Source organism: Oceanobacter kriegii DSM 6294 (genome assembly GCF_000422845.1).
Taxonomy (GTDB): domain Bacteria; phylum Pseudomonadota; class Gammaproteobacteria; order Pseudomonadales; family Oceanobacteraceae; genus Oceanobacter; species Oceanobacter kriegii.
Genome location: NZ_KE383931.1, coordinates 1 through 174,115, shown reverse-complemented (window position 1 = coordinate 174,115; position 174,115 = coordinate 1). Strand labels below are relative to the sequence as shown.

Genomic DNA, 174,115 nt, shown 5'->3' with positions numbered 1-174,115 from the left:
GGGTCGTTAGCTCAGTTGGTAGAGCAGTTGGCTTTTAACCAATTGGTCGCTGGTTCGAATCCAGCACGACCCACCATATTCCCAAAGGGAGAAAGCGCATGCTTTCTCCCTTTTTCGTTTCTGGACACACCACACTGTTACCGTCAGAAAGGTTGCCCCTGTGATACACTGCGGCCAATCGTGAGAGCGGTGTTTTACAACAGAGAAGAATATGAGCCAGCTTGAGAAACAGGAACAACGCAATATCGTTCAGGACTACTGGTCCGCTCCGGAGCCGGAGCTGGCACCGGATCAGGTCGCTGAATACAAGGAACGCATCCGTGAACTACTGAAACGTGAAGATGCGGTCCTGGTCGCCCACTATTACTGTGAACCGGAGATTCAGGCGCTGGCCGAAGAAACCGGTGGCTGCGTTTCTGATTCCCTTGAAATGGCCCGCTTCGGTGCCAATCATCCTGCCAGCACCCTGATCGTTGCCGGTGTTCGCTTCATGGGTGAAACCGCCAAAATCCTATCTCCTGAAAAGCGCGTGTTGATGCCAACACTGGACGCTACCTGTTCATTGGACCTGGGTTGTCCGGCGGATGAGTTCTCACAGTTCTGCGATCAGCACCCGGATCGTACCGTGGTGGTGTACGCCAACACCTCGGCAGCAGTAAAAGCTCGTGCTGATTGGGTTGTGACCTCCAGTATCGCACTGGATGTTGTGAATCACCTTAATGGCAAGGGCGAGAAGATCATCTGGGCGCCGGATCGCCATTTGGGCGACTACGTTCGCCGTGAGACCGGTGCTGACATGATTCTGTGGAACAGCGAATGCATCGTCCACGATGAGTTCAAGGCGCAGGGCCTGAAGGATCTCAAGCAGGTGTACCCGGACGCTGCCATTCTGGTGCACCCGGAAAGCCCGCAGTCAGTAGTGGAAATGGCCGATGCCGTGGGTTCGACCAGTCAGTTGATCAAGGCCGCTCAGGAGTTGCCGAACGAAACCCTGATCGTTGCTACTGACAAGGCGATTTTCTACAAGATGCAGCAGGCTGTACCAGGCAAATTGCTGGTCGAGGCGCCAACGTCAGGTAATGGTGCGACCTGTCGTAGCTGTGCTCACTGTCCGTGGATGGCCATGAACGGCTTGCGCAACATTGCTGAAGTGCTGGAAAACGGCAATCAGGAAATCTTTGTGAACGAAGCCTTGCGTAAGGATGCTATCCGCAGCTTGCAGCGTATGCTGGATTTCAAAGCCTGAATCGATACCTGACAAAACGGCCGCTCATTGAGCGGCCGTTTTTGTTTGTGGGCTTGGTTTGTGGCTTGCGTATGGTCGGAAGATGAACGGGGTTTTAGAACTTGCGATCGCCTTTGGCAATTTGGCGCAGGCGCTCTTTGAGGGCTTCCTGACGCTGGAAGTTGCCTTGCTTGCCCGCTTCCTTGATGGCCAGATCCATTTGCCGGATGGCCTGATTCTGCTGGCCATTGAGGTACAGGTATTCTGCATTGGCGTGGTGGGCGACCATGTTCTGGCGGGCGTCCGCTGCTGATTGCGCCAGTTGATACCACACCTCCGGCGTGCCTGGGCGGTCTTCAGCCAGTTTGCGCAGGACGTCTGTGCTTTGCTGGACCCTGCCAGAGTGATCCAGAATCGTCGCGTAGGCCATGATTAGCTGGTAGCTGCCCGGATAATACTGCATGCGTTGTTCCAGCAGCTGAATGGCTTCGGCGCTGTTGCCCAACTGGTGAAGGGTTTGGGCTCGTACGACGGTGGTGGCGGGATCGTTCTGGTAGTCACTGTCGATGCCGTCGAGGTGTTTAAGCGCCGTTTGGTAGTCGTCGGCAATGAATGCCTGCTCGGCCAGAATCAACCGTGCTGCGCTGCGTCTGACGGCATCCTTGCTTTGCAATTCGGCCGTCATGGCAGGAATAACCTGCTCCGGCGTCAGCTGGTAGCGAATGCGGGCACGGTCTTTCAGCACCATAAAGTCAAAGCCCACTTCGCGTGGCTGGGTCGGGTAATTTCCGGCCCGCGCCCCGGCATCGGCTACCCGGTTCATGGTTAATGGGTGGGTCAGCAAGAATTCTGGCGGGTTTCCGCCCATGCGGTTGGCTGCCATCATTTGAGTGAACATGCCGGGCATTGCGTTCGGGTCGTAACCGGCTTCTACCAGGGTTTTCATGCCGAGCCGGTCCGCTTCCCGTTCCCAGCTGCGACTGTAGGCCAATTGATCCTGAATGCTTGCTGCTTGTCCGGCCATAATGCCAGCAATGCCTGCGTCGGGGTTGTCGCTGAGAGCGATCAGCAGAATGCTGGCCAGCAGCGTTGCGATGGCCACTGGTTCCTGTTGTGACGCCCGCTCCAGCTGGCGGGCAAAGTGGCGCTGACTGAGGTGGCCAAGTTCGTGGGCAAGTACTGCGGCCAGTTCATCCTCGTCTTCCGCAAACAGCATGATGCCGAGGTTGATGCCAATGATGCCGCCGGGTACTGCGAAGGCGTTCAGCTCGGCTTTGTCGATAATGACGAACTCAAATTCACTTTGCTGAGCGCCGCTGTGGGGAATCAGCCGGTAAGCCATGTTCTCCAGAAACTCGACCGCCAGCGGGTCCTTAATGGTTTTTGCGCTTGCTCTGAGTTGGCGCAGCCAGTTGCGTCCGAGGTCGTGTTCCTGTTGCAGCGACACCACGCCGGATGCGCTGTCACCCAGTGTCGGCAGGTCGTTGGCATCGGCCTGTACCGGGCTGGCTGAAAGCAGGCTTTGGCTGGCAATAAGGAGGGCGAGGGCAAGTCGTTTCAAATCAGTTTCCGTTGACGGCTTGTAGTTCTTGTCTGGTTGCAATGGCTTGGGGCTGAAGGCCTTTGGCCGGGGCTGTGTGCTTGTTTGTTGTGCTCATCTAACGAAAGTTAGATTTACAATGTCGTGCGGCACAGCTCAATGGTACACAGAGTTGATTCATTTACGCTCTGTTTGAGACTATCCTGCCTCTTTGGTTTCACCTAATTGCGGATGATGAATCGCGTGACCCAGCAAATACCCAGTGATGAGAAGCTCGATGCAACGGATGTCAGCTGTCCTTTGCCTCTATTAAAAACCAAGATGGCATTGAAAAGCATGAGCCGCGGTAAAATTTTGTGGGTAATCGCCAAGGATGCCGGTTCGTGGCGTGACATTCCCAAGTATCTGGGAATGTCGGAGCATGAGCTGGTGCACCTGGAAGAAGTTGATGGTGAGTACCATTACTGGATTCGCAAGGGAGATAAAGCATGATTCAGGTGTTTCGACGCTGGATCGACCGGTATTTGTCCAATGAAGAAGCGCTGCTGCTGTTATTGCTGATTACGGCCTTCCTGCTGGTTGTGGTGTTTCTGGGGCAGGTGCTGGCGCCTTTCCTGACGGCGGTGGTGATTGCCTACTTGTTGCAGGGCAGCATGCAGTATCTCAAGCGCCGTGGCTGTGGCCATTTGATGGCCACGGTGGTGGTGTTTCTGATGTTTGTCGGGGTCATGCTGACTGCCTTGTTTATTATTTTACCTGCCACCTGGCGCCAGCTGTCGCAACTGTTTACCGAGCTGCCGCATATGGTCGGGCAGGGGCAGGATTTGCTGCTGCTGTTGCCGCAGCAGTACCCGGATCTGGTTGCCGATGAGCAGGTGCGTGGCTGGGTGAATCAAGCCCGTGAGGAAGTGGCTTCGATGGGGCAGTGGCTGCTGAGCTTTTCGATCACCGGCCTTACCGCGTTTATGGCAATGCTGATCTATTGCGTGTTGGTGCCGATTCTGGTGTTTTTCCTGCTGAAAGACTCGACGGCCATTGTTAACTGGTGTGTGTCGTTTTTGCCGGCCCGTCGTAAACTGCTGGATGACATCTGGTCTGAGATGGATTTGCAGATTGCCAACTACATTCGTGGCAAGGCGCTGGAAATCGTCATTGTTGGCGGCGTGTCATGGGCTGCTTTTTTGCTGCTGGGGCTTGAATACGCAGCGCTGTTGGCCATTGGTGTTGGCTTTTCTGTGCTGGTGCCATACATCGGCGCGGCAGTGATCACTATTCCGGTGGCCCTGGTGGGCTACATGCAGTGGGGACTTGAAAGCCAGTTTATCTGGCTGATGGTGGTCTACGGCGTGATTCAGGCGCTGGATGGCAATGTGCTGGTGCCGCTGCTGTTCTCTGAGGTGGTGAACCTGCATCCGGTGGCCATTATTGTCGCGGTGTTGATCTTTGGTGGCATTTGGGGATTCTGGGGGGTGTTCTTCGCTATTCCGCTGGCGACCTTGTTCAAGGCCGTGATTCAGGCATGGCCCGGGCATCATGTGGAACATAGCGACGACGCTACTCACTAAGTCTGTTCAAGGATTCTCCGGAATCCGCTTTTTCGGCGCTTCTAAACTGTCCGTGCTTGTCACTCAGGGTTACCGTCAGTAGTATTGCGCTCTTGTCTTTTACGGCTTCTGTTTCTGGTGAATGAATCGCAGAAGCCGATCGTTATGTGGAGTAAGAATTCATGATCACCGGCAGCATTGTCGCATTGGTAACCCCGATGCATTCCGATGGGTCCCTGGACTGGGAAGCTCTCGACGGCCTGGTGGAATTCCACATCAAACATGGCACTGACGCCATTTTGCCTGTTGGAACCACCGGAGAGTCTGCAACACTGAGCACAGAAGAGCATTGTGCGGTGATCAAACGGGTGGTCGACAAGGTAGCGGGTCGTCGCCCTGTGATTGCGGGCACCGGCGCCAACAGCACTGCCGAAGCCATCGAACTGCATCAGGAAGCGAAACAACTGGGCGCCGATGCAGGCTTGTCTGTCACTCCTTACTACAACAAGCCGCCACAGCGTGGCTTGATCAAGCATTTTGAAGCCATTGCTGCTGCCGTTGACCTGCCACTGTGGTTGTACAACGTACCGGGCCGTACTGGTGTTGATATGCTGCCTGAAACCGTGGCCGCTCTGGCTGACGTTGAGCAGATCACTGCCATCAAGGAAGCCACTGGCGACATCGATCGTGCTCGCAAGGTAATTGAACTGGTGGGTGACCGCATGGCGGTTTACTCCGGTGATGATCCAACCTGTCACGAACTGATTCTGGCGGGCGGCAAGGGCAACATTTCTGTGACTGCCAACGTAGCGCCAAAATTGATGCACGACATGTGCATGCTGGCGCTGGACGGCAAGGCCGACGAAGTGCGTGCCATGCAGGAAACGCTGGCACCACTGCACGCCGGCATGTTCTGCGAATCCAACCCGGTTCCTGTGAAGTGGGCAATGGCGCGCATGGGCCTGATGAAAAACGGCATTCGCTTGCCGCTGGTTGAAATGGATGTGCGCTACGCGCCGAAGGTCGAACTGGCCATGAAAGGTCTGGAGCTGATCTGATCCTATGAAGTACCTGATTCTGGCCATGATCGCAGGCCTGAGCGGTTGCAGTACCCTGTTTGGTGACAAGTTCCGGGATCGTGCAGACGACTACCTGACCGCCAAACCGGCCAAGGAAGCGGTTGACCTGCAAGGTCAGCCGTTGGCAAAAACCGATTCCTTGCCAATTCCTGAATTGGCTCGTGAGGTTGAACAACCGGATACTTTCGAGCTGCCGCAACCCCAGCGTCTGGTGGTTGAGGCCGCAGAGCCGGAATCCCAGTCTGCTTCTCTTAACCAGTTCAACTCGACCGAGCTGAACCCTCGTCTGGATCGTGATGGTTCCGGCAGCCGCATTTTGCGACTGGACGGCAACTTTGCCCTGACCTGGGCGGAAGTGACCGAAGCGCTGGCCGCGTCTGACATCAATATGGTCGACCTCAATCGCAGTCTGGCAACCTGGTATCTGGAGCTGCAAACGGTACAGCAGGAAGACACTCGGGGTTGGTGGTCGCGTTTGTGGAATCGTGAACCAGAGTCTGAAACCACAACTTATTTGCTGAAACTTAACCGGGCTCATAACGGCGTGTACCTGTCTTTGCTGTCCGATGTGGATGCACTGGCCGACGACACCCTGGCTGAGTCGGTGTTTGTTGAGATCAAGACCCAGCTTGAGCGGTGAGGTACGTTTCGCTCGGGAGTGGCAGTAAAGGCAACTCCACGCTGATTGAACACAACAACCGCAGTTTGTTGATTGACTGCGGTTTCAGTCGCAAGAATTTGCTGGTGCGTTTGCAGCAGGCCCAGGCCGATGGTCATCAGCTTGAAGGTTTGCTGGTCACACATGAGCATTCAGACCACGCCAAGGGTGCGATGGCTGTTTGCGAGTTGTTCGATATTCCCCTGTATTGCTCGGCGGGTACCGCAATCCACATGAAATGGACCGACCATCGATTGTGGAATCGGTTAAACTGTGGCGATCAGGTCGATTTGGCGGGTATGAAGGTGGGTGCCATTACGGTGCCCCATGATGCCCGTGAGCCATTGCAGTTTGTGGTGGAGGGCGGTAACCGCAAGCTCGGTGTGCTGTCCGACCTTGGGTCTTTGACACGACGTATTGTTGATGCCTATCAGGGCTGTCATGGCTTGCAGCTGGAGGCTAATCATGACCCGGATATGCTCAAGGTAGGGCCTTACCCTCCGTCGCTGCAAAAGCGGGTTGCAGGGCCGTATGGTCACCTCAGCAATGCCCAATGTGCCGAGTTGATCGGCCAGATTCACTGGTCCGGTGTCCAGCACATTACTGCCGGCCACATCAGTGAAAAAAACAATCATCCGGAGCTGGTCTTTGGAGAACTGAGCAAGGTGCTGGGCCATTTGGCCGAGCAGGTAGAAATCCTTGCCCAGGATGATATTTCCGGTTGGCGAGAGCTTTGACGGCTGCGTGCCTGTTGGCCTCGTCACCTTTAATTCGTAACAATCAAATCTATGCGGAGATTCCTGATGGAAAAACGCGAGCTGCTTTACTCCGGTAAAGCCAAATCGGTGTATAGTACAGACAACCCGGACACTATGGTTCTGGAGTTCCGTAACGACACCTCTGCATTCGATGGCAAAAAAGTAGAACAGCTGGATCGTAAGGGCATGGTGAACAACAAGTTCAACGCCTTCATTATGACCAAGCTGGAAGAAGCCGGTATCCCGACTCACTTCGAAAGCCTGTTGTCTGACACTGAGTCTGCGGTTAAGCGTCTGGACATGATTCCACTGGAATGTGTGGTTCGTAACGTCTCTGCTGGCAGCCTGTGCCGTCGTCTGGGCGTTGATGAAGGCATCGACCTTGACCCGCCAACGTTTGAGCTGTTCCTGAAAAACGATGCGCTGGGCGACCCAATGGTTAACGAATACCACGCGCGTTCTTTCGGTTGGGCTGAAGAAGCACACATCGAAATCATGAAGAAGCTGACCTTCCAGGTGAATCAGGTTCTGAAAAAGATGTTCGATGACGGTGGTCTGATTCTGGTCGACTACAAGCTGGAATTCGGTCTGTACAAAGGCGAAGTGGTACTGGGTGATGAATTCTCCCCGGACGGCTGTCGTCTGTGGGACAAGGAAACCCGCGAGAAGCTGGACAAAGACCGCTTCCGTCAGGGCCTGGGCAACGTGATCGAAGGCTACGAAGAAGTTGGCCGTCGTATCGGTGTTCAGTTCTGATTTAGCGACAGCAGTAAAAAAACAGGCGCAAGCCTGTTTTTTTATGCCTGCGGCTGACTGTTTGAACGTTTGTTCCACTTTGTAAGCCGATATCGTCGCTATCATGTGCACCATACTCATCGGCGGCCGTCAATGCGTTTGGATTTTGTCAGAGCAACGACACAAGACTTTGGTATTTTGATGTTTTTAAGGGCACACTTGGACTGATACGAGTCTACCCGGTTGCCGGATTGAACCTGAAATCTAACTCCTAACAGGAATGGGATTCCGATTATGAAAAAGACCCTGATTGCAGCAGGTATTGTTGCACTTGCTCCGCTGTCAGCTCAGGCTGACCTGTTGTTCACCGTTGGTGCCAAGGCCAGTGTTTGGCAGGCAGAGCCAACCGGTCAGCTGGACGATGGCTTGTCTGTTGAAGGCGACGGCCTGGATCTGGAGCAGGAAAACGGTCAACAGATCACCGTATTCTTCGAGCACCCGGTGCCGTTTTTGCCAGATGTAAAAATCAAGCAAACCGCGCTGGAACTGGAAGGTACCGGTGTTGCTACTGCGACCTTTAATGGTCAGGTGTACGCTGGTGAAGTGGATACCACGCTGGACCTGAGCCACACCGACCTGACCCTTTACTGGGGCTTGCCTCTGCCGCTGCCGTACCTGGACATCAACTTTGGTGTGACTGGCCGTCAGTTGGACGGTTACGCCGAAGTCACCAGTGCAACGACTTACGACAAGGTTGATCTGGATCTGGTGCTGCCAATGGTTTACGGCGAAGTGAAGCTGGATACGCCATTTGGCCTGTACGCAGGTGCTGATATCAATTACGTAAGCTACGGCGACAACCTGATGTCCGACGTCAGCTACGGTCTGGGCTACACCTTCCCGATTCCAGTGGTTGATCTGGGTCTGGAAGCAGGCTACCGCGCCCTGAAACTGCAAACCGATCCGGACGATGTGGATATCGAAACCGATCTGGATATTTCCGGTATGTACTACGGTGCGTCCCTGTCTGTTGGTTTCTGATTCCGGATTCTGATCTCAGGAAGCTATAAACGACAGACACAAAAAAAGCGGCTGATCAGCCGCTTTTTTATTGCCCGTTGATTGCCTTTCGCCGAACGGAGAAAGGCAATCGGGCGGCATCAGATGATGCTCAGTTCCTGCAGTTCAGCGATCAGGCTGTCAACCGACAGGCCTTCTGCTGCAATGCTGGCGTCGGCACCGTCAGCGCCACCGGCAACCAGTGCAACCAGACCGGCGTTCTTGAGGATTTCTGCGCTTTCGGCAGTACCGATAGCGGCCAGACGACCCATTTCGAACAAACGGCGATCCAGAGCGTTAACCAGTTCATCTGCATTGACCGCGTTGATGGCAACAACGGCTGGCTTCTGGTTGAAACGACGGGCTTTTTCAGCCGCAGAAACGGCGTCGGTGCTGCCGGAACCGGAGGATTCACCGACGATCATGCCGGCACCAATGGTCACATTGGTCAGACGGTCGATGACGATGAAAGCACCAGTGCCATGCACTTTGCTGTAGGCATCAAACGGAACAGCTTTGTCGAGGGCAACCTCAACCAGCGCGATTTCGTTCAGTTTGACTTCTTCTGCCTGGCTCTGCTCCATGGTGTTTACATCGACCAGGTGGTGGATTGAGCTGAAGGCACCCGTGCTGGAGCTGGAAGCAAATTTCAGGTCGTAGGCGCGACCCGGAACCATGGACTTCTCGGTCATCCACACCAGTTCGGCATTGAAGCGGTTGCCAACAACCGGCTGATCTTCAATCTTGACGATCACGTCGCCGCGCGAGATGTCGATCTCGTCTTCCAGAGTCAGCGTGACGGATTGGCCAACAAAAGCCTGATCCAGATCGCCGTCCCAGGTCACAATGCGGTCAACCTTGCTGGTTTTCTGGGAAGGCAGTGCCATCACAGTGTCGCCCGGACGCACGATACCGCCGGCGATGGTGCCGCAGAAACCACGGAAGTCCAGGTTTGGACGGTTAACGTATTGAACTGGCAGACGGAAGTTTTCGAGGTTCTTGTCTTCGGCAACTTCAACGGTTTCCAGAATTTCCATCAGGGTCTGGCCGGTGTACCACGGAGAACGCGCGGAGCGGTCTACCACGTTGTCGCCGTCCAGTGCGGAAATTGGTACGCAACGGATGTCGGTCAGGTTCAGCTTTTCAGCAAACTCCAGGTAGTCTTTCTGGATTTCATTGAAGCGTTCTTCGCTGAAGTCCATCAGGTCCATCTTGTTAACCGCAACCACCACGTGCTTGATGCCCAGCAGGGAGGCAATGAAGCTATGACGTTTGGTCTGGGTCTGAACGCCGTAACGGGCATCAATCAGGATGATGGCCAGCTGACAGGTGGAAGCACCGGTCGCCATGTTACGGGTGTACTGTTCGTGTCCCGGGGTGTCGGCAATGATGAACTTGCGCTTGGCCGTCGAGAAGTAGCGGTAGGCTACGTCAATGGTGATGCCTTGCTCACGCTCAGCGGCCAGGCCGTCTACCAGCAGGGCCAGGTCAGGGCGGTCACCGGTGGTACCGACTTTGGCGCTGTCTTTGGTTACGGAAGCCAGCTGATCTTCGTAGATCATCTTGGAATCGTACAGCAGACGACCAATCAGAGTGGATTTACCGTCGTCCACGTTACCGCAGGTGAGGAAGCGCAGCAGCTCTTTGTTTTCGTGCTGCTTCAGGTATTCCAGAATGTCGGTGGAAATCAGATCGGACTGGTGAGACATCAGAAGTAACCCTCTTGCTTCTTCTTCTCCATGGAGCCGGAAGAGTCGTGGTCAATTGCACGGCCCTGACGCTCGGAGGTGGTGGTTAACAGCATTTCCTGAATGATCTCAGGCAGTGTGGCGGCTTCGGATTCCACTGCACCGGTCAGTGGGTAGCAGCCCAGTGTACGGAAACGCACGGACTTCATTTCCGGCACTTCGCCTTCTTTCAATGGCAGACGGTCGTCATCAACCATAATCTGCATGCCATCGCGCTCTACAACCGGGCGCTCAGCGGCAAAGTACAGCGGAACGATGGAGATGTTCTCGAGGTAGATGTACTGCCAGATATCCAGTTCGGTCCAGTTGGACAGAGGGAATACACGGATGGATTCGCCCTTGTTCACTTTACCGTTGTAGATGTTCCACAGTTCCGGACGCTGGTTTTTCGGGTCCCAGCGGTGCTTGCTGTCGCGGAAGGAGTACACGCGCTCTTTGGCGCGGGACTTCTCTTCGTCACGACGAGCGCCACCAAAGGCCGCGTCGAACTGGTACTTGTCCAGAGCCTGTTTCAGGGCCTGGGTTTTCATGATGTCGGTGTGCTTGGATGAGCCGTGGGTGAACGGGCCAATGCCTTGCTCAACACCTTCCTGGTTGATGTGAACCAGCAGATCCATACCAACTTCTTTGGCCATCTTGTCGCGGAATTCAATCATTTCCTTGAATTTCCACGTGGTGTCCACGTGCAGCAGTGGGAAGGGTGGCTTGCCCGGGAAAAAGGCCTTACGAGCCAGATGCAGCATTACCGCAGAGTCTTTACCGATGGAGTAGAGCATCACCGGGTTGTCGAACTCGGCAGCAACTTCGCGGATGATATGGATACTCTCCGCCTCCAGCTGCTTCAGGTGCGTGAGTTGGTAGTCACTGATCATGGAAGATTTCTCAGAAGTTGGACTTGAATGCTTTCGGGGCAGCCATGGCTGGCTGTTCACACTGGCGCTTGATCCAATGCGCCCGACTTTAGAATCGGTGGGACTATATCAAGGCGTGAGGCATATAAGAAGGTGGTCTTAATTCGATTTGGTTCTAAATATAGAGTCCGCTGCTTCGGTGGGTTTGGGCTGTGCGGCGGAATATAGCTGGCTGCAGCCGGGTTTAATGGTCGGCCGATAAAGTACCGGGTGTCGATGGATCAGGTGCTGCAGTGCTTGGTTGATTGAATGATTGGGTGATTGGGTGATTGGGTGATTGGGTGATTGGGTGATTGGGTGATTGGGTGATTGGGTGATTGATAGCACCTGTGCAAGTTTCAAAAGCCGACAAAGCATACAGAACGCTGTTCACCAGCGCCTTGATGGCGGGCTTCCATTGATGTTTTTGGCGTGGTCGGCTACATTTCGCACCCCAAAACCAGCCGTTGGAGTTAGCCCGTGACCACCCCTTGGGAGCTTTACCAAGCCGATCTGAAACGCGACGATTTTTCTTATGACCCTGCCCAGGAAATGGCGGTCAAGCATTTGCAGCGTTTGTTTGATGATCTGGTTGCGGCCAACGAGCGTCAATCCGGTAAGGGTTTGTTCGGCAAGCTGTTTAACCGCAAAAAGCCAGAGCCGGAAAAAGGCCTGTATTTCTGGGGTGGTGTTGGCCGCGGTAAGACTTACCTAGTCGATACTTTTTACCACGCGCTGCCGTTCGAGCGCAAAATGCGCACGCACTTTCACCGCTTTATGCAGCGTGTGCACGGTGACCTGACCAAGTTGGCTGGTGCCAAAAACCCGCTGACCATTGTGGCCGACCAGATTGCTGAAGAAGCCATTGTGATCTGCTTCGACGAATTCTTTGTATCCGACATTGGCGACGCCATGATTCTGGCTGGCCTGATGCAGGAATTGTTCGATCGTGGCGTGACGCTGGTAGCAACCTCCAACATCGTGCCGGACGGTCTGTATAAAGACGGTTTGCAGCGCGACCGTTTTATACCGGCAATCAAGCTGTTGAACAAGTTCACCGAAGTGGTCAACGTTGACAGCGGAGTGGATTACCGTTTGCGTACACTGGAGCAGGCGGACCTGTATCATTTCCCGCTGAATGCAGACAGCGAAGCGGCCATTCAGAAGAACTTCGATGCATTGGTGCGTGATGCCAGTCAGGTCAAACTGGATACCGACGTTGAAATTCTGGGCCGTAACATTCGTGCCAAGGCGGTGTATGACGATGTCGCCTGGTTCGATTTTTACGCCGTGTGTGACGGTCCGCGTTCGCAAAATGACTACATTGAGCTGGGCAAGGAATTCCATGCCATTCTGGTTTCCAACGTGCCTGTGATGGGCGTTAAGAATGATGATCTGGCGCGCCGCTTTATCAACCTGATCGATGAATTCTACGATCGTGGCGTGAAGGTCATCATGAGTGCGGACGCCGCTATTCCGGATATTTACGGTCAGGGCAAATTGGAATTTGAATTCCAGCGCACCACGTCCCGTATGCTGGAAATGCAATCCCGCGACTATCTGGCGCGTGAACACAAATGTGATTAAGGCTTCTCTGAAAGCTTTGAATAAAGAACGCGGCTTTGGCCGCGTTTTTTATGGGCGGAGCTATATGGGCGGAGCTATATAAACTGAGCTATTTGGAGTGGGCTGTGACCCGCTTCTCAACTGTGTTTGTGGCTGCGTTGTTCGGTATTGAGCCCAGGCTCTGCCATTGAAACAATCTGTGGAATGAATTTGAGGAGATTAAGGACCCTCTGAATAACTCGGTGCCCGCTCTGGATGACAGGGCGAAGCTGAATCACGAAGCTGATTTGCAGGCCTGACGGGTCAAGTCAAAAATCAGCGACACAGAGTCAGCACTGCCCTGTCATCCCCGCAGGGCGCGGCCTGTAGGCCGCCAGAACGGTGTTGGCGAATTTGGAAAGGACTTGTCATTCCGCTGCATTCGCCGCCTTGTTCTGACAACCAGCAGGACTCGCGCAGAGCTGTGCAGAGTTATTCAGAGGGTCCTTAATTAATGAATTCGACTGACGCGGCTATCGAGCCCGCCGAAAAATCCCGCGGCGTATTGCTAACGCTGTTTTTGGGCCTCGCGTTGTTGGCTAATCCAGTGTTGGCGGTTGGCTATTTGACCACTCCAGAGACTTATCAGGAGTTTTTCCCTGGTGTGCCTTTGGGTGTGTTCTACGGCATGGGCATGTTGTGTTTGATCAATATTGTACTGGTGGTATTGATTTGGTGCTGGAAGAGAGTAGGGGTGTATGGGTTTTATGCATCCACGGCCGTCGCGTTTATTTTAAACCTGTATCTCGGTGTGGGAGTGGGTGGGGCTATTTCTGGTCTGCTAGGTGCTGTTGTCTTGTTTCTGCTGGTCAGAAAACGCTGGCAGTGGTTTTCCTGATACGTTCGTGTGCTTGATAAAGGCATGACCTCAAAAGAGAAAGCTGAAAGAAGACAGGCTGAGCGTAATACGCGCTCAGCCAGGTATAACCTCACTGCGATCGATAGCCAATTCTGAAGCCACCCCAGTGGCGGCCTTTCACCATGATGGGTACCGACAAGTCGTGCATCACCTCTCCGGTATCGCGCTTGTAGGTTTGCAGCAGCAGTGGGTGAGTGTTTGATCCGCAGCGTGAGCCGGTGCGGTCGTTGAAGATACGTTTGGTGCGGCTATTGATCAGGTCCTGCTCGCGATTGCCGGTTAATGGCTGGCTGTACTTGCGGTTGTGTGTGGGGAAGTAGCCGTTAACGTCTACTGCGCCGGCATAAGCGATGTGCGGGTTGCGCTCCAGAATAGGCTCTTGAATGGCGGGCAATTGGTCGTCGGTAAAGCTGTCATAGCGAGTGTTGTATTTCTTCGGGTCCGTGTTGGCAACGGGCTGATAATTGGTATCGAACAAGTCGTTGAGGTTCATTCGGCCGCTGTCGATGGCTTGCTCGAACAAGGCGCTGATCGCCGCGCTGGCTTGCAGTGCTTCCTGTTTGGCGGCGTCGTGGGACTGGCCTAGTTCGCCATCACCAAAGGCTTCGTAAATCTTTTCGGCTGTTTCAGACAGTTGCAATGACTGATCTGAAATGGACGAAATCTCTCGTTCTGTGTGCTCAAGGCGATTGCTGGTATCGCTGACAATGCGCGAAATTTCCTGAATATGGGCGCTGTTGTCCTGAACGTTGGCGGCTATGGAGCTGACCGTGGTCTGGATAGCTTCCGAGCGGCTGTATATTTCGTGCAGTTTCTCACTGACCGTCTGGGTCATCTTCACGCCTTCGTCGATGACGACCGTCAGTTCCTGGCTGTTGGCGACAGCATCCTTGATGGATGAGTTGATTTGGTTCACGGTGGCGCCAATCTGCTCTGTCGCGCTGGAGGTTTTGGCGGCCAGAGCTCTTACTTCATCAGCAACCACGGCAAAGCCTCGGCCCTGTTCGCCTGCTCGGGCGGCTTCAATGGCGGCATTCAGTGCCAGCAGGTTGGTTTGCTCGGCAATGTCACTGATCACATGGGTAAAGCCCTTGATCTGCTCGGACTTGGATTCCAGTTGTGCAATCAGCTCGGCATTGGCATTAACCCGATCCCGGGTGCCTTCCATTTGAGGAATGGTGTCATCAACGGATTGCTTACCGGATAAATTCAGCGCCTTGGCGTGGTCGGCGGCTTCAGCTGCATCGCGGGTTTGCTCTACCATGGCTTCGATAGCGGCCGAAATTTTCTGTGCCGAATCGACAATGCGGCTGGTGTCTTCGACTTCGGCGTGGATTTTTTCGCGCATCTGGTCGGAGGCAAACGACATTTCAGCGGCGGCAATGGCAATTCGGCCGCCGTGGGATGACAAATCTTGCTTCAGTCGGCGGGTGGATTCCAGCTCGCGAGCGATGGCTTTGGCGTCTTCCGGCAGATCATCCGGAATCGGATCGCCACTTTTCAGGCTAACAAGGGTTTCCAGGTGGTTGTTGCCGTTGCGACCTGTAAGTGTGGTTATGAATACGCTGGCGCCAAGGGCTGCTGCTATGGCGGGTAAATATTCTCCCGACCCGGTGAGGTAAGACAGGCCAGCGCCCACCAAAGCGCCAACAAGGGTTGCGATAAGACTGTTTAGGTACATGTCTGGATGTCCGGAAACCATGATCTAACAAAAAGCGTAGACAATAATCTCCAGGGGTGCGGTGCTGCTGCTGGAATAGGGGACAAAAAGCCCTATTGCTAAAGGTTGTCGGAGCGAGAGCCAGGTACTTATTGATGGTGTAGTGACACGAGCGGGGGCGACAAGATATGCGTACAACAAAACGCAGGATACTAAATTGTCAAAGGAACTTGCAGAACCTGGAGATAAGCAAAGCGCAAAAACGAAAAAACGAAAAAATCAGCAAAACGCTGATACGGGAATAAAATATTGAGAATTCGACGACTGTCGAGAAGAGGTTGGTGCCCAAGGAGAGACTCGAACTCTCACGAGCGTAAGCTCACTGCGACCTGAACACAGCGTGTCTACCAATTCCACCACCTGGGCAATTTTTAGGCTGGTTATTTCCAGCTCGGATTGACTGTTCCGACTCAGTTTTCACCACATTCAACGTGTTGTTGAATAATGGTGCCCAAGGAGAGACTCGAACTCTCACGAGCGTAAGCTCACTGCGACCTGAACACAGCGTGTCTACCAATTCCACCACCTGGGCAATTTTTAGGCTGGTTATTTCCAGCTCGGATTGACTGTTCCGACTCAGTTTTCACCACATTCAACGTGTTGTTGAATAATGGTGCCCAAGGAGAGACTCGAACTCTCACGAGCGTAAGCTCACTGCGACCTGAACACAGCGTGTCTACCAATTCCACCACCTGGGCATTTTTTAACTGGTGTTTTCCAGCTCAGAAGTTTAACTGTTCTGATTCAGTTTCCGCACCATCACCAAGACACTTCTAATAAGAAGCTTGTAAATGGTGCCCAAGGAGAGACTCGAACTCTCACGAGCGTAAGCTCACTGCGACCTGAACACAGCGTGTCTACCAATTCCACCACCTGGGCATTTTTTAACTGGTTGGGTCCAGTCCGGCAAGCCGGTAAATCAAGTGCAAACAACGTTTAAGTTTGGTGCCCAAGGAGAGACTCGAACTCTCACGAGCGTAAGCTCACTGCGACCTGAACACAGCGTGTCTACCAATTCCACCACCTGGGCGTTTGCAACTTGTAACTGACCTCAATCACGATTTGGTACCAGAGGCCGGACTCGAACCGGCACACCCGTTAAGGCGGGGGATTTTGAATCCCCTGCGTCTACCAATTTCGCCACTCTGGCGTGACTGAGTAGCTGTCAGTGGCCGCGTATACTACAGCCGAAATTTCGTCTGTCAAACATTTTTTTCAAGTTATTCCTTAACTTAGCGAAACTTGTTGGGTAATCTTGCTGCTGTATTCGAATGCCTATTGTCACCGCTATCTGTATAGCTGTGCTTCAACTGAATCCCTCTCATGAAAACCAGTGACTTTAATTTTCACCTGCCAGACGAGCTGATTGCCCGTTACCCGGCAGAAGAACGCACGGCATCGAGGTTATTGAAACTCGATGGTCAAACCGGCGCGTTAACAGACAGCACCTTTAAGGACGTTCTGGACTTTGTTCAGCCGGGCGATTTGTTGGTATTCAACAATACCCGCGTGATTCCGGCGCGACTGTTCGGCGAAAAGGAAACCGGCGGCAAGGTAGAGATGCTGGTTGAGCGTTTACTGGGCAACAATGAAGCATTGGCCCATGTAAAAGCCAGCCGCTCTCCAAAAGCCGGCCAGATACTCAAGGTTGCTGGCCATAATGTGGAAGTACTTGGCCGTCAGGGTACGCTGTTCCATTTACGCTTTGACGCCGAGGGCAGTGTGCTGGAGTTGCTGGAGCAAGCGGGTCATATTCCTTTGCCCCACTATATGGAACGTGAAGACAACGACTTCGACCGTGAACGCTATCAAACCGTGTATGCCGAAAAACCCGGTGCCGTCGCGGCACCGACGGCGGGTTTGCATTTTGATGATGCGTTGTTGGATGCGATTCGTGCCAAAGGTGTGAAGACCGAGTTTGTCACCCTGCACGTGGGTGCCGGTACGTTTCAGCCAGTAAAGGTTGACGATGTTACCCAGCATGAAATGCACGCCGAGTACATTGAAGTCAGTGAACAGGTTGCCAACGCCGTAAAACAGACCCGTGCCAATGGCGGTCGTGTGATTGCGGTAGGAACAACCTCGGTACGCAGCCTGGAAAGTGCCAGTACTTCCGGGGTGATCGAGCCATTCCAGGGCGACAGCCGTATCTTTATCTATCCGGGTTACCAATTCCGGTCGGTTGACGCCATGATCACCAACTTCCATTTGCCAGAATCGACCCTGATCATGCTGGTGTCTGCTTTTTGTGGCAAAGAGCACACCATGGCTGCGTATGAGCATGCCGTTGCCGAACAATACCGTTTTTACAGCTATGGCGATGCCATGTTGCTGACCCGTCCACAGACCCCGGATTCCGTACCGGCCTCTGACGACGGTGCTGAGGAGATCCAATGAGTTCTGAAACCAACAAGCCCGCTCTATCTGCCCGCCAATGCATGATGAGCTTCGAGCTGATGACCAGCGACGACAGCAGCCATGCCCGTCGCGGTAAAATTTCCTTTCCACGCGGCGATATCCAGACTCCGGCGTTTATGCCGGTGGGCACTTATGGCTCGGTGAAGGGTCTGAACCCGGATCAGGTTGAAGAGCTGGGTGCCGACATCATTCTTGGTAACACGTTTCACCTGATGCTGCGTCCGGGCACGGAAGTGATCAAACAGCACGGCGATTTGCACGACTTCATCGGCTGGAACAAACCCATTCTGACCGACTCCGGCGGTTTTCAGGTGTTCAGCCTGGGGGATATGCGCAAAATCACCGAAGAAGGGGTGACCTTTCAGTCGCCGGTGAATGGCGACAAGGTGCTGATGACGCCGGAAAGCTCAATGCAGGTTCAGCGTGATCTGGGCTCTGACATTGTGATGATTTTCGACGAGTGCACGCCGTACCCGGCCACTGAAAAAGAAGCTGCGGATTCCATGCGGATGTCGTTGCGTTGGGCGGAGCGTTCCAAGGCCGCGCATGGCGATAATCCGTCGGCGCTGTTTGGCATTATTCAGGGCGGTATGTACGAAGACCTGCGTGACGAATCACTGCAAGGCCTGACCGATATCGGCTTTGATGGCTACGCCATCGGCGGTTTGAGTGTCGGTGAACCAAAGCCGGACATGCTGCGCATTCTGTCTCACACCACGCCGAAAATGCCGCAAGACAAACCTCGTTATCTGATGGGTGTTGGCAAACCGGAAGACCTGGTTGAAGGCGTTCGTCGCGGTGTCGACATGTTCGATTGCGTGATGCCAACCCGTAATGCCCGTAACGGTCATCTGTTTACGTCCACCGGTGTACTGAAAATCCGCAACGCCGCAAACCGTAACGATACCGGGCCAATTGATGCGGAATGTGACTGCTACACCTGTCGCACCTACAGCCGTGCATACCTGTATCACCTTGATAAATGTAGGGAAATTCTGGGTGCAACCTTGAACAGCATTCACAATTTGCACTACTACCAGACCCTCATGGCTGGTTTGCGCCGTTCTCTGGAAGAAGGTACATTTGCGAGCTTTGTAGATGACTTTTATGCCAAGCGTGGCAGAACAACGCCACCTTTGGATGCGCCAGAAAGCCCTGAGCAGAACGTTTGATCAGGCTTGGCCACAGTTTCATAACGTCGTCGTTGATGCGGCGGCGTAAAATAAGTGTCGTGTGCCCGTGATAGGGTAGCCGGGATGTTTTTGGAGAAATAACTAGATGAAAGCTTTGTTCGCTCTGATCGCGATGTCTGTATCCAGCGCTGCGCTGGCTGAAGGTGCTGGTGAAAGCCCAATGGGTGCCATGGGTCAGCTGGTCTTCCTGGGTGGTTTCCTGTTGATCTTCTACTTCCTGCTGTGGCGTCCACAGTCCAAGCGTCAGAAAGAGCACAAGGAACTGATCGGCAACCTGAACAAGGGTGATGAAGTGGTCATGGCTGGCGGTATGCTGGGTCGTGTTACCAAGGTTTCTGAAGACTTCGTTGTTCTGGAAGTAGGCAATGGCATCGAACTGCCAGTGCAGAAAATTGCAGTAACCATGGTGCTGCCAAAAGGCACCATCAAGGACGTTCTGGGTTAATTCCCTTCCACCACAGCCGCAACACGGGTTACGGCTGTGTCTGATCCGAGTATTCACAAGGGCAGGTTATGCTCAACAAATATCCCCTATGGAAAAACCTGCTGATACTGTTTGTATTGGCATTGGCGGCTGTTTATGCAGCGCCGAATCTGTATCCACCCGATCCCGCCATTCAGGTGACTCCAGCGCAAGCTGGCGCGGAAATGTCCCAGAGCGTTGTCAGCAACGTAAACGAAATCCTTCAGCAAAACGGCATCGATGTACTGGCAGACGAAGTCAACGGTAGTACTGCGCTGGTACGTTTGACCTCTTCCGAGCATCAGCTGGCGGCCAAGGATCTGGTACAACGCGAGTTGGGTGACGATTACATTGTTGCACTTAACCTGGCGCCGACGACGCCGGACTGGCTGTTGTCGATGGGCGCAGGCCCGATGACACTGGGTCTCGACCTGAGCGGCGGTGTGCACTTCCTGATGGAAGTGGACATGGAAGATTACATGGCTGGTCGCATCAAGAACTACCGCGAAGAGCTGCGTACCCGCCTGCGTGAAGAAGGCATCAAGTACCGTCGTGTGGTGGTTGAAGGCAACCACATTGACGTTCACTTTGTGGATGCTGCGGTACGCGACGAGGCCGACTCTTTCCTGTCTCGTGAATACCCGGAATTCCTGCGTGAAGACCTTGATGAAAACGACCGTTATCTGGTGCGTTTGTCTGTGACTGAACAGAAAATCAAGGAACTGGAAGACTATGCGCTGAAGCAAAACCTGACCACCCTGCGTAACCGGGTGAATGAGCTGGGTGTTGCCGAGCCGCTGGTGCAGCGTCAGGGCCGCAACCGCATCGTGGTTGAACTGCCGGGCGTACAAGACACGGCCGAAGCCAAGAAGATTCTGGGCAAGGCAGCCAACCTGGAATTCCGTCTGGAAGCCGAGCCAGGTGCTTCTCGCATTACCACTGAAGAATACCCGTTCCGCAGTGACGAGTTCCGCACTGCGCGTCTGCAAAAAACCGTGATCACCACTGGTGACAGCGTGACCAACGCTCAGCCGTCGTTTGATGAAAACGGCATGCCACAGGTGAACATCGACCTCGATTCCAAGGGCGGTGCCATCATGGCGCAGGTAACCCGTAAGGCGATCAAGCGTCGTATGGCGGTATTGTTCGTTGAGCGTAAGCCGAAGACCATTTATGAAATGGTAGACGGCGTTGAACAGCCAAAAACCATTCAGGTGGTGGAGAAGTCCATCATCTCGCTGGCCACCATTCAGAGCCAGCTGGGTTCCTCGTTCCGTATTACCGGTCTGGAATCTGCTGAAGCGTCCGAACTGGCCCTGTTGCTGCGCGCTGGTGCGCTGGCAGCGCCGATGTACTTTGTTGAAGAACGTACTGTTGGCCCAAGCCTGGGTAAAGAGAACATTCAGCAAGGTACCAATTCGGTGATTCTGGGTCTGGCGCTGGTACTGGTGCTGATGACCGTTTACTACCGTGTGTTCGGCCTGATCGCCAACGTGGCGCTGATTGCCAATATCGTGGTACTGATTGCCCTGATGAGTATCGTTGGCGCTACGCTGACGCTGCCGGGCATCGCCGGTATTGTTCTGACCGTCGGTATGGCGGTGGATGCCAACGTGCTGATTTTCTCGCGTATTCGTGAGGAATTGCGTGCGGGTCGCTCACCACAGCAAGCCATTCACGAAGGTTACAACCGCGCCTTTACCACCATTCTGGATGCCAACCTGACCACGCTGATTGTGGCGGTGATTCTGTTTGCGGTCGGTACTGGTCCGGTGAAAGGCTTCGCCGTTACCCTGTCGTTCGGCATCATCACCTCCATGTTCACTGCGATCATGTTGACCCGTGCGCTGACCAACTGGATTTACGGTGGTCGCCGCCTGCAAACCCTGTCCATCGGAGGTAACGTCTGATGAAATTTACCTTCGACTTTATGAAGTATCGCCACTTTGCGCTGCTGTTTTCTGGCGCATTGTTGCTGGCTTCGATAATTTCCCTGTCTGTACAAGGGCTGAACCTGGGCCTCGACTTCACCGGCGGTACGCTGCTGGAAGTTCAATACGAAAAAGCCCAGCCAGTTGAGCAGATTTCATCTGCGCTGGAAGCCGCAGGCTACAAGGACGTCACGGTGCAGACCTTTGGTTCTGAAACCGACATCCTGATGCGTATGTCTGAAGCCTTCCGTGCCGACCTTGGCAATGAGGTTCTGCAAGTGCTGCAACAAGTTGACGCCAGCAACCAGCTGACGCTGATGCGCAGCGAATTTGTGGGTGCCAACGTGGGTGAAGAGCTGCGTGACCAGGGCGGCCTGGCGCTGCTGATGGCATTGGGTGTGGTGATGATCTACGTTGCCGCGCGTTTCCAGTTCAAGTTCTCAGTGGGCTCGGTTGCTGCCTTGTTCCACGACGTGTTGATTACGCTGGGCGTCTTCTCCTTGTTCCAGTTGGAATTCGACCTGACCGTATTGGCGGCCTTGCTGGCGGTGATTGGTTACTCGCTTAACGACACCATCGTTGTGGCTGACCGTATTCGTGAGAACTTCCGTACCATGCGTCACAGTGATGCAGCGGAAATCATGAACAATGCCATCAACAAAACGCTGGACCGTACCCTGATGACGTCCTTCACCACCATTCTGGTGTTGTTGGCGCTGTTGTTTGTGGGCGGTGAGTTGATCCATAACTTTGCCATGGCGTTGACCGTGGGTATTGTGATTGGTACCTACTCATCCATCTATGTTGCCGCGACCCTGTTGATGGCGCTGAATCTGACCCGTGAGGATCTGATTCCGCCAGAGATTGAGGAAGAGATCGACGACCGTCCGTAAGCACCTTGGCAACGGTCGTATCATCACATGCCGCAGCCCTTGGGTTTGCGGCATGTTTGTTTTTGGCGTTCGGTTAATCCGGACGGCCCCCTATTTTGAAAGAGTGTATTCATGCTGAGTTATCTCCATTCCTTTCACGCTGGCAACTTTGCCGATGTTCTGAAGCACTTTGTGCAGGTTGAGGTGCTTGAATACCTGCATCGCAAGGACAAGCCGTTTGTGTACATTGATACCCACTCGGCGGCGGGCATGTATCAGCTGGAGTCGGCAGAATCTGGCAAAAACCGGGAATACCTGACCGGTATTGCCAAACTCGATGCCAAGCAATGGCCGGAATTGGCCAGCTATCTGGCGCTGGTTGAACAGGGGCGGGCAGAGCATGGGGAAACCACCTATCCGGGTTCGCCGTGGTTCGGCTGGCAAATGCTGCGGGAGCAGGATCAAGGCTATCTGTTTGAACTGCATCCTCGGGAATTCGGCAGTCTGGAGCAGCTGACGTATCGCGAGCGCCGCATCAAGGCGCGTAACGAAGACGGTTTTCAGGGGCTGGTGGCCTTGCTACCGACCAAGGCTCGTCGCGGCCTGGTGTTGATTGATCCGCCTTACGAGATCAAAACCGATTATCAGACCGTGGTCGAAACCGTTGAAAAGGCGCACCGACGCATGGCAACGGCAACTTACGCCATCTGGTATCCGGTGGTGGATCGTGACCGCATTGATGAGATGGAGCGGCAGTTCCGCAAAACCGGTATCCGCAATATCCAGATGTTTGAACTGGGCTTGCAGTCAGACACAGAAGGCCGTGGTATGACCTCGTCAGGCATGCTGGTGGTGAATCCGCCGTTTACCCTGATGCAGAAAATGCAGGATGTGCTGCCTCGATTGGCGCAGCATCTGGGCGGCAGCAGCGGCCAATTCCGCTGCGAAACCCTGGTCGAAGAGTAAATCTGCTGTAGAAAGGGCGGTAGTGGGTTATCCGTCTGCTTCGCCCTCGTCGCTGCTCTTGTCTTTTTTCTTTACCTTTTTGCTTTCCGGTTCGGGAGTGGCTTCAGCAAGCGGTGTTTGCTCGGTAATGGCTTTTACCGCCTGATGGCGGATGCGTCGCTCGGCGGAAATGGCGTAAAACTGCTGGCTCAGCTCGTCTACCACGCCGATGCATTGCACCGTATTGCGAGTGCAAATTTCATCGGCAATCACTGCCGGGGCAAAGAAAAACCCGTGCCCCTGACTGCCAAAGGCTTTTAACAGCGCCGAATCGTCAAACTCGCCGGTGATTCTTGGGGTGATGCCAGTGCGGTTGAACCAGCTCAGCAGATCGGTTCTCAGGCCAGAGGCGGTGTCGGTTGGCAGCAGCACGGGCGCATCGGTCAAGCATTGCGGGAAGGGTCTGCGTTGCTGGACGGTATCTGTGTTCGAATCAGCCTCGCTTGCTACGTGGCGCTCAATCAGGTCGGTGGTGGCGAAGCAAGCCAGTCGGCTTTGTCCCAACAGTTGGTTAAAGCAGCGAATGTTCATACCCGGCGGAATAGGGCTATCAGCCAACACCAGATCGAGTCTGTGAACCGCCAATTCCCCAAGCAGTACAGACATTTGCTCTTCGTGGCACACCACCCGCATCTGGCCGGGCAGGTCGAGAGCCGGTAGCAGCAGCCGGTGGGCAATGGACTTGGGTAGGGCATCGACAATGCCGACCCGGAATTCCGTTGGCCGCTCGGTAATGCCCAGATTCATCACTTCCTGCAGCTCGTCGCCTAACTGAAAGATCTGTTTGCAATAATCCATCGCCACGTGGCCGGCGTCGGTCAACTCCAGGCCGCGGCCGGATTTCACAAACAGATTGACGCCCATGTCGTCTTCCAGCAACTTTAGCTGGCCACTGATGGTCTGCGGCGTAACGTTCAGGCGCTCAGCGGCACCCTGGACGCTGCCTTCCGCAGCAACGGCGTGAAAATACTGCAAATGCTTGTAGTTAAGACGTCGCATACTTCGTAAAAACCGAGCTATTGGTGTTAGTTAATTCGAATATTATTTTCGACGACGGCTCCATAAAATAGCAAGCTATTGGAAAACAAATCCTAAGGAGAATATCTATGAGTCGTCCAGACTATCTGAACTCCAAGCCTGCCGAGAGTCGTGTTGACTCTGTTGTGCTGGAGCAGCCACAGAACAGTGCCATTACGGCGGACGGCCGTAAGGTTCTGCGCAATACCTACATGCTGCTGTCCATGACGCTGTTGTTCAGTGCCGCAGTAGCCGGTGTTTCCATGGCCATGAACTTGCCGCACCCGGGTTTCATCCTGACGCTGGTGGGTTACTTTGGTTTGCTGTTTGCGGTTCACAAGACCAAGGACAGCGCGATGGGCATTCTGTCAGTTTTCGCACTGACCGGTTTTATGGGTTACACCCTGGGCCCGATTCTGTCCATGTACGCCAGCATCCCGGGTGGTAGCGGCATCATCATGAACGCTCTGGGTACAACAGGCCTGATCTTCTTCGGTATGTCCGGTTGGGTACTGTCTACTGGTAAAGACCTGTCCGGTTGGGGCAAAACCCTGATGGTCGGCATTATCACCGCCTTCGTGCTGTCGCTGGGTGCTTTCTTCTTTGAAATTCCAGCGCTGGGTCTGGCGGTGTCTGCCCTGTTCGTGATCCTGATGAGTGGTTTGATCGCTTACGAAACCAGCAACATCCTGCATGGTGGCGAAACCAACTACATCATGGCGACCGTGTCGCTGTATGTGTCTCTGTACAACCTGTTCGTTAGCCTGCTGCAAATCTTTGGCGTGCTGGGTAGCGACGAGTAATCGCGTTCTGTTTCTTCTGTGCTCAAGAAGAGATCGCCCCGATGGCCTCGTGTCATCGGGGCTTTTTTATTCTAGGCTCTGAAAAGGGGTTATTTCGGGGTCGTACTATGGGCAAACTGTCGGGCGTGTGCGCTGTACTGTTGTTGCAGATGTGGTCGGTGTCGGCCGTGGCAGAGTGCCGTGACCGTGATGCCAAGGCCGCCGGGGATGCGTTGGCAAAGAGTTATTTCCGGGGCAATCCGACGATTTTTTATCCGGCCAAGGTGTTCAAGCGACATTGGCCCAGCCTGCACAAGGAAGTTGCCAGCTACGTCCAGATTGGAAACTACAAATACAGTATATTTTCGCTGGTGGACCTTGAGTGCAAGGCCCGGTTTATCAAGCGAACCCGGCAAAACGATTAATTCGGTTATTCAGGGGCTTTGCCCGGAAACAGACTCTTTCCACACTACGCCATGTGGCTTTTCTTTCTGCATATGTTTTGTACAAGTGTTATCCGATACACTATGCACATACAAGCCAGTTTCAGGGTGAATTATGAAACGTGTTATCAAATCCGCTGTGTTGGGCGGTGTTCTTCTGGCTTTGACGGGCTGTAGCTCGACCAGTGTTCAGTACTATTCGGACATGACTCCCGAGTTGGACCCGAAGCAATTTTTTGATGGTCGTCTGTGTGCGGACGGCATCGTTAAGGATTATCGTGGCCGCGTCAGTCGCCACTTCTCGGCTCGTATCAATGCCAGCTGGGACAGTGCTGGCGTCGGTACGCTGGACGAGGTGTTCCAGTTCAATGATCGTGTTGAAGGGGATTACGAAAAGCGTATCTGGACTCTGGTGCCGGATGGCACAGGCAGTTATCTGGCTCGGGCCAACGATGTGCCGGAAGCCACCCGGATGCAGTTTGCCGGCAACAGTTTGAACATGGAGTACGTTCTGCATTACCAGACGGGCGAGGGCGATACCGTCAAGCTGAACATGGATGACTGGATGTTTCAGGTAAACAACCGCACCATCGTTAACGAAACCCGCATGAGCAAGTTTGGTTTTACGGTTGGTCGGGTGATTCTGACGATTCGTAAGGCGGGCCATTCCGATATGTGCTTACCGGGCGGGCTGCAGCCTTCCAATATCGAGCGTGTGTCGATGTGATCGGCTTGTTCGAGATCTGAACTTTCGGTTATGACGGATCTGATTCAACATGCTGCCTGCGGGCAGCATGTTTGTTTGTAGAGCTTGCCAAGACGTTCGCTCCGGATAGGATAGCGTTGTTAGGCTTAGCTATCGGATTCTTCGTCCGACTCTTCCTCGTCAAACACCACGCTTTCGCCGTGCTCGCGGGCCCAGGTTTGCAGCATCACCAGCACCCGTTCATCACAGGCCAGTTGCTGATGGAAAAGGGCGTCAGTGGCTTCGCTGATCGATTCACGGTCGGAAATCTCTTCCGAGTAGTCGCCCACTTCCAGGCTCAGTTCGCGGTTACAGGCCTCGTAGATTTTTCCCAGCAGCATTTCTGTGCGTTCTTCTTCCTCGGTCATCAGGTAGGTCTGATCAAGGTCGTTTTCCAGCTCCCGAACGATGGCCCAGGTGGTCTCGCCACGCTGGTAAAGCGTGTCTTGTGAGATGCCGTGAATGTCTTCCAGTGCGTAGTCCCAGTCTTCCCAGCCATCGTCCGGTTGAATCAGCGTAGTTTTGATTCGGCCATCGGCCAGAGACCAGGCGATGGCAATCGGATGCGCTTCCTCTTCGTAGGAGCTTGAATCAATGGCGATGAAATGTGGGTAGGCCACAGCGAACCTCGTATCTGTGTAGAAGAGTCGCGACTGTAAGCGTCCTGCGGCTTGCTTTCAAGCTGTTCAGGTACGAGGCAGAATGTGGCTTCAGAGCGAACGGCCGCACCCCGTTGCTACGGGATGCGGCCAAACGGTCAGGAAGGACGAATGTCGGCAGGTTGATGCAGCAGGGCATCCAGTGTGTCGACCGCTTCTGCCCAGTCTGAGTCTTCGATCAGGGATTCCAGCAAGAACGACTTCTGCGCCCGCGAAAAGCAATCCAGGTCGGTTACCCGGGTCGTGCTGGCCAAGGGCTTTTGGCTTTCAATGAAATGTTCTATGGAGTAATCGTCGCTGGGCAGGCCGAGTTGTTGAAACAGCTGTCCAAGATCGTGGTGTTGGGTTTGCATAACTGTCTCCTGATCAAAGTCTAACGGGAAATCAGATACGCAAACCGGGACATTGTTCCATGCTCTGTCGATAACTGCTTATGGCTACCAGCGCAGTTCTTGCTGTAACGGCGGGTTAAGCATTTCTTTCAGAACCTTGGGCGACTGGCCAAACCAGCGACGGCAGGCGCGGCCAAAATTGGCCTGGTTGTCGTAGCCCAAATCCTCGGCGATTTGCCAGATGGGTCGTTCCTGCTCTTGCAGGCCTTGCAACGCGCGGAAGCTGCGATGTTGTTCTTGCAGGCCGTTGTAGCGGATACCAATCATCGCCAGTTTGCGATTCAGGGTACGGGCGCTGGTTTTGAACGCTTCGGCACAGTCGTCGATGCAAGGCACCAAAGCTTGTTTTTCGATCCAGTTGGAAATGGCTACGCCGAGGTCGTGTTCGCTACCGGGTAATAAAGCCAGTGCCTTGTGGCACTGCTGGCGGGCACGCACGGCAGGAATTGAGCCTTTGCGTTCCGGGTTGCCTGGCAGCGGGTAGCGATTCTCGCTGCTGGCACTGACCCGGCGGTTGGTATCCAGAAAACCCAGCTCCATGAGCCCATGAGTCAGGCGGCTTTCGGTGTATGCCACCAGATACTGATTCAACGGCCGGGCAAGGGCATCAGGCAGGCCGCCCAGTTGCTCGCAGTGGATGGATACGCAGGCATCCTTTTTTTCGATGTGCAGGCGCACGTCGATGCCCGGCAGTGTCAATCGGGCGAAGCGTCCCCACCACGACAACAAATCCGCATCGGTCAGGCTGGCCTGCAAAATCAGGTGCAGGTTTTCCTTGTCGGTGTGGCTGAGTTGGCTGCCGTGCATGCCACCCATGGCGGCGGCATCAATGGCTGCCAGCTGTTGCTGCAGCGAGTGGCACAGCAGTGCGGCACGTGGTTCGGTCGGCCCGGTTTGCATAACCAGGTGAATAAGTCGGTGAATTTCCCTTGGGTCGCGGGAATGCATGTTGTTCAGCCATCCAGATCAATCGTAATTACAGCGGAAAGCAGGCCGTTGGCCTCCTCAAACTGTAAATTACCGCGAAGCTCCATTTCTGACAAATCGGCGCACAGTTCCCGTGACGGGAATGGGAACAGAGTATCAAGATGATGGCTGTCGTCTTGCCAGGCTAATCGCATGATCAGCAGCTGATCCTGTAGCTCCAGTCCAAGGGACAATTGCTCGGCTTTGAGGCCAAGCTGCTGGGCTGGGTACACCACCAATTGGTCGAGAATGTAGTCGATGACGGCGGCGTTACTGGTGATGATCAGGGTTCTTGGGAACTGGCTTCTTACTTTTACCAGCTCATTGCCTAACGCTTGCTCAAGCTGTTTGCGAATGTGCAGCACCAGATCGAACGGTTGTTGGTCGGCCGAGGCGATCAAGGCCAGAGCCCGATGGGCGAGCGTCAGTTGATGGGCCTGATTCTGGCTGTTGTTGTCGCACTGACGACATTGGATAACGGCTTCCGAGGCACTGTTTAGTAAGGCTTCCAGGGTTTCAAAAATGCGCCGGTGCTGCAGTGAAGCCAGCCGTTGGCTGACCCGTGCCTGTTCGCGTTCAACCCGGTTCAGTTTGTTGGTTTTTTCCAGCAGCTCGTGCTGGAAATCCTCACGCTGGCTGCGCAACGAAGCTTCCATACGAGCACTCAGTTCTTGCAGTTGAATGCGGCCGTTCATTTCCGAGGTACGGTCGGAGCAGCAAATAATCACTTCTTCAGGCTGGTTGTTGTGAAAACTGAAGGCATGGAAGCTGATTTCCAGATAGCCATCCTGACCGTTGAACTTGAGTACGCGGAAGTCGCCTCTTACCCGCCGTACGCGGCCTTGCAGCAGCTGATAGATGCGTTCCCGCTGGGTTTCTGCCTGATCACCCTGTATGCGCTCGAGAATGCGGTGCAGCGGGTTTTCCAGCTGGTCCAGCTCGCTCTGGGTAATTCGCAGTTGTTGGCAGAAGTTGCGGTTGATCTCCAGTTTGCCTTCTTTAACGCGATATTTGCCGTAACCCAGTTCGGTGTTTTCAATCGCCATGTTGAGCTGCTCGTGGGTGTAGCTCAGCGCCTGGGTGGCGATTTCCTGCTGTGTGGTATCGCTGACGATGGTTTGTTGCATCCACTCAAAGGCTTCCACCAGGGTATCGAGTTCGTCCTTGCGGGCCTTGCGCCGGTTACGCCGTAAATACGGTTTGTTATCCGGTCGGGCAATGGAGAACGACCGGGCCCAGTTACCCAGATGTTGCAGGTGGCGGGTAATGTGCAAATGAATCAACAGCATCAGCACAATGGCAATAACCAGAGTGGTGATCAGTTGCACCGCCGCCAGCTGCACCCCGTGTTTCAGGACGGTTTGGCGGACGTGGGAAAAACTGCCCTGAATCTCGATTTTGCCCAGATGAATCGATTGGCTGGCGTTGCTGTGAATGAGGTCAAACTGATAGTCGAAGTCGGGCTCCGTCAGGGGCGTACCGGACTCCAGGTCGCCAAAGTCCTTGCTGCGAAGCACGACGTATTCAATGCCTTCAAAATTCAGAAACCCCTGCATTTGGGCCATCAGTTGTTGTTCATCAAAGTTCCAGAGGCTGATGGCCAGGCTGGAGCGGTAACTTTCTTCGAGCCTCGACAAATTGTTGGTGACGTTGGTTTTCCCCTGGTTGTAGTCGAGCGCCAGTATCCACGCCAGCGTCGTCATGGTGATCGTCAGACTGGCGATCAGCAAAGACAGCAGCAGGCGTTGGCCGACTCGGGTACTGAAGGCGGATGTCAGTAACTTCACTGGCAGGGCATTCCTTTTCTGGTGACAACAAGTTGCAAATCAGTAACAAGTCTAGTGGAAGGGCCGAAACATGCGAGGTTGAGCAAGAAAATTTCATGCCAGCGAAGGGGTAAAGATTTGTCCGCTTTGTTCCAACTTGACCTGCCACAAGTTTGGCAGCAGATGCGTAATGGTGCCGGGACGGCGGTTGATTTGGGTCAAAGAGGGGCCGGGTGCAGCCTTTAATCTGGCCACATCTGACAAGCGCACGGTATCTAGGAGTGCATTATGAAAATGTTGAAAACCCTGTTGGCTTCTGCTGTTGTTTTTTCTGCCATGCCAGCCCTGGCGTATGAAGGCGGCGATATCATTGTTAAAGCCGGTGTGATTACGGTTGCTCCAAAGGATGGCAATGCTGACAGCAGTGCACTGGTGCCAGGCAGTGAGCTGGATGCACAGAACGACACTCAGCTTGGTCTGACGGCAATTTACATGGTGTCTCCAAACTTTGGCGTGGAGTTACTGGCCGCCACACCGTTTGAACACGAAGTAGAAGGTGATGGTGGTGCTATCGATGGTGCAACTATTGCGACCTCCAAACAGCTGCCACCAACTGTATCGGCCCAATACTACCCAATGGGTGAAGGCTCCAAATTGCAGCCATATGTTGGCTTGGGTTTGAACTACACCTTCTTCTTTGATGAAAAAGACGACGGGAATCTGGGAACCAACGGCCTGGAGCCAAGCTGGGGTATGGCATACTCCGCCGGTATTGACTACCAACTGGATGAACATTGGCTGGTGAATGCGTCCGTTTGGAAGATGGATATCGACACCAAGATCAAAGGTGGTGCCGCTGACGGACTGGATGTAGAAATCGACCCGCTGGTTTACTTCGTTAGCGCTGGCTACAAGTTCTGATTGCGATTACCCCTCGAATCGCTCTCTACGCTCAAAAAGAAGTATCTGACTGCAGTACCTGAAACAGAAAAGACGGCTCCGGCCGTCTTTTCTGTTTTTCGGAGCTGTTTTTTTTGGTCGCTGTTTCTTGGCTCGACTTGTTGCTGTGAGACTAAAGCGAAGCCTTGGTAATGTCTGATTTCGCTGTCTTCAGGTTGGCTGCCAGCAGTGACACCTGTTGTTTGGACCGCTCTGGACCAGACAGTTTGGAAATGGAAGGCGTTGTTATGGCGAGTGGACTTGCAGTGCTGGAGGCAATGGCGTCGAATAAATCCTGCCCCAATAGAATCCCCATAAACTCCCCTTGAACCTGAATCTCTGAGCCACGCCCTTCGGTGTACTCAATGATGATGTGATCGCCTTTGACCAGTCGACGGTCGAGCATTTTCACCAGACTGTTCATGCGGTCTTCAAGCTCTAATACGGTTTCCCAGTCTTCGTTGATGACGATCTGTTCCAGCAGGCTCATGCCAATGGCACGGCCACTGAGCACGTCGCTGTGAATGGTGAGATTAAGCTGACGCACACCGTGTGTGCGGTCTGATGCTTCAAAATATTGTCCGGTATAGGCTTGTGGTAAGTAGCCAATATCGCGGCTGTGAGTACTGAGCAGTGTGAGTGGTTGGCCGCTAAAAGCCACGTGGGCATGGTTGTCGAGTGGTTGAGCTGCCATGGCAGCATTGGAGAACGCTGAGCAAGTCAGCCAGAATGCCAGAGTTGCGCGCTTCATGTGCTATCCCCCCGAAAGGTATGATCCAGCAGAAATCCATCCTGTCTTTAAACAGTAGTCTGGATGAAATATCGCTGCAACATGCTTTTTCGGGAGCCCGGTTCCTGGCCCGAAATCATCAGTACATGAGTGGGTGTGAGATAGAGAAGTGTTGCGTGAGAACCCAAACGCAATATGGCAGCCAAAGGCTGCCATATTGAGTCAAACTACCGTTGTTGGTCGGCAGGTTGTTACAGACCGACCAGGCGCATGAATTCGCTGCGGGTTGCCTGATTCTGGCGGAAGTCGCCCTGCATAACGGACGTGCGCATCATCGAATTCTGCTTCTGCACACCGCGCATCATCATACACATGTGCTTGGCTTCGATGATCACACCAACACCGCGGCAACCGGTAACCTCGGACACGGCGTCGGCGATTTGTTTGGTCATGTTTTCCTGGATTTGCAGACGGCGTGCAAACAGGTCAACGATGCGAGCAAACTTGGACAAACCCAGTACCTTGCCGTTTGGCAGGTAGCCGATGTGACACTTGCCGATGAACGGCAGCATGTGGTGTTCGCACAAGGAGTAGAACTCAATGCCTTCCACAACCACCATTTCATCATTGTCGCTGCTGAAAATGGCGCCGTTGGTCACCTCTTCCAGATTGCCCTGATAGCCGCTGGTCAGGAACTGCATGGCCTTGGCAGCGCGTTTTGGGGTGTCCAGCAGGCCTTCACGTTGGGTGTCTTCACCAAGTTCGGTCAGCACCTTGCTGTATAGGGATTCGAGTTCAGACATGTTGTTTCCGAAGTTTTTCGATACCTGAGCACTATACTCAATTAATAAATAGTTATACAAGAACTGTATCTTGTATAAGTGTGTTTTGTTTATCAGCCTGTAAAACCGGCTAACGCGGCTGTTCCGGTTGTCAGCTGTTGTTGCTGATCTCGGGGTCAACCCATGGGTTGAATGGCGGATCAATCATGATCTCGTCGCCATCCGGCCAGATTTCTGACAGGTTCAGCTGCCATGTTCTTGCTGGCTCTCCGGCACCTGTGTGGTGAACCCGGAGGCCGCCAGTGGCCGGCTTTTTCGCATTTGCCAACAAATCGGTGACCCGGTTAGCCACGGCCATACCGGAATCTACCCAGCCAATGTCTGGCCACAAGGCACTTAAATCGGCTTTCAGCAGCGGGAAGTGCGTACACCCCAGGACCACCTGGTCGGGCTGATGTTGCGCCAGCCATTCGCCCAGCAGTTGCTGTAGCTGCTTTTGTAGCTGATGCCGCCGGTGTTGTAGTGGCACAGCCGCATGGCTTGCTGAACGGGCGCCGGCCAGCACCGTGTTTTCCGCCAGAGTGACCAGTTCGCTACTACCCAGCCGGGCAACGTGGCAATGGCTGGCATACTGCTCGATCAGGTCATCCGTGTAAGGGCGCCGGACCGTCGCTGCGGTTGCCAATAAGCCGATGCGGCCACTGACAGTGTAGCGGGCAGCAGTCTTGATGGCAGGAACGACACCGACAACCGGTATATCCAGAACCGACCGCAACTGCTCCAACGCCAGGGTACTGGCGGTATTGCAGGCTATCACCAGCAGTTTCGCATCAATTTTTGCACACGCCTGACGACACACCGACACAATACGGCGCCGCAAGGCGTCGTCCTCGCGGATACCGTAAGGAAAAAAAGCAGTGTCCATCAGATAGTGAATCTGGCGGGCAGGCTGTTGTTGGCGTATTTCCCGAGCAACGCTCAGGCCACCAACGCCTGAATCAAACACAAGAATCAACGAGGGTTCCGGCAGGCTTGCGATTTCAGGGGCGGGATACTAGCAGAAAAGGACAGGCTAGGGGCCGCCAGTCGGCTGGTGGCCCCAAATTTTTATCAAGGATTCAGAACCAGCGTGAAATTGACGGGCACAGTGGTGGAAATGGCATTCAGGCCAGCCACCTGACGTAGGGATTCGATACCGCTGGTCAGGCTGAAATCAGAGGCGCTCAGCATAATAGGGGTCAGGGTTGAAACAACCAGCTTGCCATCTTGCGCTGGCGTTGCGATGACGTCGGTACTGAGACTCTTGCGTTCACCGTGCAGCGACAGGCTGCCAGACAGCTTGAAAGTTTCCGAATGGCCTTCTTCCAGCTTCGCCAAAGTGCCCTTGGGCAGCATGGCTTGGAAGTTGGCGGTGGTGAAAGTGCCGGTATTGAACAGCATGGTTTTCATTCGTTGATCGCGGATCTCGATGCCTGAATCGATGCTGCTAAGGTCAATGCTGACCATGGCGGCACCGGAGTCGGTTACGCTGCCTGACACCTTCTTGAAACGATGAGTTTCGGTGATGTTGGTGTTTTTGGAGGTTTGGAAGGTAACGACCGATTCTGGCGCCACGCTCCAGTCTGCCAAGGCGGGCAGGCTGGCGAAGGCAAGGGAAGCTAACAAGCTGGTACGAACAATCATGAGAAATCCTTAATGGATTAAAAACACGTTAGGAAATGTGTGGTTTCGCAACCACGCCAGTTCGCGCTCTATGTCGTCCTTGTGGCGTTCTTCGAGTTTGTGCCGGCGCTTATCCAATTCGAACTGTTGTTTGGGTTTTAGTTTCTTGTATGCCTCCAAAATGGGCATGTCGGAAACCTGACTGTAAAAGTCGCGCATTGTCGTCAAGTTATCGTCGTTCCAGGCCTCCGGGTCAAGTCCTGTCACCAAATATTGCAGTCGCATGACCCCTTCTGTCATTTCACACTGCTCTGTGAGCACGGAAGTACAGAGAAATTGAATATCTTGTAAAAGACTTTTTTGTTGATCGCGCAGGGCTTGCTCTGCCTGACGTTGTTCTTCCAGTTGGCGGGCTTCCATGTCTTTGACCTGACGGGTCAGGTTCCAGGCGTAATACGCCAGTCCAGCGACGACAACCAGTGCCGCAAGCATCAGAAAAGTAGTCATTTGGCTGTTGCTCCAATGAGTCCCGAAAAATGTTGACCGCACATAATACCGGTTTTGCCAGCGGTTTTTGAGCTGGTCGCTGGAAAGCTACAAGATTGACGCGGTGTAAACGTACTGCGGCGAGGTTTGCAGGCCTGTATGGCCAAAGGGCGTGTTTTGAGGGGGCGGGTGGGTGAATGACTGGTAAGAGAAAATATTTGGAAAGCGTGTGGTGAGAGGCGTTGGTTGCGGGGGCGACTACGGTGAAAGGCGCGGGAGAAGACCCGCGCCAGTTATAGGGTTTAACCCTTGTTCTGATTTTCTTCCGCTTCTGCCAGGGCGGCAAGGCGAGCCGCTTCAATGGCGGCCAGTTCTTCCTGAACCAGCTCTGGGGTCTCCAGAGAGACACGTCCCAGCTTGCCAGAGCGCATTTCGTGCAGCACTAGTTCGGATGCCTTGTGCAGGTCAATGATGCCGCCGGGGCGCAGGCAACCGCGTTTACGGCCAATGTCTTCCAATGCTTGCTGGGCAGTTTCTGGCAGTGCTTTCAGTTTGTAGCGGGTTTGCAACAGGTCAGGATACGCCACCAGCAAATGGCCAAGGGCGTAGGTTGCAATGTCCTGATATTCAATGGCGGTATCTTTTACCGCGCCACTGGCTGCCAGACGATAGCCGCTGTTTTCGTTTTCAAACTTTGGCCACAGAATCCCCGGTGTGTCGGACAGGACGATGCCGTTTTTCAGGTCGATCAGCTGGTTGGACTTGGTCACCGCCGGTTCGTTACCGGTGCGGGCAATATAGCGACCCGCCAGACCGTTGATCAGGGTCGACTTTCCAACATTGGGAATCCCCATCACCATGGTGCGGATGGATTGCTTTTTGTCGGTCTTGTTGCTGCCCAGTTTTTTCATCAGGGCGGTCAGGCGCTTCAGATGGCTTTTATCTTCTGCGATCAACGGCAAGGCATGGGTGTTGTCTTGCTGGTTAAAATAGTCGGCCCACAGCTTGGTGGTTTTGGGGTCGGCCAGATCTTCCTTGTTCAGCACCTTGATCACTGGCTTGTTGCGGCGCAGTTCTCCGACCAGCGGGTTGGTGCTGGAGAACGGCAATCGGGCATCGAGCACCTCAATTACCAGATCAATTTCGGGCATTGCCTCGCTGATTTTTTTGCGGGCTTTGTTCATATGCCCGGGGAACCATTGAACTGCCATTGTGTGTAATCTCGTTGACCTGAAAAAATTTGGGCGGCACATTGTATAGATCGGTCTGGTAAGGGCAACCGTCCGATGGTGATTATGACACCCCGATTGCGTTCATCAAACGCATGAACTGCCCGTTAAAGACCGCTTTTGTGAGTCTTTAGGGGTTTACAGGACTGTCATATTTGCCGGATAACCTGACCGTGATCGTGTGGAATTGGTCGAGTTGGAGACAAGTGTATGGATGTCTTGCAAGAAGATTTCGCTCGTAGTGCCAAGCGTCAGGGCCGTCAGGCGTCAGCCACTGTTTCAGGGCGTCGTCGAGCCGGTTTTCTGGTAGGGAACAAGTTCGTCTTTGCAGATCAGGGCGAACTGCTTTGGATGGAAGCGGGTCCCGGAGAGTTTCGGGAGTTGCGTCTCTGGCGTAAGTAGCATCACCAGGAGCGAGTTGTTAAGCCTGTTTCAGGCTAACGGCTGTACCACGATGGACTAACAGGCTGTTGGATTGCGCCAACAGCCCGATGAAAGTGTCATCCCTGCCGCGTTAACAGAGCAGGCAAGGGCGCTTCATCCTTAAAATACCGATGCTGGCTTATCAGCGTCGGCGGAGTCTTCTTCGCTGTCAATTTCAGCAGCGCTGGCTTCGGTAGCTTCTGCATCCGATGCCTCAGATTCTGGTGTTTCTGATAGCGGGGCAGTGTCCTGCTCGAATGGCACGCTGTTGTCGTCGCTTTGTGTTTCATCTTCAGAGGTTTCCACCTCTTGCTCAGCTGCGGCTGCACTGGACGCCTGTTCAGCTTCTTTCTTACGTGCTTCTTCCTGCTCCATTTGATGAACCAGCTGCTTGGCTTTTTCGATCAGGGCCTGTTGTTGCTCCTGTTCTTTTTGCAGCTTTTTCTCGGCTTTCAGCAATTGCTTCTCGATGTTGGCCCAGTGGGACTGAGGTACATCGAGATCCATGATGCCGTTTTCTTCGGCGATTTCACGTCCCAGCTGACGGGTGTTTTCGTCGGCGTCGCGGGCCAGAAGTTTGCGTTCGCCAGCTTCCATACGGGCAAACAGATCAACCAGCGCGCTGGAGAGCACGTCACGGATCAGTTCTTCGCGGTTTTTCTGGAAGCGCTTGGCAATCATGTTGATCATGGCCAGATCGGTAGGCTCTGCTTTCACCAGAATGTCGGCCTGGGTCTTTTCCTTCAAACGACGGTCCTGTTCTTCCTGATAATATTTGTCGATCAGGCTTTGGGTGCTGGTTTGATCTGGGCCTTTCATGGGTGCCTCCGTAGTCTGTCTGGCTTGAGTTATTGGCGAGGGCGGCGGATTATACGCATCGAATTCACCAGAGGTAACCGACTTCATCATGAATGTTGAAGCTTATATTGAAGAAAAGATCGCAGACTTGTCACCCGTTTATGTGAATTTGCTGAATGAGAGTCATATGCACGCCGGACCTGCCACGGATTCCCATTTCAAGCTGACTCTGGTTTCGGCACAGTTTGAGGGCAAACGGGCCGTGGCACGTCATCAAATGGTGTACGGTTTGCTCCGCGAGGCACTGTCTGGTCCGGTGCACGCGTTGGCGCTGCACTTGTATACCCCGCAAGAGTGGGCCGAAGTGGCTGAGGTTCCTGCGTCGCCGCAATGTGCCGGCAAAAATCATTGATTCAACTCTGAATCCGGCCTGAATAGCCCGGCAGTCGAGGATGGCTGCCGGGCTTATTCAGGCTACATCTCTCTATGCGATATGAAAGCTTTCTGGCTGTGACCTGTGTCACGGTAATGTCATGCAAGCTTCATAGAATCGCGCCCGTTTCCAAAACACGAAGTAAGGCGATACCCCTAATGCGCGTAATAGTCACGATTGCTCTGGCTTTCATCACGGCGATGAGCCACGCGGCGCTGGCACCATTCAGCGACTTGCCCAAGGACGGTGAAGTCCGATTGTTTACGATCCACGGTTCCAACACCATTGGTGCGGAACTGGGTCCGAAATTGATCAAGGAATATCTGGCCCAGAAGGGCGCAACGGATATTGTGATCACCGATACCAATGTTGAAAACGAACAGGTTATTTCCGGCGTGGTGGCTGAAACCGGCACCCGGGTGTTTGTCGATGTGGCTGCACACGGCTCTGGTACAGGCTTCAAGGGCCTGTTGAGCGGAGACTCCCAGATTGCGGCGGCTTCTCGTCCAATCAAGGCGAAAGAAGCGGCGATGCTGTCAAACATGGCCGAGATGACCAGTCGCGCCGCCGAGCACATCGTTGGCATTGATGGTCTGGCGGTCATCGTGAACGGCGATAACCCGATTGACGAGTTGAGTGTCGACGAAATTGCCGAGATTTTTTCCGGCGGCTACACCGACTGGTCGCAAGTGGGTGGTCGTCCTGGTCCAATCAATGTGTATGCCCGTGATGAAAATTCCGGTACCTGGGATAGCTTCAAAGGCATGGTGCTGGGCAAAAGCCCGTTGAAAGCGGGTACCCAACGCTTCGAATCCAACAATGCTCTGTCTGACACCGTTGCGGCTGACCAAAACGGCATTGGTTTTGTTGGCCTGTCGTCTGTACGTGATTCCAAACTACTGGCCGTGTCTGATGGCAGCGCCAAGGCCATGAAGCCAAACAAACTGACCGTTGCTACCGAAGACTATGCCTTGTCCCGTCGTCTGTATATGTATACCGATGACGACAACCTGTCCCCATACGTAGCCGAGTTCATGGGTTTTGTGCAGCACAATGAAGGCCAGCGCGTGGTGGCCGAGGTGGGCTTTATTTCTCAGGAACTGAAAGCCGTTGTGCCAGAGACCTATGCCGAGCTGCCAGAAGATTTCCGCAAAATCACCAACGACTCCAAGCGCTTAACCATTAACTTCCGTTTCCGCGAAGGCAGTGCCCAGCTGGACAACAAGGCGATGAAGGACATCGAACGCCTGGTTGAATATCTGCAAGCCCATGATTCCCGTGGTAAGGATGTGGTGTTGATTGGTTTTGGTGACAAGAAGAAAACGGAAAAGCGCTCGCAGTTGCTGTCCAAACTGCGTGCCATGGCCGTTCGTCGTGAGCTAGTTCGTGCCGGCATCTATCCGAAGCAGTCCGTCGGCTACGGCGATTACCTGCCAGTAGCGTCTGCGGATCGTGAAGAAGGCCGTCACAAAAACCGTCGGGTTGAAGTCTGGGTTAACGAAGACAACAGCTGAGACTTTTGCAAGACACAAAAAAACCGCCGAACTTGGCGGTTTTTTGTGTCTTGCGTTTGGGTTGTGTGTGACGTTTGGCCTCGGAGGCTTGCAGAGGTAAACAGTTTCCGAGGCTGACAGCGGTACCGTCGAGTGATCAGCCCTGGCTGTGGAAGTGCAGGTACAGGTCAACCACGGTCAGCGGAATACCACCACACACCTGATTGGACAGGTTAACGTCGTCATCGATGTCGGCCATTTCAGCCTCATCAGCAAACAGACCGGAAGCGTACATGATCGGGAACAGGCACTCGGCAACGCTTTCTTCATTGCTGGCGTACCACTGGTCTTCGTGCATCATAACGCCGGTCATAAAGCCAATGGCCCAGCTTTCCAGTGGTGGCTCTTCTTCTTCGTCGATCAGGCTCAATTCAGCCGGAACCGGGAAGTCCTGGCCGGAGTCCAGCCATGCCTGAATTTCCTTCACCAGCTTGTCCATCAGTTCGGACACGGTAGCCTTTTCGGTTTTTGAAAAGCCCAGCTGTTCATCGAAGGCACAATCCCATACGGTTTGTGGCTGGTATTCTGCCGGGCCGCACAGCAAGGCGGTGATCAGGCCGTGGACGGCGAAAAAATCGAAGCTGTCCTGGCGCTCAGCTTCGTCTTCCAGCAAAACGCCGAGGGTTTCCAGTTCGTTCTCGGACAGGGCTGGGATACTATTCAAATCGTTCATTTACAGGCTCCTCAAGTGGCGCCAATCGTATCAGGCTTATGAAAGCGTACAAGCAGCAATTCGTTACTCAACTGGGTGAAGAAGAGATCACCGTCGTGATTCAGGCCAGTCGGCGCAAAAGCATGCGTCTGGCGTGGTCCCCGGCGGGGCAGGTTGACCTGCGAATTCCGGTCGGTGTGCCGCGTTCCGATGTGCTGACCTTTCTGAAAAAACACGAGTCCTGGTTGCTGCAACGCAGACGTGATTGGTTGCAGGCGCGGGATGCCAGCCGGGGCTCGATGGAGCTGGTGGGCGAAACCGTTCAGCTGGTTCCCTGGCAAGGCCGGGGCCTAAAGTTGGAAGAGGGGCGCTTACTGGTGCCAGCAGGCTCCGAGCAGCAGCAAACCGATGCCATCGACCGCTGGCTGCGACAACAGGCAAAGGAACTGTATCAGGGGTTAATAGACGACTGGTGGCCACAGTTTCAGCAGTACGCGGCGGCCAAGCCGGTGTTGCGCATCAAGCGCATGCGCACCCGCTGGGGCAGTTTGTCGACGCGGGGTTACATCAATCTGAATCTGGCGCTGATGCACCAGCCACTCGATTTGATCGAACTGGTGGTGGTGCATGAGCTGTGTCATTTGGCCCACTTCGATCATGGGCCAGGATTCAGGCGTTTGATGGCGCATCACCTGCCGGATTGTCGCGCCCGGGAACAGCAGTTAAACCAGGTGAGGCTCAACGGTTTTCAACCGACGTGTTGATCCACAGTTGCGAGTGCCAGTAAAAATAACCTGGCTGGCTTTTGCTGGGGGCGGTGCAGTTATAGCGGCCACGGCCAGCGGTAATGGCCTTCGTAGCCCGGGTTTCCAATGTGGCCTCGCCTGATTGGTGATCAAGGGTGTGCTCTATACGGCCTTCGCCACTGGCGTAGCATTGCAGGGCGTCGAGTTTGACGTCGTCTGACTGAAAGCTCAGCGTGTAGCTCGGCGGGTTCTGGCGACCCAGTGCGGGTTCTTCAGACGCCGCGTTGCCCGTATTAAACGCCAGGGTTTTCAGCTTGCCCTTGAGAGTATCGATGTTGGCGTACTGTCCGGCCGCCGGGAATCGTGGAATTGATTGCCACCAACTGTCGATGCCCGCAGGGCCGCTTTGTTGACCAAATGCGGTGTAGTCATGCTGGGCCAGCCAGTCGGCAATTTCCAGTGAATATTCGCCATACGGGTATGCCAGAAAGCGGTAGCTGGTGCCCATTTCGGCCTGAATGCGTTCGTCGGCCTGAACCACTTCTTGCTGCATCCACTGTTCCAGCGACATGCCTTGTGGTCGTTCAATCAGGTAAGGGTGCTCCATGGTGTGGTTGGCAATGGTCGCGCCAGCGGCCTGCATTTCTCGCAGTTGATCCCAGCTGATGATGTCGGGTAAGCCACGGTCTACCGGTCCTGGGTTCACAAAAATGGTGAAGGGCCAGTTGCGTTTTGCCAGCATCGGGAAGGCGTTTTGGTAGATCGAGCCATAGGCGTCGTCGAAGGTGATGGCGACTGACCGTGGTGGCAGTTGCTGGCCGTTTTTCAGAGCAGCAATGGCATCGGGTAAGGACACCACTTGCATGCCTTCGTCCTCCAGCAGTTGCAGGTGCTTGCGAAATTGCGCCGGGCTGATGCTGGTGACCGCCGGTGTGTCGTCGGCAACGTGGTGATATTGCAGGATAATCAGGTCTGCGAGGGCGGCTTGGGCAAACAACGCCATAAAACCGGTTAACAAGAACTTGTACATCTGAATCGCGTCCTTAACGGCAGGGTAGTTGGATTTTCGTATACCGTTATACAGACAGACGTTGATAAGCCGCCAGCAGTTCCTGAAAAAGTTCTATATCGCCGCCGCGGTCGGGGTGATGCTTCATGGCCAGGCGTCGATACTGACGCCGGATGTCGGTTTCGCTGGCGTTGGCATCGAGCTCCAGTAGCGCCAGATCCTGCTTGCGCTGGTCGGCGCTGGGGGCTTGTTTCCAGATTCCTCGCAGCATTTGTTCGACGGTGTCACGGTCGGTGCTGAGGTTGCTTAAATCCAGATAATATTGTGCCAGTGGGTCCGCCTGAGCGAGCTGTTCGGCATCGCTGCTGAAGCCGGTATTCCAGTCAAACAGCCGTACACCGAGTGGGTCAATCTTCAGAATGCCCGCTCGTTCAACCAACAGTTGATTGCGTAGCCGGTAAAGGCAGTGCATGACCAGAAAATGGCAGCGGAACAGGCTCAGGGAATCGCCCAGAGCATCGCTTTGAAAGACGCCGGGGCTGGGTTGTTTGAGCCAGGAAATCAGCTGATATTCGGTATGGCTTTCACCGTCCAGCAGGCGGCTGGCCAGCAGTTCTTGTAGGCTATCGAGGGTTTCGTCGGGAGGGTCGATGCGTTCGCGATTGAGATTCAGCATCCGGGCAGGGTATCACATGTTGGCCGTCATTCTGGCTGTCATTCGTTTGCCGGGGTTCCGGGTCGGTGTCTTCAATCAGTTTACGGGCGAAGCCCGGCAGTTTGTGTTTGATGGCGTTCAGGTGGCCAGAGGTTTCGCGGTAATGTGTGCGTCTGCGCTTAAGCCAATCGCGTATTTGTGGCACTGTGGTGACTAATAGTGACAGGCCGATGATGATCATGACGATGCCAAACGGGATGGGCAGAGGGGTGACGATGATGCCTGCAATCACCAGCAGGCATCCTGTCAGGATTTTGAAACTGCGCTTCAACATAGGGAGTATCTGTTCAATCCTCTGCAAGCCTTGCAAAGCGTCGACAATGGCTTCAGCAAAAGCCTCATCATCAGCTTCAGGAACCAGGCGGAAAAGATCATCAGATTCCCACGTCTATGTTGCGGAATCGTTAACGTGTGAGACCTTATGACGGATAAAGAGACCCCACCCGGCAAGACACCCTTGCCAAAGCGCAGTTTGCTGATTACGCCTCAAGGCGAACAGGGGTTGCGAGAGGAATACGATTTTTTGTGGCGCGTCGAGCGGCCCCGCGTTACTCAGGAAGTGTCGGATGCGGCCAAGCTGGGCGACCGTTCGGAAAACGCCGAATACATCTACGGTAAACGTCGTTTGCGCCAGATCGACAGTCGGGTGCGGTTTCTGGTCAAGCGGCTGGAAGCTCTGACGGTGGTTGACCGCAAGCCCGCGGACCCAAATAAAATCTACTTTGGTGCCTGGGTTGAACTGGAAGACGATGATGAACAGATTCATCGCTATCGGCTGGTCGGAGAAGACGAGATCGATCTGAAACACGGCTACATCAGTATCGACGCACCACTGGCCCGAGGGCTGGCAGGCAAGTCGGTCGATGACGAGGTTGAAGTGGCGTTACCCAAGGGCGACTGTAATTTCTGCATTTTGGCGGTTCACTACGATCGCCCAGAGTGGGACAACAAGCCTGCGGAGCACACTCACCGTTGGCAGACCTGATGGCCGCGCTGAAATAGCTGCTAGTCTGAATGTCAGGGTCTGCACGGGGAGGGAGGCCGTTATGACATTCCGGGGTATCCAGTTGAACAGAACGGTGACGTTTGGCATCAGATTTATTTGCGCAGGGGCTAAATATGTTGCTGCCCAATACCTCGCGGCTAAATACGTTGCCGCGCTACTGATTCTGGCAGCGCTTTGCAGTGTTGCGAGGGCCGACTCGCAGATGCAAGAAAGCAGCGAGCAGCTCGGCGACGAGCAGTTTCAGCAGGTGTATCAGCTGCCGGTCTGGATCGACTCGGTTGTCAGTACCTGCAATTGGAAAACCGATGGCGGTAGCGGTTTTGTGCGGGTGATCAGAACCACCGAAAGCTTTGGGCACGGGCTGTACTTGCAATGGGTTCGTTATGGCATTGCCGGCGGTGAGGCCAAGGCTGTATCGACGGTGGTCGTGGAAGAGCTTTGGCATGACTTGTCGGTCAGATTTGAAATGCCAACAGCGGAGTTTGGCAAGGGCTACTGTCAGTTAAACAGCATGGCGGAGTCGACCAGTAGTGAACTCCGCTATGAGTTGATTCTGAAAGTCGGGGCGCCGGGCAAATACCAGCTGGACGTTGTCCGGCACCTCAAGAGCGGTAACTAATTGCTGCTGGTCATCAATCAATAGTGACCACATCCAGTCGGGTCGCCAGATGCGACTTGTCCTGTTTCTTTTGCAGGTTCACAAAGTCGAACAGGTTCACATCGCCCAGTTGTGATGGCGCAACGTTGCAGATGGCCGAGAAGATTTGCTCGCTGCGGCCCGGCTGTTCCTTTTCCCACTGCAACAGCATGTTTTTGATGTTTTGACGTTGCAGATTTTCCTGCGAGCCACACAGGTTACACGGGATGATCGGAAATTCCCGTGCCGTGGCAAACGCTTCGATGTCCTTTTCCTTGCAGTAAGCCAACGGGCGAATCAGCACGTGTTTGCTGTCGTCGCTCAGCAGCTTGGGTGGCATGGCTTTCAGCTTGCCGCCAAAGAACATATTCAGGAACAGGGTTTCAATGATGTCGTCGCGGTGGTGACCGAGGGCAATCTTGTTGGCGCCAATCTGCTCGGCGAAACCGTACAGGGTGCCACGACGCAAGCGTGAACACAGACCACAGGTGGTTTTGCCTTCAGGAATGATTTCCTTCACCACGCTGTAGGTGTCTTTCTCGACAATGTGATAAGGGACACCGAGTTGCTCCAGATATTCTGGCAAGATGTGCTCAGGAAAACCGGGCTGCTTCTGGTCCATGTTGACGGCTACCAGCTCGAACTTGACGGGCGCGCTCTTTTGCAGGCTCATCAGAATATCCAGCATGGTGTAGGAGTCCTTGCCGCCGGACAGGCACACCATGATCTTGTCGCCTTCTTCAATCATGCAGTAATCTTCGATGGCCTTGCCGACGTTGCGGCGCAGGCGCTTCTGCAGTTTGTTGAATTCGGTTTTCGATTTACGGTCGTAGCTTTCGTCGGTCATAGGGCTCTGCCATGATGCCGGTGCGGAAATCAGTTTGTCTGACCTGGTCAGGCGTTGTTAATGGCCCGTGTTACAGTGCTGCTGTCACAATGTGCCAGGCGTGCGACTATTCGGGTCGATTTCTGGATCGTTTCCGGCCGGATATTGGGTAACTTGAAAAGGCGCGTATAGTATCCAAATCGATACGGGCCGTCAGTAGTTATCATTGCTTTCACAGTGATGAACAAATCACAAAAGCGAAAATGACAGGTTCAACCCGTCGCTAACGTCAGGGATAATCGAGGAACCCTCGTAGTAACTCAGTGCTTGCTCTGGATGACAGGGCGACGCTGAGTCACGAAGCTGATTGGCAGGCCGGATGGGTCAAGTCAAAAATTAGCGACACAGAGTCAGCAATGCCGGGTCATCCCCTTCGGGCGCGGCCTGCATGCCGCCAGAGTGGGTTTGGCGAATTTGGAAAGGACCCGCAGGACTCGCGCAGCGCAGCGCTGTGCTGAGTTATTCTGAGGGTCCCAGGGTGTCTTGCGGATCAAGACATCGACATGGATACAACTACAGGAGATACGGTTTTGTTGTTTAAGCCGTCTGCATGGATCGCCGGGCTGATGCTGATGTCAGCCTCCGCGCTAGGAAGCGTAGAATTGTCAGGTGCCGCCAGTATTGCCATGCCGCTGACTGAGCAGGCCCTGAGTGAAGTGAATTCCGCCACCGGAGCAGAGACCCTGAGGGTCAAGGAGGTTGCCGAACTTGGCGATGATAACCTCTGGCGCACGGTTTCCTACTATTCCTTCCGTATCAATGACAAGGTCGCAGCGCGGGACTATTCCAGCTTCCGCATCGGCTTTAACGACTTCTATTCCGACCTGTCTCTGGATTTTGCCCGTACTCTGACTGCCGAAGGCCGTGAATACAACGTGTCCGCCGATGCCGTGCAGCAACGCTCCATGGGAGGCGGGGACGACTTTTACACCGAAAGCAGTGAACTGGTGTTCTCACTGCCGAAACTGGCACCGGGTACCCTGGTTGAATTCCAGTTCACCCGACAGCAAGTGGCTTCCCGTGTGCCAGGGCTTGTTACTCGAGTCAGCACCCCCGTTTGGTATCAGCCGCAGGTTGCCAATGATGGCTACCGCACCGACCCGGTGGGTTACTACCACTATGAAATCCGGGTGCCGGACGACATCAAGCTGAATAACCACACAACGGTTTCCGGTTTGCCAAAGCCCACCGAAAAGAAAGCCGATGGCATCCGCAGCTACCAGTGGGAATGGCACAACCCGACAACGGTGCGACTGGAAGAGGGCATGCCAGCCGCTTTCAAACTGATGCCTTATATCTATTCATCCAACCAGACGCGTTGGACCGAGTTTCAGCAGTGGGCCGCCGAACTCTACATTCCCACGGAAGACATGATTGCGTCAGTCGCCGATCTGGTCGCGGGCCTCGAGTTGCCGGAACAACCGACCGACGAAGACAAGGTCAAGGCGGTCTATGCCTGGGTAGAAAATAACATCCGCTACGTTTACGCCCACCTTGGCCGTGGTGGTTATACCCCGCACTCACCGACAGAAACCCTCGCCAATGGCTATGGCGACTGCAAGGATCAGGCGCTGCTGGTGCAGGCGATGTTGGCCGCGCTGGGCGTGAAATCCAATCCGGTGTTGATTCAAACCCGTTCCGCCGGTGAAACCTACACCGGTCAGGTCAGTAATATTTTCAATCACATCTTTGTGATGGTGCCGGGCAACAAGCAGCACGACACCATTTGGCTGGACACCACTGGAGACAACAACCTGTACCCGGGTGCATCCGCCGGTTTTGAAGGCCAACCTGCGTTGATTGTTGCCAAGGGTGAGTCCTTGCAGGAACTGTCGCTGGGGATGGATAACCATGCCAGCCTGGCGCTGCATTATGCGCTTAACGAGCAGCGTAAACTGACGCTGGATGTGAAGGTGACCTACCAGGGCATGGCGGAGCAGAGTATGCGTTCCTGGTACCACTACACCAGCCCGAAAAATCGCCTCGAAGGGCTGAAAAGCTACTTCGAAACACTCTACATGGACAACGGTCAGTACCGCATCGATGTGGATGTTGAAAATGCCGATTCGCTGTTCGAACCCTTTGCAACCAAGGCAACCTTCCACTTCAAGCAAGCCATTGCCAAGGGTGAAAACATAACCATCGCGGGTAACACCCGTCAGCTGATGGCCATGTTCGGTCTGTATAACTCGCTGCCCGACCCAACCGATCGCTTGCTGCCATTTCAGGGCAATCTGGATTTGAGCGCCGATATGACAGTGTCGGTAGAGGTGCCCGACGGTTATCGGCCATTGGTGGTCAAGGAATGGGAGTCGGCCAACACCAACCTGTTTGAGATGACCACCAGCGTTGCCGATGATTTCAGCGGTATGGGCGTTGAAGCCCGTTTCCAACCGATGGAGCTGAGCAACACGGATTACCAGACGTTCTACCAGCAAATTGAAGACCTGATGAATCAGAACGGCTTTGTACTGACATTGTTCAACGAACGCGCTTTCCCACAAGCGCCAGTGATTGCCGATAGCAAAGCATTGCAGGAAGCCGGTGGTCACACGGTACAGCAGGTTAAGGAACTGCTGGACCAGGGCGACTTTGGCAATGCGCTGATGGTGGCGGAAAGCATGCTGGACGAGAACGACGACAGTGAGCAATCCATCGCCAACCGCAGCAACGGTGAGCTTTGGTACCTGTTGGGCACAGCTGCGGGTATGGAAGGTGAGTTTGATCGTTCTGATGCCGCTTATCTGCGCGCCAGCGAACTCGGCTATCAGTATCAGGAGCGTTAAGATGAAGTTGCTGATGATGATCCTGGCCACTGTGCTAGTTGGCGGCTGTATGAAGAGTACAGGCCTGAAACCCACAGAAGATTTGGCCTTTCACACCGATTCTACGTTGCCGGGTTCAGTGAACCTGGGCATGGCGCAGGCTCTTGTGGCCCAACTGGACGCCGCAGAATCCCCACAGGAAGCCCGCGATATTGCCACCCGTGCGCTGGAGCACTTTACCGTAGCGCGTCAGTATCTACCGCACAGCACGGCGGTTCTGGATGGCCAATACCGCATGCAATTTGCTCTGGATAGCATGAACCTGCAAGCCTCGGAGCAGCTGGAACAGTACTATGTGGCGCTACCGGAGTTCGCCCGATTGGACTACACGCCGCCGGAGTACATTGATGCCATGCAACTGCTCCTGAACGGCGCGGACAATCCGGCAGTGATGCAGCTATTGCAGAAGACCATTCGGGAAGGGCGCGGCGCAGAGCGTATCTGGGTGTTTCTGGCCAACTTGCTGACCATGGATAAACACTCGAACCTGGCGCTGTTCTCTTTTAACCAGATCAAGAATCTGGATGGCGATCCAAACTTGCAGGCACGTAAGGCAATGGCGTTGGATGATCTGGCATGGCAGGGCAGTTGTGGTTACGAAAACAAGGATTACCTGCTGAAAGCTGCGACCTTGTATTCGAAAGCCGCTGCGGCCTCTGACAACGCCGAATACTACCTCGACGCTGCCAGACTGTACCGCGACGGTGGTCGTTACAAGCTCGCTCGCCATGCTGCCAATAAAGCGAACTCGATTGAAGAAACGGTCGACAGTCTGGTGTTCTTGCAGGAACTGGCGGTGGCCAGTAATGACTATGGTGCTGCCGCGCGTTGGCTGGATCGCCTGGAGGAAGGCTACCCGGGTGCGGTTGACCCGTTGTACGCCGCGATGTCGATGATGGCTGATGAGCACGATTCTCGTGCGATGAAATACCTCGAGAATTACCCGGGCGAACTGGAAGGTAAGCCCTTCTTGCTGGGACTGGCGGTTAAACAGTGGCTGGTTGCGATTATGAGCGGCAAGAAAGACTTTGCACCGCTGGTAGAAAACAGCGGCTACGCTAACGACTGGCAGTTACTGATTGGCCAGTATCTGGATGCCAATGAAGCCAACACCGACTTGATCGATATGGCATCTAACGGCTGTGAGAAAACCGAAGCCTATTTTTATACCGCGTACCAATACTGGAAAAAGGGCAAACGAAGCAGTGCCCGCAAGTATCTGAAAGCGGTGTCCAAACAGCCAGCCGTAACCTACATCGAGTGGGAGCTGGTGGATCTGTTGCTGCCGCGCATTCGCTAAACGCCTGCCTCTCAATGACGTGATCTTTTATGGAGCGAGCCATGGGCTCGCTCGTTTTCAGTTCTAACTCCTGATCTTAACTTCTGATTCTAACTTCCGATCGGCACAGACCTCAGAGTCCGGAAATAGCTGAAGGCTTTCAGCACCTTAATTTGCGCCAGATCAATCCCGATTGTGCAGATCGCACATGCCTTTACTAGAGTTAATAGATTCCTGATGAATCCGATCGTTATCGGCCAAAGCACGATAGCGCGGGTTATCAGATGGCTCCTGATAGCATGAGAATCCGTTTATGTCGTGGTTTGGTTTTGGCGCATCCGCAGAAAAAAAGCAGTCCCAGCAGGCTGGTGAGCAAGATGTTCGGGTCTACCAGTGCAGTAGCTCTCAGATAGATGCCGGGGTACTGGCCAGTCAGCTGGCGTTTCGGCAAGGCAATAGCAAACTGGTGATTGCCTATGTGTCGCCACACCTTGATCTTGAAACCACCCTTGGCAGGCTTAAACAGGCAATGCCGTTTGCGGAGCGGGTAGTAGGGATCATGACCGCCGGCGAGCTAAGCAGCTGTGGCGCTAGTCTGTATCACGATGCTGACGGCAGCTGGGACAACATTGTGCTGCAAAGCTTCAGCCCCATCGTGTTCAGCGACGTGTCTATCCAGTTGGTGCCATTGCACTGTGAAGACATGCAGTCCGGCGCGATTCGCTACGACCGTGACCAGCGGGTGGCGATGATCCGCTCTGAAATCGACAAGCTGTCGGTTCCTTTTGCCATCAACGCCCAGGACAGTCTGGCGCTGACCTTCTTTGATGGCCTCACTGCCTCGGAAAGCTTCTTTATGCAGGCTCTGTACGCCAGTGGCCGTTTCCCATGCTACTTTGTGGGCGGTTCGGCAGGGGGCAAGTTGGATTTTCAGAGCGCGCTGATTTACGACGGCGATCGCATCGCTCGTAACGCTGCCATGGTGATTTTCGTCAAGCTGGCGGCGGACGTACGGTATGGCATCGTCAAATCTCACAATTTTGAAGCAACGGCGACGTCTTTTGTGATTGCCGAGGCCGATGTTCACACGCGCACAGTCCGTTCGGTACTGCGGGAAACCGACCATGCGATTATTCCGTTTGTCGACGCTCTGTGCGAACAACTGCATTGCTCTCGCGATGGGTTGGAAGCGGCGCTGGGCAAACAGTCGTTTGCGGTGAAAATTGGCGGTGAGCTGTTTATTCGATCCATTGCCGCCATCGACCTGGAATCGGGCTCGGTCAGCTTTTTCTGCGATCTCGATTTTGGTGATGAGCTAATGCTGGTCAGACCGATGGACTTTGCGGGTACCACCCACAGTGCGTTTAACCGCATGATGAGTGGCAAACCCGGCCGTCCCATTGCCATGTTGGCCAATGACTGCATTCTGCGGCGTTTGAATAACGCCGAGAACCTGTCTCGGGTTACCGAGTTCAAGGACATCCCGGTGGCCGGATTTTCCACCTTCGGTGAATTGCTGGGTGTTCATATGAACCAGACACTGACGGCGTTGTGTCTGTTTCGGGTGCCGCAAGGTGCCAAATTCAGTGATGAATATGCCGACAACTTTGCCCTTCACTATGCCCAGTTCCGCGAGTATTACCTGCAAATGCAGATTAATAGCCTGCAGCGCATCAACAGTTTGCAAAACACGTTGGTGGAGCATTTGGGCGAATACCGCGCCATGCTGCATACCATTGCTTCAAGCTTTGACAAGGTGTCGGACTACGCAGAACAAACGGGCACCATCCTGACCGATGTGCAGCAGAAGTTTCTGGGGTTTTCCGATGATATTGAACAGCAAAGCGCCGAGCGTGAGCAGCTTCATTCCACCGTGGGTACGCTGCGAAGTAACTCTGAGGAAGTGCTGAAAATCCTGTCGGCCATCTCGGGAATTGCCGATCAAACCAACCTGTTGGCGCTTAACGCGGCGATTGAAGCGGCTCGGGCAGGGGAGGCAGGGCGCGGGTTTGCCGTTGTGGCCGACGAAGTGCGTCAGCTCTCACACACAACCCAGGACAGCCTCAATAAAACCGGCGACACCATCAACGCCGTTACCGGTTCCATTGGCTCGATTCAGGAAGCCATTGCCCATACGGAAGAGTTTCTTGGGCGTATCTCAGGTGGCAGCCAGATGCTCAGTGGTGAGCTGGCCAGTTTGGTGAATTCGTCATTGGAAGCGGGTAAGCAGGTGAGCGACTCGACCCGTTACATCAACAGCATGATGGAAAACATGTCGCGTATTGATCAGGACGTTGAAGCCATTCAGACCCTGCGTTCCCTACAGCGAAGGTAGCGGCCAGAAACCAAAAAGGCAGTGCCCAGGGAGGGTCCCTGAGCACTGCCTTTTCAATAACATCACGTAATAGGTTATTCCGTTTCGCACTCGGCGTGGTCAATCAGACCAGCCATTTCCAGAAGCTGATCCATATCGGCGATGATGATTTCCTTGCCCTGGGTTTCGATCAGGCCATTCTTCTGAAAGCGCGTGAATACACGGCTGATGGTTTCCACGGCCAGACCCAGGTAATTACTGATATCAACACGGGACATCGGCAAACGGTAGTGGGTGGCGCTGAAGCCACGGCGGGCGTAGCGGTTGGAGATATCCATCAGGAAAGAGGCAACACGCTCTTCCGCATTTTTCTTGCTCAGCAGCAGCATCATGTTCTGGTCGTGACGAATCTCGCTGCCCATGGTGCGCATCAGCTGTTTGCGCAGGTCTGGCAGCTCGTCAGTCAGGGTTTCAAGCTGGTGTACCGGAATTTCACACACAGTGGTGGTTTCCAGCGCCTTGGCCGTCAGCGGGTAGTTGCCGCCATCGTAGCCTGCCAAGCCAATCAATTCGCTGGCCAGATGGAAGCCGGTAATCTGCTCTTCGCCGTTGCTGGCCAGGGTGTAGGTTTTCAGCGCACCGGTACGAACGGCAAACACAGACTGAAACTCGTCGCCTTGCTGGAACAACAGCTGGCCTTTCTGAATCGGGCGCCCGCGGCGAATGATATCGTCCAGACGCTCCATATCGCTGTCGCTGAGCGACAGGGGCAAGCACAGGGCGTTAAGGGAGCAGGTTTGGCAGTGAGGCTGATTGCCACGCAGCGGTGGGTGAGCAATAGAGTTCGTTTTCATAGTGAGTACCGTTACTGGCCTGAAGCGCCAGATCCATCTGACTTGAACCGCGTATGGTCTTGTCGGATAGTCCGACTGTCAAGTTGGATATTGTCAGTGCCAAATCGCCCAGAGGGTCCAGAGGCCATATCCAACCAGCAGGGCGCCAGCCAGTTGCTTTATAGATTTCAGATTCAAAAACGTGCTGATGGATCGGGCCGCCAGCGAGCTGGCAAATAGCGCAGGCAGGGTACCCAATCCAAAAAATAACATGCTCAACATGCCCATGACGGGATCACCGTTGGCGGCGACCCAGCTCAAGGTGCTGTAGATCAAGCCGCAGGGCAGCAAGCCCCAGAGCATCCCCAGCAGTAGTCGGCTGGGGGTATCTTGTTTGGTTAACAGCGCACCGGTAGCGGGTTGGATACGTTTCCACAGGTGTTGACCGGCTTGTTCAAAATGGGTGAGCCACATCAGCCAACGGCCAACATACAAGCCCATCAGAACCAATAACACCCCGGCCAGACTGCGCATCACCAGCATCATTTCGGTCTGCAGCTGTTGCAGCCACAAACCTACCACCGAAACAACACCACCAAAAATGACATAGGTCGTGATTCGGCCCAGATTAAAGGCGAAAACATTCAAAAATGGCGATTTTCCTGGCTGGCTACCAATCGCAGCGCCAATACCACCACACATGACCAGACAGTGCGACGAACCAAACAGACCGAGCAGCAGCGCCGTGAGTAACGATAGCGGTTCGGTCATGGCTTGGGACCGGAGTCCGGATTGTCCGATGCAGCTTCTTGCGGAGAGTCGCTGCGGGGCGTTTGAGGTTCGTCGTCATCGAACAGAATTTTGTGGGCGGGGGATTCCAGGTCGTCAAACTGACCGGCTTTGACCGCCCAGAAAAAAATACTGACGGCGATGCCGAGCAGCACGATCGAGAGCGGAACCAGAATGTAGATAATATCCATCGCAGTTATCCGGAGAAAAACTCGTGTTGATGCTAGGCTGCCGTTGATCAGGCAGTGCCAGGCTCTGTAGTGGATTTTGTTGTTGCTGGCATAGCCGCCGGAGCCTGTTTGGACGGTACTCGCCCCAGTCGCAGGGCATTGCCAACCACCAGCAGGGAGCTAAACGACATGCCAATGGCAGCGGCCCATGGTGGCACATAGCCCATGGCGGCAACTGGCAGGGCAATCAGGTTGTAGCCCAGTGCCCAGCCAATATTTTGTTTGATGATAGCGCGGGTGCGGCGAGCAGTCTCAATGGCGCTGACCAGTACATCCAGTTGGCCGCCAGTCAGTAATGCGTCGGCGTTGGTTTTGGCCAGATCAGTCGCTTCGCTGACGGCAATGGCAATGTTGGCGGCCGCCAGTACCGGTACGTCGTTAATGCCGTCGCCAACCATCAAGACAGTTTCACCATGGGATTGCCACTTTTTGACTTGCGCCAGCTTTTGTTCCGGGCTCAGTCCGGTGGCTACAGCATCCATCTTCAGGGCTGTCGCCATATCGGTGCCTGAAGCGCTGGGGTCACCGGTTAGTAGGGCGGTTTTGATGCCATGCTGCTGCAAGCCGCTGATCAAGGTTGCGGCCGACTTGCGTAAGCTGTCGCCCAAACAAATCCAGCCCAGTGGTTGTTGTTCGCAGGACAACAGTAGCCACTGTCCATGGGGGTGACTGCTCGGCATGGCCGGAGGCTGTTGGCAGGCGAAGTCAGCACGGCCAAGGCGGACGGTTTTCTGTTGGCCATCGGTGTGCCAAATCCCCTGTATGCCAAAGCCGGTGGTCTGCTCAATATCGGTAACCTGAGCGGCCTGGCGTTTGCGGAAAGCCCGTGCAATCGGGTGGCTGCTGGCTTGTTCAAGCCCGGCAGCAATGGCCAGAACCTGTTCGCGGGAGAGTTCTGCCAACGGCTCCACGGCCTCGATGCTGAGCTTGCCATGAGTCAGTGTGCCGGTCTTGTCGAACACCACCCGGTCGATGCCCGGCAAGGCCTCCAGTACGTGGCCACGGCTGATCAACAGGCCTTGTTCGCGCAGGGCGGCGGTGGCTGCGGTCAGGGCTGTAGGCGTTGCCAGCGACAAGGCGCAGGGGCAGGTGACGACTAGCAAAGACAGGGCAATAAAGAAGGCGTGATCGTTGCCTTGCCACCACCAGAATGCAAACACACTGCTGGTGATAACAAGCACGGCGGCCACAAAGTAACTGGACACGCGGTCGGCAATTAACGCGGCTTTGGGTTTTTCTTGCTGGGCCCGGTCCATCAGTCGAACGATGGTCGACAGCTGCGCTTCGGCACCGGTAGCGGTTACTTTCATCACCAATGGCGATTCGACGTTGACCGTGCCGCCAATCAGCCGATCACCGATCTTCTTGTTGATCGGCAGGTATTCGCCAGTCAGCGCGGCTTCGTCCACCGGGCTTTGGCCATGAACCACCACCCCATCGGCAGGAATCGATGCGCCGGGTTTGATTAGCAGCAGATCGTCCAGCTGGATATCTTCTGCGGCAATGACGGTTTGCTGTTCAAGCTGGGTGGCGGATTCAACCTTGAGCGCGACGTTCGGCAGCAGCGTTAGCAGGTTGTTACCGGATTTGCCCATTTTGTGGCGTGCCTGCATTTCCAGAAAGCGCCCCAACAACAGCAGGAAGGTAAACATGCACACGGAGTCAAAATAGACTTCCTTACCCTGATTGAAGGTGCTCCAGATGCTGGCACAGAAGGCCAGGAAGATGGCCAGCGATACCGGCACGTCCATGGTCAGATGGCGGGTTTTGAGGTCGCGGATGGCGGCTTCAAAAAATGGCCGTGCTGAGTAAAGCACCACTGGCAAGCTCAGCACCATGGATGCCATTCGCATGAACACTTCGTATTGTGGCGCCATGCCAGCATAGAGCGGTACCGCCAGCATCATCACCTGCATCATGCCGATACCGGCAACGGCCAGCCGTCGAATGGCGCGCTTGCTTTCTGCCGCGCGGCTGGCTTCTTCCGAGGTGGCCGAAAATGGCGAAGCCCGATAGCCCAGTCGATAGATCAGTTCCATCAGGCTGGAGGCAGGCAAGGCATCAAGTGACCAGCTTACGACAAGGCGGTGGTTGGACAAATTCAGGGTGGCGCTGGCGATGGCATCGTGGGCTTGCAAACGGTGTTCAATCAGCCAGCCACAGGCGGCGCAGCTGATGCCGTCGATCACCAGTGTGGCCTCGACGTTGCCATCGGGCAGATGCGCCAGAAAGCGACGCTGCATGGCTTCGCTGTCATAGAGGGTGAGTGTGTCGCGGGCGGCGAGATCGTCGTGCTCAACGTCGGCAGGCGACAGCTCCGGCAGTTCGGTGCGATGGCGGTAGTAGTCTTTCAGACCGCTGGCAACGATGGTCTCTGCCACGGCTTTACAGCCGGGGCAGCACATCAGTTGTCGCTGGCCATCAATCTCGGTGGCCCAGCGTTCGCCTTCCTGCTTGCTGGTGGTTTCACCGCAATGGAAACAGGAGTAAGTAGACTGGTTCATTTTGCGATCAGGGTGATGACCTGGCCGTCGCTGAGGTTTTCAGTGGCACGTACTCGCCAGCCCTGATCCGGGCTTTGCAACCAGATATGGCGACGGGAAGGCAAATCCACTTCTGCAGCACCCACGTACAGGCCGTCGGCAATGCGTTGCAGTAATACATCGGCATCGCGGTCCTGAAGGGTCGGGTGAATCAGACGCAGCAACAGCATATTGGGTTCTTCATCGAAATAGCCTTGCAGATTCAGGCGCGCTTCGTGGTCACTGATCACCAGATTGGCGCGCACTTGCAGGCGACCGGCCTTGTGGTCAATCTCGGTGTTTTCGGTGTAGGACATGCCGTCCTTGTAATAGCTGTCGCTGACCAGAGAGTCTTTCGAGCTGAGCGCCAGTGTCAGCATGACCATACCCCAGCAAACGGTCACCAGCGGTACGCCGACCACCAGCCACATTATGGGTTCCTTGTACCAGGGACGGGTTTGTTCTGAAGCTTGCTGTTTCATAGGACTCCCATGGAATACTGCTGCGGAGTGTAGTTAACCGCACAAATAGCTGGCCCAAGTTTAACCACTTGGGCCAGCGTGTGCGACCAGATAAAAGGGGTTTTACCCACGTGGCGCAATAAACCGGCTTTCAACCCGGGCGACTTCTTCGCCGCTGTTTTTGTTGACCACGACGAACTCAATGTTGGTCTTGCTGGACGGCAGTTTGGCAACGCTGGGGTCCAGCTCCAGATCGAGGGCGATTTCACGCATTTCATTGGTGTTGAGGGTGTATTCGGAATCGGCTTCCATTTCGGCCGCTGGCAGCCCGTCGACACTCAGAATGTAGGTGTTGGCCTGTTGTGACATGTTCATCATCTTCAGGGTGAAACTGTTGATGACGGTGTCGTTTGGCGTCAGCTGATACAGACGGCCGCGGTCGCGCTCAATGTCCAGCTCGAACGGAGTACGTGTGCCGAGGGCATACACCAGTGCGCCGACCATGAGCGTCAGTACCGCTGCGTAGCCAAACAGTCGCGGCCGCATGATGTGGGTTTTCTTGCCTTCCAGTTCGTTTTCGGTGGTGTAGCGAATCAGGCCCTTGGGCTTGTCGAGTTTCGCCATAATGGAGTCGCAGGCATCGATGCAGAGAGCGCAACCAATGCACTGGTATTGCAGGCCATCACGAATATCGATGCCGGTTGGGCACACCTGTACACATAGTGAGCAATCAACACAGTCACCGAGCTGGGCTTGTTGTGCCGGGTCCTTTTTCTTGCTGCGATGGCCGCGGGGTTCACCACGATTGAAATCGTAGGACACGGCCAAGGTGTCCTCGTCGTACATCACGGACTGGAAGCGGGCGTAAGGGCACATGTAAATGCAGACCTGCTCGCGCATCCAGCCGGCATTGATATAGGTGGCGGCAGTGAAGAAGGCAATCCAGAACAGCTCCCAGCCGTTCAGGTTAAAAACAAGGATGTCGGGGATCAATTCCCGAATCGGCGAGAAATAGCCCACAAAGGTGACGCCGGTCATTAAGGAAATAAACAACCAGGCACTGTGTTTGAGCCCTTTCTTGCGCGCTTTGGTCAGGCTCATCGGCTCCTTGTCGAGCTTGATGCGTTGGTTGCGTGTGCCTTCGGTGCGCTCTTCCACCCACATGAACAAGAAGGACCATGCCGATTGCGGACAGGTGTAACCGCACCAGAGTCGTCCGGCCAGATTGGTGACGGTGAACAAACCAAATGCGGCGATGATCAGCAAAGCCGACAGCAAAATGAAATCCTGTGGCCAGAAAGTGGCACCAAACACGTGAAACTGTCGCGCGGGCAGGTCGAAGTACACTGCCTGACGGCCGTCCCAGTTAAGCCATACCACGCCGTAGTAGGCCAGCATCAGCGCCCAGAGGGTGTAGGTTCGGGCTTTCTGAAACACGCCAATGATCTCGCGGACGTAGATCTTCTCGCGTTTCTGGTACATGGATTGTTGTTTTGGGGTCACATCTTTGACGGGAATATTACTCATACAGCGTGTCACCTGGTTGCATATTGGTGCTGGCGTTGAGCGGGGGTGTCCCTGGCGTCAGCTTATCTATATAACGTTTTGATTATATAGTTTTTGATATTTCACAGCTGAAAAAAAAGCGGCTTGGAGGCCGCTTTTTCGGGGTTTCTTGTTTCAGCTCAAGCCTGCTGGAATGAGCTGAAACAAACGCGGCTCACTTGTTGGTCAAGGAGTACACGTAGGTCACCAACAGGTGAATCTTGGCGTCCGCGTTGGCGCCCAGGATTTCCTTGTGCGCTGGCATTTTGCCCATACGACCGTGACGCAGGGTCATCTCGATCTGCTTGGTGGAGCCACCGTACAGCCAGATATCGTCGGTCAGGTTTGGTGCACCCATCATGATGTTGCCCTTGCCGTCAGCGCCGTGACAGATGGCACAGTTGCGCATGAACAGCGGTGCGGCGGTCGCAGCACCGGCTTCATCGTGCTTCAGACCAGACAGGCTGCGGACATAAGCGGTCATGTCATCAATGCCCTGGTCGCCCAGAATGGCTTCCCAGGCTGGCATTGCACCCTGACGGCCGTTAGCAATGGTCATGGTCAGCTGTTGAGGGTTGCCACCGTACAGCCAGTCGTTGTCGGTCAGGTTCGGGAAGCCCAGTGCGCCTTTGGCGTTGGAACCGTGGCATACCGCACAGTTGGACTTGAACAGACGCTGGCCGGTTTGCAGCGCTTCGTCGTTCTTGGCCAGCTCTTCAACCGGAGTTGCAGAGTATTTGGCGTACAGCGGAGCGATGTCCTTGTCGAACGCCTGAACCTCGGCTTTCCACTGGTTGGCGGAACTCCAGGCCACTTCTTCACCGTCAACGGTTACGGTGACAAGACCCTTGAAGTTACCCAGACCGTACATGCCCAGGTAGCCCAGGCCGAATACGATGGTGGCCCAGAACATGAACACCCACCAGCGTGGCAGCGGGTTATCAATTTCTTCAATACCGTCGTAGGCGTGACCTGTGGTCTCGTCGGTTTCTTCTTTGCGCATCCCCTTGCTGGTGTACATGATGAGGATGCCGCAGCCTATGATGGAACCCACCACAATGGCGGTAACCCATACTTGCCAGAAAGTACTTAACATTTTTACTTACTCCGATCTTTATCGTCGTACACGGACCCGTCGTCATCGTCCAGGAACGGAATTTCAGCATCTTCGTCAAAGCGTTGCTTGCGACTGGAGCCGTAGGCCCACCAGAAAATGCCGAGCATGGCGGCCAGTGCAAAGACCGACCCGAGACCGCGTACGTCGTTAATATCCATAGGGTTACCGTTTAGTGATCACTGTGCCAAGTTGCTGCAGGTAGGCAACCAGAGCTTCAATCTCAGGCTTGCCATCCACGGCGGCTTTGGCATTTTCGATGTCTTCATCTGTGTACGGCACGCCGACCATACGCAGGGCTTCCATCTTCTTCGGTGTGTCACGACCATCTACCTTGTATTCGAACAGCCAAGGGTAGGACGGCATAATGGACTCAGGTACTACGTCACGTGGGTTGTACATGTGAGCGCGGTGCCATTCGTCGGAATAACGACCACCAACACGTGCCAGGTCAGGACCGGTACGCTTGGAGCCCCACAGGAATGGGTGCTCATACACGTGCTCGCCAGCGACGGAGTAAGGGCCGTAGCGCTCGGTTTCAGCACGGAATGGGCGAACCATCTGGGTGTGACATACGTGGCAGCCTTCGCGGATGTAGATGTCACGGCCTTCCAGTTCGAGGGCGCTCAGTGGCTTGAGGCCTTCAACCGGCTTGTTGGTGTCTTCATGGAAGAACAGTGGAACGATTTCCACCAGACCGCCCCAGCTCAGAGCAACGACGATCAGAACCACCATCAAGGGGAGGTTTTTTTCAATAGTTTCGTGTTTGATCATTTCCGGTACTCCTTACGCCTGTGCCAGAGCTGCGTCAGCTTGCTCTTTCTTGGCAACACGAACAGTCATGTAGACGTTGTACGCCATCACCAGCATGCCCAGCAGGAACAGGGCGCCACCGATGACACGGCCAACGTAACCCGGGTAAGAGGCTTCAACAGACTCCACGAAGCTGTAGGTCAGGGTGCCGTCGTCGTTTACTGCACGCCACATCAGACCTTGCATGATGCCGTTCACCCACATCGCCACGATGTAGAACACGGTACCGATGGTAGCCAGCCAGAAGTGAACGTTGATCAGGCCCTGGGAGTACATGTCAGATGCCTTGCGACCAAACATGACAGGAATCAGGTGGTACATGGCACCGATGGACACCATAGCAACCCAGCCCAGTGCGCCGGAGTGAACGTGACCGATGGTCCAGTCAGTGTTGTGAGACAGGGCGTTAACGGTCTTGATGGACATCATTGGGCCTTCGAAGGTGGACATGCCGTAGAAGGACAGGGAAACCACCAGGAAGCGCAGAACCGGGTCGGTGCGCAGTTTGTGCCAGGCACCGGAGAGGGTCATCATGCCGTTGATCATACCGCCCCAGGAAGGCGCCAGCAGAATCAGGGACATTACCATACCGGAAGTCTGAGCCCAGTCAGGCAGGGCAGAGTAGTGCAGGTGGTGAGCACCGGCCCACACGTAGATGGAGATCAGGGCCCAGAAGTGAACGATTGACAGGCGGTAAGAGTAAACAGGACGACCAGCCTGCTTTGGTACGAAGTAGTACATGATGCCGAGGAAGCCCGCCGTCAGGAAGAAACCTACCGCGTTGTGACCCCACCACCACTGCACCATGGCGTCGATGGTACCGGCGTAAATAGAGTAGGACTTGGTCAGGGAAACAGGCACTGCCAGGCTGTTACCAATGTACAGGATGGCAATCATGATCATGAAGGCAGCAAAGAACCAGTTGGCAACGTAGATGTGCTTTTCCTTACGGATCGCCAGAGTGCCAAGGAAGTTGATGACGTAAGCCACCCAAACCAACGCCACCAGAATATCGATTGGCCATTCCAGTTCGGCGTATTCCTTCGCGGAGGTGATACCCATTGGCAGAGTGATGGCTGCCAATACGATCACCAGGTTCCAGCCCCAGAAGGTGAAGGACGCGAGGGTGTCAGAGAACAAGCGAGTGCGACAAGTGCGCTGAACGATGTAGTAGGAAGTCGCAAACAAGGCGCAGCCGCCGAAGGCGAAAATAACCGCGTTGGTATGCAACGGTCGCAAGCGGCCGAAGGACAGCCATGGGGTATCGAAGTTCAGAGCGGGCCAAGCCAGCTGGGCAGCGATGAATACACCGGCCGCCATGCCAACAATGCCCCAGACAACAGTCATGATGGCAAATTGTCTTACCACCTTGTAGTTGTATTCGGGATGGTCGATTGCTGTGCTCATGATTGGATTCCAATAACAGCGTTAGATTGAGGGTTATGATTTTTAGTGCCACATTATCGGGCGCTTATTTTTGCTTTGCAAATATACGTCAGACTAAGCATCTGATTTTTCAGGGATATACATCACCTGTGTTATACCTCGGCCTTCTAATAAATAGGAATGAATATCATTAAGATATGGCATCCTATTTGACGGTTTTGGCCCGCGTCCTGCGGAAAAACCCTGAATATTCGGGGCTTCTGGCATTGGTGACCATGATAAGCAGGCCTCTTGGCGTTATATTGATTTGAGACAAAAATAAGGCAGCTAGCGATATTGCTGTTTAAAAAGATTAGATGGTCCGGCACGAAAGTGGTAAGACCAAAAGACGAATTGAGTGATGTTGAAAAATCAGGAAGTAATGGTGGATAAACGACCTTTGATCATATTGCTGCACGGTGCTGGAGCATCCAATCAATCGGCGTTTCTGGAGTACACCCGTGGCTGTTTTGAATCGCTCGGCTATCCGGTGCGTCCTTATGACTTTGGTTACATGCAGGAAGCTCAGGCAACGGGCAAACGACGGCCACCACCGAAGGTCGAAAAACTGGTCGAAGAGTTGCGCGGGTTGTTATCAGGCTCCTTGAATAAATCACAACCGTGCGTGCTGGTGGGCAAGTCGATGGGTGGACGGGTTGCAACCATGCTGGCAGCGACGGATTGCCCAGCATCGGTACAAGCAGTTGCTGTGCTGGGGTATCCGTTTATTGGTAATGGCAAGAACAAACAGCCACGCACAGGGCATTTTGAGGACATAAAGGTGCCTGTGCTGATTGAGCAGGGAACCCGTGATGGATTTGGAAAGCCGGAGGATGTGGGTGCGATGGAGCTTCCCAAGGACGGTATCAGCATCAACTGGTTGCCTTCCGGTGATCACGATTTCAAACCCTTGCGGTCATCCGGTTTCGATCAGCAGCAGTTGATCGCGAAGGCAGTCAACCACATTGATGAATGGTTGAATGGTTGAATGGTTGAATGCTTGAAGGGATGAACAGCGGGATGGCCCAGGTCGATGAATAACCCGGGCCTGCCAATCAGGCTGTCAGTACCGTAATACGCTCTTCACGCATCAGGATTGGCTGGATGGCCGCAATGACGTCGCGGCGGGACTCCGAAACAGACCAGCGTTCCCAGTCTTCAACGGACTGCCAGTTGGTGATAATAATGCGGTGGTGTGAGTCTTTTGCATCGACGTAAGAGGCGCCGGAGACATAGCCAGGCGCTTCCAGAATGGCTCGCAGGGTGTCTTTAATGGAGGCTTCGTAAGTGGACTCCATATCGTCGGCAATACGACGGTCGATGATTACCTTGATCATACTTATTCTTCCGTTGGTCGTTGTCTAAGGGCTGCGACCCTCTGAATAACTCTACACAGCTCTGATCGAGCACCGAGTCGGAGGGTCCCTTGGGCAAATTATAGAAAGTTTGGGGATTACCCATGGCCCACTTCGACCATAGTGCTGTGGGGCTGGCAAATCAACCATAAGCCGGTCGACTTTCGGCTGGAGTGGCTTGCTTGCAGACAAACAAAAGCCGGCGATTGCCGGCTTTTGGAAGGTTCAATCAGAGCACGACGGGCTTGTCCCAGCCTTTGATGCGAATTTCAGTGTCAGTAATTTCCAGATCTTCCGGACCCAGCACGTTTTCGCCGAACAGGTAGCGAGGCTCGATTTCGCCGGCAACCATGCGGCTGTCGTAGGCGCTGGCCTGACTCTGAATGGCAGTATTGGCCTGGCTCCAGGCAGCAATGGCGTCAGTGCCGTGCTTCTGGCTGATCAATTCGAGGGTCCTGGTCGGTGATACAACCGCCGCAGAGGCGTTGTTACCACCAAAGCCCTTGGCATTAATAAAGGCAACGTCCAGTTGCTCGCTATCGACCTGCTTGTCTTGAAGCACAAACTCCAGACCTTGCTGGTGCACATCGTCAGCCACTTTTTCGGTGGTCTTGATGCCTGGAATCACACCGGTGGCCCAGGTGCCCAGAGCTGCAGTCAACTGGTCAGCAGACGCCGCTGCCAGTGAATGTCCAACGAAGGTCTTCACCGCAGTGATTGGCCAGTTTTCAATGCCAAACGCACCGGCCAGTGCTTCGTAGATGTGGGATTCGGTGACCCGGTTTTGCGGTGTGCTGCTGCCGTGAGCGTGCACAAAGCTGTTCTTTAATGATGCTTCACCCAATTCCCGGCGGGTAGCGGCCATGACTTTGGCCATGGTCAGGTAGTTACCAATGCCCGGGTTGGAAATGGATTTCTTGTAGCCGTCGGCATTCACTTGCACATCGCCGATGCTACCCAGCACATTCAGGCCCAGCTCCAGCGCGAGCTGGTCATCCGTCAGTACGAAGAACTGAGCCGATTCGGCAATGGTGAAACCGCAGTTTTCACCGAACGGGCGTACGGCACGACGGAAGTCGGCTTCTTCGTTGTCGCCCTTGTTATCCAGCTTCTTCAGGTTGGCCTCAGACGCCAACGCCGTCATGGCGTTGTAGCCCTCGACAATTTCCGGCACCAGCGGCGCTTCAGCGTTGCCAACAATCACAATGCGACGGCGACCGGATTCAATATCGTCCTTGGCCAGTTGCAGGTTGTAGAGGAAGGTTGCACAGGCGGCGGTCATGCTGCCGGTTTTGCCAACGTTGCCCAGTACATAGGCGTTGATGAAGTCGGCAGGCATTTCGCTCAGGCCCATGGCGCATTGCTTGGAGCTGGTGCGCTTACCCATTAATGCAGACTGCATCATGCCGCCGTGGCCGTTACCGTCTTGCTGGCCCATGGCGGAACCGGCATAGACAGCAATTTCATCAGGGCCAACATGCTGGCAGAGGGTTTCCCACTCAATGCCCAGTGAGCCCAGTGCATCGGATGCGGCGTATACCGCCATTTGCAAACCACGAGGGTGGTGACGTGAACGGTACAGTTTGGCCGGGTCAAAGCCTTTTGGCATCTGGCCAGCACTTTGTACCGGCAAGCGACGATGAGTCAGGCGCCAGCACTGTGTGCCTTCCTCGTCTTTGAATGCTTCATGGAAAGGTACGGCCTTGGCGTCCCAGTCGACGTTATCCCATTCACGTACCAGCGAGCCTTCAAGAATGGCGTCACGGTCGTCGGTGCCCATCAGCGCACCCAGTGCCGCCAATGTGGTTTGCTGGTCCTGCTCGGACAGAGAATCAAAAATCATGCGGCGGAAGGCGTGGTGGCCAGCGCTGCGGCCTGCAGCGTTGATGCCGCCGAAGCCAGTGATTACTGCCAGTTTTTTCATTAACCCGTTTCCAGAAGTGTTTTTTTTATCTTATTGGCAATACTGACTCTTTCAGTAGTACAAAAAAGACATAAAATAAAAAGATACAGACAATATGGGGCGATGGAGTTCAACGGTATGTTTCAGAGTGTCACTTTGCTGCTGGTGGAGCAGATGCTGCTGTCCAGTATTGCCATTCCCATCGAGATGCTGGAGGCAACGCGCGCCCGGTTGAGGTTGCAGCGTCAGCGCAACGCCGACTTCCGCATTCAGATAGCTGCGGTGGATGGTGGTTCCTGCAATGGCCTTGGTGGTGTGCGCATTCAGCCGGATAGCCGCATCGAAGATATTGAACAAACCAACCTGGTGGTGGTGCCCGCTTTGTGGCGCGATCCGCAGCGTGTGATTCGCCAACACCCTCAGGTCATTGAGTGGATTGCCAATCAGTACCGCAAGGGGGCCAGCGTGATTTCGGTTGGCACCGGGGTGTGTCTGGTGGCTGAAAGCGGCATTCTGGACGGCTTGCCCGCGACCACCCACTGGCATTACCAGGACCGTTTTGCCGAGCACTACCCAAACGTAAATTTGCAGCGCCAGCACCTTCTTACCCAATCACGGGGAATTTACTGCGCCGCCAGTGTGAATTCCGGCGCGGACATGGTGATTCATTTCATTGGCAAAACCTGGGGCAGGGACATGGCCCTGCAGGTGGAACAACAATTTTCACCGGAAGTCAGGAATCCGTTCGAGAACCGGGTCTACAGTCCAGAAGAATCGATGGCACACGCCGATGAAGACGTGGTGATGGCGCAGGCCTGGATGAAGCAGTATCTGCGAGAGCCGTTTTCATTGAAACAGCTGTCAGAGAGGGCGGGGTTGAGCGAGCGACAGTTTACCCGTCGTTTCAAGCAAGCTACTGGTCAGACGCCGCTCTACTACTTTCAGACGATACGTTGTCAGGCTGCGCGCGAACTTTTGCAACAAAGCAACCTCACAGTGAGCGATGTGGCTCAAGCTGTAGGCTTTGGCGACAGCAGCTATTTCATTCGGGTGTTCCGGCGGCTTTCGGGCCAGTCTCCTGGCGAATTTCGTGACAAGGTTCGTGGTAAATTATTTACCGGCAATTGACCGATTCGTGACATGAAAAACGAAAATTGAATAGGCATCACAGAAAATTTCTCCATACATTGTAGTGATTCTGCCTATTTTTTTTGGTTATACTGCTGCCGCCATCGAAGCTGGTGCCACAGAACGGTCAGATTTCTAACGTCCGTCGCACAATTTTCGAACGTTGTAATTCCTGTAAAAAAACTACAGGGTCGTTGTGTTTGAAAACGGCAGGCGTCAGACTGGCACCGCGTTTGGTTCTGCTACCTGGGTAGTAAAGGTATGAGCAGAACGAATGATGGATATTTTCTTAGCCCATGAAGGGCTTAGGTATTGTCGCTTACCGGAAAGGGATGATAGGTAAGTCCAGAATTTCAGGGGTAACAGGCTCACAAGGCCTTCACCCGTGCCTTATCCGGGCGCAGATAAAAAAGAAGACTGGGAGTTCCGTATGACACAAGATGTCGATATCTACGAAACACAAGAATGGCTGGATTCACTCCACGCAACGATTCGCCATGCAGGCCCTGAGCGTGCAGCATTCTTGTTGAAAGCACTGTTTGATAATGCGATGGCAAAAGGCGTTGAACTGCCAGCTGCGATCACTACGCCATACCGCAACACCATTCCTGTGGAAAAAGAAAAGCGTATGCCGGGCGACCTGTTCATGGAACGCCGCATCCGCTCCCTGATCCGTTGGAATGCCTTGGCTATGGTTATGCGTGCCAACGATAACGACGAAGGTCTGGGCGGTCACATCGCTTCCTTCTCGTCTGCCGCGACTCTGTACGATGTAGGTTTCAACTACTTCTTCCGTGGTAACGACGATGGTCATCTGGGTGACCTGATCTACTTCCAGGGCCACTCTGCTCCTGGTATCTACGCGCGTTCCTACCTGGAAGGCCGTTTTGACGAAGAACAACTGGACAACTTCCGTCGCGAAGTCGATGGCAAGGGTCTGTCCTCTTACCCACACCCTTGGTTGATGCCGGACTACTGGCAGTTCCCAACCGTATCCATGGGTCTGGGTCCAATCGGTGCCATCTATCAGGCACACGTAATGCGTTACCTGTCTGCTCGTGACCTGGTTGCCCGTGGCGATCGTAAGGTTTGGGCATTCCTGGGCGACGGTGAGTGTGATGAGCCGGAAACACTGGGTGCTATTTCCCTGGCCGGTCGTGAGCAGCTGGAAAACCTGGTGTTCGTGATCAACTGTAACCTGCAGCGTCTGGACGGTCCTGTTCGTGGTAACGGCAAGATCATGCAGGAACTGGAAGGCGTGTTCCGCGGTGCTGGCTGGAACGTGATCAAGGTTGTCTGGGGTCGTCATTGGGACGTACTGCTGGAGAAAGACAAGACCGGTCTGCTGCAGAAGCGCATGAACGAAGTTGTCGACGGCGAACTGCAGAACTACAAAGCCAACGGCGGTGCATACACTCGTGAGCACTTCTTCGGCAAATACCCAGAGCTGCTGGAACTGGTTAAGGACATGTCTGATGAAGACATCTACAACCTGAATCGTGGTGGCCACGATCCATTCAAAGTGTACGCTGCGTACGCAGAAGCAATGGAAAACAAGGGTTCCCCAACCGTTATTCTGGCGCAAACTGTTAAAGGTTACGGCCTGGGCGAAGCGGGCGAAGCATCCAACCCGACTCACTCTGTGAAGAAGCTGGATAAGGAATCCCTGAAGCAGTTCCGTGACCGCTTCGGTATCCCACTGTCTGATGAACAGCTGGAGACTGTACCTTACTACCGTCCAGCGCCAGACAGCCCTGAAATGAAGTACATGATGGAAACCCGCAAGAAGCTGAACGGTGTGGTTCCATCCCGTCGTGCCGACTTCGACGCTCTGGAAGTACCAGCACTGGACGCATTCAAGTCCCAGCTGACCGGTTCCGGCGATCGCGAGCAGTCCTCCACCATGGCATTCGTACGCGTACTGTCCCAGCTGGTGAAAGACAAGCAGGTTGGTAAGCGTATTGTTCCTATCGTTCCTGATGAAGCACGTACTTTCGGTATGGAAGGTATGTTCCGTCAGCTGGGCATCTACTCTTCCGCGGGTCAGAAATACACCCCGCATGATCACAACCAGATCATGTACTACAAGGAAGACAAGAAAGGCCAGATCATGGAAGAAGGCATCAACGAAGCGGGCGCTATGTCTGCATGGTTGGCGCTGGCAACCTCCTACAGCAACAACAACTGCGCTGTTGTGCCGTTCTACATCTTCTACTCCATGTTCGGTTTCCAACGTATTGGTGACCTGGCATGGCTGGCAGGTGACATCCAAGCACGCGGCTTCCTGATTGGTGCAACCGCTGGTCGTACCACTCTGAACGGTGAAGGTTTGCAGCACCAGGATGGCCACAGCCACCTGATGGCTCACACCATTCCTAACTGTAAGTCCTACGACCCGACTTACAACTTCGAGATGGCTGTTATCGTCCAGGACGGTATGAAGCGCATGTACGAAGACAAGGAAAACTGCTTCTACTACATCACTGCCATGAACGAAAACTACGTTCACCCGGCAATGCCTGTAGGCGCTGAAGAAGGCATCATCAAAGGTATGTACATGCTGAAAGAAGGTAAAGCTTCTGATGCACCACGCGTACAGCTGATGGGTGCTGGCACCATTCTGCGTGAAGTTGAAGCCGCTGCTGACATCCTGCGTGATGAGTACGGCGTTGAGTCCGACGTATGGTCCGTTACTTCCGTTAACGAACTGGCCCGTGACGGCCAGAAGACCGAGCGTTGGAACCTGATCAACTCCGAGAAGGACGCCAAGGTTCCATACATCACTGAGCAACTGACTGGCAAAGAAGGTCCTGTGGTTCTGGCAACAGACTACATCAAGACCTACGGCGAACAGCTGCGTAACTTCGTACCAGGTAACTTCAAAGTACTGGGTACCGACGGTTTCGGTCGCTCTGACACCCGTAAGAAACTGCGTCACTTCTTCGAAGTTGACCGTGGCTTTGTAGTACTGGCTGCTCTGACCGAGCTGGCCAAAGAAGGCAAGTTCGACGCTGCTGAACTGCCTAAAGTACGCGCCAAAATGGGTATCGATGCTGATAAAGCTGACCCAACCACGGTTTAACAGGAGGCTGACACATGGCACAAGTGACTGTAGCAGTACCTGATATTGGTGGTGCTGAAGACGTAGATGTAATCGAGATCTCCGTTGCCGTTGGCGACATGATCGAAGTAGACCAGGACTTGATCGTTCTGGAGACCGACAAGGCCTCCATGGAAGTTCCATCCACTGCCGCTGGTAAAGTGGTAGAGATCCTGGTGAAAGAAGGCGACAAGGTAGCAGAAGGTTCTGCCATCCTGGTTGTTGAAACTGAAGGTGCTGGCGCTGAGCCTGCACCTGCCGCAGAAGCAGCACCAGCAGAAGCTCCGGCTCCTGCCGCTGAAGCTGCGCCTGCACCAGCAGCGGCGCCAGCCGCTGCCGGTGGCAGCAAGACCATCGAACTGACCATCCCTGATCTGGGTGGTGCAGACGAAGTGACCGTTATTGAACTGAGCGTTGAGCCAGGCGCTTCTGTGGATGCAGAAGAATCCCTGCTGGTGCTGGAATCCGACAAGGCGTCCATGGACGTACCTGCTCCGGAAGCTGGCAAGATCGTTGAGTTCAAGGTCGCTGTTGATGGCAAGGTTAAAGAGGGCGACGTATACGCGGTGATGGAAGTTGCCGGTGCAGCGGAAGCTGCTCCTGCGCCAGCCGCTGAAGCTGCTGCTCCGGCACCGGTTGCTGAAGCGGCCCCTGCGCCAGCTGCAGCACCTGCTGCGCCAGCCGCTGAAATCGAACTGCCACTGCCAGATCTGGGCGGTGCCGATGAAGTGACTGTGATTGAGCTGTGCGTTGCGCCAGGTTCTGAAGTGAAAGCGGAAGAGTCCCTGATCGTACTGGAATCCGACAAGGCATCCATGGACGTACCAGCACCGGAAGACGGCGTACTGGTTAGCTTCAAGGTTGCTGAAGGTGACAAGGTTTCCGAAGGTAAAATCTACGCGGTATTCAAGCCAGCTGCTGCGGCCGCCGCGCCTGCACCTGTCGCTGCGCCTGCTCCGGCAGCTGCTGCACCAGCGCCTGCCTCTGCTGCTCCGGCTCCAGCCAAGCAAGAAGCCGCTCCAGCTGCCGCCAAAGGTGGCCTGAATGAGAAAGAAGCGAGCCCAGGCAGCGTATACGCTGGCCCAAGCTCTCGCCGTCTGGCTCGTCAGCTGGGTGTAGACCTGACCAAGGTGAAAGGTACTGGCGTTCGTGGCCGTATCACCAAGGACGACATCCGTGCCTACGTGAAAGACGCGCTGAAGCGCGCTGAACAAGCGCCGGCTGCAGGTGCGGTTACTGGTGGTTCCGGTATTCCGCCAATTCCTGCGGTAGATTTCAGCCAGTTCGGCGAAATCGAATTGATCAAGATGTCCAAGATCAAGAAGGTGACTGCGGCGAACATGTCTCGCAACTGGCTGAACGTGCCGGCTGTGACCCAGTTCGACGAAGCCGACATCACCGATCTGGAAGCTTTCCGTAAGTCCATGAAGGCGGAAGCGGAAGCGGCTGGCTTGAAACTGACGCCAATGCCATTCCTGATCAAGGCCGTGGCTATGGCCATGCGTGCGGAGCCTAGCTTCAACGTATCCATGCACCACGATGGCGAGCACATTGTTCAGAAGAACTACGTGCACATCGGTATTGCTGCCGATACGCCAAACGGTCTGATGGTTCCTGTTCTGCGTGACGCAGACAAGAAGAGCATCTTCGAAATCGCCAAGGAAGCCAATGCGCTGATCAAGGCGGCTCGCGAAGGCAAGCTGAAGCCAAAAGACATGCAGGGTGGTTGTTTCACCATCTCCAGCCTGGGCGCCATCGGCGGTACCGGTTTCACCCCAATCGTGAATGCGCCTGAAGTGGCCATTCTGGGTGTTTCCAAAGCCGAGATGAAGCCGAAGTGGAATGGCAAGGAATTCGTTCCTCGCAACATGCTGCCACTGGCTGTTTCTTACGACCACCGTGCCATCAACGGCGCAGATTGCGGTCGTTTCTTCACCACTCTGGTGAGCATGATCGGCGATATCCGTCGCATCCTGCTGTAACGATTTGCTCCTTCGGGAGCAATTGCAGGCCATCGAACGCTTCCCTGTTTGATGGCTTGTACCGGGGTCAACAATTTGGGGGTTGGCCCCTTCCTGTTCCAAGTGTGAGAACACTGTTGGTAACTGCTTTTTCCGGCCCTCGTGGCCGGTTTTTTGTATCTGGCGTCTGCAAACGACGTATGTCTTCTGTTGCTTCCTGTTTCTGTACCTGTCTCTCGATCTGTCTCTGCCACCCGTTCTGTCGTTAAACTGAACGAATCCGAACGTTAACCGCATTCCTTGACCCTCATTGACGGCGGCCTCCGGCACAATCGCGCTCCCATTTCATTGTAAAAGGTGCGTTATGCGTCGTGTGTTTTCTTCTCTGTTGTTTCCTGTGTTAGCGCCAGTGGCTTTGTATTCGGCCCAGGCCATGGCTGCGCCGTCTGATCAGGGGTTTTCCGGTGGTCGACCACCAGAGCCGCCGTCGTTTTCAGAGCTTGATAGCAACGGCGATGGACTGATTTCTCGCGATGAAGCGGCATCGATCCCTCCACTGGCTGAGCATTTTGATGATATCGACAGTAATTCCGACGGCTATCTGACCGAGCAGGAACTGCAAGCTGGCAAGCCTGGGCCTAGTGGTCAGCCACCACGCAGTGAATAGCAGGGCCAGTCACCACGTAGCGAATAACGGGCTATCCAGGGAATGGGCTGTCAGAGTGTGGTAATAAGGTTGGTCGAAAGAGAACGATTGGATAGGGTGATTATTGATAACCTTGCTCTTTATTGATCTGCTCAGGACAGATGAGTAATTCGCTACAAGAGTCACGCATTGGCCTCTGGTCTTGCACCCGCATCTCGTCTACCCTGAAGGTACTGTTCACGCCCTGAGGGATCTCGGCCACGCTCCTTATGCGCAAATTACTTCTGCCTACGCTGACCCTGGTCTCGATCTTTTTCGCCGTGATGTTGATCGACAAGCTGCTCGTTCAACAGGCGTATCTTGACCATCGGGATGCGGCTAAAAGTCGCTTGAGCGAACTCACCAGCCGACTGTCTTCGGTGGTCACCCAGCGTTTGCAACTGACGCAAGGGCTGTCCGCCTTTGTACGTTCCCGATCCGACTTTACCCAAACCGAATTCGACCTGTTTGCCGGTTCTGCTGGTGAGCACGTGACCGGCATTCTGGCACTCCAGCTGGCCCCGGAAGCGGTGGTTCGTTACACCACCGATATGGCTCGCAACGCCTCAACCGTTGGCCACGACTTGCTGGCGGACCCCAAGCGTCGCCCGGCGGTGCAACGGTCAATTGCGACTCGTCAGATGGTTATTTCAGGGCCGGTAAAGCTGATTCAGGGCGGTCGGGCAGTGATTGCCCGTAACCCGATTTTTGTTGAGCACGGCGACGATGAGCGCTTCTGGGGATTTGCCACGGTGCTGCTCGATGTTGGCCAGCTGTTTCTTGATGCTGGCCTGACCCGCAGTGACGACGACATTATGATTGCGGTGCGTGGGGCAGATGCCCGTGGCCCACGGGGGGAAGTCTTCTTTGGTGATTCCGACGTGTTTGAAATGGACCCTGTGGTGGCCAGTGTGCCTTTGCCCGGCGGTTCCTGGCAGGTCGGCGTGGCTCTGGTTGAACACAATCCATGGTCATTGCAGCGACTGCTGCTGTGGTGCTTGTTTGCGTTTATAGCCCCGCTGGTGTTCTGGTCGCTGTATCGACTGGAGCGTGAGCCTGAAATTCTGAAAGAGCGCATCAGCGAGGCAACGGTCGAGCTGCAAAACGCCTACGGCCGAGCGGAGGCTGCCAGTAAGGCAAAATCTGATTTTCTGGCCAACATGAGCCATGAATTACGCACCCCGTTGAACGCCATCATGGGCTTTAACAGCCTGATTGCCGATAACAGCAGTGATCCTGAGTCGCGTCACTATGCCGGGCAGGCGCTGGCGTCATCGCAGCATTTGCTGTCGTTGGTGAACGACATTCTGGATGTTACCCGCATTGAAGAAGTCGGAGTTGAGATTGATTCCAAACCTTTTGCCCTCAAGGGGCTGCTACAAGTGGTGGAAGCCAACCTGAAAGCCTTGATTGCCAATAAGCCCATCGACATCGTTCTGGAAGCAGATAGTCGTATACCGGACAACCTCGAAGGTGACAGCTTGCGCCTGACCCAGGTGCTGATGAACTTCGCGAGTAACGCTGCCAAGTTCACCGATGGCGGCCAGATTCGTCTGGTGTCGCGCTGTGTCAGCAATGACCGTGTTACGGTGCGATTGCAGTTGCTGGTTGAAGATACCGGACGTGGCATTCCGGCTGAAAAGCTCAAAACCGTATTCGATAAATTCCAGCAGGTCGACAGTTCGGATACCCGCGATCATGGCGGTACCGGTTTGGGGCTGAGCATTTGTCAGTCCTTGATTGAAGCGATGGATGGCAAGCTGATTGTGTCGTCGGAAGAGGGCAAGGGCAGTTGCTTTGGTCTGGAAGTCGATTTGCCGGTCGCTTTGCGTGGTGAAACCGATCAGGCGATGGCAGAACTGGCCGTCGCCAGTGGCGGCAAGACTACTGACGGTGCCGCTGGAGAGCCTGCAGAAGCGTCTGCCGGAATAGTTGCCAGATCCCTGAGTCAGGCGACGCCGTCGCGGACTCTGCTGCCTGACAATGATCGTGCGCCGTTGCCACTGCAAGGGATACATATTCTGGTGGTTGACGATAACGCGGTGAACCTGAAGGTGGCCTACGAAATCCTGATTCGTCAGGGGGCCGAGGTGTCGTGCGTCGAAAATGGCCAGAAAGCCGTCGATTTCCTGATCGTGGATCGGGAATTTGTGGATGTGGTGCTCATGGATGTTCGTATGCCAGTCATGGGTGGCCTCGAGGCCACCACCGAGCTACGCAAACACTACAACTACGAAGGGCCTATCATTGGGCTGTCAGCCAACACTTCTGAAGATGATGTGCGTGCCAGCCTGGATGTCGGCATGAACGATCACATCTGCAAACCCTTCAATCGGGAAGAGTTGGTCAGTGTTATCCGCAAGCAACTGGGCTATTTGGCCTGACCGGTATCCTGCTATCGAAGGCTGGAATAACTCAGCGAATCATTGAAATCCGTCGCAGGGAGCGCTGGGAGTTGCTCTCAAAGCGACTGCTGTGTTGCAGGGTTTCTTCCACAAACGCCAGGTGGTTGTTGACCGCCTGACGCGACTTCTCGGTATCCCTCTGGATAACCGCATCTTTCATGGCTTCGTGTTGGCGGCGAATCTCGTCGCGCCGGGCTTCTTCGGTGTACAAATACGTCAGGTTGGTGGCGATGGTCTGCTTGAACAGGCTCAGCAAGGCGCGCATGGAATGCAGTAGCACAGCGTTGTGTGATGCTTCGGCAATCGACAAATGAAAGCGCCAGTCCAGCTCGGCCTCTTGCTCAGCGCCCAGGCGGGCATTGTGACCGTCCAGCCATTCCTGATAGCGCCGCTCAATCAGCTCGTGGTCCGACTCTGTGGCCCTGACCGCCGCGTAGTGGGCAGCAATCTCTTCCAGTGCATGACGGTATTCCAGCAGGTCGTAATTGAACTCGGGATGTGATTCCAGCAGTCCAAGCAGCGGGTCGGACATCGACATGCCGATACTGTCTGCCACAAAGGTGCCACCACCCTGGCGGCGGGTGACCAGTCCTTTGGCATCGAGCTTGTTCAGTGCTTCCCGAATGGACGGCCGTGATACCTCAAATCGCTCCGCCAGCGCCCGCTCGGTGGGCATCTTCTGGCCGGGCTCCAGGCTTCCCTCAATGATCATGCTTTCCAGTTGCTCGGCAATGATGTCAGAGATTTTCTGGCTGCGGATTTTCTGTTGAGGCATCTCAAACGACCTGTGAATTGCGAATCATAAAGTGGGATTTTCGGCCAATGCGTGATGCTCCGCATTGACCTGTGCATCAATCGGAGTTAATTTGCCTTTAAATAATCTGGGTAATTGGTATTACCAATTTAAATTTACCCGGTTAAAACAAGAAAAACAAGCGCCTTCAGCAGTCCATTCCATCCGCCGCCCTAATCAGGCGGTTTGGTGGCCTGAACAGCGCCTGCAACCGTGGAGCAAGTTATGGCCGCCTCCGGCAATACGCGCAAACAGCCGCGTTCGTATCCCGACGTTCCAAGTCGCATCTACCTGATGGGCACCTGCCTGGTCGACAGTTTCTATCCCGAAGCGGGGATGGACGCGATTGAGTTTTTCCGCCAGCAAGGCATTGAGGTCATTTTCCCGCAGGCGCAAACCTGCTGTGGCCAGCCTGCCTGGAACAGCGGTTTTGAAGACGAAGCCCGAGCTGTTGCGCTGACCCAGCTGGCAGCGTTTGAGGCTGATATTCCGGTGGTGGTCATGATGGGCTCATGTACCGGCATGATGGTCCATGAATACCCGGTGATGTTCGCCAATACGCCTCATCAGGCGCAGGCGAAAGCATTGGCCGAGCGTACATTTGAGTTCAGCGAGTTCCTGATTAACGTGCTGGATGTGCAGTTCGAGAATATTGGTCATACCAATTCTTCTGGCGCTGGTGGCGATTCCGTTCAAGATTCGGTACAAAAAGTGGCGCTGCACACCTCCTGTTCGACCCGTCGTGGCATGGGGTTGGCTGCGGAACACATGGCATTGGCCACGCGACTACCAGACGTGCACGTCGTGGAGCCCGAGCGCGTGACCGAGTGCTGCGGGTTTGGCGGTACCTTCGCGGTTAAACAGGGCGATATTTCGGCTGCGATGGCCAACGACAAGGCCCGTGCCATGGCGGCTACCGGTGCAACGGTAATCACCAGTGCTGATTGCGGCTGCCTGATGAACATTGGCGGCACTCTCGACAAGCTGGCAGAGCAGGGCGAATGCCAAGCGATTCCGGTGGCCCATTTGGCGAGCCTGGTGAAGAACGCCATGGACACCAGCAAAGTGGTTATAGGCCGCCATCGCTCGAGTACCGAGCAGCCGGGAGAGGAGGGTGCCCAATGAGTGAATCCAACATGACTCAGCCGAATTTCATTGAGCTGACGGAAGCGGTTAACCGCGAAGAACATGAATTTGCCGACATGGCCTCTCGCCATTTCAAGGTTCGCGCCCAAATGGCGCTGGAAAATGACACTCTGCGAGCCAGCTTCCGTGGCGCCAGTGATTTTCTGCAAGCCAAGCGCAAAAGCGTTTTCCCGGATCAGGCGGAGCTGGAAGACTTGCGTGATCGTGGCGAGGCGGCTCGACAGCGCAGTCTGGCCAATCTGCCCGAATTGCTGGAGTTGCTGGAAACCAACCTGACCGCCAACGGAGTGCAGGTGCATTGGGCGGAAACGGCAACCCAGGCCAATCAGATCATTCACGGCATTATGGCGGCCAACAACGCCAAGACCGTGGTTAAAGGCAAGTCGATGGTGAGCGAGGAAATCGAGCTCAACCATTACCTTGAAGCCCGTGGTATTGAATGCCTTGAAAGTGACATGGGCGAGTATCTGGTGCAGCTGGCCAAGGAAGCGCCATCCCACATTGTGATGCCAGTCATCCACAAAAATAAGCAGCAAATTGCCCAGCTGATGCACACCCGTGCGACCACACCCGATGGCGAGCCAGTACCTTACAGTGAGGATGTTGACGACCTGATCGGCAACGCCCGGGCGATTTTACGACAGAAGTTTGAGCAGGCCGATGTCGGTGTGTCCGGAGTCAATATGGCGATTGCCGAAACCGGCACCTTGCTGCTGGTCGAGAACGAAGGCAACGGCCGCATGAGCACCACGGTGCCGCCGATTCACATAGCCGTCACCGGTATTGAAAAGGTCGTGCGTTCGCTGACGGATGTGCCCGAGCTACTAACCTTGTTGCCGCGTTCAGCTACTGGTCAGCTGATCACCACCTACGTCAACATGATATCTGGTCCGCGCAAGGCTGATGAGCTGGACGGCCCGGAGCAAGTGCACATGGTGTTGCTGGATAACGGCCGTTCGAAGATGTTTAACCACCCGGACCTGAAACCAACCCTGCAATGCATTCGTTGCGGTGCCTGCATGAACCATTGCCCGGTGTATGCCCGCATTGGTGGCCATGCTTACGGCTCGACCTATCCCGGCCCCATTGGCCAGGTCGTAACACCGCAGTTGGACAGTGCCGGTGGTTTGGGCGCTAACGGCGACATGATCAATGCCTGCTCACTCAATGGTGCTTGTGGTGAGGCTTGCCCGGTACGAATTCCGCTACCGACCCTGATTCGCAAACTGCGTGCAGAATCCGTGGCCCCTGTTGCGACCCAGCATGATGGCACGCTGCATGCCAACGGTGCTGGCCGCAACCGTCGTATGAAAGAAGCCCTGATCTGGCAGGGTTGGAGCCAGATGCATCGTCATCCTGCGGTATACCGACTGGGTACCCGTGCCATGACCCTTGGCCGGGCATTGATGCCGGGCAAATTGGCACCCTGGACCAACACCCGTTCGATGCCGAAGCCTGCCGCCAAAACCTTGCATCAGTTGGCCAGGGAAGCGGGTATTGCCAGTTCAGCAACCAGCACCTTGACCGGAAAATCGACCAGAACAGCGGAGGCGAAGTCATGAGCGCTCGTAATAACATTCTCGCCCGCCTGCGTGCTGGCCAAACCAATCAGACCACTGCTTCCAGTCGTGATGAGCTACCGCCGCTGGCAACCTTGCCAGAAGCACAGTGGCGCAGTCGTTTTATGGAGTTGATGGCGGCGAACCACGCCGACATCGTGGAGACTACTGCGCAATCCTGGCAGCAGACGCTGGCGGATGAACTGAACAAGCGTCAGGTGGGTTCTCTGTTGCTGGCAAACCGCGCCGAAACCGGTGCTCTGAAAGACACTCTGGCGGCTCAGGCTTCGGCCGTTGCTTTGCAGGTGTTCGATAGCTCGGTAGAGCATTGGCAGGGCAACCCCGGCAGCATGCGCTCGCAACTGTTCTCCAACACCGATGCGGGCCTCAGCTATGCCTCAGCGGTATTGGCAGAGACCGGCTCGCTGGTGCTGGAAACTGGCCCGCAGGAACCTCGCACCTTATCGCTGGTGCCGCCGCTCAGCATCATCGTTGCCCGTGAAAGCGACATGGTTTCTGGCCTGACCGACTATATGGCCGGGCGTGCTGGCAAAGCGATGCCAACCAACTTGCTGTTTGTGTCTGGCCCCAGCAAAACGGCGGACATTCAACAGACGCTGGCTTACGGTGCACATGGTCCAAAATCCTTGCTGATTCTCTGGATCAATGACGTGGCGTCCAGCGAGGAGGCGTCATCATGAACCAGCCAGACTACAAGGGGTTTTTGCAGGCGCTGGCGAAGATTGTCGACGCCGAGCGCATTGTCACCGACCCACTGCGCAAGCTCGCCTTTGGTACTGACGCCAGCTTTTACCGGCTGATTCCCACCGCCGTGGTGATGGTCGACAATGAAGCCGAAGTGGTTCAGCTGCTGATGCTGGCACAACGGCACCGGGTGCACGTTACTTTCCGTGCAGCCGGTACCAGTCTGTCGGGCCAGGCTGTAACAGATGGCATTCTGGTGCGCTTGTCGAGCCAGTGGAACGGAATGAAAGTGCTGGAAGGAGGCGGTAAGCTCAAGGTTCAGCCGGGTGTGATTGGTGCTCATGCCAACCGCAAACTGGCACCGTTTGCCCGTAAGATCGGACCTGACCCTGCTTCCATCAATGCCTGTAAGATCGGCGGAATTGTCGCCAATAACGCTTCTGGCATGTGCTGCGGTACGGCCCAGAATACCTACCAAACCATTGATTCCATGCGGCTGGTTTTGGCCGACGGCACCGTGCTGGATACCGCCGATGTGGATTCCCGTTCGGCGTTTTTAAGGGCCCAGCCCGAGCTGGTTGCAGCACTTGAAGGTTTGCGCGACGAGGTGGCAACCAACGATGAGCTGCGCAACCGCATCATCAAGAAATTTTCCATCAAGAACACCACCGGTTACAGCCTCAATGCGCTGGTCGATTATCAGGACCCAATTGATATTCTGATGCACCTGATGGTCGGCTCTGAAGGCACACTGGGGTTTGTCTCTGAAGTTGTCTATCGCACGGTAGAAGAGCACGCCCACAAGGCATCGGCGTTGTTGATTTTTGCTGACATCGAACAAACCAGTAACGCGGTTACCGCGCTGTCGCACACCCCGGTCGCTGCGGTAGAGCTGATCGACCGTCCGGGCTTGCGCTCGGTGGAAAACAATCCGGGCATGCCAGAATACATGCCGGGCCTGAGCGATGACGCGGCCTGTTTGCTGGTGGAAGTACGCGGCGGTACCGACCACGAACTGAACCATAAGCTGGCCGATGTATTGGCAGCGCTGGAGCCGTTTGAATGTTTGCATGGCAAGGAATTCACTACTGATCCGGCCACCTGTGCGTTGTACTGGAACATCCGCAAAGGCATGTTCCCGGCGGTCGGCGCGGTGCGCGAAAAAGGCACCACCGTCATCATCGAAGACGTGGCGTTTCCAGTCGAATCCCTGGCTCCGGCGGTGCTGGAATTGCAAGCCTTGTTTAAAAAGTACCACTACGACGAAGCGATTATTTTTGGTCATGCGTTGGCGGGTAACCTGCATTTTGTCTTCACCCAGAATTTTACCGACCCGGCGGAAATCCAGCGTTACGCCGATTTTATGGACGACGTTTGTGTGCTGGTGGTGGGGCGTTACGACGGCTCACTGAAGGCCGAGCACGGCACCGGACGCAATATGGCGCCGTTTGTGGAGCTGGAATGGGGCAAACAAGCCTATGAGCTGATGTGGAAGATCAAGCGGGCCTTCGATCCGAAAACCCTGTTGAACCCCGGGGTGATCCTGACCACCAATTTGCAGACCCATATCCAGAACCTGAAACCCATTCCCGAAGCCCATGACTTGGTCGACAAGTGCATTGAATGCGGTTTCTGTGAGCCGGTCTGCCCGTCGAAGAATCTGACCCTGACGCCGCGCCAGCGCATTGTGGTGATGCGTGAACTCAGCCGCCAACAACGTGCCGGCACCACCGAATCCAACCCCGAATACCAGCAGATGCTGAAGGACTACCAGTATCAGGGGGTGGATACCTGCGCGGCGGACGGGCTGTGTAGCACGGCCTGTCCTGTGAAAATCAATACCGGCGACCTGTCACGGCATTTGCGCCACGAGCGCAACGGCAAGTACGAAGGTCGTGCAGATTGGGTGGCCAGCCACTTTGAAACCGTTGCCAACACCACCCACGGCGCGCTGAAGCTGGTGGATGTCACCCGCTCAGTGGTGGGCGATACCGTACTGGCAGGTGCAAGTAAGCTGGCCAACGTGGCGACCTTTGACAAGTTGCCTCTTTGGCACAACGCCATGCCGCAGGCCAGTGAAACGGCGCGGCCACTGGTTGGCTGTGACGCCAATGCCGATCTGGTGTACTTCCCGAGCTGCGCCAGCCGCAATATGGGGCCAGCCAAACAGGATGCCGACCAGCGCAGTTTGCAGCAGGTAACACTGGACCTGGCCACCAAGGCGGGGCTTAACATCAGCCAGATGGTCGACCAGCAAGCCCATTGCTGCGGTATGCCACTGGAGAGCAAAGGCATGTTTGAACAGGCCGATGCCATGGCCGAACAACTGAATCAGGCCTTGCTGGCGGCGACCGACAACGGCCGTTTGCCGGTGCTGATTGATACCAGCCCTTGTACCTTCCGCATGGCGGAACGACTCGACAAACGCATTGAGCTGCTGGACCCTATTCGGTTTGCTAACCGTTATCTGGTGCCACGCCTTGATATTGCGCCAACTCCAGAGCAGATTGCGGTGCACATCACCTGTTCGACGGTAAAGCAGGGGCTGGGTAACGAACTGGTGGCACTGGCAAACCAGTGTTCCAGCAACGTGGTGGTGCCGGAAGACATTACCTGCTGTGGTTTTGCGGGCGACAAAGGCTTTGTGCTGCCGCAATTGAACGACTCCGCGTTAGCCCCGCTGAAAGCGCAAGTGCAGGGCAGTGCCGAAGGCATTTCGACCAGCAGAACCTGTGAGATTGGCCTCAGCAAAAACAGCGAAGTTCCTTACCACTCGGTGTTCTATTTGCTGGATCGGGTCAGTGCGCCAAAGCAACCGCTGAACTCACGTATTACCGAAGCTGGCCCAGAGCAAAAGGAGACCATGGAATCCTGACGTACTTGAGCCGGCTGGGCTTTTGGGTTAACAATTGACCAAAGGAGCAGTATCTGTGGGTCATTGGTAGTGGGGTTTCGGAGTATTTCTGTATTGGCTGACTTGGATGTTGGCGGAAATAGTCATACAGAATCCCCGACTTTCGTGATGCCTTGCCAGCTGGCTTCTGGTATCTGGCCTATGCTGTGTAAGGAGGCGCAGAGTGCCCCGACCGTGAGTGGTAATCGTACCCCATAAAAACAGTCAGGTAGGTCAGATGGTCAAGGAAGTTGCCAGCAGTACCGAACAGCTAAAAGCCGCCGCCTTTGATGCCTTGATGGCGAATGACGACCTTGGTCTGGCCATTCTGGACCATGACCTGCGTTACATCAGCATCAACGATACCCTGGCACGCTTCAATGGCGTGTCGGCCCAGCAGCATCTGGGTCAGCGGGTCAGGGAAATTCTGCCGGATCTTGCGCCCATCATTGAGCCCATGCTGCAACAAGTGCTGGATACCGGCACCGGCCACATGGACTTCGAAATTTCCGGAGAAACCCCAAGCCTTGCTGGTGAAGAGTCGGTCTGGCAAGGCTCCTACATTCCCATTTTTCGCAACAGTGACCCTCAGCAGCCGGTAGACGGCATTCTGGTGGTGGCTGAAAACCTCACGCTATTGAACCAACTGTCGCAGGCCCGCATCGACGCCAATGCGCTGGTTCGGCGGGTGATCGACAGCCTGTTTTCGTTTGTTGGAGTACTGACGCTGGATGGCACCTTGATTGATGCCAACCGGCCTCCGCTGGATGCGGCGGGCATCAAGGCTGAAGATGTCATGGGGTTGAAGTTCTGGGACTGCCCCTGGTGGAACCATGATCCCGATACCCAGCAACGGCTCAAACAAAGTATCGAGCAAGCTCTTAAAGGCGAGACCGTACGCTACGAAGTCGAAATTCAAATTGCCAACAACGAACGCATGCTCATCGACTTTATGATGGCTCCCTTGATGGACGATGCTGGTCGCATTACCCATCTGATTCCTTCAGCCATTGATATTTCTGACCGTGCCCGCTCAGAGCGGCAGCTGAAAGCCAGTGAAGAGCGATTCCGACGAGTGGTCGACAGTACCGCTGATGGCCTGTTGCTGGTGGATGCGGATGGCAACATCCAGCTGGCCAATAACCGCGCTACCGAGATGTTTGGCTACCCTCTGGAAGAGCTCATGGCGTTGCGGGTAGAACAATTGATACCGCCACACACGGCCATTCACCACGCCGAGTTACGTCAGCAATATTTGGCCAATCCTGAAAAGCGCACCATGGCAGCCCGGCGGGAGTTGTTTGCAATGCGAAAGGACGGCAGTCAGTTCCCGGTGGAAATTGGTTTGACGCCGATGGAATTCGACAAAAAACAAATCACCCTAGCGACCATCATGGACGTCACCATTCAGAAGTCGATCCAGCAGGAACTGCAACTGGCGCTGGATGAAAAAACCTCACTGCTGAACGAAGTCCATCACCGGGTGAAAAACAACCTTCAGGTGGTGTCGAGTTTGTTGAGCCTGCAAACCCGCAAGGTGCCGGAAGAAGTGCGGGGGCATTTTACCGAGAGTCAGGACCGTATTCGGGCCATGGCTCTGATCCATCAGCTGCTGTACGAACAGAGCCACTATGACCGTATTGATGTTGTGGCCTATGCCGGACGCCTGCTGGAGCTGGTCAAACGTAGCTATTTGTCCAGTGTGCGAGGCATTGATCTGAGCGTAGAGTCCAATCAGGAACAGATACATATCCCTCTGGATGTTGCCCAGCCGTTTGGTCTGTTTATGAACGAGGTGATCACCAACTCGGTCAAACATGCCTTCCCCAAGCGACGCGGTGGTTACATCCGTGTGATGCTGGTGGAGCGCGAGGCAGAAGTTGCCGTTGTGGTGGAAGACAACGGTGTTGGCTTGCCTGAGGGAGTCCGGCCCGGTACTGGCGGCTCGTTGGGCTTCCAGTTGATTGTCGGTCTGGTCGAGCAGATGGATGGCAAGTTGATTACAGAATCGGATACCGGGGTGCGATTTACCCTGACGTTGGCAAAAGCGGCAGAAGAGCAAGGATCGAAAGCATGAGTTCGGAACGTATCTTGATTGTTGAAGACGAGCAAATTACTGCTTTGGACCTGCGCGCAACCCTGGAGGATATTGGCCATCAGGTCGTTGGCATGGCTGCCAAGGCAGAGGTCGCTATTGAAAAAGCCGTTGAGCTGAAGCCGTCGTTGGTGCTGATGGACATTCATCTGGCCGGCGACATGCTGGGTACCGAAGCGGCCGACATTATCCATAAGCAGCTCGATATTCCGGTGGTGTTCCTGACGGCGTATACCGATGAAACCACCATGGACGAAGCCATTGCCTCACTGCCGTATGGCTATCTGGTGAAACCGTTTGAACGCCGTGAAATCGACGCCGCCATTCGGGTCGCGATGACTCGCCACCGTGCTGATGAAGAAATCCGCCTGTATTCCAACAAACTGCGTATGGCGCTGGAATCGGCACGCATGAAGGTGTGGGAGTGGCAACCGGAAGACGAAGACTCGCTGCCAGCCCCTGAGCTGGATGACAACGTTGAACCGTTCGAGTGGAGCCTGTCGGAACTGCTGTCCAAACTGCACCCGGAAGACCGAGAGATGCTCGAACAGGAGTTGGCCAACAAGCACCGTACTTCCTGTTTGGTTCGAGTCATCAAGGACAGTGCGGAATACCACTGGCACCGGGTTTTTGCGACGGTGGTTTCCGGCCGTAACAAACGCCGCTCGGTGAGCGGCTTGCTGCAGGATGTGCACGAGGAACAACAGGCCAAACAGAACTTGTTGCAGGCTGACGTGGTGTTCGAGTCCAGCTCGGAAGGCTTGTTGGTACTGGATACGGACCTTCACATCATCCGGGTGAACCCGGCGTTTGAAAACATCACCGGCTATTCGCAGTCGGAATTACTGGGACAGAACCCCGAATTGCTGCTGTCGGCCCGGCGCGAAGACGATAAGCCGATACAGATGGCCGTTGCCGCCAGCTCCTGGAGCGGCGAAATCATGTGTGCGCGCAAAAATGGCGAGATTTTTCCGGCCTGGCAACACATATCCCAGGTGCGTGACGACAACTACAACCTGACGGGGTACATCATCAACCTGTCGGATATTTCACGGCTGCGTCGGGCAGAGCAGAACCTCACCCGGATGGCCTACATCGACTCCCTCACGGGGCTTGGCAATCGCATCAAGTTTGAACGGACGCTGGAAAAGGCGCTGCAACAGCAGCGACCGGGGGAGTTTATTGGTCTGGCGTTTCTGGATCTGGACGGCTTCAAGCTGGTCAACGACACCCTGGGCCATGCCGAAGGCGACCATTTGCTGCGGGTTCTGGGTCAGCGATTGGTCGATGCGCTGCGGGAAGACGATACCATAGCCCGCTTGGGCGGTGACGAATTCGTGGTGTTGGTACCACATGTCTCCAGCCCGGCGGGCATGGAAGTGGTTGCTCGCAAGATTCTCGATGTGGCTTCCGAGCCTGTTGAACTGAGTCGCGAAAAAGTGCAGTTGTCGGCCAGTATCGGTTTGGTGGTGTCGGATGATACCGAACGAGGCTATGAAGAACTGGTGCGGGCGGCAGATACCGCTATGTTTGAGGCCAAGCGGCAGGGTAAAAACCGCTTTTGCCTGTACGACTTCGCCCTCGATCAGGAATATCAGCAGCGCATCCGTATCGAAGCCGACCTGCGCGAAGCCTTGTCCCGTGACCAATTCGTCGTCGGTTATCAGCCCATCTTTTCCAGCAGTCAGGACCGGGTAGTCGGTGCCGAGGCGCTGCTGCGTTGGGATCATCCAACCCTGGGACTGTTGTGCCCGGACCGGTTTATCCATGTGGCTGAAAACTCCGACGTCATCATTCAGGTTGGGCGTTGGGTCTTGATGGAAGCCTGTCGCACCGCCAGTGAATGGCACCATGTTGGCATTCGTGATGCGCGTATGTCGGTGAATGTGTCGGTACGCCAGATGGCCGATGAAAGTTTCCCGGACATTGTTGCTGAAGCACTCGCTGCCTATGGCCTGATGCCGGAGTCGCTGGAATTGGAAATGACCGAAACGGCGTTGCAAAACCACACCAACCTGATGCCGCAACTGCGGCGAATTCGTGACATGGGCGTGGGCCTGGCGATTGACGATTTTGGCACCGGCTACTCGTCGCTTGGGCGCTTGAAAGAATTGCCGTTCAATCGCGTCAAAATCGACAAGAGTTTTGTGTCCGATTTGCCAGAGGACATGGACGATGTGGAAATCTGTAAAGCCATCATGGCCTTGTGCAGGGTGCTTAATCTGGAAGTGACCGCGGAAGGTGTCGAAACCGAATCACAGAAAACCATGCTGGTGAGTATGGGATGTGATTGTCTGCAAGGCTTTTACTACAGCGCCGACGTGCCCGCAGAGCAGCTACTCGACTATAAACACAGTGGCTAAGCCGGAGGCTACCCAGTCCGAAATTCAAAACTTGTTCCAAAATGTTCGATATGCCGCCTGAACATCAGCAGGTTGGCGAAGTTTTCGACAGAAACGAGAGCCGGTTCACAGCAGGTGTGATGGCTCTGCCAATAATACACGGGTGATTTTTCTGACTGAAAACTGAACAGGACACGGGGCAAGGAGGCTGTGATGACTGGATATTTGATGGTGGGCGTACCGCTCATGCTGTTTGCCCTGTCTGCGCAAGCCCAGATGCACCGTTGGACCGATGCCAATGGCGTGGTTCATTTCTCAGATCGGGTGCCTGCCAACGCTGGCAAGCAAGGCTATGTGGATACCCGACAGCTGGAGCGTGATCGCACCAGTCAACGCCAAAGCGGAGTGGTGTTGGCGGGCATGGATGCCAACAGCTGGCAACGTCTGAACACCTACCTGAATTCCCGCCACTTCTACGATGTCGAACAAATACTCTCCAGCGCCCGTAGCCGGGTTGCCAGCGACATCAGCCAGGAGCCGGTGTTGGCCGATTTGTACTCGGTATTCGACAGCGGTGACCCTGCCATGCAGAGCCTGTTCAACGACTGGGTGAGGCTAAGGTCAGGCAGTGAATACGCCTATCTGGCGCGGGCGACCTATTTGGTTGGACTGGCGCAGCAGGCCATGCAGCGGTCGGCCAACGACGAAGCTCATAATCTGATGATGGCCGCCATGACGGATGTTGATTCCGCCCTGCGTCACAGCCCCGACAGCAGCATTGGCTACAGCTTGCTATTACGTGCCAGCCACGCAACCACCACGGCAACGCAATACGACCAGTACCGGCAACAAGCCATGCAGCGTTTACCGCAGTCGCTGTTGGTGGCCAGCACAGCGGTTGACCTGGCTTATCAGCAAGGTCTGGCTTCATCAGGCTCCGCGGCTGGCGGAGAAGCCAAAGCCCGATTGCTGGTACGACAGGCGCTGTTTCATGTGTCCAAAAACCCGCTGTTGGTGAGCCTTGAAGGCCGACTGTTGTTTTTGCAGGCCGCTACAGCCCATCAACGGGGTCAGCAGGTGCGGGCCATGGGCCAGATCAAGCAGGCGCTGAACATTGCCAGCTCGGCCGAGTACCTGCGCCTGCTGGGCACTCTGCAACTGCAACAGCAACATTATCAGCAGGCGCTGTTGGCGTTTGATCAGGCGTTGGCACTGCGCAGTGCCGATGCGGCCAGTCTTTTGGGGCGGGCAGAAGTGTATGCCGGACTAAACCAATATCGAAATGCCGCCGCAGAATTGGCGGCTGCCCGGCGTCTGGCGCCCGATGACACCAGGGTGGCGCAGTGGTCAGCCCAGCTGATCGGCTCACTGGCAAGTCTGGCCCGGCAGGCAGCGGCTGGACAGAACTGGCAAGCCGCGCTGGATTATCTGGACAAGGCACTGCTGATTAATCCGTACTCCGGGCCAGCCCGATTTGAACGAGCATCGGTCTGGTATCAAATGGGTAACTATTCCGAAGCTGAAGCGGATGCGCTGGTGGCCGTCGATGCCCGCAAGGCGCCCATTGCCTGGTACCAGCTGTTGAGCGACTTGTACGGTAAAAAACAATACTGGCAACGGCAGCAAGACATCTGGAGCCAGTTCCTCCAGCGCAATGGCGACAACCCCGATGCCTTGCTGGCCCGGGCAGAAGCCCGTCGTCACAACAACGATGTGATAGGTGCCCGAGCTGATGTCAGCCGTGCTGCCAACATCAGTGCGACTGCGGCGGGGCAGTAGCGTTTCCTCAATCGCCCTTTGACTGGTGCGGCTCTCGTCGCGGCGTTGTAAAGATCGGATGAGGGCCCTACGGGGATGGCACCGGGTTATCCAGAAGGCCCCTAGAAGCGGCGACCAATGGTAATGCTTCCCAGAGCTGGGGTTTTCCTTTGCCCATCAAATTCCCGAGTCCGGTGATACCTGGCGAAGGCCAGGCGCCAGTCGCCCTTGCTCACGGCAATGCCGTAACCCAGGTCAGCAACCAGCGGGCGTTTATCGACCCGATGACTGGATTGGAATGTATTTCCATCGAGGGTGATGTCGTGCACAACCCATCGGCTATCAAATGCTATGAACAGGTGGCTGAGCCAACCTTCGGAGCTGTTTGTTTTAACCGGGGATGTGTTTTCGCCCGCTGGCCTCAAAGGAGCGGTGCCGAAATCATCGGGTACATGGTAGCCAAATCGATATTCAAACCCCAGGTTGGCATAGGTCGCAAAGTTACCGATGCTGGCTCCGCCGTGAACAATCATATCTCCACCTAGCGGTTTGGGGTTGCGACTTTCCATAATGCGTCTTCGCCGCTCAACGATGAATTGCAGAACCGGCTCATTCTGCAGCTGGTTGTCCCAGCCGTTGAATCGGTCGACGCCTATCAGATCGTGAAAGTTATTTTGAACGATGCCCCCTTGAGCAGCAGGGCCAACCATGCCAAATCTTAGCAGAGCGCTGCGGAGATCATTATCTCGCCTGGCGTTGTAACCAATACTGAAAAGCAAGGCACCAGCATAAGGCCTATCTTCAACGATGAGATCCTCTGGTTCCGGATCTGTAGGGGTGTACATCATTTGTCCAACCCCAACCGTCATATTCAATTCGTCATACCCGGTTGGTTGAAGGGAGGAGAACACCCGGTTGAGTTGGCGGGCTATATCCGGCAGGCAGGGGTTCTCAGCATAATGCAGCAGATTGGGGGAAACCAACGTCAGCAGAAATCCGTTGGTGTAGCCCTGGTCCTGATCCAGCCCCCCAAATAAATCATTGTCGATGCGCAGATTAATGGTCGACTGCTCAGCAATGCCGCCTGAGCGGCGACAGTGATCTGTTTCTTCTGCGGATAACGTGGCAGGGAAAGCCAGTGCTATGGTCAGAATAACGCCAAGCCACTTTGGAATCTTCATAAATCAAGCACTGATCGCATAATGCCGTATTGCCAGGAAAAGTAGGGGTTGAACGTGAGCCTGGCGTGGACCTTATTGTCTTCTTCATATCCCCAGGCAGAAAACCAAACGCTGTCGGTGGCAGCTTCGCAAGCTGCTGTTTGGGCACTGTTGGTACTGTTTAGGCAAATCCGAAGAGTGCCGTTGCGGCCATACAGGGGGTTGTCCGGGGAGAACAAGATTCCCATGTGGGAAAATTGGCTGATTCTTTCCTCGGGAATGAAATCACTGCGTACCAGAATCCTGCTGCTATTGATGCCAGGGTCAGGAAGCTTTCCATACCAAATCAGGCGACTGTCCGGATGCGTAAAGCGGCTGTTAAATGTTTCCAGCAAATAGTCTGTATCCAGCACCGAGTCGTGTTCTGAAACGACCATGAAAACCGGTTTTTTATAGACGTTTTCCAGCCACTTCTGGGCTGTGATACTGCTGCGGTAATATTGGGCGTAACCATTAATGGGAACGTTCATATAACGCACTTCATTTTGTTGCGGCTTGTCTTCGGTGGGGGTAATGAGCCATGGCTTGATACTGGCCAGCAGGGGGGCGAGCCAGCCGAACGAAAAGCTTTTAAAACCCGGAGAGAATAACAGCAGACCATCAACGTCCGGATGCTGGTAGGCGTAATTAAGTATCAGGTTCGCCCCCGTTGAAAATCCTCCAAGGTACAGATTTCCATCGATATCTCTGGCCAGTGCATCCGCTTGATCATTGACGATGGTTTGCCACTGTTCAGCCGTTACATCCAACATGTCAGCGGGCTTGGTGCCATGCCCGGGAAGCAATATTGTCCGAACGATATAACCATCGGCTGAGAGCCTTTCAGCGAGGTCATGAAAAGACCAGGGGGAGTCGCCAAGACCATGAACGAGCAGAACGCCATCCCTTGAGGACCCTGATCGCTGCTGTGACGCGGGAGTCATGCTGTCCCACTCATGGGGCGTGTTTCGGAACGTTTCCAGTTCATGGTTGGCGGTTTGGAAATCCCGCTGTCCTCGGACAGATCTGATTGCCGCTGCTTTATAGTCGTCAAAGCTGGTCCAGATGGATGAGTTGTTGGTCATTATCAGGTTCGAGCACGACGACGTGAGCACCACCATCAGAGCTATGGCTAACAAAGCTCCCAATATAGCCTTACCTTTATTTTTCAATGGATGATGTCCGATGTTGTTCATCGTTATTCAGAGGGTCCCTAAAACCGGTACATCATAAAAACACCCATTCGGGTTTGGTGTTGTTTATGAATGAGTGGGCTGTCTTTTGCGTCACCCAGAAAATATTGTTGTGTAGCGTTCGTAGCAATGCCAAGTCGTGGCGTTAGCTGGTAGCGCGCACCAACGCCGAATTCAACGGTGGCCAGCCCTGCTTGTGTGCTATGGCGCGCGAGGTCGGACTGCGCAGCATCCTGGCTGGTAACTGCAAAGAAGGTATCCATATGTTCGTCATTACCCCAGGTTGTTTTACTGCTGACTGACAGGTTGAGGCGTTGGTAGAGGGTGCGGTTCAGACTTCCTCCAATGTTGATCACGGTACCCTGGCTGCCATTTTCAACGTCGGTAAGGATGCTGGAATGGAACGAGTACCAGTCCTTGCTGTAACTGGTGTAAAAGCCTGCCAATGTCGACCGTTCAATATCGCGCACGCCTCTGAAACGCTGGTCGTAGGATTGATCCCGGGGCTTGTCGATATCGCGGGTACCAACGAGAGCAACAGCGATGGTTGGGGTTTTGTACATCATCAACCCGAGCCCGGTTTCAAGGCCATTTAACCCTCCCAGAAAAAAGCGTTTGTAGCGCAAGGAGATGAGGGGCATTGCACGGGTTTCTGTGCTGTCGCTACCTGGATACTGTGGCCGATTGATCACGCCAGCACCGGCAAAAACGAGCAGTGAGCCAGATTCACCTTTTTGCTCTTCAGCGAAGGATGGAGATTCAACTGCAAAGAGCGCCGAGAGGGTCGCAATTCTGGCAATGTGATTGGTTCTATCGCGGTTTATTCTCATAGTTTGGTTTCCGCTGTCTGAGGAGGGAGTGGTTGACCACGCTCTGGAAGAGCGGCTAGCCGGGTTTTCATTGCGTGGATGTATGTAAATACAACAGGCACAACCAGCAGACTCAGCATCGTAGACGTCAGTAGTCCGCCAATCACCGCGAACGCCATAGGGCTTCGAAAACTGGCATCTGCACCCAGTCCAAGCGCGATGGGTAGCATGCCTGCAATCATGGCGACGGTGGTCATGATGATTGGCCGAGCCCGCTTGTGGCAGGCCTCCGTGATCGCCTCCAAAACTGGGACATGTTGTTCGCGAATGGTTTGACTGGCGTATTCAACCAATAAAATGGAATTCTTCGTGACAATGCCCATCAGCATCACCAACCCAATCATGGATGGTACATTCAACTCACTTTGACCGACGATCAGGCCAACGAAAGCACCGCCCACCGACAGCGGGATAGCAGAGAGGATGGTGATGGGCTGAAAGAAGTCTTTAAACAGCAGGATCAACACCGCAAAGATGCAGAAAAGGCCAGCCAAAATAGCAAGGCCGAAGCCTTTTATGGTCTCTGCTGCTACTTCTGCATCGCCACTTTCGATCAAGCGAACGCTGGATGGCATGTTGCGGATTGCTGGCAGTTGGTAGGCAGCCTTTACTGCTTCACTCAGCGGCATACCGCTCAAATCAGCGGTTACAGACAGGTATCGTTGGCGGTCGTACCGCTCTATTTGTGAGGGGCCGCTTTCGATGCTCAAGTTGGCAACACTGGTGAGTGGAACCAGCCCTGTTCGGCCATGAATGCGCAAGTTTTCCAGCGTATCCATATTGCTGCGCAGATGGTCAGCCAGTCGGGTGCGGATGTAGATTTGACGGCTATCCAGGTTGAGGCGTGAAACCATTGCGTCAAAATCACCGCGGGTGGCAATGCGAACAACGCCTGCAATAGCGGCGGTGGTTATACCAAGCTCAGCAGCCCGGGCAGGGTCGGGGCGAACAACAATTTCGGTGCGCTGCAGTTTGGATGTGGAAGATACGTTTGAAAGCGTGCCAACTCCGCGCAATTCACGCTCAAGTGCCACCGCAGTCGAGTTCAACGCGTCAGCACTGTCGCTGGAAAGTAGCAGCTCAAGTTTTTCTCCGGGACCGCCAGAGCCAAGGCTAAAACGAGCGCCCGCTACACGTTCCAGTCGCTGACGTATGTCGGCCTCTATGAGGACTTTGCTCCTGCGTTGGTCCCGCGGTGCGAGAATCAGCGTCAGAGAGCCATGACGCGAGTCACCGACTGTTACTTCTCCGGGGCCTGCCTGCTGAGGTTGGCCAATACTGGTAAATATTGACTGAATGTCTTCTACGGGCAGGAGGGATGTTCGAGCCGATTCTGCAGCGGTCAGAGTGTGTTCAAGTGAACTACCCGGTGGTAATTCAATGCTGACTGTCATGTAACGGCTGTCGGACGCAGGCACAAAACCGGAGGGAATCATGGGCAGCAATGACATCGAAAAGCAAAAGAATGCAGTGGCAGCAGCGAGTGTGGTTTTTCTACGCTGCAAACACCAGCGTACCGCGGTCATGTAGGCTCTCATAACGACGCTATCACGGTGTGGTTTTGCCGGTGTGCTTTTGAGAAAGTGTACGGCCATCATCGGCGTCAGCAGACGAGCAACAAGAAGCGACGCCAGCACTGCAATGACGGCAGTCCAGCCAAACTGGCGAAACATCATGCCCGGGATGCCGGACATCACCGCCGTCGGCATAAATACCGCGACCAGGCACAGCGTTGTGGCAATGACCGCGAGGGCGATTTCGTTTACGGCGTCTTCGGCTGCCTGCCGGACTGGTTTGCCCATTTGGCAGTGCCGCTCGATATTTTCAACCTCGACAATTGCATCGTCTACAAGAATGCCAATCACGGCGGCCAATGCCAGCAAGGTTACGGTATTGAGGCTGTAGCCCAGCAGAGCCATCAGGGCAAAGGCGGGGAGGATGGATAATGGCAAGGCAGTGGCGGAGATGAGGGTTGCACGCCAATCGCGCAGAAACAGAAATACCACCAGAGTGGCCAGCAGAGCGCCTTCATAAAGCATGGCCATCGAGCCCTCATACTGCTCGACGGTTTCTTCTATGGAGCCGGATAGCGGTGTCAGTGTCAGCGACGGCTCTTGCTCCTGAACGCTTGCCAGGGCTCGACGTACCCCCGCAGCGATGTTCACTTCGTCGAATCCTTTGGCGCGGTAGACACTGAAGCCAACGACGGCCTTGCCATCAAGTAAAGCGGTTTGGGTGCGAGTGGCGATGGAGTCCCTGACCGTTGCAATTTCAGACAAGCGGACACGGCGACCGTTCTCCAACGGGATGAAGATATTCTCCAGTTCGGCAGCCTGCTGTATTGTCGCAACAACCCGAATGGATTGTTCCTCGCCCCCAAGCTTCGCTGCGCCTCCTGACGACTGCTGCTGGGTCTGGCGCAGGGCACGGGATACGTCAACGGCGGTTATGCCCAGTCCGGCCATAAGGACAGGATCAACGTCGACATGTACTTCTCGATCGACACCGCCAATGCGTTCGATACGGCCCACACCGGGCACCGCAAGAACGGCTTTTGCCAGGGTGTTGTCTACAAACCATGACAATGTTTCTTCGTCGTAACGATCAGAGAAAACAGCGTACGTCAGCACCGCGCCGCTGATGCTGCGGCGCGTGGTCACCGTTGGCTGCTCCAGGTCGGCTGGAAGCTCCGAGCGGATGCTGTCGACGGCATTTTTCGTTTCTATCAGAGCGTCTGATAGCGGTTTTTCAAGATCGAACTCCACCTGAATAGTGACCATGCCATCGCTAATGGAAGTGCGCAGGTGGCGCAAACCGTTCAGTGTGGCCAGTGAATCCTCGACTTTTCTGGCCACTTCTGTTTCAAGCTGCGCTGGAGCCGCGCCCGGTTGCGCCAGACTGACGGTGATCATGGGAAGATCCAGGTCTGGAAGGTTCTGCGTTGGGAGTTGTTGAAAGCCCCACAAACCGGCAAATGTCAGCATGGTAAACAGCAGGATTGCCGGAATGGGATGGCGGATAGACCAGGTTGCCAGGTTCACTGTGCTTCCTCGCTGGTCATGTCAGCGGTCATGGGAGGCTGGACGATTCGGACGATATCGCCGTCGGACAGGAAGCCTGCGCCATCAACCACCACAATATCTTCTGGCGAGAGTCCTGAGCGGGCTTCGATGAGATCGCCATGACGACGACCGGTGGATATCCGCTTCATGCTGACCTCTGCAAATTCAAGTTCACCGTTCACCGTTGGCACATAGGAATGGCCGTCGCGCAGTACGACGCTTCTGGAGGGAATGGCCAGGATGTTGCTGGCCCCGGTATAGATGCTGCCTGACGCATACATTCCAGCTTTCGCTGATGAATGGGGACTCAAATCGGCGTAGACCATGGCAAGTCGGGATTGGGGATTCAACGTAGGGGACAGACGGCGAACAACGGCTTTTGCTTTTGCCCCATCGGGCAATTGAAGGTTTACCGATTGGCCGCTCTGGATCTCTGATAGCTGCTTTGCATTCAATTCGCCGCGCCATTCCAGCTTGCCGTGCTTAATGATGCGGAACAGCTCCTGGCCAACCGGCACGGTGGCACCCAGCGTTGCCGCTCGAGCAGAAATAATACCGTCCTCTACGGCGATGACCTGAGTGTGGTCGAGATGGAGCTGATTTTTGGCCAATAACGCTTGAGCAACCTTGGCGTCGGTTGTCGCCGTTAGCAGATCCTGCTCGCTGATCGACTGTCGTGTATGAAGCCGTACAGCGCGGTCACGATTTGCCATCGCCAGCTCTGTTTTGGCAGCCAGTTCTGCCTGTTCTGCAAGTAGCAGCGCAGAGTCAAACCGCGCCAATAGCTGTCCTTTGCTGACTTCATCGCCAACATCTACCAAAATGTCCGTTAGCGGGTAGCCGCCAATATTGGCGCTGACGCTGATGGTTTCCCTCGCCGCAATTGAGCCGTAGGCGAAGACTTCTTCAGGCCAGCTGGCGGTAGTCGGGGATGTGATGGTTACCGTCAGCGTTGCCGGTGATTTGGTCGTTTCTTCTGCCGCAGCCGTTGCACCAGCAGGCCCGATGCTGGCGAATATCATCAGAGCCGTTACGGCATATTGTCTGGCAGCATGGCCAGGCGGGAGGATATTAAAGGGCCTTTTCATTGGGGGTCGCCATCTCAAAAGCACGCTCCACAATGGGGCGGAGATCCTGCTTGCCGCCAAGCCGGTGCCATTCTTTAAGTGCCTGTTCCCAGGCGAGCATGGCAATGCCGACGATAACCCGGGCCTTGATCGGTGAGGCATCCGCTGCGTCAGAGCGTTGTAACAGCGCGTCAGCAAATCGCTCTTCCCTCTCGCTACGTTTTTCGAATCCTTTGGCCGCCAGTGCCGGGTTTTCCTGAATAAGTCGAACCAAAGCCCAGGCCTGCTGTGGGTTGGCATCATAGAGCTCCAGGTGCATGGCCAGTGTTTGGCAGACCGCTGTGTAGGCGTCTTCCTGCGCAGGTCTGTTTTGAAGGTGCTCTACCAGTAGCGGGGTTTTATCTTCGTAGAAGCCAAACACTACGTCTTCTTTGGTTTTGAAGTAGCGGAAGAATGTTCTTTTGGCGATGCCCAGCGGCTCAACGATTTGTTCAATGGTTGTGCTTTCAAAACCTTGTTTTAAAAACAACTCCATGCCTTTTCGAGTCAGCTCGGCTCGAGTATTCGCTTTCTGTTGCTCTCTCAGGCTTGGGGGTTTTATTGATTGGGTCATTTTGGCTTGCGCACGTTGTGGTTTGAATAATTAAAATGGCACTCGGTGAATAAGTGTCACTTGGTGACACTTAATTTATACGCCTTGGGCCCAAAGTCAAGCGCTGCTTACTACTTGCACTGGTTGCTATTTGGATCGGTTGCTATTTGGATCGGTTGTTATGTAACCCGGTTTGGAAAGGTGCGACGGAAAAGGGAATAGGGGCATCAATTCAGGCAGGATACTCTTCAGTACCAATTTGCCGGTTTGTGAATCAACGAAGGGCGATGCTTCGCCCTATGAAATGGCTGTGAGCTTGCTTGCCCGGAATGGGCACTGCAGGAAGTAAAGTGCCCGTTGGCGCTGGTTGCTCGGTCAGTCACCCTTCGACTGGCGTTGCAACGCGCGTTTGGTCAGGGCCGTAGCTTCGGCGCTGAGCGGGTCTTCCGGCCATGGGTGTTTGGGATAGCGGCCGCGCATTTCTTTTCTTACCTCAACGTAGCCGTGCTGCCAGAAATGGGGCAGGTCGCGGGTTACCTGCAAGGGCTTGCGGCCCGGCGACAGCAGGTGAATCAACAGTTGCAGGTGTCCGTTCAGAATGGCGGGCTGGGTCGGTTCGCCAAACATTTCCTGTAATTTCACCGGCAATACCGGTGGATTTTCTGAATAGTCCAACCGAATCCGAGAACCGGATGGCACTTGCCAGTGGGTGGGCGCGAGGGTTTCCAGCGCTTGTTGCTGTGGCCAGCTGAGGGTGCTTTTCAGCAGTTGCAGCATGTCCAGTTGACGCAATTGTTTTTCGTTGCGGCAGTCGCTCAGGTAGGGCAATAACCAGTCTTCAACGCTGGCCAACAGACCGTCGTCGCTGACGTCTGGCCAGGGTTCGCCGTCCGGGCTACTTATGCCGCTGTTGGCGACCAGTTCTATGCGCTGGCGCAGGGTGTGGCAGTCGTCGGTCCAGTTCAGTTGCTGTAAACGCTGTCTGGATTTGCTGCCGCGGCTGAAATAATCCAGCCAGGCCGATTGCCAGTCTTCAGCGCTGAGGTTGGTCATGGGTTGGCGTTGCCAAATCAACTGACCGATACGCTGCTGCTGTTCTGCCAATAACGAGCCATTGGCTTGCCACTCGACAACGACGCTACGATTCAATTGCTGTGGGAATTGCGCTAGCCAACGCTCAATTTCGTTCTGACTGATGGCGATGGCGGCGCGAATCCATTCGCCTTGCACGTCGACGGCGACGAGCCAGTCGGCGTTCATCAGATCACTGTCTCGTTGCAGTTGCACACCGGTGCCGCTGGTCAGCTGGTATTGGCCAGATGCGCTGTCTTTACCCGCAGAATGATTGCCGCGACGTCGAGCCAGACGGTCGGGATACGCCAGTAACGCCAGCATGGCGAGGGTATGGCCGTGCTCGTCGCTGTTTGTGCCTTTTTCGCTTTGAACAGTTGCCTTGCCCGCGCTCGACAGCCAGCGCTGGGCCAGCGGTTCGATGCGCTGTTTCCACAGCGACTGCTGCTGCGCCCAATGCCAGCGGCGTTCCAGATCATCACTACGGGACTGTTTGTGCGGCCATTCCTGCATCATGGCGGCCAGCAGTGCTGTTTGGCGGCGGCTGTCTGACGTCGTGTGGGCCAGTGCTGCCGCCCAGCGTACGTCCATGCCAAGACGGGCGGCGAATTGGCCGATGGCCGTCAGCTGTTGTTGTCCCTGTTGTTGTCCATTGCACAAGCCAAGTGATTGCAGCAGCTGTTTGGCGCGGTTCAGCGAGGCGTGCGGAGGCGGTGTCAGCCACAAGAGTTCGTTGCTGCTGGCGCCCCATTGCATCAGCTCCATTTGCAGTTGGCTGAGGTCCGTTTGGGCGATTTCGGGCTCAATATGCTGGGCGCGCGTGTGGTGGGTGCTTTCCGGCCAAAGCCGGTAACAACGGCCCGGTTGTTGGCGTCCGGCACGGCCCATGCGCTGGGTGGCGGACGCCTGCGAAATGTTCACCGTGTTCAGTTGGCTGAGGCCGCTGGCCGGATGGTATTGCAGGCGGCGTTCCAGTCCCGAGTCGATGACGCAGTCGACGCCGTTCAATGTTAATGAGCTTTCGGCAATGTTGGTGGCCAGTAACAGTTTGCGTTGCCCTGCTGCAACGTATGTCAGCGCGGCTTTTTGTTGTTGGTCAGTAAGCTGGCCGTGCAGTGGTAGCACCTGAATGTGATCGGCCAACAGTGGCTGTAACTGGTCACTGCAACGCTGGATATCGGCGACGCCGGGTAAAAACACCAGAATATGGCCGTCTGTTGCGCTGAGGGCTTCGTCGACCACGCGGGCGACCTGCTGAGGCAGACGTTCGTCCGGAGAGCGGGCAGGGCGGTAATTCAGCTCGACCGGAAAACCTCGGCCGGGGCAATGAATAAGGGGAGCTTGCAGCTGTTCGCCAAGACGGTCGGTGTCCAGCGTTGCCGACATGATCAAAAGCTTGAGATCGTCCCGCCACACCTGTTGGCATTGATGACACAGCGCCAGCGCTAAATCACTGTGCAGATGCCGTTCGTGGAATTCATCAAAAATAATCAAACCGACGCCGTTCAGTTCCGGGTCGGATTGCAACATGCGGGTCAGCACCCCTTCAGTGACTACCAGCAGTCGCGTTTGGGCCGAGCTGCGGTTTTCCAGGCGGATACGATAGCCGACGGTCTCGCCAACCTGTTCACCCAGCTGGCTGGCCATGTAACGGGCGGCATTGCGGGCAGCCAGCCGCCGCGGCTCCAACATGATGATCTGTTGGCCGGCCAGCCATTCTGCTTGCAGCAGAGCCAATGGCACCCGAGTGGTTTTGCCAGCGCCGGGTTCGGCGGTCAGTAACAGACTGTCATGATCTGCAAGGGCGGAAACAATGTCCGGGATCAGAGGGTCAACCGGAAAGGCTGGCGTGGAGTGAGACGGTTCAGAATTCATGCAAGTTCGAGCAGCGTATTGTGAAGGTTTGGGCCGGGATCAGTTTGGTGGTTAAACCTCTGCTGAAGGGCATCACCATACCGGAAAACGCCTGCACTCGCTTGCCTGGGCTTGTCTGTTGCTGGCTCTTTTTACGCCGGGTGGCTTAAACTGATTGGGTCATACGAGGTAACTGATATGTCTGATAAAAATGTGGTCGATTTTGCAACGGCCGGTGCCAGGCACAAACACGAACGGATGCATCGGGACAAGGAAGAGAAGGTCGAGTCACTGCGAGAGCGTTTTGAGCAGGCCCTGCCTGACAAGAAAACGCCGGTGAAAGACTATTTGCGTAAGAAGCGCGCCAAAAAGAAGCGCTAAGGAATCAGCTTGAGTAACGAAGTATCTGCCCCGGCCGTTGAGGGGCGTGGGCGGCCAAAACTGCAGCGTATTCACCACGCTGCCATTATTTGCTCTGACTACGCGGTGTCTAAGCACTTTTACAATACGGTGCTGGGGCTGGACATTCTGGCGGAAAATTACCGCGCAGAGCGGGATTCCTGGAAGCTGGATCTGGCGTTGCCAGACGGCGGCCAAGTTGAGCTGTTTTCATTCAATGGCGCACCAGCGCGGCCCAGCTACCCGGAAGCCCAGGGCCTGCGTCATCTGGCGTTTGAGGTAGAACAACTGGACGAGTGGGTTGCCTGGCTGGAAGCGCATTCCATTGCCGTGGAAGCCATTCGTACCGATGAATTTACCGGTAAGCGTTTTACCTTTTTTGCCGACCCGGATGCCTTGCCACTGGAGTTGTACGAGCGTTGAGTTCTTATAGCGACGCCAGGGGCCAGACAGCGGCGCCCGGGTTTGTTAAAGTCGCGGCGTTTTTCAGTCAACGGGCGCAGGCAAGCCCGTAACGGTTTGGTTAGAAGTGGAGCTCAACTTGAGTCAGGAATCATCGATCGACGTCACCATTCAACATCACCTGGATACCAAGGGGCTGTTTTGCCCGGAACCTGTGATGATGCTGCACAACGTCATTAACGACGCAGCATTGGGTGATTGTGTTGAAGTGTTGGCGACCGACCCGTCAACGCAGCGCGACTTTCTGCGCTTTTGCAGTTTTCTAGGTCAGGAGATGCTGGTTTCCGAAGAGATTGATGGCATCTATCGGTTTGTGATTCGTAAGGCGTCTGAAGAGGACTGATCTGGTTTTCTTGAACAAAACTGATCTGGTCTAACGTGCAAAAACCAAAAACGGGCAGCCCTAAGAGCTGCCCGTTTTTCGTTTAGTCTGAAACCGGATTCAACCGAACCAGCTTGCCCTCGTCTTCGTCGGTTATCAGATAGAGCAAACCATCCGGTCCGGTGGTGACGTCCCGAATGCGTTCTTGCAATTGCGGCAGGTCGAGGCGTTCTTCACGAATATCCGCCTTTCCTGTGGTCATTCCTGAAGACATGTCCGAAGAAACACCCTTGAGCAGCGCCAGTTGCTGGAATTTCAACGAGCCAATCGCCAGCGTATCGGTCCACTGAGGGTATTGCTGGCTATCGACCCAAGCCATGCCGGAAGGCGCAATGGAAGGCACCCAATAATGCAGTGGCTGCTCCATACCGGCTTTTTCGGTGCCTTCGCCGATGCTGCCGCCAATGTACTCCTTGCCGTAGGTAATCACTGGCCAGCCGTAGTTATGGCCCGGTTCAACCCGGTTTAACTCGTCGCCACCCCGAGGGCCGTGTTCATGCACCAGCAAGTCGCCGGTTTCAGGGTTCAGTACCGCGCCTTGCGGGTTACGATGGCCCAGACTCCAGATTTCTGGCAATGCGCCGTCGGTATTCACGTAGGGATTATCGGCCGGAATGCTGCCGTCGAGGTTAATACGAACGACCTTGCCGTGATGGTTGTCCAGCGTTTGGGCGTCGTCCCGTTGGGAATAGCGTTCACCCAGGGTGATAAACAGATGACCTTGCTGGTCGAACACCAGTCGGGAGCCAAAGTGCGACCGTGACGGGTACTTGGGCTGCTGGCTGAAGATGCGTTGTTGATCCTGAAGCTGGTAGTCCGCCCCTTGTTTTACCAGCCGCGCGCGCATTACTGCGGTGGAATTACTGCCACGCGGTGATGGTTCGGAATAGCTGAAATACACCCAGCCCTGATGCTCGGCAACGTCCAGCAGGCCGCCCTGGCCGCTACTCCAGATTTCTGGCAACCCTTGCACCGGTGCACTGATGCGCACAGGCGTCAGTGACGCACCGGCGGGGCTGACGTATTCCAGCACTCGCAAACTGCCAGACCGTTCGGTAATCAGCGCTTTGCCATCGCTGGTGAAGGCGATGGCCCAAGGGTGGTCGAGGTTGTCGACCAGCAGCTGAGGTTCAACCTGTTGGCCTGCCGCTGAAACCGGACGCTGCCGTTCATTAACCAGATTGGGGTCAGCAAAGGCTAGTGGGCTTATCAATGTGGATGCGAGTGTGGATGCCAGAGCCGCAGCCAGCGTTAGCGCCGGTCGGGTGATTCGGAAACAGTGCATGGGACGTCCTGTGAGCAAGGTAGAGATGTTGATCTGACATTGCTTGACGATAAACGTTCGTATTTTGCTATTGGAGTCGGGTGTCGGGTGTCGGGTGTCGGGAGCGAGGAGAGATTGGCTTGGGTGGGAGTTTGGGAAAATCCCACCCCAGCAAGCTCAGTGCCTTGCCGGGGTGGGTGATTTGAAGCAGGTGATCTGGGTCAGATCAAAGAAGCAGCCAGTGCCGCAATAAAGCGACCTTGTTGCTCGGTGCTGGCGCTCACGGTAAGGAAGTTGGCAACCAGTTCGGCGCGTTCGCGAGTGCGACCAACGCCTTGACCCATGCCGTTGGCCAAACGCTGAACCTGAAGCTCCATACGACGGCCCTGATCAGCAGCCGGACATTCCTGCTCGGCCAGAATTTCCATGCGAATACACAGATCACGGGCCTGCTCGGATTCTACGGCCATGTTGTCGCGGTTGTCCCAGCGTTGCTCGAAGTCAGCAGCGGAGTAGTCGCCCGGCAGTTTGTCGGCGGCTTGCCACAAGGCTTCGTCGCCAGTCTGGATAGCGGTCAGGCGATCCAGCAAACCCTGCCAGCGTTGGCGGTCGGCGGCGGCAGCTTTGTCGGTTTCGCGCTGTTGCAACGCCTGGCCAACATCGCTCAGAGCCTTACGCAAACGCTGGTGGGCGCCGCGTGGCAGTTCGATGGCGGCAAAATCGCTCTCAATCTGTTGCAGGCTGGTGCGGGCGTCGGCGCTGTTAGCGTCATTCTCAGTAACGCCTTCCAGCAGTGCCTGAGCTTGTTGAACCAGCGCTTCGGCTTCGGCAACCTGACCGTCGATCTCGTTGCGACGCTCAGCGCGTTGCTCGTCCAGACGGTTGAAGATGGCGTCGCATTGGCTGCGGAATTCGCGCCACAGTTTCTGGTCCGGGCCGCGTGGGGTGGTGCCCACTTGCTTCCACTGCTGTTGCAGGGATTTCACCTTGTCGACTACGCCGGTCAGGTCTTCGAGGTTGGCCAGCTCGGCGGCTTGTTCAACCAGATCGGACTTGATGGCAAGGTTGTTATCGTATTCGGCTTTCAGGTGATCGTAAATACGGTCACACACGTCGCGGAAACGCGCCTGGGTGTCTTTATGGGCAGACCGTTCAACCGGTGAATAGCCGCGGAAGGTTTCACGGGCGGCTTCGAGGGTTTTCTGAACCACTTTCCAGTCGGCGTTTTGCCAGTCCATGCCCGCTTCGTATTGGCTCAGCTCGTCAATCAGCTGATTACGCAGGGCAATGTTTTGCTCGCGGCGCTGGGCGGCGTTGGCAAACCACTCACGGCATGGTTCAAAGGCTTTATCGCCAGCGGCCTGGAAGCGTTCCCAAAGCTCTTTATCTGGCGTTGAGGAATTGAGCGTCTTCCACTCATCCTGCAAGGCCTGAATCTCGTTGGACAGGGTTTCCGGGTCGATGTCAGCGCCAATCAGAGCTTCCATGGCATCGCAGAGGGATTCTTTCTTCGGCGTCGTGGCAAAGCCCTGCCAGTCACGCATTTCATTGATACGAGCGTTCAACGACTTGATGCGGTGCTGGAAGCGTTGCGCTGATTTGTTGTCGATCTGGCGAATGCTGCCAGTGGCCTGACCAAAGGCCTTGCTGGCCTCTTTCAGGTGTCCATCGTCGAGGTAGCTTTCGACCTTGGCCAGCTGCTTTTCAATGGTGTCGATGCGGGACGCCTGATGGCTTTCCAGATTTTGCAGTTGGGCAGATGCCAGCTGGTACTTGCCATTAATCGCCGCCAACCAGGACGGTTGTTCGACATCGGCAGGCCATTTGAACGCTGCCAACCAGTCCTTGCCGCCGCGGATAACTTGTTGCAGGCCGCGCATATCGGCTGGCAGGTCTTTCTCCAGCCATTGCTGCAGGGCGTCCTGGTTCTCGGCGTAGTGGCTGAGGGTGTTTTGCAGTGCCAGACCCTGTTGCAAGGTGTTTTCAAACTGACGCAAGGCATCGGCGGATGGCTTGTGGTCGTTGAGGCTGGCGCGCCATGGCTGGTCAATGCTGCTCAGCTGTTCGCCCAGGGCTGCTGGGTCCATGGCAGGCGCGGCGGCAACCAGCTCGGACAGCTGGTTCAGCAGTGTGGCCTGGTGTTGCTCGGCTTCTGCGGCTTGCTGGCGGGCAGCGGCCAGACGCTGTTCTTCCGCTTCGTGGCCTTGCAGCGTGGCTTTGGCTTGCTCAATTTGCTGGTCCAGTTCGGCACGCTGTTGCTCTGACATTACGTCGGCAAATTCTTCGCGCTGTTTGCCCAGCACCTGCAAGCGACCGTTGAATTCCGGGCCGTAGCCAACGCGATTCAGGTAAGCGGCTTGCTCCAGAATGGTCTGAATACGCGATTGCTGTTCGGCTTTGGCTTCGTCGGCAGCCTTGGCTTCGGCCAGACGTTCCTTGCACAGGCGATAGACGGTTTTGTCTTTACCCTGGGCATGGCCCATCAGTTGTTCCAACAAGGTGAATTCGGTGATGCCTTCAGCGGCAACCAGTCGAACCCGGGCAACCGGATGGCTGCGGGCAATGGTCAGGCGTTCTTGCTGATCCGTGATTGCTGAAATGGCCGTCAGACGAACCTGATCGTCTTTGGTCAAACCGGCAATGCGCACCAATCGGCTGCTGTCGCTGATGCTGCTGACGTCGGTGCCTGCGGGCAGCAGGCTGGCCAGCCAATGGCTGCGGGCGGCTTCTCGTACATCTTCCTTGCTGTGGGACAGCAATTTTTCGAGTACGGCTTCGTCCGTCAATCGAACGACCGCAACGGCACGCAGTTCGGCAGTGGGTTCTATATTCAGAAACTCGGGGATTTGCTCGAGAGGCAGTTCGGCAAGGGCCTGCTTGCGGACTGCCGGGTCGTCATGCTGCCATTTTGGCTTGCCTGGCTTCAGAAACTTCGCGAATAAAGACATCGAGCTGATCCATCCAACTTGTCGCAACAAAAAAATCGCAGCCATTGTACAGGCCGTGGGCGTTTAGGGAAGTATGTAGAATGATTCTCGCTAGCCCGACAAATTCCTGATTTTACGGCACATTCTATGGCGCGGGGGCCGCGCCGGGGCGCTGAAACTGGTACTATCGCCGCCATTGAAGTGATCCGTAACGCGCAGGAGTCTTGTGTGAGCAGCATCGTCTGGTATGACTATGAAACCTTTGGAACCAGCCCGGCCTGGGACAGACCGGCCCAGTTTGCGGGCATTCGTACCGATGAAGACCTCAACGAAATCGAAGCGCCAGTCGAGATTTTCTGCAAGCAAAGCGATGACTACCTGCCACACCCTCAGGCGGTGCTGACCACAGGCATTACGCCGCAAGACTGTCAGCAGCGGGGCATTGCCGAAGTCGACTTTATTCGCCAGATTAACGACGTGTTTTCCGTACCGGGCACCTGTGCCGCCGGTTACAACAGCATTCGCTTTGACGACGAATTCACTCGCTACACCCTTTATCGTAACTTCTTCGATCCTTACGCCCGCGAATGGCAGGGCGGTAATTCGCGTTGGGATTTGCTGGACATTGTGCGCTGCGCCTATGCCTTGCGCCCGGACGGTATCGAATGGCCAAAACACGACGATGGCCGCATCAGCTTTAAGCTGGAACACCTGACCGCAGCCAACGGGCTGGATCATGGCAAGGCCCACGACGCCGTGTCTGACGTGCGAGCGACCATTGCGCTGGCGCGTTTGATTCGTGACAAACAACCAAAATTATACCGTTATCTTTTCGATATGCGCCGTAAGCAGTCGGTGTCTGACATGATTGACGTGCAGCAGCATAAGCCGCTGGTGCATATCTCCGGCATGTTCCCGGTCGAGCAGGGCTGCATGGCGATTGTGGTGCCGCTGTGCTGGCATCCGAAGAACAAGAACAGCGTGATTGTGTACGACCTGCACGCCGATCCAACGCCGTTGTTTGAACTGACGGCCGAACAGATTCAGCAACGGGTATTCAGCCGCGCTGACGAACTGCCGGAAGGGGTAGAACGGCTGCCGTTGAAAGAGCTGCACATCAACAAGTCGCCCGTGATTGCGCCTGCAAAAACCCTGACACCGGATCAGGCCGAGCGCTGGAACCTGAGTGGCGAGACCCTGCGCAAGCATCTGGGCATGATCAAAAACGGCCCGGACATCGACCACAAGCTGCATCAGGTATTCACTGGCCGCGAATTTGCACCTGCGACCGATGTGGATGCCATGCTGTACGATGGCTTTTTCTCGCCTGCGGACAAAAACGCCATGAACGATTTGCACGGCATGTCGCCGTGGGATCTGGTGGGTTGGTCGGGCAGTTTTCAGGACAAGCGCGGCGATGAAATGCTGTTCCGCTATCGCGCCCGCAACTTCCCGGATACTTTGGAAGCCGACGAACGCGGCCGCTGGGAACAATTCCGTCGTGACCGTTTGTTCCATACCGACCCGAACTGCCCGGCGCTGAACTTCGAGCAGTTTGCCCGCGAACTGCAACGCGCCGCCGAACAGGTGGCAAACGACGGCAACAAATTGCAATGGATTCACGACCTGCAACTGTACGCTGAATCCATTTACCCGTTTGATGAAGGCTGAGCCGCGCTCAGTCCTCACCATACTTATAACCTTGGGAAATTTCTGGAAGTCTTATGTCTGTAGATATGCTGCCTTGGCCGGTCACCTTGTTCTTTATGGTCTGGACGCTGGGATGTGCGCTGATACTGAAGCGCAGTATTCGTATCTCCCGCGATGTGGATAGCTGGCTGACGAATGACAAACGGGGCAAGAACATGGTCGAACAGGAAGGTTACGACCGCGCCTACCGACTGGTGAAAAACATCGGCGTGCCATTGGGCATTGTGGTACCGCTGTTCTTTTTGGTCGCCGGTGTTGCCATGTGGGTGGTGATGGCGGACGCCAGCTCGACGGCCCATATGAGTCCTTGATGATTCAGGCCAGAACACAACGCACAAACAACGGGCTCCTTTTCAGGGGCCCGTTTTTGTTTGTGCGTGTTTTCTGTCGGGGCACGGTTGGCCTAGTGCCAAGGACCGGAGTTGGATCGGGACGCGTCGATATCTGGGCTCGTCGGTGCCAGGGTGAAGCGGCTAGGAGAAAAGAACTAGGAGAAAAGAAAAAGGGGAAAGGGAAAGGTTATATTGTTGCAAAATGGTTGTGATAATCATTATCATTGGTGTAATGTTATTTTGTAACAATTGATAAGGGCTATCCCGCTATGAAAAAAGGCATTCACCCAGACTACGGCTACGTAGTGTTCCGCGACACCAGCTGCGGCCGCGAGTTTCGCATTCGCTCCACCTGCAAAAGTGACCAGACCACCGTTTGGGAAGACGGCAAAACCTACCCACTGGTGAATCTGGACGTCTCCAGTGCGTCGCACCCTGTGTACACCGGCAAAGAACGTCAGGTAACGGCCGAAGGCCGCATCGCGCGCTTCAACAAGCGTTTTGGTTCTTTGGCTAAAAAGTAATTGCACGCCGTGAGCGTTCACAGGGACTCGTTATGAAAGTTGTTAGCTCCATCAAAACTGCCAAAAATCGCCACCCGGACTGCCAAGTGGTCAAGCGCAAGGGCCGCTTGTACGTCATCTGCAAGAGCAACCCGCGCTTCAAAGCCCGCCAGGGTGGACTGAAGAAGAAAGGCAAATAACCGAGTTGCCGAACATCTGGTAGACGCATGTTGCCGCTATCAAAACGGGCTCCTTTTCAGGGGCCCGTTTTTGTTATTGGGGTAGGCAAATCAATGTGCTCGATGCGCTGGCAGGTTATGGCCTGACACGTCCGAACCGTGCGTAGTTTGACAGAAGCCGTTGCTCGTTTTTCCCGCGGGTGTTAGCGTGGGTGGCAGAAATTAGGTGCGTTGTGTAGTGTGATTTGCAGGTTTATGCGCACGCCAAAAGGAGAAAACGCGCATGGGCGTTTTGCCGGACAAGGAGGTGGCTGGAAATGGAAATTTTTCTCTTAAAATCAAATAGTTGTCTTTGGTTTCTGGAATTTACCTCACTAAGAAACCGCGCATGCGCACTAATAAGCTGTTAGCCACACGAGATTTCACTATGGATCATGTGACACACCCTATTCCAAAGCCTGGTCACCATCGGCTTATAGACATACTTTCGGAGCACACATCAAAAGAAACGAAGCTTAGTGCATGCCGCTGGTTTGTGGAAATGATGATTGATGTATTTTTTAAACAATTAATTACATCATCGAGTTCCATAAAAGCTTATGAGCGCATGTCGCTGGTAAATAAAATTAAATCAATAAGAGAATCCGGCATGCATTATGGTGCTATTCATATACGCATGGATGAGATCAGAGTTGCTGGAAATAAAGGAGCTCACTACAACAAGAGGAATATTGATGATGATGAAGTGAAAGATATTGTAAGGAAATGTTTGGAATTGTTCGATTTGCTGCTTATTGATTGGTTTCAGAAAAACAAATTTAATAAAACAGAAAATACTGCTACTATATTCAGCACTCTAATGCCAGCTGTGAGAGTTCGTGTGTTGAAGAATTTTTCAAAAATCGGCGAAATTAACGATAACTATGATAAGGCATTGTTTCATAAGTTGCTGCTAGCTCTCGTAAAGAATGATCAAAAATCTGAAGCAATTAAATTTTTAAATAGTGCAAAAAAGCAGGGGGAGCTAGACGAAAGCGAATTTTATTTCGAGCTAAATTCAATATCAATTATCGATGAAAAGCGAAATAATGAGTTGCCAGTAGCAAAAAATTTGAATGATTCGAAACGAAATTTTGAAAAGGTAATGAGTCGTCTAGATCCCGCTGATAAACGCGAAAACAAAGGGTTGATTGAAATCATAGAAAGGCTGCATGATCAAATTAATCCTAGTGAATTGGGTGATTCACTAGGGTTTCAGAAATATGCAGCCGGTTACTTCGTGTCATATATATGAGGCTATGGTGGCTATCAAAAGCATGTTGCTGGACTGTTTTTCCGCTGCGCTCCAAACCAACCGCAAATGCGGGCGTTATAAGCCATGATGAGAAAGTGCCCGAAATGTAGCGAGAAGGCAGTAACGGTAAAGATGTTGTCTTTTTCCAGCAGAATGCATTGCGAAAAGTGCTTCTTCCAATATGAATACACGTCATTGTCTAAGTGAGTGTTGGCATTTGGCGGGGCATTTATACCTGGCCTTGCTATCTACTTGGGATTAGCTTTTCAAAGCTTAATTGTGTTTGCCGGCTTACTATTGGTTGCCCCATATGTAGCAGAGCTAGTATTTGCAAAGTACTGTTCGTTAAAGCCTGTTGGCGTCAGAGCATTAAGGGAGAAACTTCGTGGCAAAAGCTTATAACAAGGGTCGGCAAAATCGCCCGCTAAAAACGCGGGCTGGACTCGCTAACGCTCGCCTTTGCTACCGGTGTTAGGCTTCTATGAATCGAAACTACGAAATAGTCGAAGGAATTTATCTTGTGCAAGGAGAGGATGAACTAGACTTGCATAATCATTTCGATTTCGTCGGCTTTGATTACTCCATTGCAGAGAGAAAGCTAGAATTGCATTGGATTCGCTCTGATGGGGATTGGGTAAGTCGCGATATGCCCCAAAGTGTAAGAATCACCTTTCGCCAAGTCAGTGAATTTCGATTTATGCCTCGCGAGCAAGGAGTTCCATTCACAGAGGATAATTGCATTAATTCAATTGGCTACTGGGTAGATGAAGATTGGGCAGAGGGCGTTATCATGGCAGAGCCCAACCAAAAAGTTGAACCACAGTGGCTCACAGCAATAGATTTTATGTCTGGTGCAGTATTGGCTGTGCAAGCGGAGAGTGCAGATGCAACGGTCAAAGCCTAACAAGCCACTCAAATTCGTTCCGGCCACAAAAAGCGTGGCCTCCACCGGACTCGCTACCGCTCGCCGTTTAGCGGGGCGTTAGACGAACAATGGAGAATTATGAGCACTCAAGCTTCATCAGAAGAGTCAGTATCAACAAGTCAAAACGACAACCAATTGACAGAAGATACATCAAATACACCAATATACTTTGCAGTTTCCCCATTGAAGCTGGTCGTGATGTCGATTTGCACTATGGGGATTTATGAACTTTATTGGTTTTATAAAAACTGGGTTCTAATTAAAGAAAGGGAGAAGCTAAATATCATGCCTTTTTGGAGAGCCGTCTTTGCGTATTTCTTTTGCTACTCTTTTTTCAAAAAGGTGGAAGCCTCAGCAGTAGATGCATCTCTTGAGAGGTCGTTGTCACCGGGGTTGTTGGCTGCAGGCTGGATAATTGTCACTCTACTATGGAAACTGCCAGCCCCATTCTGGCTGATTACGTATTTTGCGGTCATTTTTTTGCTTCCTGTTCAAGCGCTGGTGGACAATATCAATGAAGTCAACTCTCCCGGCCATGCTAAAAATAGCAAATTCACAGGCTGGAATATATTTGGTGTTGTTGTAGGCGGTCTGTTTTTTCTTCTTATTCTGCTAGGAACGTTTTTGCCACTGGCGTGAGAATATCGTCTAACAATCACATGCACTCGGACAACAAAAAGCGCCGCTCCTCGTCGCTCTGCTTTTTTTGCCGGTGATGTGAGGCGTTGAAGCTGTAGAAAAACCCCTTTAACCTCGTTCCCACGCTCCGCGTGGTAATGCAGCGGTTCCAGCCAAAGACTACCACGCAGAGCGTGGGAGCCAGGCATGAGGCGGCGGTCTCTCAGCATTGTTCGCCAGGGTGTCCACGGCTCTGTGTACCCATCACCTGCTTTCCCACCCACAAAAAAGCAGGCCGAAGCCTGCTTTTTCTATAACTCTCTAAAACACATCAACCTCTGCCAAATCAATGCTCGGGCAGGTTGTGAAACAGCTGTTCGAGCAGTTTATTCAGACGTTGGATTTGCGGTTCGGTCATGCCTTTGAAGCTCTGGCGGAACAGGCCTTCAGTGGCGACTTTGATTTTCTCAATGGCCTCGCGGCCTTTGTCGGTCAGGATCACTTCAGTGACTCGGCCGTCTTCCAGCTTTTGGCGGGTGTCGACCAGACCGTCGTCTTTCATGCGGTAAACAATCTTGGTGATGGTTGGCAGCTTGGCCACCGCGTGAATGGCAATTTCTGAAATGCTGGAGGTGCCTTCTTCCTTCAGGGTAAACAGGATGCGCCAGCGTGGAATATCGAGATTGATTTTCTTCAGTTCCTTTTCCATCGCCAGTGTGTAGCGACCATGAACCCTTGCCAACCAGTAGAACGGGAAGTCTTCCTTGTGGAAGTCGTCACTGGCGGGATTAAAGCGCTGACTGCGCGGCTTTCGGGTGGTGTTGGTCATTATTTTTCTCTACTGCTGGTGGTGGCAAATACGCTACAAATAAGTAATACGTGAAACGTCAATTTCCTGGGAAATTAACCTGTCGTCAAGTTAAACGACGGAAGCGCGGCATTATGGGCGTGAATTGTCTGGGTTTGAATAGTCCCAAGGAACAAAAAGTCGATAAAAAGGGAAGCAAAGTGGCATTTATGCGATGAAGGAGCAACAAAGTCGCCACCGCTTCCAAAACCGTACCCGGCAACGGAGGAGCCGGGTACTTGGGTTTACCAGCTTGGGCCGCGGTCGGCTTCCATTTTGCGTACCATGGCATTGAAGAACTTGTCGGCAAAGCCGCTTTCCTTGATCAGCATCTGCGTGAGGCTGGCGCATTTGTCGCCGATGGCGTCGTCCAGAATCACGTCTTCGCCGCCCAGAGCACCGGCGGTTACCTGAATTTCAGCGGCGCGCTGTACGGTCCACAGCAGGAAGAAGGTGCGCTCGATATCCATTTCACCAACGGCAATGCCGTGGTTGCGCAATACCAGAATATGCTTGCTGCCCAGGCTTTCCAGCATGCGGCCTTTTTCTTCCTGGAACAGGGTGATGCCCTCGAACGCGTGATAGCCAACGCGGTTGAACAGTTGTGCGCCGTAGAAGTTGTTCAGGGCAAAGCCGTTTGGCTTGGCGGCGACGGCGGATACTTCGTTGGTATGGGTGTGAATCACGCAGTGAATGTCATCGCGGGCGGCATGGATGGCACCGTGAAGGGCGAAGCCTGCCGGGTTGCCGTCGTACGGTGAGTCGTCCAGCTTGTTGCCGTCAACGTCGACCTTGATCAGGTTCAGTGGGGTGATTTCGGTGTAGTTGAGGCCAAACGGGTTCACCAGGTAGCAGTCTTCCTGATCCATCAGGCGCGCTGAAATGTGGTTGAAGATGGTTTCGGTCCAGCCAAAGTAATCGACCAGATGGTAGCAGTGGGCCAGTTTGATGCGTAATGCCCATTCCGCTTCGCTGATGTGCTGTGGGCGACTGATGGTTTGCACGGCTTGTGTCTCGCTCATGGTAACTCCTTGGTGCTCCAGTGCTCGGTTGAGCAAAATTTTGGTGTTTTTTCTGCGCTGCGTTGTTGTTCGGTTTTGTTGTTCGGGTGGCCCTGTTCTTTTACTGCCCGACAGGGCTCTTTTGATTGCTTTTGTATCCGCTGGCTTATGCTCTGCTGGCTTGCTGATTAGACAGAAACTCTGCCAATGCCAGCACGTGGCGAGTAGTCGGCATGTCGATACCGGTGCGCTCGGCCATTTCGACCACGGCGTGGCCAATGTTGGCGAGTTCCAGCGGTGCGCCTGCTTCGTAGTCTTGCAGCATGGAGGTTTTTACCGCGCCCATGCCGGTGCCCATGTCCATGATGGTTTGTGGGTCGAAACGTACGCGGGCACCGTGGGAGGCGGCGGCCAGCAGGGTTTCGTCCAGAATGCGGCGTACCAGGCCGGACAGGTGTTCATCGCTGTACAGCTGTTCGAGTGTGGCGCCAGTGATCACCGAAAGTGGATTAGAGGTGATGTTGGCGACGATTTTGGTCCAGATCTGATCACGAATGTTGTCGGTGGCACGGGCTTCGATGCCGGCTTTTTCAATCAGCTGGCGAATGGCTTCCAGTCGCTCGGTCATCTGGTGGTTGATTTCGCCCATGATCATCAAATGCGGGTTGCCCGAGCTGACGGTCGCGGGGGCAGTGCGTGTGGCGGTGATAAACACCACAGCACCAATCAGATGTTTTGCTGGTACCAGTTCGCTGAGGCTGCCGTCGGGGTCGATGGTTTTAACGGCTTCGCCTGCAAAGCGGCTCTGGTCTTTGGTCAGTCCCTGGAAATACCACCAGGGCACGCCGTTCACCACGGGTATGACGACCGTGTCGGCATGCAGCATCGGCTGGATTTGTGCCAGTACATCGGCCAGTGCCGGGGCTTTGGTGCACACCAGAATCAAGTCCTGCGGTCCCAGTTCAGCGGCGCTGTTGCTGGCGGTTACAGCTGCTGAGTGTTCACCGTCGAGGTCGCTCAGTGTTACGCCTTGGGTCAGCAGTTGTTCCAGCGTGCGGCCTCTTGCCAGCATGCTGACGGGTTGTCCTGAAGTGGCCAGTCGCGCCGCCAGGGTGCAGCCAATGGCACCGGCTCCGGCAATACAAATACGCATGTGGTGTTTTCCTTTCCTTCGGTCTTGCAGTTTGGGTCTTGCTATTTTTTCTTGATTTCCAGGCACGCAAGTTAAGCGTGCGGGTCGTTCGTGTTGTCTGTTTAAGCGATAGACTACCGGTCGTTAGATTTGCGCGCGATCACATGGAAAGTGATCGCGCGTCATAGGTCTATAGGGTCAGAGAGCCATAGGTCGATAGGCGGGGTTGGCGTCTATGTCAGCCCCGGGCTCGTTAACTCGACAGAAGCTCCTGATGCTTACTGGCCAGACCCAAATAGGCTTCGATCACCCGTGGGTCGTTAGCCAGTTCGGCAGCGGGGCCTTGCATGGCAATTTGGCCACCTTCCAGAACGTAGGCGTAATCCGCCACTTTTAAGGCGGCACGGGCGTTCTGTTCCACCAGCAAGATGGATACACCCTGACGACGCAGGTCGGCAAAGATGCGGAAAATCTCACGGGTGATCAGTGGTGCCAGACCCAGTGACGGTTCGTCCAGCATCAGCAAGCGTGGCTTGCCCATCATGGCGCGGCCAATGGCCAGCATCTGACGCTCGCCGCCAGACAGGGTACCTGCTTGCTGGTGGCGACGTTCGTGCAAGCGCGGAAACAGGCTGTATACCTCTGCCAGCGTGTTTTCAAAGGTGTCGTCGCCTTTGCGGTAGCGCTGGAAAGCACCCAGCAGCAGGTTGTCTTCCACCGTCATGGTGGAGAACAGCTCGCGCTTTTCGGGCACCAGACCCAAGCCTCGGCCCACCAGGGTTTCGATTTCCGGGCTGACGTAGTCTTCGCCATCGAAGTGGACGTCGCCTTTGGAAGGCAGTAGGCCCATGATGGCCGACAGCAGGGTGGTCTTACCGGCGCCGTTAGGGCCGATCACAGTCACCAGCTGGCCTTCTTTCAGCGTCAGGTCGATGCCGGAAACGGCTTCTACCTTGCCGTAGGAAACCCGCAGGTCTTTGACGGCAAGCAGTGGCTTGTTGGTGTTAAGGGCTTGTACGCTCATTCGGCACCTCCCAGATAGGCTTCCAATACAGCAGGGTTGGTCTGGATTTCTTCCGGCAGGCCTTCGGCGATTTTGGTGCCGAATTCCATCACCACGATGCGATCGACCAGTCCCATAACGAAGTCCATGTCGTGCTCAACCAGCAGGATGGCCATGCCTTCGCCGCGCAATTTGGTCAGCAGGTCGGCAAGGGCTTTCTTCTCTTTAAAGCGCAGGCCAGCGGCGGGTTCGTCGAGCAGTAATACGCAAGGGTCGGCGCAGAGGGCGCGAGCAATTTCCAGAATACGCTGCTGGCCCAGTGCTAGGGAGCCGGCTTCTTCGTAGAGGAAGTCGCCCAGGCCAACACGTTCAAGCTGGTGTTTGGCTTCTTTCAGCAGGCGCTGCTCTTCTTCGCGCTCCAGGTGTAGGGCAGCAGGGACAACGCCTTTGGAGCCACGCATGTGGGCACCGAGGGCGACGTTCTCCAGTACCGTCATGGTTGGCAGCAGTTTTACGTGCTGGAAGGTGCGGCTCATGCCCATTTGGGCGACTTCACGAGAGCTTTTGCCTTTCAGGCTCTGGCCCATGAACTTCACTTCACCTTCGGTTGGGGTATCAACGGAAGACAGCTGGTTGAACATGGTGGATTTGCCAGCGCCGTTGGGGCCAATCAGGGCCAGAATTTCACCAGCGTGCAGTTGCAGGTTCATTTGGTTGTTGGCCACAAGTCCACCGAATTTACGGGTAACGTCGCAGGCTTCCAGCACCAGGTCACCCGCTTTGGGCAGCTCCCGGCGAGGCAGTTCAGCGGCGTCATCGTTAAGCGTCAGATCCGAGTGGTCGCGGTATTTGGCCGGTACCAGTTTCGCCAGCAGGCCCATCAGACCGCCTGGCCAGCGCTGCATCATGACTACAATCAGCAGGCCAAAGACGATGGTTTCGTACTGGCCATCGCTACCCAGAATCATTGGCAGCAGGTCTTGCAGCCACTGTTTCAGCATGGTCAGCACGCCAGCACCCAGCAGGGCGCCCCAAACACTGCCAACCCCGCCGATCAATGCCATAAACAGGTAGTCGATGCCCATGTGCAGGCCAAACGGCGTTGGGTTAACAAAGCGTTGGGTGTGGGCGTACAACCAGCCAGAGATGGCAGCGAAGATGGCAGAGATCAGGAAGATCACCATTTTCGAACGGAAGGTGTTAACACCCATGGATTCTGCCATCAGCTGGCCACCCTTGAGGGCGCGAATGGCGCGGCCTTCGCGGCTGTTGAGCAGGTTGCGGGTAATCAAAATGGCGACGGCGAGTACGGCCCATATGAGGTAATAAATCTTCTCGCCCTTATCCAGCTCGATGCCAAAGATCGACAGCGATGGCAGGCCGCTAACACCGGTGTGGCCACCCATGGAAGACATGGTGCCGAACAGGTAGTAGAGCGAAATACCCCAGGCAATGGTGCCCAGTGGCAGATAGTGACCAGACAGCTTCAGGGTAACAGCGCCCAGGAACAGTGCTACGGCCGCCGTCAGCAGCAGGCCCATGGCCAGTCCGGCCCATGGCGAACCCGCGGTGAATGCCAGCCATTCAGGCAGTTGCTGGGTAGTAGTCAAATAAGCGGTGCTGTAAGCGCCGAGGCCGACAAACGCGGCCTGGCCGAAGCTGGTCATGCCGCCAACGCCGGTCAGCAGTACCAGGCCCAGAACCACCAGCGCATACAGGCCGATGTAGTTCAGCAGTGTGACGGTATAGGTAGGAGCGACCATCGGGGCGATCAGTACCACCACCAGGCCAGCCAACATCAGGTTGGTCGGCTTCAGTAGGTTGTTGGATTTGGTTGCGCTTGATTTCAGAGTTGCAGTATTCATCACTCGTCATCCTCTACGTGGTGGCTGGTCATCGAACGCCAGATCAGGAACGGAATGATCAGGGTGAAGACGATGATTTCCTTGTAGGTCGAAGCCCAGAACATCGAGAAGGCTTCGATCAGGCCTACGGCAACAGCGCCAACGGCTGCCAGCGGGTAGGAGATCAGGCCGCCGATGATGGCGCCAACAAAGCCCTTGAGGCTGATGATGAAGCCGGAGTCGAAGTACAAGGTGGTGATTGGGGCAATCAGGATGCCGGACAGGGTGCCAATGAAGGCCGCCAGAGCAAACGTTGCCTTGCCTGCAAATACTGGCGAAATGCCCAGCAAGCGTGCGCCGGTACGGTTTACGGCAGTAGCGCGCAGTGCCTTGCCATATAACGTGCGTTCAAACAGCAGGAACAGGGTCACGATCAGAATCACAGACACCATGATCACCCACAGGGTCTGGCTCTTCAGCATCATAGGGCCAACGCGGAATACGGTATCAGTGAATGGCTCTGTGCGTGCGCCTTCAGGCCCAAACAGCAGCAGGCCAACACCGACCATGGCAACGTGCACGGCGATCGATACAATCAGCAGTACCAGCGCCGGGGCGTCTGCCAGTGGTTGGAAGAACAGGCGGTACATTAATGGGCCCAGTGGAACCATCAGCGCCAGTGTCAGCAGGGCCTGGAATACCATTGGCAGTTCGGCCAGCGGCAGGGTTTGAATCAGTGCGATCATGGCGATCACATAGCCGAGTTTGAGGCCAATGGTCTGGAACTTACGGCCGTCCAGTTTGTGGCGGTATTGGTACAGGTCCATGCCGCAGTCGATCAGGGTCAGGGCCAGTAGCAGCCATTCCAGTGCGGGCGCTTTGCCCATTTGAATGGCGGCCATGGTCAGGGCACCAAAGGTGACGAATTCACCCAGCGGGATCAGCAGGATGCGGGTGACGGTAAACACCAGCAAAATCGACAGTGCCAGCAGGGCGTAAATGGCCCCGTTGGTGATGCCGTCCTGCCCCAGAATAAGGGCAATCTGAAAATTCATTGCGTCTGAGTCCTTGCGTTACCGGGACTGCACGGCGGTGCTTGGGCACCGTCTGACTCCGGTAATTGTTGTCGTATTGTGTCTGCGCCTCGCCAGCGGGGAGTTGGGCTGGTGGGCGCAGATCGTGCTCTGCAGGTGTGGCTTGGTCTGATTTAGTCCATCAGCGCCCAGCCACCGTCTTTCACGGTGATCAGTTCACGACCACGTTCGTCGAAGCCGCTGTGATCTTCCGGGGTGAGGTTATAAACGCCCTGGGTGGCCGCCATTTCGGTGGTGTTTTCCAGTGCGGTACGCAGTGCAGCACGGAATTCGGCGGTGCCTGGTTTGCCCTGTTCGAGGGCGGCCGGGATGGCGTTTTGCAGCAACAGGCCGGCGTCGTAAACGTTACCGCCGAAGGTGGCTGGTGCATTGCCGTAAATGCGGGTGTAGCGGTCAACGTAGTCTTCCGCGATTTCCTTCGACTTGCTTTCAGGCACTTCGTCCAGTACCAGCATCAGGCTGGCGGCCAAAATGGTGCCTTCAACCGCTTTGCCACCGAGGCGCAGGAATGGGTCCAGTGCGGCTCCGTGAGTCTGGTAAATCTGACCGCTGTAGCCCTGATCCTTGAGGGTGGTTTGTGGCATGACCGAGGACGATCCTGGTGCCGCAATCAGTACGGCGTCCGGGTTGGACATCAGGATTTTCAGGCTCTGGCCAGTGAGAGAGGTGTCCTGACGCTGGAAGTGTTCGTCGGCAACAATCTTGATGCCGGCTTTTTCGGTCAGGCCTTTCATTACGCGGGACCAGTTCTCGCCGTATGGGTCGGCGGTGCCCATCATGCCGATGGTTTTGACACCGGATTTCTTCATGTGGTCAACCAGTGCGGCGGCAATCAGGTCGTCGTTCTGGGTGGTTTTGAACACCCACTTCTTTTCTTCCGTCATTGGCAGTACCACCGCGGCCGTTCCCACCGGGGCCAGCATTGGTGTGCCGGATTCGGCGGCAAACTGGATCACGCCCATGGCGTTGCCAGAGCCGCTTGGGCCAATGATGGCGTCCACTTTTTCATCATCAATCAGCTTTTTGAAGGCCTTGACGGTAGCGGTTGGGTCGCTGGCGTCGTCCAGTGGGATGTAGGTGATCTTTTCACCGCCTGCATGATCTGGCAGCAGCGCAACGGTGTTCTTCTGTGGAATGCCGACCAGCGCGATCGGGCCAGTGCTGGATGTCACAACGCCGACCTTGATGTCGGCCATGGCAACCGGGGCAACCATTGAGGAAGCCAGGGTGGCTGCGGCGATCAGGGCAGAAAGGGTTTTCCGTGATGGCATGAGTATCTCCTGTAATGACCAGTGGCGAGCACCGGTACCTCAAAGCTCTTCGTTGGTGTTCCTGATTCTTGTGTCAGGGTTTTTCAAAAAACGCTCAGGCTGTTTTGCAGGGGGCGTGCCATGTCGGCCTGTGCGTCGTCGCTGTGCAATTGCCGGAAATTGGCCAATTACTTTCCACACGGTCTTTTCCGGGTTTTCCCCGGGTATAGCTTCAGGCCTGATAAATACTGGAAGTTTCACGTATTTTGATTTGAAGGCTTACCGGTTGTTTTTGCTGTTTTTAGATGGTTAAAAGTACAAAAAATAAGATTGTATTTTTAGTGATTGTTAGCTTTGTCATTGGTTGGCTTGGGTTCTGCTTGGGTTTTACAAATTGATTATTAAATGCCGTTTGATTCTGTCTTGTTGTAATTAAATCCAATAAAAACAATGGTTTATGGGTTTTTGGTGGGTTTTGCGGATAGGATTTTGAGATTTTAAAAGTGCTTTTTATTGGTGCGATTTGAATTTGCTGGCTTCTTTTTTGTGCGTAAAAAATATTGAAAAATTAATTGACAAGTAAAGTTAAAAAAATGATTTTATAAAACGCATCGGGGGGCGATATCCGAAATTTTATGTGCTCCCTGGCTCTTAGAATGAGCACAGAAGAAAGCGGGTTCTATCAGACCGCTTCGAGCACAGGACACAGGAGAACAGAGCGATATGCCTGCTTATCAAATTGATAAATCCCTTTGGGGAGGCGACGCATTCGATGCGCTGCTGGCTGATATTCGCGAGCGCCGACAGGAGTTCGAGGATCAGCAATACATTGCTCAGGACATCATTGAGCGTTTTCGCGAAATCGGTGTGTATCGCGCCATGGTGCCCAAAGCATTGGGCGGCGACGAGCGTTCGCCAATGGAATTCCTGCAAATGGTGGAAGCCATTGCTGCAGCAGACGGTTCATCCGGTTGGGTTGCCAGTTTTGGTATGAACCCGGCCTATTTGGCAGCACTGCCACTGGAAACCATCGACAAGGTGTGGTCTGGCGGCCCGGATGTGGTGTTTGCCGGCGGTATTTTCCCGCCACAAAAGGCCGAGCGGGTAGACGGCGGCTTTATGGTCAGTGGCACCTGGAAATTCGGCTCTGGCTGCAAGGGTGCATCGCTGATTGGCGTTGGCATCAAGGATGAAAACGAACCACTGCCCCGCATGGCGGTTTTCCCGGCTGACAAGGTCACTATCAAGCCCAACTGGGATGTGATCGGCATGGTTGGCACCGGCTCCCACGACCTGGTGGTTGAAAACCAGTTTGTGCCGGAAGAGTGGACCTTTGTGCGGGGCGGAAAACCGAACCTCGATTCGGACTTCTTCCGTTACCCAAGCCTGTCGTTTGCTGCTCAGGTGTTGGCCATTACCTGTGCCGGTCTGGCCCGTGAAGCCCTTGATGTGGTGCAGGCCGAAGCGGCCGGACGCCAGTCTGTGACCGGTGCCCCGAACCTTGGCCAGCGCGAGTACGTGCAAATTGAAATTGCCCAGGCCGAGGCCAAATTGCGGGCCTCCCGCGCCTTCTTCTATCAGGTGACAGAGGAAGCCTGGGAAACCATTCAACAAGGCGGCAAGCCGTCAGCGGATCAGACCAATCTGATTCGTCTTGCCACCACCACGCTGGCTCATGAATGCGCCGAAGCGGTACGCATGACGTACGAGGTAACCGGCATGACCGGCGCTTACAGCAAGCATCCATTGTCTCGCATTTTGCGTGATTCCCGAATGGTGACCCAGCACGCCTTTATGGGCCGTATCACCCTGAAAAACGCCGGTGCCATGTTCTTCGGCCACGACCCGTTGCCCGGCTATTTGTAAGTGCCAGGCAGTCAGAATCAAGCGAACAGGAGTTAGATAAATGAGCGAAAAGAAACCATTGCGCGTGCTGTTTTGCATGGGCATCAACCAGAACTTTATGGACGCCCCGCGTGAAGAGCAGCTCGATGTATGGGCCGCGTTCGGCAGCATGTGGAATGCCATTCATGACATGGAAGGCGTTGAAGTGATCGGCAATATGGACGACGACCAGAGCATGGTTGGCCCTTCCACCGGTTACCCATGGACCACCTATTTGCTGGCAGACGTGGCCGATTACGACACTGTAGTGGCCTGCTGCAACCTGTTCCGTACCACCGCTGTGGGCGACACCCCGTACAAGCTGTGGCGCTACTGCAAGATCGAATCCCGTATCGGTCGTGAACTGATCGTACAACGGGCGTAAGGCAGAGATCGCCATGACGGATTTGCACGCATTGCAGCAACGTCTGCAACAGCTGGAGCACCAGCAAGCCAGTCAACAAGGTATTCGCCGTTGCATCAATCGTTACATGGATTTGTGCGACCGACTCGATGCCTGTACGCCGCTGGACGAATTGGGCGACCTGTTCACCGAGGATGCTTGCTGGGAAGGCAAGGGCGCTCGGTACGCCAATAGCTTCGGTGGCCATCAGGGCCGCGACGCCATTGTCGCCATGCTGGCGAAGTACTGCGTCGAGCCTGCCCATTTTGCCCTCAACGTTCATTACCTGACCTCTGAGCTGATTCAGGTGGAGGGCAATGACGCCAGCGGCAGCTGGAACATGTTGCAGGTGTCGACCTTCAGTGACGGCAGATCGCACCTGAACAGCGCCCGTTTGACAGTGCGCTTCCGATGCGACAACGGGGTGTGGCGGATGTGTCATTTCCAGACTGAAAACCTGTTCAGTCGCCCTGTTGATCACTGGAACAGCGACGCCAGCCTGCCTGTTCCGGGCAAGTAGCCGTATTGAACGCAGGTTAGAGCGCCAGCCAGAAAGCCGTGCAGATGCCACGCCAACCAAATTGAAAGAGAGATAGCCATGAGTGAATTGATTGCATTGAAAAACATCGGCACCCAAGCCGCTGACATGGTCGATGTAGAAAACGGCCGGGTAAAAAAAGAGCTGTACTCCAACCCGGAAATCTTTGAAGAAGAAATTGATCTGGTGTTCAACAAAACCTGGGTGTTTGTTGGTCACGAAAGCGAAGTGCCGGAAGCGGGCAGCTTCAAAACCTCTTACGTGGGTCGTCACCCGGTGATCATCAGCCGCGACCGCAAAATGAACATCCACGTACTGCAAAACCGTTGTCGTCACCGCGGTGCCACCGTGTGTGAAGCCCGCAAAGGCAAAACCAAAGCCTTTACCTGCCCTTACCACGGCTGGGGCTACGGCCTTGATGGCTCGCTGCGTGCGCTGCCTAAGCCGGAAGAGTACGACGGTGTTTTCGACAAGAAAGATATGCCGCTGGAAAGCCTCAAGTGGGACTCCTACCAAGGCATGATTTTCGCCACCTTCAATCAGGACATTGAGCCACTGGCCGACTTCCTTGGTGGTGCCAAAAAGTGGATTGATCTGTTTATGAAGCAGGGCGGTGGCTACCCGCTGCAAGTGCTGGGCGAACACCGTTTTAACTTTCCGGGCAACTGGAAAATCCAGCTGGAAAACACCACCGATGCCTACCACTTCCCGATTGTTCACAAGTCATTTGTGAGCTCGCTGGATGAAGCCACCGCCGACATCTTCGACTTCCTGGACGGCGAAGGCTTTGTTGAAGACCTGGGCAACGGCCACAGTGTGATGGTGATGATTCCTGAGCTGACCGACCTGGAGGCCGATCTGGATCAGCCGATCCCTGAACGTTTCAACTCGCTGGCTCAGGCACTGCGTGACGAAGGCAAGTCGGAAGACGAAGTGAAGAAACTTGTGCGTGCAGCCCACGGCACTGGCTTCAACCTCAACCTGTTCCCGAACGTGTCCTGCTCCATGGCGTTTTTCCGGGTGCTGCGTCCGGTATCGGTGGATGAAACCGAAATCCAGCACGTTGCCATTGGCGGTGCCGGTGCACCAAACGCCTTCAACCAGAAGCGCATGCGTTTGCATGAGCACTTTCAAGGCCCAATGGGCTTTGGTACGCCAGACGATGGTGAAGCCTGGGAGCGCGTTCAAAAAGGCTCCATGGCCGGTACTGACGGCTGGATTCTGGTTAACCGCGGCATGACCAAGCTGCGCGACTCCGCAGATGGCAACCCGCAAGGCGCGGTGTGCTCGGAAACCGGCATGCGTGGAGCTTACGCCAAATACAAGCAAGTGATGGCCGCCGGTCAGAGCGCCAAAACCGCAACCACAGACACTGTTGAGGAGAAATAAGCCATGAAATCCAACACTCAACTGCTGGCGCTGGTGACCGAATTCATCAGCTACGAGGCCGACCTGCTGGACCACAAGGGCTATCAGGAATGGCTGTCGCTGTGGACCGACAGCGGTTTGTACATCGTACCGACCGACCTCAACGAAACCGACTACCTCAGCACCCTGAACCTGGCTTTGGATGACGCCGACATGCGCCGTATGCGTGTGGCCCGATTGGAAAACGGTGAATCGGTATCCGCCAATTCCGTTGGCTCAACCGTTCGCATGGTGTCACGGGTACGCATTCTGGAAGCCGGTGACGAAGCAGTGATTGTGCGCTCGGCACAAACCCTCAACGAACTGCGTCACGGCAAGCTGGTTACCTATCCGGCCAACGTCGAATACACCCTCAAACCGGTGGATGGCGGTTTCCAGATTGAACAGAAAGTCGTCAAGTTGCTGCACGCCGATGGCTTCCTGCGCACCGTCAGCTTCGTTTTCTAATTGGCCAGGCAGAAGGAAATTTCCATGACCACAAGTATCGCAACACAGCCAGTGGCACTGGTAACCGGCGCCGCCCAGGGCGTTGGCTTTCACATCGCCAGTCGACTGCATCAGGCCGGTTACCGGGTTGTTGTGACGGATATCAACGTCGACGCCGCTCAAACCGCAGCCAACCAGCTCGATAGCAGTGGCGCCACCGCCATGGCCGTGGGCCTGAATATCGCCAGCAAAAGCGACTATCAGCAGGCGCTGGACGCCGTGATCGACCGCTGGGGCAGTGTTCAGGTGTTGGTAAACAACGCCGCCGTGACACGCGCTACACCAGTGATGGAGATTTCCCTCGAAGAGTTCAACGAAGTGGTCAGCATCAACCTGGGTGGCTGCTTCGGTGGTTGCCAGGTAATGGGCGCCTACATGGCCGAACAGGGCTTTGGTCGCATCATCAACATGGCTTCACTGGCAGGACAGAACGGCGGCACCAGCACCGGTGCCCATTACGCGGCCTCGAAGGGCGGCATCATCACCATCACCAAGGTATTCGCCAAGGAACTGGCCGCCAGCGGCGTGACTGTAAACGCCATCGCCCCGGGCCCGATCGAATCGCCGATGGTGAAGGCGCTGGTGCCGGAAGAACGCTTGCCAGGCCTGCTGGCCAACATTCCTGCTGGACGCCTGGGAGACGCCGATTTTATCGGCGACATGGTGGTGCAGCTGGCAAGGCCAGAGGCGTATTTCACCACGGGCACGACTTGGGATGTGAATGGCGGCCTCTTCATGAGGTGATCGGAGCTAACTGCGTTGGCATAGCTTCGTTGTGTCCTCGCCCGTCACTGCGCCTACCCATTTGGTATGTCTTGTGTCCGGGCTCCGGTACGCCTTGCTCTGCCTGCCTCGTTAACGCTCCGGTACGCGATTGGTCAGAAGCTAATCGCGAATGAATTCGCTCCTACGTTTCAGGTGTGGCGTTCGTAGGATGGGCCCCGCCCATCAAAGGGTAAACGACTATCGGCAGCAAGCTACCTCCTACGTACACAGATGCTGTAGGAGCTGGCTTGCCTGCGAAGCCCTGTACCGCAGGGCAAACAAATTACGAGCGACACGCTTTTGTAGGAGCGAATTTATTCGCGAATGAATTCGCTCCTACACATGACCAACGGGAGCAACTTGTAGGGTGCGCACTGCGCACCGCCGCGCTCCCGAATAAAGCGTCAGGCATCTGGCTTCAGACGTCTGACCAAGAAAGAAATACTCACGCAGAAAACCGGCCTGGCCGGACGGAGAAATAACATGACAGACGAGTTGTTGACCGTCGTCGTTCGCAAGCGCGAACAACAAGCCGAAGGCGTTGTTGCCCTGGAGTTGGTAGATCCAGCAGGGCAGCCTTTGCCGGTGTTTGAAGCGGGTGCACACATTGACCTGCACCTAAAAGGCGATCTGGTGCGTCAGTATTCGCTTTGCAACAACCCCGCCGACCGCTCGGCGTATCGGGTTGGGGTCTTGCGCGACCCGGATTCCCGTGGCGGTTCCATCGCCGTTCACGAGCATTTGCACGAAGGCACTGAGCTGCAAATCAGTGCCCCGCGTAACCTGTTTCCACTGTCTGAAACGAACGGCCGTTCGATTCTGATTGGCGGCGGTATTGGCATCACGCCGATGATCGCCATGGCGTATGCGCTGCATGCAGCGGGTAAGCCGTTTGATATCTGGTACTGCGGTCGTTCCCGTGCCACGTCGGCCTTTATTGACGATCTCGCCAACAGCCCCTTCGCCGCACAGGTTCACTTCTGGTTTGGCGACGAACACGACGGCAAGCGGGTTGATCTTGAGGCCGTTTACGAAGGCAGTGATGACACCACCCATATGTACACCTGTGGCCCGGCGGGCTTTATGGATTGGGTGATGGACGCTGCAGCCAGCAAGGGCTTCAGCGACGACCGCATGCACAAGGAATTCTTCCAGGTAGAAGTGGAAACCGGCGGCGAAGCCTTCGAGGTATATGCCGAAGCCAGTGACATCACCGTGACCGTGGGGCCGGATCAAACCATCGCCCAGGCACTGAACGCCGCGGGTATGAAAATCCCTGTGTCGTGCGAGCAGGGCACCTGCGGTACTTGCCTGTGCGACGTGGTGGAAGGCATTCCCGAACACCGCGATGTGTTCCTGACCGATGAGGAAAAGGAAGACAACGACCAAATGACCATTTGCTGCTCACGCTCCAAAACCCCGCGTTTGGTGCTGGATCTGTGAGTCGGCCAACAGCAGGAGAAATTTCCATGATTGATACCCAGGCATTTCGAAATGGCATGGCTCTGCTGGGCGGTGCCGTTAACGTCATCACCACCGACGGCGAAGCCGGACGCTTTGGTTTTACTGCCACCGCCGTGTGCAGTGTTACCGATGAGCCACCGACGTTGCTGGTGTGCATGAACCGCAATTCGTACGCCCACGACCACTTTAAGACCAACGGCGTGTTGTGCGTCAACGTACTGAATGGCGACCACCAGAACGTGTCGTGGGATTTCGCCAACCGCGATCTGAACAGCGAAGAGCGATTTTCCCGTCATTCATTCACCAACCTGACCACCGGCGCTCCGGCGCTGGACGAAGCGCTGGTGAACTTCGATTGCACCATCCACGAAAGCCACGAAATGGGCTCGCACACGGTGTTTTACTGCCGCATTCAGGATGTTCGCATTGGTTCTGCCGATGCTGGTCTGGTGTATTTCAATCGTAATTACCACCGTTTGTGCGACAGCTCGGTGGCATAGGCCACTGAGTCACTACACCGGCAACGATCTCCGGGGGCATGGGAGATCGTTGCCATGCAAGACGCCGGGCAAGGATAGGTCCGGTGGTACGAGGGGGCGGCGAAGCCGGGGGCTTCGTTACCAGCGAAAAAGAGCGGTTGAAACGTTTTGGTGTAGCTAATAGCTCTTGAACAAAACCGCCAATCACCCTAACGGCTGTTCGTTTTGTCTGGCATTTTGCTGGCGGGCGTTAGCAGCACTGGTACTGAGCAAAGAAAAAGGAAAACCACGATGAAGAGACACACTATTTCCACGACAGGCTTGCTGGTGTCGGCCATGGCCGGTTTGGCTGCCACGGGCACTGCGCAGGCAGATTTTATGGAAGATTCAGCGCTGAAAATGCAGCTGAAAAACTACTACCTGGATCGCCGCTACACCAAAAATGACACCGAGGAAGGCAACTGGTCACAAGCCGTCGACCTGCAGTTTATCTCTGGCTACACCGACACCAAGGTGAAGGTGGGTCTGGATGTGAACACCACCGACGCCATTGTGCTGGACTCCGAAGGTAATGACGGCTCGCTGCCTCTCGACAGCGATGGTGAAGCTGTCGATAACTACGGTCGTCTGGGTGCCACCCTGAAGCTGAAGTATTCCAACACCGAACTGAAAATCGGTGACTACCGTCCACACCTGCCGGTGGCATGGGAAGACCCAAGCCGCGTGCTGACCACCATCTACGAAGGTGCGGTACTGGAATCCAAAGAAGTGGAGGGCCTCGACCTCAAGGCCGGTGTGTTCTGGAAAGCCGTGACCCGTAACTCTTCCGATAAAGAGGAGTTTTATGTTTACCGTGGCCAGGACGAAAACCGCTCCGACGGCCTGTACTTTGCCGGCGCGACCTACGGGTTTACCAAGACCCTCAGCGGTACTTACTACTATGGCCAGCTGAAAGATTTCTACACCCAGAACACCTACGCACTGGCCTACAAAAACAAGTTTGGCGATACGGGCGTTAGTTACGACCTGCGCTACCTGGACTACGGTAACGACGGTAAAGCCTATGGCGGCGACGATATGGACGTGGATGTGTTGAGCACAGGTTTGGGCCTGGCTCATGGCAACCACAAACTGCGCCTGAGCTATCAGAGCATCGACGGCGAGCGTGCGGTGCCAACGCTGAACGGTTACGTACCACAGCCTTACACTCTGCACTGGTCAATGGCCGCCTTCATCATGCCGGATGAGAAATCCACCGGTATCCGTTATGGCTACGATTTTAAAGACCTGGGGGCGCCTGGTCTGTCGCTGATGACCCAGTACATCTTCGGTAAGGACATTGACGTTGCCGGTGGTGATGACGAGCACCAGTCCGAGCGTGACGTATTCCTGACCTACGCCGTTCAGGACGAAACCTTTAAGGGTTTGGCATTCTCCGCCCGTGATATGTGGATTGACCGTAGCTGGACTTCCGGCTTCCGCGAATTCCGCTTTATCACCACTTATACCCGTCAGTTCTGATCTGACGGTGTGAAGGCCAACAAGGCAGCCGCCACGCGGCTGCCTTTTGCTGTTTCCCATACTTTTTTATGTGCTTGCTGATACCAGGGAGGGGCTGTCAGCGGCATCCTTCGGGGTATCCGATGAAAAACTCTGTTTGTCTGGTGATTGCAACCTGGCTGCTACTGGCGGGCTTGCCCTCTACCGCGAGTGCTTCCATGCGCTCGGAAATCCATGTGTTCAACACAGTAACCATGTCTGATCAGCAGTTGTTGCGCGGCAAGGGCGGTCATCAGGCCGGTATTGTGGGGGCGCTGAAACTGCCGCAGGCGAGTGACAATCCGGCGGTGATCCTGCTGTACGGCCCGGGTGGCTACAGCTACGAATTGCAGGACTGGGTGGAATTATTGAATGCACAGGGCATTGCCACCTTTCTGGTCGAAAGCACCTACGGCCGTGTCGAGGCCTATACCGGCATGCGCCAGCTGGCGATGATCCGCGACGCCTGGGCGGCGCTGGATGTGCTGGCCAATCATCCGGCCATCGACATGCACCGGATCGCGTTGGTTGGTTTTACCGACGCCGGTCAGGCGGCCCTGTACAGTGCCATGTCGCGGATGCAGACCCTTTATGGCCGGGCCGATCAGCAATTTGCCGCGGTAGCGGCCTTCTATCCCAATTGTGGCTTCCAGTACCGGGACGATGACCAGCTGCTGGCCACGCCCGTGCGAATCTTCCATGGTATGAACGACAATATTAACGCCATTGGCTCCTGTCAGGACTTTGCCCGTCGCGCCAAAGCCAATGGCGCTGATATTCAGGTGGTTGCCTATGATGATGCGGGTCATGGCTTTGATTTACAGCACCCTGAAGGGCTGGCAGAAGAGAACACAACATCGTTCCGGGACTGTATTGTGAAAGAAGTCGTCAAGGGCGTGTTGGTGAATGAAACCACTGGCCGTATGTTCCGGCCTGAAAACGACTGCGTGCAGAGTGACGGCCGCTTTGCCTATAACGCCGCTGCAGCCCAGGCAGTGAAAATCGAGTTGCCGCTGTTCTTGCGACGGGCGTTCGGACAACGACAGACCGCGGCATCAGAATAGACCCGCTACAGACGGAGAAGGAATTTGCCATGAGGCGTTATTATCAGGGTGGTGACATGCAGCGGGTGCAGTCGGTGGACGAAATGGCCGCGCAGGCAAAGCGCAATTTGCCCGCGTTTGCCCGTGAGTATTTACTGGGTGGTGCTGAAGATGAACTGACATTGGCGGCCAACCGTGCGTCGTTTCAGTCGCTGTCGTTGCAGAGCCGCACCCTGGTGCCGAATCACCCGCCGCAATTACAGTCTTCCATGCTTGGAAAGCCGTCGGCGTTGCCCATGGCCATTGGCCCAACCGGGTTTAATGGACTGCTGTGGCCGCAGGCGGATATTTTGCTGGCGACATCGGCCATGAAGGCGTCGATTCCTTTTTGCCTCAGCACGGTGGCCAATGCCTCGGTGGAGCAAGTACGGCAGGCCTGTCCGCAGCTGGATTTCTGGTTTCAGTTGTACGCCTTGAAAGATGCAGGCATACAGCAAGACCTGTTGCAGCGTGCCCGGGATGCCGGGGTCGATACTCTGGTGATTACGTCGGATGCGCTGGTGGTTGGCAACAGGGAGTGGGACCGTCGAAATTTCAGCGCCCCGCGTCAGTTAACCTTCAGAAATCAGCTGGACGTGTTGCTGCATCCGCAATGGCTACGACGGGTAATGCTCTCGGGATCGGATGGTATCGGCTTGCCGTCAATGGGCAATCTGAACCCGTATTTGCCTGCGGGGCAGCGGTCGGCGCTGGGGGCCATGCAGTTTATTGCTGAGCAACTTAACGTCTTGTTGAGTTGGGATGATCTGGCAACGCTTCGCGCGCAATGGCCGGGCAAGCTGGTGTTAAAAGGCGTGTTGCATCCGGGTGATGCCCTGTTGGCGTTGGATGCTGGTGTGGATGCATTGGTGGTCAGCAATCATGGTGGCCGCCAGCTGGACGGTGCCATTAGCTCCATGGCGGCGCTTGGGCCGATTGTTGAGGTGGTCGATGGCCGCATTCCTGTTTTGCTGGATTCCGGGATTCGCCGTGGCGTTGACGTGATCAAGGCCATCAGCTGTGGCGCATCGGGCGTATTGCTGGGGCGCGCGACGCTGTTTGGTGTGGCTGCCGCTGGCGAAGCGGGCAGCGACCGGGTGCTGGCGTTGCTGCAGGAAGAAATGGCCCGAGCGATGAATTTGATGGGGTGTTCGTCACTGGCAGAGTTGGCGGAGTTAAATCCTGGCTGACTTTTTACATCACCAGGCTAAAAGCACTGGCCTGACCGGTACGGTTTTCTATACTTCATTCAAAGTTTGTAATAAGTTGTTTCAAGTGTTGGGCCATTAAGGCCAATGGGAGACGCAGCATGACGGCCATTTCATGCTTCGGTATGACCCGCTTTTAAACAGCACAGAAAAGCTCAGCGCACGACTCACAGGGATTAGTGAATAATAATAAAACACCCTGGCTGGGAGGTGACTATGCCTGATTTGCTCTCGCTTACTCTTGTAGTAGCAACCATCGCCATCGTATTCGTGGTTGTCCGCTCCGGCGTTTTTAATCCGGTTCGCCCGGTATGCCTGCGCGTTGAAACCCGCCCATCTGCAGAAATTATTAACCTCGAACATTATCGCCGTCAGCGTGCGGTACTGATGCGACTGCGTCAGGGGCGGGCCCGCAAGGCTTGATTATCTCTCGGGCTTGTTGCCGGTAAGCGGTTGGCGACAGGCCCAGTTCCCGTTTGAAGGCGCGTGAAAACTGCGACACATCGTTGAATCCCCAGCGGAAGGCAATGTCGGTCACCGAAAGGGCATCCTGGCCCCGGTACTGAAGATCCGCAGCGGCATTGTTCAACCGCAAATCCAGAATGTGCTGGGCGATGCTACCACCTTCCTGTTGAAACAGCCGGTACAGGCTTCGACGTGAAATTCCCATTTCAGAGGCAATTTTTTCCGGACAGAGCCGGTGGTCTGCAATCAGCCGCCGGATGTGTTGCTCTGCCTGATCGCGCAAGGAAATCTCAGGTGCAGAGGGTTGCCCCAACGCGGCGGTAAGTAGGGCGATGATGGCTTGTTGGAGCGCCTCGGCATCTTGTGGCTTTGCACCAAAATGAACGTCCGAAAAGCGCAGTTGCTGCAGTATGCCGCGCAGCGACAAGGCGCTGATGCTGTGGTAATCCAGCTTGTGGAAGGCTCGTTTCGGAGTGGTGATGTGCCGGAGCTTCTCGCGTGGAAGGTGAAAGCTCAGTTGTTGAATGAGCCCTTGCGGCAACATGGCGAATTCATGGGATGAGTCGATCAGCAGCATATCGCCCGGAGCCAGCGACAGCTCATCGCCATTACTGGCGACAAAGCCCATAACGCCGTGGGTTTGCAGAATAAGAAAGCAGTAGCGGTCATCCCGGCAGGCGAGTTTGCTGCGCAGAACCCGTTCGGCGTTGGTTTCAATATGAGCGATTTCCAGACCGCCGTGGTTGCGGAGCGTGATGTTGCCAATGAAAGGAATGTGCGGGTGAATACGCGTTGCGAAGGTGCCACAAATATCTTTGACGGCGTAGTCCCAGTGCGACAGTGATTCAGTCTCTCTCATGTCTGGAATCTCTTGTTTATAATTGAATATTCAAGTTTTTATAAGCAAGCAATGTTCCATTGTTTGAGTCTGACCGCGGTCGCACCAGGTGGGGTTTGGCTGGATCAGTACGCCATCATGACTGACTTCAGCTCGGTGTATTCATCAATAAATGCACTGCCGAATTCCCGACCAATTCCCGACTGTTTGACGCCTCCAAATGGCACGGCGGGGTCAACCATGGTGTGCAGGTTAATCCACACCGTGCCGGATTCGATTTTCGGAATCATGCGCATCGCCGCAGACAAATTGTTGGTCCACAGACTGGTACCAAGGCCGTAGGGGGTGTTGTTGATCAATTCCAGTAATTCGGATTCATCGTCGTAACCCATTACGGTCAATATCGGGCCAAAGGTTTCCTGTTGCATCAGCACGTCTTCGGCGCTACTGGCTTTGACCAGTGCCGGAGTGATGTACAGCCCGTCCTGATCAAACGGTTCGCCTCCGTAAACCAACTGGCCGTGGTCTTTGGCGTACTGCAGATAGCTGAGCACTTTTTCGTACTGTGGTTTGTTGGAGATAGGACCAAATACGTTGCTTTCATCCATTGGCGAGCCGATTGGGGCTTGTGAAAGTGCCGCACTGAATTTATCCAGCAGTTCGTCGATGCGGTCGTTTGGAACATAGATGCGCTCTGGCGCTGCGCATACTTGCCCTTGATGGATATAGCCCAGCTGCAATAGCGCGCCCACTGCGCGGTCTATGTCTGCATCGTGCAGCAGTACGGCGCTGTTTTTGCCGCCCAGCTCCAGTGTGCAGCGGGTCATGTCCTGAGCCGCGGTTTGGTTCACTTTCATGCCCGTTTGTACGGAGCCGGTGAAGGAAACTTTTTTGACGTCGGGATGTTTGACCAAGGCTTCGCCGATATCGCCCTTGCCGTTGATGATGTTCAGCGCACCATCGGGCAGGCCCGCTTGCCGGGCCAGTTCGGCAAGCTTCAAAACAGTCAGCGGGGTAAATTCCGATGGCTTCAGTACCACGGTGCAGCCACAGGCCAGTGCCGCACCGAGCTTCCAGATGGCGATCATCAACGGGAAATTCCAGGGCACAATCGCCGCAACGACGCCGATGTGCTGGCGCAGGGTGAAGGCGGAGTATTTTTCACCGGCCATGGAAGGCAGTGAGGGCTGCATGGTTTCGCCATTGATCTTGGTGGTCCAGCTGGCGAAGTAACGAAGAAACAGGGCGCTCTGCTGTACTTCAAACAAGCGTGCCAGGTTGATCGATTTGCCGCTCGACAAGGTTTCCAGCTGAGCGATTTCTTCACCGTTCTGTTCAATCAGGTCGGCCAGTTTGTTCAGGATCTGGCCGCGGGCATAGGGGTTAAAGTCTGCCCAAACGTCGTTGAAACAGGTTTTGGCGGCGGCGACGGCCTGATTCAGTTCATCACTGGATGCTGCACCGACGGTTGCAATGGCTGCTTCGGTGGCCGGGTTGATAACGTCGAAGGTTTCGCCGCTGGCGGCGATGGCTTCACCCGCAATAAATTGGCTGTGTGGTCGATCCAGAAAGGCGCTGGTTTCTGGCAGCAGTTGAATATCAGGCATGTGCAGTTTCCTTCTGTTCGTTGGCCGCGCTTGTTGTTTGAAAGGCAGTGGTTTGAGAGGAAGTCGGTTGGTCCGGGTTCAGGATCAGGTCGGCACCGCGTTCGCCAATCATCATGGCGACGGCATTGGTATTGCCGCTCGGCACTTGAGGGCAGATCGACATATCGATAACCCGCAGGTTGGGAATGCCGTGAACGCGCAATTGCAGATCAACGACAGAGTCGGTGGAATCTGTGCCCAGCTTGCAGGTACCGCCCGGGTGATAGACGGTTTTGATGTTCTGGCGAACGAAGGCTTCAAGGGCGCTGATATCGTCCATGGCAATGTTGTCTGGCTCTATCACCCGTTTGATAATGCGTCTCAGGGCCGGTTGCTGGAAGGCTTTCAGGGCGACTTGCACTGCTCGCACCTGATTCTTCAGATCGTCCGGGTGACTCAGCACCTGGGCGTCGATTTCCACCAGATCGGCAGGGTTGGCGCTTTTTAGGCGCACTTCGCCACGGGATTTAGAGCGCAGGTGCCCCACCTTGATGGAAACGCCGTGGGCCTCTGCTTCGGGTTTTTCACCCGGGGTATTGTCGAAGTTGTCGAGCAACGGCAAAAAATGGAATTGCACGTCGGGGCGGCCTACGCCTTCGGTATCGATAAAGGCACCACCTTCCAGAATATTGGACGTCATCAGGCCTGAGCGGGTGGTCAGATACTGCAACATGTGTTTGATGGCCGAGAGACCCTTGTCTTCCTCGTAGATGGAGATGTTTTCTTTGGTGGTGGCGTTGATCGACATGTGCTGGTGGTCGTGAAAGTTCTTGCCGACGGGTAGCTCGCGGTGGCAGGCGATGCCGTGTTTGGCCAGCTGCTCGGCCGGGCCAATGCCTGACAGCAACAAGACTTTGGGTGATCCAATCGCGCCAGAGCTGACGATGACTTCCTTGCAGGCCATGGCAATGATGCTGTCACCGCCCTTGATTGAGTATTCAACGCCGGTGGCTTTTTGCTGATCTCCAGAGCTTTCCAGCAATACCTTGTGCACCAGTGCGTGAGTGATGACCGTCAGTTTGGGGTTGTTGGCGATGGCTTTCAGATAGGTTTGCGAGGTGCTTTGGCGTTCGCCGTGTTTGATATTGGTTTGGTAAAACCCGGTGCCTTCTTGTGAGGCGCCGTTGAAGTCATTGGTGTAGGGCAGTCCCATTTGTTCGCAGGCCTTGATGCAGGCCTGGGTCAATGGGTGGCGGTAGCGGTTCTCGCCAATATGCACTGGGCCGGTTTCGCCATGATACTCATCGCCGAGGCTTTCATTGGCCTCGGCACGTCGAAAGAATGGCAACACATCGTGATACCCCCAGCCACGACAGCCCCAGAGGTTTTCCCAGTCATCGTAGTCCTGCTGCTGGCCGCGGATGTAGATCATGCCATTAACCGAGCTGCCGCCGCCCAGCACTTTGCCTTGGGCGATCAGCATTTCCCGGTTGTTGCACTCGACTTGTGGCAGAGTCATGTAGGGCCATGATTTTTGCTGGAAGACTTTCACCACCGTGGCCGGGATTTTATGGAACAGGCTGTCGTCTTTTTCGCCGGCTTCCAGCAGCAGTACGGAATGTCCGGCGTTGACCAGCCGGTGGGCAATGACGCAACCGGCTGAACCTGCGCCAGCAATGATGTAGTCATATTGCTTGCTCATGTGTGTCCCTCATCAAATTGTTCTTTATTGACTGCCGATGCAGTGCGAATTGGGTATGCATGACTGTCATTAGGGCAGAGGCAGAAAAAGGGCGCTTGGCAATTTATGCCGTGCTGATGGCAATGCGTGCCGCTGTGCTGTGATGGTGGCTAATGGCGTGTTTGTCGGTCTGAATGTTTAAAAAATATGGGTGTGGACTGAGTGGTTGTAGCGCGGGTTCTGCTGCGATTTTCGGCGTGAAACTCAGGTTTTAGCGGCTTTTGTTGTGAATTATTGCGTTTTTATTGGTTTTTAGCCGCAGATTGGCTCTCTTTGATGAGTCTTTTCTGAATTCACACGTTGTTGAATTACAATTTTTATTGCGTGAATATTCAAGTAATTGCAGGCGTTATTACATCGCCGTTTGTTACTGAGGAATTACCATGCAAGCACCTGAAAATCTGGCTCATTATTCGTTAATGCAGATGCTGGAAGGCATTGAATCCGGCGCGTTTTGCACGGAAGACGTCATTCATGCCTGTTTTGATCAGATTGAACAACGTGAGCCGGAGGTGCAGGCCTGGCAGTACCGTTTGCAGCGTGAGGAGTATCTGGCTCAGTACCGCAGTCGCCAGGCGTTCTACGACCAAAGCTTGCTGAAGGGCTTGCCGTTGGGGGTGAAGGACATCATTGATACCGCCGATATGCCGACGGAGCTGGGGTCGCCGATTCATAAGGGCCGTCAGCCGGTTGATGATGCGACCTGTGTGGTGCTGCTGAAACAGGCCGGGGCCATTGTGCTGGGCAAAACGGTGACGACGGAGTTTGCCTACTTCAAACCGGGTGCCACGCGTAACCCGGCCGATATTTCTCGTACGCCGGGCGGTTCTTCCAGCGGTTCGGCGGCGGCGGTAGCCGATTTTATGGTGCCGATGGCGTTGGGTTCCCAAACCGCGGCTTCGGTGATTCGTCCGGCGGCCTATTGCGGTGCGGTAGGGTATGTTGGCAGTCGTGGCGAGTATTCGTTACGCGGTGGCCAGCCGTTAGCGCAGTCGCTGGATTCGTTGGGGGTATTTGCCCGTCAGGCCGATGATATTGCACTGCTGAGAGCGGTCTTGCTGAGAACAGGATCAGAACATCAGACCGCAGCCGTTGAAGCACCACGCAAGCCTGCCAAAATTTTGATGTGTCCGGGCAGTTGGCTGGGTCCGGTGTCGGTCGAGATGGCCACTGCATTGGAAGAAGCGACCGAGCAGCTGTTAAAGGCAGGCGTTACCATTGCCATGCTGGATCAGGACGTTGCCGGCGACCAGGGGCTGGGCGGTCTGGTTGAACATCACGCCACCATTATGGCCTGGGAAGTGTGCCGTAATTTGGCCGCTGAGGCGGCGCAGCCAGAGTTGCTGAGCCCGCAGATGCAAGATCTGATCAATAAAGGGCTGGCGATGTCTCGTGAAGACTATCTGGCTGCGCTGGCGGCAGTGGATCAGGCGCGCTTGCAGCTGCATAAGCATTACCCGGATGTGGATGCCATCATCACGCCTGCCGCGCCAGACATTGCGCCGCTGGCGGAAGAGGGCACTGGCTCGCCACACATGAGCCGTGCATGGCAGGCACTAGGGTTGCCGACGGTCACTCTGACCGGCGTGAAAAACCGTCAGGGTATTCCATTGGGCTTGCAGCTGGTTGGCCGTAGTCGAGGGGATGATGCCTTGCTGGCGACGGCGGCATGGGTGAATCGTGTGGTCGAAGTGTCTGTTTAATGCGCAGACGATTTTGCTAAAAACTGGCAAGAACGTATATACGATGTCTATACTGGTTACGGCTCCAAAGGAATTGGGATAACAAAAACAAACACCCCGATAGGAGGTGCCCATGACTGAACTCGTTGCCGTAACCATGGCCGCAGGAGTAGCGGCCGCTATTGTGTTGGGATTTGCCAGTGATGTGAGTTTGCAGGAGTGGCGTTTTGGCCACAGCAAACAGCACGACGATCATCGGTAGTTCTGCCACAGCGCATGATTCCCGCCAGCCATTTGGCTTGTATAGACGGGAATGAAAACGCTTTGGTCTGGCACTGAAATGTCAGGCAGGCCAAAGTCCGTTAAGCCCTGTTTTTTCTATTTTTCTCTATTCCCATCCCTGTAGCTACGCCTCATCTGTGATCGATCTATTTATTTCTGAGCTCTGACAGATGACGACGGTCGTCCAGTGTTGATAGCAAAACTGCGATGGCAACGCCGATGCTGGCGCCGGTGAGTGTGTCCAGCACGCGCTCGGGCACCATGTTGTCGCCGACCAGATGGGGGGCGGCCAGGTAGGTCATCAACAGCGCCATTGGCGCGACGAACATTTGGCCGATGGCGTAGTTCATGCCGATGAAGATTTCCGTCAGAACCTGGAATACGGCGATGACCGCCAGCAATTCCCAGATATTCGGCTGCTGCTGCAAAACCGCCCAGGCCATAACAGCACCGATGGTGGTTCCGACCATGCGTTGCAGGGCTCGGCTCATGTTCAGATGCAGATAGGCTCCTTGCATCACCGCCAGTGTTCCCATGCCTGCCCAGGCCGGGTAGTGGGCATCAAACAAGTAATGGGAGATAAATATCGCCAGCGCCGCTCCCAGTGTGATGCGAGCAGCCACTGCCAGCCGTTCGTTGACCGGTTGCAGTGGTGGGATGGGCGGGAAGTTGGTGTTTGGTCCCGGAATCTGTCGTAACAGCGCCGTGGCAATGCAGATCAGCCAGCCAAACAGGGCGGTAGCGCCGGTGGCTAACGTACGTTCGATTACGTCGGTGCCACTCAGTTCAGGGGCGATGCTGGCGCCCGCGGCAAAGACAAAAATCAGCGGGCCGGGGAGCCATAGCCCGGTGGTAGAGCAAATAAACACCAGAACACCCACCATCAGCGACAACAAGCCCAGTTGCAGTGGGATTGGAAGTTGTAGCCAGCCCGCTGTCGACATGATCAGCACCGTCGTGGTTTGCATCAGAGAGGCCAGAAACAGGATTTTGGAGCGCTGCAAACGCGGCTCAAAGCGCCCGAACAGGATGGCCAGTGCGCCAAGCCCGGCAAAGCCGACCAGATGTGGCCATGCGGAAAAGTGGAACAGGGTAATCGCAATCACCGCGGTCAGTGCCGTTTGCACACCAGTGAGAACGTTGTTTCGCATGCTGGCCGACGGTGCCAGTGCCACACTTTCTTTCAGACTGTCGCTATGAAACAAGTACCGGGCGGCATCGCGCCGACGGTGCGTCTGTTGGCTGGTGTTCTCGTTGTGAGGTGGCTTGTTGGTCATGAAAGTCCTCGGAGCAGTTCCGAATGTCTGTGGCCTGAAGTCAGTCTTTATGGGGTGTCGGTTCGGCGTGTTCGAAGTCGGTCAATTTTTGCTGAATGTGGCGCAGGGACGCTGACATTTGTACGATGTCTTCGTCTGTTAAACCGCCAAGGATATCCAGCTCTGCAACAGCCAGCTGCTGTTGGATAGCAGCAACCCGTTGGTGACCATGCTGGGTGAGCAGAATTTGCTTGGCGCGGGCGTCGGTTTCATCGCGCTTGCGCTCAACCAGTCCATCGCGATCCAGTTTGTCGATGATGCGCACCAGGCTGGAGCTGTCGACGCCAACCAGTAGCGACAGCTCTTTCAGCAGAATGCCGTCAGGATGGTCGCGTAAATGCATCAGCGGCACCCAGGTGGTGTCGGTCATGCCGGAGCGGGCCAGATGCGCCTGCATTACGCGTCGCCATTGGCGCGCCAGCAGGGAAAACTTGATGCCAAAGCGGGCACGGAGGTTATCGGCGTTGTTCATCCTTTGATGGTGTCGGCATTTAGTTTGAATTGCAAATCAAATTTATTAAGGGCGGGTTTTGGGAGTCGGGAGTGAGCGGGGCGCGTAGCCTCGAGAGTCAGGTGTGGGAGAGAGCTTGCTCTAGATACTCTCGTTGACCTTATCGGGAATAAATTCCCTCCTACACCTGCTCTGCATGGCGGGAGGCAGGGCTGCATCGCGGTTCAATAGCGATGCAGCCGGGTTCGATTTACTCGAAGTTGGACCAGATAGGCGCGTGGTCGGAGGGTTTCTCCAAACCACGGATGTCGTAGCTGACGCCAGCGTCGGTGCAACGCTCCAGCAACGGCTGGGTAACCAGAATGTGGTCAATGCGCAGGCCGCGTTTCGGGTCGTCGTCGAAGCCTTTGGAGCGGTAGTCGAACCAGCTGTAGAAGTCGGTGCTGGTTGGGTAATGCTTGCGGTAGCTGTCGGACAGGCCCCAGTTCAGCAGGGTTTGGTACCACTCGCGCTCTTCTGGCAGGAAGGAGCATTTGCCCTGCTTCAGCCAGCGCTTGCGGTTGGGTTCGCCAATGCCGATGTCGGTGTCTTCCGGAGAAATGTTCATGTCGCCAATCACCACCACGTTGTCGCTGGCGCTGAAGTTTTCGTTCAGGTAGCGCATCAGGTCGGCGTAGAACTTCTCCTTGGCCGGGAATTTGGTTTCGTGGTCGCGGCTTTCACCTTGCGGGAAGTAGCCGTTCAGTACGTCGTAGGTGGTGCCGTTGATTTCGTAGCGGGCGTGAATCAGGCGCTTCTGGGCGTCTTCGTCGTCCCATGGCCAGCCTTTCTGAACAAAAACCGGTTTGGTCTTGCTGACCAGTGCGACGCCGTAGTGGCTTTTCTGACCGAAGAATTCAACGTGCCAACCCAGTGATTCAACATCCGCCAGCGGAAATTGCTCATCGTGCACCTTGGTTTCCTGCAAACCCATGATGTCCGGGTCGATGTGTTCCTTGATGGCTTCAAGCTGGTGCTGACGGGCACGAATGCCGTTGATGTTAAAGCTGACGATGGTGGTCATGGAATTGTCCGAATGGCGTTCTGTTAAAAGCGTGCAGTTTACCATTCACAGGAGGCGCGGCCAGTAGTGGCTGCCAATGAGTGTGATAGACGCCCATTGGCAACAGCCGTTTCAAGGCTCGGGGTTATTGCACTGAGTTGAACAGGGTTTCAGACATGCTGCGGTCGGCCGAGCCGGTGACGGTGTCGTATTGGCGTTTCCACAACCACCATCCCGATGTATAGCGTTGGGTCGACAGGTTAACGCTGACGCCGGTATCGATGCTGGCCGTCACGTAGCTCAGCTCCACGCCGGTTTGGGTGCCAATGGTGCCGCCGTGGTGGGTGCTGTCGCCCATCAGGATCGGGTAGTAGTTGTAACGCAACGATGCCGGTGCCGATACCGTTCCGGATTCGCCATTGAGGTCGCGGTAGTTCACGCAGGAATCGTACTCCGCCTGAGCCGGCGCTCCACAAGCCGAGTGCAGCGACACCACGCCGTCATCGCTGCCGGGAATGTAGAGGTCGGTGGTGCCGAGGTATTCGGTGCCACCACCCACAAAGCGTAAATGCGGCACAGAGCCCGGCGCGGTGGCCAGGTTGCGGGCGTTGGCGGGTCGCAAGTCGTGAACCACCCCGAGTTGTTGCCCGCTGGGGTCAAAGCCCAGCCACAGGGATAGCATGCCGCGAATGGCGGAATTCACCAGGCCGTCGCCATCGATGGTGTCCACTGCGAGGTCTGCCAGCTCGGAGCCGCCACCGGCACCGGCAAAGTCAAACACGGCCAGTACGTTCAGCGGAGGGTATCCTGCGGCCTCGGTCCAGACGTCCTGATTTTCCAGCATGTAGCGGGTCACCAGATCGCCGGTTGAGTGGGTGACAATAACGCAACCATCGTTGCAGAAGCCGGTGCTGGCCCATTCAATCACCTTGTTATAGGCGCGGTTGGCGATGCCGCCTTCAATACGTTCTTTGGACGACCAGTCGAGGCGATCGTCGCTGTGCTGATTCCAGAAATCTTCCCAATAGCTGTCGGCGTCGGTGACCACCCGGGCTTCTGAAACCTCATCGGACATAATCTGGTCCGGGCTGAAGCCGTGCACCAGAATCAGGTTTTTGCCGCCCAGCTGGGCGCTGGCTGGACTACTGCATAGCGCAGCCGTCAGGGCCATGGCCGATAGCGTTGCTGTGGTACAGCGGCGTTGCCGTTTGGGGTTGTTGTTTACGTGGCAGTCTTGGTAGTTGGGCATGGAACATCCCTCTGCTTGTATGTGATTGATGGTTTGTGATTGTTATTGGCATCAATGGGCCGGAGTGCCCAGGGCTTGCAGAAATTCAAGACGTGCCTGGGCTTGTTCGTCCTGATAGGGCTCGGCATCGAACCGGGCTGGGTCGACGGTGGAAATCGGATAACGGTCTTGTTGGCTGTGGCCCCACTGGATTGGGCTGCCGGGGCGGCTGGGCACATTGCGCAATTGGAAGCTGCCAAGCCACAATTTTTGAGGTTGCTCCAGCTGTTGCAGCAACGAACCCCATACACGCAATTTGATGGTGCCGCTGCTGCCACTGAGCGATTGCTTACCTTGCAAATACGCCACTGGTTGCTGTTGCTGATCAAACAGCGCGGCACCAAGTTTGTAGTAACCCGGACTGGCATCGCGGACGGTGACCGGGATAACCAATTCGTTGCCCTCCTGCCAGTGGCTGCCAACCCCGGTGATCATGGCGGACCAGGCCGTTACCTGAAACGGCGAGCTTTGGCTGACGGTTTGGCCGTCGTTCAGGGTGACCACGGTGGTGTAGTTCAGTTGTTGTGGCCATTCCGGGTCGGCGGCGATGTGGGTTTCCCAACGTGTGCCTGCCGATGTGCTGTTTGAGCCTGTTTGTGAGGCCTGTATCGCCTTTAGCTCTTTTATAGGCCGTAACCGGCTGTCTGTGATGGCGACCGATACGTTGCGAACCCGTCGAAGAGTGTCAGCATCTCCACTGAGGCTGACTGCACCTTCGATGATTTCGCCGGGAGCATAGCGATAAGCCGACAGCGCCATGCTGATGGACAGGGGAAGTCCTGCTGGGGTTAGGTCGCGATGGTTGAGGGACTCGCCGTTGGGATTGAGTAAATCGGTTTGATGTTGATCCAGCGGCACCGACCAGGATGGGAACTGGCTGGTGACTGCATAGCCTGCGGCGACGTTCTGGAATGTGCTAGTCAGCGCAGGGTCCAGCTGAAGTACGCTGCCTGTCTGGCCTGATGTTTGGCCTGATATTTGGTTTGGTGTCAGAGCTGATTTCTGGACTTTGCTGCCTGTTGCCCAAGAAGGTTGTAGTCTGGAGTCGTCGGAGCTGGTGGTGACGTTTTGCGGAGCAGGCTCATCTTTTGGATTGTGGACGTGGCTGTTGGAGCCGTTATTAGCGGCCAGCCAGACCAGTGCGATTGATGACGTAAGTAAGGCAGCAGCCAGTATCCTGGGTGTTTTTATCATTATTACTATCTGCGCTTGGTGCCGCTGGTGACTCTGTTGTCATTGAGCGGCGGTCAGTTGTTTTTGAAACCGTCTGATCAGAACTTTGGTTGCTGTTGAGGCGCTTGGCAATGCGGATGATGGGTTGTGCTTCATGGCTCGGTCATGGACAACGTGGCGGGTGAAAATCGTTCTTTAGAGTGACTTTTGTGTCGCTGTTGTCATTAATGTTTTACGTCAGCGGCTACTGCTTCCTGACGGGAAAAACACGCTGGCGGGGGGAGCGACTTTTGAATGTCTGGTGGGCGTTGTTCAGGCGGGCTTATCCGCTCAATGTAATGGTGTGTAATTGGCTGGTGGCGAGAGGATGGCGCAGATTGTGTTGCTGTAACGGCAAACTGCGCCACGTGTACCGGTACTTCTAACGGCACTGGTAACGGCACGACTATCTGTACAGATAACCCCGAATACTTGGCAGGAAAGGCTCGTCTTGCAGGCGTTGGTCGCCACGGGCTTGTCGGGTTCGGCCTTCTGGCGGTTCCGGGCTGATCAGGTTGTGTTCTGGCAACGGCCCGCGGCCGGAGGCTGCTGGTACAAAGATCGGCATCGAAACGTTCATGGCTTTGCGCACAACGTCGTCGCCACTGCCAAAGACGAGGTTGGCTCTGACCACCGGGGCCAGTGTTTGCATCTGTGCCAGTACGGTGGCTGGTGGCAGTTGTCCGAGTTTCTGCAATTGGATCTGGATGTGGGCCTTGTCTTCGCCCAGTTCCAGCAGTTTGTCTTCGGCTTGTTTCAGGGTCAGCTTTTTGATGCTGCGGCCGTTGACGTACCAGCTGAAACCCACTTTTCGCGGTGCTTGTTGCAACAGCGGAATATGGCGAAAACACTGCTTCAGGTGAATGCGGCTGAGGCCGACGTTTTGCAGTTTGTCGCGCAGGGGTGCGGGCTGCTCGCACAGTTGTTCAAAGGCCTGCTTCCAATGCGGTGCATCCTGCTTTTCGGCATTCACCGCCGCGCGGAAGTCGTCCTTGGTCTGGTTGATGGATTCTATCAAGGCCACGCTGGTGGCATCCGCCAAAATCAGGCCATGACGAGAGCGGGTTTCCCGGCCGTCCTGCTGGTCCTGATACCAGAGGTCGCTGATAAGGTCGGCGGCGAAGTCCAACCCCTGAACGTAGCTGGATTCCCGTTCCGAAAGCAGCACCCAATGGGTTGGTTGGGTGCTGTGCAAGTGCTGTTTCAGTTCCAGCAATTGCGCTTGCAGCTGTCGGAACTGTTCAATCAGATCGGTGATCACGCGTCAGGCCTGGCCAGCTGTTTGGCGCGAATGAATTCGCTGTGAGGAATGTACAGCAGGTCGGCAATGCGGCGAATGATGTGTTCTTCGTACTTGTCGATGCCGTCACTGGCGTAGGCAACGCGCCACAAACCCACCATCAGGTCGTATTTTTGTTGCACGCTGAAGTGGGCGTGCACGACTTCGGTGAATTTGAACAGGTCGACCGATTGGTCACTGGCGCCTTCGGCCTGTGCCATCAGTTCCAGTACGTCGTCTTCGCTGAGGTCAAACAACTCATTGATGGAGGCCTTCAACGCTTTGCGCTCGGCGTTATCAATGTAGTGGTCGGCTTTCATCACTTCGACCATCAAGGCCGCAGCAGACAGGTCGAGGGTGTATTTGTCGGCGGGCTTTTTGTCCGCTTCCTCGGTGAAGAAACTCATCAGTTGTTTCAACATGGCGGGAATACTCTTGTAACGATTACAACCTTGGCAGGCTGTCGGGAATTCAGATTCGCTGGTCTAATACCGGTGGGCTTGTTCGGCGGGATAGTACAGCGGGATTGTAGCCGTTCTATCAGCCGTTATGCCGTGTGTCAAAATCTTGGGTCGCTTATGAGCTTTTCAAGAACGATCCAATGGCTCTCCGGCTAACGCCGCAGAGAGGCTGGGTTAATGCAGACCGCGTTTTACTGCTAGTTAATAAAAGGAGTCGTTTCATCGATGGAAATTCAATTGTTGTTGTCATTTTTTGTTGCCTCGGTGCTGCTGGCGCTGGCGCCAGGGCCGGATAATCTTTACGTGATATCGGTGTCGGCGACCAAAGGCTGGCGTGCCGGTGTGATCACGACACTGGGGCTGTGTTCGGGGCTGGTTGGCCATGGCTTGCTGGTGGCCCTGGGGGTGGCGTCTATTCTGCTGGCGTCGCCAACGGCGATGATGGTACTGAAGTGGTTAGGCGCTGGCTGGTTGGTCTGGATTGGTTTTAATGCGCTGAAAGCCGCTGCACGGCCGGCAGCTGCCGATGCCGACGCGGATGAATCCGGTGATTTGGCTGGAGGTCAGGAAAAAATCAGCGGTGCCGGGCGTTTGTTTCGACGCGGCGTGGTGATGAACCTGTCCAATCCGAAGGTGTTTATTTTCTTTCTGGCGTTTCTGCCGCAGTTTCTGGACCCTAATGCCACGGGCCTGCTGGCGTCGTCTGCACTGCAAATTGGACTGTTTTCGCTGTTGTTTATGTTGGCGGCTTTGTTGGTGTTTTCGACACTGGCGGTGTTGTCGGACCGGGTAGGCGGCAAGTTGCTTCGCACGGTCAATGCCAGACGTATTCTGGATGGACTTGCTGGTGTGGTGTTTATCGGCTTGGCAGTGCGGTTGGCGACATCAAAGCTGGCTTGATGTCGCCTTTTGTCGGGGTGAATACGGCTCAGGCGGTTTTGCTGCTGATGCCGTTTTCCAGCGCGTAACGCACCAGTCCGGCTGAGTTGCTGATGCCGAGCTTTTGTTTGATCTTCAGTCGGTGGGCTTCAACAGTGCGCACCGAAATGCTCAGCTCGCTGGCGATTTCCTTGTTGCAGAGGCCATCGCTCAACAGTGCCAGTACGTCGGTTTCCCGTGGGCTTAGCGCATGGCTGACATTGTGACTGGCACCTCGACTGCTGCTGGTGTTGCCGAATTCGCTGAAGAGGGTTTTGGCAACGCTGGAGCTGAAGTAGGTACCGCCTTGATGCACGGTTTGTACGGCCAATAGCAGTTCTTCGGTTGGTACGTCTTTCAGCACGTAGCCTGCGGCTCCGGCCTGTACCACTTTCAAAATGTATTCGCGGTTGTCGTGCATAGTGACAATCAAGAGGCGGGTATCCGGAAACTGCTCGCGGAAGGCCTCACAGGCTTCCAGTCCGCCCATCACTGGCATGGAGATGTCCAGCAACACCACGTCGGGCTTATGGGTGGCGGTTTGTTCCAGTGCTTCTTTGCCGTTGCTGACGTCGGCAACAACCTCGATGTATTGCTCGATTTCCAGGCTGGCCTTGAGGCCTTCGCGCACCATTGGGTGATCGTCGGCGATCAGCAACCGGATGGTAGGTCGTTCAGAGGTGGTCATGGGAGTTCCTTGTTCTTATTGCTCTGCGGATTCATCAGCAGTTCAGCTTTGATCAGTGTACCTTTGCTGCTGTTGCTGCGGACACTGAACTTTCCTCCTAGGAGCTCGACCCGTTCACGCATGTTCATCAGGCCGATGCCGCTGTTATCTTCAGCGTTAACTGTAAATCCACGTCCATTATCACCCATTAGCAGTGTAAGTTTCTGTGTGCTACAGGTAACACTGAGTATCACCTGACTGGCTTCAGCGTGCTTGCGAATATTGGTGATGGCTTCTTGCACGACGCGGTAAATGGTCATTTCGATGGCGTCGGGCAGGCGCTCCTTGGGCAGCCGAATGCGGCGGCGGGTGCCTATGTCGGTTTGTTCTTCCAGCTCGTCCAGCAGGCCGTGCAATGCGGCTTCCAGCCCCAGATCATCCAACAGCACCGGCCGCAGGTTATGAGAAATACGGCGCACTTCCTGAATGGCGATGTTGAGTTGCTCTGCGCCCTTGTCGAGGTGGTCCTGGGCCTTGTCATCGGGCCATTGGCGGTTGGCCAAATTAAGACGCAGCTTGGCTGACACCAATAGCTGGTTAATGCCGTCGTGCAGTTCGCGGGCGAAGTTACGGCGCTGGATCACCTGAAAGGTCACAAAGCGGTTGGCCAGTTCCTGCAGCCGCTGGTCGGCCATTTGAGTGGTGTGCATATTCACCAGCGTCACAATCAAGACCACAGTAGAAAGCGTGGCAATCAACAGAATTGTGCTGGCCCAGAAGCTCTTGCGGACATTACTGGCGACTTTTTCTTCCAGCAGGGCAATTTCTTCGGCGATGTCATCAACGTACAGGCCGGTGCCCATCATCCAGCCCAACTCGGGAATTTCGATCACGTATGAGAGTTTGTTGACGTCGGACCCGGCGGTTGGCTTGCGCCAGTGATAGCGATAATAACCGCCGCCACTGTAGGCCAGTTCCAGCAGATCGCGGATGACGAATTGGCCGTTTTCATCCTGCATGTCGAACAGGTTCTGGTTTTCCAACTCTGGCTGAGTAGGGTGTACCAGGTTGGTGCCATCAGGGCTGTAGGCAAAAAAGTAGCCGTCGCTGCCGTAGCGCATGCCTCGCAACTGGTGCTTGATACGGTATTCGGCCAGCGAACGCTGCAAGCCGCTGTCCATTTGCTCCAGTACCGGCTGGATCGAGTTCATCGCCAGCTGCACATGGTTTTTGAGCGCCTCGCGGCGGCTCGACATCAGGTTTTCCTGAAAAATGGCAACCTGTTGCTCGGCCAGTTCGCGGGCCTGACGTTGATACAACCAACTGATGGTGAGTGATAACACCAGCATCGGCAGGATCGTTAGTAACAGGATTTTGGCTTTCAGTGAGAGGTTGGGCATGGGCGTACTTCAGGCTCAGGCGTCATTGTTGGTGTTATATCGCCATTTTCTGAAAACACAACCGGACAGCCTGTGGGCCATCCGGTTGTGCTTGTTGCGGTTTACTCAGGTTTGATCAGTCCACCAGTCCGTAGAACTCCGGGAAGAACATGATCGAAATAACCACACCGGCCTGCATCAGGATGAATGGCATCACCCCTTTGTAGATGTCGGTGGTTTGTACCGACGGCGGCGCAACCCCTTTGAGATAGAAGAGGGCGAAGCCGAACGGCGGTGTCAGGAACGATGTCTGCAGGTTCATGGCGACCAGAATCGCAAACCATACCGGCGCAATGCCCAGTGCTTCGGCAACCGGATACAGGATCGGCACAATGATGAAGCTGATTTCTACGAAGTCGATGAAGAAGCCCAGAATCAGAATGGCCAGCATCGACAGAATCAGGAAGCCGGTCGCGCCGCCAGGCAGGTTGCTCAGCACTTCTTCAACAATGTAGTCGCCACCGGTGTAGGTGAAGGCCATTGAGAAGGCGGTTGCGCCCAGCAGGATAGCGAACACCATGGCGGTGATTTTTACGGTTTCCTTGGAGGACTCGTAGAGCATTTTCCAGCTGAACTGACGATACAGTACCGACAGGATCACAGCGCCGACGCCGCCCAGTGCGGAGGATTCGGTTGGTGTGGCAATACCGGCAAAGATGGAGCCCAGTACGACCAGAATCAGTGCCAGTGGCGGAATAATGGATTTCAGCGCCTTGATGTACATCTCGCGCTTGGTTTCATCGCTTTCCATCGGAATAGCGGGTGCTGCTTCTGGCTTGATGAAGGAGTAGGCCAGAATGTAAACCACGTAGATACCAATCAGGATCAGGCCCGGCATCACTGCGGCCTGGAACAGGTCGCCAACCGGAATACCCATCACGTCACCCAGAATGATCAGGATGATGGACGGCGGAATGATTTGGCCCAGCGTACCAGAGGCACAAATGGTGCCGCAGGCAAGGCCCTTGTCGTAGTTGTACTTCAGCATCACTGGCAGGGAAATCAGACCCATGGCCACCACAGACGCACCCACCACACCGGTAGAAGCTGCCAGCAACGCGCCCACCAGAACGGTAGAAATTGCCAAACCACCACGAACGCCACCAAACAGCTTGCCCATGGATTCCAGCAGTTGTTCTGCCAGACGGGTTTTTTGCAGGATGATGCCCATGAAAACAAACAGGGGTACTGCCATCATGGTGACGTTTTCCATGATGCTTTGAATGCGGAAGGGCATGAAGGCAAACATGTCCGGGCCTTCAGCCAGAACACCAAAGATCAGCGCCACGCCGCCAAAGGTAAATGCCACCGGGAAGCCGAACAACAGCATCAGCAAGGCGACAATAAACATAATAATACCGATCACAGCTGGGCCTCCTTATCGTGATGCTCGTGTTTTACACCGCGCATTTCGTTAATGGCAGCGAGGATCATGCCGAGGCCGGAAACTGCCGTGGCAAAGAAGGCCAGTGGAATCACTGACTTGATGATCCAGCGGGCAGGCAGGCCGCCTGGGTCGCCAGAGGTTTCGCCCAGTTCGAACGCTTCGTGGGCAAAGCCGATGCCGTAGTAGCCAACCAGCAGACAGAACGGCAGCAGGAAGACAAAACCACCGGCGATGTCGATGCCGTTTTTCCAGTTTTGTGGCAGGCGTTCGTAAATCAGGTCAACACGTACGTGACCTTCTTCTTTCAAGGTGTAGGGAATCGCCAGCATGAACATGGCGGCGTACAGGTGCCATTCCATTTCTTGGGCACCGATATAAACAACATTTAGCGCGTAGCGCAGGACAACGTCGATAAACACGTTGACCAGTAGCAGCAAGAACAGCACGGCGGATACAACACCGAGCATGTCGGAAAAGCGATTGATAAGCCGCTCCAGCCGAACCAGCATAATCTCTCCCTCCGGGTAGACGGGGATGGTGAACAGACCGGGTGAGGTCAGAATGGGGAGAACAACCCGCGGGTAGCGAGCTGTTCAGCAGGTACCCAGGCACCTGTGGTGCCGTAGGGTACCGGATATGAGCTTACTGAGCGATGGAGTTCAGGTAAGCCTTGTCGGAAATATCGGTCCAGCCACGAACCTTTTGCAGGTAGTCGGCTTGGGATTTGAGGATTTCCGCCGCCAGCTCGTCGCCTTTGGCTTTTTCAGCCAGCAGCTCGTCGTTGGCTTTGCGCATGGCAGCCATGACGTCTTCCGGGAAGGTTTTGATCTGTACGTTCGGGTAGTCTTTTTCGATTACGGCCAGGTTTTCAGCCGACTCGTGGTAAGACTGGATGTACATGTCGTAGGCCGCAGTCTTCATCGCGACGCGCAGGATTTCCTGCAGGTCTGCTGGCAGTTTCTTCCAGGTGCGCTGGTTTACCAGGAACTGCAGTTCGGTCGCAGGCTCATGCCAGCCGGTGTAGTAGTACGGCGCAATCTTGTGGAAGCCCATACGCAGGTCCAGAGATGGGCCTACCCATTCCAGTGCGTCGATGGTGCGACGTTCCAGTGCGGTGTACAGCTCGCCCGGGGCAATGTTGGTTGGGCTTACGCCTAGCTTGGCCACAACTTCGCCAGCGAAGCCTGGGATACGCATTTTCAGGCCCTTCAGGTCGTCCAGAGAGTTGATCTCTTTCTGGAACCAACCACCCATCTGGTTACCGGTGTTACCGCCAGGGAAGCTCATCAGACCGAATTTGCCGTAAACCTTGTCCATCAGCTCCATACCGCCACCGTGGTAGAACCAAGAGTACTGTTCCGGAGCAGTCATGCCGAATGGCATGGTGGTGAAGTACAGGGTGTTAGGCACTTTGCCTTTCCAGTAGTAGGACGCTGAGTGGCCAAGGTCATATTGGCCAGCACGTACCATATCGAACACGCCGAATGGGGATTTGTGCTTGTTGGCGGAATCGATGGTGATGATCAGGCGGCCGTTGGACATCTTCTCGGCCATGGCGGCCATGTTGCGCGGTGCATCACCAAAAATCGGGAAATCGGTTTGCCAGGTTTCAGCCATCTTCAGACGGTAAACCTTGTCAGCAGCCTGGGCGCCAGCAGCGACGACCATGCCACAAATACCCGCCAGCAGGCCGGTTTTGAGCTTGGAGAGCTTGATCATTTTATTCTTATCCTTGGTTATTCAACACAATCGGCGTCGACGTTGTTCAACGCCAGCTTCTTAGTGAGCGGTGGCAATAGTGTGGTCTAACCATTGATCCGGCTATTCGCAGGACTGCGGTACGTATGCGTAGTGATACGTAGTTTTATTGGTCTTCTTGGTAAAAGTACCAAGTAGAAGTACGTAGGTAGTTTGCGTGGTTGTTAGAAGTTCAGGCAGTTTGGCCAGCTTGAATTGTGCCTTTCAAAAGTTACTAAAGGCCAGTATTGACGGGGGATAGCACAAGGAAAAACTGTTCATTCGATGAGTAATGACTCACTCGAATTGGTGGTGCGTCAGATGGACTATTTTGAGCCGGTCCGCTAGGGAAGTTGCGCATACTACTTTGGGCTAATACGCGGTTTCAGGTGGTAAATGGCCTGAATTGTTGTATTTGATGGCACTGTGCTTTTGCAGGCACATCAGCTTTCGGCAATGAATTGCCTCCTACAGACGTTGATGTGAGGACGATATTTTGTAGGAGCGATTTCAATCGCGAGCGAATTGCCAGTCGTCGCTATTTCTTTATTGAGCCAAGCGGTGCAATTGAGCAAGGCGGCGCAGCGGTGTGACTCGCTGCGCAGGCTGGGCTGAGGAAATACAGCCCTCGAGTTTTACTCTCTGGATTACAGCAGTTTGGACTCGATGTCTTTTACGTCTTCCATCACCACGAAGGTGCTGGTTTGGGTAACGTAAGGTAGTGACGAGATCTTTTCACCCAGAACCGCACGATAGGACTCCATATCTGACGTGCGGATCTTTAACAGGTAATCGAACGTTGCGGCCGTCATGTGGCACTGCTCAATTTCCGGAATGGCTCTTACTGCATCATTAAAGGCATTAAGGGCGCGGGTGCGGGTGTCGCTCAGGGAAACCTGAACAAAGGCCACGTACTTGGTACCCAGCTTCTTCTGATCTATCAGGGCCATGTAACCAAGAATGTAGCCTTGTTCTTCCAGGCGTTTCATTCGGATCTGGCAGGGCGTCTTTGATAGACCCACGCGGGATGCCAGTTCAGTTACAGTGATGCGGCCGTTTTTCTGAAGTTCACGAAGAATAGCCATGTCGAGTTTGTCGAGTTTGTCTTGGGAGTCCATTTGGCTTTATTTTCTTTATTTGGTGGTCACTTGTTGTTGGAATAGGGGTGAACGCGGCTCATTGTAATAACACTGTCGTAGTTCTTTCTTTCAAATTCCCGTTTTTTGGCAGGCCTTTTTCCTTCTTTAGGGTATTTCATAGGCGAATCCAATATTGATGATAATGCACCTAAATAGTTCGGAAGGCCTGAAATGTAACATTCGTTGCACTCTTGTGATGCAAAAGTGAAAAAATCTTTGCGAACGGCTTTTTTGTGCGATTTTTGGGTGGTTGGTAAAAATTTAGCGCCTTTTCACTATAAAAAAGAATGAATCAGGAAATTCGACCATTGGGTCTGCATTAGTCTGTTTCGCCCATGGGCACAAACCGATCAACTGTTCTCAGCTTTGGTTGGATGTCTCTTGAAAAACATGGGTATGCTTTAAAAGTGATACCTAAATCAATAATCAAAAAATGAAAGAGGACTATCCATGGTTACTTTGACGTTTGTACTGTACCTGGCAGTCATGCTGGGCATCGGTATCGTCGCTTATCGTCGCACGCAAGATCTCTCTGACTATGTACTGGGTGGCCGTAACCTTGGCCCAATCCCGAGCGCCTTGAGTGCTGGTGCATCTGACATGAGTGGTTGGTTGCTGTTGGGTCTGCCGGGTTACGCCATGAGCGCCGGTTACGGTGCATTCTGGCTGGCTGGTGGCCTGCTGGTAGGTACCTGGGCCAACTGGTTGCTGGTTGCACAACGTCTGCGCGTTTACTCTCATCGCGCTGATGATGCTCTGACTCTGCCTGCTTTCTTTGAAAAGCGTTTTGAAGACCACAGCCATGCTCTGCGCGTTGTGTCTGCGTTCTTCGTACTGGTGTTCTTCCTGTTCTACACCAGCTCCGGTCTGGTTGCTGGCGGTAAACTGTTTGAAACCGTATTCGGTCTGGACTACCAACTGGCTGTTGTTGTTGGCGCGGTTGCGGTTATCTCCTACACCATGTTCGGTGGCTTCCTGGCGGTATCCTGGACTGACGTAGTGCAAGGCCTGCTGATGGTTGGCGCTATGGTTCTGGTTCCTGTTCTGGCGCTGTCTGATCTGGGCGGTGTTGGCTCTGCGTTCGATCAAATTGCTGCCAAAAACCCTGAGCTGCTGGACGCATTCACCAATGCTGACGGTACTTCCATTACCCTGATTGGCACCCTGTCCCTGGTTGGTTGGGGCTTCGGTTACTTCGGTCAGCCACACATTCTGGCGCGTTTCAAAGGCATCAAGAGCAAGGATCACGTTCCGGCTGCACGTCGCATCGCGGTACTGTGGTCTGGTGTTTCCATGGCCGGTTCCATCGCTATTGGTCTGTTCGCCATTGCTTACCTGAAGTCTGATCTGGGCGACAACGAAACCGTATTCATGGTGATGGTTGACGCTATCTTCCACCCGGTTGTTGCAGGCGTTCTGCTGGCTGCGATTCTGGCTGCCATCATGTCCACTGCGGATTCCCAGTTGCTGGTATCTTCTTCTGCACTGGCAGAAGACTTCTACAAGGCGCTGTTCAACAAGGAAGCCTCTGCCCAGCAGCTGGTTAATGTTGGTCGTTTCGCCGTTGTGGGTATCGCTGTGATCGCAACCATTCTGGCTCTGAACCCGGATTCCGGCGTTCTGGATCTGGTTTCCTACGCCTGGGCTGGCTTCGGTGCTGCCTTCGGTCCTGCTCTGATCCTGTCTCTGTACTGGAAGCGCATGACCAAGCAAGGTGCTCTGGCCGGTATCATCATCGGTGGTGTGACCGTTGTGGTTTGGAAGCAGCTGACTGGTGGCTGGTTCGACCTGTACGAAATCATGCCTGGCATTCTGTTCGCTACCATCGCCATCATTGGTGTGTCTCTGGCGACCAGCGAACCTTCTGATTCCATCAAGAAGAAGTTCGACGAAGTGGATGCTGAAGTTAAGAGCTGATGCATCGGGTTGTAGCGGGTTGGCTTTTGCTGGCCTTGCTACAACTGGCATGAATTGCCGGCTGGCAAGATGAACCTTGCGCTGGCAATGATTTCAAAAAAAGGAGCTTCGGCTCCTTTTTTTGTGGCTGGGTTTTTGGGTCTGGGTTTTGGGTGTCTGGGATTCGGTCGCAGGAATGGCGGTGCGAATACATGGCCTGATGCCAAGAAAAAACCAAGGAAAAACCAGACCCTAAAAATGCACCAATGGTGTGCGTTGTGTTTTCTCGTGGTGCATTTAATTGGTTGAAGATTACGGTAAATCTGAGTCTCGAAATAACGCTTTCTGATGATTTCTACAAAGCGCCATTAGACTCTTTTTTGATCGCTTTTTAAGGCTTTTTCTTGAGTTTTGTAAGAAAGCGGCTCCTTTGGTCTGTGAAATAGATCACTTTAGGAAGATCGACTTTCACAAATGAGTACCATGTCCGGCAACGTTTTGCGTAACAGAGGGCTGTACCATGACAACTACAATTCAAGACATCCGTCGCAACATCCGCGACCGCTACCTGAAAGACGAAGCCACTGCGCTGCGTGAACTGGTAGCGAATAGCCGTCTTAACCAAGGTCAGCGCCAGGCCATTTCCACCGCTGCTGCCGAACTGGTTCGTAAGGTTCGTGCCGGTAGCCGACCAACCATGATGGAAAACTTCCTGGCTGAATATGGCCTGACCACACGTGAGGGTGTTGCCCTGATGTGTCTGGCCGAAGCTCTGCTGCGAGTACCCGATTCCTACACCATCGACGCTCTGATCGAAGACAAGGTAGCTCCGGGTCAGTGGAGCGAGCACCTGGGTCAATCCAAATCCGGTTTGGTGAACTCTTCTACCTGGGCACTGATGCTCACCGGTAAAATGATCGCACCAACCACTGCCGAAGGCGTACGTTCCACCTTGCGTGGTCTGGTAAAACGTCTGGGTGAGCCGGTGATCCGTGTGGCCGTTGGCCAGGCGATGAAAGAACTGGGTCGTCAGTTTGTACTGGGCAGCAACATCAAGAACGCCACCGATCGTGCGCGTAAGCTGGAATCCCGCGGCTACACCTATTCTTACGACATGCTGGGCGAAGCCGCCCGTACTGACGAGCACGCGCTGGAATACCACCGCGCCTACAGCGAAGCGATCGCTGCATTGGCTCCGTTGTGTACTCACAAAACCATGGCCGAAAACCCGGGTATTTCTGTGAAGCTGTCGGCACTGCACCCACGTTACGAATTCGCCAAGCGCGAGCGCGTGATGCAGGAACTGGTTGAGCGTACCCGTGAGCTGGCTCGTCAGGCCAAGAAAGCCAACATGGGCTTTAACATTGATGCTGAAGAAGCCGACCGTCTGGACTTGTCTCTGGATGTGATTGTGGCTGTGCTGGAAGACCCTGAACTGGCGGGTTGGGACGGCTTTGGTATCGTTGTTCAGGCGTTTGGTCAGCGTGCACCACACGTGATTGAATTCCTGTACGCCCAGGCCAAGCGTCTGAACCGTCGCATCATGGTGCGTCTGGTGAAAGGTGCTTACTGGGATGCCGAAATCAAGCGCGCCCAGACTCTGGGTCTGGATGGCTTCCCGGTGTACACCCGTAAGGCACACTCCGATGTGTCCTACCTGTGCTGTGCCGAAAAACTGCTGGGCATGACCGATCACATTTACCCTCAGTTCGCTACTCACAACGCTCACTCCGTGGCATCTGTACTGAACATGGCCAAGGGCGTGGACAAGACCAAGTTCGAGTTCCAGCGTCTGCACGGCATGGGTGAAGCCCTGCACGATGAAGTGCTGAGCAACGAAGGCACACGCTGCCGTATTTACGCTCCGGTTGGCGAACACCGCGACCTGCTGGCGTATCTGGTGCGTCGTTTGTTGGAAAACGGTGCCAACAGCTCCTTCGTAAACCAGATTGTTGATACCCGTATTACCCCGGAAATGATCGCCCGCGATCCGTTTGAAATTTCCGATGTGTTTGGTGAGCCAAAGCCAAGTGGCATGATCCGTCGTTCCGAGCACCTGTTTGGTGAAAACCGTAAAAACGCCAAGGGTTGGGACGTGACTGACGTGGTGGAAGTAGGCGACATGCTGCAACAGCGTGATGCCTTCAAGGCCACTCAGTGGAAAGCCGCGCCGATGATTGCGGGTCAGGTAGAAGGTGGTGCCAAAACTCAGGTACTGAACCCTGCCAATCCAGCCGACATTGTGGGTGAAGTGACCAACTCAACCCCTGCTGACATCGAAGTGGCCATTAGCAACGCCGTTAGCGGCGCTGAAGCCTGGTCCAAAGTACCTGTTGAAGTTCGTGCTGCAGCACTGAACAAACTGGCTGACCTGTACGAAGAAAACGCCATTGAGCTGTTTGCTCTGACTCAGCGCGAAGCGGGTAAAACCCTGCTGGACGCGGTGGGTGAAGTGCGTGAAGCGGTCGATTTTGCCCGTTACTACGCCGATCAGGTTCAACAGCTGGACGCCAAAGCCAAGGCCGCTGGCGGTGCAGCGGAAGGTCGCGGTGTGATCACTTGTATCTCCCCATGGAACTTCCCGCTGGCGATTTTCACCGGTCAGATTCTGGCTGCTATTGCCGCTGGTAACTCGGTACTGGCCAAGCCTGCCGACCAGACTCCGTTGATTGCTGCTCGTGCCGTTGAAATGATGCTGGAAGCCGGCATCCCTGCCGACGTGATTCAGCTGCTGCCAGGTTCCGGTAAGGACGTAGGTGCGCCGCTGACTTCCGACAGCCGTATTCAGGGTGTGTGCTTCACCGGTTCTACCGCTACGGCACAAACCATCAACAAGGCCATGTCTGCGGCAATGAACGCCGAAGCGCCTCTGATCGCCGAAACCGGTGGTCTGAACGCCATGATCGTGGATTCCACCGCGCTGCCAGAACAGGTTGTGCGTGATGTGTTGGCGTCTTCTTTCCAGAGTGCGGGTCAGCGTTGTTCTGCTCTGCGTGTGCTGTACGTACAGGAAGACATCGCCGACAACCTGCTGAACATGCTGTACGGCGCGATGGACGAGCTGGAGCTGGGCAACCCATGGGAGCTGACCACTGACGTGGGTCCTGTGATTGACGAAGCCGCACGCTCCAAAATCGCTGCTTACGTTGATGGCTTCGCTGCCAAAGGCGGTCTGCTGAAGCGCATGGACGTACCAAAAGACGGTCTGTTCGTTGGTCCTGCAGTTGTTAAGGTTGGCGGCATCAACGACATGCCTGAAGAAATCTTTGGCCCAGTGCTGCACGTGGCGACCTTCAAGGGTGACCAGGTTGAGCAGGTGGTTAACGACATCAATAACCGTGGTTTTGGTCTGACCTTTGGTCTGCACACCCGTATGGATTCCCGTGTGGAATTCGTCACCAAGCGCATCAAGGTGGGCAACGCCTACGTTAACCGTAACCAGATTGGCGCCATCGTTGGCTCCCAGCCATTCGGCGGTGAAGGTTTGTCCGGTACTGGCCCGAAAGCCGGTGGTCCGCACTACGTTGAACAGTTCATCAAGCCAAACCGTGCGCTGGAAAGCGCCGAGCTGACCGGTGAAGTGGTTGCTGCCAGCAAACTGGAAGCGGCCCTGACCAAAGCAGCGGGCCTGAGCTTCGCGCCAGCGAAAGACTTGCAGGAATCTCTGGTTCAGCAAGTGAACGACAGCTTTGCCGCGCTGAACATCAAGGTTGATGTGAAGGGCCATGAGCCTGCTGAACTGCCAGGACCAACCGGTGAACTGAACCGTCTGTCTGTTCACGCCCGTGGTGTGATTCTGGTAGTTGGCCCAACACTGGACCGCGCCATGAAACAGGCCGCTTACGCCCTGGCGTGTGGTAACCAGGTGGTTGTGGTAGCGCCGGGTGCTGAAAACGCCGTGAACCTGCTGCGTGGTCACGAATGGCCGATCGTTGCTATTGATGGCCAGGTTGGCGCCGAAACGCTGACCGCTGTAAACGGTTTTGCCGCTGTGGTTTGCGCAGGTCAGGGCAGCTTTATGGTGGATTACCGTAAAGCGCTGGCTGCTCGTGATGGTGCTTTGCTGCCGCTGATCAACGATGACAGCAACAGCCACCGTTATGTGCTGGAGCGTCACATCTGTATCGATACAACGGCGGCCGGTGGTAACGCCAGCCTGATCGCCTCTGCTGAGTAATCAGCAACACAGTCAGCAGCCACTCGACGCGGTGGCCGCTGACTGACCTTGTTGTAATGGCCTGAGTGTGGCGATTACAGCAGGGACCCCACCACCCCAGAGAGATTGAGCTTTGGGTTGGCGGTCTTTTGGTTCAATTCTTTGCCCGCTTCGTGCGGGCTTTTTTGTGTCTGTTTTACGAGACCAGCCACTCTGGCTTGCCTGTGTTCTGGTTCTCGGTCATGACCTGGTTCTTAGGCATATTCTGGTTTTCGGCTGACACATCAATCGCTTCCAGCAACGAACTGGCCATCAAGCCGGAGAGGTTTTTCAGCAGCTCTTTCTGGTGCGGCTTGAAGGCAACGCCATCACTGGCAAACAGCAGCAAGAAAGCCTGGCCGTCGCTTCCTGAAAAGCCAAATCCGGTAATGAAATTGGTGTGGGCGTGTTTATGCATTTCGCGCAGAAAGCGCTCGTCGTGGTGGTTCAACGCCAGTCCAGATAAATCATCAATGTTGAGCCACTGGTCGCCTTGGGTGGCTTTCAAACGGCGTCCGAATGACTTGTGCAACGACACCCGTGGATGACGCCAGGCTTTGTGAACATGGCTTGGTGCACAGTCAATCAGCTCGGCATCCTGCTGGCCCAGCTGCATCAGGCCGACCCAACGAATGCCCAAAGGCTTTTGGCCCGAATTCAAGATGCCTTCCAGCTTGCGGCCGAGGTTGCCACTGCGGCTGAGGTCGCGCACCAGATCCAGCATCAAGCCCGCCGACCAGCTCAGCTCATTGAATGACTGCTGCAAATGACGGGTTTCGCCGCTGCCCTGAATATCAACGGCATGGCCATAGTTGCCTGCGGCCACTGCCTCACAGGCTTTGGCGGTTTTGATTACCGGTCGGATCACCCACATCAGAAAGGCCACAAATCCCGCGACGATGTAGCCCACCACGGCGCATAGCAGCAGGGCATTCAACTGCGACAGTTGGTTATCAACGCTGGCTTCCAGTTGCACCAGTTCGCTGCCCAGCATTTGGGCGTCGGCCAACATGGTTGGACCGCTTTCAATGACATACTCGGCAGCCCATTCCAGACGGGGCTCTTCAGGGTCGCCAATCAGCTCATGCAGGCGGCTGTTGAACTGACTCCATCCGGTCGACATGGCGGGCTGGGTGGTATTGGCGAGGGTGTCGAAGGCGTCGCCATTCAACAGCCACCAGATTGGATTACCCGCCGCGCTTTCGGCATGGCGGTCCATGGCTTCGATGCGCTGACCCAGGGTGTTGATGGCTTGCTGGAATTGTTCGTTGAAAATCACCAGATCGCGGTTGTAACTCTCGTAGTCGCGAGGGGCGTTTTGTTTGTACTTATCGGCCAGGGCGTTGATTTTCACCAACTCCATGGTCAGTTGTTCGGTTTGGTTGTGCCAATCGGACAGCGCGTTTTGCAACGCCAACGAGCCTTGATACGTCAGACTCAGTGACACCACCAGGGCCAGCAGCAGGCTGGCGGCCAGAATAAAGCGGGTAAGCAGGCTATTGAAGAAATCCATGTCAGAGACTCTTTTGGGTTAGGTCTCCTTGTGGTCGGCGATGGCGACGATTTCTTACACGATTATTTGAAATTAATGCGTGTTGGTCGAAAAGAGGAGGGTGGATGGGCACGAGTGCCCATCCTATGAGTTTGTGGTGCGGTGAGAGTAATAGGATGGGCGCTTGCACCCATCACTCAAATGGCTGTCTGGTTACACCCGGTAGCGGCTTACCAAATCGCGCTGGGTTTTGGCCATGCCCATCAAATCATTACCGATGCTGGCGGTGCGCTGAGCGCCTTGCAGGTTTTCTTCCGAATGGTTGCTGATGGCTTCCAGAGCCGAGCTGATCTCGCGCGCGGTGGCGCTTTGTTCTTCCGTAGCGCTGGCAATCTGGGTGTTCATTTCGGAAATTTGGGTAATCGACAGGTCGATGCCATTAAGGCCCTGTTCAGCTTCACCGGCTACCTGAATGCTTTCTTCGCTGAGCTGGGTGGACTCTGCCATCACCGAGACCACGGCGGTGATCAGTTTTTGCATCAGTTCGATGGTTTGCTGGATTTCGACGGTGCTTTGTTTGGTACGGCTGGCCAGTGAACGTACTTCGTCGGCAACAACCGCAAAGCCACGACCCTGTTCGCCAGCGCGTGCGGCCTCAATGGCCGCGTTCAAGGCCAGCAGGTTGGTTTGCTCGGCAATGTTGTGAATGGTTTCAATGATGCTGTCGATCTGGTTGCCGTATTCGTCCAGCTCGTTGGTGGTGCCCGAAGCCTGACGCACCTGGGCTGCCTGGGTACGAACGTTGGAAATGGCACGTTCAATGGCCGACTTGGCGTCTTTCATCATGCTGCTGACGTTGCCAGTGGCCTGCATGGTTTCTTGCGAGCGATCGGCGACTTCTTTCACCGACGATTCCATTTGGGTCATGGCGGTGGCGGTTTGCACCACCAGCGCTTTTTGCTTGTCGGCAATGCTGCGCGATGTTGTTGCGGTATCGGCATTAACGCCAGAGGTGTTGTTGAGCTGGTCGGCGGCGGCCGACAACTTGCTGAAGGTGTCGCGCAGCGACTGGTTCAGCGTATTCAAATAACCGCCCAGATCGGCAAATTCGTCCTTGCCGTTGGCATCAAAGCTGACTTGCAGATTGCCTTTCGACATCTCAACCAGATTGTGACGGAACTGGCCGATGGCATTGCGAATGCTGCGGGAAATCATCGAGCCAATGATCACCGCTACCAGCACAGCAACCAGGCCTAATCCCAGCAGCATGGAGATGCCGGATGACACCGCCGCAGCGCTGGATTCACGGGCCTCGTCCAGCATCACTTTGGTCAGCGCGTTGAATTGCATCACCGCTTGTACCGACGATTCCGTCAGTTCCGTGACGTACTGCTGCTCACCCATGATGGCGGTTTCAAGGTCGTGCTGACGCTGGTAAGCCGCACGCAAACCTTCCGGGGCGTCCATGTGCATCACCAGTTTGGGCACCATAAAGCTGAATACTTTGCCGATGCTGTCATTTTCGGCCACAACCGCCTGGTAAGACTCCGTGATTACCGGGCCAAGGCCTTTCAGGGATTCGTTCAAAATCAGCATATCGGGGTTGGCGACATGGCCACTGAAGGCAGCGATGGCCTTGTTGACGTCGCGGCCCAGTGAGTTGATCACCATACGCAGGCTGGGTTTGTAGTAGTCGCGGTATTTCAGCAGGTACTTTTCCAGCTGGCGGCTGAGTTTGGTCATTTGATAAATGCCGTTGGAAACCTGTTCGTCGGCAACAACCTTTTCGCTGTAGTGCTTAAGAATTTCTTCACCGCTGACACGCATTTTGTCGGCTAGCTGGCGAATTTCTTCGACACTGGCGGCCACCTCGCTGTTGTTCTGCAACAGGCTGGCAGGCACGCTGCCAATGGCCAGATTGAGGTTGTTGATGGCGGTTGAAAAGGTGTCGCGGCTGGCTTGCAGGGCTTCCGGGGTGTGCGACCAGTTGGCTTCAATCAAGGCGATTTTGGCTTCCATCAGGGCGGTTTCTGCACTGGCGGCGGCCTGGCTCAGCGGCACGCTTTCGTCGACGATGGCTTCCATTTGTTGGGAGATACCGGTCAGCGACGCGTAGTTGGAAGCGGCTAATACCAGCATGGCCAGCAACATGGCAGCGAATCCGGCGGTGATCTTTTGTACCAGGGTCATGTCTGTTCTCCGATCCGCTTAGTTGAGGAAATCCTGATAATTGTCCTGGGTCACCAGTTTGAAAGGCACCCAGACTTTCTCATCCACTTCGCGACCGCGAATCAGGTTGTTGGCGGCAATTACGGCTTTTTCGGCCTGACGCTGGCCGTCTTGCAACACAGTGACGTCGAGCAGTTGTTTGTCCATGGCTTCGAGGGCGTCATGGGTGGCGTCGATACCGCCAATCAAAAATTTCTTCGGATCGAGGCCTTTTTTCTGCAAGGCCAGAATGGCGCCCAGCGCCATTTCATCGTTGTTGGCAACGATCATGTCGAAGGTCTGGCCTTCGTCGAGCCACTTGGTCACCAGTGCCATGGCTTCCGAACGCTGCCAGTTGGCGGTGCCTTCCACGGTGATTTTCATATTCGGGTATTGCTTGATGACGTCACGCACGTCCTGGGTTCGAATTTGGGCGGCAGGGTTGTCCTCGGCACCTTTTAACAGAGCGATGTTGGCTTTGTAGTTCGCCAACTTGGCCAGCTCTTCGGTTTGCATGGTGCCGGATTCCACTTCGTTGGAGCCGACGTACACCATGTTGCTGGGGTAGTTGCTGATGGAGGGATCTGTGTTGACGTAAACCAACGGGATGTTGGCGCTGATAACGGTTTCGACGATGCCCCGGTTGTATTCCGGGTCGCCACTGACCGGCGCGATGATGATGGCGTCGACCTTGGCGTCAACAAACTCACGAATCTGGCTGAGCTGACGTTCCTTGTTGCCGTCGCCATCGGCGACGTAGGTGTCGTGCCCCCGATAACCGGCAGATTCTTCAATCGCCATTCTCAGTACCGTGAGAAAGTTGTCTTCAAAGCGCGGCATGGTGGCAGCGATGACCCCGGAATGGGCTTGGTTCATCAATCCGAACAGGGCGCAGGTGGCGATCACGCGGGCTACAGGCCGAAAAGCTCGCATAGGGAATACTCCGATTTTTCTGTTTTTCTGCATTCAGCATAGGCAATGACCGGGGTTTGGCCAGTTTGCCCACTTTGCTGCTTTGTACATTCAGTAAAGGTGCTTGGAATGTCCTGTACTCAGGTTTAAGTATCGGCCGCTTCCGTAAGTACTGAACGGTCGATTTGCGAATCCTTGGTGTGACAACTCATAAGAAAAACAAAAAAATAGCTTTAAATAATTAAATTAACGAATCAAAGCCGAGTCGGCAGACTGGAATTATTCAATCGTCAGCTGCTCATACTTTGAGCATATAGCAGCCTCGGTGTCTGGCTGCTTTACTGCTGCTGTAGCGGTTAAACCAAACAATCTACGGAGACAACGACAATGGCAGGTTTCGATAAAGTCGTAGGCAGTTATGAAGAAGCAATGGAAGGCTTGCAGGATGGCATGACCGTCATTGCCGGCGGATTTGGTTTGTGTGGTATCCCGGAAAACCTGATCGGTGAGATCAAGCGTAAGGGCACCCGCGACCTGACCATTGTGTCCAACAACTGCGGTGTCGATGGCTTTGGCCTCGGCGTGTTGCTGGAAGACAAACAGGTTAAAAAAATGATTTCGTCCTATGTGGGCGAAAACGCCATGTTTGAACAGCAACTGCTGAACGGCGAGCTGGAAGTAGAACTGACACCACAAGGCACGCTGGCAGAAAAAATGCGCGCTGGTGGCGCGGGCATTCCTGCTTTCTTTACTGCTACTGGTGTTGGCACGCCGGTGGGCGAAGGCAAGGAAGTGCGTGAGTTCAATGGCCGCGAATACTTGTTGGAAGAATCCATTGTTGGCGACTTTGCCATCGTCAAAGGCTGGAAAGCCGACCGTTATGGCAACGTGATGTACCGTCACACCGCCCAGAACTTCAACCCAATGGCGGCAACGGCGGGCAAGATCACCGTGGTCGAAGTGGAAGAGCTGGTCGAAGTCGGGGAGTTGGAACCTAGCCAGATTCACACCCCGGGGATTTATGTGAACCGTTTGATCGTTGGCAGCTTTGAAAAGCGCATCGAAAAACGCACCGTCACTGAATCCTGATTTCAACGCTGAGACAGCTTCCAACGACTAGAGGGGAATGAACATGGCACTTACTCGTGAACAAATGGCACAACGCGTTGCCCGCGAACTTGAGGATGGCTTTTACGTAAACCTGGGCATTGGTATTCCAACGCTGGTGGCCAACTACGTGCCGGAAGGCATGGAAGTGATGCTGCAATCCGAGAACGGGCTGCTGGGCATGGGCCGCTTTCCAACCGAAGACGAACTCGACGCCGATATGATTAACGCCGGTAAGCAAACCGTGACGGCGGTACCGGGTGCGTCCATTTTTAACTCCGCAGATTCCTTTGCCATGATCCGTGGTGGTCATGTCGATTTGACGGTACTGGGCGCGTTTGAGGTGGATGTGAACGGCAACATTGCCAGCTGGATGATCCCCGGCAAGTTGGTGAAAGGCATGGGTGGGGCAATGGACCTGGTGGCCGGTGCCGACAACATCATTGTGACCATGACCCACGCTTCCAAGCACGGCGAATCCAAACTGCTGGCCGATTGCTCACTGCCACTGACCGGCAAGGGCTGCATCAAGAAGGTTTTGACCGACCTGGCGTGGCTTGAAATTGAAGACGGTGCATTCCACCTGAAAGAACGTGCGCCGGGCGTGTCGGTTGAAGAAATTGCCGAAAAAACAGCCGGTAAACTGATCGTGCCAGACCACGTACCGGAAATGACATTCTGATCGAATACCTGCCGTTAAGGCAGAGCGCCACAGCACCCGTGGAGCGTGAAAACCGTCGCTGGTTCAGCGACACAAGAAAACCGGTGTCATCAGGAAGGTGGCATCGGTTTTTTTGTTTCTGGCTTTTTATTCCTGTTTTCTATTCCTGCTTTCTATTAAAAGACCCTAATACAAGCCCAAACGTGGCGATTTCGGCAGGTTAGGGGGAATACTGCCGCCACCGTGGCCATCTTCTTCACGGCGCACCTGTATCGATTGCTTGGACGTTTTGTGTTCGTACATGCGTCGGTCGGCTTCGGCCATGCTTTGGTGCTTGTCACTGCTGCTCACGCCGTAGCCAAGGCCATAGCTGATGCCCGCCATGGGCCACTGACGTTGCAGGCGTGCTTCGATATCGGTAATGCAATGATTAATTTGCTGCTCCAGCTCGGTGTTATCGGCCCTTACACGGCTTCTTAACCAGACAAATTCATCACCGCCAACACGGAATAACTGGCCATCGTTGGGTAAATGCTGGTGCAGCTCTTTGACGGCTTCGATCAGAAAACGGTCGCCTTCACTGTGGCCGAGCTGATCGTTAATGCCTTTCATGCCATCAAAATCGATAAACACAATCAGATAGCGACGGTCGAGTTTCGCCATGTGTTCGTCCAGAGCAAAACGATTGCCCGCACCGGTCAAACGGTCGATATGTGCCTGGCGGGTAACGGTTCCCAGCTCCAGTTGCTTGGCGCGCAGCCACTCGGCCAGAGCCAGCAAAATACAAAGGCAATCCAACGAGAGTGCGATCAGAACCGTCATTTCAGGGTAATAGAAACCGGCTTCTGGCAGTGCGTGAGAGGCCATGTAGTAAACCAGTGAAGCACTGTAGAGCAGGTTGCCTATAAAGTAATACCAGGCCCGAACACCGTAGCGGCGCAGGTTGGCCAGCGCCACTGCCAGGCTGCACCCGACCCAAATCGACGCCATCAGATGGGCAAAGTAGAACACTGGGGTAAATGGCAGAACCAGCAACAACGGGCTGCTAACAGCACCTACCACCGCAACCGCCGTCATGACGCGGTGAAGCCTTGGATTGTGCTTTTTCAGACTGAACAGCCCGGCGGTAAACATGGCGGCGCAAGCGATCGCCGCCGGGAACAGGTACATGCCGCCGTAGCCGGTATTTACCTGCCATGGCCCAAGCGCATTAATCAGCCCAGCGGACATGGCCCAACCGACCGAATGCAGCCCCACATAACCGGCGTACCAGAAAGTCACCGGCTGACAGGTTCTCCAGAACACCACCATTGCCAGAATCGCCATCGTGAGTAACGTAAATACTGCCCCAAGCGTGGTGAAGTTGACCCATTGCTGGTGGCGAAAATAGCTCTCGGCGCTGTAAACGCTGACGGTAACCGGTGTGGTGTAGTGTTCGGCATCGATCACAACCCACAAGGTACCGGCTTGCGGCAGGCCCGGGTCTACCCGGAAGGTATGGGCGTGGGCAAGAAATGGCGCAGTTAGCGGACTGGAAACCGAAAAGTCTGCAATGGGCTGCGGCGCTTGGCCGTCGGCTTGCCAAAATGCACGACCGGTATCGACAAAGTTGCTGTTTACCACCACGTACGGAAAATCAGACGGGTTGGGGCCGGTGGCAATTTTGGCCACGAACTGGCCAGAGCGGCCGATCAGGGAGTTCACTGCTGGCTGAGCGACAGGTGATGCAATCTTGCCATTGAGCCAGGTGTTGAGCGTAGAATTTTGTACCGGGTGCCACAGTGAACGGTCGAGCAGTACCTGCCTTGAGGACGACGTGTTGTTGACCGTGCCCTTGGTGGCAGTTTCCGGGCTACCGGGCGATGCAAGGCTGGAGGGAATAACAAACAGCAGCAGGCCAAACAGCCACAGCGTGCGTTTGATGGCGTTTACTGCACTCATGGTGGCTCCTGCAACCATTCCCTTTGGATGGCCAAATCCTAACAAAGCGTCAGTAAAAGTCAGGCGTCTGCGTGATTCTTTTTGTAATTGACCGGTTGATCAACTTTGTAGCGGGTAATGGTCTTCCAACACACCTTCCAAAAGGCAAAACAGCCTGTTGCGGACTGGCACCGGCCGGCGGACTGCGAGACAATAGCTGACCGCTTGGTCGATTCGGATTTTTGGCCAGGTGGACTAATCTTGTAAGACGTATTTCACTCCACAGGTCCTCATGAACGATTTCAAACAATGGCTACGCGCCATGCCCAAAGCCGAACTTCACCTGCACATTGACGGTAGCTTGCAGGCTTCCCGTTTGTTGCAGTTGGCAGCGAAAAACGGCGTTGATATTCCTTACGACAGCGTGGAGTCGGTAGAACAGGCCTATAACTTCGAAGACCTGCAAAGCTTCCTGGATTTGTACTATCTGGGCGCTTCGGTACTGCGAGACGAGGAAGACTTCTATTTCCTTATGAAGGACTACCTCGACAAGTGCCACGAACAAAACATCATTCACACCGAAATCATGGTCGAGCCGCAAACCTACCTGCCTTATGGCGTTGCGGTTGAAACCGTGCTGGCGGGCTTCCGCAAGGCCATTGCCGAAGCCAGGGAACAGAACGGCCAGTCGGCTCTGATGATTCTCAGCATGTTGCGCCACCTGAGCGAAGACGAAGCACTGGCCATGCTCGACAGCGTGGAGCCTTTCCGTGACGATTTCGTCGGGATTGGTCTGGCCAGCTCGGAAGTGGGCAACCCGCCGGAAAAATTCGAGCGTTTGTACGCCAAGGCCAAATCGCTGGGCTACAAGTTGATTGCCCATGCGGGTGAAGAGGGGCCGCCATCCTACATCTGGGGCGCACTGGATCTGCTGCACGTCGACCGTGTTGACCACGGAGTACGCTGTGTTGAAGACGACGTACTGGTTGAGCGCTTGGTGAAAGAGCAGATTCCACTGACGGTGTGCCCGCTGTCTAACGTGCGTTTGTGCGTGTTCGACACAATGGCCGACCACAACCTGTTGGAGATGCTCGACAAAGGCCTCTGCGTAACGGTTAACTCCGATGACCCGACGTACTTCGGCGGCTTTATGAACGAGAACTTTGAGTCACTGGCAGACGAGCTGGGCATGAACAAAGAACAAGCCCTGAAACTCTCGGCCAACGGCTTCAAGGCCAGCTTCCTGAGTGATGAAGCCAAAGCAGCTTTGCTGGCCAAACTGGATGCTTTCGCCGCTGCCTGATAGCGGCTGCCTTTAAGGCACAAAGAGCAGCACCACCGCCAGCTACCGGGTAGCTGGCGGTTTCTCGTTTTGCTTGTGGTAACCTGACCTGGCTCACCGGAATTTAACCGGGCCAGAAAAGGAACAGGCACCATGGCGCTACTTACCCGGGTACGAAAAGACCCCATCCACTTCCTGCTGATTACCATCACCGCACCGGCCATATACGGTTTGATCTTGCCCGTGGTGGTTGTCGATATTTGCGTCAGCCTGTATCAGAAAATCTGTTTCCCCGCTTACCGCATACCACAGGTTAAACGCAGTAATTACCTGGCATTTGATCGTGGCAAGCTGCAATACCTGAATGCTTTCCAGAAAATTAATTGTCTGTATTGCGATTACGCCAACGGCGTCTTTGCCTACGCGGCGGAAATTGCCGGACGTACCGAATGGTATTGGTGTCCCATCAAACACCCCAAGCACGAAGACAAAGACGCCCTGCGAGTGCACGAGCATTACGACAAATTTATTGAATACGGCGACGGCGAAGACTTTCCCAAGAAACACAAAGCCCGCCGTACCGCCTGCCGAGCGTGCGAAGCGCCTTGCGACACGAAAACCAGTTAATATTGATGGAAACATAGGTCTGATGCGGGCTGCTGATGTGTTGGATGGCACTCACTGCGCTCGTTTATCCAGCCTGTGTTTTGCTGCTGTTCGGCAGCAAGCTACCTCCTACAATTCCTCGTGTAGGGTGCCGCACCGCGCACCGAATACTGCTGTGTGGCTCGTGAAAATATAGGTCTGATTCGGGCCGCTGATGTGTTGGATGGCACTCGCTGCGCTCGTTTATCCAACCTACGTTTTTCTGTTTTTCGGCTGGTGGTTAAGCGTCGTGCCGGAACCACTTGGTTGTTTTCTGAGCAATAGACCTTTGTATCATAATGTGCCTAAGGTCTGATTGTTGGCCCGTTTCACACACTCATAATCGCAATGACTTCAAATAGATCAGTGTGATTATGAAAGATAATAATAAAACCTCATATCAAACCTCTTCCGAAAGCGCTTACAACAGAAACCGAAAGCCGCGTTCTGAATTCGCAACGCGCTCGGAATATCTGGAACACGAACTTCAGGTAATGGACCCCAAACGCTGGCGTCCGAACTTGCCGTTTCGGGATTATCGTTTCGAAATCGAAGACTGGGTGCCCGCCATGGCAGCGACCATTGGCAAAATCGTTATGGTGGCAGCTGTGGTGGGAGCGTTTGCCATGCCACTGGGCTTGTCGCCCGAGTTTGTGATTGAAAACGCCCGTTTTGAAATGCTGATCGCCGCGATTCTGTTCGTGGTGTTGGTTTCCGGCTTTCTGAACCCAACCAGCAACTTGGCCGGTACTCATGGTCCGCTGATTCCCTTGATTCCATTGATTGTGGCTTCGGGCGGACACCCGATGGCACTGGGCTTAATGATTGGTGTGTTCGGTTTTATTTTGGGGATCACCAAAGGCGGCAGCCTGTTGGCCAAGCTCACCAGCAAGGGTGTTTGTGGCGGCCTGCTCTTGTATCTGGGCTTTATCGGCGTCACCGGGCAGGTGGCAAAGCTGTTTGCCTGGGCGGAGAGTTTCGACATGGCCTACATAGCCTTCGTGGTGATCATCGGCACCATCATTATGTACGCCTGGCTGGAGCACATTCAGATGCGCTGGCTGGCTATTCCACTGGGTTCTGTGTTTGCCGCTGTGGTAGCACTGGCCTTGGGTGCGCCATTTGAGTTCAAAACCGAGCCGGGCATTCCGAACCTTGATCCGACCTATTGGTGGGGTGAAAACACCGGTTGGCAACTGGGTTTGCCGGGGTTGGAGCATTTTATTGCGGTAGCGCCGTTTGCGGTGCTGGCAGTAGCCATGTGGTCACCGGACTTTCTGGGTCACCGGGTGTTTCAGGAGTTGAGCTACCCGAAAAAGACCGACAAGGTGCTGATGAACATCGACGACACCATGCTGTCGACCTCCGCTCGTCAGGCGGTAGGCAGCTTGCTGGGCGGCGGTAACCTGTCGTCTTCCTGGGGGACATATATTGTGCCGGCGGCAATTGCCAAGCGTCCGATTCCAGCGGGTGCTATTTTGACCGGTTTACTGTGCGTAGTGGCGGCTATTTGGGGTTACCCAATGGATCTGGCGATTTGGCAGCCGGTACTGAGCGTGGCGTTGATTGTTGGCGTGTTCCTGCCATTGCTGGAAGCGGGCATGCAGATGACCCGGGAAGGCAAAACCACTCAATCCGCTGCGATTGTGATTTTCTCGTCGGCGTTGGTGAACCCGGTATTTGGTTGGTCGTTGACCATGGTGCTCGACAATTTGGGCCTGATTGGCTGCAAAGAGCGGGGCAAGGAGTTGGGTCATACCGGTCGCTGGATTATTCCTGGCATCACGTTTGTGGTGCTGTGTACCGTGATGGCGATGATTGGCATGTTTCCGGGCATTCCGGCATTGATGGAGTCGTTCCGGACGCTTGCCGGGTAATCCCCTGAGAACAAAGCCCCTGAAAATAAGCACCTTGAAAACAGAGATCTTGAAAACAAAGACCCCGGCATATGCCGGGGTCTTTGTTTTTTGCAGACAGCTTTATACATAGAGCTTTATACAGACAGCTCCATGCGGGTCTGTTCAGTCGCTATTACAGCGGGCTGAAGGTCACGCTGTCGAACGCTACGGTCAGGCGAGAGTACTGAGTACCACCCCAGTTGCCCAGGCCAACAACCTGGCCAGCAGACAGCGCAATGCTCTCGGAGCCGGTCACGGTACCCACTGCGCTGCTCAGTACGGTTTGTACGCCATCAACATTGATGTAGCACTTGGAACCGTAGTCGCCGGCAACCGTGATAGAACAAGTCCAGTTGAAGGTCAGCTGAACGTCCGCAGGTACCGTCAGCTCTGCACGACGACCGCCACCATTGGCGCTTTCGTACACAGAGAAAGAGCTGCCAGACGCGGTGTAGCTGGCGTTGTCTGCGAAGGTCCAGTTGCCGCCGTCAAAGGCGTAGGAGAACGGCTCAACTTCCGCGAAGGCGATGTTGGAGAAGCTGGCGCTCAGGCGAGAGTACTGAGTACCGCCCCAGTTACCCAGGCCCAGTACCTGACCAGCGGTTACATCGATGGTCACGGTGCCATTGGCGGAACCAACCGTGTCGCTCAGGGTGGTGTTTACGCCGTCCAGCAGGTAGTAGCAGCGTGAACCGTAGTCACCGGCAACCGTGATGTTACAGCTCCAGTCGAAAGTAATCTGACCGTCAGCCTGTACGGTGATTTCAGCGCGCTTGCCACCACCAACAGAGCTCTCGAAGATGTTGAATTGGGTCTCGGTGACGTTGTAAGCCGCGCCGTCGAAAAAGCTCCAGTTGCCGCTGTTGAAGGCGTATGAGAACTCAACTGGTGGTGGCGTTTCCAGAACCAGAGTCAGGTTTTCAACGTCCAGCGGGTTAACGGTGAAAGTAACGGTTTTCAGATCGCCAGTGGCTTCATCAGTAGCGGTCAGAGTGTATTCACCAGCCGTCAGGTAAACCTTGGCGTAGCCTTGGGTGCCGTAAGTGCCACTGTTGGTTACTGCCAGTACGTCTTCGGCTGCGTTGGTGATGACGGCACCGCTGACAGGCGCGCCAGCTGCGTTCTCAACATTGATGCCGACAACAGCCAGAATGTTGCCGCTAACAACCGCACGACGAATCAGGGTGATATCGCAGTTGAAGGTCTGGCTCAGGTTGTTCAGGGTCCAGCTGTTGTTGCAGGTGGCGATCTGGTCGGACGTGGTGGTGTCGGTGAAGGTAACCGATACATTAACGTCGTCGTATTGCAGGTCGTTCAGAACGAATTCCGCCAGGTAGCTGCCATCACCCTGTTGAACAAGGTACAGCTCGCTTTCTTGCAGCGGGTTTTTCGGGCCAACCAATGCCAGAGTGGCGGTCAGGTTGTTTACACCGCCGACTTCATCAATCACTTCGGCTGGAACCGTCACAGCAATGTTGGCGTCGCCACCGTTTTCCGTCAGCTCAAACTGTACTTCGCCGTACAGAGGCACGATGTCCATGGCCAGATCGGTACCGTAGTTTACGGTCTGGGCTTCCTGCGCATCGAGAGATTTACCCACCTGAGTAGCGCCGTCATACAGGGCCAGTTCGATGGTGTGTTCGCCGGCTGGCAGGTTTACAAAGGTCTCGCTCAGGCCGGTGGTCGGGTTGATACCGAACACCTGTTCCAGGCCGCCATCTACCTGAATACCCATGGACGGGTCGGCAACCACAGCCAGTTCGTCGGTAGAGTAGGCAAACTTGAAGTAGGCCAGACGGTCGATGATGGTTACGTCGCTCAGGAAGTCACCAATGATCGGCTTGATGGTCATCTCAAGGGTGTTTTCGCCATCAATGATGGTTTCATTGCTGTAACCGGCATACTGCTGGTTGCCTTCGGTGATCAGCAATTCGAAATCGTAGTTGGCAGGAGACAACACCAGCGTCTGGTTGCTGCTGGCGACGAAAGTTTCATCGTCCAGGTTGATGGTCCAGGTAACGGTTTCAACATTGCCCGCGTTGCTGCCAGACAGAGCCGTTGCGCTCAGTTCACCACGCAGGATCTGATTGGCGGCTGCAGTACGCAACGCTTCATTACCCGCGATGTTCTGGCTCAGCAGCGCTGCAACATCGTAGTTCATGGCGACAGTCGCCTGGGTTGATTCCTGTTCATTCGAAGCAGTTTCATTGCCCGCGCCGCCACAAGCAGCAACAAGTGCTGAAACGCCAATCAAACAGCCCAAGCGGGCTGGATTAAACGACAACATATTCCACACCTTTTGTTTGAAATTTCCAGTACGTCTTTGGCGCCGAAAACAACGGCTCAAAAACGGAACCCGGAGCTCATACGAGTCCTTCGGCGGAATATGCGCCTGCGTAACGTTAAGTCAATATGTGTAATTGATATGTGACTCAATGTAATCAAAATAAGATTAACAATGGTTCAATAAAAGACTGTTAAATAAACATAGGCACGAAAACACCTGGTGCTCGACAGAAGTGCAGAAGCTCTCGTCGTGTTCGCTTGTGGGTAGGTGGGTGCTTTGATTGATCCAAAAAAATAAACAAATACAACGCTGGTTTCGACTGAAAATGCGATATTTTTCAATTTGTTAGACAGGCATCAGCTTTGTTGGTGGTTTTGAGGATTTTCGGTTTGGCCTGTGGCGTCGCTCTTGTTGTAAAACTCTTTTACGTTCGCCATGAACTGAATTGTCATACTGTAACATTCAGCCCAGGCGCAGGCCGAAGTGCCAGCCAATCTCGCAACCAGTAAAGAGCCACTATGAGAGAACAAGCAGCAGCCATCCCGACCAATATCATCACCGGCTTTCTGGGTGTAGGGAAAACCACCTCGATCAATTCGTTGCTGGCAAACAAGCCTGACGGCGAAAGCTGGGCGGTACTGGTGAATGAATTCGGTCAGATCGGTATCGATCAGGAAATGATGCCAGACCAAGACGGTTTGCATGTAAAAGAGCTGGCGGGTGGCTGCATTTGCTGTGAGCTAGGGCCATCGCTTCACAAAACCGTAAAAGCCCTGATTGAACAGGCCAAACCGGATCGCTTGATTATTGAGCCAACAGGCATAGGTCACCCTGAAGGCATCATCGACACCCTGATGGGGCCGGCTTTCAAGGACAAGCTCGACCTACGCGCTACCATCTGTTTGCTTGACCCGCGCTCACTGGGGCTGGAAGAAGTGGTCGGCAGCGAGATTTTCCACGACCAGCTCAATCTGGCCGATGTAGTGCTGATCAATAAATGTGATTTGGCCGACCCGGCACAGGTAGACGTGGTGGAAGAAAGCCTGAACAGAATGTTCCCGCCCAAACAGCATATTGGTCGCATTACCCGCGGTAATATCAGCCTGGAATTGCTGGACCTGGTGCGTAACGGCGAGCTGAAATCGCAATTTTCGCAAGCCCACACGCACAATCACAGTCATGGCGACCATCATGGGCATTCTCACGAAAAACATGACCATCACTGTGATGAGCATTGCGATCACTCTCATAGCCATAACAGTCACCACCATTCCCACAACCATTCTCATAGCCAGGAACCGGAAGCCGTCGCCGAACCGGGCAAGCCCATTTGCAAAACCGGTAACGGCAGTGGCTTGCACAGCTGCGGCTGGATATTCCACCGCGAAGACTGCTTCGATTACTGGGCGCTGGAAGAAATTCTAAACAATATTGAAGGCATCAGCCGCATCAAAGGCGTGATCAGAATCGGCCGCGATTGGGTGTTCTACAACCGCGTAAACAACGAATATGATTTCGACAAAGTCGCCTACCGCCGTGACAGCCGTATTGAAATCATCAGTCCGCGAGAGCTGGATTGGCAAGCCATTGAAGCCGCCATGCTGGGGTGCTTGACGAAGGGCTAAGCCAAGCGAGTTTGATGGGCGCAAGCTCACATCCTATGTGTGAGCATGCTTCCTGATGAGCCGTCGTGAGATTCCCAGAGCATGGTTCGGGAAAATATTTGTAGGTCAGATAAAGGCGCGAAGCGGCTGCCATCTGACGTGGTGTGCTCACTGGCGCAGTGTGTTGGATGGCACTTGCTGCGCTCGTTTATCCAACCTACAGTCCGCCAGTCGAAAGGCCTCTGGAAAATTATTTGGCGACTCGTAGGGAGGCTGTGGGAGTGAGCTTGCTCACGATGTTTTGAGTACATCGGCAGCAAGCTACCTCCCACCAGTTCAAATCAAACCGTTATGTAGGGTGCGCACTGCGCACCGGAAACCTCAATCAAACCAACCGCTTGTCTCCCAGTTGATGGTGCGGCGCGTCCAGCTGCTTGGCTTGTACCGCAAGCGCGTTTTTCTGCGCCAGCTCATCCAGGTTATTAATCACCAAATCCGGCTCAATGCCCCAAGGGTCAAACACCGCATCCGGGTTGCGTTTAACCCATGCCCCTCGCATGCCCGCAGATTTGGCGCCGATCACATCAAACGGGTTACCCGAGATCAGCCAGCTCTGCTGCGCCTGACTGCCCGCCTCACGCATAAAATGGGCATAGACGCCGGGGTTGGGTTTGAACGAGCGTAAGTCATCGACGCTGACAACCCCTTCGAAGAAATCCAGTAGCTCGGCTTGCTCCAGTAGTTTGGTTACATCTGCCTGCTGGCCGTTAGAGAAGGCAAATAACCGTGCATCGGAATCGCTCAGTCGGCGCAGTGCGGGCAGGGCATCTTCAAAGGCAGGTAGCTTGTTGTAGGCATCGAGCCAAGCGCTACGTGTGTCGACTGGAACATCCAGCTTGAATTGCTGAATACAAAACTCCAACGCTTGCTCGGTGACCACAGAAAACGGCGCATAGTTTTGCATCAGACCACGACGGAAGCTGTATTCCAGCTGCTTCTGTCGCCAGCTGTCGGCCAAAGCCGGAGCGAGATCACCAATGGCGTGGGCCATCAGATTGGTTACACCACGGGTATCAATGAGTGTGCCGTAAACATCAAACGCCAGCACGGTGTGAGATTGATGGGGCATACAGACCTCCTGATTCTTCAGGTATTACTGATTCGCTGTGTCAGACAGTTGTTATTTTAGGTTGGTTCTGGGAGTGTGTGACCTGTTTGGGATTGCTGCAATTGTGGCGCATTGCTACCGTTTATTCACCTTGATGTACGCAGGCAAAATACCTTGGCAATAGTCAGTGTAAGACTGGATCAGGCGTTGATTGAAAAAGCGACCATTATGGGAAAGGCGCTTAATCGTTCGGCACCAAAACAGATTGAGCATTGGGCCAAAATTGGCGAAATGATGGAAGATAATCCGGATTTGCCTTACGAGTTTGTAAAGCAGGCGACAATTGCTCGGGCGGAAAAAGAGGCGGCCACGCTTGAGTCTTATGACTTTGGCTAGACCGGCTTACCTTTTGATCCGCAATAATCTTAAAAACACATAACGATTAATCAGAGTGCCAACCCCGATTCCCAGTGTATAGGCCACCAGATCGCTGACACGAAAGCCAAACCCCAGTACCAGACCGCCGATGGTGGTGGCGCGAATGCTGTCGATCCAGTCAGCGTGGTAAAACTGCGAGAATTCAATCCCATAGGAAAATAGCAAGGCTGCTGCAACCTGACTGCGGAATTTCCAATTCGGGGTAATCAGACAAACGCCAAAATACACCATCACTGCCCAAAGAAAGTCACCCACGTAAACATGGAAAAACTGGGGTAAATCCAGCGCAGGGGAGCGGGTGGATAGCCCCAGAACGATGGTGATCACGCAGGCGGTGGTGTAGATAAGGATTCGTTTTGACATTGAGTTATTAACGTTGGAGTTGAAGGGCTGGCTGGAGGCGGCATACCGGAAGCCAGTCCCTCTTAACCTAAGGGGTGGTCCGTGATGGAAACGAATTTCTCATGTTGTGATCGGCCTTGTTGAAACCGCCATCTCCAAAACGGTCTTTGAATATGTAGCACTACCATCAGCTTTTCGTGCCTTCCCTTCGTCGAAAACATATGCAATAAGCACTCTTGCACCAGGGCGAAATAATTTTCTGTCGCTTTTGAGTTTTGGGTAAATACTTTCAGTAACAGTTGTTCCGTCCTCAAGTTTTAAAACAAAGCTATTTACCTGATCTCCCCAGCGTGCATCCTGACCAGCAAAATAAGTTTCATCTATGACTCCAGATATGATTTTGGTTTTTATCGGCTTTTTTATCAAACGTTTCACCTTCGCCAAAAAGTCATCGTTTTTCTCAAACTCACTTTTGATAGTTGCCCACCACTCCGGGGAACCAAAAAGGCCATGCGAGCCTTTGAGTCCCGAGCGTGGTCTATTTGAATCAAGTGTCAGCGCCTGAACCAATCTGATGCGTTCTGGATTTTTCTTTAGATCCTCGACCAGCTCGTATACGAGCTTCATCTGAGAATCGACGGCATTAAGGTCTAAAAACATATGTGTGGAATCCGGTAACGAGCTAGCGCCGAGTGCATGCGCAATTTTTGGCGTGGCGTTTTGTGCTAGCGTAGCGGCCAACAAAAAATTGAGCCGTGGAATAAATTGTCCGCTGGCACGTATTGTTATGTGAGTTACTTAATATGGCCACTTTTGCCACGCTGAGTAGTTTTAATGTGTTCTGATAGCGGCTGGTCAGGATACTTTTTGAACCCACTAACTTTTTTGTACTTTTCACCACTTAGAACTTCACTTTCGGTGCATATGATTTCATCTTCACTGATGCTTCCACTTAACAAACTTAGCTTCCTGTGTTCTGTGATCCTCACCCGCTTTTCCGGACACATTGCAGTTATCCATTTATCGCCTCGTACTCTAACGGACTCATGTATCCCAAGCCAGAGTGCAGACGAGTTCTGTTGTAGAAGCGATCAATATACTGTTT

151 protein-coding genes and 7 tRNA genes are annotated in these 174,115 nt (G+C 54.7%); 77 read left to right on the top strand and 81 right to left on the bottom strand.

Going from position 1 to position 174,115, the window contains the following annotated elements:
- Both G516_RS0114120 and nadA read left to right on the top strand, forming a co-directional pair.
- Positions 1 to 76, top strand: a tRNA-Lys gene (locus G516_RS0114120).
- Positions 77 to 211: 135 nt separating this feature from the next.
- Positions 212 to 1,246 (top strand): quinolinate synthase NadA, encoded by a 1,035-nt coding sequence (nadA, locus tag G516_RS0114115; protein WP_028294189.1) that lies wholly within the window; start codon positions 212 to 214, stop codon positions 1,244 to 1,246.
- A 94-nt stretch (positions 1,247 to 1,340) separates the two neighbouring features.
- Here nadA and G516_RS22620 read toward each other — a convergent pair whose 3' ends face one another.
- Positions 1,341 to 2,786, bottom strand: coding sequence for a M48 family metalloprotease (locus tag G516_RS22620; RefSeq protein WP_051219444.1), 1,446 nt, complete (start codon positions 2,784 to 2,786; stop codon positions 1,341 to 1,343).
- A gap of 213 nt (positions 2,787 to 2,999) precedes the next feature.
- Here G516_RS22620 and G516_RS0114105 point away from each other — a divergent pair, with 213 nt between their 5' ends.
- The 7 genes from G516_RS0114105 to G516_RS0114075 all read left to right on the top strand — a co-directional run bounded on the left by G516_RS0114105 (position 3,000) and on the right by G516_RS0114075 (position 8,580).
- Positions 3,000 to 3,257, top strand: a complete 258-nt coding sequence (locus G516_RS0114105; protein WP_156879074.1) for a sulfurtransferase TusA family protein — start codon at positions 3,000 to 3,002, stop codon at positions 3,255 to 3,257.
- Positions 3,254 to 4,330, top strand: coding sequence for an AI-2E family transporter (locus tag G516_RS0114100; RefSeq protein WP_028294187.1), 1,077 nt, complete (start codon positions 3,254 to 3,256; stop codon positions 4,328 to 4,330). The genes G516_RS0114105 and G516_RS0114100 overlap by 4 nt, the downstream gene beginning before the upstream one ends.
- 161 nt (positions 4,331 to 4,491) lie before the next feature.
- Entirely contained in the window at positions 4,492 to 5,367 is an 876-nt protein-coding gene (dapA, locus tag G516_RS0114095) for a 4-hydroxy-tetrahydrodipicolinate synthase (protein ID WP_028294186.1), read from the top strand.
- A gap of 4 nt (positions 5,368 to 5,371) precedes the next feature.
- A complete protein-coding gene (bamC, locus tag G516_RS0114090) occupies positions 5,372 to 6,028 on the top strand; it encodes an outer membrane protein assembly factor BamC (protein WP_028294185.1) in 657 nt (218 codons plus the stop codon).
- Positions 6,025 to 6,783 carry an MBL fold metallo-hydrolase gene (locus G516_RS0114085; RefSeq protein WP_028294184.1) on the top strand — a complete coding sequence of 253 codons (759 nt, stop codon included), beginning with the start codon at positions 6,025 to 6,027 and terminating at the stop codon, positions 6,781 to 6,783. The genes bamC and G516_RS0114085 overlap by 4 nt, the downstream gene beginning before the upstream one ends.
- A gap of 66 nt (positions 6,784 to 6,849) precedes the next feature.
- Positions 6,850 to 7,560 carry a phosphoribosylaminoimidazolesuccinocarboxamide synthase gene (gene purC / locus G516_RS0114080; protein WP_028294183.1) on the top strand — a complete coding sequence of 237 codons (711 nt, stop codon included), beginning with the start codon at positions 6,850 to 6,852 and terminating at the stop codon, positions 7,558 to 7,560.
- A gap of 273 nt (positions 7,561 to 7,833) precedes the next feature.
- On the top strand, positions 7,834 to 8,580 hold the full coding sequence (locus tag G516_RS0114075; protein WP_028294182.1) for a TIGR04219 family outer membrane beta-barrel protein: 747 nt from the start codon (positions 7,834 to 7,836) through the stop codon (positions 8,578 to 8,580).
- Between the two features lie 119 nt (positions 8,581 to 8,699).
- Here G516_RS0114075 and cysN read toward each other — a convergent pair whose 3' ends face one another.
- On the bottom strand, positions 8,700 to 10,307 hold the full coding sequence (gene cysN / locus G516_RS0114070; RefSeq protein WP_028294181.1) for a sulfate adenylyltransferase subunit CysN: 1,608 nt from the start codon (positions 10,305 to 10,307) through the stop codon (positions 8,700 to 8,702).
- Positions 10,307 to 11,218: a sulfate adenylyltransferase subunit CysD gene (cysD, locus tag G516_RS0114065; protein ID WP_036536646.1), complete on the bottom strand. Its 912-nt coding sequence runs from the start codon at positions 11,216 to 11,218 to the stop codon at positions 10,307 to 10,309. Before cysD ends, cysN begins: the two co-directional genes overlap by 1 nt.
- Before the next feature lie 498 nt (positions 11,219 to 11,716).
- Here cysD and zapE point away from each other — a divergent pair, with 498 nt between their 5' ends.
- Both zapE and G516_RS0114055 read left to right on the top strand, forming a co-directional pair.
- Positions 11,717 to 12,823, top strand: coding sequence for a cell division protein ZapE (gene zapE, locus G516_RS0114060; RefSeq protein ID WP_028294179.1), 1,107 nt, complete (start codon positions 11,717 to 11,719; stop codon positions 12,821 to 12,823).
- Positions 12,824 to 13,295: 472 nt separating this feature from the next.
- Positions 13,296 to 13,679, top strand: a complete 384-nt coding sequence (locus tag G516_RS0114055) for a hypothetical protein (protein WP_028294178.1) — start codon at positions 13,296 to 13,298, stop codon at positions 13,677 to 13,679.
- 91 nt (positions 13,680 to 13,770) lie between these two features.
- On the opposite strand, the gene G516_RS0114050 is transcribed toward G516_RS0114055, so the two are convergent.
- The 7 genes from G516_RS0114050 to G516_RS0114020 form a co-directional block, all read right to left on the bottom strand.
- Entirely contained in the window at positions 13,771 to 15,381 is a 1,611-nt protein-coding gene (locus tag G516_RS0114050; RefSeq protein WP_028294177.1) for a methyl-accepting chemotaxis protein, read from the bottom strand.
- 318 nt (positions 15,382 to 15,699) lie between these two features.
- Positions 15,700 to 15,786, bottom strand: a tRNA-Leu gene (locus tag G516_RS0114045).
- A 79-nt stretch (positions 15,787 to 15,865) separates the two neighbouring features.
- Positions 15,866 to 15,952 (bottom strand) — tRNA-Leu (locus G516_RS0114040).
- Between the two features lie 79 nt (positions 15,953 to 16,031).
- Positions 16,032 to 16,118: transfer RNA gene (locus G516_RS0114035), tRNA-Leu, on the bottom strand.
- 94 nt (positions 16,119 to 16,212) lie between these two features.
- Positions 16,213 to 16,299, bottom strand: a tRNA-Leu gene (locus G516_RS0114030).
- Between the two features lie 64 nt (positions 16,300 to 16,363).
- Positions 16,364 to 16,450, bottom strand: a tRNA-Leu gene (locus G516_RS0114025).
- 33 nt (positions 16,451 to 16,483) lie between these two features.
- A tRNA-Leu gene (locus tag G516_RS0114020) sits at positions 16,484 to 16,570 on the bottom strand.
- Between the two features lie 173 nt (positions 16,571 to 16,743).
- Between G516_RS0114020 and queA the strand changes: the two genes are divergently transcribed.
- The 6 genes from queA (at position 16,744) to G516_RS0113990 (ending at position 23,263) form a co-directional block, all read left to right on the top strand.
- A complete protein-coding gene (gene queA / locus G516_RS22615) occupies positions 16,744 to 17,817 on the top strand; it encodes a tRNA preQ1(34) S-adenosylmethionine ribosyltransferase-isomerase QueA (protein WP_051219443.1) in 1,074 nt (357 codons plus the stop codon).
- A gap of 44 nt (positions 17,818 to 17,861) precedes the next feature.
- On the top strand, positions 17,862 to 19,010 hold the full coding sequence (tgt, locus tag G516_RS0114010) for a tRNA guanosine(34) transglycosylase Tgt (protein ID WP_028294176.1): 1,149 nt from the start codon (positions 17,862 to 17,864) through the stop codon (positions 19,008 to 19,010).
- Positions 19,011 to 19,116: 106 nt separating this feature from the next.
- Positions 19,117 to 19,476 carry a preprotein translocase subunit YajC gene (gene yajC, locus G516_RS0114005; RefSeq protein WP_028294175.1) on the top strand — a complete coding sequence of 120 codons (360 nt, stop codon included), beginning with the start codon at positions 19,117 to 19,119 and terminating at the stop codon, positions 19,474 to 19,476.
- Positions 19,477 to 19,544: 68 nt separating this feature from the next.
- Entirely contained in the window at positions 19,545 to 21,404 is a 1,860-nt protein-coding gene (gene secD / locus G516_RS0114000) for a protein translocase subunit SecD (protein WP_028294174.1), read from the top strand.
- Entirely contained in the window at positions 21,404 to 22,318 is a 915-nt protein-coding gene (gene secF, locus G516_RS0113995) for a protein translocase subunit SecF (RefSeq protein ID WP_028294173.1), read from the top strand. Before secD ends, secF begins: the two co-directional genes overlap by 1 nt.
- Positions 22,319 to 22,429: 111 nt before the next feature.
- A complete protein-coding gene (locus G516_RS0113990) occupies positions 22,430 to 23,263 on the top strand; it encodes a 23S rRNA (adenine(2030)-N(6))-methyltransferase RlmJ (protein WP_028294172.1) in 834 nt (277 codons plus the stop codon).
- A gap of 27 nt (positions 23,264 to 23,290) precedes the next feature.
- Here G516_RS0113990 and nhaR read toward each other — a convergent pair whose 3' ends face one another.
- Complete coding sequence (gene nhaR / locus G516_RS22610) at positions 23,291 to 24,301, bottom strand: transcriptional activator NhaR (protein WP_084645078.1); 1,011 nt, start codon at positions 24,299 to 24,301, stop codon at positions 23,291 to 23,293.
- A gap of 107 nt (positions 24,302 to 24,408) precedes the next feature.
- On the opposite strand from nhaR, the gene G516_RS0113980 reads away from it, so the two are divergent.
- From G516_RS0113980 to G516_RS22605, 3 genes are all read left to right on the top strand, one after another.
- Complete coding sequence (locus G516_RS0113980; RefSeq protein ID WP_084645077.1) at positions 24,409 to 25,122, top strand: Bax inhibitor-1/YccA family protein; 714 nt, start codon at positions 24,409 to 24,411, stop codon at positions 25,120 to 25,122.
- A gap of 107 nt (positions 25,123 to 25,229) precedes the next feature.
- On the top strand, positions 25,230 to 25,526 hold the full coding sequence (locus tag G516_RS0113975; RefSeq protein WP_051219442.1) for a hypothetical protein: 297 nt from the start codon (positions 25,230 to 25,232) through the stop codon (positions 25,524 to 25,526).
- Positions 25,527 to 25,659: 133 nt separating this feature from the next.
- Entirely contained in the window at positions 25,660 to 26,271 is a 612-nt protein-coding gene (locus tag G516_RS22605) for a DUF3833 domain-containing protein (RefSeq protein WP_051219441.1), read from the top strand.
- A 125-nt stretch (positions 26,272 to 26,396) separates the two neighbouring features.
- Here G516_RS22605 and G516_RS24015 read toward each other — a convergent pair whose 3' ends face one another.
- The 4 genes from G516_RS24015 to G516_RS0113950 form a co-directional block, all read right to left on the bottom strand.
- Positions 26,397 to 26,909, bottom strand: a complete 513-nt coding sequence (locus G516_RS24015) for a hypothetical protein (RefSeq protein WP_051219440.1) — start codon at positions 26,907 to 26,909, stop codon at positions 26,397 to 26,399.
- Between the two features lie 137 nt (positions 26,910 to 27,046).
- The gene (locus G516_RS0113960) at positions 27,047 to 27,301 is read right to left on the bottom strand and encodes a DUF2789 family protein (protein ID WP_028294169.1); all 255 of its coding nucleotides are present in this window, start codon (positions 27,299 to 27,301) and stop codon (positions 27,047 to 27,049) included.
- Between the two features lie 84 nt (positions 27,302 to 27,385).
- Positions 27,386 to 28,288 carry a helix-turn-helix transcriptional regulator gene (locus tag G516_RS0113955; protein ID WP_084645076.1) on the bottom strand — a complete coding sequence of 301 codons (903 nt, stop codon included), beginning with the start codon at positions 28,286 to 28,288 and terminating at the stop codon, positions 27,386 to 27,388.
- 5 nt (positions 28,289 to 28,293) lie between these two features.
- Positions 28,294 to 30,093 carry a hypothetical protein gene (locus G516_RS0113950; RefSeq protein WP_028294167.1) on the bottom strand — a complete coding sequence of 600 codons (1,800 nt, stop codon included), beginning with the start codon at positions 30,091 to 30,093 and terminating at the stop codon, positions 28,294 to 28,296.
- A 267-nt stretch (positions 30,094 to 30,360) separates the two neighbouring features.
- Here G516_RS0113950 and G516_RS0113945 point away from each other — a divergent pair, with 267 nt between their 5' ends.
- Positions 30,361 to 30,993: an OmpW/AlkL family protein gene (locus tag G516_RS0113945; protein WP_028294166.1), complete on the top strand. Its 633-nt coding sequence runs from the start codon at positions 30,361 to 30,363 to the stop codon at positions 30,991 to 30,993.
- Positions 30,994 to 31,144: 151 nt separating this feature from the next.
- Here G516_RS0113945 and G516_RS0113940 read toward each other — a convergent pair whose 3' ends face one another.
- The 6 genes from G516_RS0113940 to ylqF form a co-directional block, all read right to left on the bottom strand.
- On the bottom strand, positions 31,145 to 31,762 hold the full coding sequence (locus G516_RS0113940; RefSeq protein ID WP_028294165.1) for a chalcone isomerase family protein: 618 nt from the start codon (positions 31,760 to 31,762) through the stop codon (positions 31,145 to 31,147).
- A 230-nt stretch (positions 31,763 to 31,992) separates the two neighbouring features.
- Entirely contained in the window at positions 31,993 to 32,544 is a 552-nt protein-coding gene (folE, locus tag G516_RS0113935) for a GTP cyclohydrolase I FolE (RefSeq protein WP_028294164.1), read from the bottom strand.
- Positions 32,545 to 32,674: 130 nt separating this feature from the next.
- Positions 32,675 to 33,529 carry a glutamate racemase gene (gene murI, locus G516_RS22595; protein ID WP_245582686.1) on the bottom strand — a complete coding sequence of 285 codons (855 nt, stop codon included), beginning with the start codon at positions 33,527 to 33,529 and terminating at the stop codon, positions 32,675 to 32,677.
- Between the two features lie 104 nt (positions 33,530 to 33,633).
- Positions 33,634 to 34,206 (bottom strand): YceI family protein, encoded by a 573-nt coding sequence (locus tag G516_RS0113925; RefSeq protein WP_028294163.1) that lies wholly within the window; start codon positions 34,204 to 34,206, stop codon positions 33,634 to 33,636.
- 9 nt (positions 34,207 to 34,215) lie between these two features.
- Positions 34,216 to 34,692 carry a DUF2489 domain-containing protein gene (locus G516_RS0113920; protein WP_028294162.1) on the bottom strand — a complete coding sequence of 159 codons (477 nt, stop codon included), beginning with the start codon at positions 34,690 to 34,692 and terminating at the stop codon, positions 34,216 to 34,218.
- Positions 34,693 to 34,973: 281 nt separating this feature from the next.
- Positions 34,974 to 35,882, bottom strand: a complete 909-nt coding sequence (ylqF, locus tag G516_RS0113915) for a ribosome biogenesis GTPase YlqF (protein WP_028294161.1) — start codon at positions 35,880 to 35,882, stop codon at positions 34,974 to 34,976.
- A 228-nt stretch (positions 35,883 to 36,110) separates the two neighbouring features.
- Between ylqF and G516_RS0113910 the strand changes: the two genes are divergently transcribed.
- Positions 36,111 to 36,302: a hypothetical protein gene (locus tag G516_RS0113910; protein WP_028294160.1), complete on the top strand. Its 192-nt coding sequence runs from the start codon at positions 36,111 to 36,113 to the stop codon at positions 36,300 to 36,302.
- Between the two features lie 141 nt (positions 36,303 to 36,443).
- Here the strand turns inward: G516_RS0113910 and G516_RS0113905 are convergent, their stop codons facing one another.
- Complete coding sequence (locus tag G516_RS0113905) at positions 36,444 to 37,142, bottom strand: hypothetical protein (RefSeq protein ID WP_028294159.1); 699 nt, start codon at positions 37,140 to 37,142, stop codon at positions 36,444 to 36,446.
- Between the two features lie 88 nt (positions 37,143 to 37,230).
- On the opposite strand from G516_RS0113905, the gene G516_RS0113900 reads away from it, so the two are divergent.
- Together G516_RS0113900 and G516_RS0113895 are read left to right on the top strand one after the other, a co-directional pair.
- Positions 37,231 to 37,533, top strand: coding sequence for a BolA family protein (locus tag G516_RS0113900; protein ID WP_028294158.1), 303 nt, complete (start codon positions 37,231 to 37,233; stop codon positions 37,531 to 37,533).
- 179 nt (positions 37,534 to 37,712) lie between these two features.
- Positions 37,713 to 39,068, top strand: coding sequence for a substrate-binding domain-containing protein (locus G516_RS0113895; protein ID WP_036536644.1), 1,356 nt, complete (start codon positions 37,713 to 37,715; stop codon positions 39,066 to 39,068).
- Between the two features lie 136 nt (positions 39,069 to 39,204).
- Here the strand turns inward: G516_RS0113895 and G516_RS22590 are convergent, their stop codons facing one another.
- Complete coding sequence (locus G516_RS22590) at positions 39,205 to 39,780, bottom strand: YecA/YgfB family protein (RefSeq protein WP_051219439.1); 576 nt, start codon at positions 39,778 to 39,780, stop codon at positions 39,205 to 39,207.
- A gap of 38 nt (positions 39,781 to 39,818) precedes the next feature.
- Between G516_RS22590 and G516_RS0113885 the strand changes: the two genes are divergently transcribed.
- Positions 39,819 to 40,523, top strand: a complete 705-nt coding sequence (locus G516_RS0113885) for a M48 family metallopeptidase (protein WP_051219438.1) — start codon at positions 39,819 to 39,821, stop codon at positions 40,521 to 40,523.
- Here G516_RS0113885 and G516_RS0113880 read toward each other — a convergent pair.
- From G516_RS0113880 to G516_RS24465, 3 genes are read right to left on the bottom strand one after another with little or no spacing between them, the layout of a single operon-like run.
- Positions 40,498 to 41,535: a polysaccharide deacetylase family protein gene (locus G516_RS0113880; protein ID WP_028294155.1), complete on the bottom strand. Its 1,038-nt coding sequence runs from the start codon at positions 41,533 to 41,535 to the stop codon at positions 40,498 to 40,500. The two genes, G516_RS0113885 and G516_RS0113880, sit on opposite strands and share 26 nt — an antisense overlap.
- Before the next feature lie 46 nt (positions 41,536 to 41,581).
- A complete protein-coding gene (locus G516_RS0113875; protein ID WP_084645073.1) occupies positions 41,582 to 42,190 on the bottom strand; it encodes a DNA-J related domain-containing protein in 609 nt (202 codons plus the stop codon).
- Positions 42,138 to 42,503, bottom strand: coding sequence for a PGPGW domain-containing protein (locus tag G516_RS24465; protein WP_084645072.1), 366 nt, complete (start codon positions 42,501 to 42,503; stop codon positions 42,138 to 42,140). The genes G516_RS0113875 and G516_RS24465 overlap by 53 nt, the downstream gene beginning before the upstream one ends.
- A 147-nt stretch (positions 42,504 to 42,650) precedes the next feature.
- On the opposite strand from G516_RS24465, the gene greB reads away from it, so the two are divergent.
- On the top strand, positions 42,651 to 43,214 hold the full coding sequence (greB, locus tag G516_RS0113865) for a transcription elongation factor GreB (protein WP_028294152.1): 564 nt from the start codon (positions 42,651 to 42,653) through the stop codon (positions 43,212 to 43,214).
- 223 nt (positions 43,215 to 43,437) lie between these two features.
- Positions 43,438 to 43,854 (top strand): hypothetical protein, encoded by a 417-nt coding sequence (locus G516_RS0113860; protein ID WP_028294151.1) that lies wholly within the window; start codon positions 43,438 to 43,440, stop codon positions 43,852 to 43,854.
- A 13-nt stretch (positions 43,855 to 43,867) separates the two neighbouring features.
- On the opposite strand, the gene ttcA is transcribed toward G516_RS0113860, so the two are convergent.
- Positions 43,868 to 44,719 carry a tRNA 2-thiocytidine(32) synthetase TtcA gene (gene ttcA, locus G516_RS0113855; protein ID WP_028294150.1) on the bottom strand — a complete coding sequence of 284 codons (852 nt, stop codon included), beginning with the start codon at positions 44,717 to 44,719 and terminating at the stop codon, positions 43,868 to 43,870.
- Between the two features lie 569 nt (positions 44,720 to 45,288).
- Here ttcA and G516_RS0113850 point away from each other — a divergent pair.
- The 3 genes from G516_RS0113850 to G516_RS25190 all read left to right on the top strand — a co-directional run bounded on the left by G516_RS0113850 (position 45,289) and on the right by G516_RS25190 (position 51,197).
- Positions 45,289 to 47,544 (top strand): DUF3857 domain-containing transglutaminase family protein, encoded by a 2,256-nt coding sequence (locus G516_RS0113850; RefSeq protein ID WP_028294149.1) that lies wholly within the window; start codon positions 45,289 to 45,291, stop codon positions 47,542 to 47,544.
- 1 nt (position 47,545) lies between these two features.
- Positions 47,546 to 48,883, top strand: a complete 1,338-nt coding sequence (locus G516_RS0113845) for a tetratricopeptide repeat protein (RefSeq protein ID WP_028294148.1) — start codon at positions 47,546 to 47,548, stop codon at positions 48,881 to 48,883.
- Between the two features lie 292 nt (positions 48,884 to 49,175).
- Positions 49,176 to 51,197, top strand: a complete 2,022-nt coding sequence (locus G516_RS25190) for a methyl-accepting chemotaxis protein (protein ID WP_028294147.1) — start codon at positions 49,176 to 49,178, stop codon at positions 51,195 to 51,197.
- Positions 51,198 to 51,271: 74 nt separating this feature from the next.
- Here the strand turns inward: G516_RS25190 and fnr are convergent, their stop codons facing one another.
- The 10 genes from fnr to ccoN all read right to left on the bottom strand — a co-directional run bounded on the left by fnr (position 51,272) and on the right by ccoN (position 60,890).
- Positions 51,272 to 52,030: a fumarate/nitrate reduction transcriptional regulator Fnr gene (fnr, locus tag G516_RS0113835; protein WP_051219437.1), complete on the bottom strand. Its 759-nt coding sequence runs from the start codon at positions 52,028 to 52,030 to the stop codon at positions 51,272 to 51,274.
- A 93-nt stretch (positions 52,031 to 52,123) separates the two neighbouring features.
- A complete protein-coding gene (locus G516_RS0113830; protein ID WP_028294145.1) occupies positions 52,124 to 52,780 on the bottom strand; it encodes a sulfite exporter TauE/SafE family protein in 657 nt (218 codons plus the stop codon).
- Positions 52,777 to 52,989, bottom strand: a complete 213-nt coding sequence (gene ccoS, locus G516_RS0113825; protein WP_028294144.1) for a cbb3-type cytochrome oxidase assembly protein CcoS — start codon at positions 52,987 to 52,989, stop codon at positions 52,777 to 52,779. Before ccoS ends, G516_RS0113830 begins: the two co-directional genes overlap by 4 nt.
- Positions 52,990 to 53,036: 47 nt before the next feature.
- On the bottom strand, positions 53,037 to 55,532 hold the full coding sequence (locus G516_RS0113820) for a heavy metal translocating P-type ATPase (RefSeq protein WP_028294143.1): 2,496 nt from the start codon (positions 55,530 to 55,532) through the stop codon (positions 53,037 to 53,039).
- Positions 55,529 to 56,032, bottom strand: coding sequence for a FixH family protein (locus G516_RS0113815; protein WP_084645070.1), 504 nt, complete (start codon positions 56,030 to 56,032; stop codon positions 55,529 to 55,531). Before G516_RS0113815 ends, G516_RS0113820 begins: the two co-directional genes overlap by 4 nt.
- A 102-nt stretch (positions 56,033 to 56,134) precedes the next feature.
- Positions 56,135 to 57,538, bottom strand: coding sequence for a cytochrome c oxidase accessory protein CcoG (ccoG, locus tag G516_RS0113810; RefSeq protein WP_028294141.1), 1,404 nt, complete (start codon positions 57,536 to 57,538; stop codon positions 56,135 to 56,137).
- A gap of 193 nt (positions 57,539 to 57,731) precedes the next feature.
- Positions 57,732 to 58,652: a cytochrome-c oxidase, cbb3-type subunit III gene (ccoP, locus tag G516_RS0113805; RefSeq protein ID WP_028294140.1), complete on the bottom strand. Its 921-nt coding sequence runs from the start codon at positions 58,650 to 58,652 to the stop codon at positions 57,732 to 57,734.
- Between the two features lie 2 nt (positions 58,653 to 58,654).
- Positions 58,655 to 58,831, bottom strand: a complete 177-nt coding sequence (locus G516_RS0113800; RefSeq protein ID WP_028294139.1) for a CcoQ/FixQ family Cbb3-type cytochrome c oxidase assembly chaperone — start codon at positions 58,829 to 58,831, stop codon at positions 58,655 to 58,657.
- A 4-nt stretch (positions 58,832 to 58,835) separates the two neighbouring features.
- A complete protein-coding gene (ccoO, locus tag G516_RS0113795) occupies positions 58,836 to 59,441 on the bottom strand; it encodes a cytochrome-c oxidase, cbb3-type subunit II (protein WP_028294138.1) in 606 nt (201 codons plus the stop codon).
- Between the two features lie 15 nt (positions 59,442 to 59,456).
- Positions 59,457 to 60,890: a cytochrome-c oxidase, cbb3-type subunit I gene (ccoN, locus tag G516_RS0113790; protein WP_028294137.1), complete on the bottom strand. Its 1,434-nt coding sequence runs from the start codon at positions 60,888 to 60,890 to the stop codon at positions 59,457 to 59,459.
- 379 nt (positions 60,891 to 61,269) lie between these two features.
- Between ccoN and G516_RS0113785 the strand changes: the two genes are divergently transcribed.
- Positions 61,270 to 61,896 carry an alpha/beta fold hydrolase gene (locus G516_RS0113785; RefSeq protein ID WP_028294136.1) on the top strand — a complete coding sequence of 209 codons (627 nt, stop codon included), beginning with the start codon at positions 61,270 to 61,272 and terminating at the stop codon, positions 61,894 to 61,896.
- Between the two features lie 67 nt (positions 61,897 to 61,963).
- On the opposite strand, the gene G516_RS0113780 is transcribed toward G516_RS0113785, so the two are convergent.
- Both G516_RS0113780 and G516_RS0113775 read right to left on the bottom strand, forming a co-directional pair.
- Positions 61,964 to 62,245, bottom strand: coding sequence for an antibiotic biosynthesis monooxygenase family protein (locus G516_RS0113780; RefSeq protein WP_028294135.1), 282 nt, complete (start codon positions 62,243 to 62,245; stop codon positions 61,964 to 61,966).
- 247 nt (positions 62,246 to 62,492) lie between these two features.
- Positions 62,493 to 64,187 carry a beta-ketoacyl synthase gene (locus tag G516_RS0113775; protein ID WP_028294134.1) on the bottom strand — a complete coding sequence of 565 codons (1,695 nt, stop codon included), beginning with the start codon at positions 64,185 to 64,187 and terminating at the stop codon, positions 62,493 to 62,495.
- Between the two features lie 117 nt (positions 64,188 to 64,304).
- Here G516_RS0113775 and G516_RS0113770 point away from each other — a divergent pair, with 117 nt between their 5' ends.
- From G516_RS0113770 to G516_RS0113750, 5 genes are all read left to right on the top strand, one after another.
- Positions 64,305 to 65,294, top strand: coding sequence for a GlxA family transcriptional regulator (locus G516_RS0113770; protein WP_028294133.1), 990 nt, complete (start codon positions 64,305 to 64,307; stop codon positions 65,292 to 65,294).
- Positions 65,295 to 65,724: 430 nt separating this feature from the next.
- A complete protein-coding gene (gene aceE / locus G516_RS0113765; RefSeq protein WP_028294132.1) occupies positions 65,725 to 68,376 on the top strand; it encodes a pyruvate dehydrogenase (acetyl-transferring), homodimeric type in 2,652 nt (883 codons plus the stop codon).
- 14 nt (positions 68,377 to 68,390) lie between these two features.
- Entirely contained in the window at positions 68,391 to 70,376 is a 1,986-nt protein-coding gene (gene aceF, locus G516_RS0113760; RefSeq protein ID WP_028294131.1) for a pyruvate dehydrogenase complex dihydrolipoyllysine-residue acetyltransferase, read from the top strand.
- Positions 70,377 to 70,719: 343 nt separating this feature from the next.
- The gene (locus tag G516_RS22585) at positions 70,720 to 71,022 is read left to right on the top strand and encodes an EF-hand domain-containing protein (RefSeq protein WP_051219435.1); all 303 of its coding nucleotides are present in this window, start codon (positions 70,720 to 70,722) and stop codon (positions 71,020 to 71,022) included.
- A 248-nt stretch (positions 71,023 to 71,270) separates the two neighbouring features.
- A complete protein-coding gene (locus tag G516_RS0113750; RefSeq protein WP_028294130.1) occupies positions 71,271 to 73,424 on the top strand; it encodes an ATP-binding protein in 2,154 nt (717 codons plus the stop codon).
- Between the two features lie 31 nt (positions 73,425 to 73,455).
- On the opposite strand, the gene G516_RS0113745 is transcribed toward G516_RS0113750, so the two are convergent.
- Complete coding sequence (locus G516_RS0113745; protein ID WP_028294129.1) at positions 73,456 to 74,220, bottom strand: GntR family transcriptional regulator; 765 nt, start codon at positions 74,218 to 74,220, stop codon at positions 73,456 to 73,458.
- A 243-nt stretch (positions 74,221 to 74,463) separates the two neighbouring features.
- Here G516_RS0113745 and G516_RS22580 point away from each other — a divergent pair, with 243 nt between their 5' ends.
- The 7 genes from G516_RS22580 (at position 74,464) to G516_RS0113710 (ending at position 86,757) form a co-directional block, all read left to right on the top strand.
- Positions 74,464 to 75,363 (top strand): (Fe-S)-binding protein, encoded by a 900-nt coding sequence (locus tag G516_RS22580; RefSeq protein ID WP_084645069.1) that lies wholly within the window; start codon positions 74,464 to 74,466, stop codon positions 75,361 to 75,363.
- Complete coding sequence (locus G516_RS22575; RefSeq protein WP_245582674.1) at positions 75,360 to 76,946, top strand: LutB/LldF family L-lactate oxidation iron-sulfur protein; 1,587 nt, start codon at positions 75,360 to 75,362, stop codon at positions 76,944 to 76,946. The genes G516_RS22580 and G516_RS22575 overlap by 4 nt, the downstream gene beginning before the upstream one ends.
- Positions 76,943 to 77,644, top strand: coding sequence for a LutC/YkgG family protein (locus G516_RS22570; protein ID WP_036536636.1), 702 nt, complete (start codon positions 76,943 to 76,945; stop codon positions 77,642 to 77,644). The genes G516_RS22575 and G516_RS22570 overlap by 4 nt, the downstream gene beginning before the upstream one ends.
- The gene (locus G516_RS22565) at positions 77,641 to 80,523 is read left to right on the top strand and encodes an FAD-binding and (Fe-S)-binding domain-containing protein (RefSeq protein WP_084645068.1); all 2,883 of its coding nucleotides are present in this window, start codon (positions 77,641 to 77,643) and stop codon (positions 80,521 to 80,523) included. Before G516_RS22570 ends, G516_RS22565 begins: the two co-directional genes overlap by 4 nt.
- Before the next feature lie 256 nt (positions 80,524 to 80,779).
- Positions 80,780 to 82,618, top strand: coding sequence for a PAS domain S-box protein (locus G516_RS24010; protein WP_051219434.1), 1,839 nt, complete (start codon positions 80,780 to 80,782; stop codon positions 82,616 to 82,618).
- Positions 82,615 to 84,999, top strand: coding sequence for a two-component system response regulator (locus G516_RS0113715; RefSeq protein ID WP_028294127.1), 2,385 nt, complete (start codon positions 82,615 to 82,617; stop codon positions 84,997 to 84,999). Before G516_RS24010 ends, G516_RS0113715 begins: the two co-directional genes overlap by 4 nt.
- Positions 85,000 to 85,191: 192 nt before the next feature.
- Positions 85,192 to 86,757 (top strand): DUF4124 domain-containing protein, encoded by a 1,566-nt coding sequence (locus G516_RS0113710; RefSeq protein WP_028294126.1) that lies wholly within the window; start codon positions 85,192 to 85,194, stop codon positions 86,755 to 86,757.
- 101 nt (positions 86,758 to 86,858) lie between these two features.
- Here the strand turns inward: G516_RS0113710 and G516_RS0113705 are convergent, their stop codons facing one another.
- The 7 genes from G516_RS0113705 to hrpB all read right to left on the bottom strand — a co-directional run bounded on the left by G516_RS0113705 (position 86,859) and on the right by hrpB (position 97,664).
- Complete coding sequence (locus tag G516_RS0113705; RefSeq protein ID WP_028294125.1) at positions 86,859 to 87,917, bottom strand: lipid A deacylase LpxR family protein; 1,059 nt, start codon at positions 87,915 to 87,917, stop codon at positions 86,859 to 86,861.
- Positions 87,914 to 89,131: an alpha/beta hydrolase gene (locus G516_RS0113700; protein ID WP_211225125.1), complete on the bottom strand. Its 1,218-nt coding sequence runs from the start codon at positions 89,129 to 89,131 to the stop codon at positions 87,914 to 87,916. Before G516_RS0113700 ends, G516_RS0113705 begins: the two co-directional genes overlap by 4 nt.
- A 17-nt stretch (positions 89,132 to 89,148) precedes the next feature.
- Complete coding sequence (locus tag G516_RS0113695; RefSeq protein WP_028294123.1) at positions 89,149 to 89,958, bottom strand: MipA/OmpV family protein; 810 nt, start codon at positions 89,956 to 89,958, stop codon at positions 89,149 to 89,151.
- Entirely contained in the window at positions 89,955 to 93,038 is a 3,084-nt protein-coding gene (locus tag G516_RS22560) for an efflux RND transporter permease subunit (RefSeq protein ID WP_051219433.1), read from the bottom strand. The genes G516_RS0113695 and G516_RS22560 overlap by 4 nt, the downstream gene beginning before the upstream one ends.
- Complete coding sequence (locus G516_RS22555) at positions 93,035 to 94,147, bottom strand: efflux RND transporter periplasmic adaptor subunit (protein ID WP_084645067.1); 1,113 nt, start codon at positions 94,145 to 94,147, stop codon at positions 93,035 to 93,037. The genes G516_RS22560 and G516_RS22555 overlap by 4 nt, the downstream gene beginning before the upstream one ends.
- The gene (locus tag G516_RS0113680; RefSeq protein WP_245582673.1) at positions 94,131 to 94,661 is read right to left on the bottom strand and encodes a TetR/AcrR family transcriptional regulator; all 531 of its coding nucleotides are present in this window, start codon (positions 94,659 to 94,661) and stop codon (positions 94,131 to 94,133) included. Before G516_RS0113680 ends, G516_RS22555 begins: the two co-directional genes overlap by 17 nt.
- A gap of 432 nt (positions 94,662 to 95,093) precedes the next feature.
- Positions 95,094 to 97,664, bottom strand: a complete 2,571-nt coding sequence (hrpB, locus tag G516_RS0113675; RefSeq protein ID WP_036536631.1) for an ATP-dependent helicase HrpB — start codon at positions 97,662 to 97,664, stop codon at positions 95,094 to 95,096.
- Between the two features lie 177 nt (positions 97,665 to 97,841).
- Between hrpB and G516_RS0113670 the strand changes: the two genes are divergently transcribed.
- From G516_RS0113670 to tusA, 3 genes are all read left to right on the top strand, one after another.
- The gene (locus G516_RS0113670) at positions 97,842 to 98,024 is read left to right on the top strand and encodes a hypothetical protein (RefSeq protein WP_028294120.1); all 183 of its coding nucleotides are present in this window, start codon (positions 97,842 to 97,844) and stop codon (positions 98,022 to 98,024) included.
- 9 nt (positions 98,025 to 98,033) lie between these two features.
- On the top strand, positions 98,034 to 98,465 hold the full coding sequence (gloA2, locus tag G516_RS0113665; protein ID WP_245582672.1) for an SMU1112c/YaeR family gloxylase I-like metalloprotein: 432 nt from the start codon (positions 98,034 to 98,036) through the stop codon (positions 98,463 to 98,465).
- A 118-nt stretch (positions 98,466 to 98,583) separates the two neighbouring features.
- Positions 98,584 to 98,847: a sulfurtransferase TusA gene (tusA, locus tag G516_RS0113660; protein ID WP_036536831.1), complete on the top strand. Its 264-nt coding sequence runs from the start codon at positions 98,584 to 98,586 to the stop codon at positions 98,845 to 98,847.
- 82 nt (positions 98,848 to 98,929) lie between these two features.
- Here tusA and G516_RS0113655 read toward each other — a convergent pair whose 3' ends face one another.
- Both G516_RS0113655 and G516_RS0113650 read right to left on the bottom strand, forming a co-directional pair.
- Positions 98,930 to 100,171, bottom strand: coding sequence for a PQQ-dependent sugar dehydrogenase (locus tag G516_RS0113655; RefSeq protein WP_051219431.1), 1,242 nt, complete (start codon positions 100,169 to 100,171; stop codon positions 98,930 to 98,932).
- A 200-nt stretch (positions 100,172 to 100,371) separates the two neighbouring features.
- Positions 100,372 to 103,098 (bottom strand): DUF349 domain-containing protein, encoded by a 2,727-nt coding sequence (locus G516_RS0113650; protein ID WP_028294116.1) that lies wholly within the window; start codon positions 103,096 to 103,098, stop codon positions 100,372 to 100,374.
- A gap of 207 nt (positions 103,099 to 103,305) precedes the next feature.
- On the opposite strand from G516_RS0113650, the gene sbcB reads away from it, so the two are divergent.
- The 7 genes from sbcB to G516_RS0113615 all read left to right on the top strand — a co-directional run bounded on the left by sbcB (position 103,306) and on the right by G516_RS0113615 (position 108,659).
- Complete coding sequence (gene sbcB, locus G516_RS0113645; protein WP_028294115.1) at positions 103,306 to 104,748, top strand: exodeoxyribonuclease I; 1,443 nt, start codon at positions 103,306 to 103,308, stop codon at positions 104,746 to 104,748.
- 53 nt (positions 104,749 to 104,801) lie between these two features.
- A complete protein-coding gene (locus G516_RS0113640) occupies positions 104,802 to 105,098 on the top strand; it encodes a hypothetical protein (RefSeq protein WP_028294114.1) in 297 nt (98 codons plus the stop codon).
- A gap of 290 nt (positions 105,099 to 105,388) precedes the next feature.
- Entirely contained in the window at positions 105,389 to 105,643 is a 255-nt protein-coding gene (locus G516_RS0113635) for a type B 50S ribosomal protein L31 (protein ID WP_028294113.1), read from the top strand.
- A gap of 32 nt (positions 105,644 to 105,675) precedes the next feature.
- Positions 105,676 to 105,822 carry a type B 50S ribosomal protein L36 gene (gene ykgO / locus G516_RS0113630; RefSeq protein WP_028294112.1) on the top strand — a complete coding sequence of 49 codons (147 nt, stop codon included), beginning with the start codon at positions 105,676 to 105,678 and terminating at the stop codon, positions 105,820 to 105,822.
- Positions 105,823 to 106,189: 367 nt separating this feature from the next.
- A complete protein-coding gene (locus tag G516_RS0113625; RefSeq protein ID WP_028294111.1) occupies positions 106,190 to 107,095 on the top strand; it encodes a DUF4145 domain-containing protein in 906 nt (301 codons plus the stop codon).
- Positions 107,096 to 107,576: 481 nt separating this feature from the next.
- Complete coding sequence (locus G516_RS24005) at positions 107,577 to 107,999, top strand: hypothetical protein (protein ID WP_051219430.1); 423 nt, start codon at positions 107,577 to 107,579, stop codon at positions 107,997 to 107,999.
- Between the two features lie 99 nt (positions 108,000 to 108,098).
- A complete protein-coding gene (locus G516_RS0113615; protein ID WP_028294110.1) occupies positions 108,099 to 108,659 on the top strand; it encodes a hypothetical protein in 561 nt (186 codons plus the stop codon).
- A gap of 325 nt (positions 108,660 to 108,984) precedes the next feature.
- On the opposite strand, the gene G516_RS0113610 is transcribed toward G516_RS0113615, so the two are convergent.
- From G516_RS0113610 to G516_RS0113580, 7 genes are all read right to left on the bottom strand, one after another.
- On the bottom strand, positions 108,985 to 109,467 hold the full coding sequence (locus G516_RS0113610) for a MarR family winged helix-turn-helix transcriptional regulator (RefSeq protein ID WP_028294109.1): 483 nt from the start codon (positions 109,465 to 109,467) through the stop codon (positions 108,985 to 108,987).
- Between the two features lie 263 nt (positions 109,468 to 109,730).
- Positions 109,731 to 110,507, bottom strand: coding sequence for a class II aldolase/adducin family protein (locus G516_RS0113605; protein ID WP_051219429.1), 777 nt, complete (start codon positions 110,505 to 110,507; stop codon positions 109,731 to 109,733).
- 145 nt (positions 110,508 to 110,652) lie between these two features.
- Positions 110,653 to 111,639: a ketopantoate reductase family protein gene (locus G516_RS0113600; protein ID WP_028294107.1), complete on the bottom strand. Its 987-nt coding sequence runs from the start codon at positions 111,637 to 111,639 to the stop codon at positions 110,653 to 110,655.
- 232 nt (positions 111,640 to 111,871) lie between these two features.
- The gene (locus G516_RS0113595; RefSeq protein WP_028294106.1) at positions 111,872 to 112,642 is read right to left on the bottom strand and encodes an ABC transporter ATP-binding protein; all 771 of its coding nucleotides are present in this window, start codon (positions 112,640 to 112,642) and stop codon (positions 111,872 to 111,874) included.
- Complete coding sequence (locus G516_RS0113590) at positions 112,639 to 114,486, bottom strand: branched-chain amino acid ABC transporter ATP-binding protein/permease (protein ID WP_028294105.1); 1,848 nt, start codon at positions 114,484 to 114,486, stop codon at positions 112,639 to 112,641. The genes G516_RS0113595 and G516_RS0113590 overlap by 4 nt, the downstream gene beginning before the upstream one ends.
- Positions 114,486 to 115,520, bottom strand: a complete 1,035-nt coding sequence (locus G516_RS0113585; RefSeq protein ID WP_028294104.1) for a branched-chain amino acid ABC transporter permease — start codon at positions 115,518 to 115,520, stop codon at positions 114,486 to 114,488. The genes G516_RS0113590 and G516_RS0113585 overlap by 1 nt, the downstream gene beginning before the upstream one ends.
- Before the next feature lie 152 nt (positions 115,521 to 115,672).
- Positions 115,673 to 116,830 carry an ABC transporter substrate-binding protein gene (locus tag G516_RS0113580; RefSeq protein WP_028294103.1) on the bottom strand — a complete coding sequence of 386 codons (1,158 nt, stop codon included), beginning with the start codon at positions 116,828 to 116,830 and terminating at the stop codon, positions 115,673 to 115,675.
- Between the two features lie 702 nt (positions 116,831 to 117,532).
- Here G516_RS0113580 and G516_RS0113575 point away from each other — a divergent pair.
- The 11 genes from G516_RS0113575 to G516_RS0113525 all read left to right on the top strand — a co-directional run bounded on the left by G516_RS0113575 (position 117,533) and on the right by G516_RS0113525 (position 128,067).
- Positions 117,533 to 118,675 carry an acyl-CoA dehydrogenase family protein gene (locus G516_RS0113575; protein WP_028294102.1) on the top strand — a complete coding sequence of 381 codons (1,143 nt, stop codon included), beginning with the start codon at positions 117,533 to 117,535 and terminating at the stop codon, positions 118,673 to 118,675.
- 40 nt (positions 118,676 to 118,715) lie between these two features.
- On the top strand, positions 118,716 to 119,078 hold the full coding sequence (locus G516_RS0113570) for a hypothetical protein (RefSeq protein ID WP_028294101.1): 363 nt from the start codon (positions 118,716 to 118,718) through the stop codon (positions 119,076 to 119,078).
- 13 nt (positions 119,079 to 119,091) lie between these two features.
- Entirely contained in the window at positions 119,092 to 119,616 is a 525-nt protein-coding gene (locus G516_RS0113565; protein WP_028294100.1) for a nuclear transport factor 2 family protein, read from the top strand.
- A gap of 78 nt (positions 119,617 to 119,694) precedes the next feature.
- Complete coding sequence (locus tag G516_RS0113560; protein WP_028294099.1) at positions 119,695 to 121,023, top strand: aromatic ring-hydroxylating oxygenase subunit alpha; 1,329 nt, start codon at positions 119,695 to 119,697, stop codon at positions 121,021 to 121,023.
- A 3-nt stretch (positions 121,024 to 121,026) separates the two neighbouring features.
- A complete protein-coding gene (locus tag G516_RS0113555) occupies positions 121,027 to 121,509 on the top strand; it encodes an aromatic-ring-hydroxylating dioxygenase subunit beta (RefSeq protein WP_028294098.1) in 483 nt (160 codons plus the stop codon).
- A gap of 24 nt (positions 121,510 to 121,533) precedes the next feature.
- The gene (locus G516_RS0113550; protein ID WP_028294097.1) at positions 121,534 to 122,292 is read left to right on the top strand and encodes an SDR family NAD(P)-dependent oxidoreductase; all 759 of its coding nucleotides are present in this window, start codon (positions 121,534 to 121,536) and stop codon (positions 122,290 to 122,292) included.
- 504 nt (positions 122,293 to 122,796) lie between these two features.
- Positions 122,797 to 123,756 carry a PDR/VanB family oxidoreductase gene (locus G516_RS0113545; RefSeq protein ID WP_028294096.1) on the top strand — a complete coding sequence of 320 codons (960 nt, stop codon included), beginning with the start codon at positions 122,797 to 122,799 and terminating at the stop codon, positions 123,754 to 123,756.
- 26 nt (positions 123,757 to 123,782) lie between these two features.
- A complete protein-coding gene (locus tag G516_RS0113540; RefSeq protein ID WP_028294095.1) occupies positions 123,783 to 124,277 on the top strand; it encodes a flavin reductase in 495 nt (164 codons plus the stop codon).
- Between the two features lie 270 nt (positions 124,278 to 124,547).
- The gene (locus G516_RS0113535) at positions 124,548 to 125,777 is read left to right on the top strand and encodes an OprD family outer membrane porin (RefSeq protein WP_028294094.1); all 1,230 of its coding nucleotides are present in this window, start codon (positions 124,548 to 124,550) and stop codon (positions 125,775 to 125,777) included.
- A gap of 122 nt (positions 125,778 to 125,899) precedes the next feature.
- Entirely contained in the window at positions 125,900 to 126,859 is a 960-nt protein-coding gene (locus G516_RS22545) for a dienelactone hydrolase family protein (protein ID WP_051219428.1), read from the top strand.
- 29 nt (positions 126,860 to 126,888) lie between these two features.
- A complete protein-coding gene (locus G516_RS0113525) occupies positions 126,889 to 128,067 on the top strand; it encodes an alpha-hydroxy acid oxidase (protein WP_028294093.1) in 1,179 nt (392 codons plus the stop codon).
- Between the two features lie 367 nt (positions 128,068 to 128,434).
- On the opposite strand, the gene feaR is transcribed toward G516_RS0113525, so the two are convergent.
- The 3 genes from feaR to G516_RS22535 all read right to left on the bottom strand — a co-directional run bounded on the left by feaR (position 128,435) and on the right by G516_RS22535 (position 132,676).
- The gene (gene feaR, locus G516_RS22540) at positions 128,435 to 129,409 is read right to left on the bottom strand and encodes a transcriptional regulator FeaR (protein WP_051219427.1); all 975 of its coding nucleotides are present in this window, start codon (positions 129,407 to 129,409) and stop codon (positions 128,435 to 128,437) included.
- A 104-nt stretch (positions 129,410 to 129,513) separates the two neighbouring features.
- Complete coding sequence (locus G516_RS0113515; protein WP_028294092.1) at positions 129,514 to 130,995, bottom strand: aldehyde dehydrogenase family protein; 1,482 nt, start codon at positions 130,993 to 130,995, stop codon at positions 129,514 to 129,516.
- Complete coding sequence (locus tag G516_RS22535; protein ID WP_084645063.1) at positions 130,988 to 132,676, bottom strand: GMC family oxidoreductase; 1,689 nt, start codon at positions 132,674 to 132,676, stop codon at positions 130,988 to 130,990. Before G516_RS22535 ends, G516_RS0113515 begins: the two co-directional genes overlap by 8 nt.
- A gap of 422 nt (positions 132,677 to 133,098) precedes the next feature.
- On the opposite strand from G516_RS22535, the gene G516_RS0113505 reads away from it, so the two are divergent.
- Positions 133,099 to 134,418 (top strand): amidase, encoded by a 1,320-nt coding sequence (locus G516_RS0113505; RefSeq protein ID WP_028294091.1) that lies wholly within the window; start codon positions 133,099 to 133,101, stop codon positions 134,416 to 134,418.
- A 112-nt stretch (positions 134,419 to 134,530) separates the two neighbouring features.
- A complete protein-coding gene (locus G516_RS25185; RefSeq protein WP_281168040.1) occupies positions 134,531 to 134,659 on the top strand; it encodes a hypothetical protein in 129 nt (42 codons plus the stop codon).
- 166 nt (positions 134,660 to 134,825) lie between these two features.
- Here G516_RS25185 and G516_RS0113495 read toward each other — a convergent pair whose 3' ends face one another.
- The 7 genes from G516_RS0113495 to G516_RS0113465 form a co-directional block, all read right to left on the bottom strand.
- Positions 134,826 to 135,956: an FUSC family protein gene (locus tag G516_RS0113495; protein WP_051219426.1), complete on the bottom strand. Its 1,131-nt coding sequence runs from the start codon at positions 135,954 to 135,956 to the stop codon at positions 134,826 to 134,828.
- A gap of 40 nt (positions 135,957 to 135,996) precedes the next feature.
- Positions 135,997 to 136,467: a MarR family winged helix-turn-helix transcriptional regulator gene (locus G516_RS0113490; RefSeq protein WP_028294089.1), complete on the bottom strand. Its 471-nt coding sequence runs from the start codon at positions 136,465 to 136,467 to the stop codon at positions 135,997 to 135,999.
- 229 nt (positions 136,468 to 136,696) lie between these two features.
- Entirely contained in the window at positions 136,697 to 137,509 is an 813-nt protein-coding gene (gene xthA, locus G516_RS0113485; RefSeq protein WP_028294088.1) for an exodeoxyribonuclease III, read from the bottom strand.
- A 124-nt stretch (positions 137,510 to 137,633) separates the two neighbouring features.
- On the bottom strand, positions 137,634 to 138,737 hold the full coding sequence (locus G516_RS0113480) for a hypothetical protein (RefSeq protein ID WP_156879048.1): 1,104 nt from the start codon (positions 138,735 to 138,737) through the stop codon (positions 137,634 to 137,636).
- A gap of 51 nt (positions 138,738 to 138,788) precedes the next feature.
- A complete protein-coding gene (locus G516_RS24735; RefSeq protein WP_156879047.1) occupies positions 138,789 to 139,970 on the bottom strand; it encodes a hypothetical protein in 1,182 nt (393 codons plus the stop codon).
- Positions 139,971 to 140,394: 424 nt separating this feature from the next.
- Entirely contained in the window at positions 140,395 to 141,249 is an 855-nt protein-coding gene (locus G516_RS22525) for a hypothetical protein (RefSeq protein WP_051219425.1), read from the bottom strand.
- Entirely contained in the window at positions 141,246 to 141,689 is a 444-nt protein-coding gene (locus G516_RS0113465) for a tellurite resistance TerB family protein (RefSeq protein WP_028294085.1), read from the bottom strand. Before G516_RS0113465 ends, G516_RS22525 begins: the two co-directional genes overlap by 4 nt.
- 264 nt (positions 141,690 to 141,953) lie before the next feature.
- Here G516_RS0113465 and G516_RS0113460 point away from each other — a divergent pair, with 264 nt between their 5' ends.
- Complete coding sequence (locus G516_RS0113460) at positions 141,954 to 142,628, top strand: LysE family translocator (protein ID WP_028294084.1); 675 nt, start codon at positions 141,954 to 141,956, stop codon at positions 142,626 to 142,628.
- A 28-nt stretch (positions 142,629 to 142,656) separates the two neighbouring features.
- Here the strand turns inward: G516_RS0113460 and G516_RS0113455 are convergent, their stop codons facing one another.
- The 6 genes from G516_RS0113455 to G516_RS0113425 form a co-directional block, all read right to left on the bottom strand.
- On the bottom strand, positions 142,657 to 143,334 hold the full coding sequence (locus tag G516_RS0113455) for a response regulator transcription factor (RefSeq protein ID WP_028294083.1): 678 nt from the start codon (positions 143,332 to 143,334) through the stop codon (positions 142,657 to 142,659).
- Positions 143,331 to 144,713, bottom strand: a complete 1,383-nt coding sequence (locus tag G516_RS0113450) for a cache domain-containing protein (protein WP_028294082.1) — start codon at positions 144,711 to 144,713, stop codon at positions 143,331 to 143,333. The genes G516_RS0113455 and G516_RS0113450 overlap by 4 nt, the downstream gene beginning before the upstream one ends.
- Before the next feature lie 115 nt (positions 144,714 to 144,828).
- The gene (locus tag G516_RS0113440) at positions 144,829 to 146,118 is read right to left on the bottom strand and encodes a TRAP transporter large permease (protein WP_028294081.1); all 1,290 of its coding nucleotides are present in this window, start codon (positions 146,116 to 146,118) and stop codon (positions 144,829 to 144,831) included.
- The gene (locus G516_RS22520; protein WP_051219424.1) at positions 146,115 to 146,648 is read right to left on the bottom strand and encodes a TRAP transporter small permease subunit; all 534 of its coding nucleotides are present in this window, start codon (positions 146,646 to 146,648) and stop codon (positions 146,115 to 146,117) included. The genes G516_RS0113440 and G516_RS22520 overlap by 4 nt, the downstream gene beginning before the upstream one ends.
- A gap of 133 nt (positions 146,649 to 146,781) precedes the next feature.
- Positions 146,782 to 147,807 (bottom strand): TRAP transporter substrate-binding protein, encoded by a 1,026-nt coding sequence (locus G516_RS0113430; protein WP_245582685.1) that lies wholly within the window; start codon positions 147,805 to 147,807, stop codon positions 146,782 to 146,784.
- Between the two features lie 716 nt (positions 147,808 to 148,523).
- Positions 148,524 to 148,994 carry an Lrp/AsnC family transcriptional regulator gene (locus tag G516_RS0113425; RefSeq protein ID WP_028294079.1) on the bottom strand — a complete coding sequence of 157 codons (471 nt, stop codon included), beginning with the start codon at positions 148,992 to 148,994 and terminating at the stop codon, positions 148,524 to 148,526.
- Positions 148,995 to 149,465: 471 nt separating this feature from the next.
- Between G516_RS0113425 and putP the strand changes: the two genes are divergently transcribed.
- The 3 genes from putP (at position 149,466) to putA (ending at position 155,088) form a co-directional block, all read left to right on the top strand.
- The gene (putP, locus tag G516_RS0113420; RefSeq protein ID WP_028294078.1) at positions 149,466 to 150,932 is read left to right on the top strand and encodes a sodium/proline symporter PutP; all 1,467 of its coding nucleotides are present in this window, start codon (positions 149,466 to 149,468) and stop codon (positions 150,930 to 150,932) included.
- 69 nt (positions 150,933 to 151,001) lie between these two features.
- A complete protein-coding gene (locus G516_RS24730; RefSeq protein ID WP_156879046.1) occupies positions 151,002 to 151,220 on the top strand; it encodes a hypothetical protein in 219 nt (72 codons plus the stop codon).
- Between the two features lie 211 nt (positions 151,221 to 151,431).
- Positions 151,432 to 155,088, top strand: a complete 3,657-nt coding sequence (gene putA / locus G516_RS0113415; protein WP_028294077.1) for a bifunctional proline dehydrogenase/L-glutamate gamma-semialdehyde dehydrogenase PutA — start codon at positions 151,432 to 151,434, stop codon at positions 155,086 to 155,088.
- Between the two features lie 175 nt (positions 155,089 to 155,263).
- On the opposite strand, the gene G516_RS22515 is transcribed toward putA, so the two are convergent.
- From G516_RS22515 to G516_RS0113400, 3 genes are all read right to left on the bottom strand, one after another.
- Positions 155,264 to 156,619, bottom strand: a complete 1,356-nt coding sequence (locus G516_RS22515; protein ID WP_036536621.1) for a HAMP domain-containing protein — start codon at positions 156,617 to 156,619, stop codon at positions 155,264 to 155,266.
- A 192-nt stretch (positions 156,620 to 156,811) separates the two neighbouring features.
- On the bottom strand, positions 156,812 to 158,788 hold the full coding sequence (locus tag G516_RS0113405; RefSeq protein WP_028294076.1) for a methyl-accepting chemotaxis protein: 1,977 nt from the start codon (positions 158,786 to 158,788) through the stop codon (positions 156,812 to 156,814).
- Positions 158,789 to 158,806: 18 nt separating this feature from the next.
- A complete protein-coding gene (locus tag G516_RS0113400) occupies positions 158,807 to 159,739 on the bottom strand; it encodes a substrate-binding domain-containing protein (protein WP_028294075.1) in 933 nt (310 codons plus the stop codon).
- 366 nt (positions 159,740 to 160,105) lie between these two features.
- Between G516_RS0113400 and G516_RS0113395 the strand changes: the two genes are divergently transcribed.
- On the top strand, positions 160,106 to 160,807 hold the full coding sequence (locus G516_RS0113395; protein WP_028294074.1) for a CoA transferase subunit A: 702 nt from the start codon (positions 160,106 to 160,108) through the stop codon (positions 160,805 to 160,807).
- A 43-nt stretch (positions 160,808 to 160,850) separates the two neighbouring features.
- The gene (locus G516_RS0113390; RefSeq protein ID WP_028294073.1) at positions 160,851 to 161,507 is read left to right on the top strand and encodes a CoA transferase subunit B; all 657 of its coding nucleotides are present in this window, start codon (positions 160,851 to 160,853) and stop codon (positions 161,505 to 161,507) included.
- Positions 161,508 to 161,672: 165 nt separating this feature from the next.
- Here G516_RS0113390 and G516_RS22510 read toward each other — a convergent pair whose 3' ends face one another.
- Positions 161,673 to 163,427, bottom strand: a complete 1,755-nt coding sequence (locus G516_RS22510; RefSeq protein ID WP_051219423.1) for a sensor domain-containing diguanylate cyclase — start codon at positions 163,425 to 163,427, stop codon at positions 161,673 to 161,675.
- A 271-nt stretch (positions 163,428 to 163,698) separates the two neighbouring features.
- On the opposite strand from G516_RS22510, the gene G516_RS0113380 reads away from it, so the two are divergent.
- The 3 genes from G516_RS0113380 to G516_RS0113370 all read left to right on the top strand — a co-directional run bounded on the left by G516_RS0113380 (position 163,699) and on the right by G516_RS0113370 (position 167,210).
- Entirely contained in the window at positions 163,699 to 164,709 is a 1,011-nt protein-coding gene (locus G516_RS0113380; RefSeq protein ID WP_028294072.1) for an adenosine deaminase, read from the top strand.
- A gap of 132 nt (positions 164,710 to 164,841) precedes the next feature.
- Positions 164,842 to 165,315: a hypothetical protein gene (locus G516_RS22505; protein ID WP_051219422.1), complete on the top strand. Its 474-nt coding sequence runs from the start codon at positions 164,842 to 164,844 to the stop codon at positions 165,313 to 165,315.
- A gap of 392 nt (positions 165,316 to 165,707) precedes the next feature.
- Complete coding sequence (locus G516_RS0113370; protein ID WP_051219421.1) at positions 165,708 to 167,210, top strand: DUF3360 family protein; 1,503 nt, start codon at positions 165,708 to 165,710, stop codon at positions 167,208 to 167,210.
- A gap of 154 nt (positions 167,211 to 167,364) precedes the next feature.
- Here G516_RS0113370 and G516_RS0113365 read toward each other — a convergent pair whose 3' ends face one another.
- Positions 167,365 to 169,518 carry a hypothetical protein gene (locus G516_RS0113365; RefSeq protein ID WP_028294070.1) on the bottom strand — a complete coding sequence of 718 codons (2,154 nt, stop codon included), beginning with the start codon at positions 169,516 to 169,518 and terminating at the stop codon, positions 167,365 to 167,367.
- A gap of 518 nt (positions 169,519 to 170,036) precedes the next feature.
- On the opposite strand from G516_RS0113365, the gene G516_RS25180 reads away from it, so the two are divergent.
- Positions 170,037 to 171,143 (top strand): CobW family GTP-binding protein, encoded by a 1,107-nt coding sequence (locus G516_RS25180; RefSeq protein ID WP_028294069.1) that lies wholly within the window; start codon positions 170,037 to 170,039, stop codon positions 171,141 to 171,143.
- A gap of 364 nt (positions 171,144 to 171,507) precedes the next feature.
- Here G516_RS25180 and G516_RS22500 read toward each other — a convergent pair whose 3' ends face one another.
- Positions 171,508 to 172,251 carry a haloacid dehalogenase type II gene (locus tag G516_RS22500; protein WP_084645060.1) on the bottom strand — a complete coding sequence of 248 codons (744 nt, stop codon included), beginning with the start codon at positions 172,249 to 172,251 and terminating at the stop codon, positions 171,508 to 171,510.
- Between the two features lie 153 nt (positions 172,252 to 172,404).
- Between G516_RS22500 and G516_RS0113345 the strand changes: the two genes are divergently transcribed.
- A complete protein-coding gene (locus G516_RS0113345; RefSeq protein ID WP_028294068.1) occupies positions 172,405 to 172,626 on the top strand; it encodes a TA system antitoxin ParD family protein in 222 nt (73 codons plus the stop codon).
- Between the two features lie 6 nt (positions 172,627 to 172,632).
- Here the strand turns inward: G516_RS0113345 and G516_RS0113340 are convergent, their stop codons facing one another.
- The 3 genes from G516_RS0113340 to G516_RS25280 form a co-directional block, all read right to left on the bottom strand.
- Entirely contained in the window at positions 172,633 to 173,031 is a 399-nt protein-coding gene (locus tag G516_RS0113340; RefSeq protein ID WP_028294067.1) for a ribosomal maturation YjgA family protein, read from the bottom strand.
- Between the two features lie 99 nt (positions 173,032 to 173,130).
- On the bottom strand, positions 173,131 to 173,637 hold the full coding sequence (locus tag G516_RS0113335; RefSeq protein WP_211225123.1) for a hypothetical protein: 507 nt from the start codon (positions 173,635 to 173,637) through the stop codon (positions 173,131 to 173,133).
- 385 nt (positions 173,638 to 174,022) lie between these two features.
- Positions 174,023 to 174,106, bottom strand: a complete 84-nt coding sequence (locus G516_RS25280; RefSeq protein ID WP_407635453.1) for a hypothetical protein — start codon at positions 174,104 to 174,106, stop codon at positions 174,023 to 174,025.
- Positions 174,107 to 174,115: the final 9 nt, after the last annotated feature.

Excerpts from the sequence above, each read along its gene's own strand:
- G516_RS24735 (WP_156879047.1), bottom strand. The coding sequence starts at position 139,970 with ATGATAAAAACACCCAGGATACTGGCTGCTGCCTTACTTACGTCATCA.
- G516_RS0113390 (WP_028294073.1), top strand. The coding sequence starts at position 160,851 with ATGGCACTTACTCGTGAACAAATGGCACAACGCGTTGCCCGCGAACTT.
- G516_RS22555 (WP_084645067.1), bottom strand. The coding sequence starts at position 94,147 with ATGAAAAGGCCCTTTAATATCCTCCCGCCTGGCCATGCTGCCAGACAA.
- G516_RS0113775 (WP_028294134.1), bottom strand. The coding sequence starts at position 64,187 with ATGAAAAAACTGGCAGTAATCACTGGCTTCGGCGGCATCAACGCTGCA.
- G516_RS0113535 (WP_028294094.1), top strand. The coding sequence starts at position 124,548 with ATGAAGAGACACACTATTTCCACGACAGGCTTGCTGGTGTCGGCCATG.
- G516_RS0113780 (WP_028294135.1), bottom strand. The coding sequence starts at position 62,245 with ATGATCAAGGTAATCATCGACCGTCGTATTGCCGACGATATGGAGTCC.
- G516_RS22500 (WP_084645060.1), bottom strand. The coding sequence starts at position 172,251 with ATGCCCCATCAATCTCACACCGTGCTGGCGTTTGATGTTTACGGCACA.
- G516_RS0113570 (WP_028294101.1), top strand. The coding sequence starts at position 118,716 with ATGAGCGAAAAGAAACCATTGCGCGTGCTGTTTTGCATGGGCATCAAC.
- G516_RS0113625 (WP_028294111.1), top strand. The coding sequence starts at position 106,190 with ATGCGCACTAATAAGCTGTTAGCCACACGAGATTTCACTATGGATCAT.
- G516_RS0113525 (WP_028294093.1), top strand. The coding sequence starts at position 126,889 with ATGAGGCGTTATTATCAGGGTGGTGACATGCAGCGGGTGCAGTCGGTG.
- G516_RS0113575 (WP_028294102.1), top strand. The coding sequence starts at position 117,533 with ATGCCTGCTTATCAAATTGATAAATCCCTTTGGGGAGGCGACGCATTC.
- G516_RS24005 (WP_051219430.1), top strand. The coding sequence starts at position 107,577 with ATGAATCGAAACTACGAAATAGTCGAAGGAATTTATCTTGTGCAAGGA.
- G516_RS0113335 (WP_211225123.1), bottom strand. The coding sequence starts at position 173,637 with ATGAAGCTCGTATACGAGCTGGTCGAGGATCTAAAGAAAAATCCAGAA.
- G516_RS0113705 (WP_028294125.1), bottom strand. The coding sequence starts at position 87,917 with ATGAAGATTCCAAAGTGGCTTGGCGTTATTCTGACCATAGCACTGGCT.
- G516_RS24010 (WP_051219434.1), top strand. The coding sequence starts at position 80,780 with ATGGTCAAGGAAGTTGCCAGCAGTACCGAACAGCTAAAAGCCGCCGCC.
- G516_RS24465 (WP_084645072.1), bottom strand. The coding sequence starts at position 42,503 with ATGTTGAAGCGCAGTTTCAAAATCCTGACAGGATGCCTGCTGGTGATT.
- G516_RS0113615 (WP_028294110.1), top strand. The coding sequence starts at position 108,099 with ATGAGCACTCAAGCTTCATCAGAAGAGTCAGTATCAACAAGTCAAAAC.
- G516_RS0113635 (WP_028294113.1), top strand. The coding sequence starts at position 105,389 with ATGAAAAAAGGCATTCACCCAGACTACGGCTACGTAGTGTTCCGCGAC.
- G516_RS0113545 (WP_028294096.1), top strand. The coding sequence starts at position 122,797 with ATGACAGACGAGTTGTTGACCGTCGTCGTTCGCAAGCGCGAACAACAA.
- G516_RS0113640 (WP_028294114.1), top strand. The coding sequence starts at position 104,802 with ATGTCTGTAGATATGCTGCCTTGGCCGGTCACCTTGTTCTTTATGGTC.
- G516_RS0113800 (WP_028294139.1), bottom strand. The coding sequence starts at position 58,831 with ATGGATATTAACGACGTACGCGGTCTCGGGTCGGTCTTTGCACTGGCC.
- G516_RS0113365 (WP_028294070.1), bottom strand. The coding sequence starts at position 169,518 with ATGTTGTCGTTTAATCCAGCCCGCTTGGGCTGTTTGATTGGCGTTTCA.
- ykgO (WP_028294112.1), top strand. The coding sequence starts at position 105,676 with ATGAAAGTTGTTAGCTCCATCAAAACTGCCAAAAATCGCCACCCGGAC.
- cysN (WP_028294181.1), bottom strand. The coding sequence starts at position 10,307 with ATGTCTCACCAGTCCGATCTGATTTCCACCGACATTCTGGAATACCTG.
- G516_RS0114055 (WP_028294178.1), top strand. The coding sequence starts at position 13,296 with ATGAATTCGACTGACGCGGCTATCGAGCCCGCCGAAAAATCCCGCGGC.
- G516_RS25180 (WP_028294069.1), top strand. The coding sequence starts at position 170,037 with ATGAGAGAACAAGCAGCAGCCATCCCGACCAATATCATCACCGGCTTT.
- G516_RS0113945 (WP_028294166.1), top strand. The coding sequence starts at position 30,361 with ATGAAAATGTTGAAAACCCTGTTGGCTTCTGCTGTTGTTTTTTCTGCC.
- cysD (WP_036536646.1), bottom strand. The coding sequence starts at position 11,218 with ATGATCAGTGACTACCAACTCACGCACCTGAAGCAGCTGGAGGCGGAG.
- G516_RS22585 (WP_051219435.1), top strand. The coding sequence starts at position 70,720 with ATGCGTCGTGTGTTTTCTTCTCTGTTGTTTCCTGTGTTAGCGCCAGTG.
- G516_RS0113340 (WP_028294067.1), bottom strand. The coding sequence starts at position 173,031 with ATGTCAAAACGAATCCTTATCTACACCACCGCCTGCGTGATCACCATC.
- hrpB (WP_036536631.1), bottom strand. The coding sequence starts at position 97,664 with ATGAATTCTGAACCGTCTCACTCCACGCCAGCCTTTCCGGTTGACCCT.
- feaR (WP_051219427.1), bottom strand. The coding sequence starts at position 129,409 with ATGAGAGAGACTGAATCACTGTCGCACTGGGACTACGCCGTCAAAGAT.
- G516_RS22605 (WP_051219441.1), top strand. The coding sequence starts at position 25,660 with ATGAAACGTGTTATCAAATCCGCTGTGTTGGGCGGTGTTCTTCTGGCT.
- G516_RS22575 (WP_245582674.1), top strand. The coding sequence starts at position 75,360 with ATGAGTGAATCCAACATGACTCAGCCGAATTTCATTGAGCTGACGGAA.
- G516_RS0113565 (WP_028294100.1), top strand. The coding sequence starts at position 119,092 with ATGACGGATTTGCACGCATTGCAGCAACGTCTGCAACAGCTGGAGCAC.
- G516_RS0113815 (WP_084645070.1), bottom strand. The coding sequence starts at position 56,032 with ATGAAACAGCAAGCTTCAGAACAAACCCGTCCCTGGTACAAGGAACCC.
- G516_RS22520 (WP_051219424.1), bottom strand. The coding sequence starts at position 146,648 with ATGCTGGTTCGGCTGGAGCGGCTTATCAATCGCTTTTCCGACATGCTC.
- G516_RS0113900 (WP_028294158.1), top strand. The coding sequence starts at position 37,231 with ATGAATGTTGAAGCTTATATTGAAGAAAAGATCGCAGACTTGTCACCC.
- ttcA (WP_028294150.1), bottom strand. The coding sequence starts at position 44,719 with ATGACCGACGAAAGCTACGACCGTAAATCGAAAACCGAATTCAACAAA.
- G516_RS0113715 (WP_028294127.1), top strand. The coding sequence starts at position 82,615 with ATGAGTTCGGAACGTATCTTGATTGTTGAAGACGAGCAAATTACTGCT.
- G516_RS0113845 (WP_028294148.1), top strand. The coding sequence starts at position 47,546 with ATGAAGTTGCTGATGATGATCCTGGCCACTGTGCTAGTTGGCGGCTGT.
- bamC (WP_028294185.1), top strand. The coding sequence starts at position 5,372 with ATGAAGTACCTGATTCTGGCCATGATCGCAGGCCTGAGCGGTTGCAGT.
- G516_RS0113650 (WP_028294116.1), bottom strand. The coding sequence starts at position 103,098 with ATGTCTTTATTCGCGAAGTTTCTGAAGCCAGGCAAGCCAAAATGGCAG.
- G516_RS0113605 (WP_051219429.1), bottom strand. The coding sequence starts at position 110,507 with ATGAGCGAGACACAAGCCGTGCAAACCATCAGTCGCCCACAGCACATC.
- G516_RS0113405 (WP_028294076.1), bottom strand. The coding sequence starts at position 158,788 with ATGACCCTGGTACAAAAGATCACCGCCGGATTCGCTGCCATGTTGCTG.
- G516_RS0113925 (WP_028294163.1), bottom strand. The coding sequence starts at position 34,206 with ATGATTGTTCGTACCAGCTTGTTAGCTTCCCTTGCCTTCGCCAGCCTG.
- G516_RS0113710 (WP_028294126.1), top strand. The coding sequence starts at position 85,192 with ATGACTGGATATTTGATGGTGGGCGTACCGCTCATGCTGTTTGCCCTG.
- G516_RS0113655 (WP_051219431.1), bottom strand. The coding sequence starts at position 100,171 with ATGCACTGTTTCCGAATCACCCGACCGGCGCTAACGCTGGCTGCGGCT.
- G516_RS0113700 (WP_211225125.1), bottom strand. The coding sequence starts at position 89,131 with ATGAACAACATCGGACATCATCCATTGAAAAATAAAGGTAAGGCTATA.
- G516_RS0113460 (WP_028294084.1), top strand. The coding sequence starts at position 141,954 with ATGGAAATTCAATTGTTGTTGTCATTTTTTGTTGCCTCGGTGCTGCTG.
- G516_RS0113880 (WP_028294155.1), bottom strand. The coding sequence starts at position 41,535 with ATGTACAAGTTCTTGTTAACCGGTTTTATGGCGTTGTTTGCCCAAGCC.
- G516_RS0113585 (WP_028294104.1), bottom strand. The coding sequence starts at position 115,520 with ATGAATTTTCAGATTGCCCTTATTCTGGGGCAGGACGGCATCACCAAC.
- ccoS (WP_028294144.1), bottom strand. The coding sequence starts at position 52,989 with ATGGATATTATCTACATTCTGGTTCCGCTCTCGATCGTGCTGCTCGGC.
- G516_RS0114105 (WP_156879074.1), top strand. The coding sequence starts at position 3,000 with ATGAATCGCGTGACCCAGCAAATACCCAGTGATGAGAAGCTCGATGCA.
- G516_RS22570 (WP_036536636.1), top strand. The coding sequence starts at position 76,943 with ATGAGCGCTCGTAATAACATTCTCGCCCGCCTGCGTGCTGGCCAAACC.
- G516_RS0113490 (WP_028294089.1), bottom strand. The coding sequence starts at position 136,467 with ATGAACAACGCCGATAACCTCCGTGCCCGCTTTGGCATCAAGTTTTCC.
- G516_RS25190 (WP_028294147.1), top strand. The coding sequence starts at position 49,176 with ATGTCGTGGTTTGGTTTTGGCGCATCCGCAGAAAAAAAGCAGTCCCAG.
- G516_RS0113400 (WP_028294075.1), bottom strand. The coding sequence starts at position 159,739 with ATGCGAGCTTTTCGGCCTGTAGCCCGCGTGATCGCCACCTGCGCCCTG.
- G516_RS0113860 (WP_028294151.1), top strand. The coding sequence starts at position 43,438 with ATGCAAGAAAGCAGCGAGCAGCTCGGCGACGAGCAGTTTCAGCAGGTG.
- G516_RS22510 (WP_051219423.1), bottom strand. The coding sequence starts at position 163,427 with ATGAGTGCAGTAAACGCCATCAAACGCACGCTGTGGCTGTTTGGCCTG.
- yajC (WP_028294175.1), top strand. The coding sequence starts at position 19,117 with ATGAAAGCTTTGTTCGCTCTGATCGCGATGTCTGTATCCAGCGCTGCG.
- secF (WP_028294173.1), top strand. The coding sequence starts at position 21,404 with ATGAAATTTACCTTCGACTTTATGAAGTATCGCCACTTTGCGCTGCTG.
- G516_RS0113785 (WP_028294136.1), top strand. The coding sequence starts at position 61,270 with ATGTTGAAAAATCAGGAAGTAATGGTGGATAAACGACCTTTGATCATA.
- G516_RS0113495 (WP_051219426.1), bottom strand. The coding sequence starts at position 135,956 with ATGACCAACAAGCCACCTCACAACGAGAACACCAGCCAACAGACGCAC.
- G516_RS22535 (WP_084645063.1), bottom strand. The coding sequence starts at position 132,676 with ATGAGCAAGCAATATGACTACATCATTGCTGGCGCAGGTTCAGCCGGT.
- G516_RS0113975 (WP_051219442.1), top strand. The coding sequence starts at position 25,230 with ATGGGCAAACTGTCGGGCGTGTGCGCTGTACTGTTGTTGCAGATGTGG.
- xthA (WP_028294088.1), bottom strand. The coding sequence starts at position 137,509 with ATGACCACCATCGTCAGCTTTAACATCAACGGCATTCGTGCCCGTCAG.
- nadA (WP_028294189.1), top strand. The coding sequence starts at position 212 with ATGAGCCAGCTTGAGAAACAGGAACAACGCAATATCGTTCAGGACTAC.
- G516_RS0113430 (WP_245582685.1), bottom strand. The coding sequence starts at position 147,807 with ATGGTCGTCGCTGCTGGCGCCCAGGCTGCTGACAAGGTTTACCGTCTG.
- G516_RS0113505 (WP_028294091.1), top strand. The coding sequence starts at position 133,099 with ATGCAAGCACCTGAAAATCTGGCTCATTATTCGTTAATGCAGATGCTG.
- G516_RS0113600 (WP_028294107.1), bottom strand. The coding sequence starts at position 111,639 with ATGCGTATTTGTATTGCCGGAGCCGGTGCCATTGGCTGCACCCTGGCG.
- G516_RS0113920 (WP_028294162.1), bottom strand. The coding sequence starts at position 34,692 with ATGACTACTTTTCTGATGCTTGCGGCACTGGTTGTCGTCGCTGGACTG.
- dapA (WP_028294186.1), top strand. The coding sequence starts at position 4,492 with ATGATCACCGGCAGCATTGTCGCATTGGTAACCCCGATGCATTCCGAT.
- G516_RS22580 (WP_084645069.1), top strand. The coding sequence starts at position 74,464 with ATGGCCGCCTCCGGCAATACGCGCAAACAGCCGCGTTCGTATCCCGAC.
- G516_RS0113370 (WP_051219421.1), top strand. The coding sequence starts at position 165,708 with ATGAAAGATAATAATAAAACCTCATATCAAACCTCTTCCGAAAGCGCT.
- G516_RS0113455 (WP_028294083.1), bottom strand. The coding sequence starts at position 143,334 with ATGACCACCTCTGAACGACCTACCATCCGGTTGCTGATCGCCGACGAT.
- G516_RS0113940 (WP_028294165.1), bottom strand. The coding sequence starts at position 31,762 with ATGAAGCGCGCAACTCTGGCATTCTGGCTGACTTGCTCAGCGTTCTCC.
- G516_RS0113515 (WP_028294092.1), bottom strand. The coding sequence starts at position 130,995 with ATGCCTGATATTCAACTGCTGCCAGAAACCAGCGCCTTTCTGGATCGA.
- ylqF (WP_028294161.1), bottom strand. The coding sequence starts at position 35,882 with ATGGCAGTTCAATGGTTCCCCGGGCATATGAACAAAGCCCGCAAAAAA.
- ccoP (WP_028294140.1), bottom strand. The coding sequence starts at position 58,652 with ATGTTAAGTACTTTCTGGCAAGTATGGGTTACCGCCATTGTGGTGGGT.
- G516_RS22515 (WP_036536621.1), bottom strand. The coding sequence starts at position 156,619 with ATGGATTTCTTCAATAGCCTGCTTACCCGCTTTATTCTGGCCGCCAGC.
- G516_RS0113465 (WP_028294085.1), bottom strand. The coding sequence starts at position 141,689 with ATGTTGAAACAACTGATGAGTTTCTTCACCGAGGAAGCGGACAAAAAG.
- G516_RS0113680 (WP_245582673.1), bottom strand. The coding sequence starts at position 94,661 with ATGGAGTTGTTTTTAAAACAAGGTTTTGAAAGCACAACCATTGAACAA.
- G516_RS0113480 (WP_156879048.1), bottom strand. The coding sequence starts at position 138,737 with ATGCCCAACTACCAAGACTGCCACGTAAACAACAACCCCAAACGGCAA.
- G516_RS0113990 (WP_028294172.1), top strand. The coding sequence starts at position 22,430 with ATGCTGAGTTATCTCCATTCCTTTCACGCTGGCAACTTTGCCGATGTT.
- G516_RS0113885 (WP_051219438.1), top strand. The coding sequence starts at position 39,819 with ATGAAAGCGTACAAGCAGCAATTCGTTACTCAACTGGGTGAAGAAGAG.
- G516_RS0113555 (WP_028294098.1), top strand. The coding sequence starts at position 121,027 with ATGAAATCCAACACTCAACTGCTGGCGCTGGTGACCGAATTCATCAGC.
- G516_RS0113590 (WP_028294105.1), bottom strand. The coding sequence starts at position 114,486 with ATGAATACTGCAACTCTGAAATCAAGCGCAACCAAATCCAACAACCTA.
- ccoG (WP_028294141.1), bottom strand. The coding sequence starts at position 57,538 with ATGAGTAATATTCCCGTCAAAGATGTGACCCCAAAACAACAATCCATG.
- G516_RS0113425 (WP_028294079.1), bottom strand. The coding sequence starts at position 148,994 with ATGGACTCCCAAGACAAACTCGACAAACTCGACATGGCTATTCTTCGT.
- G516_RS0114075 (WP_028294182.1), top strand. The coding sequence starts at position 7,834 with ATGAAAAAGACCCTGATTGCAGCAGGTATTGTTGCACTTGCTCCGCTG.
- G516_RS0113745 (WP_028294129.1), bottom strand. The coding sequence starts at position 74,220 with ATGCCTCAACAGAAAATCCGCAGCCAGAAAATCTCTGACATCATTGCC.
- G516_RS0113750 (WP_028294130.1), top strand. The coding sequence starts at position 71,271 with ATGCGCAAATTACTTCTGCCTACGCTGACCCTGGTCTCGATCTTTTTC.
- G516_RS0114050 (WP_028294177.1), bottom strand. The coding sequence starts at position 15,381 with ATGTACCTAAACAGTCTTATCGCAACCCTTGTTGGCGCTTTGGTGGGC.
- aceF (WP_028294131.1), top strand. The coding sequence starts at position 68,391 with ATGGCACAAGTGACTGTAGCAGTACCTGATATTGGTGGTGCTGAAGAC.
- aceE (WP_028294132.1), top strand. The coding sequence starts at position 65,725 with ATGACACAAGATGTCGATATCTACGAAACACAAGAATGGCTGGATTCA.
- G516_RS0113960 (WP_028294169.1), bottom strand. The coding sequence starts at position 27,301 with ATGCAAACCCAACACCACGATCTTGGACAGCTGTTTCAACAACTCGGC.
- G516_RS24730 (WP_156879046.1), top strand. The coding sequence starts at position 151,002 with ATGAACCTTGCGCTGGCAATGATTTCAAAAAAAGGAGCTTCGGCTCCT.
- G516_RS0114100 (WP_028294187.1), top strand. The coding sequence starts at position 3,254 with ATGATTCAGGTGTTTCGACGCTGGATCGACCGGTATTTGTCCAATGAA.
- G516_RS22565 (WP_084645068.1), top strand. The coding sequence starts at position 77,641 with ATGAACCAGCCAGACTACAAGGGGTTTTTGCAGGCGCTGGCGAAGATT.
- G516_RS0113550 (WP_028294097.1), top strand. The coding sequence starts at position 121,534 with ATGACCACAAGTATCGCAACACAGCCAGTGGCACTGGTAACCGGCGCC.
- G516_RS0113830 (WP_028294145.1), bottom strand. The coding sequence starts at position 52,780 with ATGACCGAACCGCTATCGTTACTCACGGCGCTGCTGCTCGGTCTGTTT.
- G516_RS22545 (WP_051219428.1), top strand. The coding sequence starts at position 125,900 with ATGAAAAACTCTGTTTGTCTGGTGATTGCAACCTGGCTGCTACTGGCG.
- G516_RS0113875 (WP_084645073.1), bottom strand. The coding sequence starts at position 42,190 with ATGCTGAATCTCAATCGCGAACGCATCGACCCTCCCGACGAAACCCTC.
- greB (WP_028294152.1), top strand. The coding sequence starts at position 42,651 with ATGACGGATAAAGAGACCCCACCCGGCAAGACACCCTTGCCAAAGCGC.
- G516_RS0113540 (WP_028294095.1), top strand. The coding sequence starts at position 123,783 with ATGATTGATACCCAGGCATTTCGAAATGGCATGGCTCTGCTGGGCGGT.
- G516_RS22505 (WP_051219422.1), top strand. The coding sequence starts at position 164,842 with ATGGCGCTACTTACCCGGGTACGAAAAGACCCCATCCACTTCCTGCTG.
- G516_RS0113595 (WP_028294106.1), bottom strand. The coding sequence starts at position 112,642 with ATGAGCGTACAAGCCCTTAACACCAACAAGCCACTGCTTGCCGTCAAA.
- nhaR (WP_084645078.1), bottom strand. The coding sequence starts at position 24,301 with ATGCGACGTCTTAACTACAAGCATTTGCAGTATTTTCACGCCGTTGCT.
- G516_RS25185 (WP_281168040.1), top strand. The coding sequence starts at position 134,531 with ATGACTGAACTCGTTGCCGTAACCATGGCCGCAGGAGTAGCGGCCGCT.
- G516_RS0113450 (WP_028294082.1), bottom strand. The coding sequence starts at position 144,713 with ATGCCCAACCTCTCACTGAAAGCCAAAATCCTGTTACTAACGATCCTG.
- G516_RS0113395 (WP_028294074.1), top strand. The coding sequence starts at position 160,106 with ATGGCAGGTTTCGATAAAGTCGTAGGCAGTTATGAAGAAGCAATGGAA.
- G516_RS0113560 (WP_028294099.1), top strand. The coding sequence starts at position 119,695 with ATGAGTGAATTGATTGCATTGAAAAACATCGGCACCCAAGCCGCTGAC.
- ccoN (WP_028294137.1), bottom strand. The coding sequence starts at position 60,890 with ATGAGCACAGCAATCGACCATCCCGAATACAACTACAAGGTGGTAAGA.
- fnr (WP_051219437.1), bottom strand. The coding sequence starts at position 52,030 with ATGAAAACGAACTCTATTGCTCACCCACCGCTGCGTGGCAATCAGCCT.
- purC (WP_028294183.1), top strand. The coding sequence starts at position 6,850 with ATGGAAAAACGCGAGCTGCTTTACTCCGGTAAAGCCAAATCGGTGTAT.
- G516_RS0113380 (WP_028294072.1), top strand. The coding sequence starts at position 163,699 with ATGAACGATTTCAAACAATGGCTACGCGCCATGCCCAAAGCCGAACTT.
- G516_RS0113910 (WP_028294160.1), top strand. The coding sequence starts at position 36,111 with ATGGATGTCTTGCAAGAAGATTTCGCTCGTAGTGCCAAGCGTCAGGGC.
- G516_RS0113955 (WP_084645076.1), bottom strand. The coding sequence starts at position 28,288 with ATGCATTCCCGCGACCCAAGGGAAATTCACCGACTTATTCACCTGGTT.
- G516_RS0113610 (WP_028294109.1), bottom strand. The coding sequence starts at position 109,467 with ATGACCAACACCACCCGAAAGCCGCGCAGTCAGCGCTTTAATCCCGCC.
- G516_RS22590 (WP_051219439.1), bottom strand. The coding sequence starts at position 39,780 with ATGAACGATTTGAATAGTATCCCAGCCCTGTCCGAGAACGAACTGGAA.
- G516_RS0113670 (WP_028294120.1), top strand. The coding sequence starts at position 97,842 with ATGTCTGATAAAAATGTGGTCGATTTTGCAACGGCCGGTGCCAGGCAC.
- putA (WP_028294077.1), top strand. The coding sequence starts at position 151,432 with ATGACAACTACAATTCAAGACATCCGTCGCAACATCCGCGACCGCTAC.
- G516_RS0113905 (WP_028294159.1), bottom strand. The coding sequence starts at position 37,142 with ATGAAAGGCCCAGATCAAACCAGCACCCAAAGCCTGATCGACAAATAT.
- G516_RS0113820 (WP_028294143.1), bottom strand. The coding sequence starts at position 55,532 with ATGAACCAGTCTACTTACTCCTGTTTCCATTGCGGTGAAACCACCAGC.
- G516_RS0113980 (WP_084645077.1), top strand. The coding sequence starts at position 24,409 with ATGAGTCGTCCAGACTATCTGAACTCCAAGCCTGCCGAGAGTCGTGTT.
- folE (WP_028294164.1), bottom strand. The coding sequence starts at position 32,544 with ATGTCTGAACTCGAATCCCTATACAGCAAGGTGCTGACCGAACTTGGT.
- G516_RS0113695 (WP_028294123.1), bottom strand. The coding sequence starts at position 89,958 with ATGAGAATAAACCGCGATAGAACCAATCACATTGCCAGAATTGCGACC.
- G516_RS0113580 (WP_028294103.1), bottom strand. The coding sequence starts at position 116,830 with ATGCCATCACGGAAAACCCTTTCTGCCCTGATCGCCGCAGCCACCCTG.
- G516_RS0113770 (WP_028294133.1), top strand. The coding sequence starts at position 64,305 with ATGTTTCAGAGTGTCACTTTGCTGCTGGTGGAGCAGATGCTGCTGTCC.
- secD (WP_028294174.1), top strand. The coding sequence starts at position 19,545 with ATGCTCAACAAATATCCCCTATGGAAAAACCTGCTGATACTGTTTGTA.
- G516_RS0113895 (WP_036536644.1), top strand. The coding sequence starts at position 37,713 with ATGCGCGTAATAGTCACGATTGCTCTGGCTTTCATCACGGCGATGAGC.
- queA (WP_051219443.1), top strand. The coding sequence starts at position 16,744 with ATGAAAACCAGTGACTTTAATTTTCACCTGCCAGACGAGCTGATTGCC.
- putP (WP_028294078.1), top strand. The coding sequence starts at position 149,466 with ATGGTTACTTTGACGTTTGTACTGTACCTGGCAGTCATGCTGGGCATC.
- tgt (WP_028294176.1), top strand. The coding sequence starts at position 17,862 with ATGAGCTTCGAGCTGATGACCAGCGACGACAGCAGCCATGCCCGTCGC.